Source organism: Cohaesibacter intestini, from assembly GCF_003324485.1.
GTDB classification, from domain to species: Bacteria; Pseudomonadota; Alphaproteobacteria; order Rhizobiales; family Cohaesibacteraceae; genus Cohaesibacter; species Cohaesibacter intestini.
Genome location: NZ_QODK01000002.1, coordinates 461374 through 692059, shown reverse-complemented (window position 1 = coordinate 692059; position 230686 = coordinate 461374). Strand labels below are relative to the sequence as shown.

The window sequence follows — 230686 nt, the reverse complement described above, 5'->3', positions numbered from 1 at the left end:
GGGCTGTCTCCTTCTGGGCGAGGCTGACCGAGTCTTCCAGATCAATCAGCAACACGTCGGCCCCGGCGGTCAGGGCCTTTTCCATTTTCCTTGGGCTGTCTCCGGGCACGAACAGATAGGAGCGCATGGGTCCCTCCTTTTGTGAATCATTGAGGCTCGGTCGGGCGTTTCATCATAAAGGCCTGCCGGGTGCATTTTGCCACCAGCTTGTCGCTCTGGTTATAGGCACGGTGTTCGAAGGTGACGATGCCTGCAGTGGGGCGGGACTTCGATTCTCGACGGTCCTTCACCTCTGTTTCGACCCGCACGGTATCACCCTGAAAGAGCGGGTGCGGGAAGATGACATCAGTCATGCCCAGATTGCCTATGGTTGTCCCCAGCGTTGTTTCCTGTACCGAAATGCCAATCATCAGGCCGAGGGTGAAGAGGCTGTTGACCAATGGCTGGCCCCACTCGGTTTGTGTTTCACAGAAATGGCGATCAATATGCAGTGGCTGGGCATTCAGCGTCATGTTGGAAAAGAGCATATTGTCCATCTCGGTGACGGTGCGTCGCATCTCGTGGTGGAAGCATCTGCCAACTTCCAGCTCTTCATAATAGCAACCTGCCATGGGGCCTCCTTCGGGGAATTTTTGATTTTTGGCAGTTTACGTAAAAGGGTAATCTTGGCCAACCCTGTTCTTTCGTTAAACATTCATTAACCATGTCAGGTCAGACTCGTTAATGAATTGTAACCAGAGTGAGTCTCGCTGTCTTTGTGACGGATGGTATCGGTCAAAACGCGCGCAATTGCACACAATCTGGAGAGAGAAGTGACCAGTTCGGTTTCACTCAACATGCCAACAAGATTTCGGACGGCCTTTGAAGAGGCCAGTCGCACCACCGGTGCGAACTTCGACTATCTTGTGCAAACAGCAAAACGGGAGAGCGGTCTGAACGCGACCGCCAAGGCGCCGACTTCATCGGCGACTGGCCTGTTTCAGTTTGTTGAGCAAACCTGGCTGCAGACGATGAAGGAAGACGGGCCAAGGCTCGGCTTTGGTGATGCGGCACAGCATATCACCAAATCAGGTTCGAAATTTGTTGTTCAGGACCCGAAGGTCCGTCAGCAAATATTGGCAATGCGCAACGATCCCAAAACCTCGGCAATGCTGGCCGGGGCTTTGGCGCAGAAGAATGAGGCCAGCCTGTCGGAGCGGCTCAATCGGACCCCGAGTTCCGGTGAGCTTTATGTTGCCCATTTTCTTGGGGCTCAGGGCGGTGGTCGGCTGGTAGAGCTGGCGCAGGACAAACCCAACCTTGAAGCCTACAAGGTCTTCCCGCAACAGGCGGCTGCCAACCGCAACATTTTCTTTGAACGCAGCGGTGAGGCCAAAACGGTCTCCGAGGTTTATGAGAATCTCACCGGGGCGGAGCCGAAGAAAAAGAGCGTCTTGTCGCGTTTCTTCAATCTGGGGAATTGGTTCAAGCCGAAGGCCTCGATGCAGGAAAGCCGCTTTGCCCAAAGTGACCCTTCTGCTCAATCTGTTCAGCAAGTCACCCAGCAGGCGGCCTTGGCACCGGGGGTGATTGATCTGGCAGGGGATAATCTTGCCTCAACGGCAACGTCGCGTGCCTCTCGAACGAGTGCTGCCAATGCGGATGTGACCAAGCCGGATGCGTTCTTCTCTGATCCAGACCAGGCACGGACAGACGCAATGCCGAGCCGTTATGGCATGAGCTATCGGTCCTCGACCGACCACGACGCTGTTGCAACCCAGTCGCGTTTTGCGCTGGACGCCAGCAACAAAGCTTCATCCGCCATCAATGAGCGGGTCAGCCGGGTCTTTGCCGATTATGCGGCAGAGGCGGACAGCAACCTGAAGGCCAGCAGCGAAACAAAAGCGCAGAGCGCAGCAGAAGCCATCGAAAACCAGCCTGTTACCCAACCGGTTTCTGCTGCCATGCCCTTGCCCAAGCGAAAGCCGATTTCCGCTGATGCCTATGTGGAAGCGCTGGGGAACGCTTTGCCACGGCCCAAGCCACAGCAACCGGTGGCCAGTCGGGACCGCCAGCCCCTTGATTTGACCAACGGGGAACGGGATCAGTCGAAAGATATTCTGAGCCGGGACTTGGTGCGTCGGCGTTTTGGCGCTTTGGATCTCACCGCTTTTCTGGACAGAGGTGTCGTGGACACACCCAAGAATAGCTAAACCAGCACAGCGTTGGTGTTGGCGGGATGCCATCGATCTTCTGTCTTTTCCATTTATGGTGAACCGATCGTTAAGAGTTGCTGGGCCACAATGAGTCCGAGTAAGGCTCGGGACTGCGTGTGACCACTGGTGCATGGCGTGCAAAGACACTTCACCACATACTTTCCCGATTCAGATGACCTTGCATTCTGCCTTTTGCGGCGGTGCCGGGTTGTTCCTTTGAAGTGATGCGTAGGCCTTTGGCCGGGGACTAGTCGGGATGATTGTAGCCAAGTTTCTCTCCTGGATGGACACCGCTCCTGTGGAACGGCGCGCGGAGGCGACCAGTGCGCTGGCGCGGGCCTATCTCTATTCGCCGCTGGAGCCATCCGAAAAAGAAGCTGCTGATACGGCCCTGACAATTCTGCTTGATGATCCCGCCCCGATGGTACGCGAGGCCCTCAGTCAGGCATTGGCGACGTCGCCACATGCGCCGCGTCAGGTCATTCTCTCGCTTATTCAGGATATCGATTCTGTGGCGTTGCCCGTCGTGGCCTGTTCCCCCGTTCTGCTGGATGGGGAGTTGGTGGATCTGGTGGCTGAAGGCAGTGTCGCCATGCAGCTTGCCATTGCGTCGCGGCCGTCGATCAGTCCGTCATTGTCAGCCGCGATGGCTGAGGTTGCCGGCCCTGAAGCCTGTCGCGCGATGCTGGCAAATCCCGGTGCGCAATTGGCTGTGTTCAGTTTGCGACGGCTGGCTGAGCGGTTTGGGCAAATGCCAGAGTTGCGCAATGCCTTGCTGGATTTGCCGGGGTTGCCGGTTGATATCCGTCAGACACTGATTGTTCAGCTGGGGGATGCTCTGGAGCAGTTGGGGCTGGTCAAGAGTTTCGTCAGCAGCGAGCGGCGGGAAAGTCTGGTCAAGGATGCCTGCGACAAGGCGACTGTCGATCTGGCCTTTTGCTGTGCGGACAGGGCCGAGATGCTGGCGCTGGTGGAGCATTTGCGTCTTTCCGGTCAGTTGACAGCCGACATTCTGATCCGTGGTCTGTGCATGGGCAATGTGGAGCTTTTCATCGCCGCGATGGTCAGCCTGACCGATCTGGACCAGAAGAGAATATTGGCCAGTGTCGAAGATCCCAGTGAAGGGGTTGTTCTTGCGCTTTGCCGGAAGGCCGGGCTGGCAGAACGGATTGTTCCGGCCGTCCATGCGGCGCTGGTTGCTTATGGGGAACTGTCGCGCGAAATCGATCCGGCGGCCTCTCGGGCGCGGTTTGCCCGCTTGATGGTGGATCGCATCCTGAATGACTATAACGGTCTTGTTGATGACGAGATGGACGATCTGCATGCGTTGCTGCGCCGCTTTGCGACGCAAATCGCCCGCGATGAAGCGCGTGAGAAACGCTTTGCCTTCAGGCAAATTAGCGCGGCTTGAGTGCCAAGCACAAAGACATGAGACCAAAAGCAAAAAGGCTGCTCAGTCCGAGGCAGCCTTTTTGCTTTTGGTGGTCTTCTCTGAAAAGTACGATCAGTCTTCCAGCTTGTCCGGAGCAATCTTGGCGATCCAATCTTCGGCGATGCCTGCCAGTTCCTGCGCCAGCGCTTTGCCAATGGCATTGTCCTCAGCACGAGCGTCTTCCTTGACCACGGCCTTGATGGCTTGCACATGCTTGCGCAGCATGTCCATTGGCAGCTGATCCCGGTCTTCAATTTTCTCGATCAGATCGCACATCGATCCGGCAATGTTGCCGGCAATCGGGAAGCCCATCGTGTGGGCCTGACCCTTCAGGTCGTGGCCGGAGCGGAACAGGGCGGTCAGGCGGTCTTCCGAATAGCCATTGTCCTCGATATCCTTCCAGGCGGCTTGAAGCCTCTTAACCTCTTCCTGCATCCAGGTGCCAAAATTCACTGACAGGCGTTGCAGTGCCTGTTCTGCCTTGGCGACAGGATCATAGTCGCTATTGTTCGGCAGGATCTTGATCTTCTTGCGTAGATCGACTTTGGGCTTGATGATCTCATAGTCCGCCATCAGGTCTGTCCTCTGCTTGCCCCATCCGTCCATTTGAGATGCCGGGCTTGCTCATTGTTGGCGCCGCGCGGGGCGGCGTGATCATGCCGCGTGGGCGTCGCTTTTGCGTCTTTCATTGCCCTTGTAGAGCGGGTTTGCAAATCGACGGCGATCTGGTCCGTAAAAGCCTGCCGCCTGGATGAAGGGGCGTTGGTTGACCAGACAGGAGGCCACGCGAATGTAGAGGGCGTTGGCCGAAATCGGTTTGCACAAAAACTCAGTTACCCCTGCATCACGCGCCTCGGTCACGCGCTTTTTCTCTGAATGTCCCGTCAACATGATGATCGGCACCGTCGGGTTGGCTGATGACATCGGATTGCGCATCATGCGGGTCAGTTCGATGCCGGAAAAAATCGGCATGAACCAATCGGTGATTACAATGTCGGGCTGATTGGTCTGAAACAATTCCAGGCCAGCCGCCCCGTCTTCTGCTTCGGTGACTTCACGCGCTCCATATCCGTGGATCAAAGTTCTGACAACGCGGCGCATATGGGCATTGTCATCGACGACCAGGAATCGGAGCTGTGACAGATCTACATTGATCATAGACTTACATCTTGGTTATGAACAGCGCTGTTTCTGTAAGGCACATCTTGCAAAATCAAGGGAGCGCCCCTTTCTTCTGCCCAGTCTAACCGGCGTCTGTTAAGGAAGCCTTAGGTTGGTAAGGTCTTGCGCGATGGTGCCTTACGGCAAAAGGCCTCAGTAGCGGAACTGTTCGGTGAGGATACGCTCTGCCCAGCCCTGTTCCGGATCAAGCATAATGATGCAGGTGTTGGACTCGTCCTCGCGTATGTCTACCTCGACAATCGAGCGGAATTCCACATGGTCGGCAACGGCGCTCAGTGGCCGTTTGGCAGGTTCCCTGACGACAATTTTCACGTCGGCCGTATTGGGCAGCAGGGCACCACGCCAGTGGCGGGGGCGGAACGGGCTGATTGGTGTGAGTGCCAGCAATGGCGAATCCATTGGCAGGATCGGTCCGTGGGCCGAGAGATTGTAAGCAGTGCTGCCCGTGGGGGTGGCGACCAGAATGCCGTCACAGATCAGTTCCTCCATTCGCACCTTGCCATCGATGTGAATTTCGAGTTTGGCGGCTTGTGCGGTCTGGCGGAAAACCGAAATTTCGTTGATGGCAAGTCCTTCATGGATCTTGCCGTCGAAGTCGGTCGCCCTCATCGCCAGTGGATGGACTTCATTTGGTTCGGCCTTTTGAAGATGGTCCAGCAGATCATCTTCCCGGAATTCATTCATCAGAAAGCCGATGGAGCCGAAATTCATGCCATAGATAGGAATGCCGGAATTCATGTGACGATGCAGGGTTTGCAACATCAATCCATCACCACCAAGGGCGACAATGACATCTGCATCCGCAGGCGGCACGGAACCATACCGGTGGGCCAGTCGCATGCGTGCCCTTTCTGCTTCTTCCGTTGGTGTGGAGAGAAAGGCGATCTTTTCGAAGGGCCGTGACATGGAATTGGTCCGTTTTTAAACTGCCTGTGTGGTAGGCTTCGCCTCGTGAAGTAGCATGGTTGCAACAATTTTCCAATTGGGAGAGCTTCGGAATGGGTGAGAAAAACAGCAACATCGTCATGGTCTATGGCACGTGCCCTTCATTGGAGGTGGCCAAAAAGCTGGCCAAGGCAATGCTGGAGGCGCGTCTGGTGGCCTGCGTCAATTTGTTGCCGGGCATGCTGTCTCTCTATCGGTGGCAGGGCGTGATGGAGGAAGAGTCCGAGATTCTGCTTCTGGCCAAGACGCAAAGGGCCTGCCTTGAGCCGCTGAAATCCCTGTATGCCGCGTTGCACCCCTATGACAAGCCGGCTTTGGTGGTTCTGCCGGTCACTGACGGGCTTGAGGGGTTCCTTGGCTGAGTGGCTGGCGAGACCAATGGGTGAGGCGGCACAGGGGATGCTGAATTCGGGCGCCGGTAAATTCCTCAAGTGTTTCCGTTTCGCGCTTTGCAGGGGAGAGCAAATATGTTTATATCGGAGATAGGTATATTGTATCCAAAAATACACAACAGAAAGACGCAGAGGGCGAGATGACGGATAAGGTGTTCGAGAATCTAATTGGGGGACGCTGGATTGGTGGTGCCGATTTCAATGAAAATCGGAACCCGTCCAATCTTGCAGAGGTGATTGGTCTTTATGCTCGCGCCGGAGAGGCCGAAGTTGAGATGGCAGTTGCCGCTGCCCGGCAGGCGCTGCCCGCTTGGGCGATGGCCTCGCCACAGGTGCGCGCTGATCTGCTGGAACGGGTCGGTGCCACTATTCTGGCACGCAAGGAAGAGCTTGGTGCGCTGTTGTCACGCGAAGAGGGCAAAACGCTGGCCGAAGGCATCGGCGAGACCGTGCGCGCAGCCCAGATCTTCAAGTTCTTTGCTGGTGAAGCCCTGCGCAATGCTGGTGATCTTCTGGCCTCTGTGCGGCCGGACATTGATGTGGAAGTGACCCGCGAGCCGGTGGGTGTCGTTGGTCTGATCACCCCATGGAATTTTCCGATTGCCATTCCGGCCTGGAAGATCGCTCCAGCCCTTTGCTATGGCAACACAGTGGTGTTGAAGCCTGCGGACCTGACACCGGGCTGCTCCCATGCTCTGGTTGAAATTCTTGCCGAGGCGGGATGTCCAGATGGCGTCATCAACCTTGTCATGGGGTCCGGGTCTGTGGTCGGCAATGCGATGTTGGCTCATCCGGATATTGATGCCATTTCCTTCACCGGGTCTGTGCCGGTGGGGCGCTCCATCGCGGTGGAGGCAGCACGTGGGTTGAAAAAGGTTCAGCTCGAGATGGGTGGCAAGAACCCGATGGTGGTGATGAATGATGCCGATCTCGATATTGCGGTTGGCTCTTGCCTCAACAGCGCCTTTTTCTCCACTGGTCAGCGCTGCACCGCTTCGTCGCGGTTGATTGTCCAGTCGGGCATTCATGATGCCTTTGTTGACAAGCTGCAGGCGGCAATGTCCGCTCTGGTGGTCGGCGATGCACTCGACCCGGCAACTCAGATTGGACCGGTAGCGTCTTCGTCTCAGCTCAATAGCAACCTTGATTATGTTGCTGTTGCCGCCAGCGAGGGGGCCGAGGTGATTGGTGGTGAGCAGGTCAATGGCAAGGCCGAGGGCTATTATCAGCGTCCGGCTTTGTTCGTCAATGCCACCAACCAGATGCGGGTGAGCCGCGAGGAAATCTTTGGTCCATGCGCCAGCGTGATCAAGTTTGATGATTTCGACGAGGGTCTGGCGTTGGCAAATGATACCGAATTCGGCTTGTCGTCCGGTATTTGCACGCAAAATCTGAAAATGGCGCGTGACTTCAAGCGCCTGTCGCAGGCGGGCATGGTGATGGTCAATCTGCCAACTGCCGGGGTGGATTATCATGTGCCATTCGGTGGCCGCAAAGGCTCGTCCTATGGCTCGCGCGAGCAGGGACGTTACGCCGCCGAATTCTACACCACGGTGAAGACCGCCTACAATTTTGCAGGTTGATCTGATACGTCCCCCATTCAGGCCGGTATCTTCAGGGGTGCTGTGTCTGGGTGGGGGATTTTTGGTTCCAAATCAGGAGATTCCATTCGATGCTAGTTGCGATCGGTGATGAGGCCAGCATTGGTGAACGGCTGGCCAAACTGCGACAGGTGATGCAGGAACGCGGACTTGATGCCTATATCGTGCCGCGCTTTGATGCCCATCAGGGGGAATATTGCGCAGCCCATGACGAGCGCCTTGCCTGGATGACCGGCTTTACCGGGTCCGCGGGTTTGGGGCTGGTGACTGCGGATGCGGCTTTGCTGTTCGTTGATGGACGCTACAGCGTGCAGGTCCGTGAGCAGACCTCACCCGAGCTGTTTGGCTATGAGCATCTGATTGATGCGCCGCTCGAGCAATGGCTGTCCGGACATGCCGCTGAGGGATGGACGGTTGGCTATGATGCGATGTTGCTGCCAGCAAGCTGGGTGGAGCGCTTCAGCGCAGGGGCACAAGCTGCCGGAGCCAAGCTCGCGGTTGTCGATACCAATCTTGTCGATCTCATCTGGCGCGATCAACCCGCCAAGCCAACTGCTGCCATCAGCCGTTTGCCGGAGCAGATTGCAGGCGAATCGTCTCTGGACAAGCGGGCGCGGATCGGGCGTCTGCTGGGGAAGAAAGGCGTTGATTGGCTGGTGGAAACGCAGCCTGACGGCATTGCGTGGCTGCTCAATGTCCGCGGCGGTGATGTGGACTATAATCCGGTGCCGCATTCCTTTTCGATCGTTGGGGCCGATGGGTCGGTGCGGTGGTTCGTCGATCAGCAGAAATTTCCCGACGGGATAAAAGGGCAGGGCCTTGATGATATCGCCTTGCTTGCGCCAGATGCCTTCCTGACCGAGCTTGAGGCCCTGATTGGCAAAGGACAAAAGGTCCTGATCGATCCTGATTTCGCCCCTTATGCGGCAGTGCGGGCTGTCGAAGCCGCTGGCGGTGTCGTGCAGTTCGAGCGCGGGCCGGTGGCAATCGCCAAGGCGGTGAAGAACAAGGTTGAGCTGGCGGGCATGGCCGAGGCCTGCAAACGTGATTCTGTCGCATGGATCCAGACGCTTTCTTGGCTTGCCGGGTCTGTGGCCGAACGGGCCCGCTCAGGCAATCCGATTACCGAATTGGAGGTGGTCGATCATATACTGGCAGAGCGGCAGAAATTGAACGGTTTTCGCCAGCCAAGCTTCGGGACGATTGCGGCCTCGGATTCCAACGGGGCCATGTGCCATTACAGCGTCGATGAAGAGAGCAACAAACCGCTGCTCGAAAACTCCATCTTCCTGCTTGATAGTGGTGGGCAGTTCGATTGTGGCACCACGGATGCCACCCGCACCATGGCCTTTGCGCCGGTCAGCGATGCAGTGCGCAAGGCTTACAGTTTGGTGCTCAAAGGGCATATCCGGCTGGCGATGCTGGCCTTCCCCGATGGCACGCGCGGCCATCATATCGATGTCATCGCCCGTCAGCCACTTTGGCAATATGGCATGGATTATGACCATGGCACCGGGCATGGTGTCGGGCATGTTCTGTGCGTCCATGAAGGGCCGCAGCGGATCGCCAAGCCTGTCAGCGCCTTTGATCTGGTGCCCGGGATGATTGTCAGCAATGAGCCGGGCTATTATGAAGCCGGTCATTATGGCATCCGGATCGAAAATCTGGTTGAGATTGTCCGGCTGGACAATGGGTATATGGGCTTTCAGGATCTGACCCTCGTGCCCATTGCACGCGAGTTGATCGACCCAGCTTTGCTGGACGCCGATGAAATCGCCTGGCTGAATGCCTATCATGCGCGGGTGCGGGCGGAGATGGGTGATCTGGTTGAGGATCTTGCCCGCGATTGGCTTCGCAAAAATACTGAGCCAATCAGCCACTGATCGACAGGATTTTTTTGTGCACCTTGGCAAAGATGACAAAATTTTTCCTGTCGCGAAACAATTGCAAAGATTCTTTGCCAAATTGGGCAAAAAATTCTGAATAAAAGCGTTGCATTTCTGATGAGTTTGTACTCGACTTTGGTGTACCGTTTTCGGGTGCCTGGGAGCCTTGCTTCCGGTACCCAATCGAGAGGCTGACGAGATATGCTTGCGGCATTGAAGCGCCAACAGCATATCGTCAGCAGCAACATCACAATGATAATGATTTGAGAGGGATCAAACAATGAAGTTGCTTACCAAAGCTCTGGCTGCGACTGCTTTGGCTGCTGTTATGGCAACCAGTGTGCAGGCAAAAACCCTGGTTTACTGTTCCGAGGGCAGCCCTGAGGGCTTTACCCCGGCTCTGTATACGGCAGGCACCACCTTCGATGCGTCCTCCAAAAACGTCTTCAACCGTCTGGTGGAGTTCGAGCGCGGCGCAACCAACATCGTTCCGGGTCTGGCTGAAAGCTGGGACGTTTCTGATGATGGTCTGGAATATACCTTCCATCTGCGCAAAGGCGTGAAGTTCCACACCACCAAGGAATTCACCCCAACTCGCGACTTCAACGCCGATGACGTGATCTTCTCCTTCATGCGTCAGAAAGATGCCAACCATCCTTACAACAAGGTTTCCGGTGGCACCTACGAATATTTCGGTGGCATGTCGATGGACAGCCTGATCAAGGAAATCGTCAAAGTTGACGATAACACCGTGAAATTCGTGCTTTCCAAGGTCGAAGCGCCATTCATCGCCAACATGGCCATGGACTTTGCGTCGATCCATTCCGCAGAATATGCTGATCAGGTCGCCAAAGGCGGCAACCTTGAAATGTTCGACCAGAAGCCGGTTGGTACCGGTCCTTTCCAGCTGGTTGCCTATCAGAAAGATGCCGTGATCCGCTACAAATCTCATCCTGGTTATTGGGCTGGTAAAGCACCGCTCGACAACCTGATCTTCTCGATCACACCGGATGCATCCGTTCGCTATCAGAAAATGAAAGCTGGCGAGTGCCATGTCATGCCTTATCCTAATCCGGCTGACATCGAGGCAATGAAAGCGGATGACAGCATCGAGCTGATGCAGCAGGAAGGCCTCAATGTCGGCTATCTGGCTTACAACAACCAGAAAGAAAAGTTCCAGGACGTTCGTGTTCGCAAGGCTTTGAACATGGCCATCAACAAGCAGGCTATTCTGGATGCCGTGTTTGCTGGTGCTGGTGCTGCTGCCAAGAACCCGATCCCGCCAACCATGTGGTCCTACAATGAAGCGACCAAGGATGATCCATATGATCCGGAAGCAGCCAAGAAGCTTCTGGCGGAAGCTGGCAAGTCCGATCTGAAAACCAACATCTGGGCCATGCCTGTTCAGCGTCCTTACAACCCGAATGCACGTCGTATGGCCGAGCTGATCCAGGCTGACTGGAAAGCCATTGGTGTTGACGCCGAGATCGTGTCCTTCGAGTGGGGCGAGTATCTGAAGCGTTCGTCCGCTGGCGAGCATGACACCGTTCTGCTCGGCTGGACCGGTGACAATGGTGACCCGGACAACTTCATGTATGTGCTGCTCGGCTGTGATGCTGTTGAGTCTGGCGCAAACCGTGCAAAATGGTGCAACAAAGAGTTTGACGATCTGCTGATCAAAGCCAAGCAGACTTCGAACATGGAAGAGCGCACCAAGCTGTATGAAGAAGCACAGCTGGTCTTCAAGCGTGAAGCTCCATGGGCAACCATTGCTCACTCTGTTGTCTTCAAGCCGGTCAGCAAGAAAGTGGTCGACTTCAAGATCGATCCATTTGGTGGTCACATCTTCTACGGTGTGGATATCAAGTAATCTGATGTCAAAGGTGAAGGCGGATTTGTCCGCCTTTGCCCTTTTTTGTATCGGACCTATGGATTGCGCTGGCCGCATCCGCTAAGGGTGGTTCGAATTTCCCGCCGTTCTACAATGGATAGCCGACAAGACGGGTAGCCGCACAATAAAAGCGGGTGGCGGGATGGCTGCTGAAATGACTGAAAGGGCGACTGACTCTTTCAGCAAACGGACTGGCATCATTCATGTTGGGTTTTCTCTTGCGTCGAGTCGGGATGCTGATACCGACTTTTATCGGCGTGACACTGGTTGCATTCTTCTTCATTCGGCTGCTGCCGGGTGATCCAATCCTGCTGCTGGCAGGCGAACGGGGCATCTCGCCCGAACGCTATGCTGAACTGCAGGCTGCTTTTGGTTTCGACAAACCTGTGATCATGCAGTATTTCGACTATGTAACCGGCCTGTTCCAGGGCGATTTCGGAATGTCGATGGCAACAAGGCGTCCGGTATGGGACGAATTTTTTGCCCTGTTCCCCGCAACGTTGGAACTGTCTTTCGTCGCGATCATCATCGCGGTATCCATCGGCATTCCTGCCGGGGTCATCGCTGCGGTGAAGCGTGGCTCTTTCTTTGATCATTCTGTCATGACGACCGCTCTGGTGGGCTATTCGATGCCGATCTTCTGGTGGGCGCTGCTGATGATCATCCTGTTTTCCGGCATTCTGCAATGGACACCGGTTTCGGGCCGCATTTCGGTGATGTTCTTCTTTGAACCGGTCACTGGCTTCATGCTGATTGACTCGCTGTTGTCTGGCGAGGAAGGGGCATTCAAGTCTGCTGCATCGCATTTGATCCTGCCATCCTTCGTGTTGGCGACGATCCCGATGGCGGTGATTGCGCGTCAGACCCGGTCGGCGATGCTGGAAGTGCTGGGCGAAGATTATGTCCGCACCGCGCGCGCCAAGGGCTTGACCAAGTTTCGTGTCATCGGTCTGCATGCTTTGCGAAACGCGCTCATTCCGGTGGTTACGACCATTGGTCTGCAGGTCGGCGTGCTGTTGGCTGGGGCTATTCTGACCGAGACCATTTTCTCTTGGCCGGGTATCGGCAAGTGGATGGTCGATTCCATTTCCCGCCGCGACTATCAGGTCGTGCAGGGTGGTTTGCTGATGATCGCCGTAATGGTGATGAGCGTTAACCTGATCGTTGATCTGCTCTATGGCCTGATCAATCCGCGCATCAGACATCACTAGGTGGGAGTGTGACATATGACTGATATTACAAAAGTAGAAGACATTTCCCGCCAGTCGACCAAGGCGGTGCTGAAGGAATTCTGGTACTATTTCAGCGAAAACCGGGGCGCGGTCATCGGGCTGTGCGTTTTTGTTTTTCTGGCGCTGGTTGCTTTGCTGGCACCTCTTCTTGTGCTGCATGATCCAAACTTCCAGTATCGTGACGCCTTCTTGATGCCGCCGGTCTGGCAGGAGGGGGGCTCAAGCCAGTTCCTTCTGGGCACAGATGCGGTGGGCCGTGATATCCTGTCGCGGCTGATCATGGGCTCACGCTTCTCGCTGTTTGTTGGCGTGGTCGTCGTGTTTATCGCGTTGACGGGTGGTATTTTTGTCGGTGTGATTGCCGGCTATTATGGCGGCAAGGTCGATACCGTCATCATGCGCATCATGGACATTATTCTTGCCTTTCCGAGCCTGTTGCTGGCTTTGGTGATGGTGGCGGTGCTTGGGCCGGGCCTGCTCAATGCGATGATTGCCATTGCGATCGTCTTCCAACCGCATTTTGTTCGTCTGACTCGTGCTGCGGTAATGGCCGAACGGGAACGGGAATATGTGGTGGCTGCGCGTGTGGCCGGGGCTCGCGATCTGCGGCTGATGTTCCTGACCATTCTGCCAAACTGTACAGCACCACTGATCGTGCAGGGCACCTTGTCCTTCTCGAACGCCATTCTTGATATTGCCGCCCTTGGCTTCCTTGGGCTCGGTGCCCAGCCACCAACCCCGGAATGGGGCACGATGCTGGCCGAAGCACGCGAGTTCATTCTGCGTGCCTGGTGGGTTGTGACCTTCCCGGGCGTTGCCATTCTGGTGACGGTGTTGGCAATTAACCTCATCGGTGACGGGTTGCGCGATGCGCTCGACCCCAAACTGAAGCGTTCATAGGAGGATTTGCACATGAGTTTGTTGGAAATCCGCAATCTGACGGTAGAGTTTGATACCGCCGCGGGGCCGTTCCGGGCCTTGAAGGGCGTGGACTATACGGTCAGCAAAGGCGAAGTGCTGGCGATTGTTGGCGAGTCCGGCTCGGGCAAGTCGGTTGCCATGCTTGCCACAATGGGCCTGTTGCCCGACAGCGCCACCGTCAATGCAGATGTCATGTCCTTTGATGGTCGTGATCTGAAAACCCTGACGCCAAAGGAACGGCGACAGGTGATTGGCAAGGACATTTCGATGATCTTCCAGGAGCCGATTGCCAGCCTCAATCCGTGCTTTACGGTTGGTTTTCAGATCGGCGAAGTGCTCAGAACCCATCTGGGCATGGACAAGAAAGAAGCAAAAAAACGCACCATCGAACTGTTTGAATCGGTTGGCATCCCGACGCCTGAAAAGCGCCTGTCGAGCTTCCCGCATCAAATGTCCGGTGGCCAGTGCCAGCGCGTGATGATTGCCATGGCCATTGCCTGCAATCCAAAGCTTCTGATTGCTGACGAGCCGACCACGGCGCTGGATGTGACCATTCAGAAGCAGATTCTGGATTTGCTGATGGACATCCAGACCGACAGCAATATGGGACTGATCATGATCACCCACGATATGGGTGTGGTGGCGGAAACCGCCGACCGGGTTGTGGTGCAGTATAATGGCGAACAGATGGAAGAGGCCAATGTGCTTGACCTGTTTGAAAGCCCGAAACATCCTTACACCAAGGCGCTGCTGTCTGCCCTGCCAGAGCGTGCCGATGGCGACCGCCTGCCGACGGTGAGCGATTTTGCCAGTGGCTTCAGTAAAGAGGATACGCTTGCATCATGAATGATCAGACCACTCCCATTCTGCATGTGCGCAACATCACCCGAGACTATGTCTCCAAGGGCGGAATGTTCGGCAAGACCGAAACCGTGCAAGCGCTGAAGGGCATCGATTTTGACCTGTTTGAAGGTGAAACTCTGGCGCTGGTCGGGGAATCTGGCTGCGGCAAGTCGACTCTGGCCCGTATCCTGACCCTGATCGATGTCCAGACTTCCGGTGAACTCAATATTCAGGGCAAGTCGTATAATATCGAGAATAAGCGGGTCACGGCAGACATGCGCCGGACCATCCAGATCGTGTTCCAGAACCCCTATGGCTCGCTCAATCCGCGCCAGAAAGTCGGGGCCGTTCTGGAAGAGCCGCTGCTGATCAACCATCCGGAAATGTCGGCGGATGAACGACGCGAAAAAGCCATGGCTATGCTGATCAAAGTTGGTCTGCAGCCAGAGCATTTCGGTCGCTATCCGCACATGTTTTCCGGTGGTCAGCGCCAGCGCATCGCCATTGGCCGTGCCTTGATGCTGAACCCGAAAATTTTGGTGCTTGATGAGCCGGTATCAGCGCTTGATCTGTCTATTCAGGCGCAGATCCTCAACCTGTTGAAGGATTTGCAGGACGAGTTCAAGCTCTCCTATCTGTTCATCTCGCATGATCTATCGGTGGTCAAATATCTGGCTGACCGGGTGATGGTGATGTATTTCGGCGAGATTGTCGAACATGGTACGCGGGATCAGGTCTTCAATGACCCGCAGCATGACTATACCAAGACCTTGCTGGCTGCGACCCCGCAGACCAGCATCGAGAATATCCGTGCTCGCGTTCAGAAACAGGCCAGAGCCTGATCTGAGCGTATTGGTCAGAATAGAAAAACCCGCCCGATTGATCCTCTGGCGGGTTTTTCTTTGCCTTGTTGCAGGATTTCATAGGCCAAGATAGCGCTTGAGTGCCTCGCAAGGGGACGCAAAGACGGCATCGGTCCGGCCGCACTGGGCGATGTGACCTTCATCGACCAAAGCGGTGATGTCGGAGGCGATTTTTGCGTCTTCGGGATGGTGGGTGACCATGATCACGGTCTGGCCATTCTGGCGGGAGAGATCCGCGACCAAAGCCAGCATTTCCTTGCGCAGGGCTGGCCCCAGTGCCGCGAAGGGTTCATCGAGCAGCAAAACGTCCTTCTTGCGCAGCATGGCGCGGGCGAGACTGGCGCGTTGGCGCTGGCCGCCGGAGAGGGCTCGGGGTAGGCGGTTGCCCATGTCCGTGAGGCCGACCTGATCGAGTGCTTCGGCGACGGCTCCTTGCTCAGCCACCGTCAGTTTGAGCGAGGGATTGATGCCAAGGGCCACATTGTCTGCGATGGACATATGGGCAAAGAGATTGTGCTCCTGAAACAACATGGCGACCGGGCGTGCTGCAGGGGGCAGGGGTGCAAGATCCTGCCCGTTGATGCGGATCTGTCCCGGCCCGATCGGCAAAAAGCCGGCAATGGCGTTGAGGATGGTGCTCTTGCCCGCACCTGACGGACCGATCAGGGCGCAGAACTGGCCCTGTGCGAGCGACAGATCTGCGGTCAGTTGCCAGTCATCCAGCGCGATATGTAGCTTTTTAATCTTGATCACGGCCACCAAGTCCCTTGTCAAAGAGGAGAAAGACAGCAAAGGCAAACAGGGTCAAGAGCAGACCGGAGCCATAGGCCTGATCCATGCGGTAGGCGCCCATTTGCTGGTAAAGATAAAGCGGCAAGGTCGGCTCTGAAGGGGAGCCAAACAGGGCGATGACCCCGAGGTCGCCCATCGACAAGGCCGCTGCGATGCCAAGGCTGAGGCCCAACGGCCGGCGCATGAGTGGCCAATGAACCAGCCGGATGGCGGCCCTGCGATCCATGCCGAGATGGAGGATCTGACGGCCATAATCGCGCTCAACCCGCGCCATGGCGGGAGACAGGATTATGAGCGCGAAGGGGACCGCTTGCAGGCCATTGAGCAGGCTGGTGAGGGGCAGGGCCAGATCATCGACCGAAATATGTTGATGCAGCATGACAAACAGCCCGGCACCCAAGGCAATGGGTGGGGCAACGAGGATGGCAAAGCCCGGCAGCTCGCCAATGCGCCGTCCTTTGCCCTTGAGATGCAGCGACATTTGCGCCAGCGGCAGGCTGATCAACAGCATGATGGTGCAAGCGCCCAGAGAAACGCTAACAGAGCGCAGGCTTGCCATCAATATGGCATCCAGATCCACACCATGCACCATCAGGCTGAGCGCGCCGCGCCCAAAGGCTGCAAGCAAAGGGGAGGCCAGAAAGGCCAGTGCCAGAGCAATCACCATGCCATCGAGCAGACGCAGAAGCGGGCTGGTGCGGTCTTGTCGGTTGATCAGACCGCCAAGGCTTTGGCCCGTGTCATGGTCTTTGGTGATGGTGCGGAACAGCAAGGCTAATCCGGCGCAGAGCAGGATCTGAATGCAAGCAAGGATCGCGGCGCGTTCAAGATCGAATTCAAAACGGATGGCCTGATAGATGGCCAGTTCGATGGTTGTTGCCTTGGGGCCGCCACCGAGCGCCAGCACGACCGTGAAGCTGGTGGCGCAGAGCAGAAAGACGAGCGCGAATATGCCGGGCAGGCGTTCGCGGAGCATTGGCCACTCGATATGGCGAGCGACCTGAGCGTGCTTCATTCCCAATTGGGCGGCCAGACGCCAATGCTCGGACGGAATCGTCAGCCAGCCTTGCAGCAGAATGCGGGTTGCCAGTGGCAGATTGAAAAAGACATGCGCCAGCAGAATACCGAACAGGCCATAAAAAGGCAGCTCTGGCAGGCTGATCGCTGCGGACGCTTTCGCCATCAGGCCATTGCGGCCCCAGATGGCGATCAGGCCGAGAATGGCGACAATCACCGGCAGAATGAAAGGGGCACCGAACAGGGACAGGATCGCGCCTCTGCCTGGAAAATCACGGCTGGCCAGTGCACGGGCCAAGGGGATGGCCAGCAAAGTGGAGAGCAAGGCGGAAAGGGTGGCTTGCAACAGGGTGAAGAAGATGGCGCGGCGAATATAGCGCTCCGAGGCAAGATCGATGAGAGCCGTTAGCGGAGAGCCATCGGACAGGCTGTCACTGGCGACCGACCAAAGGGCGATCAGGCTGGCAATGACCAACCCGATGGGGAACGCAAAGGCAAAGGCAGCGGGGATGCCGTAGCCGAAAATGCCGCTTTTCGCCTTCTGCTGCACGTTGTTGCCTTTCCAGTGGGACGCACCGCCCGATGGTCCGGGCGATGCATTGATCAAGGAGAGATTATTGGCTGAGGGCCGAAAGCCATTCATCCAGTGCTTCGCGGCGGATGGACGGGACGTCCTTGGGTGCGATCAGGCGGGCTTTGTCCGGTTGGACCAGTGTGCCAAAGGCTTCAGGCAACTCGGCCTTGTCAAGCGCCACCGGATACATCCAATTGGTGGTCGGAATGACCTTTTGCGCAGCCGGGCCAGTCAGATAAGCAAGGAAGCTCTTGGCGAGGTCCTTGTGGGCGCTTGCTTTGGTGATGGCGGCCAGTTCAACCTGCATATAGTGACCATCGGCAAAGGCGGCTGCGTGATAGTTGGTCTTTTCTTCTGCCACGATGTGATAGGCCGGGGACGTGGTATAGCTCAGCACCATCTGGGCCTGCCCTTCAAGGAACATGCCATAGGCCTCCGACCAGCCCTTGGTGACGGTGACGATACGTGGGGCAAGCTTGGCCCAGACTTCGCCGGCCTTGTCGCCATAGACATCCTTGATCCAGAGCAGCAATCCAAGACCCGGGGTGGAGGAGCGTGGATCCTGAATGAGGATCTTGAGATCTTCGGGCGCATTCAGCAGCTCATCGAAGCTCTTGGGCGCGTCTTCCACTTTGTTGCTGTCATAGACAAAGGCAAAATAGCCCCAGTCAAACGGCATATAGGTGGAGGCATCCCAGTCAATCGGCAGGGAGAGGTGATCTGTCGTCAGGCCGTGGGCCTCGAACAAACCGCTTTTCTCGGCATCGGCGACAAGGTTTGAGTCCAGCCCCACCAGAATGTCGGCTTTGGTGTTCTTGCCTTCAAGACGGACGCGGTTGAAGGTCTCGGTTGCATCCCCGGGTGCGACATAAGTCACCGTGCAGCCGCAGGTCTCTTCAAATCCTTTCTTGATGGCAGGGCCGGGGCCCCATTCGGCAACAAAGGAATCATAGGCGTAGACGGTGAGGGTCGGCTTGTCGTCGGCGGTTGCCGAAAAGGATGTGGACGCCAAAAGGGCGGCGCTGATGAGAGAAAGGGTCAATGCCTTCATGTGGTTGTCTCCAACGGGTGGGTTGTCTCCAACGGGTGTGAGGGATTTGCGCGAGCGCGCAGGCCGTCACAATGGGGGAGGCGCCCGGCCAACGATGATGATGGCAAGACGCCCAAGCGATTGACCGGATTGGGTCGTGGGGAGGGAGGCTTTGGAAAAAGCTTCGTCTCTTCCTACGCCGGTGTGATCCGGATCAGGTTCTACGGGTTCGCGATGGTGCATCTCAGCTCGGATTGTCCAACTTTGAGACATCCGAGCACCCCGGGACAGTGCGGCATTCTAGTGATAAATTGTCGAGAAGACAATCAAGCAAAGTGCGATTTCCCGCTATCGGTGGGAGGCGGATTTCTCTTCTTCGACCATGGCTGCCATTTCGCTGGCAATGTCGAGCACATCCTGTAGTTTCTGCTCTTTGGCGCGGCGAATGTCCTCCTCGGTCAGCTCCCTTGGGGGCGGGGCCTCTTCCGGTGTGGCCTCGGGAATCTTGTCCTCATCGGGCTGATTGGGATGTTCGAGATAGGTGATTTCGGTTTCGGTCTGGAAGGCCGGGTTGGCACATGGAGTGCGCTCTATGCGCTTTGTGTCCACCTCGGCGAGGAAGGCGGCAACCAAATCGTTGAGCTCGTCTTTGACGAAGAGCGGAGCGTGCCCCTGTCCCGGCACTTCGTGAGCCTGACAATCAGGATGGCGGGCCACCATCTGGCGGACTGTTTCAGCTTTCAGAATGTCGGAGTGTGCGCCGCGCAGCACCAGAACCGGCGCGTGGGACATGGCGAGGAACTGCGGCCAGGCGTCTGGCAAGGGAATTGAAAGATCAACGTCATTCATGGCCTTGGCAATGGCGATATCATAGTCTCTGGCTGGCTTGCCATTGTCATCGCGGAAAGTCATTTGGGCCATTTGCTGCCAGTTTTCTTCGCTCAGGGCTTCGAACTGACCGGAATTGGCAATCTTGACGAACGAGATTGCATCGTCCCAGTCCTCCACCGGCTTGGCGCGATTGAGGTAGGTCTTGATGCGAGCCAGACCCGTGACGTCAATCACCGGGCCGATATCATTCATCACTGCTGCTGCAATGGCGGTGGGGCGCAAGGCCGCAATGGCCATGGTGAGAAGGCCGCCACGCGAGGTGCCGATGAAAATGGCCTCATGCAGTCCGGCTGCGGCCAGCGCATGAAGGGCGTCATTGGCCTCGACCACAATGTTGTAATTCTCCGGATTCTTGTCATAGTCGGACGGACCACGTCCGCGGCTGTTGAGGATCATCACGAAGCGGGGATTGTCCGGGTCGCTGGCAAGACGCTCCGCAAGGGGGTGAAAGTCCCGGCTGTTGCGGGTGAGGCCCGGCAGGCAAATGACCGGCGTGCCCGTCCACAAGCGATCGCCAAAGACTTCGCCTCGCAGGATCAGTCCGTCACCAGCGGTGATTTCAAACCGTCTTACAATCGGCTGCATCGGGTCGCTCATCCTTGTCACTCCCATAAAAGGAGGCAAGTCATGACAACAACCTGCCTCTCTTTTCGTCTTACCCTGTCTCATGCCTGCTGCCAAGAGATAGAAAGTCTCAGAGGCCGCAGCAGTGTCGCGCGTTGCGCGCTATGGCTGGCCGCGTTTCAGGTCTTTGGAAATGTCCAGCGGGCGATCATGGATTCGCGCCTCGTAAACCTGCAAATTCTCCATCAGCTTCATGACATAGTCCCGCGTTTCGGTGAAGGGAATTCGTTCCACCCAATCGATGGCGCTGACCCGGTTGGTGCGCGGATCGCCAAAGCGTTCGATCCACTGGGGTGGACGGCCTGGGCCCGCATTGTAGGCCGCGAAAGTGAGGATGTAGGAGCCGCCAAAGCGGTCGAGATTCTCCTTGAGGAAATGGCTGCCCAGCCGCACGGCATATTTGGGGTCGCTTGTCAGCTTGGCGCGAGAATAGCGCACTCCGACTTTTCGTGCGGTGCTTTTGGCTGTGGCGGGCAGCATCTGCATCAAACCGCGCGCGTTGGCATGGCTGACGGCCTGAATGTTGAAGACGCTTTCCTGCTTGGTCAGGGCATAAATCAGGGCTTTGTCGACGCCATTGGTCTTGGCCGAGCGTGGAATGACATTGAGCGGGAAGGCCATCTTGTGGGCGGGCATGTTACGACTAAGGGCAATCTTGCCGATCTGGACGGCATATTGATGCAGGCCATAGTTCTGGGCCAGACGGTGCGCGAGCGCGATTTCGGACGGATCATCGAGGGCGCGGGCCAGATGGCGGAAGAGCGGACCGGAGCGTTTGCCGTGACCCACTGCCTTCAGGCGCTTGATGGCTTTGACCAGTTCGCGCCGGTCAAATCGTGCCTTGACCTCGGCGCTGGCTGCTGGTGGATGGGACAGGCGCAACCGTGTCTGGCCAAGCTCTTCGAGCGCCAGCTGGCCATAATAATAAACCGGACTGGCGGCCGCCTTGTAGAATTTCTCTGCTACCTGCCGGTTGCCAGCGGCTTCCCATGCGCGGCCCTGCCAATAGAGGCCGCGGGATTTGTCCCGGTCTCGGCTCGCCTGTTTCCAGCTCTTTTCAAAATGCACCGCTGCGGTCTTGTGGTCCTTGAGATAACGCAGAGCAAAGAAGCCCGCATGAAACTCCGCCTCGGAGATATCCTTGCCAGACTGGGCCGTGTGGCGGGCTGCAATCTTGTAGGCACGGCGGGCATCGCCCTTGTTGAGCATGATGCGCGACAGGAGACGACGTTCAATCCACCATTCGCGATGATTGATTAGTTTCTTGGGGTCACGCGGGGCCTTGATCAGCATATCAGCAGCTTTGGTGACCTTGCCGCTGCGGCGCAGATGCTGGATGTAAGAAAAGATGTAGCCCGGATCGGCGCGGAGCGAACGCGGCACCGCGCTTAACTTGCTGCTGGCATTGCGTTTTTTGCGGATGACCGCCACGCGTGCGTCGACCAGACGTTTTTGGCCGTTGGTCAGCAGCTTTTTCATCCGGATTGCCCCATTGGCGCGTTCGCGATAGAGCAAATAGCTGGCACGGTGGAAGTGGTCATCGCGGCCCAGCACGGAGCGTAGGTTCGACAGGATGCGGCTTTCAAGCTTGGCGGACAAACCTTCGCCGCGCCAGATTGGACGAATGATCCTTGCCGCCTGTTTGGCTTTGCCAGAACGGGCATGGGCGATGGCCACCTCAATGGCTGCACTGGTGGATTTCGGGATCTGGTTGCCAAAGGCACGAGACAGGGCCGGGCCGGGCGGAGTTTCGCGGGCGAGCGCTTCCTCGATCCTGCGCACCGTCAGGCTGCGACTGGGCCAGTTGGTTTTGCGGTCATAAAAGGACTTGATCTCATAGGCAGGAAAATCGCGATAGGCGCCGACGGTCAGGATGTAGGTCAGGATTGCCCGGTCAAGCGAAGGCTTCATGCCTTTGTGAATCGCCAGAGCCACCTTGGGCTTGCGTTTCGACAGCGCATCAAGGGCCTGTTCAAGCGAGCCTCGTTGTGCGGCAATGTCTGTGCGATGGCGTTCCACCTTCGGCAAGGCCGCTTTGACTGGTTGGCTGGTTGCTGCTGGCTGGGATGCGGCAGCAATCGGAGTGAGACCCGGTTTGGTCTTGGGCAGGACCGACAGGCTCTCGGGATGCTGGCCGTTGTCTATGCCATGGGTGTCGATCAGATGCTCGACGGTCTGACGGGTCAGATTGACCGGAGCAGGGGTGATCGACCCAGCCGCAGGTGGAGCCGGCACAGGGGGCGGCACAGGGGCCGCGACTGGGGCAGCGACTGGCGCTGCATCCGGCTTTGGCTGCGGCAAAGGCGGGGCGATACCTGCACTTTGGGCGAGGCTTTGGGCTGACAGGGCGATCAGTGTTAAGGCCGTTAGCGCAATTCTGTGCATAGATGAGAGCATACCTGCTTGAAAATTTTCATATTTATCGGTTTATCTTTCTTTGGGACATCAATCTTGCAAAATTATGATGAATAAATCCCTTCGGGGATGACAGATTCGATTTTGTTGCATGACAGGCCAAATCGTGGTGTTATGCGCCCAAGCTTACGGCAAATTGCCGGAAATGGCGGTTAATTCGGCAATTTGCTGGATTTTTTAGTTAAAATGACAAAAGGTGCGCTGAAAATAATATTCAGACCACCAAAAAAGAGGAAACGCAGCATGTTCAAAGGATCTTGCACCGCTCTTATCACCCCTTTTCGTGACGGCGCTGTGGACTACAAGGCCTTTGAGTCTTTTGTCGACTGGCAAATCACTGAAGGTACGCATGGTCTTGTACCGGTGGGCACCACCGGAGAATCCCCAACGCTTAGCCATGATGAGCACAAGAAAGTTGTCGAAACCTGCGTCAAGGTCGCAAATGGGCGTGTGCCCGTGATTGCGGGTGCGGGCTCTAACTCGACCACGGAAGCGATCGATCTTGCCAAACATGCCGAGAAAGCCGGTGCCGATGGGGTTCTGTTGGTGACGCCTTATTATAACAAGCCTTGTCAGGATGGCCTCTATCTGCATTTTAAGGCAGTTGCTGATGCGATTTCCTTGCCGATCATCATGTATAACATCCCGCCTCGCTCCGTAATCGACATGAGCGTCGAGACCATGGCGCGATTGTTTGAGGATTGCGAGAATATCGTTGGTGTCAAGGATGCAACCGCAGACCTTACCCGCGTCACCCGTCAGCGTTTGGCAATGGGGCCGGACTTCATCCAGCTGTCCGGTGAGGATCCAACCGCGCTTGGTTACAACGCGCAGGGTGGTGTGGGCTGTATTTCGGTCTCGTCAAACGTGGCTCCGCGCCTGTGCAGCCGATTCCAGGAGGCTTGTCTGGAAGGGGACTGGACCACCGCGCTGGAATTGCATGACCTCTTGTCCCCTTTGCATCGCGCCATGTTCCTCCAGCCAAGCCCGGCTGGTGCCAAATATGCACTGTCGGTGCTCGGGAAAATCGAAAATGAGATCCGTCTGCCCCTGATCTCTGCCAAGGAAGAGGTGAAAGCCGAGATTGAAGATGCAATGAAGGTTGCAGGTCTGATCTAAAGGGCTTATCTGTGTTGCCATGGCACAGAAAAAGAAGAAAAGCGATCCGAACAACCGTGTTGTCGCGGAGAATCGGAAAGCGCGACACAATTATGAGATCGGCGATGTGATCGAGGCAGGGCTGCAGCTCAAGGGCACGGAAGTGAAGTCCTTGCGGCTGGGTGTTGCCAACATTGCCGAGTCTTATGCGTCAGACGAAAATGGTGAAATTGTCCTGATCAATTCCAATATACCCGAATATGATCAGGGCAATCGGTTCAACCACGAACCACGCCGTCCACGCAAATTGCTGTTGCATAAACGCGAAATCGCCAAATTGCTGCAAGGGGTCCAGCGCGATGGGATGACCATTGTGCCGCTGAAGCTCTATTTCAATGACAAGGGTATTGCCAAGCTGGCGATAGCCCTGGCGAAGGGCAAGAAGGACTATGACAAGCGGCAGGACGCCAAGAAGCGCGACTGGCAGCGCGACAAAGCCCGCTTGATGCGTGAGCGGGGATAAGATCAGCCATCCATCCGGGAATGGGGCCCGGATTTTGGGTTTGTCTGGTCCGCTTGACCGTCGTCGAGTTGCTGTTCTGAATGCGCCTTGGTTTCATCTGAAAAGGCAAGACGCGGATTCTCTTACCTTTTGAAAGGCTATGCAAGCAGAACAAACCAGCCCTTCGAGGAAAGAAGGGGAAAACCGGATTTGGGGGTTTCATATTCTGCGAAGGCCTCTATAAAGATGACACTTCCATGACGCGGGGTGGAGCAGCCCGGTAGCTCGTCAGGCTCATAACCTGAAGGTCGCAGGTTCAAATCCTGCCCCCGCAACCAACTTCAAGAATTCCGGTTTCTTGACTTGCCTTCTGGCAGGCGGTTTGTCATGGATTGCGCGAAACACAGATGTGTTTCATTGGCGCGGGGTGGAGCAGCCCGGTAGCTCGTCAGGCTCATAACCTGAAGGTCGCAGGTTCAAATCCTGCCCCCGCAACCAATTTGTCCTGTTTTTTGTTGCTCTTGCAGGACTGACGGCAAATCCTCCAATCTATCTGGTTTCTCCCGATTTGTTGTAGCTGACAGATTGCCTGCCATATCGCTATTGCGCGACTTGAGCAAACCATCGATTTCCTGTCGATAGCGCTCGGCCATGTCGGGTCGGAATGCTTCAGGCTCTGGTGCTCCCTGCGCCAATATGGCCTTGGGTGTTTCCTTGCGTTTGGGATTGCAGACTATATTGACGTGGTTGGAGATGTTGTATCTGGCATCATCCATTGTTTTGTGGACCCGGTTGCTGGCCAACATAGCGCAGTCAAATTTTCTCATGTTCTCAGTTGACTTACGCTTTTCGCGGGTGAGGTTCACAAAGGAAAACAGAGCGAGCGTTCTAGTAGTCCCAACTTTGGTATTCTTCGCTTTCCGACTTCATCATTTCATATAGCCAGACCATTCGATCAAGGTACCAACTTTTCCCCAGATAGGCCAAGGCGACGCCAAGGACTGCGCCCCAAATGGAGTAGTAGATGATCGACCAGATTGCTATCAGCATACCGATTGAAGAAATCGTATTGAGTATCGAGTAAAGAGGAGTTTTGTGAATCTCCGGAATGTCGATCCTGTCCCTGTTGAGATAAACCCTTTCGCCCAGCACCGATCTGGAGGCCCAGTTCTTTGTTGATTTTGGTTTGGGAAAAAAGATGGGATTCAAAAACATCCAAAACAAGGATGCGAGCCCTGGGATCAAACACCACCAGCCGATCCAGACCCGACACCAAAAAGCCAATACAATAATGGGGAGGACAGAATATCTTGTCCAGACACTCCAAGGGTTGGAATGCTTCATCCAGTTTTCATCTGTAAGCCTAAAAACATTCGCGACTTTTCGTTCGAGCGTCATTGTGCCTTACCTTCTCCAAAATCGGGTTTTCAACCGTAACCAAGTAAGCGAATTGGCTACAATCAAATTGTGTCTTTTCAAGACTATTCTTCTCGGCTGGCGGTTTGGCACCCAAAACTCGATGGGAAATCCGATGCACCTTTTTCTATTTGTCGCGGATCACGATAGATCGAATAGCCTCAAGTGGGTCAGGGCATGTCCAAATTTCGCTTTTTGATTGTTGTGACGATCGTGCCAAGGCGGCTGGAATGGTGCTTTACCTTGTCACCGGGCATTAGCATGATCTTGTCGGTGATTGCGGCGTTGATCGAGTCATTGACGACTGATCGAAATCCCGACATTCCGGTCAAGAAACGCCCTGTCATGGCGTATTTTGCACCTAGGGTGATCTTGGCTTTGAGGCTGGGGGGACGAAACAACACCCCTTCGGTGGTGCCGGACAGAAGCACTTGCTGGGTCTCGATGCGCCCCGTGGGCAGCAGGCCAACCGGGTTGCCGTGATGAGTCCATTTTGTCTCTGATCCGCTCTTCAAGGCAATATCGGTCATGGCGCGGAAGTCCTCGATCATCATGTTGCCAGTGGTCAACTGCATAGGCTCGCCGTTCAGGCTGGTGCCAATCACCTCGCTTGCAATGAAGGCCTGCCAGTCATCTGGCACCACCATATAGGGGCCGGTGGGGAAGAATCCGGGCAAGCTCTTTGCATCCGTAAAACCAATGCCACTGAGGGTTTCTTCATTGTCAGGCATTCCGTCCAGCATCACCTTGCGATCACTGAAGTCTCCGCAAAGGAAAACCAGCTTCCGCGCCGCGTCAAAATCTTCGAGCTTTGCGATGGGGCGGTCAAAGCTCATGCAAAGTTCCACCTCATAATCAATCATCTGGTGCTCGGGGTCGATTGGCAGGCTGGATATGGAGGGAGTTGGTTCGGTGAGGCGGGGAAAATAGAACGGGGTTTCGTTGTGCACCTCTGTTCCGTGATCGAGAAAGTTCGTTCCAAAGGAAATATGTCGGGAGCCTTGAACAGCTGCAAGCAACTGCGTCTGATCGAACGACTGGGCCGTCTTCTGGTGCGCATCAGCCATCTGGACGAGTGCCGGTCGTCCAAAATGGTCCAGAGCATCAAAAGGATCATTGAGGTCTCTCCCAGCCATCACACTGAGATCGATGGCCTTGGCTCCTTGCCCCGTCAACTCGGTGACCAGCAGCATATGGGGCATGCCGTCAACATTGGCGCGTGCAAAGGTCAAGGCCTTACCCGGATTTGCAAGCTGGGAGATCGGCAACGCCGCCTCGATGGGTTGGGTGCGCGACACCATTGGCAATTGCAAGGCGACGAATAACGCCCCATAGCAGGCCGCGATTGCAACAATAATGTAATAGAAATATCTCAAAGTGCATTCCTTCACTATTTTCAAAATATCCCCAAACGAGGCTTGGAAAATTGTCTGACAGTGCCATAATATGAAGAATCACTCATATTTTTAATTCGCATTCGATTGACCGCAATGATTGACTTATCTTTCTGACTTATATGACTAAAATTCACTTGATCATAAAGCACGAAGCCTCTCATTCATGTTCTACCGAGCACGGAGCACTCTGATGAACAGCAAGAAAACGCCATCTCAATCGTCCGTTCGCCGGCGCCCCAAACAGGAGCGAGCAAAAGTCATGGTGGAAGCGGTATTAGAGAGTACGCAGTTGCTGCTGGCAGACGTCGGATATGAAGCCACCAATACGACACGCATTGCCGAAAGAGCCGGAATGAGCATTGGGTCGCTGTATCAATATTTCTCCAATCGCGATGAGATCATCGAGGAGTTGCAGCGTCGACATCATCATGAGACGTCTGCCATCATGGAGAAGGCATTTGCAGAAGCGGAATCGTTGCCGCTTGACGATGCGATCCGCAGGCTGGTTCGGGCAACGGTTGACCTCCACCAAAATGAGCCTGAGTTGCATCGCGTCCTGACCGAAGTCGTGCCAGTATCGGTCAATGCGGAAAGCAGAGCCGCCATGTCCGAAAAGATCGACGCAGCACAACAAAGACTGTTTCAGCGTCTGGCCAGCGAGCTTCCTATTCGTAACATCACAGCCACTGCACTTGTCATCCGTGAGACGGTGGAGGGCAGCATCCACCGCGCTGTCCTCCATGGTCATTCTGGATATATAGACGTTGTCGCTGAAGAGGTGGTGCGAATGGTGATCTCGTATCTCAGAAGCCACCAGACAGCCTAAAGAAGTGTGGCAGCATCACACTGCCACACTTCTTCGACTAGAATTCAAGTGACATCTTGACGCCAAAGATCGGCGTGATGTCATAATCTTTGTCATAGACCTTTTTGCCGTTCTTGTCATTGAACTGCAGGTTCCCCCCCAGCGAGGCTCCAACGGAGGCTGCGATGGTTAGATTTTCCCGCGGGCTGTAGTTGGCTGTGAAGGCAATCGGCACATGGCTTTGTTTGCCTATGCCACCAGAAATAGGATGATTTTTGTTGAGCCGGAACTCCGTGCTTTCATATCCGGCTTCCACGCCAAACTTGAGGGCATCGCTCGCCTGATAGGACAATTGCAAGTTCGGGCCACGACTGACAACCGAACCCGCCCCTGTCGACAGGGACCAGTCGTCATGAAATTTCCAATCCAAAACCAGAAACGGGAAGAGGCTGATGTCGTCTTCGCTGCCTTCAAATGTGCTGAAGACACCGACGCCCGGCCCGATCAACAGGTTGGGTGACATTTGCCAGGCCACAGCGCCGATGGCGCCATACGTTATGCTGTCCTCGAATTCAGCACCTGACTGTCCCGAATAGGAGAGTTGAGGCGAGAAGAACAGACCGCCGCGCTCCATGAAAGGCATGTTGACGGGCAGGGAAAGGCTGAATTCATCAACATCAAGTTTACTCCGGCCAAGAACATTGGCATCGAAATCATAGTGGGTGCGTCCCAAACTGAATTCCGCTCCATATGATGTTCTTGGTTCGGGAGCCCATGTTAAAGCAGCATCCAGGCTGCCGCGATACCATTGCAGTTTGTTGCCCTTGCCCAGCTCCGATTTTCCGGATCCCATGACAGCCACGCTCGTGCTGAAGGAAAGCTTCGGGGCCCCTTCCTGGGCAATGGCCGTGGGTGCTGTCAGGCACAGGATGAACATTGACAGAGCCGTCTGAAGCGACTTTGAAAATTTGGACAAGTAAGCCTCCTAATCGATGGTCAAAGCCAGAAGATGGAGCCTTCTGCGCCAAGAATCCATTCGCGTTCTCTTGGTAATTCAAGCGAGTTTAACGGCTTAATTTCAATTGCTTAGCGGGGTAGTGAAGGAGATTTACTGTCTGTGTTCATGTTTGTGAGATCAGGCTTGACTTTTTCATGCTTACAAAAAAATGCAGGCCAGTCAGGGGACTGGCCTGCATTGTTGCATTTTCGTTCAATCTTCCGGACTGAAGCGGCCGAGGTTACACCTTGTTCCTTGCTTTCACTTCACTGAAAGGTCAGTTGGCGGCCCGGTTCCGGCGTCGGCTCATGAACTTCTGGGTCGGAGATTTGGCCAGACCGAGGACAACAACGCCCAACACCAGGATTGTGAATGTCATTGTCAGCGGTTTGTTGACAAAGATACTCCATGACCCTTGTCCAAGCATGATCGACTGGCGCAGATAGTTTTCTGCCAAGGGTGCCAGAACCAGAGCCAGAATGAACGGACCGGTTGGATAGTTGGCGCGTTTCATCAGATAGCCGATGGCACCGAAGACGATGGTTACCCAGACATCGAAGGTGCCATAGTTGATGGAGAAGGCCCCCACCAGACAGAAGGCGACGACGATGGCATTGAGGTGGTTCTGAATCAGCCGCAGGGCGTTCACAAAGACCGGGATCAGCAAGATGTTGGAGCCCAGCAGGAACAGGTTGGCAATCGTCAGGCCCGCGATGGTGCCCCACACGATGTCAGCCGACTGGATCATCAGCATCGGACCGGGGTTGAGACCAAACATGATCAGAGCGCCGAGCATGATGGCGGTGCCACCCGAGCCGGGAATACCAAGGGTCAGCAGAGGAATGAGGGAACCGGGAACCGCTGCATTGTTGGCCGCTTCGGGACTGGCCAATCCTTCGGACGCGCCTTTGCCGAACTTGTCCGGCTGTTTGGAGAGTTTCTTCTCGGTGATATAGGCGATGAAGGTGGCGATGGTGGCGCCTGCTCCGGGCAACACGCCGATGCCTGTGCCAATTACCGAGCCGCGTAGGGTTGGAAAGCTGATATGCTTGAGTTCTGCCAGATCGGGGATGAATTCGCTAAACTTGAATTTGGGTTTGCCCATATTCAATTTAACGCGTTCCTCGATATTGACCAACACTTCGCCAATACCAAACAGACCGATGATGACAGCAACAAAGTCCACCCCTTCGATCAGTTCTGGCACGACGGCGAAGCGCACATTGCCCGAGACATAGTCGCTGCCGATGGTGCTGAGCAAGACGCCGAAAAGGGTAGCCAGAAGGGCTTTGAGCGGATCGGACCCTGCCAGCACAATGATCATGCTAAGCCCAAGCAACATGAGCAGAAAATACTCTGGTGGCCCAAGGAAGATGGCATATTCAGCGATGATTGGTGCAAAGAAGATCAGCATCAACAGACCGAAAATGCCACCAACGAAAGAGGCAATCGCGGAGATGCCGAGCGCTTGCCCCCCCTTGCCCTTCAGCATCATCGGATAGCCTTCCATGGCCGTCACGATGGCGGGGGCATCGCCGGGGGTGTTGATGAGAATTGCCGTCAGACGCCCGCCATACATGGTGCCCATATAGACGCCGGTCAACAAGGAGAGGCCTGAAATCGGGTTCATTCCGAAGGTCAGAGGCATCATCAGGGCAATGCCCGCCGATGGCCCGAGGCCGGGCAGGGCCCCGACAAGGGTGCCAATCAAGCCTGCTACAAAAATCAGGAGCAGGTTTTCCGGCGTGGCGACCTGATTGAACGCCATCATCAGTTGAGATAACGAATCCAGCATGTGTTTCGTCCCGTGAATTGTTTGCTGCGGCTCAGAGCACCGGCAGGTTCAGCCAAATGGCAAAGATGACATAGATGGTGGCGGTCGTGGTGGCACCGACAAACAGTGAGGATGTGATCGGATGACGTGCGACGCGCCAGGACATCAGGACAATCATTGCAAAGATGGGAGCGAGCACAGAGCCCAGTGCCATGGCAGCGACTGCCAGAACAATGATAGCCGCGGTGATCAGTAGACCACTCACATTGGGAGAGCTGGCCTCCTGTTCCTGCCTGCCATCGGTCTCGGCCTTTTCCTGCCGGCTTTTGGCAAAGCTTCGCAAGGCCTGAATTGCGCAGCAGACAAAAATCAGGATACCAACATTCAGCGGGACGAAGCCGGGACCAAAGGAGAACTCGTCTGCATATTTGAGATCGAGCGATCCGAACGCAAGACTGGCGGCAAAAGCCGCCAGAATTGCCAGAAATGTGATTTCTGCAGTTTTCATGGTGCCCATCAGTTCTTTTTCAGAAGACCAAGATTGGACAGGTTGGTTTCATAGACGCCATTGGTTTTTTCCAGATAGGCAGCAAAGGCATCGGCATCCAGATAGCCGGGGATGATCCCGTTTGGCTTCAGATACTGTGTGGTCCATTCTGGAGTTTTTTGCAGTTTTTCAACCAGTTCGGAGAGATAGGCCTTGGCTTCTGCCGGGATGTTTTTGGCTGCAACCACACCGCGGAAGACGGATGCAACAACATCGTAGCCATTTTCCTTGAAGGTTGGAACTTCCGGGAACATTTCAGCACGCTCTTCGGTCGAAATGGCAATGGCGCGCATGCGATTGCTCTTGATGAACTCGGATACAGCACCCGGATTGATCATCGCAAAATCGACCTGACCGCCGAGCAGAGCACTTGCCACTTCTCCATCGCCCTGGAACGGGATGAAGTTGAGTTTCACGCCAAGCTCTTCGGAAACCATGATCGTGGCGATATGCTCGATCTGGCCACGGCCGCCGCCTGCAACATTGAGCACGCGACCGGACGTCTTGATGTCATCAAGGCTCTTGATCGGGGAGGAGGCGGGAACAACGAGCAAGGTTGGGTCGATACCCAGACGGGCAATCGGAGTGAAGTCCTTGTAGTTCAGACCAACATCGGCCGTCAGCGGGGTGGTGATGAAGGATGAGGTCGCTGCCATTAGATAGTGGCCGTCCCCTTCGTGGCTGCTCAGATAGCCAAGAGAGGTGGCGCCGCCGCCGCCGGGTTTGTTAACGACGTTGATGGATGCGTCGACAAGTTTGGTTTCCCGAATGACCTTGGCCATGGAACGCAACATGGTGTCATGTCCGCCGCCCGGACCATAGCCGGCAACAAACTCGATGCCGCGGGACGGGAAATCAGCGGCTTTGACAGGCAGAACTGCCGTGGCCACAAGTGCCGAGACAATCGCGGCCGTTTTAAGGGGTTTGAAAAACATCGATCAGGTTCCTCCCTATTGAATTTCGATGACTATCGTCTGGTTTGTCGTGAAAATCTCGGACATCATGCGATGAATTCGCAGCCGAGCTCTTTCAGGTTCTTGTCAATCCAGTCGCCATTATATTTGCCTTCAATGGTTGTCTGATATTGACGTTCTTCGCCTGCATGCTTTTTGTCAGCACGGTCGAGAATTTCTGCAGCGCTTTCCTTGGGTAGGCAAACAAGGCCATCCCAATCGCCGACGATGAGATCGCCGGGATTGACTGTCATATTGCCAATCGCGATCGGAAGCCCGATTTCGCCCGGGCCGTCCTTGTATGGGCCGCGGTGGCTGATGCCGCTCGAGAAAACGGGGACATCCTGTTTGCTGATGCTGTCGAGGTCGCGAATTGCGCCCCAGATGGCCACACCGGCAATCTTGGATACGACGCCGCGTGCAAGCATCAACTCGCCCATGATGGCATTGTCCAGCGCGCCACCGGCATCGACAACGATCACGTCGCCAGGCTGGGCCATGACAAGAGCCTTGTGCAGCATCAGATTGTCACCGGGACGGACACTCACCGTCAGGGCGGGACCTGCGAGAACGCCCTGACGATGCCGGGGACGCATGCTGGCAGGGGCCCCGGTATGGCGGTTCATGACGTCGCTGATGTTGGACACTGGCAGTTTGGCCGCGCGGGCAATCAGGGCCGGATCAACCCGCTCCCAACTTTCCTTGATTCTGAAACCTTCAGCCATGTTCTCTCCTATTCTTGCAGACCGCCGAGTGCGGCGGATGTTGCCAGAAAGGCGGGATCAATTTCCCGACCTTCAAAATGGTCAATGATGAAACGGGCTGCCATTGTTGCCATGTTGCGTTCTGCACCGGGGGTGAGGCCGGCAGCATGCGGCGTCGCGATCAGATTGGGAGCCTTGAAAAGCGTGGCATCGGCGGCAGGCGGTTCCTGCTCGAAACTGTCAATGCCAGCTCCTGCGATCACGCCATTTTCCAAGGCTTCGGCCAGCGCCTCTTCGTCGATCATGCCACCGCGTGCTGTGTTCACGATTAGGGCATGGGATGGCATCTTTTCCAGAAACGCGCGGTTGATGAGATGTTTGGTCGCGGGAACAAGCGGGCAATGCAGCGAGATGACATCGCTGTTGGTTGAGATGGTCTCGATATCGGCAACAACCGTCGCCCCTTCAGGGCCGGACGCGCCACCATCGGCGAGCAAAGCAGGATCGAAAACGGACACTTTCATGCCAAGCGCCATGGCCATCCCAGCCACTTCGCGACCGATTGCGCCACAGCCGATCAGGCCCAGTTTGGTGTCAGCGAAGTCCTTGCCGATGAAAGTGCCTTTGGGCCAATTGCCGCCCTTTGTGGCATCATCCAGATAGGGCAGGGATTTGCGCAGCGCGATGACAAGCGCGATGGCATGTTCGGCTACGGCGCGGGCGTTGGCACCGGCCGCTCTGTATACAGGGATTTTGTGTTTTTCGGCTGCGGCCAGATTGATGTTGTTCACGCCGCTGCCATGTTTGGCGATAACCTCGACTGCGCCAGAAGCCGTGATCACGGCATCCGTGATTTTGCCCTGAGAGACCATGATCGCGCAGACATTGTTGGCTTTGGCGGTTTCTACCACCTCTTCAGGCTTGGCGTAGGGCGGAGAAAACACGCATTCGAAGCCGTTTTCCTTGAGCAGGTCCACCGCCGAACTGTCAATTCGGTTTCGCGTGACCAATATTTTCTTTTGCATTTCAGAGCTCATCGCCGCTGTATCCATTTAATAACTCAATTGATTTTTTGGTATACAAAAATGGCGTTGAAGTCAAATACTAAATACATTTACAATCTGAGAGCGTCGGGCTATATCTAATATCCAACTGAAATTGTAGGAGATTTTTTCCCATGCGGATTCAGCAAGACATTGCGGACCTCCCTTTGAGCGATCAAGTGTATGCAAAAATGCGCGAATTGCTCAGAGATGGCGCCTTAAGCGCAGGCCAGCGTGTAAGCGAGGCTGATATCTGTGACCGGTTTCAGGTCAGCAGGACCCCCGCTCGGGAGGCCATTCGCCGCCTGCTGAATGAGGGATTTCTGTCGACTGTGGACAGTGGCCGGATTTTTGTCGCCGAGATTGATATCGAGCGGGCCGAAGAAATCTATGACATGCGTGAGGCGGTTGAGTGTCTTGCGGCCAAGCTCTCTGCGAAGAAGGCTACGACGGAAGATCTGATAGAATTGCGCGGTATTCTGGATGAACAGCGGCGTGGTGCCACCGATGAGACCGATTTTCTCGATATCAACGACCGATTCCATCGTTGTGTATACAGAATTGCCAGCAATCGCTATTTGCTGCGCAGCGCCGAGATTCTGCTGGTGTCCGCTGGCATGATCCGCGGCACCACGCAGGGGCGTTATGATTATAATACCTGGTCATTGCAGGATCATGAGGAGATCTATCAAGCGATCGAGGACGGCAACACGACGGCGGCCGAGGATGCTGCGCGCCGGCATATCCGCCGCGGACGCATGCAGCGTATTGGTCTTTTAAAGGCGATGTCATCGAGCTGACCGGCGCCGATACCGGTGCAGCTGCCCCCCAGAACGGACACAGCCGGGGCATCCCCAAAAGGAGACGTCCCGGCGGGTCTTGGACCCCATCACAAGGGGTGTTTCATCTCAGATCAGCGGGATACGGATCTCGGTGCGGTTGTCTTCCGGCTTGGTTTCGGCGGGATCAGTCAGATAGACTTCAATCGAGTTTTCATCGGTTGCTTCGCGGCCTGACTGAGGCAGCCACTGTCCGAACAGCCAATCATAGGCAGCCTGAAGCGTGTCGTAGGAGCCTTTGTGAACCGCCACCGCATAATCCCCGGCCGGAATGGTTTGCAGTTTGATCGGATCTGTCACCTTGGTGCCTTCTGGCACAGTGATGCAAACGTCACAGCGCAGTTTCTCGCTGTCAACGGAATGGGGATCGTCGTAACAGATCGACATTGCCATAGTGTCCTGTCTGAACAGTCCTTCTTGTGTCGCGGTTTTGCAAAGCGTTTCAAATGCTGTGCCACATTTGTTGTAGGGTCCAATGTGACGCAAACTGGCCGCGTGAATTGCTGGCAGTTTCTTGATTTCGACGTCAAACATCGTTCGTCTTCCTTCTGTTTTCATATAGTGGACAAGTGCACGGGCTTGCGTGTGCAGCATCCCCAAGCGGGCCGCTTTCAACGCCCGCGAGGTGATTGGCGACTTGCCCGTGCAACGATACTGGCTGGGGGTCATGCCGAAATGGGTCTTGAAGGCGCGTGAGAAACTCTCGCTATTTTCAAACCCGGCATCAAAGGCGAGGAGCGTGACGGGATGATCGCCGCAGATCAATTGCTCCGCTGCCACCTCCAGACGCCGTCGCCGGATATAGCCGCCGACGGTTTCTCCTGTCATGCCCTTGAAGATGCGATGGAAATGGAACGGGGAGAAATGCGCAATGCGGGCAAGGTCTGCAAGACTTGACGGGTCTGTCAGGTTGGAATCGATATGCTCCAAAACCCGCAGCAGCCGGGCTTCATAGTCATTCACACTGCTCGTTTTCATCTCGTTCCCTTCATCGACCTTAATTCCTCAATGGGAAGGCAGAGGCACCATGCCGTCTGGTCTTTGCCCTTGTTGTTCCTGCCAGTGTCCGCAGCCTAGTGGCTTTGTGGTCGCCTTACTTGACATCCCTTGCTGAATTTAAAAGAGGCGATGTTGAATGGTCTCAGACACCTGAAGGTCTTTTGCATCTTAGAGGGCGCGGCGACGGTGGTCGATCCGCCTCATCAACTGCTACAGATGTCTTGGTGAGGCACTTTCTCAATTTTGCGACTGGCTGCCGTGATATCATCAAGGGGCAGGATCGGGACGGCAGAAGGGTTGGGGCCAAATTCCAAGAAGCTGCAATTCTGACAATCTGAGCGTCCCTTGGCGAGACCCTAGAAAGGGAGGGCCGAGATATGCGCGGAAGTGGTAAAGTGAATGGGTTGTTCATGTCATGGACAATGCGTTTGATCGGTATGGCAATAGTCACAAGTGTTGCTTTGCTGTTGCTTGTGCCCACCAATTCCTCCCATGCTTCCGGTCTGCCGAATGATGCCCCCTTCGCTTATCGCTGGGCTGACAGTCGTGCCATCGGCTTGCCCGCATTCATTGCACGAGATGAGAATAAGCCGATTGGCTTTCGCCTTGCGATCCCGGACTTCTGGCAAGGCCAGTTGATGGAAGAAAGCAATGGCTATTCGCTTCTGTTTGTCGGAAAGGACACCAAAAGCGGCGAAGATCCACCGATCGGGATGCTTTTGGGGGTCTTTCTTGGCGCAAAGACCGATTATTCCGCTCTTGAAGCCATGACGGAGCCCTATCGCGATACGTCCATTGCCTCTCAGCGCCTGCTCTATCATTTCGAGGATGTGCAGGATGGCCATGCCTATGAGTTTTTTCACATCGAGTATCCGGACCAGAAAAGCGGCAAGCTGCTGCATGAGTTTGCTTTCTTTTTCGAGACAAAATACCTGATCTATCGCTTTGGCTTTCTAACTCAGGCAACGCAGTCGCAGCGCAATGAGCTTTTTGTCTGGTCCATTTTCAATTCGATCCGTTTTTATGACGACAAATTGGAATGACGGGAGGACACCATGTCATTTTGCAACCATTGCGGCACCCGGTTGCCCCCAGAGGCCAAATTCTGCCCTGCATGCGGCGGTGCGGTTGAGCTGTCCGAGGCAGCGCCTGAACAAAGGGAACCCGACGCACAGTCCCGCCGGGACGTCCAACCGGGACATGCTGTCATCCCATCGCTGGACTATGTCGGATTGGGGAAGCGGTTTGTTGCTCATCTGGTCGATCTGATCATCGTCTTCATCATCTTCTATGTCATTGGCATGCAGGTGGCCGGTGACATGGGTGGGGTCACACAAGAGGGTTTTTCTCTGGAAGGGACTCCAGCCCTTGTCACGATGGGACTGAGCTTTGTTGCTTCGCTTGGCTATTTCATGCTCACCGAGGGGCGCAATGGACAGTCATTTGGCAAGCTGGTGACGGGTATCAAGGTGGTGTCGAGCGATGGCTCGCCCTGTTCTATGCGTCAGGCGTTCATCCGCAATTTCCTGCGTCTCATTGATGGGCTGTTCTTCTATCTCGTCGGGGTCATTCTGATAGCAAGGTCCGATCGCAACCAGCGCCTTGGAGACCGGATCGCCGAGACAGTCGTTATCCGGAAAGCCAAGGTGGCAGCCAAAGGCTCCTATGTGTATCGCGCCGATGGCGCGCCAGAGGCTGAAACGGGAGAGGGCGACAAGGTCAAATTCCGATCCTCCTGGGGCATCAAAAAAGGCAGGGATGCGTGGGATCTGTGAAGGCACGAGGCTGTTGAAACGCCATTGAGCAAAGCGATAAAGCAGGGAGGGAACGACGTGACATATTCAACAAAAAGAAGGCTCTCGACCTTTTGTTTGTCCCTTGCCCTCCTGCTTTGTTTCGTTGGTATCAGCTTCAGTGCGAGGGCGCAGGAGACGGTGTCTTATCCGAGAAATTTTGATGCGGATTTTCTCAAGGGAAGCACGCAACTGGTCAATGGCAACCAAACGCATTGGTCAAAAGGGGACGCATTTCCCAATCAGACCTCCAAATCGTCGGGATGTGACAAGCTGTTTGTGCGCGGCGACCGCTTTCGGGTCCATTGCATCAGAACTGCCGCCTATCCGGACAAGGAGGGCGGCTATGTTCGATCCCAATGGGTTGAGGACGCCCGAGGCGTCATTCGCGACGGACAGCTTGAGGGCTGGTATGCGATGTCGGACCGGACATGGAGCGATGGTCGAAACAACATTCAGGATGGGCTGTATGGCAAAGGATCGGAAGCAGGCAGCGTTTCAGGATCACTTTCTGCCGATGGCGTCATCTCACTCTTGATGACCAAGCAGAGCGAGCGGCATATCCTCAATCAAATGAAAGTTGAGGAGGGATTTACATATTTGACCGGCAACTGGAAAAGCTATCAGGTCCATCCTGATGCAAGGCATTTGAGCTATAGGGCAACCTATCAGTTCGATCCTTCGATGGCTTCAAAGCCAGATCCGGCCATTACCGCAGAAACAATCCAGCAGGAAATGGAGCCGCCTCGACAAGAGCTGGTTGCCAATGATCAGCCGGATGGTGACGATCCCGACCGCAAGCCAGTGACGCTGTCTGGTGGCAATGGTACGATTGCCCTTGAAGATGCCTTGAAGCAACAGGGGATTGATGACGAGCAACACCCCCGCACAGATAGCCCGACGACAGAACCAATCGATCAGTTTGACGCTTGGCAACAGGATTTCAAGGATCGGGGCTGGCGGTATAGCGAAAAGGACGGAGTCGCCGAGTTCGAACCGCAAGAAGGCGCGCGGGATGAAAAGGGATGGGTCTATTCCGAAGAAAAGGGAGATTTTTTGCCTCCACCAGAAAGTGAGCGGGACATTGCTTCCATCGATGATCAAAATTCAGGAGATATGACTCAGACACGTCCCCCGAGGGATGGGGACCAAAATGAAAATGGTGAGGTTTGGAGCGATGAGGATGGCGGCTGGATCGGGCGCAACCTCTATCAGCAGGAAAAGGAGCGTCGCGCCACCATCAAGCGGTTGGATGATCAGTCCCATCGCGGGCAGAGCGACGATGTCAGGACACTCTATGACGCCTGGCAGACGTCGAAAAAGCAAGGCAAGTTGCAGCCGAAAGTGCTCAAGGAGGTGGCAGACAAGAAAAGGGCGCTTGATGGCCGGATTGAAACCCTGATCAGCGGAGAAACAGATCTCCATCGCATTCGCTTCCTCAGGGACATGCAGGATCACCTGAGCGATATTGATGCAACGGATAAGGATGGCGTGCTGGGCGACTGGAACAGGATCGTTGCCAAACAGGAGGAAGATGTCGCCTTCAAGGTTGACTATACCATGAAGCAGTTCATCGTTGAGACCGGAGCAATGACCCTCGACACGGTTCTGACCCGTGGTGCCGCAATGGCAACCCTGCACACCTATAATGCTGCTCTGAAAGAGGCTGGTAATCCCGAAGGCACCACAGGGTCTATTCTGTGGGAAGGGGCCAAGGAGGGAGCTTATCAGGGCACCGTTGGTTTCGTCCTCAACAAGTTGGCGGCTGGTGCCCTAACCAAAGCAAAGACTATGCGCGGGGCGGCCAAGACGGTCAAGGGGACCGCTGATGATGTCGCGGTGACCACAGGCAAGAGCAACTGGAACAGCGCATCAGATGCGATCCGCACAGAAACCCAGAAGAAGCTGCTGTCCAAGCTGCCAGCCAACCATCCGGCCCGCAAGATTGGCAATCTTAATGAGACGCTGGGCAAGGCTGGCGGCCAGTTTGATGCCCGCAAGATCACGCCCCATATGCGGCTTGATCCGACCAGTGAGACATACAAGGCTGGCATCGAAGCTCTGAAAAAGAATCCGCGCTATCTCACCGACAAGGCCAAAAAGGTGAGCGACGCTGTGCGTCACGATCTTGATCTTGCCGCCAGAGAGCAAGCCGTCAAACAGCTTTACAAGGATCGTCCTGATCTCAAGGGGCATTTGACGCATTTTGAAAATACCGGCAGTCATGCGCGCAAAGGCATGACCTATCGGGGCGGGGCGTCCGATATCGACTTTACCCCCAAAGGCACGGCCACCGCGCAAGGTAAGGAAGCGGAGACGCTCTTCTCGCGCTATTACGACAAGGCCGTCAACAAGGTTTCGGGTGGGAAGTTAACGACGCAGGATCTCAAGACCCATGCCTATGGGGGCGACAAGGGGACGGGTGCGTTCCAGTCCAAAACAGGGCTCAATGTCAAGGATGTGATGAACCAGACATCGGGCCGGATCGACAAGCTCGATCCGTCAGGCAAGATTACTCATAGCTTGCGCGGTGATGATGTGGTTGAGGTTGGTAAGCCGACACGTCTTTTTGAAAAGGGCACGACGCAAAGCCTTGCGAAGAAGGATGTGGTGCGGTTTCGAAAGGATCTGGCCAACAAGTTTCGTGAGGAGTTGCCGGAAATGGCGACCCAGCAGGAAAAGCTCATACAGGCGGCCAAGGGCTATAAGCTCAGTCGTGTCATTGAGTCCAAGGCAATCGGTGGCCGTTCTCTTGCTGCCAATCGGGCGCTCTATCAATGGTCCAAGCAAGTCAAGAACCGCATTCCGACGATGACGGATCGCCAAATGAAGGCGATGACGGAAAAATTCCTCAAGGGCATAGAGGAGGGGCAGTGAAGGTTGATCGTCGTTCTTTTCGATCCTGTCATGCCCGCCCCATGGTTGCAAATCAAGCCTGTTTGCGGGGCTGAGGGTAAGCCGAATCTGCATGGTGGCTGCCCTTCATCGCATGCCCTTTTGTGCCTCCTTTGCATGTGCGCCGGACTGTTTGATATGGTCATTTCCGGCTGGCTTACTTCCCTAGGCAATCATGACCCGCGACCGCGCCCTTTCGTATGATCATGCGTCAGGATGGATGTCGCAGGACGTTTGAGCGGGTTTTCAAAAAGAGTGATGACATTGCGTCTGGCCTTGGGAGGGGCGTTAGGGTGCTTGGTCTTTGGTGTCTGTGATGAGATTATCCACTTGGTATTTCAGAGGTAAGACCAATTTTGAGGATCTGTTTGGATTTCGTCTGAAGCTACTTGTAACTGGCTGTTGTTTTCTAAATTATTGAATTTTAATAATTAAAATTTTGCCCCACTTGTGTCTTCAGGTTGGCTCGTGTTTGGATTTTTCCGGTTCTGGATGAGCGTGGTCGATTTTCTCCGAAAGCGTTTGAGAATTTGGTTTTAAGAGATTACGCTTTGTTTATCGGTTGGGAGGCCATTCATGATAAGCAACGACGACTTTGCAAAACAGCAGGAGCCAAGCAGCGCCGACCGGATCGTTTCTTACTTCAAGGAACGCATTCTGCGCGGTGAGCTGAAGGTCGGCGACAAGATCAAGCCCGAGCGCGATCTGGCGCAAGAGCTGTCTGTTGGGCGTCCTTTGTTGCGGGAAGTTCTGCGCTCTTTGTCGATGCTTGGTATTCTCGATGTGCGCCACGGCAGTGGTACCTATATCGGCAAGGTCGATCTGAGCATGTTGTCGGACTTCTTCACTTTCTGTTTTTCTCAGGAACAGGCCATTCTGGAGGATGTCTTTCAGGCCCGGATCGCAATCGAGTGTCAGGCGATCCGACTGGCATGTGAGCGGGCCAATGATGTCGATTTGAACCGGCTGGGCAAATGGTTGAACATTCTGGTCGCCACGCTCGAAGATCCGGAAGAAGGGGGGCATGCGGATTTCATGTTCCATCAGTCGATCGTGCATGCCAGCCACAGTCAATCATTGATCACGCTTTACGGTGCTTTGTCCGAGCTGCTCAAGCGCAGCCACATCCAGCGCCGACAGGCATTCCGTCAGAATGACGGTGTAGAGGATTTGGTAGCAGCACATAGGGAGGTGTTTCTATCAATTGTTGCAAAGAACGCTGACGAGGCCGACCGGCGGCTGAGGGAGCATTTTGCAATAGGCGACGTCCTGCGTCGCAAAAACCTGATTTCTCAGTATCTTGGATCTCAGGAGAAAACTCAGACAGTAAATTAGGCTTTGGGAGGAACTCAGATGTTCTTTAAGAATGCTCGGCAGCTTATGCTCGCCGCAACGGTATGCCTGTGCGCATTTCCCGCCTCAGCAGTAACCCTGCGCTATGCGCATGTCGGGGCTGAAGGTGATTTTCAAACACGGTTTGCGTCAGAAGCGGCCGTCGAAATAAACGATACCCTCAAGGGGGATGTCGAGATCCAGGTATATCCTGCGAGCCAGTTGGGCAACGTTGCTGAAATGGTCGATGGTGTGAAGCTGGGTTCAATCCAGATGGGGCACCATGACTTTGCCTCGCTGGCGCGGATGGTGCCTGATGCTGCGGTCTTCAACGCACCCTTCATCTATCGTGATGCTGCCCACGCCCTTGAAGCCACCAATCCGAAGACGTCTAAGGCGCTTCAGCAAATCAACGATAAGCTGGTCAAGGAAGGTGGTGTCCGCATCATTGGCCGGATTTATCGCGGTGCTCGTCAACTCTCGTCCAACTTCTTGATCAAGTCGCCTGACGATATGGCCAACAAACCGTTTCGTGCTGTGCCACTGGATCTCTGGGTCTCGATGATCAAGGGGATGGGCGCAACTCCGACCCCGGTCGAGGTGTCCGAATTGCCGACCGCTTTGATGACCGGACTGGTCGTCGGACAGGAAAACCCGCTGACCATGATCTCGGCGAACAAGTTGCATGAGGTCCAGAGCCATGTTGCGATGACCAGCCACATGCAGTCGATCCTTGCCATCTTCATCAACGAGAAGGTCTGGCAGGGGCTGAGCGAAGACCAGCGTACTACGATCTCCGCGATCCTTGACGACAAGGCCAACCAGTCTCTGGAATGGGCCCAGTCCTCGCAGGATGCTCTGGTCAAGGAACTGACAGATAAAGGCATGACATTCACCACGGTCGACAATGGTCTCGACCTGAAGGCGTTCCAGGACCGTGTTCTCAAGCAGATCTCCGAGGATTTCTCCTCTTATGATCCGTATATCAAAGAAATCCAGGCCATGAAATAAGGCTTGAACCTCGCGCTCGATCTGGGGTGGTGTCCATTCTGTTGACGTTACATCCCCGATCCCGCAGGGCCATTGCGATGGCCCTGCATCCCTTTTCTCGCCGCGATTGGTCCTTTTCGATGAAACGTCTCTACCAAATCCTGTGCGTCTGTTTGCTTGCTGCTCTGGTGTTTCTGCCTTTGCTGCAAGTGATCATGCGCGATCTGCTTGGCTCTGCCCTCATTGGGACCGGAGAGCTGACCCGCTTTCTGTTGATCTGTCTGGTGTTTGTATCCTACCCACTGGTGATCGACAATCGCGAGAATGTCGTGATGACGGAGCTTCGCAGCCTCATCACCGGTCGGGCCGGTGTCGCTTTGACCATCCTGATCAGCATATCTGCCACGCTCGCCTGTGCCTTTCTGTGCTATGCGGCCTATATCAGCATCATGGGCAATCTGACCAACTCCACTCCGACGCTTAAAATTCCGTCCTGGATCTTTTTTGGAGCGACCTTTGTTGGTGTGGGACTGGGGGCGTTGGTCCATCTGCGGCAGGGGCTGCACGGCTCAGCTAGCACTGCCGTGAAAGGAGAGTGACATGGGTCTCATCATGATCTTATTCTTTCTGGTGCTGTTTCTGCTGGGCTTTCCGGTGGTCTATGCGATCCTCATTCCCTCAATAGGTTATGTCGCGATCGAAGGCCTGCCGGTTGCCTTGCTTGCCCAGCGGGTCACCTATGCACTGGACAGTTTTCCGCTCGTTGCTGTGCCGGTCTTCATCTTTGTTGGCAACCTGATGAATCTGTCCGGTATCACGGACCGGATTTTCCGGTTCGCTGACACGCTTGTGGGGCGCATCCCTGGCGGGCTGGCGCAGGTGAATATCTTCTCCAGTCTTATTTTCTCAGGCATGTCCGGCGCGGCACTTGCCGACATCGGCGGCCTTGGCAAAATCGAGATCGAGGCGATGAAGAAACGTGGCTTTGCCGCCCCCTTTTCAGCTGCAGTGACAGCGTCTTCGGCAGTTGTAGGGCCGATCTTCCCACCCTCCATTCCGCTTATCGTCTATGGTTCAGTAACCAGCGTGTCGATCATCCAATTGTTGATTGCTGGCATCATTCCGGCGCTCATCTGCATCGTGTTGCTGATGATCACGGCGGCGATCATTGCCATCGTCACCAAGATGCCACGTTCGGAACGCTGGCCGACCTGTCGTGAAATTGCCAACAGCTTTTTGCCAGCTTTGCCTGCTCTGCTTACGCCAATCCTGATGATTGCGGGCATGATGCTGGGTATTTTCACACCAACTGAGGCGGCCTCGGTGACGGCAGCCTATGTGTTGCTGATCAGTGCTGTCGTCTATCGCGAGTTGACTTTGCAGCATATCTGGACCGCCTTGCTGCTGACACTGCGCAGCACCAGTGCCATTCTGATCATTGTGGCGGCGGCGTCGCTGTTTGGATGGATCCTTGCGATCGAACAGATCCCGCAGGACTTCTCCAAGGTCATTTTGCAGCTGTCGACAGACCCGATTGTTCTGTTGATCATCGCCAACCTGATCTTCTTCGTCGTTGGCATGGTACTCGATTCCACCACGGCCACTTTGCTGGTGGTGCCGATCATTGCACCGCCTCTGGTCATGGCCGGGATCGACCCGGTTCATCTGGGCATCGTGGTCATCTTCAATCTGATGCTGGGGCTGCTGACGCCTCCGATGGGCCTGTCTCTGTTCCTTGTCTCTTCCATCGCAGGGATTTCCTTGCGGTCGCTTCTCAAGGCCTTGTTGCCCTTCTATGTTCCGCTTCTTCTGTGTCTCGCGATTATCACCTTCGCCGAGGATGTCGTTCTGTGGCTTCCCGGTTTCCTCAGATAATCCCCCGTTTCAAAGGTTTGATTTCATGAAAATTGTCATTGGCTCCGATCATGCAGGCTTTCCCCTCAAGAAAACCGTCGTCGACTTCATCGAGGAAAAAGGGCATAGCGTGCTCGATGTTGGCTCTTACACCCCGGATCCCGTCGACTTTCCCGATATTGCCCGGGCGCTGACATCCGAAATTCTCAGCGGCAAGGCTGACCGTGGGATCATGGTTTGCGGTACTGGCGTCGGGGCGTCCATTGCAGCAAACAAGGTGGCTGGTATCCGCTCCTCCGTTTGCCATGACATCCATTCCGCCCATCAATGTGTCGAGCATGATGATGTGAATGTGATGTGCATCGGTGCACAGATCGTCGGTCCGTGGCTGGCGAAGGATCTGGTGGCCGCTTATCTGGATGCGGAATTCTCGACGGACGAGGATTTCCGTCGCCGGGTCGAGAAGCTTCACGAGATGGACCGTGCTAGAAGCCTGAATGACTAGCTTTTGAGGCTCAGGCAAAGTCGATGACGGTGCATGAGCAATCCAAACGTGTGGCCCGGAATGATCCGGGCCACATCCAACAGGCGCTTTTGGAAGGCGTTTCGGCGTGTGTTTTGACAATGGCGTTGCGTGCTGCTGTGTTGCCAGCAGGCTGGAAACAATGGCTCAGATCAGCTGAGCGAGCGATCTTGTTCCGGTTATCGGGAACAAAAGAGTGGTGCGGACCGTTTATCTAGCGAAATCCTCCATTCCGGTGCATTGCGCCATCGCTAGGAACCGTCGGCACATGAAACATATGACCAAATGGCAGTGGGTCTTACTGCAAACCGCAAGGCGTCTTTGGGTGCGGGCCGCTTTGATTGGGGCGCTTGGGGTGGCGGCAGCAATCCTTGCCACCTTGGCTGAGACTGTCGTGCCGTGGGAGCTGGGCGTCGATATCAGAGCCGAAGCGGTGGACAGCATTCTTTCTATCATCGCATCCAGCATGCTTGCGGTGACGACATTTTCCCTCAGCGTGATGACGTCGGCCTACCAATCGGCGACCAGCAATGCCACACCGCGGGCGACCAAGTTGCTGATACAGGACAATATATCGCAAACCGTTCTTTCCACCTTTGTCGGATCATTCCTGTTCAGCATCGTCGGGTTGATCGTGCTCAAGACTGGAGCCTACGGACCGCAGGGACGTGCGGTTCTGTTTGCTGTGACGATCATTGTCATTGCGCTGATTGTTGTATCCCTGTTGCGCTGGATTGACTATCTGACCCAATTGGGGCGGGTGGAGAATGCTGCCGATCAGGTGGAGGAGGCAACGCGCACCGCTCTGCAGTCGCGACTGGCGACGCCTTATCTGGGGAGCAATCCTTTGCGCGAAGACACCGTGATCCCGAGTGATGCCGTGTCTGTTTACCCCTCAAGGATCGGCTATATCCAGCATATTGATATGCCTCATCTGTCGGCCTGTATTGGCGAGCGGGAAGCAGCAATCTATTTTCTGGTCGATCCCGGCTCTTTCGTTTTCCCCGATACGCCTATGGCGCGCTTTCATATCAGCCAGACAGGAACGGACAGGGACGACATGGACCGACTTTGCAGTGCGATCCAGAAGGCTGTGATCATCAAGGACGAGCGCAGCTTTGATCAGGACCCACGCTTTGGCCTGTGTGTATTGAGCGAAATAGGCATGCGCGCGCTATCTCCGGGCATTAATGATCCCGGTACGGCTATCGATGTTATTGGCCGTCTGACGCGCTTGCTCCATGTGTGGGCCAAGCGTGGCTGTGGCGATAGGGACGAGGGCAGCATAGGAGGTGAGGGGCATGCCGTATATGACAATATCTTTGTTCCTCCTCTGACATCGGCTGATCTGTTTGACGATGCGTTCAATTTGCTGGCCCGCGACGGAGACAAGCAAATCGAAGTTCAGTTGCGGCTTCGCAAGAGCCTCAAAGCGCTCAGTCGCCTTGGAGACCATGCCTTCCGGCGAGCCGCACAGGAGCAGGCCGCCCTAGCGCTCAAGCGAGCTCAGGCGGGTTTGGTGATCGAGGATGACAAGGCGCGCCTTGAAGCCATTGTGATGACCAAGTAGCCGTTCCTTTGGGTTCCCTGTCTGGCATCTCGCATTTTGTCCGTTGGGAAGCCCCGCTATTCGAAGACGCAGCGCGGAAAGTAGAAGGATACGACCCAGTTGGGTGCGTCGACGATTTCGGATATTCGCAGATCACCACAGACCGAGGCCAGCAAATAGGCGTCGATAGCGGCCAGACCATGCTCAGCACAAAGAAGATCGATCATGCCTGCAACCGCATCCCGTGCCCCGGCCATCAAGTCAGGACCCACGCCGGTCGTCACCTCATAACCCTTGGTATCGAGGTGATTGGTTACCGGGCCTGTCGTCCTGAAGCGCGGCATGGCAAGTGGGCTCTGTTTGATTAGATCAAGGCGCAAGGTGATGTCCATCGGGCTTTCAATGGCGGTGCCGCACACTTCACCATCGCCTTGTGCGGCATGGGTGTCGCCGATGGAGAAAAGCGCACCGGCAACCTCGACCGGAAGGAAGAGTTCCGAGCCTTTGGCAAGGTCGCGAATGTCAAGATTGCCCCCGATCCGACGCGGTGGAATGACCGAATGGCAACCCGGTTCAGCGGGCGCATTGCCCACTGTGCCTGCAAAGGGCTTGAGCGGGACTTTTGCATGTGGGCCAAAGAGGGCAGGTGTTAGCCCTTTGGCATCATAGGACCAGATATGAAGCGCTGGATTTGGAAACTGATCGGCAAGCAGTCCGAAGCCGGGAATGTTTGCGGTCCAGCCAAATCCGGAAGGCGTGAAGTCTTCCAGAGTCACCTTGAGAATATCACCCGGTTCCGCGCCCTCGATATAGAGGGGGCCTGTGACCGGATTGGCTTTGGTCGGATCCATTGCGATCAGATCATCAAGGCCACTTGTTGCGCGCAACTGACCCGCGGACGCATCCTGACAGGCCAGATGGACCCGCGAACCCGGAGTGACATGCGCGACCGGTGGGATTTGATTGTCCCAGCCAAAATGATGCTGGGCCGCGTGAATGGTGTAATGGCAGGCTTGGCACATGGGGCAGCTCCGGTCAGGTGGCGAGTTGCAGGATCGTGTTGAGCATCAATTGGGCGCCTTTTTCAATGTCTGGCCAATCGGTCCATTCTTCCGGAGCGTGACTGATGCCGTCCTTGCTGGGCACAAAGATCAGGCCCGATGGACAGAAGGCCTGCATCGTCTGGGCGTCGTGACCGGCGCCCGAGGGCATAATCTGATGCTCAAGGCCAAGGGCTTTGGCCTCAGTGAGAAAGGTGGCGCGAAGGGCCGGATCAAGCAGGGTTGGTGCAATGTAGCTGCGTTCCTCGATCCGATGGGTCAGGCGATGTTGCTCGCAGACTTTGTCAACATTCTCCGTTAGCTTTGCGCGCAGCAAGCCCATCACATCGGACGACAGATCGCGAATGATGACGGTGAAGCTGGCATGGCCGGGAATGGTGTGGGGGAAGTTTGGTTCGATTGCGACCTTGCCGATGGTGATGCGGGATTGATCGGTGCCGATCTCGCGGATCATGTCGGGTATGCCTGCCGCTATCTGGGCCAGTCCGGCAAAGGCATCGGATCGCAGTTCCATGGGGGTGGTGCCCGAGTGATTGGCGACACCGTCCAGATCAATCGACAAGACCAGAACCCCTGAAACGCCTTCGACGATCCCAATCGACTGGGTGGCAGTTTCCAGCATCGGACCTTGTTCGACATGAAGCTCCAGAAAGGCCTTGATACTGCCGAACGGCCAAGCGGACAGCTGCAGGGCGTCCGGATCATATCCCTGATGACGCATGGCGTCCGTCAGTTTGATACCATCGGCATCTTCCGCTTCCTCGGTCCATCCCTGAGCGAGCTGGCCGCTGATCGTCTGTGAGCCAAGCATGCCGCCGAACCGGCCTTCCTCGTCTGACGTTGCCGCGACAACGATGGGGTGACGCAATGCGATGCCCTTTTCTTTGATGGAACGGATGCATTCCAGACCGATGGCAACACCGAGTGCTCCGTCAAACGCTCCGCCTTCAGGCACGGTGTCGAGGTGCGAGCCAACCATGATGCAAGGGGTATCAATCGGCCCCAGTCGACCAAACACATTGCCCGCCGCATCCTGTGTGACCATCAAGCCATCCTTGGTGAGCTGGGTTGCAAACCAGTCCCGAACCTGTTTGTCAGCATGGGAAAAACCGGGGCGGTTGTATCCACCGGTTGTGGCGTTGAACCCAAATTGGTTGATCGCACCCAGCAGACTTTTCAACCGTTCGGACCTTATGTGAACGCGATGGTTGGTCATTCCTTATTCCCTTTCTGAGCGCGAATTACGCAAAAGCCGAATTTATGCATAAATAATAAGCAATTACATGTCATCTATCAATTTATCATAATCAATGCTTGAAAAAGATGCAATTATAAGGATTAAATATCAGGATCGATAGAGAGGGAGAATGCTATGAAACGGTTGCTAACCGCCGCGCTGGCGGCGGCCTCATTATTATTTGCCTCACCTGGCTACAGCCAAACGCCCCCCAATGTTTTGATTGTTGGACAAATTGCCGAACCGAAGTCCTTGGACCCTGCTGCGGACACGGCGGTGAATGATTTTCGCATCTTGATGAACATGTATGACGGGTTGGTCCGCTACAAAGACGGCACACTGGAAGTGGAGCCATCTCTGGCAACCAGTTGGACCATTTCTGATGATGGCAAGAGCTACACATTCAAGCTGCGCGAAGGGGTCAAGTTCCATGACGGGTCGAGCTTCGATGCCGAAGCGGTCAAGTTCAATTTTGACAGGATGCTCAAGGACGATCATCCCTATCACGATACCGGTCCATTCCCGCTGTCCTTCTTCTTCTCGGCGGTTGAAGAGGTCACTGTTGTCGATGCGATGACGGTCAAATTCGATCTCAATGCCCCTTATGCGCCCTTCCTGTCCAATCTGGCCTATCCGACGGGCCTGATCATTTCGCCCAAAGCGGTGATGGATCATGGCAAGGATGTTGGTCGCAATCCAGCTGGCACCGGTGCCTATAAATTTGCGGAATGGGAATCCAATGCCAAGGTGGTGTTGGAGAAGAATGCCGACTATTGGGATGGTGCCCCGGCGCTTGAAGCCGTGGTCTTCCGCCCGATCACGGACGCCAACACCCGTGTGGCCGAAATGCTCGCCGGTGGCCTCGATGTGATGGTCGAAGTCCCACCTGACAATCTGACCCAGTTCCGCGACGACGCCCGCTTTGCCGTTCAGGAGCAGGCCGGTCCGCATCTCTGGTTCCTGATCCTCAATGCCAAGGAAGGACCATTTGCGACCAAGGAAATCCGTCAGGCAGCCAACTATGCCATCAACAAGACCGCCCTTGTCGAGAATATCCTGCAGGGGACGGCCGAAGTGGCGGCCGGGCCGACTCCGCCTGCCTTTGCCTGGGCCTATGATGAAAGCCTGTCTCCTTATCCGTATGATCCGGAAAAAGCCAAGGCGATGCTCAAGGAAGCCGGCTATGACGGCAAGGAGCTGACCTTCTATGTCACAGAAGGTGGGTCCGGTATGCTTGATCCCACCGCCATGGGAACCGCCATTCAGGCCGATCTCGAAGCGGTTGGCATGAAGGTCAAGATCGAGACCTATGAGTGGAACACCTTCCTTGGCAAGGTCAATCCCGGCCTTGAAGGCAAGGCAGACATGGCCGAGATGGCATGGATGACCAACGATCCGGACACGCTGCCTTTCCTTGCCCTGCGCACCGAAGCCTGGCCTGATAAGGGTGGGTTCAACTCCGGTTACTATTCCAACCCGAAGGTGGATGAGCTTCTGGAGAAGGCCCGTCAGTCGACCGATCAGGCCGAACGCGCCAAGCTGTATAAGGACATGCAGCAGATTGTCTATGAAGATGCCCCTTGGGTCTTTGTGGCCAACTGGAAGCAGAATGCCGTGATGAGTGCCGCTGTGAAGGACTTCAAGCTGCAGCCATCCTTCTTCCTGATGTTGCACAAGGTTTCCAAGCCTTGAGGCAACGCTCCAGCAGCCAGTCACCCGCATGACTGGCTGCTTGTTACATAATCTTTCCGGCCGCTTTGAGCAGGGTTGCCAAAGCGACCGGAATGTTTGACAGCCTTGGTGACGGAGGACAGCCGATGGGTGGATATATTTTCAAGCGGCTGCTTGCCGCCATTCCGGTCATATTGGGCTTGTCCGTAATTGTGTTTGCGATCATGGCCATGATTCCCGGTGATCCCGCCCTTGCCATTCTGGGGTCGTTTGCAACGCCGGAGAATGTCGCCAAGCTCAATCAGGATCTCGGGCTGGACAAGCCGATGGTCCAGCAATATCTGATCTGGCTGGGCAACATGCTACAGGGCGACTTTGGACGGTCCTACACGCTCAATCGACCGGTCATTGACGAGGTGCTCGAGCGTTTCTCCGCCACCCTGATCCTTGCTGGCCCCGCACTGCTTCTGTGCTCGGTGCTGGGGTTGCTGGCGGGCATCGTGTCGGCGGTCCGGCAATATGGATGGGCGGACAAAGTGCTGACCTTTGCCGTGTTGATCGGTATTTCCATGCCGTCCTTCTGGCTCGGTCTTCTGTTGATTTTCGTTTTTGCCGTGCAGTGGCGGATTTTCCCGCCCAGCGGCATGTTTGCGATTTATGGCGGTGGGGATCTTGCCGATTTGATGCACCATCTGGCGATGCCCGCCTTCACGCTGGCGGTGGTGGCAACCGGGGTGATTGCCCGTCTCACCCGCACCTCGATGCTGGAAGTGTTGCGGCAGGACTATATCCGGACCGCACGGGCCAAAGGCATCTCTGAGAGACGGGTGATCTATCGTCATGCCTTCAAGGCCGCGTTGGTCAGCGTCATTCCGGTGATCGGCATTCAGGCCGGTTTCGTGCTCGGTGGTGCCGTCTATATCGAAACCGTTTTCCAATGGCCCGGCATCGGATCGATGCTGGTCAAGGCCATTTCCACGCGCGATTTGTTGCTGGTGCAGGGCGGGGTGTTGGTGGTTGCCACGGCCTATGTTCTGTTCAATCTGGTCGTTGATGTCATCCAGTCCATGCTTGATCCGAGGTTGCGCTGATGACTGACACTGCAACAAATTCCAAGGCGCCTGCGGCAAGAAAGCGCCAAGGTGGACGACCAACAGCATTCAAGCTGCTGCGCAACAATGTGCTGGCATCGATCGGCCTTTGCATTCTGGTGCTGGTGGTGCTGATCAGCCTTGCAGCTCCGATCCTGCCTCTGGCCAATCCCGATGCGACAGCTCCGGCTGATCGTCTGTTGCCGATCCTGACCGAAGGACACTGGTTGGGAACCGATGCGCTTGGTCGTGATATTCTCTCCCGCCTCATCTGGGGCAGCCGTGTCAGTCTGGCTGTTGGCGTGTCAGCGACCTGCATCGCTGCCTTTGTCGGCTCGCTGATTGGTTTGGTTGCCGGTTATGCAGGTGGGCGTGTCGACAATATCATGATGCGCGGCATCGATATGATCATGGCCTTTCCCTATATCCTGCTCGCCCTTGCCATTGTTGCCGCACTCGGACCGGGGTTGCTGAATGCGCTCTATGCCATCGCCATTGTCAACATTCCCTTCTTTGCCCGCAACATTCGCGGCATCACGGTGGGACTGTCCCGCCGGGAATTTGTCGATGCAGCCCGCCTGTCGGGGAAATCCCATGCGGGGATCCTGTTCGGCGAAGTCTTGCCCAATGTCTTGCCGGTCATCATCATCACCATGTCGACGACAATCGGTTGGATGATCCTCGAGACGGCGGGGCTGTCGTTTTTGGGGCTTGGTGCGCAACCACCACAGGCCGACTTGGGGTCGATGTTGGGCGAGGGGCGCAAGATCCTGTTCACGGCGCCGCATGTGTCGATCATTCCCGGCGTGATGATCTTTGTGGTCGTCATGAGCATCAACCTGCTAGGGGACGGGTTGCGGGACATCCTTGATCCGCGTCTCAAGTCCGGCGCTCTGACCCGTCCGGTCATGCGCACCGCGATCACCCGCCAAGCGGCTCCTGGCTTTGAGAGCGCGGCTGAGGACACACTTGATATCAAGGGGCTGAAGACGGAGTTCCAGATCGGCAGTGAGATCTTCAAGGCGGTCGGTGGCGTGGATCTGGCCGTTCGGCAGGGCGAGTGTCTTGGGCTGGTCGGGGAATCCGGTTCGGGTAAGTCGGTCACGGCGATGTCGATCATGGGACTTGTGCCGACACCTCCGGGGCGGATCACGGACGGGATAGCCCTTCTGGAAGGGGAGGATCTGCTGTCCAAAAGCGATGAGGAAATCCGCCAGTTGCGCGGCTCCGCGGTCAGTCATGTGTTTCAGGATCCCCTGTCCACCCTGCATCCGCTCTTCACTGTTGGTGATCAGCTGGTCGAGGCGATCAGGGCGCATCAGCCTCTGGATGAGAGGCAGGCGATGGCCAAGGCCGAGGATTTGTTGTCCCTTGTTCGCATTCCCAATCCCGCCAAGCGATTGAATGCCTTCCCGCACGAGTTGTCGGGGGGGATGCGTCAACGGGTTTGCATCGCCATGGCGCTGGCCAATGAGGTCAAGCTGATCATTGCAGATGAGCCGACAACGGCCCTAGATGTGACCGTGCAGGCCCAGATTCTGGCGCTGCTTGATGCCTTGCGCAAGGAGCGTGACGTTGGCATTCTCTTCATCACCCACGATTTCGGTGTCGTTTCAACGATCTGTGACCGTATCGCCGTGATGTATGCAGGCAAGATCGTCGAAACCGGTCCGACCAAGGCTATACTCGACGCGCCAGCCCATCCTTACACGGCCAAGCTGATTGCCTGCGTGCCCGTGCTGGGGCAGCCGGATCGTCGCCTTGATGCCATCGAGGGACGACCGCCTCTTGTGAACAATCTGCCCGACGGATGCGCCTTTGCGGATCGGTGCCCGGCTGTTCAGGATGCGTGTCGGCATGGAGACATTGCTCTCAAGACATTGGCAACAGGCCGCGCCGTGCGGTGTCTCTATCCCATGAACCAAGGAGGCAACGATGTCTGAAGCCCTGTTGCATCTGGACAAGGTCGAGCGCCGGTTCGGTGGTGGCAAGAGCCTTCTGGGCAAGCCGAAACCCGCCGTGCATGCCGTCCAGGGGATTGATATCAAAGTGTCGGATGGGGAAACGCTGGGCATTGTCGGGGAATCCGGGTGCGGCAAGTCCACGTTGGCGCGGATGATCGTCGGGCTCGATGTGCCGACCAGTGGCACCATTACCTTCGCCGGAACCGATCTTGCTGGCATGGCAAAGAAAGACCACAAACGCCTAGCACAGAAAATCCAGTATGTGTTTCAGGATCCTGTTGCCTCGCTCAATCCCAGAAAGACAATCAGACAGATTCTCGAAGCTCCGCTCATCCAGTTGCGGGATATGGATCGATCCATGCGGCAGGCGCGTCTGGAGGAATTGCTGCAGGCGGTTAATCTGGCCCCGGAATTTCTTGATCGCTATCCGCACGAATTTTCAGGTGGACAGGCCCAGCGGATCGGCATTGCCCGTGCGCTGGCCGCCGATCCCGAGCTGATCGTTCTGGATGAACCGGTTTCGGCGCTCGACGTGTCCGTGCAGGCGCAGGTGCTCAACATTCTGGATGACCTCAAGCGCCAGTTCGGTCTGACCTATCTCTTCATCAGTCATGATCTGTCGGTCGTTGAGAGCATTTGTGATCGGGTCATGGTGATGTATTTCGGATCTCTTGTTGAAATCGGTCGCACGGAAGATGTCTTCCGCAATCCACGGCATCCCTATACGCGTCTGTTGTTGCAATCCGCTCCGGCTCCGGGGCGCAAGGTCTTGATCTCGGAAGACGCCAACACCGAACTACCAGACCCTTTTCACCCTCCGGTGGGTTGCGCATTCTATGCAAGATGTGACAGAAGATCCGACCAGTGCAAATCGGTGCGCCCCATTCTTGATGATAACAAGGCTGAAGAGACCCATCGAAGTGCATGCTTGCATCCATTTTTGGCAGGTTGACATGTCGATTCAGGAAGAACAAGAAACAAGCAATGCAGTCTCGGCAGGTTCGAAAAAGCGCAAAAGACCTGACCTGATCGCCGATCAGATTCGTGAGCGTATCGTTACGTCGGGACTTCAGGTTAGCGATCGGGTTCCCACGGCCTGGGTGGATCCGGAGCAGATGGGGGCTTCACGAGGAACCACGAGGGAAGCGCTCAAGCTGCTTGAGTTCCAGGGGCTGATCACGACAAAAACCGGTCCGGGGGGCGGTGTCTTTGTCTCGGCGATCGAAACGGATCATGCGATCCGGTTTCTTGACAATCTGTTTCTGTTCGAGCCACCGTCCATTGCAGACATCTATGCCTTGCGCAAGACGCTTGAGCCAGAGTTGGCGGCGAGTGTTGCCGGTCGTCTGTCGGCCGAGCAGTTTGGCCGCCTGCAGGCTCTGATCAATTTGTATGAGGATGATCCAAAGTCGGCGGATGAAGAATATAAACAGCGGCTGGCCGAGCTGGATTTTCATAAGGAGCTTGCCAAGGCTTCTCCTAATTCTTTGCTCGGTTTTGTCTGCCGGTTTCTTCTCAGCCTGCTGACCGACAAGACGGAGTGTCGGGCGATCTATTCCGAGCCGACACCTTGGCGGTTGCGCGAGCAGGGGATCAACTATCAGGTCCGATTGTTACGGGCTTTGAAAGTTGGTGATCAGGAGCAGGCCCGCTCGATTATGCGAGATCACATGATCGATGCCGAGGCTTTCATGCTTGAGCGGGCTGTTCTGATCAGGCCCTAGGTCCACTTGCAACGCGGTCAACCGGCCCCGCACGTTACTGGCAGTGCATTCAGTCAGGCTCTCTTGGCGATCGATGACGCTGCGAAGCAATCAGAAATGCTTGGAGCCGAAATCGACACGTCCATTCTGCGGGGGCGGACCGGTGGGCCCTTGCCAAGAAATCATGTTGTTGGCAGAAAAACTGGTTCATGAGCTAAGGGATTTGCCTGATTCCCCTGAAAATAAACATCGAAAGACAGGGCATATTGCTGGTTGCATTTTGTCTTTCTTGGTTGACGCAATAATTTCTCATTCGTGTATCTAATTGAATTATATCGCGTTTTTATGCTTGCCTTCATTGAAATCTTTGCGGTTCGCACGGCGATACTGCATTGATAAGAAAAGGTTGCAGGACAAAGCAGGATTGTTACACGCAAAATTAACCCGGCAAGTTGTTATACTATAATAACGTTGGTGCTGGAGGGTTTTGGTTCGCCCCGTGAAGGCACTTGCGTAACGGCGCCTGACTCATCGGGCATGCCGGTTTTAAGTGGGGCTCATAATGCATTCGATTTCGCTCATATCGGGGGTGAGGCGACAATTTTCTTCATCTCCTTCACTGGCGACAAAGACGACGATCTTTGTTGGTGCCAGTGCGATGGTTTTTGCCGTTTTACTTTGTGTTTTTTACTACAATTACACTCGCAAGATCGTGCTGGATTCGGAAATCCGAAACCTGCGTGAAGAAACCAGAATTGTCGCGCAGAAGTTTGCTGGTATCTATAAAGAGTTGCAAAATGAAGCTTTTATCATCTCCCAGCTGCCTCCCATTGCCGGGCTGATTGCTTCAACTCGTAACAATGATGTCGACCCCAAGGACGGATCCACCACCGCCCATTGGCGTGGCCGCCTTGAAACCATTTTCATCTCATTGTTGAGAGCGAGAAGCCACTATACCCAATTGCACTATATCGGCGTCGCTGACGGCGGGCGTGAGCTGGTGCGTGTGGATCAGACCAATGATGGTATCGATGTCGTCACCCCGCAGAATTTGCAACAAAAGGAAGGCGAACGCTACTTTCAGGAAAGCCTTCGTCTTCAAGCCGGACAGACCTATTTCTCTGACGTCACCTATAATCGCGAGCATGGCAAGGTTGATACGCTCATGACGCCGACGTTGCGGACTATCGTGCCGGTCTTTGATGATGACGGCCAGATGTTCGGGCTGGTTGTGATCAATGTGAATTATGAAAAACTGATGCAGCTTGGTCTCCAGAACAGCACGCCATCCCGTGTGGCCTATGCCATTAACAATCACGGCGACTATTTGAAAATTGACGCGTTAAGCAAATTTGGTTCGTTTGAGTTTCATGAAGACCAAAGCTATTTGCCGAGTGAGCTTGTTGCCCACTTCAAGGGTTATGAAAGCGACGAAGGCAGCTTCAAAAGTGAGGATGCGCTTAGTTACTTTGTCAAATTGAATGTCAATCCCGGCAATCCTGACGTGTTTGTCGGAGTCGCCCAGACAACCAGCCGTGCACAAGCGCTTGCTCCCGTGATCGCCTCGTTGCGGTCGTTCCTGTTTTTCTCATTCTTTCTGGTGGCATTGATCTCGTTGCTAACCCTGCCGCTGGCACGGCGCATGTCGCGGGCATTGCAAGCAATTGCAATGGCGCTTCAAAGTGAAGATGCGTCGCATTTCGGCTCTGATCTGCCCGTTTATATGCGTGATGAAATCGGTGCGCTGGCGCGTGCTTCCAGGCGGATGGCGCTGGATCTTAATGAAAGTCGGGCAAAAGCTGCTACGGTTCTGGAAAATGTTGCGGATGCGATCCTCACTTTCGACGATGAACAAGTGGTGATTGGCTCCAACCGGGCCGCTGAGCCGACATTTGGCTATAGTCGGGACACGTTGATTGGCAAGCGTGCCGAAGAGATCCTCCTCAGCCAAGATGGAGAACCAATCAGTTTTGTTGAGTTGCGCGAGGATCGTTTCTGGACTGGTTCAAAGGAACATGCGGAATATGAGGTGATCGGTTTGCATGCGAGTGGCCGAACCTTTCCGGCCATGTTGACGATGCGGCGTGTCGATATCACCGAGCGATTTCTGCTGACTGTTGTGGTGCGGGACATCACCGAACGCAAGCGGCAGGAAGAGGAGCGCGAAGACCTGATTGCTCGCCTGGTCAGGTCCAATCAGGAGCTTGACAGCTTTGCGCATATTGCGGCTCATGATCTGCGAGAGCCCTTGAGAGCAATTCACAATCATTCCAGCTTCCTTCTTGAGGATTACGATGACGTGCTGGACTGTGATGGCAAGAAACGGCTGGACAGACTGCAGTTTCTGACCAAACGGATGGAGAGGCTCGTGGCTGACCTGCTTCATTTTTCACGATTGGGACAACAGGATGCCGTTACCGAGCCGACAGATCTGGCGGCAGTTCTTGCTGATATCGAGATGACTTCACGGGATGGATTCGAGGCTGACCATGTCAAGCTGACCATTTCATCCGACCTGCCGACAGTGGTGTGTGACAAGGTGCGTGTTACCGAGGTCTTCCGCAACCTGATTGTCAATGCTGCAAAGTATAATGACAAGGATCAGAAGCTGGTTGACGTCGGCTATGATCCGCAGACAGGCATATTTTCCGTGCGTGACAATGGCGTCGGCATTGATGAGACCTATCACAATTCCGTCTTCAAGCTGTTCAAGCGATTGGAAAGTTCAAACGACTTCAGCGACGGAACCGGTGCTGGTTTGACCTTCGTTGAAAAAATTATCCATCAGCATGGCGGATCGATTTGGCTTCAGTCGGAGTTGGGCAAGGGTACAACATTCTTCTTCACCTTGTCCGCTTCCTCAGACCCCAAGACTTGCGCAGAAAGAGAGGCAGCATGATTGCGCATAGTGCCGTACAGCCCGTTCTGATTGTCGAGGATAGCGACGATGATTTTGAAGCAACTTCAAGGGCCTTCCTGCGGACAGGCAGCGTGAAACATCCGATACTGCGCTGTTCTTCCGGTCGCGAAGCACTCGATTTTCTCAAATATGGGGCCGTGGGCGAGGAGGACGATCTGGAGATCCTGCCGGGGCTGATCCTGCTGGATCTCAACATGCCAGGCATGGATGGTCGGGAGATTTTGCAAATCATCAAGTCTGACGAAGATCTCAAGTCCATTCCGGTGGTCGTGCTGACAACGTCGAACAATTATCTGGATGTCAGGGATTGTTACGAGAAGGGAGCAAACTCCTATGTCACAAAGCCGATCGAATTGGAGGGCTTTGTCAACACAATAGCGAGCATCAAGAAATTCTGGCTGGAGGTTTCGGCGCTCCCGAGGGTGGACAAAAATGACTAATCGACTCAACGTGATGATTGTCGATGATAGCGAAGACGATCGCGACTTATATAAGCATCTATTGACGAAGCAGGGTGGGGACACGCGCTATCGCTATTTTGAAGTTGCCTCTGCCAGAGAGGCAATTGCCCAATGCCAGTCTGTTAGTGTCGACTGTATCTTGCTCGACTTCAGTCTGCCCGGACGGAATGGTCTGGAACTGTTGGAAGAGTTGCAGGTCCACGAGAGTCATCTGCCAGTGGTGATGTTGACCGGACAAGGCAATGAGAAAATCGCAGCGGACTCCATCAAGGGGGGCGCTCAGGAGTATCTTTCGAAAAACGATCTGACCGGTTCAGCGCTGCAGCGGGTGATTCTCAATACGGTCGAGCGGGTCGCGTTGTTGCGAAAAATCGATGATCATCAAGCCGATCTTGCAACCTTCGCCAACGTGCTGGCGCATGATTTGAAAGCTCCGATCAATGTCATTCGCGGGATGAATGAGTTGATTCAGGAGGCAATAGAGGAAGAGTGTCACGATGAGGTGCAGGAGTTTTCTGATCGCATCGAACGGTCGGCACGACGCGCCTCGGAACTGATTGATACCTTGCGGATTTACAACAAGTCTTCCAATACGGACCGGCCTCTGCAATCGGCATGTCTGGCAGACCTGCTTCAGGATGCCCTTAACAATCTGCATTTCGACATTGAGGAAAGTCGGGCGGATATCACCCATGCACCTTTGCCAACCGTGCTCGCGGACCCGCCACAGATCGTTCAGTTGCTGCAAAATCTGATCGGCAATTCGATCAAATATTGCAAGGCAGACAAACCGCAGATCCATATTGATGCTCATCAGAAAGGCGACTTTTGGCAGATCGACATAAGGGATAACGGCATCGGCTTGGATGAGGAGGATCTGGTGTCCATCTTCAAGCCATTTCATCGGGCGCATAGCGAAGATGAGTATGCCGGAACCGGCCTGGGACTGGCGACCTGCAGACGGATTCTGGATCGGCATCGGGGCAAGATCTGGTGTCAGTCAGTAAAGGGCAAAGGGTCGACTTTCTCCTTCTCGCTGCTGCAGGCAGCGCACAATGTCCTGCCGGATGTGAGTGAGACGCAGGAAATAGTTCAGTTCGAACAGAAGATTGCTTTGTCCGGATAGATAATCTGTAATATTCTGTGAAGATTAAAGTTGAGACCAAGTCGGATTTGCATTTTGTTATGCGCATTTCCGTCGTAATGAATCTCATTCTTATTTCACTGTTTTTTATTATTGCGTTATTGTGGCTATAAATCATACTATTATTCTATAATGGCAAAAATTGTACAATTTTATTCAATATTAAAGTAAGTAAGGATAATGAAAATATAAAATCAAAAGGCTTGTTTATTAGACTAAATTAAATTTTTCTCCTTGATTATGGATGCTGAAGAAAGTTTGCGTCTATAAATATTTCATGGAGCTAGGCATGACAGTTCAAACAGAAGCACGAAAGGTATCGGAAACCACGTTAATCATGGTGGATGATAATGTTGACGAGATTTTTCTGACGCGGCGCAAGCTGCGCAAAGAGGGCATTGTCAACCGGTTTGTTTCCGAGCGGAAACCCGAGCGAATTTTCGAAGCGCTTGACGAGTTGATCGAGCTGGGGATCGAAAAGAGAACCTTCCTGATCCTGATGGATGTCAATATGCCTAAGATCAACGGTTTCGAAGCCTTGCAGAAGATCAGGGCGCACCCGGACTATGGTCAAGTGCCTGTGTTGATGTTCTCTGCTTCGGACGACCCGTCCGATATCTTCGAGTCGTTTGACGTCGGCAGCGATGGTTATATCGTCAAACCATTCACTTCAGAGGAATTCTTCGCGGCAATCAAGAATCTGCCGAAAGTAAAAACGCAATTGATGAGCTGATTTCTTGCGTCGCATGACCAGAGGTGACAAGGCCCATGTATCGTTTAAGACAGCTAAGGCAAAAGAAGATAACTGGCGGTCGCGTGGCGCTTGGCGTTTTCGCGATCTCCATGGCAACGACCATCGCGTCGTGTGTGTTCTTTCATCAGTGGCTTTGGACCGCCGTTGAACGTCGCTTTGCGATGCATGCTGCCAATATTGAATTGGCTGTCAAAATGAAAATGCACGCCCAGGAAACCAAACTTTGGGCGGGAGCCGGTTTGCTGCGAAGCCAGGTGCCGATGACCGGTGACGTTTGGCTGCAATTTGTTGACGGGCTCAGCCCGAGCCACCTGCAAAAAGGGGTTGAGGGGTATGGCTATGCCGGGCTGATTGGTTCGAGTGAGGCCGGACGCGCTCTGGCTGGCCAGACGTCGGGCCAATCGGTGGACCGGGAAGTGGGTGACAAGCTTGCTGAGAAAGCCGGACAGTCCGTAAACCTGTCACAAAAATTCACCACAACACGATTTGCTACATCCTTCACCGATGGTGATGCGGTTGCTGTCGGGTCTGACCTCTGGTCAAATCTGGCTTACCGCGAGGCAATGGCTCGGGCGCGCGACAGTGGCAAGCTTGCCATTGGCAATGCCGAGACCAGCAGCATGGCAGGCCGTCGGAACCGTTTCACTATGTTTGTGCCAGTTTATCAGAGGGGCACCGCAGCAGACGGATTGGCTGCGCGGCGTCAGAAGCTTCAGGGTTTTGTCTTCAGCCCGATTGATGGGCTGGATTTCTTCGATGGACTCGGAGTGGTCACCGCAGAGGGGATTGATTTCGAGGTTTTTGATCGCAGCTCTGATGGCCTGTCCCATCGGATTTATGGCAGCGATCAGGCAACCGCCGACAAGGTGGAAATGTCAGGATTGGATACCATCGTCAGACAGGTCGAGATGGGTGGCAAACAGTGGACACTGACCTTTGCTGCCACACAGGCCTTCGTGACGAGAGCTGAACGCTTCCTGCCGCTTCTGTTTGGCGTGATCGGTATGCTGATTTCACTGCTTCTTTATCTGGTCACGCGGTCGTTGGGCAATGAACAACATCGTGCATTGATCACGGCCCGTCGCATGTCGCATCGCTTGCTGGTCGAAAAGGACCGGGCTCAAGCCTCCGCGGAGACAGAAGAGCTGTTGCGTGAAGGCTTCGAGAAGGCTTGTCGGAAGCTGCAGGCAAAGAATGAGGATCTGATGCGGTTTTCTTCGATTGTCGCCCATGATCTCAGAGCGCCGCTCAAACGGATCGAAGGGTTTGTTGAACTCTTACGAGACGATCTGGACGCCGATATGAATGAGACGGAAACGAGGGATGTCATGACGCGACTCCAAAGGTCGTCGAGTCGGATGCGGAACATGATCGATTCCTTCCAGAACTACACCAAGTATGGCAATCCGAATTTCAGTCACTTTCCAATCCGCCTCAATGTGATGGTGCAGAGTCTGCTGGACATGAAAGAAAACGAACTGAAATCCGCGCATGTGTCGTTTGATATCGATGAGCAACTCGAGATCTATGCGGACACACATATGATCGAAACAGTCTTTTCCAATCTGATCGACAATGCGGTCAAGTTTGCCGGTAGCAACAAGGCGAAGATCCGGATCTCTGCATCAGAGCTTCACAATGGAATGGTCGAAATTCTGGTGAGCGATCATGGGATCGGCATTGAACCGCGATATTACAACAAGGTGTTCGAGATGTTTGCGCGTCTTCATAACGATGATGAATATCAAGGCACAGGCATTGGGCTCGCCGTCTGCAAAAAGATTGTCGAGGATCATGGCGGGGAAATTTCGGTTGTGACCATGCCGGGCGCCAAGACCAGCATTCGTTTTACCGTCGCGTCCTACCAACCGGCGAGCAATTGCGTCAGCGAAGCGATTGCGGCCTGATTCATCCTTCATGTCCTAGAAGCATGTGATCGTATCTTGCAAAAGCGGCCCGACAGGATTTGTCTCCTGTCGGGCCGCTTTTTATGATGGGCTGCGTGAGGCCCAGTTGGAAAATAGTCCGGTGTATCAATCTGCTGGGGGGAGAGGCTGCGATAATCCTCTTTCGCCGGATTGGTGATATTGCGTTGGCCGCCAATGCCTTGCGGGAAGCTGCAGGGCTGGTCAGTCATACCAGTGATATGGTGTTTGAGATACCTTCGATTGCCAATGATATTAGCGAGGTCGTGAGCCCCAGCGCCCCAGCGCCCCTGTGTCTAGTGCCCCAGTGCCCATACCGGCGAAGTCAAGCAGGAGGCTCCCCGTTTCCAATTCTCGAAAAGGAGGCTTGGCGGTTTGGCGTTAACTGGCTATGCGGCCTCGATATTCGGTCATTTCCAGAAAGTCCATCAAGGCATCTGCGTGCATGGCCTTGCTGAAGACAAATCCCTGCACTTCGCTGAAGCCTTCGCTCTCGATTGCTTTCAATCGCTTTTTGTCCTCAACCCCTTCTGCGGTGCAGTCAATGCCCAATTCACGGCTCAGACCGACAATCGCCCGGACAATGGCCAGAGAGTTGTCATCATTCCCCATGGCTTTGATAAAGGAACGGTCGACCTTGATCTTGTCGAACGGGAACATCCGCAAATAGCTCAGCGAGGAGTAGCCGGTACCAAAGTCATCAAGGGCAATACGGACTCCCAGATCATGCAGACGTTTGAGCAGCTTGATGTTGGCTGCGTTGTCGTCGAGTAGAACCGTTTCAGTGATTTCAAGCTCCAGACGCTGCGGCTCCACCTGATACTTGTTCAGCAGGTTGCTGACGGTGTCATAAAGCGTCTCGTCATTCAGCTGAATCGGCGACAAATTGACCGCTACCCGGATGTCGTCTGGCCAGTTGGCTGCTGTTTTGAGCGCTTCTTCCAATGCCCATTCTCCAAGGGTGTTGATGAAGCCATTTTCTTCTGCCAACGGAATGAACAGGGCAGGGGAAACCGCGGTGTCATCCATCGGGTTCCAGCGCATCAAGGCTTCAAAGGAGCGCACTTCGCCGGAATCTGTGTCGATGATCGGTTGATACTGCATCTGGAATTCAGACTTGTTGAAGGCTTCCAGCATGTATTTTTCCAGCGACTCTTTCGCCCGGATGTCTTCTTCCAGTTTGGTGGTGAACATCGCAAAGCACTTTCGGCCCATATTTTTGGCATGATAGAGCGCGATGTCGGCCGCCTTGTAGATACCGTCGGTGGTTTCACAATGGTCAGGCGCAATGGCTATGCCGATGCTGGCTGCGGCAGAGACAGTTTGTCCTTCCAGAATGAAGTTCTCTTCGAGAATTGCCAGAATGGCTTCTGCCAGCGTCCTGGAGCTTGCATGAATGTCATTTGAGTGGTGGATGATGGCAAACTCATCGCCGCCCAGTCGGAAGACCAGATCGCCCGGCGAGCAAACTTTCTGCAAACGTATGGCGACCTGTTGCAGCAGTTCATCGCCTGCCTTGTGGCCGAGGGTGTCATTGATGGATTTGAAGCGGTCGAGATCCAGCACCATAACGGACGCGGCTTCACCGTCTTTGGCCCGTCTGATGACGTTCTCCAGCGTATCTGCAAATAGGTTGCGATTGAAAAGGCCGGTTAGGGAATCGTGATGGGCCATATGCAGAACCTTCGCCTCTGCATTCAGGCGCTCCGTGATGTCCTTGTGGATCGAGACCCAGCCTTCAGAGGTTTTCTGGATGGTCACAGAAATCGCTCGACCATTGTCGAGGCGCCAGGTGTGGGCAAACGACTGGTTGGACCGCACCTTGGTGATGAGATCATGACAGGACATCTCCTCGCTGGCGCCATCGAGATTTTTCCGAATCTTTGCTCCGATCAGTTCGCAGTATTTCTGGTTTGATTGGTCGTCCGCCTGATCAAGCTCATAGAGCTCGTTGAATGACTGGTTTTTCAGAATGATCCTGAAATTCTGATCAAAAATGCACAGACCGACAGGCATGTTGGAAAGCACCGCATCGAGGCGCTTGGCTTCGCGTTCGACAACTTTTGACAATTCAAGCCGACGCTGGGCAACCTCCTGATAGGCTTTTGCTGCATTGGTGATGAAGCCGATTTCGTCCTTTCTGTCCGGAAAGTCGGGAATGCGGGTCAAATAGTTGCCTTCCGTGAGGCGTCGCAATGTCGAACTCAGATTCAACAGCGGATTGCTGATCCGGATGGTAATCCAGCGCAGCAAGGCAATCAATGTGAGGAGCAGGAGGATGAAACTGATCACCATCATGCGCTTGGACTGGTTGATGGAATCGCGATGGGCCATGTTGGCCTGCGCATGTTCGCGGTTGATGGTCTCAATCGACGACTCGATCTTGGCGAGGGCGCGTTTCAGCGAAGTCTTTGCGGTTTTGTCAAACCGGGAATAGGCGATTTTATACTGCCCGGAATTCAACTTGTTGAGCGCGGTCGCCGCTTCCATCAGATAGGTTTGCATGTGATTTTGAAACGCATCGTAATCGTCGCTCTCCCTGTTGGTCAGGCCCAAGCTACTCAGGGAAACTTGTTCCACAAACAGGCTGAGTTCGGTCTCCTTGATCGCAGTCTTGATCCGCGCCAATTCCCGGAAATCATTGGTTTGCAGTTGTTGTTTGGACAGGACAAAATGCTGATTGCTGAGCGCCTTGATATCGTTCCATATCTGACGTTTTGGTACGATGGAGGTGGTTACCAGCTGCGCGATCTGTTCAGTTTTTCTCAATTCCATGAATGTGAAAACACCGCCACAAAACACCACGGCGAGCGCAAGAGCGAATGCCAGAAAGAGCCGTGAACCAATGGAATGAATTTTCATTTTCAAACTGACGCTCCTTATGAAAGCGTGTCGTAATTCGATGTGGGCGCGCCATTTGGGCCTATTGCAGGAAGCTGAACCGGCGCCACATTGCATAATTTTTGCGAAATTCGATGTAGGAGTCATAGACCCGTTTAAAATTCGGAGTGTTGGCAGATTGCTCTGCGGCCACTTCCAGCCAGGCATCTTCAAAGGCAACAAGCAATTCCGGCTCCCAGCGTTTGAAGATGACACCATCCATACGCAACTGGTTCATTGCCCGCCATTGGACCGCTTCACTCTTGGCGATCATGCCGCGCATGACATCACCGCAGGTGATTTCGATCATCGCCTTATGCTGATCTGGCAGGGCATCCCATCTGGTCTTGTTGATGAACAGCATGAACAGGGTGGCCTGCTGCTGCCAGCCGGGAAAATAGTAAAATTTGGCATATTTGGAAAAACCGAGTGGTTGGTCGATTGCCGGGGCAGAATATTCGGCAGCGTCGACTTCTCCCGATTCAAACGCGGTCATCAGGTCGGTGGATGTCAGTTGCACAGTTTCGACACCCAGCTTTTGCATGACCATTGCGCCAAGCCCGAAAATCCGCATACGAAGGCCTGACAGGTCCTCAACATTGCGGATTTCCTTGGGAAACCATCCTGCTGCTTCAGGGGAAATCATGCCACAAGGCACATTGTGCACGTTGTATTTGTGAAACATCTGACGGGAGAGTTCGAGACCGCCCCCCTCATAAAGCCAGGCGAGATATTCGCTGATGCTGGGACCAAAAGGGACACTGGAGAAAAAGTTGAAGGCGCTGTCCTTGGAGGAGAACCAGCCTGCACCGGACCAGGCACCATCAATCTTGCCCTCAGACACCGCAGAGATCACTTCCTTGGCGGGCGCCAGCTCGTTGGGTTCGTGAAAGGCAACAGAAAAGGTGCCGCCTGACAGGCGATCGATCTTTTTTGACAGGCCTGTATTGACGGTTCCTGCAATTGGAATGTCGCGCGGAAAAGTGCTGGCGATGTTGATCGTGGTTCTGGTTTCTTGTGTTTCTGCTTGCGTTGTCCCCGTTGCAAGCAAGACCATCATAAGTGTGGTAGAAACAAGAAGACTTCTTTCTCTTAAGCAGGTCATGCCAAAACGCCCCCAATGCGCTTCAAAATCTGACCGCGACTATGCCTGCTAAGAATGAAGATTTCTTGCTTTACTTGGATATTGATGTAAGTTTTAATTGATTTGATTAAACGGAGATTAATTCACTGTGGTATAAAACTTAATTGACGTGTTTTGTATTTATATACATGGATGACTGCTTTGATTTCGGTTTCTTTATTGGTCGTGAATTGTTGAGGTTGATAAAAGGGTGTTCTATTTTGGGCGTAACAAGCCAGCTGCAAAGCTTGGACAGGTGACGGCGTCCAGCAACGAGTAGACCGGAAGGCCCGTGGCCTGATGCAATGCCTGCTGGTAGGGCGGCAGGTTGCCGCATTCGAGCAAAAAGGCCTGAAGATCATGATGCTTGGCCATCATGCCGCGTGCCTTGGCGATCAGTTCTTGTTCGATCGCAGGCCGGTCGATGGGCCCCGTCTGTTGGCTTTTGGGACGCAGAATGGCATTGGCGAATGCTTGGCATTGTTCCAGCCCCTCAATCACAACGTCATCATTGTTAATGCCTGCGGCCAACAGGGCGGTGTCGCCGAGGGCAGTTTTGGAGGCGGTCAGAATGCCGATGCGCCCTGAAGGGTGATGTCGCTTGATCCGTGCATAGGAGCATAGAGCCGATAGAAGCACGGGGATCGCAACGGCGCGGGCAAGTTCGTCCTGTATGGTGATCAGGAAGCCACAGGTTGAGGTGAGGGCGGCTGCACCTTCGGCCTCCAACTGACGGGCTGTCTGAATGAATGCCTCAATATGGGCGTCGGATGGTTTGCCGTCTCTGACGATTTCAAGGCTTCCTGCGCCCTTAACAACCGCCAGTCGGGCCGGGAAGGGATAGGATGCCGGATTGCCTGCATCCCCCAAGGGGCGCTCGAACCGGGTATCGAGCATGAGGATTCCCAGAAAGGGCGCAGTGGTGTGGGTCGGGTCGGTCATTTCTTTGGTCTGCTTTCTGTCGCGTCAACCAATAACATAATGATGTTGGCTTGATTGTTTCAACGAAAATGCAACAGCCAGCCTGTCTGGCGGATCGGACCCCAGTCTAAATTCGCTCAGACATCGGCTTCGGAATTGATAGGAGATCTCTAGCGAGAACTACCTAGGCTCTTGGCAGGTCGTTCCGGCAAATTGCCGCAAAGCGATAGTAAGTGCGGAGTTTTGACGGAATTTTGGGCAAATCGCCACAAATTGCATCTTGGGTTTTTGTCACAAACCTGCGACTGTTCAGGTCAAGGAGCATCGGTGATGACAGAATCTGTTCTTGTTTGTGGCGCCGGCATGGTCGGCACATCCATCGCGTTGGAGTTGCAGCGCCGGGGCATGAAGGTCACGCTGCTGGATCGGCGCGAGCCGGGGCTAGAGACTTCGCACGGCAATGCGGGCATCATCACCCGAACCTCACTGGTTCCGATCAACAACCCCATGCTGTGGCAGCAATTGCCCAAATTGATGCTCAATCAATCTGCGTCGATGCGCTACAAGCTTGGCTTCATGCTCAAGAATACCGGCTGGGCGATCCGCTTTTTGTTGCATGCCCGACCCTCGGCGTTTGAGCGGACAGCCAAGGCTCTGTTTGATCTGATTGAATTGTCCCGAAGTGAGCATGCCCGTCTGATCAAAGAGGCTGAGGCTCAGCATTTGGTGCAAGATGATGGCTGGTTGTTTCTCTATCGCAGCATGAAGGATTTCAACAATGCGGCCTTTCTGCGCCAAACCTATCAGCGCTTTGGTCTTGATATGCAGATGCTGGAGAAGGGTGATATTGCGGCGATGGAGCCGGGTCTGAAGCCGATTTTCGAGCAAGGGGTCTGGATCCGCGATACCCGCTCGATCCGCGACCCTTCGGCTCTGGTGCAGGCCTATGCCAAATTGTTTGTGACGCGCGGCGGGACCCTTGCAAAGGCCAATCTGGTAGCCATCGAACAGAGTGCCGATCGTTGGCACGTCAAAGCGAGCGATGGAGAACACTTTTCCGCGGACAAGCTGGTGATCGCGCTGGGGCCATGGTCGAAGGACTTTTTGGCGCGCTTTGGTTTCCAAGTGCCGATGGGCTATGAGCGCGGCTATCACATGCATTATTCCGGTTCCGGGCGTGGTGAGGGGACCGACGAGGTGACAGAGCTGAGCCGTCCGATCTATGATGTCTCTGCGGGCTATGTGTTGGCACCGATGCGCGGCGGCTTGCGGCTTTGCACCGGCGTTGAGTTGGCAGACATTGATGCCGAGAAGAACTTTGCGCAACTGGAGCTGGCCGAGGCCTCGGCCAGACAGGCGGTGACGCTCGGCGAACGGCAGCTTGACGAGCCATGGATGGGATGCCGACCCACTATGCCCGATTGCCGACCGGTGATCGGGGCAGCTCCCGGTCAAAAGGACTTGTATTTTGCCTTTGGCCACCAGCATATTGGCGTCAATACCGGTCCGGGAACGGCCAGAATCCTAGCCGACCAGATAGAAGGTCGGGAGCATAAACTGCAATCCGAACCGTTTCGTCCAGAGCGGTTCATTCGTCCAAGAAAACAATAATCACCATCAATCATAACCTTCCAATAATCAGGGGAACATTTTCATGAAAGTCAAACTTCTTCTTGCTTCTGTTGCTTGCACTGCACTGATGGGGGCGTCTGCCCAAGCGGAAAAATGGGATATGGCACTGGCTTATTCGGCCACCAATTTCCATTCCGAGGCTGCTGCTGAGTTTGCCAAAGATGTGGCCGAGAAAACCGGTGGCGCGCTGGAAATTACCACCCATCCATCAGGTGCCCTGTTTGGTGGCTCCGAGATTTTCGGCGCGGTTCGCAAAGGCCTCGTGCCAATCGGTGAACGCCTGATTTCGGCTTTGGGCAATGAGAATCCGCTCTATGAGATTGACTCGATCCCATTCCTTGCGACCTCTTTTGCTGATTCCAAAAAGCTCTACGAGGCCTCCAAACCGGCTCTGGTCGAGACGCTCGCCAAAGCACGCATCGAGTTTCTCTATTCTTGCCCATGGCCACCACAGGGTTTTTATTCCATCAAGGAAGCCAAGGTTCCTGCGGATGTGGAAGGCCTGAAGTTCCGTGCCTATAATGCCACCACCTCGAAAATTGCCGAGAGTCTGGGCATGGCTCCAACCAAAATTGAAGCGGCTGAACTGAGTCAGGCCTTTGCGACCGGTGTTGCGCAGTCGATGATTTCGTCCGGCGCCACCGGCTATGACCGCAAGCTCTGGGAGCATGTGAAATATTATTATGATGTGAAAGCATGGTTGCCGCGCAACATGGTCATCGTCAATGGCAAGGCATGGGCGCGCCTTGATGACAGCGTCAAAGCCGCGGTCAAGGAAGCGGCGGCCACTGCCGAGGCCAAATGCTGGACCAAATCCGAAGAGCTGGACAGCTGGTATATCGAACAGTTCAAGGAAAAAGGCATGATGGTTGCCCCTGCAAGCCCAGACATGATGAAGGCGTTTGAAAAAGCGGGCAGTGAGTTGAAAGCCCAGTGGCTTGAGCGGGCCGGGGAGTCCGGTGCGGCCATCCTGAAAGCCTATGAAGGCATGTAAGACAATGGATGGGAGGGCCTATGGGCTCTCCCGTTTTGCTTTGCAGTCGCCCTTGGCTTGCTGAAATCAGTCTTAATTCAGGATTTCCATCATGGCTCAGATCAGCCGGTTTTTGGACCGGATCTATCTTATCGGTGCATGGGGCGCCGGGTTGTTGCTCGTTCTGCTGTGCTGTCTGGTGCTTTATAGCATCCTTGCCAGACAGATCGGCCTGTTTGCGGGCGGTGCGTCCGACGTTGCGGGCTATGTCATGGCGACAAGCACCTTTATGGCGCTGGCCTATACCTTCCGAAGTGAGGGGCATATTCGCGTCACCCTGATGACCCAGCGCTTTTTCGGGGCCGCTCGGCGTGGCTTTGAATTGTGGGCGCATTTCGTCATCGCCTCGGTCGCCTGTTTTCTCGCCTATTACATGGTTCGTCTGATGCTGGATTCGTATGAATATGGGGAGCGTAGCGAGGGCGCGGATGCGATCCTGTTGTGGATCCCGCAGACCCCTGTGGTGATCGGCTCGATCCTGTTCGCTATTTCCACCATTCATGTCTTGATGATCGCCCTGTTCAACTATCGCGAAATCGACCCGGAACGGGTGGCTGATGGAGGGCCGCAAGAGGTATGACCGAAGCGCTTTCCATTGCCATATTCCTGTTTGCCCTGTTTTTCCTGCTGGGCACGTCTGTCTGGGTGGGGGCGTCGCTGCTGATCACCGCCATTTTGGGCATGTTTCTGTTCACCTCGGCTCCGATTGGCGACGCAATGGCGCTGACCATCTGGGGGGAGCAGTCCTCCTGGACATTGACAGCCTTGCCTTTGTTCATCTGGATGGGGGAAATTCTGTTCCGCACCAACCTGTCGGAAACCCTGTTTCGCGGCATTGCCCCCTTCATGCGGCGTCTGCCCGGCGGATTGCTGCATGTGAATGTCGGGGCCTCGGCGATTTTTGCGGCCATTTCCGGCTCGTCGGCGGCAACCGTTGCCACCGTGGGCAAAATGGCCATTCCAGAGCTACGCAAGCGTGGCTATCCGGAAACCCAGATCGTCGGCTCGCTTGCCGGGGCCGGGACGCTTGGATTGTTGATCCCGCCTTCCATCTCGATGATCATTTACGGGGTGACGGTCAATGAGAGCATTGCGCGTCTGTTCATGGCGGCAATGATCCCGGGCGTGGCTCTGGCCTTGATGTTCATGGGCTATATTGCCTTTTGGGGTCTGCGCAATCCCTCGCTGGTTAAGCAAGATCCGTCGACCAGCTGGTCTGAAAAAATGGATGCTTTCCTCGGCCTGTTGCCGGTGATCGCGCTGATCCTGTCTGTGATTGGGTCGATCTATGGGGGGATCGCTACCGCAACCGAAGCCGCAGCCCTTGGGGTGTTGGGATCGCTCATTCTGGCGGCGTTTCAGCGGACCTTGTCGATAAAGACGTTCCGCGAGTCTGTGTTGGGCTCGGTGCGGACGACGACGATGATCATGTTCATTCTGATGGGGTCGGGCTTTCTTTCCCTTGCCATGGGCTTTACGGGCATCCCGAAAGCGCTGGCTGAGGGCATCGCCGCATGGCAGCCTTCGCCTCTGTCGCTGATCATCATTCTGACGCTGTTTTACATTCTGCTTGGCTGCTTCCTTGATGGCATTTCCTCCATCGTTCTGACGATGGCGGTTATCGAGCCAATGGTGCGGGCGGCGGGTTTTGATATGTTGTGGTTCGGGGTCTATTTGATGATCGTGGTTGAAATGGCCCAGATTACCCCGCCAATTGGCTTCAATCTGTTCGTGCTGCAAGGCATGACGGGGCATGATATCGGCTTCATCGCCAAGGCCTCGATCCCGAGCTTCTGCGTGATGTGTCTGTTTGTCATGTTGCTGGTGATGTTCCCTGATCTGGCGCTCTGGTTGCCAGAGGTTTTGAAATAGGAGGGCACTATGGCAGGAACCATTCTGGTCGCGATCGATCTGGAACATCGCAACTGCGCTATCAAGGCGCTTGGGGAAGGGGCTGAGTTGGCTCGCCTGAAGGGAGCTGAATTGCATGTTTGTTATGTGCTTGCCTATGGGTTTCACACCTATGTCCAGCCTTATTTGATGGAAGAGGTGATCAAGGACACGATCAAACATGTCAAAGAAGATTTGAAATATTTGGTCAAAGAAGCCGGGCTTGATAGCGATACAGTCGTTCAGCATGTGCTCAAGGGTGGAGTGCATCAACAGATCCTGTTGCTGGCTGAGAAGCTGAAATGCGCCTATCTGGTGCTCAATGCCTCAAAGCCCGATGCGTTGGCTGGGGTAACCGGACCTGTGACGGCGCAGATTTGTCGCTATGCCCCCTGCAGCCTGCTGATCATCCGCTAGTCTGTCGCACCGCTTCTTGCGATCCAAACAAAAAGGCGCCCCGAATGCTCGGAGCGCCTTTTCTCTTGCTTGTCGTTTGCTGATTTCGACTTATTCTGCAGGGACCGCAGCTTCGTTGACCGGACGCTTCAAGGCAATCAGAAGGGCCGTGGTGATCAGCGTACCGATGACGATCGAGAGGATATACATGGGCAGGTTGCTGACCGCATTCGGGATCGCCAGAACGAAGGCTCCGCCGTGTGGTGCACGCAGGCCTGCGGCAAAGAACATCGACAGGGCACCGGTGACCGCAGAGCCGATCATGATGGATGGGATCACCCGCAGTGGATCTTTTGCAGCGTAAGGAATGGCGCCTTCAGTGATGAAGGAGAGGCCAAGGACGGCTGCGGCTTTGCCTGCTTCACGCTCATCGTCGGTGAAGCGGTTTTTGGCAACAACGGTGGCCAGAGCCAAACCCAGAGGAGGGGTCATGCCAGCGGCCATGACGGCAGCCATTGGGGCAAAGGTGTCGCTGGTCAGCAGGCCAACCGAGAAGGCATAGGCGGCTTTGTTGACCGGGCCACCCATATCGAAGGCCATCATGGCACCAAGGACAAGACCGAGCAGCACTGCGTTGGTCTGGCCCATGCTCTGCAGCATGGCGGTCAGGCTTTCGTTGATGTAACGAACCGGTTCGCCGATGACATAGACCATCAGAAGGCCGACAATCGCGGTGGAAAGCAATGGCAGAATGAGGATTGGCATCAGGCCTTCAAGGGATGATGGCAGCTTGATATTGTCTTTGAGCCACAGAGCGACGTAACCGGCAAGGAAACCGGCGAGAATGCCGCCAAGGAAGCCTGCGCCAAGATTGACAGCCAACAGCCCGCCGATCAGGCCGGGGGTGAGGCCGGGACGGTCAGCAATGGAATAGGCCATGAAGCCAGCCAGAACCGGAACCATCAATTTGAAGGCAGCGCCGCCGCCAATGGCCATCAGAGCGGCAGCAAGGGTGCCTTCTTCTTTAAAGGCTTCAATGCCGAAGACGAAGGACAGGGCGATCAGCAGACCACCAGCCACAACGACTGGCAGCATGTAGGAAACGCCGGTCAGAAGATGCTTGTAAGGGCCGCTGCGTTTGGCCTGAAGGGCGGCCTTGGCTTCGGCGACAGACTGCATGGAGCCTTCGCTGCCGGCTGCAGCAGGGGCTGCGGTTTCGGCTTCTGCGAAAGCTGCCTTGATGACGGCGCTTGCATCCTTGACCGAGGCGCCGACCGAGGTGCGATAAATCGGCTTGCCAGCGAAACGGCTTTCGTCGACATGGGTGTCGGCAGAGATGATCACCAGATCTGCGGCTGCAATATCTTCGGCGGTCAGCTGGTCCTTGGCCCCAACGGAGCCTTGCGTCTCGACTTTGATGTCATAGCCTTCTGCTGCGCCCTTTTTCTTGAGGGCGTCAGCGGCCATGAAGGTGTGGGCGATGCCCGTTGGGCATGACGTCACAGCGACAATGCGCTTTTTGGATGATTCTGACGTAGACACGGCTTCCTCCTGCTTCGAATCACGCGTGTTTGGGGCCGGAAATCCGGCAATTTTCAGTGCGTCCGAGAGGGTGTCTTCGGTCTTCCGGATCGCGGCACTGGTTGTCGTAATGGTGGTCTTCAGGCCCTCAAAGCGGGTCTGATCAATGCTCTGGTCGATGGCGAGGATGGCGAGATCCGCGCTGTCGATCTGGTCCTGTGAGAGCGGGGTGGTGACCCCGTTCGGGCCCTGACATTCGATGCTGATGGAATGGCCTGCATCCTCTGCGACTTTGCGCAGGGCTTCTGATGCCATTCTTGTGTGTGGCTCGCTGTCGCGATTGGCCGTTACACCGACAATCTTTGCCATTGTCGTTTGTCTCCTCTCAAAAATCCAAAGGCTCAATGGTCACTTGCGTGGCAAAGGCCTCGATTGTGTCACGCGGGGGCAGATGCGGCCCGATTTCGCCGAGCGCTCCCAGAGAAAATCCGGTGGCCAGACGGCCAAGGTCCGCGAGGGACAAGCCCTTGCTCCGGGCATCAATGATGCCGGACACCATGGCATCGCCTGCTCCGACCGTGCTTTTGACGTTGGCCTTTGGCGGCTGGGCCAGCAGCACTTCATCCTTGTTGATGAAGATGGCGCCTTGCTCGCCCATGGAGACGGCGATCAGTTCAACCTTGCCTGCGGTTGCTTCGCGGGCCGCTGCCACCACCTCTTGAGGGGAGGAAAGCGGGCGTCCGACCAGTTCGGCCAACTCGCTGATATTGGGCTTGATGATGTCGGGACCGGCTTCCAGAGCCGCCGCAAAGGACGGGCCGCTGGCGTCAAGCGCGACTTTTTTGCCCTTGGCTTTGAGGTGTTCGGTCAGGTCGCGATAGATGGTGGCGGGCAGGTCGGCAGGCAGGCTGCCAGCCAGCACAAAGGTCTCGACACCTGCCGCACACAAAGCCTCAATTTGGGCTTCAAGCTCGGCGAGGGCTGCTTGACTGTTGGCAAGGCCCGGCGCGTTGATGTCTGTGATTTCGAGTTTCACCCCATCGACGATCTTCATATTGACGCGGGTCAGGCCGGGCAGGCGGACAAAGTGATCGGCGATGGCCTGACGGACAAAGAGCTGCTCGAAAAGGCCCGCATTGTCAGCGCCCAAAATGCCTGTAGCAGCGATCGTGTGGCCCATATGGGAGAGGAAGCTGGCCACATTAACGCCCTTGCCACCTGCATCGAGCTGCTGTTCGGCAATGCGGTTGACGTCGCCTGCGGCAAAGTCGGGGATCTGGACCGTCTGGTCAATCGCCGGATTGAGGGTGACGGTGGCGATGGTTGGATGCTTGCTCATGATATGATCCTCGCTTCCCGTCTCAACCGAGTTTGCGCACATCAGTGGCGCTGTGGCAGGCAAGGGCCTCGGCGGCAATCGCTTGGGCTTCTGCCATGGAGCGGGAGCGAATGCGGGCCTTGACCGCAGCAATCGCAGGGATGCTGACGCTCAATTCCTTGACGCCAAGGCCAGTGAGGATGTCGGCACCGAGCGGATCGCCCGCAATGCCACCACAAGCCCCAACCCAGATGCCCGCGGCATCGGCGGCTTCGACGGTTTTGCGGATCAGGCGCAGAACGGCCGGGTCCAGCCCGTCGGCCATTTTGGCCAATTGCGGATGCATCCGGTCCATGGCCAAGGCATATTGGGTCAGATCGTTGGTGCCGATGGAGAAGAAGTCGACCTCACGGGCCAGTTCTTCTGCCATCATCACGGCAGATGGGATTTCGATCATCATGCCGATTTCGATTGGCTCGGCCCCTACCTCGATGCGGACCTCTTCGGTGATCCGTTTGGCAGCCCGCAACTCGTCAATCGTGGCTATCATTGGATACATCAGACGCAGCGGGCCGTGAGCCGAAGCTCGGAAAATGGCACGCAACTGGCGGCGGAACAGCTCTTCCTGCAAGAGGCACAGGCGGATGCCACGCACGCCGAGGAAGGGGTTCATTTCTTCCGGCATGCGCAAATAAGGCACATCCTTATCGCCACCAATATCCAGTGTGCGGACAATCATTGGCAGCCCATCCATGGCTTTGAGCATGGCGCGGAGGGCTTCATATTGCTCGTCTTCGTTCGGCTCTGACGCCCGCTGGAGGAACTGGAATTCGGTGCGCAGCAGGCCAACGCCTTCGCCGCCCGCTTCGATGGCGGCAGAGGCCTCGTCGACGCTGCCGATATTGGCAACCACTTCCACCCGGCTGCCATCTGTCATGATGGCGGGCTGGTAGCAGGCCAGCCGTTCGGCTTCGATCTGGGCGGCATGAAGGTGTTGGGCCTCTGCAGCGGCCTTGTGATCCGCATCAGTTGGTGCGGCAACGAGCAGTCCCGAAGAGCCATCGAGAATGATGTCGTTGCCATCCTGAAGGGACAGGCAGTCCTTGCCAGCGCCAACCACGGCGGGAATGTCCATGGAACGCGCAATGATGGCAGTGTGGGAGGTTGGACCGCCCGAGGCCGTGCAGAGGCCAAGAACGAGTTTGGTGTCAAGACCTGCCGTGTCAGACGGGGTCAGGTCGTCGGCGATGAGGATGACCGGGCTGTCTGGCAGATCCGGATCGTCTTCCACCTTGTCGGCCAGTAGCTTGAGGAGGCGACGGCCCACATCGCGCAGATCGAGCGCGCGGGCGGCGAGGATTTCCTCTTTCATGGCAGCCAGCGAGGCGGCATGTTCTTGATAAATCTGCTGCCAGGACCAACCGGCACTGTGGCCCATGTCGATCAGCTTGCGCACTTCGGCGATCATTTCCGGATCGTCGAGAAATTCGGTCTGGGCCTTGAAGATAGCGGCTTTGCCAGCGCCGGATTTGTTGAGCATGTCGGTATAGAGCTCGGACAGTTCGGTGCGAGCCGCTGTCAGCGCAGCATCAAGGCGAGCCTGCTCGGAACCACTGTCATTGGCCGCTTTCTCCTCGACAACAATGCGCCCACGCTGAAAATGCTTCAGCGGGCCGATTGCAATGCCGGGGGAGGCGGAAATGCCAGCAATCACCGTGCCTTGATACTGCGCGACAGGGTGGGGACCCATAGAAGCGGGGGAGGCTTCGCTTGCGGCTTCTTCTTCGTCTTCAAGTCCATTTTCAAAGGCGGTCTGGATGGCGGCCAGCGCCTTGATGGCATCAGGCCCTTCGGCGCTGACACGGATGGTTGAGCCGTGATCAATGCCGAGCTTTAAAAGGCCGATCAGGCTTTTCGCGTCGCCAGCCTTCATGCCGTTGCGGACGCGGATATTGGCGTCAAAGCTTTTGGCAAGGTCGATCAGGGCCGTGGCCGGACGGGCATGCAGGCCGTGCGGGCTGGTGATCGTATAGTCAAAGCCTTCGTCGAAATCTTCTGGCCTTTCGGTCGGCTCATCGGCTTTGACGACGTTGCCTCCAGATAGGCGCATGGCGATTTCGCTTGCATCCTTGGTCTGGGCAAGGCGGGCTGCTTCTTCGGGGTCACCAAGCACGTCGGTCAAATTGGAGAGGACGGTCAGATGTTCGTCGCTTTTGGCGGCAATGCCGACCACCAGATGGGCCAAGCCGCCGTCATTCCATTCAACGCCTTCGGGCAGCTGGAGCACGGCGACGCCGGTCTCAAGGATCAGCTCGCGGTCTTTCGGGATGCCGTGGGGGATGGCAATGCCATTGCCAAGGAAGGTGTTGGCGACCTCTTCACGGGCCATCATGCTCTCGATATAGCCCGGCTCGATATTGCCCGACTTGACCAGCAATGCACCAACCTTGGCGATGGCTTCGGCTTTGGTTGCGGCCGTGGCGCCGATCTCGATTGCTGATTCCTTGAACTGCATGCTGTCCTCCGATTGTTCCCGTAAGAGCGCCTTACTGGCTGCTGTCCTCTTCGCTGCCACTTTCCTTGCAAGATCTGTTTTGCAGGTCTGCAGGCTGGCGGGATAATAAATCTACTTATATGATTTATTGGGCAATTGATATTTGATTCTGATCAAAATTTCATCGATACAACGGAAAAAGCAGCTGGTTTGTCATGAAAACTCCATAAGTCGCGTCCATGAAAGCGGTTTTTACGGAGTATTAAATCCATAAAAAGTGTTAATTGTTGTGCGTAGAAGCGCAGATGCTAGGGGGATTTTCGCCGCAGGATGAGAAATATGCCTCGAATGAGTGCGCTTTGCGACAGCTGGGTTGAGAATCTATCCGGAGAATGTCGGTCAATAAGTCTTCTTAATTTAATTATTTGATCTGTTTCATGGATTATGGAAAAATGCAGACCTATCATGCCCCGGCTTGTCGTCTTTCAGCACGGACGGGGCATTTGGGGGGACTTGTTCAAGTCGCTGGAATCATATCCAAAAGCCTGTCGAGACGGCATCGCACATGCTTTGTTCGATCGACAGTGCGTTCAGAGACTTGAGACGTTGCAATGAAAAAGACACGGCCCACTGGCATCTGTTTGATGTCGTCACAGGTTGAGGCCGGGAGGAATGGTCAAATTGGTATCCCGTTCAGGCCGAACCCGCGGCTCCGCAGGGGGCTTCAACCAGCGCAAGGTCAGGGCCTATAACGAACGGCTCGTGCTGTCGCTGATCAAACGCCATGGGGCCTTGGCAAAATCCGAAATTACCAAACGCTCCGGTCTTTCGGCGCAGGCGGTGTCGGTGATCATTCGCGAGCTGGAAAAGGACGGCCTGTTGCTTAAGGGGGACCCTGTGCGTGGGCGCGTCGGGCAACCTTCGGTGCCGATGGCGCTCAATCCGGAAGGGGCCTATTCCTTTGGTTTGAAGGTGGGGCGACGCAGTGCCGATTTGGTGCTGATAGATTTTGTCGGCTCCACTGTTCGAGCAATCCAGATCACCTATAGCTATCCGATGCCGGACATGGTGCTGGCCTTTGCGGTGCAGGGGATCAAGGATCTGGTACAGGTGATCGTGGAAGAGGGGCGCGACAAAATTGCCGGGATCGGCATTGCGATGCCCTTCCATCTGTGGGACTGGGAAGAGAAAATTGGCGCTCCGGAAGGCACGATGGCGGTCTGGAAGGATTTTGATTTCGCCGAGCAGCTTGAGGAGCGCGCCGGATATCCAACTTTCACGCAGAATGACGGGACGGCGGCGTGCGGCGCGGAGATTTCCTTCGGACGCGGCATCGAGTTCAGTGACTTTCTCTATATCTTTGTCGGCACCTTTGTTGGTGGTGGCATAGCGCTCAACAATTCGATCTATTCCGGTCGCACCCGCAATGCCGGGGCGTTGGCCTCTCTGCCACTGCCAGAACCTGGAGCAGAAGAGGCACAGCTGATCGATTATGCCTCGCTCTATTTCCTTGAGGCAATCCTCAAGGAGCGGGGACTGGATCCGACGCTGTTGCAGCAAAGCTCGTTTGACTGGACAGAGTTGGGCGATGTGCTGGAAGAGTGGCTCGACAAGGCTGCTCATTATCTGGCGTTGGCCATTGCCAATGCGACCGCGATCCTTGATATCGAGGTGGTGATCATCGACGGCACGATGCCGGCCAACATCCGCGAGAAGCTGATCGACAAGGTGCGCTTGGCGCAGGAGCAAAAAAGCTGGAGCGGCATTGCAACACCGGTGATCCTTGAGGGCAGCCTCGGTGCACCGGCTCGGGCGTTGGGGGCGGCAAGCCTGCCGCTGCTGGTGCGCTATTTGCTCGACCAGAATATGCTGCTGACCCATATGTGAGGCTTCGGCCTGATCCGGATATGAAAAAGGCCCCCTCCATTCAAGGAGAGGGCCTTTTTCGTGCCAAATTGCGTCGCTGTTAATCCGCAGGGGTTTCCTTGAAGGGAGCGATCTTGCGGATCAGGACATAGAAGAGCGGGGTGAACAGGACCACCAGAATGGTGGCCGCGATCATGCCGCCGAGCACGCCCGTCCCAATCGCCTGACGGCCCGCAGCCCCTGCACCCGTCGAGATGACGAGTGGCAGGACGCCAAGCGAGAAGGCGAGAGACGTCATGATAATCGGGCGGAAGCGCTGCTTGGTTGCTTCCACCGCAGCGGCGAGTGCCGTGTCTCCCAGTCGTTGCCTGTCTCGGGCAAATTCGACGATCAGAATGGCGTTCTTGCCGGTGAGGCCGATGGTGGTCAACAGGCCGACCTGGAAGAAGACGTCATTGGCGTGACCGCCCAGATAGGCCGCAATCAACGCACCGAGCACACCCAGCGGCATGGCCAAAATGACCGCCATCGGAATGGCCCAGCTCTCATAAAGCGCCGCAAGGGACAGGAACACCACCGCCAGAGACAAGGCATAGAGCAGTGGAGCCTGATCACCAGACTCGCGTTCTTCGAGCGACAGCCCGTTCCAGGCAATGCGGTAGCCCGGTGGCAATTGCGCGGCAAGGCGTTCGACTTCCGCCATGGCTTCACCGGTCGAAACGTCCGGCTTTGGCGCGCCCTGCAACTGCAGAGCGGGCACACCATTGTAGCGATAGAGCCCCTGTGCCCCGAAATTCCATTTGCCATCGGAGAAGTTGTTGAATGGCACGAAACCACCGGATGCATTGCGGACACGCCAGTCTTTCAGGCTTTCCGGCGTGGCACGGGCATCGGCTTCGCCCTGAATGATGACGCGCTTGATGCGGCCACGATCAAGGAAGTCGTTGACATAGCGACCTGCCCAGGCAACCGACAGCAAGTTGGATACGTCGGCAGCCGAAACCCCCATCGCCCCGGCGCGCCGCCAGTCGATGTCGATCTTGTATTGGGCGGCATCTTCCAGACCGCTGGGTCGGATCGAGCCGATCAGCGGGCTTTGGGAAACCATGCCCATCAACTGGTTGCGGGCATTGGTCAATTCTTCATGGCTTTGGCCATCGCGAGCCTGCAGATAGAAGTCAAAGCCCGAGGCGTTGCCCAACTCGATAACGGCTGGGGGAACGATCGGGAAGACCATCGCCCCCTGTACCCGCATCAGGGCACCAAAGGCTTTGCCTGCTTCGGCCTGCACACTATTTTGCGGACCGGGACGCAGTGACCAGTCTTTCATCCGGACGAAGGCCATGCCGGCATTCTGGCCCGAACCACCGAACGAGAAGCCAACAACCGAGAACAGCGACTGGACATTGTCTTGCGCCAGAAAATGCTGTTCGGCTTGTTTGACCACACCCAGCGTATGTTCTGCGGTGGAGCCGGAAGGGGCCTGAATGAGGGCAAACATGATGCCCTGATCCTCGTCCGGCAAGAAGCCGGTCGGGGTTTTGTCAAACAGCCAACCCATGCCGCTGGACAGGCCCAGATAGATGATGACAAACAGCACCGGAAGACGGGCAACCCGCCCTGCTGCGCTGGCATAACCATTGGTCAGGCCGTTGAAGCCGCGGTTGAACAGGCCCGTCAGACCGCGATCCTTGGCACCATGCTTGACGGGTTTGAGGATGGTGGCGCAAAGGGCTGGCGTCAGAGTCAAGGCGACCACGACCGAGAGGAACATCGCCGAAACGATGGTGATGGAGAACTGCTTGTAGATGACGCCGGTGGAGCCACCGAAGAAGGCCATTGGCACGAATACCGCCGAGAGCACCATCGCGATACCGATCAGGGCACCGGAAATCTGTCCCATCGATTTGCGCGTCGCGTCGCGCGGGGACAGGCCTTCCTCTTCCATGATGCGTTCCACATTCTCCACCACGACGATGGCATCATCCACCAACAGGCCAATGGCCAGCACCATGGCCAGCATGGTCAGAACGTTGATGGAGAAACCAGCTGCGGCCAGCACGCCGAATGTGCCGAGCAGAACGACAGGTACAGCGAGGGTGGGGATGAGGGTGGCCCGTAGATTCTGCAAGAAGAGCAGCATCACCAGGAAGACAAGGCCAATGGCCTCGAACAAGGTTTTGACCACTTCCTCGATCGACAGCTCGACGAAGGGGGTGGTGTCGTATGGAATGGTGTATGTCACGCCCTCGGGGAAGAACTGGGACAGTTCCTCGATCCGTTCCTTGACCAGACGGGCGGTGGACAGGGCGTTGGCGCCGGAGGCTAGCTGAACGGCCATACCAGAGGCTGGCTGGGCATTGTAGCGAGCGATTGCACTGTAATTCTGGGCACCAATTTCGACCCGTGCAACATCACGCAGCAGCACCAGACCGCCATCTTCGTCAGCCCTCAGAACGATCTGTTCGAAATCTTCCGGGGTCTGAAGCAGAGACTGGGCCGTGATGGTGGCGTTCAATTGCTGGCCAGCAGGGGCCGGGCGCGAGCCGAACTGACCGGCGGTGATCTGGGCGTTCTGAGCGGAAACCGCATTGAGAACATCCGATGGGGCCAGTTCATAGGCTCTGAGCTTGGCCGGGTCGAGCCAGATGCGCATGGCGTAAGGCGCACCAAAGACGCGCACCGAGCCAACACCTTCCAAACGGCTGATTTCGTCGACAATGTTGGAATTGAGATAGTCGGACAGGTCTGTCTGTTCCAGTTTGCCGTCTTCGGAAATCAGACCGATGACCATCAGGAAGCCGGCGGAGGATTTCTGAACGCTTACACCCTGTCGCTTTACGACATCGGGCAGCAGAGGGTCGGCCTGAGAGACCTTGTTCTGGACCTGAACCTGCGCAATGTCTGGGTCGGTGCCTGTCTCGAATGTTATGGTCAATTCGGCCTGACCGTTGGCAGACGAACTGGATGACATATAGCGCAAGCCATCAAGGCCCGTCATCTGCTGTTCGAGAATCTGGGTCACGGTGCTTTCGACCGTCTCGGCGGAGGCGCCGGGATAGGTGGCAGACACCCGGACGGATGGCGAGGCGATCTGCGGATATTGCGATATCGGCAGAGTGAAGATGGAAAGCACGCCGATGCCCATGATCAGAAACGAGATCACCCAGGCAAAGACGGGCCGGTCAATGAAGAAACGTGCCATGTTCGGTTCCCTTATTCTGCCTTGGATTTGGCATCGGAATCAGCCTCGGGCGCCCCTTTGGGGGCTCCGGCCTGCGGTGCTGCCGGAGCCGCTCCCGCTTCCTGAGGGGCAACGGTGGCACCCGGACGGGCTTTGGCAAAGCCATCCACCATCAGGCGGTCACCTTCCACAATCCCTTCGGAAACGATCCATTGGTTGCCCTGATCCTGTACGACGGTCAACGGACGTGGCTCGATGACATTGTCCTTGTTGACGACCCAAGCCATCGGCTGGCCCCGGCGGTCGCGCATAACAGCCTTTTGCGGCACTTTCGCACCCTGTTTGACCATGCCCTGTTGCAGGCGGACGCGGACATACATGCCCGGAATCAGCAAGCGATCAGGATTGGCAAATTCCATACGCAGGGTCAGAACACCGGTCGCCTGATCGACCTGCGTGTCGGCGGCGGCCAGCTGGCCCTTCAATTCGTAGGTTGATCCATCGGCCAGAATGAGGGTGGCTTCACGGTTGTTGCTGTCTTTGTCCTTGTTGGCGCGTCTGAAGGCCAGAATTTCTGCAGCGGACTGGGTTACATCCACATGCACCGGATTGACGGTGCGGATGATGGCCATGGCAGAGGCTGACGAACTGGAAACCAGTGCGCCCTCGTTGATCTGTGAGAAGCCGATGACGCCTGCGAGCGGTGCCTTGATGACGGTGCGATCAAGGTTGATCTGGGCGCTTTTCAACTCGGCCTGAGCGGACTGAACCTGAGCTTCAGCCGATTTGCGGCTGGCAATGGTGGTTTCAAAGGCCTGCGTGCTGACCAACTTGCGTTCAAGCAGTTGGTTCTGGCGGGCCTCTTCAGCCTTGGCCAGAGCCAATTGGGCTTCGGCCTGTGCCAGCTGGGCTTTTGCACGGCTGACCTGCGCTTCATAGGTGGCCGGGTCAATCTGATAGAGTGGATCGCCGACCGCCACGAGATCGTCTTCGTCAAACAGGCGCTTGGTAACAATCCCCTGCACCTGCGGGCGAACTTCGGCCTCGCGGGACGCAGAGACGCGACCCGGCAGGGTAACGGTGAGCGGAATGTCTTCAAGTTTGATGGTCTGGATGGTGACCGGAGACGGAGGCCGCTGTCCGCCGGGAGCTTGGGCCAGTGCTGGGAATGCCAAGGCCAGCATGGAGGTGGCGGAGGCGGAAAGAATCAATCGGCGTATCTGTGAGGAAAGGGCCATTGTTTGTTCTCGCATAGGGTTGTTCGGTAGACGCCGGGCCAAGCTGCTGTGGTTGGTTGGGAGCCAGACAGCAGACATTTTGTGAGGCTGCCCCCGCGGTCTATTGCATTTGTTCTTGGTTGCTTGCTTCTGCTGGATAGCGCCGAGATCATACGGCCTGTTTCCATCAGAGAGGCTGTTTCATTTGTCCGGTTTGTAGAGGGCCATGAACATTGTCACGGCGTCGTCAATGATCTTGTTAATTTGCTCGTCTGAGGGCAGGTCTGTGCCCGCCATCAATTGCGGCCAGTAAAGAAAGGCCTTGATGGATGCCATAAATTGCGTGGCGGCGTAGCCCGCATCGGCTTGTTTCAGTTTTCCGGCCTGCATGGCCTCGGCGATGAGATTGGTAAAGGGGCCTTGTCGCACCCGGTCGCGCTCAAACAGGCGGCGGCTCATTTTCGGGTTGCGAATGAATTCGGAGGTCACCACCCGGGCCAATGCCAGATGGTTGCTGTCTTCGATGAAGGGTAAATAGGCCATTGCGGTCTTGCGCAGTTGGCTTTCGATTGACGTTTCGGGATCATGTTCAGCAATTTGGAAGCATCTTGCATCGGCCAGCAGCTTGTCGATGATCGCGTCGAACAGAGCTTCCTTGCTTTCAAAGTGATTATACAGGGTGCGCTTTGAAACCGAAGCCAGCTCGGCAATGCGGTTGATCCGTGCGGCGGCAAAGCCGATTTCACCGAATTCAACCAGTGCAGCGTCGAGGATATCCTGTCTCTTTCGGTCTTTGAGCTTCAATCAGTCATTCTCCAACAGTCATTCTCCAAAGAATGTAAACACAAAGGTTTACTTTTTTGGGTGGACGATCTCTATGGGTACACCAATCAGTTTACAATTTAAAGAGCAGAAATGCGAAATTCTCAGAAATGGTGATTGCGGCCTTTCTGTTCAGCATGGCCCTTCAATCGTGACCGGAAAGTACGAAAGATGTTTGACAGGTCCGGAGCTTTTGGCGATGGTTGGCTTTGTAAACAAAATCAATCCTTTGTCCGCGTGGGAGGAACGCACGGAGAAGGGATCGGCCAACGCATCCCGAGGCAAAAGACTGCAACAAGCATTCATCCTGGGAGCGTGTTTGCCGGGCGATGCTATCAGGGGGAGAAGACGCGCATGAGCGCCAACATACGTATGCCATGGTCAACCAGAACGATGAATCTGGCCCATTATGTTGAACAGCAGGGACGCCGCCTGCCGAACAGGCCAGCCTTTGTCTGGGGGGAGACTGTCTGGGACTGGCAAGCCTTTGATGACCGGGTCAAGCGAATGGCCGGCGTACTGGCAGAAACCGCTGGTGTGCGCAAGGGCGATCGGGTGTTAATCCAGTCGCAGAACTGCAATCAGTTGTTTGAATCCTTCTATGCCTGCCTGCGGTTGGGTGCCGTCTGGGTGCCTGCCAATTTCCGCTGTGCGCCGGGGGACTTTGCCTGGATGGCGGAATTGTCCGGCGCCAAGGTGATGCTGTGCAATGCGGCCTATCCCGAGCATGCGGCGATTGACGCTCCAGACATCGAGACGCGATTGTCGATTGGGTCGTCGGACTTCGGGTCGGATATTGAAAGCCTGATGACGCAATATGATGGCGAGGTTCCGCCGCTTGCTGCGGTTGATCGCGATGATCTCTGCTGGCTGTTTTTCACCTCAGGGACAACGGGAAAGCCAAAAGCGGCAATGCTGACCCATGGGCAACTGGGCTTTGTGATCAACAATCATCTGGCCGATCTGGTGCCGGGTATCACCCCTGAGGATGCATCCATTGTGGTGGCTCCCCTGACCCATGGCGCAGGGCTGCATCAAATGCTGATGGTGGCGCGCGGGGCAGCAACGATCCTGCCTGCGGCTCCCGGCTTCGATGTGGGAGAAATCTGGTCTTTGATTGAGACTTGGCGGGTCTGCACGATGTTCACCGTGCCGACGATCCTGAAAATGATGGTCGAAGCGCCCCAACTTGCGGATCATGACACCTCCTGCCTCAGCCATATTGTCTATGCCGGGGCGCCGATGTATCGCGCCGATCAGATCACGGCTTTGGAGGCCTTGGGGCCGGTGATTGTGCAATATTTCGGTCTGGGGGAAGTGACGGGCACCATCACCCAATTGCCAACTTATGAGCATAGCAGCGGCGCGGACATGCGTGTCGGGACCTGCGGCTTTGCCCGCACGGGGATGCAGGTGGAAATTCAGGGGCCAGAAGGTGAGCCGCTGGTCGCCGGGGAGACGGGCGAAATCTGCGTGCTTGGCCCGGCAGTCTTTGCTGGCTATTGGCGCAATCCTCAGGCCAATGACAAGAGTTTTCGCGATGGCTGGTTCCGCACCGGTGATCTGGGACATATGGATGAAGCGGGCTATCTCTATATCACCGGCCGGGCGTCCGACATGTATATTTCTGGTGGGTCAAATATCTATCCGCTGGAGATTGAAGAGAAAATTCTGGAGCATCCTGCTGTCTCCGAAACAGCTGTGTTTGGCATGCCGGACCCGAAATGGGGCGAGATTGGCGTTGCAGTCTGCACCCTGACACCGGGTCATAGTCTGAGTGCCGAAGAGTTGGAAACCTATCTCCGCGCCCATGTGGCGAGCTATAAGATCCCCAAACAGTTCCATTTCTGGCAGGAAATCCCCAAATCCGGGGTGGGCAAGCTGGCCAAGCGTTTGATCCGGGCAGAGCTTGAGCGGCGGATCGAGGCTGGCGAGCTATGAGGTCGGTGCCGCGCTCAGTGACCCATCCGGGTCCGAAGGAAACCGAGCGTCTGCCTTTTGCCCTGTCGCGGGGGCGGGCGGTGACGCTGGCTTTGCGAGGCGGTCAGGATCTCCAGTCGGCCATCGCTGCGGCTTTGTCCGATGTTGGCCTTCTTAGCGGCTGGTTGGAGCTGGAGACTGCATCGGTGGATGCTTTGGCTTATGTCATTCCGGACAAGGCACCCACGGCTGAGACCGTGGCATGGTATTCGCAAACGCACCACCTCAGGGCACCGGGTCTCATTCATCATCTGGGGTTGGTGGTCGGACAGGCGGATGGCGGTTTGTTTCTGCATGGCCATGGCTCATGGTCCGAAACGGATGGCGCGGCGCGGTTCGGCCATTTGCTGTTTGCCGAAACCATGCTGGCGCAAGATGTCATAGCGTGCGGCTTTTTGCTCGAGGATGCCGTGTTTGAACGGCTGCCGGACGCGGAAAGCAATTTCTCTTTGTTCCAGCCCAAGAGCCTGCCGGAAACCGTGTCTGAGGAAGCGGATTTTGCTTTGTTGAGAATGTTGCCGAACGAGGATTTGACCGTTGGGCTTGATGCGGTTTGTGCGCAGCTTGGCTGGCGGCAGGCGCGGGTCTATGGCCTTGGCAGTCTGGTTGGGGCTCAGTTTGAAGATGGCCGGTTGCTGGACAGTTTCGCCACGGAATTTGTCATATGTGACGCAATCGCCCAAAGCGAGGGCAATGCTTTATCGGGACCGGAGATCCATATTGTCGGCGAGGCAGGCGGTGCGGGCCTGCGTGGTCGTGTTCAGCGCGGCTCCAATCCGGTGTTGGTGACCGCGGAGATCTTGCTGCAACGGCTCTCTTGAGGCGCAAATCTCGTGTGCGACAAGCAACCATGACTTGAAGGGGGATGCTTCTCAGTCTAAAGTTCAGGTCGCTGAATGTGTTGGCAAAATTCTTGTCAACATCTGGTCGATGATAGCCTCATAAGGAACGGACCCATGACCCACGCGCCCTTGATCATCACTATGGGGGACCCGTCCGGGATCGGCCCTGAAATTTCGGTAAAATCCCTTGGTGGAGCGAATGGTAGCAAGAATGCGGATTGCGTGATTGCGGGCCATGCGGGAGTGATTGCCGAGGCGATCAAGGCGCAGGGCCTGTCGCTGCGGGTCAATCCAATCTCTGATATCGCTGACGCCCTGTTGCAAGACGGGGTGGTGGATGTGCTCGAAACCGGAGAGGCGGATGCCCGCTTTCCGGTCGGTGAAATAAATGCTGCCAGCGGCAAGGCGGCGTTTGACGCGATTGTCAAAGCCATCGAACTGGCCAAGACTGGGCAGGCGTCTGGCATTGTCACCGCACCAATCCACAAGGAAGCGCTGTCGGCTGCAGGGGTTAATTTCCCTGGCCATACGGAAATGCTGGCTGCCTTCGGTGGCTCGGACCGGGTGGCTATGATGCTGGCCAATAACGAAATCCGTACGGTTCTGGTCACCATCCATTGCTCGATGCTTGATGCCATTCGGCGCGGCGATTATGCCGCCCAGATCAATGCCATTCAGTTGGCCCATGAGGGTTGCCGCGCTCTGGGTATCGAGAAGCCACGCATTGCAGTGGCGGGCCTCAATCCCCATGCCGGGGAAGGCGGGCTGTTTGGCCGTGAGGAAATCGACATCATTGCCCCGGCGATTGAAGCCATGTGTGCCAAGGGGCTGGATGTGTCCGGTCCGTGGCCGGGAGACACGGTTTATATGGCTGCGCGGCGTGGCAAGTTTGATGTGGTGGTGGCGCAATATCATGATCAGGGGCTGATTCCGGTCAAATATCTTGGCGTCGAGAAGGGGGTCAATATCACCCTTGGCCTGCCCTTTGTGCGCACCTCGCCCGACCATGGCACCGCCTTTGACATTGCCGGGCAGGGAATCGCCGATGAAAGCAGCCTGTCGCTGGCGATTGATTATGCCCGTACTCTGATTGCCACACGGACCAAAGCCGAGGAGAAAGTCTGATGGGCCTTCGATTTATATTCATGCTGACCCGCGATGACCGGACGGTTGAGGACGCGGTTGATCATCTCGCCACCGCCCTGTCGCTGGGCGTGCGCCATATTGGCTTCAAGGATATCGGACTGCCGATCCCGGCTTTGAAGGAACTCAATCAGATGATCAAGGCCAAGGGGGCGACATCCTATCTTGAGGTGGTGTCGCTGGACCGGGAGAGCGAAATCCGCTCGGCCAAGGCAGCGGTTGATATTGGCGTTGATGTGCTGCTTGGTGGCACGCGGGTGGAAGATGTGTTGCCGGTGATTGCGGGCAGCGCGATTGCCTATTTCCCATTCCCCGGCCACATTACGGGCCATCCGAGCGTGCTGGAGGGCACAATTGAGGAGATTGCCGAAAGCGCCCGCATCATGGCCGCTCATGACGGGGTGCATGGGCTTGATCTGCTGGCCTATCGGGCTCAGCTGCCGGATATTCCGGCGCTGATTTCGGCGGTTTGCAAGGCGGCTGGCAAGCCGGTGATTGTCGCTGGCTCGATTGCTGACAAGGACCGCATCGCGGCGGTTCACAAGACCGGGGCGGCGGGCTTTACCATCGGCACGGCGGCGCTTGACGGGGCGTATCTTGGTTCATCAGAACCGGTGGAAGCGCAACTGGCGGCGATTGTGCGCGATGTTGCGGCGCTCAATGGTCATCTGTCGCCATTCGGCAAGAAAAGCCTCGATCTGGCTTTCGGTGGCTTTTCCGATTGCTGGGCTCCACGGGTGGCCGGTCAGGTCAACAATATGCAGATCAAGCTGGCAAAGTTCCAAGGGGCCTTCACCTGGCATTTCCACGAAAAGGAAGACGAGTTGTTTCTCGTTCATCGTGGACGGCTGCTGATGCGCTTCCGGGACCGTGAAGAGATTGTCGAGGAAGGGGAATTCATCGTTGTGCCGCATGGGGTCGAGCATTGCCCGGTGGCGCTGACCGATATATGCGAGGTGGTTTTGCTGGAACCGGCCAGCACGGTCAATACCGGCACGGCTGAGGATGAGCGCCGCCGCGAGGTGCTTGAAAGCATCTAGGCCTTGCGACTGATGGCCTTTTGGTCTTTCAGAAACACACAGATCTTGTCGATCAGTTCCAAAGAAAGAGAGGACAGGATCACCCGGTCCCGATCGCTTTTGCTCGGGGTGATGTCAATGCGGGTGCTTTCGTCTGAGTGATAAAAGCCTGTCTCGAGGTTTGGGCGTCTCAGGCACAGCATCAATGCACGCCAGTTGGTGTCGTCAGGATGGGAGGCGTCACCAAACGAGTCAAAGACGCAATCCTCGCCCCACAGGGCAAAGGCAACAGAGCGCGGAGGCGGTAGGCTTCCGATAATGTGCAGTTCGATCTTGTGCATGCGGCGATCCTTCATTTTGCGGCTGATGATTGTATGACGCTCCTTGGGGCGTTCTGGTTCAATCGGGTGCCGGGAAGGAGGAGTGATGAAATCAGTTGCCCTTATGGGGCATTGTGTCTGGTTCCGGGGCCTTGTTGCTGATCTGATAGGCCAGAGCCACGACGATGGACTGGATCAGGCACTGGGTGGCAGCGGTCGAGCGGAAAGCGTCGATATGGGGTTCGTCAATGGCAAAGCAGACATCGCCCAAAGTGGCGATGGGGCTGATCTGGCTGTCCGTGATGACAATCAACCCGGCGCCTGCTTTCTTGGCGGCCTCCGTTGCGGCGCGGGTGTCGTTTGAATAGGGCGCGTAGCTGATGGCGACCAGCACATCGTCGTTGGCTATCCTGCCCATTTGTTCGCGATGCATGCCGCCCAACCCGTCAATCATCACCACGCTGCGTTCGAGATGATAAAGCGCATAGCGCAAGGAGACTGCAAGGCTGAAGGAGCGGCCCATCCCGGCAATGTAAATCCTACGGGCCTCTGCCAGCAGGTCAATGGCTCTTTGCAGGCTTTCGGCGGGAATGGATTCGGTTACGTTTTGAAGGGACAGAATCGTGGCATCGGCAAAGTCGGCTAGGATCTTGCGCGAGCGGTCCGCAGGGGTTGCCTCGGCCACGAAGGCTTTGGTCATTTTGGCCCGCTCGGTATAGCTCGGCGTTTCCTCCAACAGCTTGTCACGGAACAGCTGCTTCATGTCATTGAAACCGGTAAAGCCGAAGCTGTTGGCAAACCGGATCATGGTGGAGGGAGGGACTTCCGCCTTCTCGGCAATGACCGCGATGGTGTCAAAGGCGACACTATTGTGATTGTTGGTCACATAATGGGCAACCTGCTGCAGGCGCTTGCTCAGCCCGTCATAATCGGTGCGGATCTGTTCCAGCAATTCGGTTACATTTTTGGCAGCGGGCATGTCAGCATTCATCTTGGGCGGTCCTGATGGTCTGCAGAGTAAGGATTTACCCCAAGATATTGAACCGTCGAAGGGATTGCCAGAACAACTTTCGGCAATGATCTCTCTTTGGGTATGCCATCAGGAAAGAAAAAGAGGGGAGCGATGCTCCCCTCCGATGGATTGATCAGTTTCTGGTCAGGGTGCCGTCCCAGGTGGAAACGGACTTCTTGGCGTCTTCTTCGGAGAACCAGACCGAGGTGACAGACTTGGTTTCAGTGAAGAAGGCCACCCCGTCCTTGCCGAGCGCATGCAGATCGCCAAAGAAGGACTGCTTGTGACCGGAGAATGGGAAGATTGAGTAAGGCACAGGAATGCCAACATTGATCCCGACCATGCCACCATCGGTCCGGCGGGCAAATTCGCGCGAAAGGCGGCCCGAAGTGGTGTAGATGCAGGAGCCATTGGCGAAGCGGTTGGCATTCATGATGGCCAGGCCTTCTTCGAAATCCTTGACCCGTTTGATGCAGGTGACCGGGCCGAAGATTTCTTCATCGCCGATCCACATGCCCGGTTTGACATTGTCAAAGATGGTCGGGCCAACATAGAAGCCGCCTTCTGCGCCTTCAACCGCGACACCGCGACCGTCTAGCACCAGATCGGCACCTTCATCGACACCGCGCTGGATGGAGCGTTCGACAAATTCTTTCTGACCAGCGGACACAAGTGGGCCGAGCTGGGAGTCTGGCAGGTAAGCCGGGCCGACTTTGAGCTGTTTGGCTTTTTCAACCAGCATGGCGACGAATTCGTCAGCAATGGATTCCTGCACACAGATAACAGGCAGCGCCATGCAGCGCTGACCGGCGCAGCCATAGGTGGAGTTGATGATGCCAGCGACAGAGCGTTCCAGAACACAATCTTCCATGACGAGGGCATGGTTTTTGGCTTCGGTCAGGGCCTGCACCCGTTTGCCGTGGGCGGCTGCGGTCTGATAGATATGCATGCCGACCGAGGTGGAGCCAACAAAGGTCACACCCTTGATGACCGGATGCTTGAGCAGGGTGTCGGCTTCAACGCGTGAGCAGGTGACGATGTTGACGACGCCTTTTGGCAGGCCTGCTTCGATCAGCAGTTCCAGCATGCGCGACGCGGTCTGCGGCACCATGGAGGCGGCTTTCAACACGACCGTGTTGCCGGTGGTGATGCAGAATGGAATCATCCAACCCATCGGGATCATGGCCGGGAAGTTATAAGGGGCAATGGCTGCAAAAACGCCCAGTGGTTCGCGATAGGAGACGGTGTCATAGCCGTTGGCGACATTCATGCAGGTGTCGCCCTGCATCAGATAATGGCTGGAGCAGGCGCATTCGACCACTTCGATGGCCTTGAGCACATCACCGCGGGCTTCACCAAGGCATTTGCCATTCTCGGTGGCGAGCAGTTCGGTCAGTTTATCAAGATTCTGGTCAAGCAGTTGCTTGAAACGGAACATCAACTGGATGCGGATCGGCAGTGGCGTGTCGCGCCATGCAGGAAAGGCAGCCGATGCGGCATCAACGGCAGCATCCACCTCATCCTGCGTGCAGCAGGGGGCCTCGGCGATCAACTGACCGGTCGATGGGTTCATCACTGGCATGTATTTTTTGGTTTTCGACTCGCGCCACTCGTTGTCGACGCAAAATTTCAGGCGTTTAACTTCCATCCTAGGATCCTCCAGTCAGACAGCGACGCTGCCAAAAGCACTTTGATGCAGGGGGCGTTCGGGTCTGGCCCGGGGGATGGCGTGGCAGTGGGCGCAATAGGCCGCACGGTTCATCCTCCTTAGGGGTCCCCTCCCTTTTGCAACATGCACCAGCGATAGGCGCGTCAAGGCTCGATGAAATTGAGCCAAGTCAAAAATGAAATATTTATTTCATAAATTAAATTGATCGGTGAATATATTTCATTTTGGCTTGACCCATCCTGTCTACAAGCATTTACTTATCGGGACTTTGTGTGCTTTGGCCGAGGCGATGCCCACCCTGAGGGGGACAAAATTTCCGGGGGAGATGGCTGATTGAGGAAGGCGCACCAAACCGTTGGAGCTGTCGGCGAGAGGGCTGCGCTCAGACCATTTGCAAAGGAACTGACATGAGCATCAATTCGGAACTGCCAGAGCAACTGCGCTGTCCTGCCGAACGTGAGGTGGATTGGAGCGATCTGCGGACTTTCGCCTTCGATCACCGCATGCAGCTCGAAGAAATGGAAGGCTATAGCCTTGAAAAAGGCGGGCGGTTCAAGGAGCTTTGTCTGGAAGCGGCCCTGAAGGTGCAGCACGGGGCGCATGGATTTGGCATTCTGTGTGACGCGCGGATTGGCATGGATGCGCTCGACAAGGCAACGGGCTCCGGGTTGTGGATCGGTCGTCCATGCGAATGGCCGGGATCGCGGCCGTTGGAACTGGAACCGCAAGTGGGGCCCGATGGGGCTGGTCTGTCGGAATGGGCCGGGGAGCATGTGGTCAAGGTGCTCTGTTTCTGCCACCCTGATGATGATGCCGAGATGCAGGCGACACAGGAAGCCACAGTCAAACAGCTTTTTTTGTCGGCCCGCGCCAACAAGCTGGACTTCCTGCTTGAAGTGATCCCATCCAAGGTCGGGCCGGTCGATGCCGACACCACCGCCAAGCTGATCCGCCGCTTTTACGAGATTGGTGTCTATCCCGATTGGTGGAAGCTTGAGCCGATGGTTGATGCTGCAGCATGGACCAATGCGGTGAGTGCTATTGAAGAGAATGACGCCAATGTGCGCGGCATCGTGGTGCTGGGTTTGGATGCGCCGGAAGCTGACCTGGCGGCGTCTTTCGAGGTGGCTGTTGCCTTTCCGCTGGTCAAGGGCTTTGCTGTCGGTCGCTCGATCTTTGGCGACGCTGCCCGGGCTTGGATGATCGGTCAAATGAGTGACCGGGAGGCCGTTCTGCAAATGGCAGCACGCTATGAGCGCCTTTGTTCCATCTGGGATCGGGCCCGTGCGCGGGTATAAATTGAACCAAGTCAAATGCTTGTCTTATTGAAACACGTCAGGGAGTAGAGACGATGTTGGAAGCCAAACTGGGGATTGCCCCAATTGCATGGTGGAATGATGATCTGGAAGAATTGTCCGATGACGTAAGCCTCGAGGAATGCCTGCGTCAGGCCTCGGATGCCGGTTTTACGGGCATGGAAACCGGGCGTCGTTTCCCGATGAACATGGAAGAGTTGGGGCCGATCCTTGATCGCTACGGCATTTCGGTCTGTGGCGGCTGGTTCTCCGGTCTGCTGCTCGATGGCGATATCCAGGTCGAGAAAGACCGCATCGCCGAACAGATGGCCTTCTTCAAGGCAGCCAATGCCCCTTGCATTGTCTATGGCGAAACCGCCCGCTCGGTGCAGGGTTTGAAGGACACACCATTGGCTGAGAAGCCAAAATTGAGCGAAGCCGAGATGGAAGTCTATGGTCGGAAAATGTCCGACTTTGCCGATTGGTGCGGCAAGCAGGGCATGCCGATTTCCTATCATCACCACATGGCCGCAGCAGTGGAAACCGAGCTTGAGCTGGATCTGTTCATGAAACACAGCTCTGTGCCTTTGCTGTTTGATGCCGGTCATATGGCCTTTGCTGGCGGTGACATTTTCCGCGTGGTGGAAAATCACTTTGCCCGCATCACCCATGTCCACACCAAGGATGTGCGGATGGATGTGATCAATGGGCTTGATCGCAGCAAGGAAAGCTTCCTTGATGCGGTGGTCAAGGGGGCCTTCACTGTGCCCGGCGATGGATCTCTGGACTTTGAGGCGCTGACCAAGTTGCTGGCCGAGAAACAGTATCAAGGCTGGTTCGTGGTGGAAGCCGAGCAGGATCCGGTCGCCAATCCGCCTTATGACATGGCGGTCAAAGGCCACAAGGAATTGCTGCGCGTGATGGCTGCTGCTGGATACAAGGTCGCTCCATAAGGGGCCGAAAGGCGCAGTCAAGATCAGCCTCATGTGGACTGTCGTCACAAAAGCTTTTGGATAAAAGGCCAAGCCCCGCTGTTCTCCTGCAGCGGGGTTTTTCGTGTTTTGGCAGAAATATGGGCTAAAAATGCATCTACCAGTTTACGTCGCGTAATTGTCAGTTTACGTCGCGTAATTTGCGCCTAGCGAAAGGATGAAGCCTATGAATTTCAGGCATAGCATTCGGGAATGTAATTCACTTCTTTCCTGACAGGAAGCTGTGTTAACTCACAGTCATGTCGCATCCTAGGGAGGGGTAGACGGCAGACCCTTTGCCTGGAGTGATCCCATGTTTCTGATCTTGAGCCTTGTCCTTGCCAGCCCGTTCATGGCTGCCCTTTATTTCTATGTCGACGAGCTGGCCTATGACGCAAAAAACCGTCCAACACCCGTTCGGACCCTTCCCGCATCCCTTCTGGAACCTGCCTTGTGGTAATCGGAAGAAGCGTTCATTTGCATGAAAAGGCTCGTCCTACTGGGCGGGCCTTTTGCGTTTTATGGCTCCGTGCCAATGGCAAAAGCCTCGTCTTATAGGCCATTGAAAGGGAGATGCGAATGCTCTATTCCTCCGGGGAATAGTGCTTCTGCCTTCAGTGTCCGAAAACTCATATGGAACGCCTCAATCTCAATCAATTGCTGACCTTGCGCATCCTGCTTGAAGAGCGCAACTTGACCCGTGCGGCGGACAAACTGTTCCTGACGCAGTCGGCGATCAGCAAGCAATTGAGCCAGCTGCGCAACTATTTCAACGACCCTTTGCTGATCCGGGAAGGCAATGTCTACTGGTTGAGCGTCAAAGCAGAGAAGCTGTTGCCAAAATTGCAGCGCATTTTGACTGACATCGACTCCCTGACACAGGTCAGCGAATTCCGGCCCCATGAATGCCAGCGTCAGTTTCGGTTTGCCAGCACGGATTATGTGGCGCAGTTCCATTTCCCTGCCATTGCCAAGCGGCTGACCTATGAGGCGCCCGATGTGGATGTTGTCTATGAGATGATGAAACCGGAATGGATGGGACAGTTGGGCAAGTTGCATCTGGACTTTGTCTGTCTGGCCAATCCGACATTGCCAGAGAATGTCCATTCGGTGCCGTTGGGTGGCGATCGGTCGGTCTGTCTGATGGCCGACAACCATCCGCTTTCGAGACTAGATGACCTCACACTTGAAGCGTTGCTCGATTATCCTTTTGTGTTGATCACCAGTGGTGGCGACAAGGACCGCTTCTTTGACCGCACTCTGGAAGCCAAGAAACTCACGCGGCGTGTGGCACTTGTGGTGCCGTTCTTCTCCGCGGCCTTTGAAATTGTCTCTGGTGGTGATTTTCTGCTGATCGTCTCCGAACATGTCGCGGTCAAAGCGCAGCAACGCTATGCAACAACCTATCGTTCCTTGCCGATGCCGCCCCATAACAATTGCTATCAATTGTGCTGGCATGCGATCCATCACAAGGACGAGGCCCATGGGTGGATGCGCAATCTGATTGCCGAGGAAATCGGAGCTGTGCTGTCTGTTCCTCACGCTTGAGGCGGCAAAAAGCGGTCCGGTAAGGGGAGGGCAAAGGCCGTGCACAAGGCCTGCATGTCCTGATAATCCTGAGGGCGCAGTGGATAGCCCGCCTCATGCGAAGCCACCTGATAGGCCGCCGAGATGCAGCGCACCGGATGGTTTCCAATTTGTCCTTTGCCCTCTAGCGCGGAAGCGGGATAGGCTTGCCCGCCAGAGACGGGACCGTAAAGACCGTTGCCCCGATCATCGAGCGTGATGACATGGAAATCCACTCGGCGCCCCGTTAGGTCGCCCATGACGAAATTCCAGTCACGGGAATCTGGTGTTTCCAGCCTTTGAAATCCCTCTTCAGAGAGAAGCGCGATGAGGCGGGGCAGTGTGCGGGTTTCTAAAACGATGTCGAGATCCCCATGGGGTCGGGTTTGCCGTTTGAGCAGGGCATCAATGCCCCAGCCACCATCGATCCAGAGCGTGATGTCATGGCGCTCGACAAGGTGCAAAAGGCCTATGACATCGCTGATCTGCATTGAGGGTTTTTTCCCTTCGGCATCCGTTTTATCACTCGATCTCGGCAATCACGGCCAGCAGCGCGGTCATTTCGTCTCTCATATAGGGATGAACGGCACAGATGGGCTGGTTTTGGAGGCTTTCAAAGGCCTGTTCCCCGGCGGCGATCACTCCGCCCATCTCCTTGATGATCAACAGGCCGGCCATGCAATCCCACGGATTGAGATCGGCCTCGAAATAACCATCCACCTGTCCGGTTGCGACCAGCGCCAGCCCCATGGCGGCCGAGCCAAAGCGGCGATATTCGATGCCTTTGCTCTCAAGGAAAGACAAGGTCTTGAGGTAGGAGTCAAAGGGTTTGCGCTTGGAGCGACCCAGAATCAAAATCGGGTCGGTTGGAGCTTCCGTCTTGGCTTTGGCCAGCGGACTGTCATTGAGAAAGGCGCCTTGTGCGGCGGCTGCACGGTAGAGGTCATCGCGCATAGGGTCATATATGACGCCTGCTTCCATGCGATCAGCCGATACGAGGCCGATGGAAATGGCCCATTGATCGATGCTGCGGATATAGTTTGCTGTGCCATCAATCGGATCGATGACCCAGGTGAAGCCGTTGCTGCCCGCTTCCAGACCGTGCTCTTCGCCCAGCAAGCCATCTTCGGGGAAGGCCTCTTTGAGTTTGGTGCGAATGAAGGTTTCGACATCGCGGTCCGCCTTGGTGACGAAATCCTGCGGCCCCTTGACTTCAATGGGGAAGCGATTGTCCTTCAGGGCCTGCAAATGGTTCAGCGCCAGTTGCCCAGCTTCTTTCGCAAGGGTTTGCAGCAGCGCATAACGCTCTTCGATCATTCGGTCGTTCCACTTGTTTTTGTTGTGCCGCGCTCGACGATGAAAACATCGACAATGTTGGTCTGCGACAGGGCTGTCGGTTGTTCAAAACGCAAGGTCAGGGTGGACACCACCCGGCGGGCAACTTCCTCTGTGTCCTGACGGATGGTGGTGAGATTGTAGCCCGCCCAGCCTGCTTGCAGGATGTCGTCGCAGCTGATCAGCTGGATGTCTTCCGGGATGCGTTTATCTGTGTGCAGGCGGATATAGTCAAGGGTACCAAGAGCCATATAGTCGGTGACACAAAAAATGCCGTCGACCGCAACGCCACTCTCGAACAATTTGCGGGCAGCCTCATAGCCACCCTCATAATTCTGGAAGGCCGCTGTGTAGCGGCCACTGCTGAGGGTGCCGGATGCCCTGACGGCTTTCTCAAAAGTCTCCAGACGGATGGAAAGAGAGTAGGATGGCTTCTCCGAGCCTATGGCCGCGAGATGGTGGCAGCCGTGACGGATCAGAAAGTCTGCCGCCAGCGCACCGGATTTGTGGTTGTCGAGCAGAACCCGGTCCACCTTGGCGTCGATCTCAGCCTTGTTGACCAGCACCATCGGCACGCCAAGGGAGACGCATTCCTGACAGATGCTTTGCGGCGGGGTATCGGAGGTGACAATGACACCGGACACATTATATTCGAGCAGCATGCCAATGACCCGGCGCGGATCTTCATGGGCCTCCGCGGGCAACAGGATTGGGCGGTAACCCTCATTGACCAAAGCACGGGCAATATGCTCGACCTGCTGGGCGCGGAAGGGATTGTCCATATTGGCGGCGACAATGCCGACCAGATCGGAGCGCTTGTTGGTCAGGCTGCGGGCCAGTTGATTAACGCGATAGCCCAATTCATCTGCCGCCTTGAGCACCCGCTCGCGGGTTGCTGGGGCGACGGATGCGCCAGGTGTGAAGGTGCGCGACACCGCCGAGCGGGACACGCCCGCCCGTTTGGCAACATCCACTGAGGTGACCGGCTTGATGCTGTCCTGTTCGTCGCTGCTATCGCTCATGGGGCCACTGTCTCTTTCGCATGTCGCCTCTGGGCCTGATACCAGACTTCTTTCCAGAGATTGAGTTGATCCAGATTGACCAGATCGGGGGCAAGGGCAAGCATGCGCTCCATCACCGTGCGGTCCGAGCCGTTGTAACATAGCATCAGCTTGGCTCCGCTGGTGTGTATATTGGTGGCTTTCTTCTCGACTTGCTCCTCGGCCATATTGACCTCGATGATCTCGGCCCCGACGCTGGTGATGGCCTCGCTAATGGTCGGGAAATCGAGCGTGCGGGCCATGATCCGGGCATCGGGCGCCAGACGTCGGACTTCATCGCTCAGAGCACGGTTGAAGCTCCAGAAGAAGCAATGGGCCATGAAATCCTTGGCCTTGATGAGATCCAGCACCTTGGCCGGGTCGGCCTGCTTGATCTCGACATAGAGATTTTTTTGATGTGCCTTGGCCAGATCGATGATCTCTTCAAAGGTCGGAATTTTGGTGCCGGTGAAACGAGGATCAAACCAACTGCCAGCATCAAGGGCTCGCAATTGCTCGGCGCTGTGGCTGGCGACAGGGCCGCGTCCATTGGTGGTGCGGTCCAGTGTCTCGTCATGAATGACGAACAGGTCTCCATCCAAGGATTGGCGTATATCGAGTTCCAGCCAGTCAAAGCCTTGCTCGAAGGTCATCAAGGCAGCGGGCAGGGTATTTTCCGGGGCGAGCTTGTTGGCCCCACGATGGCAGACCACTTCAGGGCCTTTGGGTAGAGGTGTTGGGCGGGAGGGCGAGCCGGGATAGGGCACCAGCAACTCGGGCCGGTCGGTGCAGACGCCAAACACATCCATCGCCATGACGGCTTTGATGACGTCCGGTCGTTCTTCATGCCAGAGAATGATTGGAAGCTGCGTGTCTTTGGCCCGCTGCATCAGATCAGGGGTCAGCAATTGGTCTGGTCGGTCGGAGGCGCGTTCCCAGCAGGGATGAATGGCATCCGCTCTGGCATTGGCCGCCTGTTCGAACGGATCGTCGCCGATGCGCACCAGTACCGACAGGGGATAAGGACAATCAAGAGCGGCGAGTTGTGCGACATGGGTGGGATCAAAAGAGCCGAGCGCCGCATAGGTAAAGCCACTTTGCTGCAACAGAGCCAAAGCCGCCGGGCCAGCACCATCTGCCTTGATCTCGATATAGAGACCTGCTTCGAGCAGGATCGCCAGGGTGATCACCTCATCAAAGGTGGGGACATGTACTCCCTCCAGTGCTTCCAATTGGGCGATGGTCAACTCGGAGAGCTTTGCCGAGACCCCAAAGACACGGGACAGGTCATCATCATGGCTGACGACACATGTGCCGTCGGCTGTCAGGCGCACATCCAACTCCCACATATCGGCCCCGAGTTTGCTGGCAAGCACGAAGCCATCCAAGCTGTTCTCGGTGGCGTGGTGGCACGCGCCGCGATGGCCGATGATGGCCGGTCCATCGAAACGGCTATTTGGCCAGCCTAGGGCAGCGATTTTTTTGGCAAATGTCATTAGAGTCGGGTTCCGTTCTGGTCAAAGACCAGCATCTTGCTGCAATCGATCGGCCATGTGACCGCGTCACCAAGCCTTACATCGTCGCGGACATGCTGAATAGAGCGGATAATGGCGCCATTTGAAAGCGTGATGTCATAAAGATTTTCCCGGCCCTGTGTTTCCACAAAACTGATGGTACCAGACACCGCGGTGCCGTCTTTGTTGCCGACCAGCTCTGGCCGGACCCCGAGGCGGATCGGCTGATGTCCATTGAGGCCGGACAGATGCTCCGGCAGTGGCAGGCGGATGTCGGTGTCGGCCAGTTGGCAATGGCCATCGACCGCTTGGCCTTCCAAAAAGGCAATCGGTGGGTTGCCAAGGAATCCAGCGACAAAATCCGTGTCCGGGTTGTTATACATGTCATTGGGAGTGGCAATCTGGAGGATTTTGCCATCATTCATGATGGCGATACGGTCGCACATGGACATGGCTTCGACCTGATCATGGGTCACCAGAATGGCCGAAATGCCGGTCTCCAACTGAATGCGGCGGATTTCCGAGCGCATTTCAAGGCGCAGCTTGGCGTCAAGGTTGGCAAGGGGCTCGTCGAGCAACAGGACGTCGGGCTTGCGGATCAAAGCGCGAGCCAGAGCCACGCGCTGCTGCTGGCCACCGGACAATTGGGCCGGTTTGCGCTCCAGCAATTCGCTGATATGAACGAGCGCTGCAATGGCCTCGACCTCGCGCTTGATGGTTGCCTTGTCATCCTTGCGCACGGTCAGCGGGAAGGCGATGTTGTCAAACACATTCATATGCGGATAAAGGGCATAATTCTGGAAGACCACGCCGACATTGCGGGCTTGCGCGGTGGTGGTCGTGACATCCTTGTCGCCAAACAGGATGCGCCCTGCATTGACCTGATGAATCCCGCAAATGGCGAACAGAGTGGTGGACTTGCCACACCCCGACGGGCCAAGCAGGGCAATCATTTCGCCGCTTTTGATCTCAAGATCCATTTCGTCGATGACGGTGACGTCGCCAAAGCGTTTGGAGAATTTGTCGAGAAGGATACGCATCAGCCTTTTGTGCCTCCACCGTAGATATTCATCAGTTTGTTCTGGAAGATGAGATAGAGAATGATGACCGGGATGACATAGAAGAGCCCGATCGATTTGAAGAGATTGAAGTCGAATTTCTGGTCATCGGCAATCAATGAGGCCAGATAGACAGACAGGACCTGCACATTGGCGCTGGGGGCGAAAATCTGTGGCAGGATATATTCGCTCCAGCCATCAAGGAAGGCAAAGACCCCAAGGGCAATCAGGCCGGGCTGGATTTGCGGCAGCACCAAACGCCGCCAGACGGTGAAGCGATGGGCGCCATCCTGAACCCCCGCCATTTCGATTTCCCATGGCACGGTGTCGTAGAAACCCTTCATCACCCAGATACCAAAGGGCAGCATCAGGGCCGATTTGATCAGGATGACCCCGATCAGGGTGTTATAGAGACCGACCATTTGCAGCACGATGAAGAGGGCGATCACCAAGGTGATGGTGGGAAAGGCGTGGAGCGTCAGAACTCCTGCCAGAAAGAAGGCGCGAAAGGGCATGTTGAGCCGGGAGAGCGCATAGCCCGCGGTCAGGGACACGCTGAGAATGATCGCCGTGTTGGTCGAGGCAAAGATCAGGGTGTTGCGCGTGGCCACCCAGATATTGGTGGTGCCGGTGTCGGTCTCCCACAGGAAGCGCCAATGCTCCAGCGTGAATTCGGACGGGATCAGCGACCCCGGTTCGGTGTTGGAGATCGTGTCTATGAAGAGATAGACATACATGATCAGGATAGGTGAGGAGAAGAGGGCGAGGATCAACAGGACCGGCCAGCTCTGGTAATTGCGTGTGGTTTGATGAGACATGATGCCAGCTCCCTAGTTTTCAATGCGCGGTTTGCTGACGAGATCGTCAAACTTGAACAGCCGCAGATAGAGGAGCGACAGGCTGATGCCCACCGTGACCAGCACCAAGGCCATCGCCGCGCCATAGCCATATTGCAGATTGCCCGCATAATTGTTGAGCGCCACGAAATAGGCCTCCAAGGCCCAAGGGGTGGTTGAACCGCCCGGGCCGCCTTCAGTCGACAGCAGGATATAGTCGAACGAGGTCAGCAAAGAGAGGGTCTGGTAGGAGGTGATGAAGAGGATTGGCCAGCGCAATTGTGGCAGGATGATCCGGCGGATTTGCTGCCAGCGGGAAGCCCCATCCACTTCGCTGGCATAGAGCATGGTGGTGGGAATGGCCTTGATTGCCGAGGAAAACAGGATCATGCCCAGAGATGCGCCAACAAATCCGTTGATCAGAATGACCACGGTCCATGCACTGGAGATTGAGCCAAGCATGAAGTTGAAAGCGGGAGCGCCGAACCAGCCTGTAATGGTAGAGATGAAACCGCCATCCCATGTAAACCACTTCCAGAGCAACACATAGAGAACCGGCGGCGAAATGCGTGGCAGCAGCCAGACAGCGCGGAAAAACCCGGCCTGTCCGGCGGGCAAGTAGAAGGTGGTGATGGCAAGGAACAACCCGAAACCAACATTGAAGCAAAGGGTCAAGGAGACATAGAGCAACGTGTTGAAGGCAATGGTCCAGGTGCCGGGCTTCTGCAGCAAGGTGGTGAAATTGTCGCTCGTCCAGCTCCATCCGGTATAGCTGTGGGCGATAATGGCCTTCTTCTGGCTGTCGCTGGCCTCAATGCCGATTTCATCCAGAGCGGCAAGAAGGTCGCCTTCCTTGTCAAAGCGGATATTGAGGATCGAGCGGGAAAAGGGTTCCGTCGCTTGCTTCAGGGCGCGGATGCTGCGTGGCCGGGATTTCAGCTTCTTCAGGGCGCGTTCCATCTGGCGTCGCGACTGAAACCGCTTGCCCTTCAGTTCCTTTTCAATTTCCCTGAGGAAAGCGGCTTTCAATTTCTCGCTCTTGGCTTTTTCCAGCGCGGCGGCATCGACTCGATAGGAGGTGCTGCCAAGCGCCTCAAGCAAGGGCGGGTCAAAACGATCGTCCTCTTTCATTGCCTTCAGCGTGGTGGGCGAGAGCAGATAGTCGCCACCGCTGATGCCCGTAGCGGTGGACATGTTGGTGAAGGCGAAAACGGCGGTCAAGATCACCGGCAGAAGGAAAAAGGTCAGGACCATGATCAGGGCTGGCGTCATGAAGCCAAGCCCCAGGAGGCTGGTACGGGCGCGCATGTCTCGTGCTTCCTTGGTGCGACAGAAGTGTTGCGTCAAAGCGAGAAGGGGACGCCGGGCACGACTTGATGCACCCGACGCCTCTGGAGAGGCAGTGCTGCCTTATTTGATGATCACGGCATCGGCCATGGAAGACTTGATGTCTGCTTCCACACCAGCGACCGCATCCGCAACCGACTTCTGGCCCGTCCAAGCGGCCTCAAGGCCCTTGAACATGATCTGCCAGTAGGCACCGAAATCGGTGTTGTTTGGCATGGCGCTGGCATGGCCGAGCAGGCGGTCGGTGGCCTCAGACGCCCAACGGTCGTTGGCATAGAGCGCAATGCTGGACTGTTCGCGGCCAATGCCCAAATGGGCAGACTTGATCGCATGCAGGGTGTTGATTCGTGGCTCGGACGCGATGGCGACCAGCTGGGCTGCGATTTCTGCCACTTCATCATCGCCGGTGCTGGAGATCAGATAGGTCAGCGGATGGGTGATGGTGTTGGCGTGGCCCTTGTCATTGCCAGTCGGGATCAGGGAGAACTGGATGTTGCCGAAGAAATCATCAAGGCCTTCCTTGCCGGTGTAACGGGCATAGTGCCAGGTGCCACCGTGCCAGGTGCCGGCCTTGCCGTTGGCGACTTCGTTGTACCATTGGCCCCAGTCGCCGCCCAGATGGGTGGCAGAGGTGACGCCCATTTTCACCGCATCGGCAAAAAACTGGAACATGTCGGTCATGGCCTGCTTGTCAAAGATCAGCTTGCCGCTTTCCTTGTCGAGCATTTCACCGCCGAAGCTTTGATAGAATTGCCAGTAATCCGGGCCGTTGGAGACGCGAGGGGAGAAGCCCTTGCCCTTTTCAACGAGGCCCTTGTCCTGAATTTTCTTGGCGTCTTCGAGCATGTCATAGAGGGTATATTCGCCCGCTTCGACTTTGGCTGGCAGGTCCTCGATCTGTTCGTCACTGTAGCCGATGGCTTTCAGATGCGGGATCCAGAAGAAGAATGGACGGGATTCGGCATCCTGCGGAATGCCCCAGACCTGACCATTATAGGAGGTGATTTCGAGCAGATTGTCATAGATCTGATTAAGCGGCCACGCATCAAGATCGACATAATCCTCGATCGGACGGATCAGGCCGGATTGGGACCATGGGGCAATGTCCGCATGAGAGGTGACAATGATGTGTGGAGCGGTTTTGGATTCAGCGGCCAGCGTGACGGCCTGCTTGAAATTGTCCCAACCGTCATTGAACAGCTTTTTCTCGACGGTGATATTGATTTCCTCACCGCGGATCGCAGCTTCGCGGGTCAGAATGTCGGCGGCCATTTCAATGGCGTCAGCGCGGTAAGCGTCATTCTGGTTCGATCCACCAGCCCAAACGCTGATGGTGAAATCCTTGGCGAAAGCTGCGGTGCCGGAGAGGGCAAGAGCTGTGGTAAGGGCAGCAACCTTGAGGGTCTTGGTGATCTGCATCGGGTTATTCCTCCGAGAGTGTGTTGTCACCTGTTTGAAACGATATGTTCAGAAACAATGTGCACGCGTGTGCAAATTTTTGTTGTTATGGTCTTGCACGCGTGTGCAATTATTACCCTACACAGTTTTTATGACAACCCGACTACAGTTCTATGCCAGTTTGAATAATTCGCTTGAATTCAGGCAAAAAGTGTGGGTTCGCGTTGTGGGGGATGGAGGTTGCCGTGCCAGAAGCCAAGCCCTGACCACAAAGAAACCAGAGGAGCACGCTCAATGCTCCTCTGGTTTTGTCTTTTTAAATCAGTGTGTTTGCCAGTTGTGCCTGTTTGCGGTCAGAAAATCAGGGACGGCAATGTGGTGGCAATCCATGGCATCGACCAGATCAGGAGAATGCCAACGATCTGCAGGCCGATGAAGGGCAAGACTCCCCGATAGATATCGATGGTGCGCACGTCATCTGGTGCCACGCCGCGTAAGTAGAACAGCGAAAAGCCGAAGGGTGGGGTCAGGAAGCTGGTCTGCAGGTTGATGGCAATGAGAATGCCCAGCCAAACCGGATCATGTCCCATCAGGATCAGCTGCGGGGTGACCAGAGGCAGGACGATCACGGCAATTTCGACAAAATCGAGGAAGAAGCCGAGGACAAACAGCAGAAGCATGGTGAAGAAGAGGGCTCCGGTCGGACCGCCGGGCATTTGCTTGAGGATCTCGGCCACACGCTCTTCGCCGCCAAGACCAATGAAGACCAGCGAAAAGAAGCTGGCGGCAAGGATCGTGGCAAAGATCATTGCCGTCATGGTGGTGGTCGAGGTGGCGGCCTCGCGCATCATGCCAGAACGCATGGCCCGCCGCAGGCAAATACCCGCAGCAATGATGCCGATGACCAGCAGAATGATATTGGCTGCACCTAGCGCGATATCGGTGACGTCGAGATTGTCCCTTTGCAGACGGACCGGATGAAAGCCCGACAGAATGCCTGCCAGCAGGAAGGCCGCCGCGCCAAGAATGATCAATTTGCGGGAAATGCCATAGCGTTGGCCTGCCATCAGCAAGGCACCAACCGCCCCGACGGATGCGGCTTCGGTTGGGGTGGCTACCCCACCCAGAATGGCCCCGAGCACCGCAAAGATCAGCAGGATCGGCGGGATGATGGCTTCAAACACCGTGTTCCAGCTGGGGCGTTCGCCATTGGTGGAGACGGGAGGCATGTCGTCGGGCCGCAGATTGGCGCGAATGACGATATAGATCAGATAAAGCATGACCAGCAGCAGGCCGGGAACAAGCGCTGCCGCAAAATATTGGCCCACCGACAGGGCTTCGACGGTGAATTTGCCCTGTTCATATTGGGCCTGCTGATAGGCATTTGACATGACGTCGGACAGGATGATCAGCAGGGTCGAAGGTGGGATGATCTGACCCAAGGTGCCCGAGGTGCAGACAATGCCTGCGGCGAGCGGTTTGTTATAGCCGGTGCGCAGCATGGTCGGCAGGGCGATCATGCCCATCGCCACCACGGTCGCGCCGACAATGCCGGTGGAAGCGGCAAGCAAGGCGCCGACCAGCACGACAGAGATGCCAAGGCCCCCGCGCATGGAGCCAAACAGGCTGCCCATGGTTTCGAGCAACCGTTCGGCGACGCTACTTTTCTCAAGGATTGCCCCCATCAGAATAAAGACAGGAATGGCGATCAGCACCTGATTGGAGAGAAGGCCGAAGGCCCGCTGGCCGAGTGCACCAAGCAGCTTGATGTCCATCGCACCAACGGACCAGCCGAGATAGGCGAAGATGACGGCGGTGCCTGCAATGGCAAAGGCAACAGGAAAGCCGGACAGAATGGCCACAACCAGCGTGCCAAACATCAGGAGATCAAGATAGTCAACCATTCTCAATGCTCCCCTTGGTCAGCTCTCTGACATGGCGGACAAGGCAGGCCAGTGATTGCAGCATGATGAGGCAGCAAAAGGCGGGAATGAGGGATTTCATCAGGAAAACCGCCTTGATGCCGCCAACAGCAATGGGGCCTTCAAGAATGGCCCAAGAATTGGCGACCGATGGCCATGACCAATAGATCAGGGCGAGCATAGAGGGCATCAGCAAAAATAGATGGCCGAGTATATTGATCGCGGCGCGGATGCGGGGGGAGAATTTGGCATAAAAAACATCAACCCGCACATGCCCATCAATCAACAGGGTATAGCCCCCGGCCAGCATGAAGAGGGTGGCGTGCATATAAAGCACGCTTTCCTGAGCGGCGATGGAATTGACGCCAAAGACATAGCGTCCGAGAACGATGATGAACTGAACCGCCACAATCAAAACGGCCAGCCAGCGCACAAAGGCCATAACGGCGCGATTGACGGCTTCAAGGCCGATTATGACCTTATCCATGCTGTTCCTTTCCTTCAGTCCGGCGCATGTCTGTGCGCCGGACCAAAGATAGGCATATTATTGATGGTGTAAATGCGTCGAGGACTGTCCGATCAATAGCCCATGATGGACGCACGGGCGTTCATCTGGCCATTGTCGGCAAAGGTCATGTAACCACCGACGCTATCGCGGTAGGCGACGAAGCTTTCGGTGATGCGCTTGACCAGCTCGTCGTCATCCTGACGCAGTTCATCAATCACTTCGCCTGCTGCCTTGCCCATGGCCTTGATGACGCTTTCAGGGAACATTTTGACCTGAACGCCTTCTTTTTCGACCATGTTCTTGAGGGCTGCCGCATGTTTGGTCGTATATTCGGTCCAAACCGGATTGTAGAGGCTCTCGCAAGCAAGGCTGACGGCCTGTTTCAGATCGTCCGGCAGACCGGCATAGACATCTGCATTGACGCCGCATTCTTCAGCCGAAGAAGGCTCACCAACCCCCGGCCAATAATAGTTTTTCGCCACCTGGAAGAAGCCAAGGGCGCTGTCGGTCCATGGGCCGATAAATTCACCCGCATCCAGAGCGCCGGTCTGCAGGGCCTGGAACATGGCCGGACCGGACATGGCTTCTGCGGCCATACCGAGCTTGGAAGCCATCTCGGAAGCCAAACCGGTGGTGCGGAATTTCAGGCCCTTGAGATCATCCGGAGAGTTGATCTCGTTGCGGAACCAGCCACCCCATTGCGGGCCGGAGTTGCCACACAGGAATGGCTTGATTTTGAAGCGGCCATACATTTCGTCATAGAGCGCCTGACCGCCGCCATGATAGAGCCAGCCAAATTGTTCGTCGGCACGCAGGCCAAAAGGCTGGGAACCGAACAACAGGATGCCTTTGGATTTGGAGCCCCAATAGGCAGGCACGGCATGATAAAGCTCGGCGGTGCCTTCGCTGACGGCATCAAACACGCCGCGACCGGGGACCAGTTCCCCAGCAGCAAAGAGTTTGACTTCGATGCGTCCGCCGGACAGGGCGGTGATGCGATCGGCCAGCATTTGGGCGGCTACGCCGGGGCCGGGCAGGTTCTTTGGCCAGGCGGTGACCATTTTCCACTGCATCTTACCCTCGGCGATAGCCGGGGTGGCGAGGGCTCCGGCGGCAAGACCGGCGGCGCCTGCTTTCAAAAAGGTTCTTCTTTCCATTTGATAACTCCTCTGGGAAGGTGGATGTGTGGGTGGGCTTGCTTTGCCCTTATTCTTGTTATGTCTTTTGAAACGCTTTGTTTGTTGGTCAGGTGCCCAGAATGCCCGGCAATTTCAGACCATGTTCGCGGGCACAGTCAAGAGCGATGTCATAGCCTGCGTCCGCATGACGCCAGACACCACTGGCCGGATCATTCCAGAGTACCCGTTCGAGCCGCTTGGCGGCATCGTCGGTGCCGTCGGCAACGATCACCACGCCCGAATGTTGCGAAAACCCCATGCCGACGCCGCCGCCATGATGGAGGCTGACCCAAGTCGCGCCGCTGGCGGTGTTGACCAAGGCATTGAGCAAAGGCCAGTCGGAGACCGCATCCGAGCCATCCTGCATGGCTTCGGTTTCGCGATTGGGGCTGGCGACCGAGCCGCTGTCGAGATGATCGCGGCCAATGACAATTGGGGCTTTCAACTCGCCCGAGGCGACCATTTCGTTGAATTTGAGGCCCGCACGGTGACGATACCCCAAGCCGATCCAGCAAATGCGGGCGGGCAAGCCTTGGAAGGCGATGCGGTCGCTCGCCATATCCAGCCAATTGTGCAGATGCTTATTCTCCGGGAACAGCTCTTTCATCGCCTGATCGGTCTTGCGGATGTCTTCCGGGTCGCCGGAAAGGGCGCACCAACGGAAGGGGCCGATGCCCTTGCAGAAGAGCGGGCGGATATAGGCTGGCACAAAGCCGGGGAAGGCGAAGGCGTCTTCCAAGCCCTCTTCCAGCGCCATCTGGCGGATATTGTTGCCATAATCGACGGTGGGGACGCCATCCTTGTGGAAGGCCACCATGGCTTCGACATGAACCTTCATTGAGGCGCGGGCGGCTTTTTCGACTTCCTTGGGGGCGGTTTGGGCCTTTTCCTTCCATTCGGCGACGCTCCAACCCTGTGGCAGATAGCCATTGATCGGGTCATGGGCCGAAGTCTGATCGGTGACGATGTCGGGGCGGACGCCTCGGCGATGGATTTGTGGGAAAATATCGGCGGCATTGCCCAGCAGTCCAACAGATTTGGCCTCGCCCGCCTTGGTCCAGCGCTCGATCATCTCCAACGCTTCATCAAGGCTGTCGGTTTTCTCGTCGAGATATTTGGTGCGCAAGCGGAAGTCGATGCTGTCCGGGTTGCATTCTACCGCCAGACAGCAAGCACCTGCAAAGACCGCGGCCAGTGGCTGAGCGCCGCCCATGCCGCCAAGGCCGCCGGTGAGGATCCATTTGCCGGTCAGATCGCCGTCATAATGCTGACGACCGGCTTCGGCAAAGGTTTCGTAAGTGCCCTGAACGATGCCCTGCGTGCCGATATAGATCCACGAGCCAGCGGTCATCTGGCCATACATCATCAGGCCCTTTTTATCGAGCTCGTTGAAATGATCCCAGTTGGCCCAGTTGGGCACCAGATTGGAATTGGCGATCAGCACGCGCGGGGCATCCTTGTGGGTGCGAACCACGGCGACGGGTTTGCCGGACTGGACCAGAAGGGTTTCGTCTTCTTCAAGATCCTTGAGGCTGGCGACGATGCGATCAAAATCCTGCCATGTGCGGGCTGCGCGTCCAATGCCGCCATAGACGACCAGTTCGTGCGGATTTTCGGCGACATCTGGATGCAGATTGTTCATCAGCATCCGCATCGGCGCTTCGGTTAGCCAGCTTTTGGCAGTGATTTCTGTGCCGGTCGGCGGGAAGATGTCACGGGAATTTTTGCGTGGATCGGTCATCATGGCCTCCATTCGATGAGCGTGCTCACAATCGTGCGCAGATGGTTGCGCAGGCGCTCAGCTTTGGTGGGATCATAATCCCACGGGGCGGCTTCGATCGCGAGGTAATTAGATTGGGCGAGTTCCATCTGGATGGCATGGACACCATCCTCTGGTTGGCCGTAATAGCGTGTGGTCCAGCCGCCCTTGAAGCGGCCATTGAGAATGCTGGAATAGCCTTCGGCGGCACCGCAAATGTCGACCACGGCCTTCTCGATGCTCGGGGCGCAGGTCGTGCCAAGATTTGTGCCAATGTTGAAATCGGGCAGAATGCCTTCAAACAGGAAGGGAATGTCTGAGCGGATCGAGTGGCAATCATATAAAATGGCAAAGCCATGGATTGCCTTGACGCGGTAGATCTCGGCCTGCAATGCCGCGTGATAGGGGGCGTGGTAGGCGAGACGCCGGGCTTCGATATCTTCAGGGGTGGGCTCATTGTTCCAGATTGCAACACCGTCGAAATCGGTGGTCGGCACAAGGGTGGTGGTGTTCTGGCCGGGATAGAGGCTCTCGCCGCTTGGGTCGCGGTTGGCGTCGATCACATAGCGATGGATCTTGGTGCGCACACTGGTGACGTCTGGGGCGAGATCTTCATAGAGCGTGTGAATGTGCCAGTCGGTGTCGCTCAGTTTCAGGCCGTTATCGTTCAACTTGAGGGCAATGTCCGCAGGCACTTCGGTGCCCGTGTGGGGGAAGCCCAGCACCAGAGGCGATGATCCCTGCTTGATGTCGAGAAGGCTCATGGTTGAATCTCCAGATTGACGGTCTTGACCAGCGTTTCATCGGCTGCGAGCTGTGCTGCTTTCTCGATGTCGGGGGCCAGAAAACGATCCTCGTCAAGGGTTGGGACTTGCTGACGCAAGGTGGCGATGGCCTGTTGCAAGCGTGGCGCGGTTTTAAGGGGGGCACGGGCCTCGATGCCCTGCGCGGCGCAAAGAACTTCAACGCCAAGGATCACCGACAGATTGGCGGCCATCCGGTCGAGGCGGCGGGCGCCGTGGGCCGCCATGCTGACATGGTCTTCCTGATTGGCCGAGGTTGGGGTGCTGTCGGTCGAGCAGGGATTGGCCAGATGCTTGTTCTCGCTCATCAGGGCGGCGGTGGTGACTTCGGCAATCATGAAGCCCGAATTGAGGCCCGGTTTCGGGGTGAGGAAAGGCGGCAAATCAAAGCTGAGGGTCGGGTCAACCATCAGGGCGACGCGCCGCTGCGCTATGGCTCCGATTTCCGAGAGGGCCAGTGCGATCTGGTCGGCGGCAAAGGCCACCGGCTCGGCATGGAAATTGCCGCCCGACAGGATGCCATCTTCGGTGACGAGCGGATTGTCAGTGACCGCGTTGGCCTCGATTTCCAGCGTCCGACCAGCAAAGCGCAACAGATCGAGAGCAGCGCCGGCGACCTGTGGCTGGCAGCGGATGCAATAGGGATCCTGCACCCGCGTATCACCTTCGCGGTGGCTTTCACGGATTTCGCTGCCATCGAGCAGGGCACGCATTTCGCGGGCGACGTCGATTTGGCCCGGTTGGCCGCGCAGGGCATGAATAGAAGGCTGCAAGGGTTGGGTGGAACCCATGATGGCATCAGTGGAGAGCGCGGAACTCAGGACCGAATTGCGCAGCATGGCAAAGGCCTTGAACAGGCCTGTCAGGGCCAGCGCTGTGGAGAATTGCGTGCCATTGATCAGGGCGAGGCCTTCTTTGGGGCCCAGCACGACAGGTTTCAGGCCGCATTGGTCCAAAGCCTTGGGCGATGGCATGCGCTTGCCCTCGTGGAAGACCTCGCTTTCGCCAATCAGGGTGGCGGCAAAATGGGCCAGAGGGGCGAGATCGCCCGACGCCCCGACAGAGCCCTGCACCGGAATGACCGGGGCAATGCCTTTTTCCAGCATCGCTTCGATGAGGGCGCATACCTCCCAGCGCACACCGGATGCGCCGCGGCCAAGAGACAGAAGTTTTAGGGCCATCATCAGGCGGGTCGAGGCGGTATCCAGCGCTTCGCCAACGCCGCAGCAATGGCTCAGAATCAGATTGCGCTGGAGGGTTTCTGTATCCTTGGGCGCAATGCGGATGGAAGCCAGTTTGCCAAAGCCGGTATTGACGCCATAGATCGGGACCGACCCTTGGGCGGCTTCACGGATGATGGCTGCGGCAGCCTCGACGGCTTTCCTTGCGTCGGCATCAAGGGCGCAGCTTGCGCCGCGCCAAATGGCTTCCAGCACCGCCAGATCTGTGCTGCCGGGAATTAGGGTGATGCTCATGCGAGCCCTCCGAAAATGCGTTTGTGCAGCGGATTGGAGCCAATGCGATAGGACAATTCTGCCGGGTCGGTGACGTCCCAGATGGCGAGGTCAGCCCGCATGCCCGGGGCAATGATACCCGCATCGCTGTAGCCCAGAGCGCGGGCTGCCTGTTTGGTGGTGCCCGCAAGGCTTTCTGCCGGGGTGAGGCGGAAGAGGGTGCAGGCCATATTCATCGCCAGCAGCAGCGAGCCAAGGGGCGAGGAGCCGGGATTCCAGTCGGTGGCAACCGCCATTGGCACACCTTCAGCGCGGAAGGCATCGACCGGTGGAGCCTGTGTTTCGCGCAAGGTGTAGAAGGCTCCGGGCAGCAGGACCGCCACCGTGCCGGATTTGGCCAAGGCCTTGGCGTCGTCTGCATTGGCATATTCCACGTGATCGACGGACAGGGCATTATAACGGGCGGCAAGGGGCGTGCCGCCAATGTTGCTTAACTGTTCGGCATGCAGTTTGACTGGCAGACCAAGGCTTTGGGCGCGCTCAAAGACCCGCTCGATCTGAGCTGGCGAGAAGGCTATGCCCTCGCAAAAGCCGTCTACCGCATCCACGAGACCCGCGCTGTGGCAGTCATCAAGAACAGGCAGGCACACTTCGTCAAGATAGGCGTCCGGCTCCATGCCTTTGGGCGTTGCATGGGCGCCAAGGAAGGTGGTGCGCACCCGGATTGGGCGCATGGCTTCCAGCGTGCGAGCCACACGCAGCATTTTGCGTTCGGTCTCAAGATCGAGGCCGTAGCCGGACTTGATCTCGATGGCGGTGACCCCTTCAGCGATTAGCTGATCGGCGCGGATCAGGGCATCGGCCAACAGGGAAGCCTCGCAGGCTTCACGCGTGGCGCTGACGGTCGAGACAATGCCGCCACCTGCACGGGCCACTTCTTCGTAGCTTGCGCCGTTCAGACGCATTTCAAACTCGCGGGCGCGGCTGCCGCCATAGACAAGATGGGTGTGACAATCAATCAGGCCTGGCGTTACCAACCGGCCTTCAAAATCCGTGCTTTCCAGAGACGAAAATTCGGCTGGCAGAGTGTCGGAAGACCCGACCCAGACAATCGAGGAGCCATCCAGAACAATCGAGCCATTTTCAATCAGTCCATAGCCGGAATGATCCCTCATCGTCGCGATTGTGAGATTAGATAAAGTGCTTTTTGGCATCGACAGGGCCCTTGTTAATGTGCCTATTAATATTTAATATGTAGCAACATAATAATGTCAACTGCAATTTTGCTTCATTGTCTCGAGGGGAAATTCCATGATGAAAATCCGTGCAAAATCGGCGCTTCTGACCACTGGTTGGGCAAAGAATGTCGATATTTGTCTCACCAAGGCGGGAAAGATCGAACGCATTTCTCCACAAGCGGGACCGATGGAGCCGGCGGATCATCATGCTGACCTGATCTTGCCTGCGCCGGTCAATCTGCATAGCCATGCCTTCCAGCGGGCCATGTCCGGACTGACGGAGGCCAAGGGCCCGGATCCGAAGGACAGTTTCTGGACCTGGCGGCGCTTGATGTACAAGTTTCTTGACCAGTTGACACCGGACCATATGGAAGCGATCGCGGCGCTCGCCTTTATGGAAATGGCCGAGGCGGGCTTTGGCTCGGTGGCGGAGTTTCATTACTTCCATCATGCTCAAGGGGGCGTCGCCTATGATCGCCTGAGCGAGATGGCGGATCGGATCGCTGCGGCAGCGCAAGCGACGGGGCTGGGTCTCACCCTGCTACCGGTCTTTTATCAATATGGCGGCTGTGACCAGCGTCCTCTGGCGGGTGGGCAAAGACGATTTGGCAACGATTTTGATCAGTTTGCCAAGCTGTATCAGGAGGCCGAAGCCACGGTTCTTTCGGGCCCTGATGACTGGACTATTGGCGTTGCGCCGCACAGTTTGCGGGCGGTCGATCCGGAGGGCTTGAAACGGGCGGTGCAATTGGCCGGTGACAAGCCGTTGCATATGCATCTGGCCGAACAGGTGCCTGAGGTCGAGGAGCTGGTTGCTCATCGCAAGGCACGTCCGGTGGAGTGGCTGCTCGCCAACCATGACGTGAAGCCCAATTGGTGTTTGATCCATTGCACTCAGATGACCAGCGATGAGACGGTCGGGCTTGCGAATACCGGTGCGGTGGCGGGCTTGTGCCCGATCACCGAAGGCAGTTTGGGGGATGGCATCTTCAATGGCGTCGCCTTTGCCCAAGCTGGTGGCCAGATCGGTGTCGGTTCGGACAGTGATATACAGATCAGCCTGTGGGAAGAGCTCAAACAGTTGGAATATTCCCAACGTTTGCGAGATCGAAGCCGCGCAGCCTACGCCACGATGGAGAAATCAACCGGTCGGTTCCTGTTCGATGCCGTCGTAGCTGGTGGGGCTCAGGCAGCCCAGAGGGCAGCAGGTGGTCTTGAGGCGGGAGCTGAGGCAGACCTGATTGCGCTGGACACCGACAATGAGTGTATTTGTGGCCGTGAAGGGGATGTGATACTGGATAGCCTGATTTTCTCAGGGCGCGGGCAGGGCTGCATCACGGATGTGTGGAGTGCGGGCCGTCCTATCGTCAAACAAGGCCGCCATATTGCCCGCGATGCCATCGTGGATCGCTACAAGGCGGTGATGAAGCAACTGGATCATTGACTTTGACTTCCGACCAAAAACACAGCTGGTCCGATATTCGGGAGCTTATCCATTCGCGCATTCTCGATGCCACTTATAGGCCGGGGGACAAGTTGCCGCGCGATGAGGATCTGGCGTTAGAGTTGGGCTGTGCCCGGACGACTGTTCATCGGGCCATGCGGTCCCTGGCGGAGAGCGGGATTGTCGAGCGCCGCCGCAAGGGGGGCACCATCGTCTGTACCGATCCGGTGACCCGCACCCGGCTCGATATTCCGGTTACCCGGCTGGAAGTGGAAATGAGTGGTGCTGTCTATGCCTATCACATGGTCGATTGTCGGCATCTGTTGGCGCCCGGATCAGTTACTGCAGTGATGGGACTGGTGGAGCGGGAAGTGATGCTGAATATCAAGGCACTGCATCTGTCAGATGGCAAGCCCTTCATCTATGAGGATCGCTGGATCAGCCTTGAAACCGTGCCGGAGATCCTCAAGGTCGATCTCAAGCGCCAGAATGCCAATGAATGGCTGGTGCGCAACCGGCCGTATAATCGCTGTTCGGTGCAGCTTTATGCCGAGGCTGCCTTGGGCGAGATTGCAGAACAAATGCTTGTTGCGCCCGGATCAGCCTTGCTTCATATCGAGAGGACGACGTGGCTGAATGATGCCCCGATCACCCATGTGCGAGCGACTACCGCGCCGGGCTATCGGCTTTCGACCAACAGCTAGGCGCCGGATTGTCTGGTTTTTGCACAATAGGCAATCGTTGCATTTCCCTTTTGGTACCAGATCATTACAGTCGGACCGCATCGATGATCGGCCACTTTGTGGGGAACAGCTTAGGGAAGCGATAGTATGACTGAAGAGTGCCAGGAGCGGTTGGAGCGGGCCAGAAAGCTGGCTTCCCATGGGCGACAGCAAAAGGACGGTGTACTGATCCTGCGCACCATCGCCATGCCGGCGGATACCAACCCGGCGGGTGATGTCTTTGGTGGCTGGCTGATGTCGCAAATGGATCTGGCTGCCGGCAATATGGCTGCGCGTGTGGCGCAGGGGCGCTGTGCGACTGTTTCGGTCGAAGGTATGCAATTTATCCGCCCGGTCAAGGTGGGGGACGAGGTGACCCTCTATGCGACGGTGTCCAAAGTTGGCACCAGCTCGATCACCATCCATCTCGATGTCTGGGCGCGGCCGCGTTATGCCAACAAGTCCGATATTGTCACCGAAGCGGAATTTGTCTTTGTTGCGCTTGGAGAAGAGGGTCGTCCCCGCCCGATTTTCTACGAGTGATCAGACGCCTGACTTCTCGGCAATGAAAAACCCGCCATCAGTGCTAGCAAGGCACGTTGCCTCGATGCATTGGTGACGGGTTATTTGTTTGGCCTGAAGGTGACCTATCTTCAGTTGTGCCCCGTCTTAGAGGAACTTGTCATAGTCTGAGACCAGCAGATGGGTCGGGGCGACATCTTCTTCGACGTTGGAGAAGCGTCCAATCTTCATTTCGAACCAGTTGTCGGTGCGGTCGTCATTGACGGTGGAAACTTCACCAATCAGCACATCGCCGCCTTCACCCCAAAAGGCATGCCAGACACCCGGCATCAGGGTGACGCTCTCGCCCGGATCGAGTTTCAGCAGACCGCCCGCTGGCAAGGTGACCAGACGACCATCGACCGGCACGGTGACATCTTTTTCGCGGTTGATCGTGCCGTCCTCATTGGGGGCGAACAGCTCCAGTACCAGCTTGCCACCACCACGGTTGATGATGTCTTCCGCCTTGATATAGTGGCGATGCATGGGGGAAAGCTGGTCCTTGCGGCTGATCATGATCTTTTCGGCATAGAGCATGCCGGTGCCTTTATTCAGGTCATCGGCAATGCCGTTGCGTACGGTGAACAGAAAAAGACCCAGTTCGTCAAACTTTTCCAATCCATAATCAGTGATATCCCAGCCCATGCCGCGCTCCACATAGATGGAATGGTCGGCCGCCTTCATCTCTTCGGGCGAGAGATAGGCAAAAGGTGGCATCACATATCCGAAAGAGCGAATGAAGGCGTCGCCTTCCTTCAGGATCTCGTTGATATAGGAACGTTTCATGGTCTTGTCCTGTTCATATCTGCACTGTGTAATAATAGGGTTGCCGTTGCGAAACAGCCGGGGTATGTGAAGAAGATACCTTGCCAAAAGTCCCTTAAATCGTTTCAAACTGATAGCTAAGGATAGGTCCTATCTGTTTGGAAACCGGTGTATAGTGCCGCAGGGACTCGGGCAAATGCGTCAGGATGACGTGTTAAAGGCTGGTGGCCGCAACTTGGCTCCTTGATGACACGATATCGGAAACGGATACGAATGACAAAAGGGAATATCAGGCCAACACAGAAAACGATTGCAGAAATGACGGGGTTGGCCGTCACGACAGTTTCACGGGCTTTGCAGGGCGATCCGAAAATCGCCGAGGCAACCCGCAGGGAAGTGGCGCGTGTTGCTTCCGAGATCGGTTATGTTCCCGACAGGGCGGCGCAGCGTTTGCGGACTGGCAAAACGCGGGTCATCACCTTGGTGCTCAATCCGTGGGATGAAATGCTCGATTTCGGCAGTTCGATGATCACCGGTCTGTCGCAGTCGCTGCGCGGCACGGATTATCACCTGACGATCACGCCCACCTTCACCGAAGATGACGATATGGAACCGATACGGCGGCTGGTGCAGAACAATCTGGCCGATGCCATCGTACTAACCCGAACACGCAATTTCGATGAACGGATCCGATATTTGCTGGAGAAGGATTTTCCCTTTATCAGCCACGGGCGGACCGATTTTTCGCAGGCTCATAATTTTGTTGATTTCGACAATGAGGCCTTTGCTTATCGGGCGGCGACCCGATTGGCCAACAAGGGCTGCAAGAAGATCGCAATCATTCTGCCACGCGATCAATTTACCCTGCATCAGCATCTGCGTTATGGCTTCATGAAGGCGGTCAGCGAGCGCGGGATGGATTATGTCATCCCTGAAAATCTGTCGCTGGAATCCTCCGTGACTGATATGCGTGGCTGGGTCGATAGCTATTTCGGCCCCAATGGCCCCAATGACATCGACGGGTTCGTCTGCTTGGGGGAAGGCTCCTATCTGGCGGTTCATTCTGGCTTGCGTGAGCTTGGGCGGCAGCGTGGGGTCGACTATCACGCCGTGGTCAAGACCAACTCGGTTATCCTTGAACAGATCCATCCGGGTCTTGAGCGGTTCTCCGAAGATATTCGTGAAGCGGGCGAGCTGATGGGACGGGCGATGCTGGCACAGTTGCGTGGCGAGACGTCAGGTGTTCAGCAGATCATCCAGACACCGCAAGCGGTTTTCACTGAAACGGACGGCAGCTGAGGCGCTGGGATTTGTTTTTTCGGTGGATGCGGCTCCGGCCGCTGGTGCGGTTCTGCGCCATATCAATGTGTGGACATGAATAAAAGCCTGTGGTCCGGGAAAGGGTTCCGGCAAAGGGCTGGAAAAGAAAAACGGAGAAAGACAGTGAGCGATCAAGCCAGAATTCTGTGTTGCGGGGAAGCGTTGATTGACATGATCCCGGCTGAAATCGAGCCCGGTGTGCATGCTTTTCAACCTTGCTCTGGTGGCGCTGTCTTTAACACAGCCGTTGCCTTGGGGCGCCTTGGGGTTGGTACGGAATTTCTGACTGGCCTATCATCGGACATGTTCGGCCAGCAATTGCAGGATTTTCTCGCCGAAAGCGGGGTCACCACAAGTCTGTGCAAACGATCCGATCGCCCCACGACGCTGGCCTTTGTGAAGTTGGAAAATGGCCATGCCAGTTACTTTTTCTATGACGAGAATTCCGCGGGTCGGATGATTGCACTTGAAGATGTCGGAGAGGTTCCAGACACGATCGAGGCTGTTTTCTTTGGAGGTATCAGCCTCGCGGTCGAGCCTTGCGCTCGCACCTATGAGGCCTTGTGTGCCCGTGAAGCTGCTGGCCATCTGGTGATGATCGACCCCAATGTACGCCCCGGCTTCATTGCGGATGCGGTTGTTTACCGGACCCGGATCAATAGCATGTTTGCCCATGCGGATATCGTCAAGCTGTCGGACGAGGACCTCAACTGGATGATGCCGGATGCGGCAAGCCTTGATGAACAGGTCAAGGCGGTGCTGGCGACCGGTCCTGCGATCCTGCTGGTGACCAAGGGGGCCGAAGGGGCGACCGCTTATCTGGCTGATGGTCGGGAAGTCTCGGTTGCTTCCGAGCGCGTCGAGGTGGTCGATACGGTCGGGGCTGGCGATACGTTCAATGCAGGCATCCTTGCCAAACTGGCTGAGCTGAATCTTTTGTCAAAAGATGCGGTTCGGACGATCTCCGACGATCAGATGCGCGAAGCGCTCGGTTTTGCCTCGAAAGTGGCAGCGATCAATGTGTCGCGCAAAGGGGCAAATCCGCCTTGGCGCAAGGAGCTCTGAAGCGTGTCAGAGCTGCATCGCAAGACGCGCCTGTGCCATTGGGATGGGTCTGAGCGATGCAGGTTTGATTGTCAAAAATGCGGATCAATGGTAGCATCCGCTCTGGTTATCGTTCTACATTAATCGTGTAAGCGGCTGGTTTCACGATGGTTGCCAGCAGCCATTGCTGCGTGACTGGACACAGAGCGGCACGCCCTTTGGTGCGCCGGAAGGGGGATGGATGGATGTGAAGCCGGTGTTGGATGCGGTGGCCAGCTGCTATGAAGCGGTCATCGACGAGAGCTTGTGGCCAGAAGCCGTTGACCGGATTCGTGATGCCTGTTTTGCCCACACCGCTGTCATCAACTATTTCAATCATGAAACCGGCGTCCATCACGATCCCTACGACTTGCCCGATCTGGCCTTTACGGTTTTCAGCAGCAATCTGCAAAAGGAGGTCGTCGCGGACTATGCCGTCAATACGGCCCAGTCTGAAGGCGCATTATACTCCGAAATTCAGACCCTGATGCGCAATGCGGAAAATGGGGATCTGTTTCTCGATACGGATTTGCTGCCAATGGGGCTGCGGCAGGTGGCTCCTGATGATATGCGACAACTTGAGCCTTTTGCCACCTCGATCCAATCCATCGATATTTTTCGCCGGATCGGCGTGGTCCTCAATCGGGGCGAGCCTTGGCGGGACATTCTGACCGTCCAGTTTTCCAAGGAGCATGACGAGATTCCGGATGGGGCTGGGCAGCAACTTGCAATGATGGCACCCTATATTGCGCGGGCGCTCAATTCTGGTCGGATGCTGACGGCATTGCGGCGGCGCTATGCCATGGTGCTTGAAGTGTTGGACCGTTTGGCGATCGGCACGGCAATTGTGACTGACGCGCGCGAGATCGTGCTGAAAAACACCGCCTTTGATCGACTGCTTTCGGAAGGAGATGCCTTGCGGGCAGGGGGAGACGGCAGGTTGCGGGCTGTGGATCCGGATGCAGAAGGAGCCTTCGCCCATCAGATATTGCGGGCGGCCGATTGCAGCCTGAAAAAGAGCCTGCATAGCGGTGTGACCACCTCTTTGTCGCGCGGACTGGAAAAAGACCCGCTCAGCCTTGATATCTCGCCTGTGCGTTTCAGCGCCTTTGATGGTCCTGTCAGTCGCGGATATGCGATCATTTTCGCCATCGCACCGGAATGGCAACTGGCGACCAATGGCTTGTCGCTGGCAGGCAGTTTCGGGCTGTCTAAAGCCGAGGCCGAGAGCCTTACCCATTATCTCAAGGGATATACATATGACCATATCGCCGATATGCGCGGGGTGTCGCGCGAGACGGTGAAAAGTCAGATCAGATCGGTGCTGAGCAAGACCAATGCCCGCAATCGCACCGAACTGGCGCGGCTGGTGGTCGCCGCTCATGTGCCATTGCTTGATACCTGATCGTGCCGACCGTGAAGGGGCTGACCTGCGGCTTCCTGCCTGCGGAATGGTGCATTTATAGCGGTTGCGCCGAAAATAGCGCTGTGCCAGTTTTTGGAGACGCGCGACAATTTGGGTGTGACCGTTATGAGAGAAGTCGTTCTGCCTGAGGAAATCAGGCAATGTCCCGTCTGCAGCAAGCATGGCTTTCAGGCCCGGAAGGCCGGGCTGGGCGGCTCTTGGGGCGGAGGAGGCATCCGATTTCTCTATGTCTGTTCGCAGTGTGATCATCGTGAGGTCATTGAATGTGCATCATCCCGGCGCTCAACCGCTCTATCGGGTTTTACGCTTGGCCTCCTTGGGGTGGCAATGGGCTTCCTGCTGGAGGCTCCGGGCAACAGCATCATCGCTTTGCTTTTGATCGGGCTTGGGGGATATGCCTTTTGGGCCGGACAGTTCGCGCTGGCCCGTCATGCTCCCGTCGTTGGAGCAGTGAAAAAGCCCCGCCTGTCTGTCCCGGTCGAGGAAAGCCTTTATGTCTCGGCAGAAGAGGAAGCAAAAGGGGCCGTGCGCAACCGTCAGACCGCTTATCTGATCTACGGGATTGCCGGGTTGACGCTGTTTTACTGCCTTTATGAATTATTTTGGTTGGCGTGATCCTGCAAATGAACAAGACCCGCATGGAAATCCAGTCTTTCCCCTATCACTTGCAAGGGCCATCTGTCTGTCTGATCGGGCTTTTGATCGCCCTGTTTGGCGGGTTGATGCTGTTCATGGCATGGACCGAGCCGGATCGTTTCATTGGCATGCCTGTCGGATATCCGGTCGGCGCATGCCTGTATGGGGCACTGGCTTTGGTGGCCTTTACTGCGATTTTCATAATGGCCCGTGCGTGGGCGACGCAGCGGCATGGGGAACGTCAGATCCGGTTTGAAGAAGACCGGGTTCTGTTGCCCAAGAATCCTTTTTCCAACCAGATAATTTCCATTCCGTATCGTACGATCCGATCTGTCAATCAACAATCTGCCAGCCGAGCCGCGATGCGCTTCATTGTCATCAAACATGCTGCAGGCCATACGCAAATTGCCGACTTTGGATTTGAGACGAAAGCGGCGTTTGAAATGGTCTTTGAGGCGTTGCGCAAAAGGGTAGGATAGTGGTGCCGCCAGAGATTGGTTCTTTTAAGCAAGCGATTGTAATTTAATGAACTTACATTTTGTTTTTGGTGCCGGAAGTGAGGGTGGGTTGAAGCGATCGACCATTGGCTCCATCTGAGCCGTGGGTGCTTCGGCTGCCGCATTGTCTTTTTCCAGCATTGCCCCTGATCGCGCCTCACTTTCATCACGACCTGCTTGCGCGTGATATCTTCAACCAGTTTTGTCAGTTCTGTCAGTTCTGTCGGTGCGGCCATTTGGCGGGCTTGCGAAACAGGTTGTTCTTTCAGCTCGGTTTATTGCGTTTCGAGTATGCGTCTTCGGGAAGAGTTTTCCCTATCCGCACCAAATCATGTTTTCTTTGGCGCGAAGGACCAGAGCAAACCCAACTCCCGATGGCCCGTGTCTGTCCCAGACCGGCTCCTCCTTTTTGACCCTTCCAAACCATGCCGATACCTGCGCATAATGAAATGAAGTGGAAAACCATAAGCCGGACCGTTCCGTAGAGGTCCTCGGATGGTTTCGATCGGGGGTCGGCGATCTCCTTCGCATTCTCAGCAAGTTCGAGTAAGTTTTATTGTATTGAAATTACTCGTTATCTCAAGCCGCTTCAATGCGTTGACATGATGGTTCTGCGACCTGCACCGGAGCAACCGAGACTGCTTGGGTTATCGTCATAACGCAACCTGTACGTGTTAAAAAGAATTGACACTTTCTTTGGTTTGTATTAGTTACAACTTGGTGAATGTAGCTGGTGGAATTTTTTATGATCATTCTCCGTATTCTTTTTTTGTCATCGATATTTTTGTTGTCTTTCCCAGTCTTAAGGCCGGCCATGTCTAGCGGTATCATGTCTTTGCAAATGATGGAGAAAAGATCCACCGACGCTATATTAGAATTCTACAATAGCAATGTTGTGGATTCTAAAATTCAATGCAATGCCGTCCGGATTTCACATAAGGGATCAGCGGCCTTCTTAATTGAATGCTCATCGGGCATGTCCAAAGAAACAAATTCTGTTTGGCTATCCAAATCTGTTGACGGAGCGTTGGTGTCCATCACACCGGTTTTCTCTGAATCGGAAACAGAAATATTGAACAGCTTGGAAGAAAAAAAGCTTTTGGATGGTCTGGTTGTTTTAAAGCCATGCTTTCTCAGTGACGCCGAGAAACGTGAATTGTTGAGTCAAACAAAGTTGGGTTTCAGAGAATAGCGAGGTTTTAGGATGTGCACTCTATGTGGCATTGGGCTGCCGGACTTTCACGGTCAAACTTTTACTCCACTGTCTGGCTCTGAGTCTGGCGACGGTCTCACTGCGTCTACAGCTTCCGTGAGTGATCCTGGCGAAGTCTGGAAAGGCGTTCTTCATGATACGAAATGGGCCGTAAGCAGCCTACAATTCAGTTTCCCAACAAGCGCCTCATTTTATGCATCCACTTATGGCAGCGAACAGCCTGACCTCGGCTTCGAAGCCCTCAACAGCGTTCAAAAGGACGCCGTAAGAAGTCTCTACAACGAGATTGAATCCTTTACGGATTTGACTTTCACGGAAGTGACAGAATCGAGCACCACCCATGCGGAGCTCAGGTTCGCCATGACCTTGAATAATACCCCAACAGCTGCTGGTTACTTTCCTTACGGGTCGGATGAAGCCGGAGATTCATGGTACCGAAATGACGGGAACTACGACGATCCGCGTCTGGGATCGTATGCGTATAATGAAGGGTTCATGCATGAAATCGGGCATACCCTTGGCCTGACGCATGGCCACGATTCCGGCAATCCTTTTGGGGCGCTTCCCTCAAATGTCGATTCAAACGAATTTTCAGTGATGACCTATCGCGATCATGTCGGCGATAGCTTTACAGACCCCAGCGAGAATGAGATTGGCGGCAACGCTCAATCCTACATGATGTATGACATCGCTGCTCTTCAATATATGTATGGCGCTGATTATTCTGCCTCAGGCAATGTTTGGAGTGGAGACACGGTTTACACCTTTGACCCAAGCTCAGGACAAATGTCGATCAATGGTGCCGGACAGGGGACGCCGGTCGAAAATCGGATATTTAGAACCATCTGGGATGGAAACGGTGTCGATACCTACGATTTGAGCAACTACACGACGGACCTCAGTATCAATCTGAATCCCGGTGAATGGTCTATATTCTCACAGGCGCAATTGGCAGATTTGAACGGAGGGAGCCGATCCGATTATCTGGCAAGAGGCAATGTTGCCAATGCGCTTCTCTTTGAAGGAGATTTGCGTTCACTGATTGAAAACGCCAATGGTGGTCGTGGCAACGACACAATCATCGGCAATCAGGGCAGCAATGAGCTGCGTGGTAACGGCGGCAATGACAATTTGCAGGGTGGAGACGGAAGAGACAAGGCCATTTATTCCGGCGCCTACTCCGAATATTCCATTACCGAGAATATAGATGGCAGTTTCACCATCGCTCATACTGGTGGTGATCGCAGCGATGGCACAGATACCGTCCGCGATATTGAATATGCGGTGTTCAGTGATCGCGAAGTCGCGTTGGCGCCTCTGACAGGTCCTCTGGATGTTGTCTTCCTGCAGGATCTTACTGCTTCGTTCATTGATGATCTTCCCTCTATGAGGGCGGCGGTGGACGATATCGCTGCGGTAATTCAAAATGCCTATGCAAATTCACGTTTCGCAGTCACCTCATTCAGAGATACTGGTGATAGCTATGTTTATCGTGTGGAGGCGGATTTCACACAATCGACTTCAAGTCTTGTCTCAACTTATAATTCAATGAATGCAACAGGCGGTGGAGACACACCTGAAGCGCAGCTTACAGCGCTTCTTCAGGCCTCCACGGATTCAAGCCTGTCCTATCAATCCGGCTCAACTCGGATTTTCATATTGGCAACCGATGCTGGCTATCACAATTACGAAAGCACTGCATCCATCGCGGCACTTATGGCCTCCAATGACATCATTCCCATTTTTGCTGTGGCCTCAGGTGAGGTTTCCACATATCAAAATCTGGCCAACGAGCTGGGCACTGGTGTTGTGGTCACAATTGAGAGTGATAGCGCTGATTTTGCCGATTCCATTCGTTACGCATTGGCTTCCATCGACGCTGAGGTGACGGAAGCTGGCACCTCTTCTAGTGACACCCTTGCTGGCGGTGATACTGCCGATGGCATCTATGGCTTGGGTGGTGACGATACAATTTCCGGAAATGGGGGAGACGATCTTCTGGATGGTGGCAGCGGCAATGATAGCCTGCTCGGTGGGGATGACAATGACCAACTGTTGGGCGGATCAGGCAATGACAACCTGTTGGGGGGAGAAGGCAACGACCGGCTAGTGGGTGGTGATGGCGACGATGTGCTTCTCGGTGATGGTGACAGTTCGTCTTCATTATTTCCCTCATCTCAGTCCCTTAACAGCTTGTTCACTTTGGGCTTTGATGAAGATATTCAGAATTCAACAACCCAGACACATGCAACGGTACAGGGGACCGGAAGTGGCACTGTAAACTATTACAGTTTCACAGTGGCAGCTGCCGGGTTGTCGGTTGTTTTGGACATTGATTATGCCGACCAAAATATTGGCGCTTCGGATTTTGATAGCTGGATCGTTCTGTATGATAGTTCCGGTAACCAGCTAAGCTATAGTGACGACGACTATGGCGGCGATCCGGGAAGTGTTGACTCACATGATTCATACCTGTCCAATACGCTTGGAAGCGCGGGCACCTATTATGTGGCTGTTGGATCTTATTCGGGCCTTTCGCCCATTCCGGTGGGCGGAACATATGAGCTTCATGTGTCTGTGAATGGTGCGATTGGGGAACCACCTACTGTTGGGGCCGGAAATGATGTGCTCAATGGCGGGGAAGGGGCGGACAGCATGGCAGGCGGCGCTGGCAATGATGTCTATTATGTCGACAATGTCGGAGACACTATTGAAGAAAATGCGGACAATGGAAACGATCTGGTGTTCAGCTACATCTCGTTGGCGCTGCGCGATCACTCCCAAAATTTGGAGCATCTGAGCCTGCTTGGGCCCGGTAACATCAATGGAACAGGCAATGGTCTGGGCAACACGATTACGGGCAACTCGGGCAACAATGTCTTGAATGGAGCCTATGGCAACGACGTTCTGCGCGGAGGTGCTGGCAACGACATCTTCAAGGACGATGTTGGCGCAGACCGCATGATCGGTGGGTCCGGGAATGATGTCTATTATGTCGACAATGTTGGTGACAGAGTTGAGGAGAGTGCTGGAAGCGGAACCGATCAGGTTTTCAGCTACATCTCCTTCGCGTTGCGCGATCACTCCCAATATTTGGAGCATCTGAGCCTTCTGGGGTCTGGCAACACCAATGGGACGGGTAACGCGCAGCACAACACGATCACAGGCAATTCGGGCAACAATATTTTGAATGGGGCCGGTGGAAACGACATTCTGCGCGGTGGTGCGGGCAACGACATCTTCAAAGACAATATTGGTGCCGACCGTATGATTGGTGGGACCGGTAATGATGTCTATTATGTTGACAATGGCGGTGACAGGGTCGAGGAGAGTGCGGGCAGCGGAACGGATCAGGTCTTTAGCTATATTTCCTTCGCGCTACGCGATCATTCCCAATATCTGGAGCATTTGAGCCTTCTGGGATCCGGCGATATCAATGGCACAGGCAATGGTCTGGGCAACACCATCACTGGCAATGCTGGCAACAATGTTTTGAACGGAGCCTATGGAAACGACCTTTTGCGCGGGGGGGCTGGCAACGACATCTTCAAGGATGACAATGGTGCGGACCGCATGATTGGCGGGACCGGCAATGATGTCTATTATGTCGACAATGTCGGTGACAGAGTTGAGGAAAGTGCGGGCAGCGGAACCGATCAGGTGTTCAGCTACGTCTCCTTTACGTTGCGCAATCACTCCCAATATCTGGAGCATCTGAGCCTTCTGGGGTCTGGCAACATCAATGGCACGGGCAACGGGCTGAACAATATCATCACAGGCAATTCGGGCAACAATGTCCTGAATGGAGCCTATGGACAAGATATTCTACGCGGTGGTGCTGGCAACGACATCTTCTTCGACGACAGTGGCAATGATATTTTCACTGGTGGAACTGGAGCAGATACGTTTATCTTCCAAAGATCCGGCGAATTTGACATCATTACCGATTTTGAAGATGGCATCGACACGATCAGAATCGCAACGGGCAGCAACACTTTCAGCCAAGTAAAAATTTCGGATGATGGTGCTGACACAATCGTGCAGTTTGATGGTTCAACGGTCGTGCTCAATAATTTCAATCACGCCCTACTGGGAGCAGATGACTTCAGTTTCGTTTGAGTCTGCTGAACATCACCGAGATCAATGGGGCGTGCGTGGGCTTCATGATTGTTGGCCTCGAAATGCACATCGAGCCATGATGCTGCTCTGGTAGACAATGCCAAGCTTGATGGTCGTATGACGCATTGGCTTGTAGAGGTTTAGACTTGGTCTGACAGTTGCCGTTTGGAAGGCGGCAATTTGTCAGATCAGTTTTGACCTACGAACCTCTCATTCCAGTTTTTTCCGTCAATCAGAGCTTCCACCGACGTTCTGCCACAACCTATTCCGCATCTGGTGGGTGGGAATGATCATCTGCAGCCAACTCCATTTCTTGAAAAATTCAAACCCAGAACTGGAAAGGGAGACGCGGCATGATTGAGGGCAACATCCTGTCTCTGCCTGCCTTGATCGGGGGCATCATCGTGAGAGACCGGAATTTGTCTAAGCAGATCAGGGACGGTGATGACCGTCTTCATGAGCGTGTGAACCGGATCAGAGATGAGTATGTTCGCCGTGATGATTTGCATCAACACATTGGCCGAGTTGATCAAGGGCTTAAAGATATGCGGGATGAAAGCCGCCAAGAAAATGCTCAAATCAACCGTCGACTTGATGATCTTTTGGCGAAACTCTCTGGCTCATAGCTGTGTCTGGTGCGGTGCGGATGCTGGTAGAAGTTGCACAAAAACCTAAAGCCGAAAATTCGATATCGGGAAAATCCTGATCTAGTGCGTTGACTTTATTGGCGAATTTGTCGATTCTTGCGGGGAGAAAGTGGTGCCGCCAGAGGGATTCGAACCCCCGACCCCCTGATTACAAATCAGGTGCTCTACCAGCTGAGCTATAGCGGCTTGATGGTCTTGCTTGTGGTTGCCATGGGAACCAAGAGACCTCATGAGGAATAGCTCTTAGGACAGTTTCTCCGGGGATGCAAAGCCAATTTCATTTTTCCACATCGTGGTGAAGGTGCCGCGTGAATGCTTGTGGCACAATGTCGGGCGGTAACCTTTTGCGTTGTGCGGTTGCCGCTTCGGTTTGACGCACAGATCGCTAGGCCTGCTTTTGCTGCTGGTGCTTCTTTTCCTTGATCAACATGCCTGCAACGCCAACGATCTGGCTGGCAATGTCGTCTGACAAAGCTGGTGATAGTGTGGCCATGTCAAACAAGGCTTCCTGCTCGTCAAAATCGACAAAGCCATCGGCCATGGTGACCATGCAGGCAGCAAAGAAGACCGTGCGGTGGGCTTCGGGTTCGATATAGCTAAAGGCTGCTGCTATGATTTCCGGGGTGGAGTAGGTTTCTCTGAGGCTTTTGAAATGATCCTTGGCCTGATCTGTGTTGTCGAGCCCGACACAGAGGGCCTTGACGATCGGCGCAATGTCGATTTCGTCTTTCGAGATTTCGCCGTCCAGGGCCGACATGGCGGTGATCAATGTCGCCTTGGCATGCATGTCGTCGCGGAAGTCAATGCTGATGTTGCTGCGATCAAGCGCGCTGAAAAGTCCCAAAATTAATTCCTCCAACAAGGGGGCGGATCATGGTGCCAGATCATTTGCAGATCAAGGGCCGCTCCAGAATATGGTGCGGATCTGATATCTGCAAGATGGCGGAATTTTGAGCCGCTAGCCGTTTTGCCATGGTTTGGAATTTGGGGTGCGTGAGAAAGAAGTCAATAGATTTTTGCTGCCTTTGGCAGTCGTCTGGGTCTTCAGGGCGCACCATCGGTCCCGCCCTGAAGAAACGTCATGTGAGTTTAAAGGCGGGTCCAGGTCTGACTGCGGCAGAACAGGCCGCCCGCAACGCAACCCGAGACTTTCAGTGCGTTGCCGTTCAGCGACATTTTGCTTTTGTAGGTTTTGTCCTTGTCCGGTGCCCAGATGGTGCCGCCGGAATATTTTCCACCGCCATCAGACGCCATATTCTTGATGATGCTCTTGCCCAAAGACGTCGGATTCTTCTTGCCAATCACCTTGACGATCGTGCCACAGATCTTGCTGCCGCAATCATTGATCTTTACGTGGATATAGGCACCGTCATCGCCCGGGGCGCTTTTCCATGTGCCATGAACCGGATCAGCCAAGGCAGGGCTGGCCATCAACAAACCAACGGCTGCGATCGCTGCTAGGGTCTTCTTCATTCTGTCTCCTCCCAGATAAACGAATGAGTGTTTGTTTCCGGGTCAGTGTGAACATGAAGTGACGTTTGCGTCAAGTTGTCGTAGGGGTAGTGCATATGCGAGGTGTGGGTAAGCTTGGGCGTAACCATTTTTGGTTCGTATTAGGCAAAATACTAATAAAGTGTTAAGCTGCAACCGGGGGGTGATAAGACTGTTTTCAAAAAGCCCTCGGGGAGTAGCGTAATGAATAAGTTATTGTTGGCGGCGATGGCTGTGTCTGTCGCTGGTTTTGCCTTTTCGAATATGGTCGCCTCTGCCGAGGCTGGCTATTGGGGCAAAAAAAAGACCAGTCTCATTGAGAGCAACAAGGCTGGGCACCGGATTTTCGTGCCGGCACATTGGGACAAGAAGTCAAGATCTTACATCTATCCAGAATATATCACCGTGAAGCCTCATACAACGGGCCACAGGCATTATGCCGTTCGCTATCGTGCGGTACGGGTGCATGAGGGGATGACATTCACGCGCACGCGGACCGTCGGTCAGGCGTCTGCCTGCTTGCAACCCTTTGACACGATGGGGAGCAAATATCGCGGCAAGCATCGGGTTTTCCGCGTCTGTCCGTAAGAGGCGCCAACTGGCAAAGACAACTGGCAAACAAAAAAGGCAGGGCTGTTTCTGGCCCTGCCTTTATTGATTTGGTTGTCTGTCGTTGCCCTCAACGCGTGAACAGTCCCTGACGTTTCAGCATGACCGCATAGAGGGTCATGGCCACGGCGTTGGAGACATTGAGGCTCTTGATCGGGCCGGGCATGTCGAGGCGGGCGAGGGCGGTGCATTTCTCGCGGCTGAGGCGTCTGAGGCCCTTGCCTTCCGAGCCAAAGATCAAAGCCATTGGACGCTTGTCATCCTGTTCGCTGATGATGGTCTCGAACGGCTGGCTTTCCTCGGAATCAAAACCAATCACATCAAAGCCGTTATCAGCCAGATCATCGAGGGCTCGTGCCAGGTTGGGCACAGTGACCATGGAGATCATGTCGAGACCACCTGAAGCTGTCTTGGCCAGCACACCCGATTCTTCAGGGCTGTGGCGACCGGTCATGACGATGGCTTCGGCGCCCAGTGCCACGCAGGAGCGGATAATCGCGCCGACATTGTGCGGATCGGTGATCTGATCGAGCACCACAACCAACTGGTGATTGAAAATATCGGAAATGTCGAGTGGGGGCAGGGGATGGGCGATCAGGACGGCGCCCTGATGCACGGCGTCGCGAGCCAGAAGGTCGATATCCTTGGGATTGGCGGTTTCCACCAGACCATCGAGACGGGCCGGGTTGCCGCCGATCTTGCGAATCTCGTCAACCAGACGGGCCTGCGCATTTGTGGTTGCATGCAGGCGGATCAATTCGCGCTCTTCATTGGCGATTGCGCTGGCAACCGCATGAATGCCGAAAATGCGCGCCTGATCGTCCTGCGGCCGGCGCTTTTGGCGGCTTGCGGCATTGGCTTGCGCTGCCTGCCGAGCCTTTTTCTGTTTTTGGGAGCGATTTTTTGTCATGGGCCGAGTTATGGCGCATTTTTGGCAAAGAACAAGCGAAAAGCAGTGCTTTTGTGGTCTTTCCCTTTCTTTTTGTGATCCCCTTTCCGTGGGAGGCTGTTTCATCGCAACAAGATGGAGGATGGTGTCGGCGTGGTGCAGTGCTGTTTGACCTTGTGCCAGAGACTGGAGAAGCGAGCGGGGAATTTTTGTCACATACGTCCTTAGTCTTTGATCGTATTTGAGATTTGCCCGGAAATATCCCCAAGGCAGAAGAGGAAAAAGGGAATACCCACAAAAATGATAAAATGCGTGTTGACTTCGCTCATGTGGTTTTGCATAAAGCCGCTCACGAACTGACCGCGACTTGGCGGGCTTTTCGAGACCATCCTGTTCGCAGGGACAGGAAGATGAAGCTTGGAGGAGTGTCCGAGTGGTTAAAGGAGACGGACTGTAAATCCGTTCGCTTAGCGTACGCTGGTTCGAATCCAGCCTCCTCCACCATCTTCATCTTGTAGTCTCGCGCGGGTGTAGCTCAATGGTAGAGCAACAGCCTTCCAAGCTGATGACGAGGGTTCGATTCCCTTCACCCGCTCCACCGTCTCCAGCTATCGATCAGGTCGGCTCGAATTTCCTTCCAATACGGTCTTTTTGTGTTGAACCGGGTTTGCGGCTTCTTGCAGAGAAGAGTTGCTTCCCTTTTGCGCTGAAGTGAGCCAACTCGATTGGCCTGAAGACGACGAGAGCTGTTTCCATGGCTAAGGAAAAGTTTGAACGTAATAAGCCGCATGTAAACATCGGCACGATTGGTCACGTTGACCATGGTAAAACCACCCTGACTGCAGCAATCACCATGACCCTTGCGGAAGTTGGTGGTGCAACTGCCAAGGCTTATGACGAGATTGACGGTGCGCCAGAAGAGCGTGCACGTGGTATCACGATCTCGACTGCTCACGTTGAGTATGAGACCGAGAACCGTCACTATGCCCACGTTGACTGCCCAGGCCACGCTGACTATGTGAAAAACATGATCACCGGTGCGGCTCAGATGGACGGCGCTATTCTGGTTTGCTCCGCAGCCGATGGCCCGATGCCACAGACCCGTGAGCACATCCTGCTTGCCCGTCAGGTTGGCGTGCCTGCTCTGGTTGTTTACCTGAACAAAGTTGACCAGGTTGACGACGAAGAGCTGCTTGAGTTGGTTGAAATGGAAGTGCGCGAGCTGCTGGACTCCTACGAGTTCCCAGGCGACGATATTCCTATCGTTAAAGGCTCTGCTCTTGCAGCGGTTGAAAACCGTGATGCAGCGATTGGCCGTGATTCCATCAAGGAACTGATGGCTGCGGTTGATGACTATATTCCAACGCCGGATCGTCCAGTTGACCTTCCGTTCCTGCTGCCAATCGAGGACGTGTTCTCGATCTCTGGCCGTGGTACGGTTGTGACCGGTCGTGTTGAGCGTGGTAAAGTTCATGTTGGTGACGAGATTGAAATCGTCGGCATCAAGGACACCCAGAAAACCACCTGTACCGGTGTTGAAATGTTCCGCAAGCTGCTTGATAGCGGTGAAGCAGGCGACAACGTTGGTGTTCTTCTGCGCGGTACCAAGCGTGAAGAAGTTGAGCGTGGTCAGGTTCTCTGCAAGCCGGGTTCTGTGAACCCGCATACCAAGTTCAAGGCAGAAGCCTACATCCTGACGAAAGAAGAAGGCGGTCGTCATACCCCATTCTTCACCAACTATCGTCCTCAGTTCTATTTCCGTACCACTGACGTGACGGGTGTTGTTACCCTGAACGAAGGTACCGAGATGGTTATGCCTGGCGATAACGTCGAGATGAATGTCGAGCTGATCGTGCCAATCGCCATGGAAGAAAAACTGCGCTTCGCTATCCGCGAAGGTGGTCGTACCGTAGGCGCCGGCATCGTCGGCTCTATCGTCGAGTAAGTCTCGCGAACATCAGAATTCTTGAGAAGCCCCGCTCAGCAGAGCGGGGCTTTTTTGTTGCCTATTTCTTTTCCAGCCGGAGGCGTAGCAGGTTGGCTATCCCGCTATCAAACAGTCGAATGCAGCTCTCCAGATAGGTTTGATAAAAGTGATACTGCCTTCGCCCGAATTTGGCGATGAAGGTATCTTCGTTGCTTCTCAGGCGTTTGCACCATGCTTGCAGCGTCTTGATATAATCCTCCGCATTCCAGTCACATTGGGTGATGGTGTGGCTGCCGTCGCTTGCCTGCTCCAGGATGGGCAGGTCGGGAAGGGCCGAACCGGCAAAGACCGCGTGCAGTAAGAAGTTCCAGTCTTTCAACTCGGCACGTGTGCGCGGGAGGCGTTGAACGGCAGATGTCTGAAGATAGAGGGGAGCGTGATCCTTTGACAGCTCGGCACAGCTTTGGAAAAAGTGTCTGTATTCCTTGATTGCCGTGCCATCCCTACGAGATTTGTAGGAGGCAATATGTTCGGTTGATTCCAGAGCAACCAGTGCGTCGAAGCGCTGACCATTCTGTGCGTAGCTTTGCCAAGTGGTTTCCCGCAGTGCGGGATGATTGGGAAAGCGGTGCTTGATATAGGCGATCTGGGCGGGGCTGGGTGTCAGGCCAAGATAATGGGCGTGTGTCGCCTGCTCGAGGCATTGGCAGGTGAAGGCACCCCAGCCACAGCCGATATCCAAAACGGATTTGTCAGCGTCCAGAGCTATGGTGTGCGTGATTGCCGTCAGATTGCGCGTTTGAGCGGTCTCAAGATCATCATGATCCTGCCATTGTCCTGCGCTGTAGGATAAATAGTGATCGTCCAGGAATAGTTCGAACAAGGCGGCTGGCGTGTCATAATGACTGCGAACTTCTGCTGTGCTTGCCATCGGTTTCTTCTCACAAAATGCTGTGCTGCCCAGTGGGTGAGTGTTCTGGCTTTGGCCGGCGAGGCTAGAAGGTGAAACTCGCAAGGCCGATGGTCACGCCTGCGCTGCCAACCACTGCGAGGGCGCGGTCACCTCGTTTGAGCTGGCCCTTTTCCAAGGCAAGGCTCATGGCGAGAGGAATGGAGGCGCTGGACGTGTTGCCGTATTCTTCGTGAGTGCTGACATATTTTTCGATTGGCAGACCCAGTTGCGCGGCAATGATCTCGATGGCCTTGCCACTGGCGGAGTGCGAGAAGAAAATGTCATAGGCCCCATGATTGAAATGGTCATCCGAGCGATAGGTCTGAACGATGCGGCGGATGGATGTGCTGACAATCTTGTCTGATGCTGCATAGAAACGACCCGGATCGAGCTTCCCTATTGTGTCGGGGGCATAGCAGGCGGCATTGCTCAGGGGAATGAGGCACCAATCAAAGCCTTCGGGAAATGTGCGCAGGCGGATATGTGCCTTTTCGGGATTTGCGTTGCTCAGGATGGTGGCGGTGGCGGCTTCGCCGACCGTGAAAATGGCAAAGGCCTGTTCCATCATTGTTGTGTCGGTGAGCGAAAGATTGGCGAAGGCGCTCATGCCTGCTTCGCTGTTGACCAGCAACACCCTTTTGAAATGACCTTGTTCCAGAAAGGCCTGGGCGGTGTCGAGGCCACGCATCCAGCTGGCGCAGGCATCGAGAATGTCAAAGCCGGTTGCCTTGGTCAGTCCGAGTTCATGTTGAACCCAGCTTGCCATGGCAGGCTCCAGCCAGCCACGGCCGATGCCGACATAGAGCACCAGATCAATATCCTCGGGCGCTGTGTCCGCCTCCTGCATGGCGCGGCGGGCAGCATCCAGAACGAGATGGCCGACGGGCAGGCCGGGGGGCGTGATATGACGCTTCTTGATGCCGGTCAACTCAAGGCCCGCGCGAATTTTCCGCTCCATTTCATCAAGGTCTTGTTCGGAAAAGTGGCCGTGATTGCGGTCACGAAACATCATCAGGGCCTGATCATTGTCGATGACCAGCTCGGGCACAGCGTGCGTGATGGCGTGGAATTTCATGCTCGGGACTCCCCCCTTGTCCGCGCAGGCCGATCGGTTGTCGATGGTCGCCTGATCAGTTGAGGCGCAGATTGATCATCTGGCTGATGGCCGGAGATTGCCAGAAGGGGCCCATATGTTGGCGTCAGGAGCCTATGGCGCTCCACTCGAGCTTTCGCCGACCCTTCCAGAGTTCCATCAAATGCGATGATTTGTTAGAGCTACGCATGTAGCATCAAGCCCGGAAGGGCTTGGCTGGCGTGTTTGCTTGACTCTGGCTGTGAGCGGCGATAGGGCCTATCTGAAGATGTTTAGACCAGACCAGTCAATGAGCGGAAGGATTGGCCATGCGCAACGACATTCGGATCATTGGGGGGACGGCTCATCCGGAGTTCACCACCAGAATATGCGACCATCTGGGTATTCGGCAATGCGAAAGCCGGGTGGTGAAATTCTCTAACGAGAATATTCTGGTTCAGATCATGGAGAATGTGCGAGAGGCGGATGTCTTTGTCATCCAGCCCTCCAGTCCACCGGTATCAGACGGAATCCTTGAGCTGCTGATCACCATCGATGCCTTGAAGCATGCGTCGGCCCGGCGCATCACGGCAGTTATTCCCTATTTCCCGTATTCCCGTTCTGACAAGAAGGATCAACCGCGTATCTCGGTGACAGCCCGTTTGATGGCTGATCTATTGGAGACGGCAGGGGCAGATCGGGTGTTGACGATGGATCTCCATGCGCCACAGGTGCAGGGTTTTTTCCGCTTTCCGGTGGATCAACTGAAGGCTGAACCTTTGCTGTGCGACTATCTCAAACAGACGCGGAATCTCGACAATTATGTTCTTGTGGCTGGCGATGTGGGGGAGGCGAAAGAGATTGGCGGTTATGCCAACCGTCTCAATCTGCCGATCGCCATCGTCGACAAGCGCCGCTATGGAGATGATGAAAAGCCGCGCGCCGTTCACATGATCGGCGATGTGAAGGGCAAACATGCCCTGATCATTGATGATGAGGTGGCGAGTGGCGGCACCTTGATCGAAGCGGCGAAATTTGTTCTGGATCGCGGTGCCTTGTCCGTTGAGGCGGCGGTGGTGCATCCGGTTCTGTCTGGTCAAGCCGTGGCGCGCATTGCCGATTCTCCCATTCGTTCTCTGGTGGCAACCGACAGTTTGCCCATTCTGGCGACCGAGAAGACCGAAAAGATAGAAATTTGCACCGTGTCAGAGATGTTTGCGAAGGCGATTGAGTCGATCCACAATGGGGCGTCTGTCTCGGATTTATTTCTCTGAGTGCTTTAACGCGGTGGTGGGCTCTACGGGAAAGTGAGATGTTTCACTCGTTTTCGCAGGAATGTCGGATTCGAGATGGTCATCCTTTTGTCATCAGTTGTTGATGTTTTGCACTTTTTTAGAATTTGGCCTTGCGGTGGGTAGAGAAGTTCAATAGGTAGTCTCCAACTTGGTTTTCACTGAGTGACACGGAAGTAGGGGTGTAGCTCAGCTGGTAGAGCATCGGTCTCCAAAACCGAGGGTCGGGGGTTCGAGTCCCTCCGCCCCTGCCATTTTCGTGCTTGATCTTCGTGCAGAAGATACTATATATGGTGAGAATCTTTTGAACGCGCGGAACCTGTTTCGCGCGTTATTATATGTGAGCGGTTATATGGCCAAGACCAATCCTTTTACCTTTTTGCAGCAAGTGCGTTCTGAAGCAGCCAAGGTTACATGGCCGACGCAGAAAGAGACTCTGGTTACCACCTTGATGGTTTTCGTGATGGTAGCACTTGCCTCTCTGTTCTTCTTGCTTGCTGACCAGGTGATGAGCTTTGGTGTGAGTTACATTCTGGGCTTGGGAGGATAAGCCAAGATGTCAAAAGCAAAGCGTTGGTATATCGTTCACGCCTACTCGAATTTTGAAAAGAAAGTCGCCGACGACATTCGCCTCAAGGCGGAGCAGACCGGTTTGGCTGACCTTTTCGAGGAAGTGCTGGTTCCGACTGAAAAGTTCGTTGAAGTCCGGCGCGGCCGCAAGGTTGAATCCGAGCGCAAGTTTTTCCCGGGTTACGTTCTGGTGAAAATGGCGATGACGGATGATGCTTATCACCTGATCAAGAATACGCCGAAAGTTACCGGCTTTCTGGGATCCGACAACAAACCTATGCCAATCTCCAATGCTGAGGCTGAGCGTCTGTTGTCCCAGGTAGAGGAAGGTGTCGACAAGCCGATGCCAACCATCAGTTTCGAAGTGGGCGAGCAGGTTCGGGTTTCCGATGGCCCGTTTGCCTCCTTCAACGGGCTCGTGGAAGAAGTGGACGAAGAGCGTGCACGTCTGAAGGTGACCGTGTCGATCTTTGGTCGCGCGACGCCTGTCGAGCTCGAATATAATCAGGTCGACAAGCTCTGATTATTTCTCATGCGTGCGGGAGATTGGTCTGTTTGCCAAGCAGTCCATCCAACCGCGCGCCTTTCTCATGTCTAACGCATACATCTACGGATGTAGGGGAAAGATACTATGGCAAAGAAGATTCAAGGCTACCTGAAGCTGCAGGTGCCTGCTGGTGCGGCCAACCCGTCGCCGCCAATCGGTCCTGCTCTTGGTCAGCGCGGCCTGAACATCATGGAATTCTGCAAGGCGTTCAACGCCAAGACGCAGGAAATGGAAAAGAATGCACCGGTTCCGGTCATCATCACCATTTTCCAGGATAAATCCTTCACCTTCGAAATGAAGACGCCTCCTGCGTCCTATTTCCTGAAGAAGGCTGCAAAGGTACAGAAGGGTTCTTCTGCTCCGGGTCGCGACGTTGGTGGCAAGGTCACCAAGGATCAGGTCAAAGAAATCGCGGAAGCGAAAATGAAAGATCTGAACGCCAACGACATCGAAGCTGCGATGTTGCAGATTGAAGGCACCGCCCGCGCGATGGGCTTTGAGGTCGTGGGGTAATTCGATATGGCTAAACTAGGTAAACGTGTTCGCGCCGCGCGCGAAAAAATCGACGCCAACGCCACTTACTCCCTCGAGGAAGCGGTCAAGGCCATCAAGGGTGCTGCTAGTGCCAAGTTCGACGAGACCGTTGAGGTTTCCCTGAATCTTGGTGTTGACCCTCGCCATGCCGACCAGATGGTTCGTGGTGTGTGTCAGCTGCCAGCCGGTACTGGTAAAACCGTCAAGGTTGCTGTTTTTGCTCGTGGCGACAAAGCCGAAGAAGCAAAAGCTGCGGGCGCTGATATCGTTGGTGCAGAAGAGCTGGTACAGGAAGTGCAGGGCGGCAAAATCAACTTTGATCGCTGCATTGCTACCCCTGACATGATGCCTCTGGTTGGTCGTCTTGGTAAAGTGCTCGGCCCACGCGGCATGATGCCGAACCCAAAAGTTGGTACCGTTACCCCTGACGTTGCTCAGGCTGTGAAGGATTCCAAAGGTGGTTCTGTAGAATTCCGCGTTGAGAAAGCCGGTATCATTCATGGCGGCGTTGGCAAAGTAAGCTTCGAAGAAGCTGCCATTGTTGAAAATATCAAGGCATTTGTTGCTGCGGTTTCCAAAGCGAAGCCATCGGGCGCCAAAGGCACCTACATGAAAAAGCTGTCCCTGTCCTCCACAATGGGGCCAGGTGTACGCGTAGATCTTGCTTCTGTCGAATAAACCGATTAGAAGTCAAACTTGATTCCCTCCGATTCCGATCGGGGGGATGTCTGGTTGTGGTCATCTGATGACCTTGTCAGACGCCTGTCCAAGACTGTGGGGGCCGATCGCTTTTGGTGTGACGCTTAATATCCTGCACAGATGGGGTGGACTGATATGACAAAGGATTTTGTCTGTTGGTTCGAACCTATGCTTGCCACCCTCGCTCAACGAGGCGGCAAGGAGGACAGGTCCCTTCGCGCCAGGTCTCCTTACCGCTATTGATAAGCGTGATCTGGTCAAGTGTAACCTCCGGCTTTTGTCTCGAACAAGGGCCGGTAACTGGAGAGAAGGCATTGGATAGAGCGGAAAAGCAAGAGCTTGTCGCGTCCCTGCATGAAACGCTGAACAGCGCGGAAGTGGTGGTCGTTGCTCACTATGCTGGCCTCACCGTCGCCGAAATGACCGCGCTTCGTAGTCAAGCGCGTGATGCAGGTGTCACGGTGCAGGTTGCCAAGAACCGTCTTGTCAAGCTCGCTCTTCAAGGCACGGACGCTGAACCACTCGCTGACCTGTTCAAGGGTCAGACCGTTATCGCCACCTCTGGCGATCCGGTTTCAGCACCGAAGGTGGCCTCTGAATTCGCCAAGAAAAACGACAAACTCGTTATTCTGGGCGGTGCCATGGGAACCACCGTACTCGATACCGCGGGCGTGAATGCACTTGCAACCATGCCATCGCTGGACGAACTGCGCGGCAAAATCATCGGTGTCATTCAGGCACCGGCGACCAAAGTTGCTCAGGTTCTGCAGGCTCCGGGCGGACAGCTCGCGCGTGTATTCGGCGCATATGCCAAGAAGGACGAAGCGGCATAAGGCCGTTCTCGAAACATTTAGAAATCTAGGTTCGTACCAATAGGAAACAATACGATGGCTGATCTTGAAAAGCTCGTAGAAGAACTCTCTACCCTCACCGTTATGGAAGCTGCTGAGCTGTCCACCATGCTTGAAGAGAAGTGGGGCGTTTCTGCTGCTGCTCCTGTTGCTGTTGCCGCTGCTGCTGGCCCAGCTGCTGAAGCTGCTGAAGAGAAAACCGAATTTGACGTAGTCCTGGCTTCTGCTGGCGACAAGAAAATCAACGTCATCAAAGAAGTTCGTGGCATCACCGGTCTTGGCCTCAAAGAAGCCAAAGAGCTGGTAGAAGGTGCTCCGAAAGCTGTCAAAGAAGGCGTAGACAAAGCAGAAGCAGAAGAGCTGAAAGCAAAGCTCGAAGCTGCTGGTGCTACCGTCGAACTGAAATAAGGTTTATCCTTATGATGAATTCCGGGGGAATCACTCCTCCGGAATTCGCCCAAAATCAGGTGTCCAATTTTTAATTGGGCGTTTTTCTCAAGAGCCTGCACAATCCTGTGACGGGCTTTTTGGCCAACCGCCCACAGAGCGATACGAGGAGCGACGATGGCTCAGACGTTTTCTGGTCGCAAAAAGCTAAGAAAATACTTTGGTCATATTAAAGAAGTGGCAGAAATGCCAAATCTTATCGAAGTACAGAAGGCTTCATATGACCAATTCCTGCAAGTAGATGAACCCGCCTCCGGACGCTTCGATGAGGGTCTTCAGGCGGTCTTTTCGTCTGTTTTCCCGATTACGGACTTCTCGGGAACGGCTCAGCTTGAGTTCGTGCGCTACGAATTTGAGGCTCCCAAATATGACACCGAGGAATGCCGCCTGCGCGGTATGACCTATTCGGCCCCACTGAAGCTGACCCTGCGTCTGATTGTCTTCGAAGTGGATGAGGATACCGGTGCCAAGTCTGTTAAAGACATCAAAGAACAAGATGTCTATATGGGCGACATGCCGCTCATGACGGACAAGGGTACCTTCATTGTCAATGGCACCGAGCGCGTGATTGTGTCTCAGATGCACCGTTCCCCGGGCGTCTTTTTCGATCATGACAAAGGCAAAAGCCATTCTTCGGGCAAGCTTCTGTTCGCTGCGCGCATCATTCCTTATCGTGGTTCCTGGCTCGACATCGAGTTTGATGCCAAGGATATCGTCTATGCCCGTATCGACCGTCGGCGCAAGATCCCGGTATCCAGCCTGCTTTATGCTCTTGGTCTCGACACCGAGGAAATTCTCGACACCTATTATAACGCCGTCAACTATCAGCGTAGTGACAATGCCTGGCGCGTCGCCTTCAAGGGCGATGAAGTCAAAGGCACCAAGCCAGAACGCGATATGGTGGATGCGGAAACCGGTGAAGTGGTCTTTGAAGGCGGCAAAAAGCTGACCGCCCGTCAAATCCGCAAACTGGTTGATGGTGGCCTGAAGTTCCTCAAGGTCGAGGACGAAGACCTGTATGGCAAGTACCTGTCTGAAGATGCTGTGTCCTACACCACTGGTGAGATCTTCGCCGAAGCGGGTGACGAGATTGACGAGAAAATCCTCGCAACTCTGAAAGAATCCGGTTTCGAGGACGTGTCTGTTCTGAATATCGACCACGTCACCGTTGGTGCATACATCCGCAACACTCTGTCGGTTGACAAGAACTCCGATCGTGAATCGGCTCTGTTTGACATCTACCGCGTGATGCGTCCGGGTGAACCGCCTACCATCGAAACCGCGGAAGCCATGTTCCAGTCGCTGTTCTTTGATGCAGAGCGCTATGATCTGTCCGCGGTTGGTCGCGTGAAGATGAATATGCGCATGGATCTGGATGTCGAAGACACCGTTCGTATTCTGCGTAAGGAAGACATTGTCGAAGTCATTCGTACTTTGCTTGATCTGCGTGATGGCAAGGGCGAGATTGACGACATCGATAACCTTGGGAACCGTCGTGTTCGTTCCGTTGGCGAATTGATGGAAAACCAATATCGTATCGGTCTGCTCCGCATGGAGCGTGCGATCAAGGAACGTATGTCCTCGATCGAGATCGATACCGTGATGCCTCAGGATCTGATCAACGCCAAGCCGGCTGCTGCTGCTGTGCGTGAATTCTTCGGCTCTTCGCAGCTGTCGCAGTTCATGGACCAGAACAACCCGCTGTCCGAGATCACTCACAAGCGTCGTCTCTCCGCGTTGGGCCCAGGTGGTTTGACCCGTGAGCGTGCGGGCTTTGAGGTTCGCGACGTGCATCCAACGCACTATGGTCGTATCTGCCCGATTGAAACGCCGGAAGGTCCGAACATTGGTCTGATCAACTCGCTGGCGACCTTTGCCCGTGTCAACAAATATGGCTTCATCGAGTCTCCTTACCGTAAGGTCAAGGATGGTCGCGTGACTGGCGAAGTGGTTTACCTCTCCGCCATGGAAGAAGCCAAGCACTATGTGGCACAGGCCAACATCGAACTGACCGCTGAAGGTGGCTTTGTTGACGAAACCGTCATCTGCCGTCACGCTGGCGATGTGATGATGGTGCCGGTTGAGCGCGTTGACTTTATGGACGTGTCGCCAAAACAGCTCGTATCGGTCGCAGCCGCGCTCATTCCGTTCCTCGAGAACGATGACGCCAACCGCGCACTGATGGGATCGAACATGCAGCGTCAGGCTGTGCCTCTGGTTCGTGCCGAAGCCCCATTCGTGGGGACGGGCATGGAGCCGATTGTGGCGCGCGATTCTGGTGCCGCGATTGCAGCCACTCGGACCGGTATTGTCGATCAGGTCGATGCGACCCGTATCGTTATCCGGGCAACCGAAGAGCTCGATCCGAGCAAGTCTGGCGTTGACATCTATCGTCTGGCCAAGTTCCAGCGTTCGAACCAGTCCACCTGCATCAACCAGCGTCCGCTGGTCTCCGTTGGTGACTTCGTTCAGAAGGGCGAGATCATCGCGGACGGTCCATCGACCGATCTAGGCGATCTGGCACTGGGTCGCAACGTGCTTGTGGCCTTCATGCCATGGAATGGTTACAACTTCGAGGATTCGATCCTGCTCTCCGAGCGTATCGTGAAAGAAGACGTCTTCACTTCGGTTCACATCGAAGAATTTGAAGTGATGGCCCGCGATACCAAGCTTGGCCCTGAAGAGATCACCCGTGATATTCCGAACGTATCGGAAGAATCGCTGAAAAATCTCGACGAGGCAGGCATCACCTATATTGGTGCGGAAGTGAAGCCGGGCGACATTCTCGTCGGCAAGATCACGCCGAAGGGTGAAAGCCCGATGACGCCGGAAGAAAAGCTTCTGCGTGCCATCTTCGGTGAGAAGGCTTCCGACGTGCGTGATACCTCCTTGCGCATGCCTCCGGGCACGTTCGGTACCGTTGTTGAGGTTCGCGTCTTTAACCGGCACGGCATCGACAAGGACGAGCGCGCGATGTCCATCGAGCGTGAAGAGATCGAACGTCTTGCAAAAGACCGTGACGATGAGCAAGCGATCCTGGATCGCAACGTCTATGGCCGTCTGGCTGACATGCTCAATGGTCACGTCGGCTCTACCGGTCCGAAAGGCTTCAAGAAGGACACCACCATTACCCATGCGGAAATGGCTGAGTATCCTCGTAGCCAGTGGTGGCTGTTTGCCTCCGAAGACGAAAAGCTGATGGGTGAAGTGGAAGCACTTCGCAACCAGTATGACGACAGCCGCAAGCGCCTCGAGCAGCGTTTCATCGACAAGGTCGAGAAGCTGCAGCGCGGGGACGAGCTGCCACCGGGCGTCATGAAAATGGCCAAGGTCTTTATCGCGATCAAGCGTAAGATCCAGCCAGGTGACAAAATGGCCGGTCGTCACGGCAACAAGGGTGTGGTTTCCCGCATCGTGCCTATCGAAGATATGCCATATCTGGAAGATGGTACCCATGTTGACATCGTGCTGAACCCTCTGGGCGTTCCGTCACGCATGAATGTCGGACAGATCCTTGAAACCCATCTGGGTTGGGCCTGTGCCGGTATGGGTCGCAAGATCGGCAAGATGTACGATGAGTATCGCAAATCGGGCAATATTGAGCCTTTGCGTTTGGAGCTTGACAGCGTCTACCATGACAATGGCAAGAATCTTGATGTCAAGGAGCATGACGACGACAGCGTTGCGCGGATGGCTGAGCAGCTGCGTAAAGGCGTATCCATCGCGACTCCGGTCTTCGATGGTGCCCATGAGCCTGATGTTGTGGAGATGCTTGAGAAAGCCGGGCTTCACAGTTCAGGGCAGTCGACCCTGTTTGATGGCCGTACCGGTGATCAGTTCGACCGTCCCGTGACGGTTGGCTACATCTACATGCTGAAGCTGCACCATCTGGTCGATGACAAGATCCACGGTCGTTCGATTGGCCCATACAGCCTCGTTACCCAGCAGCCGCTTGGTGGTAAGGCCCAGTTTGGTGGTCAGCGTTTCGGTGAGATGGAGGTCTGGGCGCTGGAAGCGTATGGCGCCGCCTACACCTTGCAGGAAATGCTCACCGTCAAGTCGGATGACGTGGCTGGCCGTACCAAGGTCTATGAAGCAATCGTTCGGGGGGATGATACCTTCGAAGCCGGTATTCCGGAAAGCTTCAACGTCCTTGTCAAGGAGATCCGGTCCCTTGGTCTGAATATGGAGTTGGAAGACAGCCAGCGCCTGCTCGATCTGGAACCGAACGATACGCCGCCTGCGGACGCTGCTGAATAAGCAGCGCCCGAACCCACAAACCGAGGCATCATTTTCGGAACGGATCGCGGAGGAAAACCGCGGTCCGTCAACCCGTAAAGAGGAGACACCATGAACCAAGAGGTCATGAATCTTTTCAGTCCGCAGGCTCAGGCCCAGACCTTTGACCAGATCCGCGTGTCCATCGCGAGCCCTGAGAAAATTCTCAGTTGGTCATTTGGCGAGATCAAGAAGCCTGAAACGATCAACTATCGTACGTTCAAGCCTGAACGCGATGGTCTGTTCTGCGCGCGCATCTTTGGCCCAATCAAGGACTATGAGTGCTTGTGCGGCAAATATAAGCGCATGAAATACAAAGGCATCATCTGCGAGAAGTGCGGTGTGGAAGTAACCCTTTCGCGCGTGCGCCGTGAGCGGATGGGTCATATCGAACTCGCTGCTCCCGTTGCGCATATCTGGTTCCTGAAGTCTCTGCCATCGCGCATTGGCCAGCTGCTGGATATGACGCTGAAGGATCTTGAGCGCGTTCTCTATTTTGAGAATTACATCGTCGTTGAGCCGGGTCTGACACCGCTGAAGGAATATCAGCTGCTGACCGAGGAAGAACATGTCATTGCTCAGGACGAGTATGGCGAAGATACTTTCACGGCGATGATCGGGGCGGAAGCGATCCGTGAGATTTTGGCGTCGCTCGATCTTGAGCAATTGTCTGAAAAGCTGCGTCAGGAAATCGCTGAAAGCACCTCGACACTGAAGCCAATCAAGCTGGCCAAGCGTCTGAAGATCGTTGAAGCCTTCATCGAATCCGGCAACCGTCCGGAATGGATGATCATGACGATCGTTCCCGTGATTCCACCGGACCTGCGTCCGCTGGTGCCGCTGGATGGTGGTCGCTTTGCGACGTCTGATTTGAACGATCTTTATCGTCGTGTGATCAACCGTAACAACCGTCTGAAGCGTCTGATGGAGTTGCGTGCGCCGGATATCATCATCCGGAACGAAAAGCGCATGCTGCAGGAATCCGTTGATGCGCTGTTCGATAACGGTCGTCGCGGTCGTGTGATCACCGGTGCCAACAAGCGTCCGCTCAAATCGCTGTCCGACATGCTCAAGGGTAAGCATGGTCGTTTCCGTCAGAACCTGCTGGGTAAACGCGTCGACTATTCCGGTCGTTCGGTTATCGTTGTTGGTCCTGAACTGAAGCTGCACCAGTGCGGTCTGCCGAAGAAAATGGCACTGGAGCTGTTCAAGCCATTCATCTATTCGCGTCTTGACGCCAAGGGCTACTCGACCACGGTCAAGCAGGCCAAGAAGCTCGTCGAGAAGGGCAAGCCGGAAGTGTGGGATATCCTTGATGAGGTTATTCGCGAACATCCGGTGATGCTGAACCGCGCACCGACCCTTCACCGTCTTGGCATTCAGGCTTTCGAGCCGACCCTGATTGAAGGCAAGGCGATTCAGCTGCATCCGCTGGTCTGTTCCGCGTTCAACGCCGACTTTGACGGTGACCAGATGGCCGTTCACGTGCCTCTGTCCCTTGAAGCACAGCTTGAAGCGCGCGTTCTGATGATGTCGACCAACAACATTCTGCATCCGGCCAACGGTGACCCGATCATCGTGCCTTCGCAGGATATCGTGCTTGGTCTGTATTATCTCTCGATCATGAATGACAATGAGCCGGGTGAGGGGATGTTGTTCTCCGATATCGGCGAGTTGCATCACGCGCTGGAAACCAAAGCTGTTACGCTGCATGCCAAAGTCAAGGGCCGGTTCAAAACGGTTGACGAGCAGGGCAATCCTGTCTCGGAAATCCACGAGACCACCCCGGGCCGCATGCTGATCGGTGAATTGCTGCCACGCAACCACAATGTGTCCTACGACGTCTGCAACAAGCTGATGACCAAGAAGGACATCTCCAAGATGATCTATACCGTCTACCGCCATTGCGGTCAGAAGGAAACGGTCATCTTCTGTGACAAGATCATGGGGCTGGGCTTCAATCGTGCGTTCCGCGCCGGTATTTCGTTCGGCATGGATGACATGGTTATTCCTGACACCAAGGCGGGGCTGATTGAGTCGACTTCGACCATGGCAAAGGAATTTGAGCAGCAATATAACGATGGTCTGATCACGCAGGGCGAGAAATACAACAAGGTTGTTGATGCCTGGGCGAAATGTACCGACCGTGTTGCTGATGAAATGATGAAGCGCATTAAGGCGGTTGAATTTGACGAGGAAACCGGACGCCAGAAACAGATGAACTCTGTTTACATGATGGCCCACTCCGGTGCCCGTGGTTCGCCAGCCCAGATGAAACAGCTTGCCGGTATGCGTGGTCTGATGGCCAAGCCGTCGGGTGAGATCATCGAAACGCCGATCATTTCGAACTTTAAAGAAGGCCTGACCGTGATGGAGTACTTTAACTCCACCCACGGTGCCCGTAAGGGTCTGGCCGATACGGCTCTGAAAACGGCAAACTCCGGTTACCTGACCCGTCGTCTGGTGGACGTTGCTCAGGATTCCATCATCACCGAGCGTGATTGTGGGTCCGAGGAAGGTCTCGATGTGCAGGCGATTGTCGATGCTGGCCAGATCGTTGCGTCACTGGGTGTTCGTACCCGTGGCCGTACCGCTGCTGCTGATGTTGTCAATCCCAAGACTGGTGAAGTGATCGTTCCTAAAAACGAGATCATTTCAGAAGAGCATCTGGACGAAATCGAGACCTGTGGTCTGCAGTCCATCAAGGTTCGCTCGGTTCTGACCTGTAACTCGCGCAACGGTGTTTGTGCGGCTTGTTACGGGCGTGACCTTGCACGCGGCACCGAAGTCAATATCGGTGAAGCGGTTGGTGTTATTGCCGCTCAGTCGATCGGGGAGCCCGGAACCCAGTTGACCATGCGTACCTTCCATATCGGTGGTACGGCACAGGTGGTTGACAGTTCCTTCATCGAGTCCAACTTCGAAGGCACGATTCAGATCCGTAACCGCAACGTGGCCCGCGATTCCGATGGTAAGCTTGTTGCACTTGGTCGTACCGTCGCCATTGTCATCATTGATGAGGAAGGCAACGAACGCTCGGTCAACAAACTAGCCTATGGTTCGCATCTGCATGTGGATGATGGTGATAAGGTCAAGCCGGGTCAGCGTCTGGCCGAATGGGATCCATATACCCGTCCGGTTCTCAGTGAGGTTGACGGTGTTGTCGACTTTGAGGATGTTGCAGAAGGCCTTTCGGTCAGCGAAGCAACCGATGAGTCGACCGGTATCACCAAGCGTGTCGTGATCGACTGGCGTTCGAATCCGCGGTCTGCGGAGATGAAACCAGCCATCACTGTGCGTGACTCCAACGGGGCGATGCGTACCCTGCCACGTGGTGGTGATGCGCGTTATCTGTTGCAGGTCGATGCCATTTTGTCGGTGCAGCCGGGCAACAAGATTTCTGCCGGTGACGTTCTGGCGCGTGTTCCTATGGAAAGCGCCAAAACGAAAGACATTACCGGTGGTCTGCCTCGTGTTGCCGAACTGTTTGAAGCCCGTCGTCCGAAGGATCATGCGGTCATCGCCGATACCGATGGCACCATCCGCTTTGGTCGCGACTACAAGAACAAGCGTCGCATCATTCTGGAGCCACACGCAGAAGGCGCCGAGCCGATTGAGTATCTGATCCCGAAAGGTCGTCCGTTCCATCTTCAGGATGGTGACCAGATCGAAAAGGGTGAATATATCCTCGACGGCAACCCGGCACCGCATGACATTCTGGCAGTGAAGGGCGTAGCTGCTCTGGCTGACTATCTCGTCAACGAGATCCAGGACGTCTATCGTCTTCAGGGTGTGGGCATCAACGACAAGCATATCGAAGTGATTGTGCGTCAGATGTTGCAGAAGGTTGAAATCGAAGATCAGGGCGATAGCTACTTCCTGCATAATGAGCAGGTTGATCGTCTTGAATTTGCGGAAGAGAATGAACGTCTCCTCGCAGAAGGCAAGGAACCAGCCAAGGGCAAGCCTGTCCTGCTGGGTATTACCAAAGCCTCGCTGCAGACCCGTTCCTTCATTTCGGCAGCTTCGTTCCAGGAAACCACGCGCGTTCTGACCGAAGCGTCTGTTCAGGGCAAGATCGATACGCTCGAAGGCCTGAAAGAGAATGTGATCGTTGGTCGCTTGATCCCGGCCGGTACCGGTCGTGTGATGTCGGGTCTGCGTCGGGTTGCGACCCATCGCGATGATCTGATCCTTGAAGAAAAACAACGGGCACAGTCTTTGACGTCGACCCCGCAGCTGACCACCAGTGCAAGTGATCCAGTGGAGCCTGCTGAATAAGCAGCGATTCACTCGAATCTTTAAAAGGCCGCTTCAATTGGAGCGGCCTTTTCTTTTGGCCTTTTGACTGGCGATTCCTCAGGCTTATCATTGGGTGGTTGGGGAAGAATCGAGTCATTTCCGTGCCTTAGTACTAAGTGTGATATATTGTGCTGAATATCGTGCAATTTTCGCAGGAAATGGGGTCGTTAACATGCCGTTCGCAGAAGTCCGGGAATCTTTGCGAGGGGGGTTGACGGAATGAAATCTACAGAGTAGTTTCGCGCCACTTCTCGAACAGGCCGTAAGTGCTCACTTTCGAAGACGCCACGTTTTCGATGAACGACCGCCTAAACGCTGTTCGTCTTAATGAAGCTGAGATTGACTGGCTCATGATTGCGGCTCATGCCGTAATCCTCTGGTTTTCACAGCGCCGTTCGCGGCAAGAGTCGCGCGATGGTGCGCTTTTGTGCGTGCGGACGGTGCATTTTGGTAATGAGAACTGTTTCCGGCGATTTTTTCGTTGGGGAATGTTCAAGTTCAGAGAGATCTGAAAGGCACACTTAAATGCCAACCATTAACCAGCTTATTCGCAAGCCGCGCAAAATGCCGGTAAAGCGCAATAAAGTTCCGGCCATGGAGGCCTGCCCCCAGAAGCGGGGTGTTTGTACGCGCGTCTATACCACTACGCCTAAGAAGCCTAACTCGGCTCTGCGTAAGGTTGCCAAGGTTCGCCTGACCAACGGTTTCGAAGTGATTGGTTATATCCCCGGTGAGGGTCATAACCTTCAGGAACACTCCGTTGTGATGATCCGCGGCGGTCGCGTGAAAGACTTGCCTGGTGTTCGTTATCACATCCTTCGCGGTGTGCTCGATACCCAGGGAGTTAAAGACCGCAAGCAGCGTCGTTCCAAATATGGCGCGAAGCGGCCTAAATAAGCCGCTTATTGGAGTTTTGGTCACATGTCACGTCGCCATAGTGCAGAAAAACGCGTTATCAACCCGGATCCTAAGTTCGGTGATATCGTGATTTCCAAATTCATGAACAGCATCATGCTGGACGGTAAGAAATCTGTTTCCGAACGGATTGTTTACGGTGCACTCGATGCTGTTGAAGGCAAGCTGAAGCAGAACCCAGTTGAAGTGTTCCACACTGCTCTGGAAAATGTGATGCCTGCCGTAGAAGTTCGCTCCCGCCGTGTTGGTGGTGCGACTTATCAGGTTCCTGTTGATGTTCGTACAGAGCGCAAGCAGGCCCTGGCTATCCGTTGGATCATTGCAGCGGCCCGCAATCGTAACGAACGCACCATGATTGATCGTCTGTCCGGCGAGCTTCTGGATGCATTCAACAACCGCGGCTCTGCAGTCAAGAAACGCGAAGATACGCACCGTATGGCGGAAGCCAACCGTGCCTTCTCGCATTATCGCTGGTAAACCTTTAGGGGCGAAGTCATGGCACGCAGCCACAAGATTGAGGATTATCGTAACTTCGGCATCATGGCACACATTGATGCTGGTAAGACGACGACTACTGAGCGTATCCTCTACTACACTGGTAAAAGCCACAAGATTGGCGAAGTTCATGATGGTGCAGCCACCATGGACTGGATGGAGCAGGAGCAGGAACGTGGCATCACGATTACCTCCGCTGCTACCACCTGTTTCTGGCGGGAAAAACGCCTGAACATCATCGATACTCCGGGCCACGTTGACTTCACCATTGAAGTTGAGCGTTCTCTGCGTGTGCTCGATGGTGCTGTCTGTGCACTCGATGCCAACGCTGGTGTTGAGCCTCAGACGGAAACCGTTTGGCGTCAGGCTGACAAATACAACGTTCCCCGGATGATCTTCGTCAACAAGATGGATAAGCTTGGTGCCGACTTCTTCCGCTGCGTTGAAATGATCAAGGAGCGCCTTGGTGCGGTTCCTCTGTGCCTGCAGCTGCCAATCGGCGCTGAAAGCGAATTCACCGGTGTGATTGATCTGGTGCAGATGAAATCCATCATCTGGCTGGAAGAATCCCTCGGCGCTAAATTCGAAATCGGTGACATTCCTGCCGAACTCGAAGATCAGGCTGCGGAATATCGTGAGTTGCTCGTTGAGACGGTTGTTGAAGCCGATGAGGAAGCTATGGAAGCTTACCTCGAAGGTGAAGAGCCATCTGTCGAGAAGCTGATGTCTCTGATCCGTCAGGGTACCATTGCCAACGACTTCGTGCCGATCCTTTGCGGTACCGCGTTCAAGAACAAAGGCGTTCAGCCTCTGCTTGACGCTGTTGTGGACTATCTTCCTAGCCCGGTCGAAATTGCTGCCATTAAAGGCATCGATGTTAAAACCGAAGAAGAGACCACCCGTGCTGCTTCTGATGACGAGCCATTCTCCATGCTGGCGTTCAAGATCATGAACGACCCGTTTGTTGGCTCTCTGACCTTCTGCCGCATCTATTCCGGTACGCTCGATGCAGGGTCTTCTGTATTGAACACCGTGAAAGAGAAGCGCGAGCGCGTTGGTCGTATGCTTCAGATGCATTCCAACTCTCGTGAAGACATCAAGCAGGCTTGCGCTGGCGACATTGTTGCTATTGCTGGTCTGAAGGACACCACCACCGGTGACACCCTGTGTGATCCGCTGCGTCCTGTTATTCTCGAGCGTATGGAATTCCCTGATCCGGTTATCGAGATCGCTGTTGAGCCGAAAACCAAGGCTGACCAGGAGAAAATGGGCCTCGCGCTCAATCGTCTGGCTGCTGAGGATCCGTCCTTCCGCGTGAAAACCGATGAAGAATCCGGTCAGACCATCATGGCTGGCATGGGTGAACTTCATCTGGACATTCTCGTTGACCGCATGAAGCGCGAATTCAAGGTTGAGGCGAATATCGGTGCACCTCAGGTTGCTTACCGTGAAACCATCGGCCGTGAAGAAACCGTCGACTACACGCATAAGAAACAGTCCGGTGGTACCGGTCAGTTCGGTCGCGTGAAGATGGTCATCGGTCCAAACGAGCCTGGTGCCGGTTTCGAGTTCAAGTCTTCGATCGTTGGTGGTGCTATTCCGAAAGAATACATCCCTGGCGTTGAAAAGGGTATCCAGTCTGTCATGACCGCAGGTCCGATTGCTGGCTTCCCAATGGTAGACATCAAGGTCGAGCTGATCGACGGTGCCTACCACGACGTTGACTCCAGCGTTTTGGCCTTTGAGATTGCTGCTCGTGCCGGTTTCCGTGAAGGTTGCCAGAAGGCAGGTCCGAAACTGCTCGAACCAATGATGAAAGTCGAAGTTGTAACCCCTGAAGACTATATGGGCGACATCATCGGCGACATTAACTCCCGTCGTGGTCAGATCTCCGGAACTGAAGCACGCGGTGTTGTTACCGTTATCAGCGCCATGGTGCCGCTGGCGAACATGTTTGGCTATGTGAACAATCTTCGTTCCATGTCACAGGGTCGCGCGCAGTATTCGATGGTGTTCGATCACTACTCACAAGTGCCGCAGGCAGTTGCAGACGAGGTTCAGGCGAAATACGCCTAAACCTCACATCGTCGCACTTTTTGTAATTTTGAGAATGGAGACTTTCCTATGGCTAAGGAAAAGTTTGAACGTAATAAGCCGCATGTAAACATCGGCACGATTGGTCACGTTGACCATGGTAAAACCACCCTGACTGCAGCAATCACCATGACCCTTGCGGAAGTTGGTGGTGCAACTGCCAAGGCTTATGACGAGATTGACGGTGCGCCAGAAGAGCGTGCACGTGGTATCACGATCTCGACTGCTCACGTTGAGTATGAGACCGAGAACCGTCACTATGCCCACGTTGACTGCCCAGGCCACGCTGACTATGTGAAAAACATGATCACCGGTGCGGCTCAGATGGACGGCGCTATTCTGGTTTGCTCCGCAGCCGATGGCCCGATGCCACAGACCCGTGAGCACATCCTGCTTGCCCGTCAGGTTGGCGTGCCTGCTCTGGTTGTTTACCTGAACAAAGTTGACCAGGTTGACGACGAAGAGCTGCTTGAGTTGGTTGAAATGGAAGTGCGCGAGCTGCTGGACTCCTACGAGTTCCCAGGCGACGATATTCCTATCGTTAAAGGCTCTGCTCTTGCAGCGGTTGAAAACCGTGATGCAGCGATTGGCCGTGATTCCATCAAGGAACTGATGGCTGCGGTTGATGACTATATTCCAACGCCGGATCGTCCAGTTGACCTTCCGTTCCTGCTGCCAATCGAGGACGTGTTCTCGATCTCTGGCCGTGGTACGGTTGTGACCGGTCGTGTTGAGCGTGGTAAAGTTCATGTTGGTGACGAGATTGAAATCGTCGGCATCAAGGACACCCAGAAAACCACCTGTACCGGTGTTGAAATGTTCCGCAAGCTGCTTGATAGCGGTGAAGCAGGCGACAACGTTGGTGTTCTTCTGCGCGGTACCAAGCGTGAAGAAGTTGAGCGTGGTCAGGTTCTCTGCAAGCCGGGTTCTGTGAACCCGCATACCAAGTTCAAGGCAGAAGCCTACATCCTGACGAAAGAAGAAGGCGGTCGTCATACCCCATTCTTCACCAACTATCGTCCTCAGTTCTATTTCCGTACCACTGACGTGACGGGTGTTGTTACCCTGAACGAAGGTACCGAGATGGTTATGCCTGGCGATAACGTCGAGATGAATGTCGAGCTGATCGTGCCAATCGCCATGGAAGAAAAACTGCGCTTCGCTATCCGCGAAGGTGGTCGTACCGTAGGCGCCGGCATCGTCGGCTCTATCGTCGAGTAATCATTAGGGCAGGGGTGCGGAATACCCTTTTCGCACCCCAGTCTTTTGAGGTTGAAAATATGAACGGTCAGAATATTCGAATTCGCCTAAAGGCATTCGACCATCGCATTCTCGATACGTCGGCAAAAGAAATCGTATCCACCGCTAAGCGCACAGGCGCTAATGTACGTGGTCCGGTTCCGCTTCCGACCCACATCGAGAAGTTCACTGTCAACCGTTCGCCGCATGTTAACAAGAAAAGCCGTGAGCAGTTCGAGATCCGTACGCACAAGCGTCTCCTCGACATCATTGACCCGACCCCACAGACGGTTGATGCCCTCATGAAGCTTGATCTTGCGGCCGGTGTGGACGTTGAAATTAAGCTCTAACGTGAGCGAGAGGCAAGAGTAGCCATGCGTTCTGGTGTGATCGCACAGAAGTTGGGAATGACCCGCATTTATACCGAGAGCGGTGAACACGTTCCGGTAACTGTTCTCAAAGTAGAGAACTGCCAGGTTGTAGCCCAGCGTACTGTTGAGAAAAACGGTTATACCGCACTTCAGTTGGGTGCAGGTAAAGCCAAAGTGAAAAATGTTTCGCAGCCTTTGCGCGGCCACTTCGCCGTTGCCAAGGTAGAGCCGAAGCGTAAAGTTGCAGAATTCCGTGTCAGCGAAGACAATCTTATCGATGTCGGTGCTGAATTGACCGCGGATCACTATGTTGCTGGTCAGCATGTGGATGTTATCGGGACTTCGATTGGTAAAGGCTTTGCCGGCTCCATGAAGCGCCACAACTTCGGTGGTGGACGCGCAACCCACGGTAACTCCATCTCGCACCGTGCTCACGGTTCGACTGGTCAGTGTCAGGATCCCGGCAAGGTCTTCAAGGGCAAGAAAATGGCTGGCCACATGGGTGCAACCCGTGTGACGACGCAGAACTTGAAAGTCGTCAAAACTGACGCCGATCGTGGTCTGGTTCTGGTGCAGGGTGCTGTGCCTGGTTCCAAAGGCGGTTGGATCCTGATCAAGGATGCTGTCAAGAAAGCCCGTCCGGCCGAGGCTCCGCTTCCTGGTGCCATTCGTGCCGCTGAAGCTCCTGCTCAAGAAGCTGCTACGGAGGGTGCTGAATAATGGAATTGCAAGTCAAAACCCTTGATGGCGGTGATGCCGGTTCTGTTGCTGTTTCTGAAGATGTGTTCGGTCTCGAACCACGTGCGGACATTCTTGCCCGCATGGTTCGTTACCAGCAGATGAAGAAAATGGCCGGTACTCACAAGACCAAGACCCGTGCTGAAATCACTGGCACCACCAAGAAATACCTTCGTCAGAAGGGTTCCGGTGGCGCTCGTCACGGCAACAAGAAAGTGCCGCAGTTCCGTGGTGGTGGTCGTGCATTTGGTCCGGTTGTTCGCTCTCATGCGATCGAGCTGCCAAAGAAAATTCGTGCGCTGGCTCTGAAGCATGCTCTGTCTTCCAAAGTTAAGAATGATAGCATTATCATTCTCGATGACATGAAGGCCGAGGCGCCAAAGACGGCAGCTGTGAAGAAACAGATCTCCGGTCTGGGCATCGAAAATGCTCTGTTCATTTCCGGTCAGGAAGTGGATGACAATTTCGCAAAAGCTGCCCGCAACATCATCGGTATCGATGTGCTGCCGGTTCAGGGTATCAATGTTCTTGATGTTCTGCGTCGCGACACGCTGGTGCTGAGCAAGGCCGCAGTCGATGCTCTGGAGGCACGGTTCAAATGACCAACCTTCGTCATTACGATATCATCCGCAGCCCGGTGATCACCGAGAAGGCAACCATTCAGTCTGAAGAAGACAAGGTTGTGTTCAACGTGTCCAAGGATGCGACTAAACCAGAAATCAAGGCCGCAGTTGAGGCTCTGTTTTCCGTGAAGGTCAAAAGTGTGAACACTCTGGTCCGCAAGGGCAAAGTGAAGCGCTTCAAAGGCATCATCGGTAAGCAGGTCGACGTGAAAAAAGCGATTGTCACCCTCGAAGAGGGCCAGTCCATCGACGTCACGACTGGTCTTTAAGAACGCGTGGATAGGCTTTAAGTCATGGCACTCAAGACCTTTAAACCGACTAGCCCGGGCCAGCGTCAGTTGGTGATTGTAGACCGCTCCGATCTTTGGAAAGGCAAGCCGGTCAAGACACTCACCGAGGGTTTGACCAAGTCTGGCGGTCGTAACAACTATGGTCGCGTCACGGCACGTCGTCGTGGTGGCGGTCATAAACGCAGCTACCGCATCATCGACTTCAAGCGTCAGAAGTTTGACGTTCAGGGGACGGTGGAGCGTCTGGAATATGATCCAAACCGTACGGCTTTCATTGCTCTCATCACCTATGAAGATGGCGAGCAGGCATACATCCTGGCTCCTCAGCGCCTGCGCGCTGGCGACAAGGTGATTGCTTCTCAGAAAGCCGATATCAAGCCTGGCAACGCTATGCCTCTGGCCAACATGCCTGTCGGTACCATCATCCACAATGTGGAGATGAAGCCAGGCAAAGGCGGTCAGATCGCTCGCTCCGCTGGTGGTTATGCCCAGCTTGTCGGTCGTGATGCCGGTTATGCGATCATTCGTTTGAACTCCGGTGAAACCCGTCTGGTTCTCGGTACCTGTATGGCTACCGTTGGCGCTGTTTCCAACCCGGAACATTCGAACATCAATCATGGTAAAGCTGGTCGTAACCGTTGGCTCGGTAAACGTCCAGAAGTGCGCGGTGTCGTTATGAACCCGGTTGATCACCCTCATGGTGGTGGTGAAGGCCGGACCTCTGGTGGTCGCCATCCTGTGTCTCCATGGGGTAAGCCAACCAAGGGCAAGCGTACTCGCTCCAATAAGTCGACCGACAAGTTTATTGTTCGTAGTCGGCATCAGCGCAAGAAATAAGGGTTAACCGATGGCACGTTCTGTTTGGAAAGGTCCGTTTGTCGACGGATACCTCCTGAAGAAGGCAGACAAGGTTCGCTCCTCTGGTCGTAACGAAGTGATCAAGACGTGGAGCCGACGCTCCACGATCCTTCCGCACTTCGTCGGTCTCACCTTTGGTGTGTATAACGGTCAGAAACATGTACCGGTTTCCGTCTCTGAAGAGATGGTCGGTCACAAGTTTGGCGAATTTTCTCCGACCCGTAACTACTACGGTCACGGGGCCGACAAAAAGTCGAAGAGGAAATAATGGGTAAGGCAAAACGCGCACGCGTCCTGAAAGACAACGAGGCAAAGGCGGTTTCCCGCATGCTTCGCACGTCTCCGCAGAAGCTGAACCTTGTCGCAGCAATGATCCGCGGGAAAAAGGTTGATGCCGCTCTGGCTGACCTGACCTTTTCCTCCAAGCGCATTGCACGTGATGTTAAAAAGTGTTTGGAATCTGCGATCGCCAACGCTGAAAACAACCATGAACTGGATGTTGACAGCCTGATCGTAGCAGAAGCTTATGTTGGTAAGGCACTTGTGATGAAACGCTGGCAGCCACGTGCTCGTGGTCGTGTTGGCAAGATCCTCAAGCCGTTCTCCAACCTGACGATCGTTGTTCGTGAAGTTGAGGAGGCAGCCTGATGGGTCACAAGGTAAATCCAATCGGTCTTCGTCTGGGCATCAACCGCACCTGGGATTCTCGTTGGTACGCCAACAAGAACGAGTATGGCGCTCTTCTGCATGAAGATTACGCCATCCGGAGCATGCTCGAGAAAGAACTGAAGCAGGCCGCCGTCTCTAAGATCGTGATCGAACGTCCGCACAAGAAATGCCGGGTGACCATTCACTCTGCACGTCCGGGCATCGTGATCGGCAAAAAAGGCGCCGACATCGAGAAACTTCGCAAACAGGTTGGCAAGCTGACCAATTCCGACGTACATATCAACATTGTTGAAGTTCGTAAGCCGGAATGTGATGCAAACCTGGTTGCTCAGTCCATCGCGCAGCAGCTCGAACGTCGTGTGGCTTTCCGCCGTGCAATGAAGCGTTCGGTTCAGTCCGCAATGCGGATGGGTGCAGAAGGCATTCGTATCAACTGTGCAGGCCGTCTGGGTGGTGCCGAAATCGCGCGTACCGAATGGTATCGTGAAGGTCGTGTTCCGCTTCATACCCTGCGCGCCGATATTGATTATGGCACTGCTGAAGCTTTGACCGCTTATGGCATCTCCGGTATCAAGGTGTGGATCTACAAAGGCGAGATCATGGAACATGATCCAATGGCCTCTGAGCGTCGCGCATCCGAAGGTTCTGACGGTGGCAACAGAGATGGTGGTCAGCGTCGTCGTAGCAACAAGCCTGCTGCTTAATGTTGGTCACAAGCTGAGTTAAGAGAGAAGAACAATGCTGCAACCAAAGCGCACTAAATACCGCAAGCAGCACAAGGGCCGTATTCATGGCAATGCCAAAGGGGGCTATGAGCTCAACTTTGGCGCCTACGGTCTGAAGGCTCAGGAGCCTGCGCGTATCACCGCTCGCCAGATCGAGGCTGCGCGTCGTGCTATGACCCGTCACATGAAGCGTGCCGGTCGTGTTTGGATCCGTGTGTTCCCGGACCTGCCAGTGTCCAAGAAACCTACCGAAGTCCGTATGGGTAAAGGTAAAGGTTCTCCTGAATACTGGGCTGCTCGTGTAGCTCCGGGTCGGATCATGTTTGAAATTGATGGTGTACCGGCAGATATCGCCCGGGAAGCCATGCGGCTTGCTGCTGCGAAGTTGCCTATCAAGACACGCTTCGTACAGCGCATCGCCGACTAACGGTGTGAAGGGATAGACCCATGAAAGCATCAGATGTCCGCGCGATGACGTCGGACCAAATCACTGACGAGTTGGAAAAACTGAAGAAAGAGCAGCTCAATCTGCGCTTTCAGCAGGCCACCGGTCAGTTGGAAAACACTGTGCGTGTTCGGCAGGTTCGCCGTGACATTGCACGCCTGATGACCGTTGCCCGCGATAAGCGTGCATCGTCAGCAGAATAGGAGAGACGGGATGCCAAAGAGAATTCTGCAGGGCCTCGTCGTTAGCGACAAGCAAGACAAGACCGTCGTTGTCAAAGTCGAGCGCCGTTTTACGCATCCGCTTCTCAAGAAGACTGTGCGTCGTTCCAAACGGTACCAGGCTCACGACGAAGGGAATGCCTTCAAAGTAGGTGACCAGATCTTCATTCAGGAATCTGCACCTATTTCGAAATCTAAACGTTGGGTCGTGGTCGGTAAGGATCTTCCTTCCGCATAACTCACTTCGATTATTGGACGTATACCCGTCGCGCTTCGCGTATCGGGACAATAAAAAAGGCGGCCAGTCATGATTCAGATGCAAACAAACCTTGACGTCGCGGATAACTCCGGCGCACGTCGTGTCATGTGCATCAAAGTGCTCGGCGGCTCCAAACGGAAATATGCTGGCATCGGCGACCTCATCGTCGTCTCTGTCAAGGAAGCAATTCCGCGTGGACGCGTTAAGAAGGGCGATGTGATGAAGGCAGTTGTGGTTCGTACCGCAAAAGCTATTCGTCGTCCGGACGGCAGCGTCATCCGTTTTGACCGTAGTGCAGCTGTTCTGGTGAACAACAACAAGGAACCAATCGGTACCCGTATCTTCGGCCCGGTTCCTCGTGAGCTCCGCGCTCATAACCATATGAAGATCATTTCCCTTGCTCCGGAGGTGCTGTAATGGCTGCGAAACTCAAAAAGGGTGATCGCGTCATTGTTCTTGCCGGTAAAGACAAGGGCAAGAGCGGTGAAATTGTGCAGGTGATGCCAGCTGAAGAGCGGGCTATCGTGCGCGGTATCAACATGGTCAAGCGTCATCAACGTCAGGCGCAGGGTCAGGAAGGCGGCATCGTCAATAAAGAAGCCTCCATCCACCTGTCCAACCTGGCAATGGCGGACCCGAAAGACGGCAAGCCAACCCGCGTTGGTTTCACTGTCAAAGAAGACGGCACCAAGGTGCGCGTGGCCAAACGTTCAGGAGATGTGATTGATGGCTGAGGCTGCTTACACTCCGCGTCTGAAGACGCAATATGAAGACGTTATCCGCGCCAAGATGCAGGAAAAATTCGAGTTCAGCAATCCTATGAAGATGCCGAAACTTGAAAAAGTCGTGCTCAACATTGGTGTTGGTGAAGCGGTTGGCGATTCCAAAAAAGTCAAGTCTGCCTTGGCTGACCTGGAAGCCATTGCCGGTCAGAAGCCGGTTGTAACCAAAGCACGTAAATCGATCGCGACCTTCAAACTTCGTGAAGGCATGCCGATCGGTGTGAAGGTTACTCTGCGCGGCGACCGCATGTATGAATTTCTGGATCGTTTGATCACGATTGCACTGCCTCGCGTACGTGACTTCCGTGGTCTCAACGGTAAAAGCTTTGACGGCAACGGCAACTATGCCATGGGCCTGAAAGAGCATATCGTATTCCCAGAAATCGAATACGACAAAGTTGACCAGATTTGGGGCATGGACATCATCGTTTGCACTACGACAAACAACGATGAGGAAGCTCGTGCACTTCTGACCGAATTCAACTTCCCGTTCAGTCGATAAGTCTGCGGAAAGTACGAGGATAAAGTAATGGCTAAAAAGAGCGCTGTCGAAAAGAACAAAGCTCGCGCCCGCCTGGCTGATAAGTATGCTGCAAAGCGTGCTTCTTTGAAAGCTATGGCCAAGGACGAGTCTCTGTCTCTTGAAGAGCGGTTCAAAGCTCGCCTGAAGCTCGCCGAGCTTCCGCGCAACTCCGCATCCATCCGCATCCGCAACCGTTGTGATGTAACTGGCCGTCCACGCGGCTACTATCGCAAGTTGAAGATGTCCCGTATTTCGCTTCGTCAATTGGGCAATGAGGGTCAAATCCCTGGCCTGGTGAAGTCGAGCTGGTAAGGAGCGCGGTAATATGGCAATGACCGATCCCTTGGGGGATATGCTGACCCGCATCCGCAATGCGCAGATGCGTAGCAAAACCAAAGTTTCCACTCCTGCATCCAAATTGCGTCAGCGCGTACTTGACGTTTTGGCTTCAGAAGGGTACATCCGCGGCTACACCACCGTCGAATTTGAAGGCGGTAAGTCCGAGCTCGAAATCGAATTGAAATATTTCGATGGCGAACCGGTGATCCGTGAAATCCAACGCGTGTCCAAGCCTGGCCGTCGCGTGTATGCGTCCGTGAAGAATATTCCACGCATTCACAACGGTCTTGGCGTGTCGATCGTGTCCACACCGAAAGGTGTGATGGCCGATCATGACGCTCGTGAGCAAAATGTGGGTGGTGAGGTTCTGTGTCGCGTCTTCTGATGCGGCACTGACTTTGTTGCTCTAGATCCGGACAGGTTAGTCTTATGTCACGTATTGGTAAAAAGCCTGTTGCAGTGCCTGCTGGCGTTACTGCAACGATCGATGGCAAAACCGTCAAAGCGAAAGGCCCGAAAGGCGAATTGTCTTTTGTGCTTTGCGATGACGTTGATGCCAAATTGACGGATGATGGTATTCTGGTCGAGCCACGCAGCAATTCAAAAACTGCGCGCTCGCTGTGGGGTATGACCCGCACCCAGATTCTCAACATCCTGACTGGTGTTTCTGCAGGTTTCGAAAAGAAACTTGAAATCAACGGCGTTGGTTACCGCGCCCAGATGAAGGGCAACGACCTTCAGCTGGCTCTCGGTCTTTCCCACGATGTTCTGTATGAAGTTCCCGAAGGGATCACGGTTGCTTGTCCAAAGCCAACCGAGATCACTGTGAACGGCATCGACAAACAGTCCGTTGGGCAGGTTGCTGCAGAGATCCGTAAATATCGTCCACCTGAGCCCTACAAAGGCAAGGGTATCAAGTATAGTGATGAATTTATCTTCCGCAAGGAAGGTAAGAAGAAGTAACGGAAACTTATTATGGCGAAGGCACAATCTCAGTTTGAGCGCCGTCGTGCACGTGTGCGGCGCGCCCTGAAAAAGACTGCCAACGGCCGTCCGCGTTTGAGTGTTAACCGGTCTTCCAAGCACATCTATGCACAGATCATCGACGATGAGAAAGGCGTTACAGTTGTATCGGCTTCCTCTATCGAGAAAGATCTGCGTGAGAAGCTTGCGACCGGCGCGGACAAAGCCGCCGCTTCGGAAGTTGGCAAGCTGATTGCGGAACGCGCAACAGCCGCTGGCGTGAAGGACGTAGTCTTTGATCGTGGTGGTTACATCTACCACGGCCGTATCAAATCACTCGCAGATGCTGCGCGTGAAGGCGGATTGAATTTCTAACCGTTCGGGCAACCGATCGCTCCGACGAGAGAAGAAAACTCATGAACAAGAAGATTGATCGTGAAGAGCGCGAAAGCGAATTCGTCGACCGACTCGTCCACATCAACCGCGTTGCCAAAGTGGTTAAAGGTGGCCGTCGCTTCGGATTTGCTGCGCTCGTCGTAATTGGTGATCAAAAGGGCCGTGTAGGCTTTGGTCACGGTAAGGCGCGCGAAGTGCCAGAAGCCATTCGTAAAGCTTCTGAGGCTGCCAAGCGCAACATGATCCGCGTGCCTCTGCGTGAGGGTCGTACGCTGCATCACGACGTTGCCGGTCGCCATGGCGCTGGTAAAGTTATGCTGCGTGCTGCACCTCCGGGTACCGGTATCATTGCGGGTGGTCCAATGCGTGCAGTGTTTGAAACGCTGGGCGTGCAGGACGTGGTTGCCAAGTCTGTTGGCACCTCTAACCCTTACAACATGGTACGTGCAACCTTCGATGCCCTGAAAGCAGAAGACAGCCCTCGTGGTGTTGCTGCTCGTCGTGGCCTCAAAGTCTCCACGCTCCAGGCTCGTCGTCGTGTTGTTGACGGAGGCCGCTCCGACGCATAAGTGCGCTCGGAAGGGTTTTTCGTCCCAAAGAAGAGGAGCCGGACATGGCTAAGAAGGAACAGGGCACCGTTACTGTTGAACAGATCGGCAGCCCTTTGCGTCGGCCAAAAGATCAGCGTGCTACGCTGGTTGGTCTTGGTCTGAACAAAATGCATCGTCGTCGTACCCTTCAGGATACCCCTGAAGTTCGCGGCATGATCGCTAAAGTCTCTCACCTCGTCCGCGTTGTGGATGAAGGCTAAGAGGCGGGAGAGTATTATGAAGCTCAACGAAATTCGCGATAACGACGGCGCTACGCATTACCGCAAGCGCGTTGGTCGCGGCATCGGCTCGGGTGTCGGTAAAACCGGCGGCCGTGGTGTCAAGGGTCAGAAATCTCGCTCTGGTGTTGCTATCAAGGGCTTTGAAGGTGGTCAGATGCCATTGCATCGCCGTCTGCCAAAGCGTGGTTTTAACAACATCTTCGCAAAAGACTTCAACACCGTATCCGTTGGCCGCATCCAGCAGGCCATCGATGCAGGTAAACTGGACGCATCTGCGACCGTTACCGTTGCTGTCTTGAAAGAAGCTGGCATCGTTCGTCGTTTGCGCGATGGCGTTCGCCTGCTCAGCGATGGTGAGTTGACCGCCAAGGTCGCCTTCGAAATTGAAGGCGCTTCCAAGGCAGCCATCGCCGCTGTTGAAAAAGCAGGTGGATCCGTCAAGATCCTCGGCGAAGAAAAAGAATAAGAGAGAGGGCTCGCAGGAGCCCTCCTTTTTTTTGCGTTTAGAGCTAAGGAGCAGGGCACTTCCTGCACCTTGCTCTATACATTTGTTTTGGCGCACCTATATTTACCGGATCAACTGACGATTCGAATCAGCGCTATAAGCGGAGTAGAATATGGCTTCGGCAGCAGAACAACTCGCCGCCAACATCAATTTTGGCGCCTTTGCAAAAGCAGAAGAGCTGAAGAAACGCATCTGGTTTACGCTGGGTGCTTTGTTGGTTTATCGGCTCGGGACGTATATTCCGCTTCCAGGGATCAATCCTGAAGCTTTGGCGCAAGCCTTCAACAACAATCAGAACGGCATTCTCGGCCTGTTCAACATGTTTTCTGGCGGCGCGGTCGGCCGTATGGCGATCTTTGCGCTCGGAATCATGCCCTATATTTCCGCGTCCATTATCATTCAGCTGATGACTACCGTGTCTCCGACACTGGAAGCGCTGAAGAAGGATGGTGAGCGTGGCCGCAAGGTCATCAACCAATATACCCGCTACGGCACCGTTGTTCTTGCGACCTTGCAGGCATACGGTATTTCGGTCGGTCTTGAGGGATCCTCCAATATCGTGGTGGATCCGGGTATGTTCTTCCGTTTCTCCGCTGTGCTGACGCTGGTTGGCGGCACCATGTTCATGATGTGGCTTGGTGAACAGATCACGGCGCGCGGCATTGGTAACGGTATCTCGCTGATCATTTTCTCCGGTATTGTGGCTGGTCTGCCTTCGGCGGTTGCCAACACGCTGGAACTGGGTCGTCAGGGTTCCCTGTCCACTGCTATCATTCTGGGCGTGATTGCTGTTGCGATTATCGTGATTGCCTTCATCGTCTTCATGGAGCGTGCACAGCGTCGCCTGATCATTCAGTATCCAAAGCGTCAGGTTGGTCGCCAGATGTTCCAGGGCGAAACCTCTCACTTGCCACTGAAGCTCAACACGGCCGGTGTGATCCCGGCGATCTTTGCCTCCTCACTTTTGTTGCTGCCAATCACGGTTGCCAACTTCGTGTCGGGGCAGGGGCCTGACTGGTTGAACACAGTCACCGCTTTGCTCGGTCATGGTCAACCTCTGTATATGATTCTATATGCGGCCTTGATTGTCTTCTTCGTTTTCTTCTACACAGCAATTGTGTTCAACCCGCAGGAAACTGCGGACAATCTGAAGAAGCATGGCGGCTTTATTCCGGGCATCAGACCAGGTCAGAGAACTGCAGAATATATCGACCGTATCCTGACACGCGTTTCTGTGCTGGGTGCGATCTACATGGTTCTCGTCTGTCTTCTGCCTGAATTCCTGATCTCGGCTACGGGTGTGCCATTCTACTTCGGCGGTACGTCCCTTTTGATTGTGGTCAGTGTCACCATGGACACTGTGTCACAGATCCAGGGACATCTGCTGGCCCATCAATATGAAGGGCTGGTCAAAAAATCGAAGTTGAGGGGTAAACGTCGATGAGACTGATTCTGCTTGGACCTCCGGGGGCAGGTAAGGGCACACAGGCCGAGCGCCTTGTGCAGGATTACAAGATTGTGCAGCTTTCCACCGGTGAAATGCTACGTGCTGCGGTGGCTGCAAAGACCCCGGTCGGCCTGGCTGCCAAGGAAGTCATGGATCGTGGCGAGCTGGTCTCGGACGAGATCGTCGTGTCCATCATTTCCGATCGTGTTGAAGAGCCGGATTGCGCCAACGGTTTTATCCTCGACGGCTTTCCACGCACGATTGCTCAGGCAGAAGCACTCACCGAGTTGCTTAAGAATAAGAAGATGGAACTCGACGCAGTGGTCGAGATCCGCGTAGACGAAGGCATTCTGTTGTCCCGTATCGAAAAACGTGCGTCTGAGAGCGCCGAGGTTCGTGCCGACGACAATGCGGAAGCCCTGAAGAAGCGCCTTGCGGTATACAAGGCACAGACCGAGCCTCTGATCGACTTCTACACCAAGACCGGCGAGTTGAAGACGGTTGACGGTATGCAGGACATCGAACAGGTCGCTCAGTCGATCAAGGATGTGCTGAGTTGAGTTTTCTCGCGTTTTTCGCTCTGGATGGCTTGACTCTTGCATTCTGAATCCGGTAGTAACCGGCGCTAGCCGCATAAAATGCGGCTCTGTGTTCGGAAGCCCAGAGCTTTCGGGCACATTTTGTGCGTTCTGTATGACCCTTGGGTCATCGGCGCCAATAAACAACAAAAGTGTTTCTTGCCATTAAGTGCCGCTGTCTTGGTGCTAAGGATGGGGAGGAGCTTCACCCGGATGCATCCAGTCCTTGCGGACTGCCTGCATATAAGGAGATCAGACGTGGCCCGTATTGCTGGCGTCAACATTCCGACGAACAAGCGCGTCATCATCGCGCTTCAGTATATCCATGGCATTGGACCCAAATTTGCCAAGGAAATCACCGAACAAGTCAACATCGCTCCAGAGCGTCGCGTCGCCGACCTCACTGATGCTGAAGTTCTGAAAATGCGCGAAGTGATCGACGCTGGCTACACCGTAGAAGGTGACCTGCGCCGTGAGACCGCCATGAACATCAAGCGCCTGATGGATCTGGGTTGCTACCGTGGCCTGCGCCATCGTCGTGGTCTGCCCGTTCGTGGTCAGCGCACGCACACCAACGCTCGCACCCGTAAAGGTCCTGCGAAAGCGATTGCTGGTAAGAAGAAATAATCCACGGTTTGTCCGGTGGAGCCGCTGGTATAACGGCGGTGTAGAGATCGAGGAAAGAATATGGCGAAAGATGCCTCGCGCGTTAAGCGTCGCGAACGTAAGAATATTACGTCCGGTGTAGCGCATGTGAATTCGACCTTCAACAACACCATGATCACCATCTCCGATGCACAGGGAAATACCATTTCCTGGTCTTCGGCTGGTGCAATGGGCTTCAAGGGCTCTCGTAAGTCCACCCCATTCGCCGCGCAGATGGCTGGTGAAGATGCTGGCAAAAAAGCTGCCGAGCATGGCATGAAGACACTCGAAGTTGAAGTCAAAGGCCCTGGTTCGGGTCGTGAATCAGCCCTGCGTGCCCTTCAGGCACTTGGTTTCACCATCACCTCTATTCGTGATGTGTCCCCAATTCCGCACAATGGCTGTCGTCCGCGCAAGCGTCGTCGCGTCTAATAATTTTCAGGTTCCCTGCCGCTCGCTGTGGCTGGACCATAGCAGCAAAAGGTGGGGTATCTCCCCGGAACGAGAAAGGGTTGAGACGTGATTCAGAAAAACTGGCAGGAACTTATCAAGCCAACCAAGCTCGAAATCACCCCGGGCGACGACGAGTTGCGTCTCGCCACAGTGGTTGCCGAGCCTCTGGAGCGTGGTTTTGGCATGACCTTGGGCAATGCCCTGCGTCGTGTCCTTCTGTCTTCCCTGCAAGGGGCAGCAGTGACCGCCATCCAGATTGACGGTGTTTTGCATGAGTTTTCCTCCATTTCCGGTGTTCGCGAAGACGTGACGGATCTGATCCTGAACGTCAAGGAAATCGCGTTGCGCATGGAAAGTGAGGGCCCGAAGCGTATGGTTCTCCGCAAGGAAGGCCCGGGTGTTGTGCGTGCAGGTGATATTCAGGTTGTCGGCGATGTCGAAATCCTGAATCCGGAACTGCCGCTTTGCACTTTGGACGTTGGTGCCGAGCTTCGCATGGAATTCACTGTCGATAGTGGCAAGGGTTATGTGACCGCAACTCAGAACCGTCCGGACGATGCTCCGATCGGTCTGATCCCGGTTGACAGCCTCTATTCTCCGGTCAAGCGTGTTGCTTACAAGGTTGAGAATACCCGTGAGGGTCAAGTTCTCGATTATGACAAGCTCATCATGAATATTGAAACTGATGGTTCCGTGAAGCCTGATGATGCGGTGGCTTTTGCTGCACGCATTCTTCAGGACCAGCTGTCCATCTTCGTCAATTTCGAAGAGCCGGAAAAAGAAGTTGTTCAGGAACAGACCCAGGAATTGGCATTCAATCCAGCACTGCTCAAGAAAGTGGACGAGCTGGAACTGTCTGTCCGTTCCGCAAACTGCCTGAAAAACGACAACATTGTTTACATCGGTGATCTTATCCAGAAAACGGAAGCGGAAATGCTCCGCACGCCGAACTTTGGCCGTAAGTCGCTCAACGAGATCAAAGAAGTCCTCGCACAGATGGGTTTGCATCTGGGCATGGAAGTTCAGGCATGGCCGCCTGAAAATATCGACGATCTCGCCAAGCGCTACGAAGATCAGTACTAATTGTTACCCACGGTGTGATACCGTCGGATAGGAAAAGGAGAGGGCAATGCGCCACGGCAAATCAGGTCGCAAGCTCAATCGCACAGCTTCTCATCGCAAGGCAATGTTCGCCAACATGGCGGCAGCTTTGATCAAGCATGAGCAAATCGTAACCACCCTGCCTAAGGCTAAAGAACTCAAGCCGATCGCAGACAAACTCATCACTCTGGCAAAACGCGGTGATCTGCATGCCCGTCGTCAGGCAATTTCCCAGATCCGTGACAAAGACATGGTCAAGAAATTGTTCGACGTACTCGGCGAGCGTTACACCGAACGTCAGGGCGGCTATACCCGCGTTCTGAAAGCCGGCTTCCGCTATGGCGACAACGCGCCAATGGCTGTGATCGAGCTTGTTGATCGTGATCCTGAGGCTCGCGGCAAAGACTCCGGTCCAACGCAGGAAGTTGAAACCGAAGACGCAGCGTAAGCTTGTTGCCGGTTGATAAGTTTAAAGGGGTGGCCATTGGTCACCCCTTTTTCGTTTGAGGCTGCCTTAGTCGATCGGTGTGAGCCACAAATTGCGGACAGTGGGACATTAAGAACCTCTGCTGTTTGATTAATTCTTGGCAATGATAAAAGATGGTGCCGTGGGTGACCTTAGTTTTGCCCGCTCACGGTCCTAGCTTTTCGGACATGAATTTTCCCGTGACGGATCAGCGCGCGGGTATATGATTTGCTTATGATTGAAAAGAGGGGTGTCAGCATGTCTTTGTCGAAAAAACTTGCCATATTGACTGTCGTTGCTGTGGCGGCGGGCGTAGGCGGTGCTCTCAGCGACTATGTCTTATCGTCGGGCGTGACGACGAAGGCCGTGGCGGCGTCTGCTGCCGCAAGCAGGGTGCCTGCAAGCAAGGCCGAGATGCAACTGAGTTTCTCCCCTGTGGTCGATGCAGCAGCCCCTGCGGTGGTCAATGTCTATGCAACGCGACGGGTGCAGCAGCGGGCGCGATCTCCTTTCTTTGATGATCCTTTCTTTGAGCGTTTCTTTGGCGGCAATGGCTTTGGCCAGCCGCGCGAGCGGGTCGAGCGGTCGCTGGGTTCGGGTGTTATTGTTGATCCAAGCGGGGTGATCGTCACCAACCATCACGTGATCAAGGGCGCGACCGAAGTGCGGGTGGCTTTGGCAGACCGGACTGAGTTTGATGCGGATATCATTCTTGATGAGGAGCGCACCGATCTGGCCATTTTGAAAATTCGGGATCCCAAACAGGCATTCCCATCACTGCCGTTTGCGGATTCCGATGAGTTGAAGGTTGGCGATCTGGTGCTGGCAATTGGCAACCCGTTCGGGGTGGGGCAGACGGTGACCAGCGGCATCGTCTCGGCCTTGGCGCGGACCCATGTGGGCATCAGCAATTATCAATTTTTCATTCAGACCGACGCGGCGATCAATCCGGGCAATTCCGGCGGCGCATTGGTTGACATGAATGGGCGTCTGGTTGGGGTCAATACGGCGATCTTTTCGCGCTCCGGTGGCTCGAACGGCATCGGCTTTGCCATTCCGGCCAATATGGTGCGTCTGGTGGCGGAAGGGGCAATTTCCGGCAAGGGGATCGAGCGGGCGTGGTTCGGCGGCAGCTTACAGATGGTAACAGCGGACATTGCCGAAGGGCTGGGGTTGGATCGGCCCCGTGGGGTGCTTGTAACCGCGCTTGACGAGGATGGCCCAGCGGAAGAAGCGGGATTGGAAGTCGGGGATTTGCTGTTGCAGGTCAATGGTAAGGATGTCGACAGCCCGGATGCGTTTGAATATCGCTATGCGACGGTCAAACTCGGGGCTGAAGCAGAATTGACGATCCTGCGTGACGGGCGCGAGAAAGTACTTACCGTGCGCACAGCAACCGCGCCAGAGCGACCACCACGCGATGCAGTGCTGATTGATGGTTATTCACCTTTCGGGGGTGCAACGGTTTACAATCTGTCTCCTGCCGTGGCACAGGAACTGGGACTGGATACCGGCCTTAAGGGAGTTGTGGTGGCCAAGGTTGAACAAGGCTCCACTGCAGACCGACTTGGCGTCCGGGTGGGGGACATCATCCGACGGCTGAATGGCGAGGTGATCCGCACCACACGGGTTCTGGAGATCCTGACAGAACAGAATTTCCGCCTCTGGCGGATGGAAATTGAACGCAATGGTCAGACCATCAAGACAACCATCAGTGGTTAGGCACAAGACGTGAGCAATCTGTTTGAGACGGCGGGCCTGTCGACGCCCGCAGGAAAGCAAGACAAGGATCAGCCAGAGGGAGCGATGCGCCCTCTGGCTGATCTGTTGCGCCCCCGACATCTGAATGAAGTGGTCGGACAAGGCCATTTGGTCGGTGACGATGGCACTTTGACACGGATGTTGAAGAGCGGCTCGCTGGGCTGCTTGATCCTTTGGGGGCCGCCGGGGACGGGGAAAACCACCGTTGCCCGTCTGTTGGCCGATGGGACAGACCTGCATTTTGAACAGATTTCCGCGATTTTTTCTGGCGTGGCTGACCTCAAGAAGGTGTTTGAAGCAGCCCGCGAGCGCCGGAGGATGGGCAAGACAACCTTGTTGTTTGTCGACGAGATCCATCGTTTCAACAAGGCTCAACAGGACAGCTTTCTGCCCGTGATGGAAGATGGCACGGTGGTACTGGTCGGCGCGACAACGGAAAATCCGTCCTTTGAGTTGAATGCCGCTTTGCTGTCTCGGTCGCAGGTTTTGACCTTCAAAAGCCTTGATGATGAAGCGATCGGTCAGTTACTGACGCGGGCTGAAGAAGCGCTTGGCAAGCCCTTACCGCTGGATGACGAGGCGCGGGCCGCATTGGTCCGGATGGCGGACGGGGACGGGCGGTCCTCTTTGACGCTGGCGCAGGAAGTTTGGCGGGCCGCGCATGAGGGTGAGACATTCACCGCCGAGCAGCTGGGCACCATTCTGCAGCGGCGTGCACCGATCTATGACAAGTCGGCGGACGGGCATTACAATCTGATCTCTGCCTTTCACAAATCGATCCGTGGATCTGATCCGGATGCGGCGCTTTACTATATGTGCCGGATGCTCGATGCGGGAGAAGATCCGCTTTATATTTTGCGGCGGATGACCGTGATGGCGTCTGAGGATGTGGGACTGGCAGATCCGAACGCTGTGGTGATGGCAATGGCCTGTCGCGAGGCCTTTCAATTGATCGGGGCGCCCGAGGGGCATTATGCTCTGGCGGAGCTGGCGATCTATCTGGCGACGGCGCCAAAATCGAACAAGGGTTATCTGGCCTATCATGCGGCGATGAAGGCGGCGAAGAAGGAAGGTTCTCTGCCACCACCCAAACATATTCTCAATGCGCCCACCAAACTGATGGCTGCAGAAGGCTATGGCGATGGCTATCGCTATGATCACGATGAGCCGGATGCCTTTTCCGGTCAGGATTACTTCCCGACAGAAATGGGCCGAAAAAGCTTTTATCAGCCGGTAGAACGCGGCTTTGAGCGTGACTTGCGCAAGCGGTTGGACTATTGGTCTCGCTTAAGAATGGAACGGAACAAATGAATCACTTTCTCCTTGTCGCGCTGGGAGGGGCCGCGGGTGCCAGCATGCGCCATCTGGTCGGCATGATTGCCCTGCGTACCTTTGGCAGTGGCTTTCCCTATGGCACCATGATTTGCAATATCTCGGGTTCTTTCCTGATGGGGCTTTTGATTGAGCTTTTGGCGCTGCGGTTTCAGGCCAGCACCGAGGTCCGATTGCTGCTGACAACCGGGCTTTTGGGCGGTTTTACCACCTTTTCCACCTTTTCCCTTGATGTTGTGGTGCTCACAGAACGCGGGCAGATGGGGTTGGCCCTTTTTTATGTTGCATTGTCCCTTGCCGGGGCTATTGTGGCGCTTTTCGCGGGACTGAGCGTGGCACGGGCGCTGGTATAGACGAGAGGGTCTGAGAGGCAATGGCGACCATACAAAATCGAGACGTGACCGGGGATGAAGACGGGATGCGTCTGGACCGCTGGTTCAAGGAGCATTATCCGGGTCTGTCCTTTGGTCAGTTGCAGAAACTGATGCGCACCGGGCAGGTGAGGGTGGATGGCAAGCGCGTGAAGACCAACATGCGTTTGATGAAGGGCCAACAGGTCCGTATTCCGCCGCTGGCGACCGATGAGAAATCCACCAATGCCGCACCGAAGCGGGCTATGCCGCGGGTTGATGACCGGGATGAAGATTTTCTCAAATCGGTCCTGCTTTATGAAGACAAGGATATCTATGTCTTCAACAAGCCAGCCGGATTGGCAGTGCAGGGCGGCTCTGGCATGAGCCGTCATGTGGACGGGATGCTGGAATCCCTGCGGGACAAGCACGGGCAGAAGCCGCGCCTTGTGCATCGTCTTGACCGGGATACGTCCGGTGTGCTGGTGGTGGCGCGCAGACGCTCTGTTGCAACGGCCCTGACCAAGGCCTTTCGCGAGCGTTCGACACAGAAAACCTATTGGGCGTTGGTGCGTGGTGTGCCCAAGCCAAAACAGGCGCGGGTGTCCACCTATGTTGCGAAATATCAGGCAGAAGATGGCGACCGCATGCGGATTGCCCGTCATGGGGATGATGGGGCGCAGCATGCCGTGACCCATTACTCGGTGGTGGAACAGTCCGGGCAGAAATTGTCCTGGCTGACGTTGAAGCCCGTCACGGGCCGGACCCACCAGCTGCGTGTGCATGCCGCCTATATGGAATGTCCGATCATCGGCGACCCAAAATATTTCAACATCGATAATTGGGAACTGCCCGGCGGTATTCAGAACAAGCTGCATCTGCATGCGCGACGGATCCGCATTCCGCACCCAAAAGGCGGCATTCTGGATGTGACCGCGCCATTGCCTCAACATATGCAGCAGAGCTGGAACCTGCTCGGCTTTGACGTTTCCAACTATGATCCAGACATCGAGGATGAGCTGGGCAACGAGAATTGATTGCCCATTCTCTTTGCCGCCTGTAATCGATTAGGACCCTTTCCCAAGGATCATGAGCATGAGCCTCAAGCTGTTTATCTTTGACTGCGACGGCACCATCGTCGACAGCGCGCATACCATTGTCGAGGGCATGGAGCACGCCTACCGTCTGCATGATTTGCCGTCCCCGGGCGAAGCGGCAACCCTGTCGATTATCGGCCTGTCCTTGCCGCAGGCGGTTGAGCGACTGTCACCGGGGATCGCTGTGGAAGCGCGGGATTTGCTGGTCAACAGCTACAAGGATTTTGTCATCGCCAAGCGAGAAGGTGGCGATGCGATCGAGCATCTCTATGAGGGTGCGAAAGAGGTGATCGAGGCTCTGGCCGCGGAAGAGACTTATCTTTTGGGTATCGCGACGGGCAAGGCTTATCGTGGCGTGCTGCATCTGTTTGACAGCTTCGGCTGGCACGATCATTTCGTCACTGTCCAAACCGCTGATCGCGCGCCGTCAAAACCCAATCCGGGCATGATCCTGCAGGCCATGGCCGAGACCGGTGTCGCGCCAGAGGATACGGTGATGATCGGCGACACCAGCTATGATATCGAAATGGCGGTCAGTGCTGGGGTGCGCGGTGTCGGTGTCACCTGGGGCTATCATCCGGCTGTGGAGTTGCGGGCCGCTGGCGCTCATCATCTGGTGGATGATTATGCCGCGCTTGATCAGCTGCTGCGCTCACTCTGACAGCTACAATCGGACAAGAAGAGGAATGGTCATGTCGGACAAGGAAAATTCCACCGATCCTGATGCGGTTCAGGCCCTGTTTGGGGACTTTGTTCCGGGGCAGCAGGACAGCACCACAAATCCGATGATGCGGGCCAAGGAAGTGATGAAAACACCCTTGCCCAAGCGCTTCTACAAGGCTGTGTCCATCGCTGCCGATGAGGAGGGTGGTCATCGGGTTTTGCTGGATGGTCGGCCGATCCGAAGCCCTGCGAAACATCAGGTGTCTGTGCCGTGCGAGGCAATTGCCAGGGCACTGGCGAGCGAGTGGGACGCCCAGACAGACAAGATTGACCCTGCGACCATGCCTCTGACCCGTCTGGTCAATTCCACCATCGATGGGGTGGAGGATGCGCGCGAGGCGATGCTTGACGAGATTGTATCCTATCTCAATCACGACTTCATCTGTTACCCGGCAACCCACCCTGAGCGACTGGTCGATCGGCAACAGACGCTTTGGCAACCCGTGCTGAAATGGGTTGAGGAGCCGCTGGGCGGGCGTTTCGTTCAGGCGAACGGCATCATGGCGGTGGAGCAGAGCCCGGTCATGGGGCAGGCCCTGCGGGCCGAATGGCAGGGGTTGGATATCTTTCAGCTGGCAGCGCTTCACACCATGATGACAATCACCGGTTCGGTCTTGTTGCCCTATGCCTTCTGGAAGGGCTTTTTGACCTCGGATGCCACATGGGCGGCTGCGATGGTTGATGAGGACTGGAATATTGAAATGTGGGGCGAAGACGAGGAAGCCACCAAGAGGCGCGTCTTCCGTCGCGCGGATTTCGATGCTGCCATCCTCGTGCTGGACGCGCTACGGGGCTGACTGTCAGCCCCGTTTGATGGTGGTGGCCAGAGCTAATCTCTAATACTGATCCATGGCGACAATCTCGGAGGTGTCGAGCTTCTCGAGCATCGCACTGATGTCTGTTCCATTGAGCTGGAAATCCGGAGCAATGTCTTTCAGAGGCACCAGAACAAAGGCCCGTTCCGTCAGATAAGGATGGGGCAGCGTCAGATCCGGATCATCCATTGTGACATCCCCATAGGTGAGAATATCGAGATCGATGATCCGCGGCCCCCAACGTTCTTCGCGCACGCGGCCCATGCTGGTTTCCACTTCCAGACAGGTTTTCAGTAGCTCTGTCGGGGTCAGGGTGGTTTTGACCCCGGCACAGGCATTGACGAATTCGGACTGATCTGTCTTGCCCCATGGTGGGGTGCGGTAAAAGCGTGAGCGCGTGGTAACTGTGACGCCGGGCTTGCCGGCCAAAGCGGTCAACGCATCTTCAATGGCTATGGAAGGATCGCCGATATTGCCTCCAAGGCTGATGAATGCTTCCACCTTCTGGGCTTTCTCACTCATAGGTCATAATCCTTGCGTGTGCGATTGATCTCGACGGCAATGTCTTTGACAATGGCCGGGATCGGAGCTTCGGGCTTGCGTACCTTGACGCGAATGGCCTCGATTTTGTCCATATTCCGAAGCAGGTCTTCCGCCACGGCTTCTGCCAGCGCTTCAATCAGTTGAAAGCGGCGCTCTGTGACGATGGTCTCGACACGCTTTGCAATATGGTCATAGCGTACGGTATCACCATCATCGTCACTTTTACCAGCTGGGCGAAGGTCGAGGAAGCAGTCGAGATCGAAGTAGAAGCGCTGACCAAGGCTTGCTTCCTCCTGATAGACCCCGTGATAGGCAAAGAAGGCAAGATCTCTAAGAATGATTCGATCCATGGAATCAGCTCCCTTGAGGGTTGAGAATGGCACCTGCGACAGCGAGGGCGTCTTTGTGGGCGGCGACGTCATGGACGCGGAAGATGGAAGCCCCTTTTTCCAATGCCAGAACATTGGAGGCCACAGTTCCATGGACGCGGTCTTGCGCTTCGCGCCCCGTCAGGGCTCCGATAAACCGCTTGCGTGAGGTGCCGATCAGCAAGGGATAGCCCCAGCCGATCAGGGTTTCAAGGCCATTGAGGATGACCAGATTGTCATCAAGATCCTTGCCAAAACCGATGCCGGGGTCAAGGATGATACGGTCTTCGGACAGGCCTGCTGCCTGAGCGATGGCGATGGAGCGATCAAAGAAGGCTTTCATCTGGTCAATCAGGCCGAGGCCAGCCTGCTTTTCGGTTTCCCAGTGGTTGATGATGACCGGGGCCTGATGGTCCGCCGCAGCCTTGGCGATGTCTGGATCGCGTTGAAGCCCCCAGACATCATTGACGATATGAACGCCCGCTTCGAGCGCCTTGGCCGCGACGTTGGCCTTGTAAGTGTCAATCGACAAGGCGCAGCCGAGATCCTGCTCGATAATCGCGCGAATGGCTGGCAGTACCCGCGCCAACTCTTCGGATTCGTTGACCGGCGTGGCATCTGGACGGGTCGATTCACCACCAATGTCGAGAATATGTGCCCCTTGGTCTGCCAGTTGCCGGGCATGGGCGAGGGCGGCATCTGCGGCGATAAACTGGCCGCCATCGGAAAAAGAATCCGGTGTGACATTGATGATGCCCATGATCAGGGGCATCTGGCTGGGGCGCCATTGGATCGGACCCAACGGGCGTGCGGCATCAAGACCCGGCATCTTGCTTTCCTTATTCTGTCCTGTGATGCTTCATTGTTAGCGCATCCCCGCTCCGGACCCAACAACAACAGACGCAAAGGTGGGGATGGTGGAAAGACAGGCGCACAGAAAAAGCCCGGCAAAGCCGGGCCTTTCATATCTCAGCCGATCTTTACATTGCGCAGGTCGCGTGCGAGTCGATCGTAGATCTGAGTCAGTTCGGCGGTATATTCCCGCCAGATATACAGCCAAGCGACGCTGATGAGCGCCACGATCAGGATATATTCCATTGCGGCCGATGCGTCTTCATCCCCGAAGAAGGCCGTTATGGATGTACGGATCATCTCTTCTGCCTCATATGCTATGCGTCTTGATGCGTCTGCAGGTTAGCTTAATGAGACGTTAATGAATACAATCTTGGGTTTATTTCCGCTCGGGTGGTTAATATCGACAGGGGGCGCACGGTTTGGTGACAGGGGTTGATTTTTAAGAGATTTCAGCTGATTGCCGGTCAGTTGGTCGTTTCTCCGAATAGTTGTTCGAACTCTTCGCGCAGGGTCATGTCCACATCACTCATGGTCAGGGGATAGCCCAGATCGACGAAGCTCGTTACCCCATGCTTGGCGATGCCACACGGCACGATACCGCCATAATGGTCGAGGTCTGGCTCAATATTGAGGCTGATGCCGTGGAAGGTGACCCATTTGCGGACCCGAATGCCGATGGCTGCGATCTTGTCCTCAACGCCGGGGCCTTTTTCCGGCCGCTCCACCCAGACGCCAACACGATCCTCCCTTCGCTCACCCTTGATATTGTGGGCGGCGAGGGTGTTGATGATCCAGGATTCAAGGCTGGCAACGAACAGGCGTATATCCTGCGTCCGGCGCTTCAGATCAAGCATGACATAGGCAATGCGTTGGCCGGGACCGTGATAGGTATATTGGCCGCCCCGTCCGGTTTCAAAGACATCGAATCGGTCGGGTGCCACCAGATCCCTCGGGTCGGCACTGGTTCCGGCGGTATAAAGTGGGGGGTGCTCCAGCAACCAGACGCATTCTTTGGCCTCTCCGCGCGCAATGGCTTCGATTCTCTGTTCCATGAAGGCAATTGCTTCGGGATAGGGGACTTGTCGGTCGGAAACCAGCCATTCCACCACATCTCCGGTCTTTGACGCCATCGGTCGAGGGGTGTCGGGCTTGGTCAGAATGTCGTTGCGGTCGATGTGGCTGTTGGTCATTGGGGGCTTCGATCTGTGGTCAATTTGCTGGAGCGGACGATTGTCTGTCGCTTGTTAAGCTTTCATTTACCATAAGCGATAACACTTTGTTAATGTCCGACATCGTCAATCCGTGAGAAACACGGAAAAGGTGAAACGTGCCAGATCTAGACAGTATCGCAATTGACATCTCCGTTGAGCTCGGCTCGACCTCTATCCCCATTCACCAGCTGTTGCGCATGGGGCGTGGGGCCGTGATCGAACTGGATGCCAACGAAGAAGATGATTGTCTCATCAAGGCCAATGGCACGCCGGTGGCGCTTGGTCAGGTGATTTTGCGCGGCGAAAAAGTCGGTATTTCGATTACCAAGGTTCTGTATCGCAGTGTCGACTGGCGACCATTGCGCGGGATCAACCGCGTCGGCACCTGATAGCATCTATTTAGGCATTCTTGCTTGCCTGTTCCAGAGGGTGAGGTGCTGCTGGGCGAGTGGGACTCTGGGAAAAATCGATTAAATCGTATCCTGTCATACGCTTTCCACATTTGTTGTTGATCGCACCTTTAAACGCTTGTGCGGCCAAAATGAATTTGCTAGTTACACGCCACCAACGAGGCGATTATCGCTTCGACGTTCAAGGCTTGCGGCCGTGGCGGAATTGGTAGACGCGCAGCGTTGAGGTCGCTGTGGGGTAACACCCGTGGAAGTTCGAGTCTTCTCGGCCGCACCATCTACCCGAAAGGGTTTGACAAACCACCTGCTGCCTTCATGGCCGGGTGGTTTTGTGTTTTCAGGGCCATCCATTTTTGCACCAGCGCTCAAGCGCCAGCCACGCCTACGAAGCGGGGCGTCGGATGATCTTGCAATTGTCTTCATAGTATCAAGTTATTGACCGGGTTTTCTGTTGTTGCTTGCCGTTGCGCATCGCTTTGCGCTGTGTGTGTCTGGAGAGAAAATTTGAAAGAATATTGACAATTAGTATGTCATGATGAAAAACTTGCAAAAACACTCAGAGGTGACATGAGCAATTCCAGTTCTCTTTACGAACGGCTGACCGAGGCAGCGCAGGTGGGGTCAAAATCCCACTGCGCAATTGCCCGTTTCATGCTGGCTCGTTTCAAGGATTTGCCGTTCGAGACAGCTGCGTCGCTGGCCGAAAAGGTTCAGGTGAGCGAGGCGAGCATTGGGCGCTTTTGCCGTGCCATTGGCTATGCCAATCTGAAGGATCTGAAAGATCATCTCAAGGACGACATCGGCGACCAGCCCTGGTTGATCAAGGATCGGTTGGATGCCTTGCGGGCTGCTCCGGGCAAGCGGGAAGAGCGACTGTCAGACGGACTGCAGGCGGAAATGGCCAGTCTGGTTGCTGTTTATGAACTGGCGCGAACCGAGGCATGGCAACGATGCGTCGATCGGTTGGCACTTTGCCCGCAGGTTTTTGTCTCCGGTTTTCAGACAGAGCGGGGTCTGGCTGCCTATTTTGCCCATCAACTGACCTATATCCGGCCCGGCGTGCATTTGCTGGATCTCTCGGACGGCAATTTTGCTGATCTCTTGGCCGCTGACGGCGAGCGCTGTCTGGCAATCTTTGAAGCGCGTCGCTATTCGCGTCAGGCGCTGGTTCTGGCAAGGGAAGCCAAGGCCAACGGCATTGCTGTCAGTCTGTTTACCGATCATTTCTGTGACTGGGGCGGAGATCACAGTGACGAACAATTCATGGTCGCGACGCAGTTTCATCAATTCTGGGATTCAACGGCCCATTTGTCACTGCTCTGCAACTTGATGATCAACGATGTCTTTTTGACGCTCGGCGACGAGGCGGAGAAGCGTCTTGATCATGTCTCGCACCTTTATGGTGCCTTCACCGGTCATGTGGGCAATCCTCTGGTGCCCATCTCTGAATAATCAACAAAACAGGACAAAGTCCGAACTCACCTATCCTCATTGAAAGGGAACATAATGTCGAAATTTGTAAAACTTCTGAGTGCTGGCTTGCTGCTGGCAGGTCTTACCACAAGCGCGTCTGCGGAAAGCCTGCGTCTTGGTACGGAAGGGGCCTATCCTCCGTTCAACTATACCACTGCGGATGGCAAGATTGAGGGATTTGACGTCGAAATCGGTCTTGAGCTGTGCAAGCGGATCGGGGCTGAGTGTGAAGTGATCGGTCAGGACTGGGATGGCATCATTCCCGGTCTGATTGCCGAGAAATACGATTTCATTATTGCTTCGATGTTCATCACCGAAGAGCGTAAGAAAAAGGTTTCCTTCACCGACCCTTATTATATGGCTGCCATGACCCATGTGGTACCAAAGGAAAGCGAGATCACCGAATTCACCGCCGAGGCGATGAAAGGCAAGGTAATCGGTGCTCAATCCGCCACCACACAGGCCGATTTTGCGGCCAAAGTGTATCCGGATGCGGAATTGAAGCTCTATCCTACCCAGGATGAGGTCAATCTCGATATGACCGCAGGTCGTCTCGATGTGATGGTCGGCGACATGCTGCCGCTGCTCGATTTTCTTGAAAAGACCGATGGTGGCAAATGCTGCAAGCTCGCTGGTGAGCCAATCACCGATCCGAAGTTTGTCGGTGAAGGCGTTGGTATCGCTGTGCGGCAGGCAGACAATGATCTGCGGGAGCGTCTGAACAAGGCTCTGGCTCAAATCCGCGCAGACGGAACCTACCAGAAGATCAACGACAAGTATTTCTCCATCGATGTCTATACGATGAAATAAGCCAAGTTGGCTGATGATCATCCTTCCCGGCAGGTTCTTCTTGCCGGGAAGGACAATATTTCAAACAGACCTTCGCCTCGCCAAGTCCAATATAGCTTGAGGCAAGCGCAACGGATGGGACAGATGACCTCGCATTTCCAAGGCATTAAAATTGTTGAGGCTGAATTGCGCGTCGTCAGCTTGCCCTTGATCTCACCGTTCATCGTGTCGAACCAGACAATGACGGACAAGGTCTTCCCGCTGTTGATCTTACGGGCTGATGGGGTGGAAGGGTATGCCGAGGCGGTGATGGATCCGTTCCCCGATTATCTTGAAGAGACCATCCCCGGGGCAATGGCCTTTTTGCGAGACCTCATCCTGCCACAGATTGTCGGTAAAAGTTTCTCTTCCCCTGCCGAGTTGAACCAGCTGCTCGCCCCTTGGCGTGGCCACAGGATGAGCAAAGCTGTGGTGGAAATGGCCTTTTGGGACCTTTGGTGCAAGACACTTGGTGTGCCGTTGAAGGCGGCTTTGGGTGGCGTGCGCGATGCGGTGCCTGTCGGTGTGTCGATCGGCATTGCTTCGATCTCTGAGACACTGGATCGGATCGCTGTTGCGCAACAGGCGGGCTATAAACGCACCAAGCTGAAGATTGCTCAAGGCCATGATCTGGCGTTGCTAGAAGCTGTGCGGTCAAAGTTCCCGGACATCAAGCTGACGGTGGATGCCAACACGGCCTATGGCTTGGCGGATTTGGCGACCTTGAGGGCGATGGATGCATTTCAGCTCGATTATATCGAACAGCCCTTGGCGGTGGATGACATTCATGACCACGCAATTGTTCAGCGCTCGATTGAGACGGCGATCTGCCTTGATGAATCGATCCGAACCCCTGCTGATTGCCGCAAGGCGCTGGCGTCTGAGGCTGCCCGGGTCATCAATATCAAGGTTGGTCGGGTCGGTGGCTATGAAGCGGCCCGCGCCATCCACGATGTGTCTGCGGCCTTTGGCGCGCCTGTTTGGTGCGGTGGCATGCTGGAGAGCGGCATTGGCCGGGCGCATAATATTCATCTCGCCAGCCTGCCCAATTTTACCAAGCCGGGGGATACATCTTCCTCCATTCGCTATTTCAAGCGCGACATCATCAATGAGCCGCTGGAAGCAAAAGATGGCATGATGCCGGTGCCAATGCATGGGGCCGGGCTTGGTGTGACGCTCGACTGGGCGTTTCTTGATGCTGTGACCCAGTCTAAGGAAAGGATTGCCCCGTGACCCAGTCCACCAGCGGCGAAGATATTGTTTTGCGGGAGCTGTCCGGCATTGCCGAAATGCAACGCTCCGAGGCTTTTCAGATCGAAGCCTGGGGCGAGGGCGAAAAGCCTGACAATGCCGACATCCTGATGGCCCTGCAATCGGAAGGCGGGCTGGTGGCCGGGGCATTTCGAGGCGAGGAGATGCTTGGATTTCTGCTTGGCTTCCCGACTGTCACGCCAGGCTTGCAGCATTCCCACCGTTTGGCCGTGAAGTCGAATTTGCGCGGGCTCGGGCTCGGCGCGAAACTCAAATGGTTTCAGCGAGACTGGTGTCTTGCCCGCGGCGTGACCACGGTGCGCTGGACCTATGATCCACTGCGGGCGGTGAATGCGGGCTTGAATATTGGCGTTTTGGGGGCCGTGGTGCGTGATTATCATGTCGACTATTATGGGGCGATGCCGGGGATGAATGCAGGCCTGCCCTCCGACCGGGTGATGGCGATCTGGCAACTCGACAGTGACCGGGTGCGGGACCGGGTCGAGGCAGACGGTGCGACAATGTTGCAACAGGAAATCCCGCAAGAGGTTCACATCCCGCGCGACATTGATGCCTTGCTGGCGGAGGACCCAGAGGCTGCGCTGGCCCAGCGGTTGCGGGTGCGCGCCGCTTTGCAAAAGGCTTTCAATGCGGGACGTCAGATTGTCGGCTTCGATAAGGCGCGTTGCAGCTACCAACTCGCCTGAGATAATCAGGCCGCCTCGAGATAGTCATACAAGTGGGACGTGATGGTCTCGACAATGCTCCGGGTTGGGGCATTCTCGACATATGACGCTGTGAAGGAGATATCCTTGAGAACCACATCGGAATCCAGCTCCATCAGAGTGCCGTTTTTCAAGTCCTCACTGACGATGATTTTCGGCAAGGCACAAATGCCATAGCCAGCGCAGACCAGTTCCCTGAGCGCGCCGATGGAGGTGGAGGTGCTGATATTGAGTGGCCCTTCACAACTCGACGATAGCAAGGTCTGAATTTCCTTGCCCGGCCGACTGGACCGAGAAAAGGTCAGCAGCCTTTGCGCAGCAATGTCATTGATGTTCCAAAGGTCATGTTTGCAGGCAATGGCGGGGGTGGCGGCAAAGATCATTTCATAGCCGCAAATGGGCTGATTTTTGATACTGGCCTCGGACACCGGGCCCATCAGCAGGGCAAGGTCAATGTCACGCGCAAGAAGCGCGTTTCGCAAGTTGTTGGTGGTGTCCACTGTGAGCTCGAATGCGATGCCGGGGATGACTTTGCCAACATAGGCCAGAAAGTCTGGCAGCCAGCTGAATGCGATGGTTTCAGCAGCGCCCAGTCGGATGGTCAGGACGATGCGGGTGGTCTCTGAGAAGCTGTCGAGAATCTGCTGATCCAGCGCCATCATCTTTTCTGCATAGGGAAACAATTTACGGCCTGCAAGGGTCAGTGCCGCGTTGCGGACGTCGCGCTGAAAGACCTCAACACCAAGATCCTGTTCGAGAATCTGGATGCGGGCGGAGACCGCGGGCTGGGTCAGGTTCAGATGCTTTGCAGCGGAGCGAAAGCTGCCCAGGGTCGCAACCCAGTAAAATGTGTCTATGTTTCTGACTCTCAAAGGGAAACTCGCCATGTTTGAGGAGATTGGATCAATACTATGATAAAAATTGTCTATCATGACAGGACAAAAATATCGATTTGATTTTTTCAATGGTTTTGGCATGCTGGATTTGAATAAGGGAAAAGCGGCATGTTTGACTATCAAGAGCTTAAATCGAAAGCCCCGCAGGCCTTGCGTCAGATCATCCGTGGCGGGCAGTATAAGGCCCACACGGCTGGTCTGGCGAAAGGATATCTTCAGGCCAATCTGATGATTTTGCCGCAGGCCCATGCGTTGGATTTCATGCGCTTTTGCCAGCGGAATCCCAAGCCTTGTCCGTTGATTGCTGTCTCCGATACGGGCAATCCGTTCCTTGAGACAGCAGGTGTCGACATCGATATCCGCAGCGATGTACCTGCCTATGCGATCTATCGCGACGGGATGCTGGCGGGGGAGAGCCATGATATCGGGTCGCTATGGACCGATGAAATGGTGACCTTCGCTCTTGGCTGTTCCTTCACGTTCGAGCATGCACTGCTCGAAGTTGGTATCGATGTCTGGCATATTACCAACAACACCACCGTGCCGATGTTCAAGACCTCGATTGAAACCGTCCCGGCCGGGGCCTTTTCTGGTGAGACTGTTGTCTCGATGCGGATGATCCCGGAAGAGCGGGTCGAGGAAGTCTATGGCATTTGCCGGCAGTTTCCGCTGGCGCATGGAGCGCCGCTGCATGCAGGGGATCCCGCGGCCATTGGCGTTCGGGATTTGTTGCGGCCTGACTGGGGTGACATGGCCCCAAGCCTGCCCGGCTGTGTGCCGGTTTTCTGGGCTTGCGGTGTTACGCCGCAGGTCGCCATCAAGGCGGCAAGGTTGCCGCTCAGCATTGCGCACAAGCCGGGTCATATGCTGGTGACCGACATACCGGACGGTGCCGAAATACCAATAATGAAACCATAACAATCAACCAACCAGAGCCTGTCCGGCTGGCCCAGCAAAGCGGGCCTCCTCGGGTGGGCAATAAAGTCAACAAAACGGCATTTTGTCACGCTCCCTCTTGTGGGACGGGTGTGAAATGCTTTCAGGGGAATGATACGGAGCATCAAAATGAAAAAGTTTCTACTCGCCTTCACCGCAGCTGCGGCCCTTTGCGCACCAGCCGCCGCCGAGCAACTGAATGTGGTTGGCAGCTGGTCCAGCCTGCCTCTGCATAAAGCCTATGAAGCACCATTTTGGGGTGAGACCCTTCCTGCCGCATCAGGCGGAAAAATCACGACGCAGGTCACGACCCACAACCAGATGAATCTGGGTGTAGCGGACGTGTTCCGTCTGCTGGGACAGGGCGTCTATGATGTGGCTATGACCGTTGGGGACTATGCTGTTTCTGACGCGCCAGAACTGGAAGGTCTCGATGTGCCGCTCGTGGCAATGGATGCCGGCAAGGCCAAAGCTGCGGTGGATGCTGCCCGTCCTATGGTTGAGGAAATCTTTGCCAGCCGCTTCAACTCCAAGCTTCTGGCGATTGCGCCTTATCCGCCGCAGGTTGTTTTCTGCAACAAGGAAGTCGCCAAACTTGACGATCTGGAAGGCCTCAAAATCCGCGCTTCTGGCCGTATGACGGCAAAATTCCTTGAAGCCCTCGGCGCTGAAGGCGTCAATGTGGCCTTCTCCGAAGTGCCGGGTGCGCTGCAGAAGGGTGTTGTCGATTGTGCCGTGACCGGTGCAGGCTCGGGCTATAGCGCTGGTTGGTGGGAAGTCTCCACCCATCTGCTGACCATCCCGCTCGGTGGCTGGGATCCGGTTGTGACCGCGATGAATATGGACAAGTGGAAATCCCTTGATGCCGATACCCAGAAGCTGATCATGGATGAAGTTTCGGCCAAGTTCGAAGCGCCAGCCTGGGAAACCGCGCAAGGTGCGCTGGTCAATGACATTGCCTGCCTGACTGGCAACGGCGAATGCAAGTCTGGCGACAAACGCTCCATGGTTCTGGTGGAAGCCTCTGATGCAGACATCACCAAGGCGCGCGAGATCCTTGAAAGCAAGGTGCTGCCAGAATGGGCCGAGCGGGCTGGCGACGACTGGGCCAAGCGTTGGAACGACAGCGTGGGCAAGGTTGTCGGCGTTTCCATCGCAGCCAAGTAGGACCTGAGTGATGCTCGTAGACAAGGCAGAACAACTTCTCCTCGCCACAAGGCGGTGGAATAGACGGATTGCTCTGGCCACCGGCGTGATGCTGTTGGCTTGTGCCGGACTGGTGCTGGTGGATATCACCATGCGCCAGCTTGGCTCCTCCCTTGGGGGGACGGACGAGATTTCCGGCTATGTCATGGCGATCGCGACGGCTTGGGGAATGAGTTTTGCTCTGACCGAGCTCTCTCACGTACGCATTGATTTTCTGCGGAGCGTTGCTCCGCGGAAAATTCGCGTGTTCTTTGATTTGCTGGCTTTGCTCACCCTCGCGGTGACAGTGGCCGTGATCGCTAAACAATGCTGGCCTGTGGTGGCAACCTCTCTGAAGAATGCCTCCACGGCCAATACGCCTCTCGAAACCCCATTGTCGCTGGTTCAGATTCCGTGGTTCGCGGGCTGGGTCTGGTTTGCGGTGTCAAGCTGGCTGGTGTTTATGGCTGCTTCGATTCTGGTGATCAAGGGGCGGTTCGCCAAGGTTGATCAAACCATTGGCATAGCCAGTGCACAGGAGGAATGGCTGTGATTCCGTTTATCTCCATTGGCCTTCTGGGGCTGTTGTCGCTCTCCATTCCTGTCGGTATTGTCCTATTCCTGCTCGGTTTTGGTATCGATCAGTTTTTCAGTTTCTTTCCGCTGTTGCGCGGCTTGGGCAATATGGTCTGGTCGACTTCGAACAGCGCCACCCTGATTGCCATTCCTTTCTTTGTGATGCTTGGCGAGATTTTGGTGCGCAGTGGCATTGCCGAGCGGACCTATTCGGCACTTGATAAATGGGTGTCATGGCTGCCCGGCGGCTTGGTGCATGCCAATGTGGCCACCGCGACGATGTTTTCGGCGACCTCCGGCTCGTCGGTGGCCACCGCTGCAACGGTTGCTACCGTTGCCATGCCGCAGGCGGATCGGTTGGGCTATGATCCGAAACTGTTTTCCGGCGCGATTGCGGCGGGTGGCACTTTGGGGATCATGATCCCACCCTCAATCAACCTGATTGTCTATGGATTTCTGACCCAAACCTCGATCCCGCAACTGTTTCTTGCCGGTTTGCTGCCCGGCGTCATTCTGGCGCTTGGTTTCATGGCCGCAACGGCAGGGCTTTGCACCATCTGGCCGCAGCTGGGCGGCGAAAGACGGACCTTCCCACTGAAGGTGATGATCGGTGGTCTGGCAGAGTTGCTGCCGATTGTGCTGCTCTTCTCGGCAATCATTGGTGCGATCTACAAGGGCTGGGCGACACCAACCGAAGCGGCCTCTGTTGGTGTCGGCGGCGCCTTGGTGATTGCCATGATGTTCGGCGGCGTCTCTTGGCGGATGCTGGCCGATAGCATGATCGGGACGGTCAAGGTGACCTCGATGATCATGTTGGTGATCATTGGTGCGTCTTTCCTCAACTTCACCCTGTCGGCGGCTGGTCTGTCTCAAGAAATGCGCAACATTCTCGACAATCTCGGGGTGGGGCCTTTGTTGACCATTCTGGTCGTGGTGCTGGTCTATATCGTGCTCGGCTTCTTCATCGAGACCCTGTCTTTGATGGTGGTGACCATTCCGATTGTTGTGCCGATTGTTACCGGCCTTGGCTATGACCCGGTCTGGTTCGGCATTCTGATGATTGTACTGATCGAAATGGCTTTGATCACGCCACCGGTTGGGCTCAACCTCTATGTGGTTCAAGGGGCGCGAAAGAGCGGCAATATGAGCGAAGTGATGCTGGGGGCGGCACCCTATGCGTTGATCATGCTGTGTATGGTGGGTGTGCTGATCGCCTATCCCGATTTGGCGCTCATTTTGCCGCGCCTGCTGCAATAGTTTCAAGACAAAGGAAATGGCAATGCAATTTCACTGCAATGGTACGGCGATTGAAATCGCCGTCGACCAGCTGATCGTGGCTGGCTGGACTGGACGCAACATCGAGGCGGTTCAACATCATATCGACGAATTGGCGGCCATTGGTGTGGCGCCTCCTTCGACGGTGCCGCTTTATTACCGGGTGTCGAATGCCTTACTGACACAGGATGATGCCATTCAGGTGGTGGGCGAGGAAAGCTCTGGCGAGGTGGAGCCGTTGCTCCTCAAAGTGGCGGGCAATCTCTATCTGGGTCTTGGCTCTGATCACACCGACCGGGGGCTTGAAGCCCATTCTGTGGCCGCTTCCAAGCAGATTTGTGCCAAACCGGTGGCATCCGAGGTTTGGGCCTTTGACGAGGTGGCAGATCATCTCGATCAGATCGAGCTGAAATGTTCGATCAAGGAAGATGGTGCATGGGTTGCCTATCAGGATGGCACCTTGGCGAGCATTCGCCCTCTGGCCGAGCTGATGGCAGGGGCTGACTTTGCCGACAATATGGCGATGCTGTGCGGCACCCTTGGGGCTATCGGCGGTGTGCGTCCGGCCGCTGACTACAAAATGGAAATGGTTGACCCGGTGTTGGGGCGCAGCCTTGCCTTTGGCTATCAGGCGCGCAACCTGCCAGTGATCAGTTGAACAAGTGATCAGTTGAACAAATGAGAGATGCGCCGGGTGTGTAGCCGGTGCTTCGCTTTGTGCTTCAGCCTGAAGGAGAGAACAATGTCAGATCCGTTTGAATGGTCGGCCCAATCGGCCCCTAGTCGTCTTGACGAAACGATTGCGCGGGTTGCGGACGACAGTAAGGACGTGCGCCATGTGTTCACCCAGTGTTTCTTTGATGATGCTGTGAAGCAGGCAGCTTGTGTGGCTTCTTCTGGTGATGATTGTGTTTTGGCGGGGGCTTTGGTGTCCATCAAGGATCTATTGGATGTCAAAGGCCATGTCACCAAGGCGGGCACCCGCTTTATGGCCAATGACCCTGCAGCGTCAGAAGATGCCGATGTGGTGGCGCGGTTGCGTAAGGCGGGAGCGGTACTGCTGGGCCATACCAACATGACCGAGCTGGCCTATTCGGGGCTGGGGCTCAATCCCCATTATGGTACACCGATGAATGCGCTGATTGACGGGGCCATTCCCGGTGGCTCGACTGCTGGCGGGGCGGTCAGTGTGGCGCGTGGTCTGGCGGATATCGCGATCGGTACAGACACAGGCGGGTCCTTGCGTATTCCGGCTGCCTTCAATGGCATTGTTGGTTTCAAACCGAGCCAGAAGTCGGTGTCCCGGTTGGGCTGTAAGCCCCTGTCTCGCAGCCTTGACAGCATAGGGCCGATGGGGCGCAGTGTTGCGGCCTGTGCGGCGGCCTATCGTGTCATGGCTGATGATGGGGCCGAGACGGATAGGGAAGTCATCGCCGAATTTGTCATACCGACCAATTATGGCATGGATGATCTGGCGCCTGAGGTTGCGGCGGGCTTTGCTGCCTGCGTGAATGAGCTCAGAACGCGCGGCTACAAGGTTTCGGAGCTGGCACTCGATAGTCTTGAAGCCTTGAAGTCTCTGCCGATCTGGCAGTTCTCTTCCATCGAGTCCCGCTCCGATTATGATGCAGCCTATCAGACCCAACGCGGCATTATGGATCCGCGCGTTGCCAGTCCAACCCGGATGGGGCGGGCGGATGAGGTGGATGCAGTCTCCTATCGCAAGACCCTGAATGAACGGGACCGATTGATTGCTCTCTTTGCCGAAGAACTCGCGGGACGGGTGCTCCTGATGCCAACGGTGCCGATTCTGCCGCCAAGCTTTGCGCAGATGGAGAAAGATGAAGACTATTCCCGCCTCAATCTTCAGGTGTTGCGCAATCCCTCGATTGCCAATGTCATGGATTGCTGCAGTATCTCGCTTCCCCAGAGCCATGACGGCAAGCCGTTCGGGTTGATGCTGACAGCGCTTGACGGGTCTGATCTTGGCCTGTTGGCTCTGGCGGAAGCAATCAATGGGCAGTGATCATGCCGTTTCATGACTCCGGCTTGTGGTGAGCTGCGCGTGAGGCAGAATTGATCCGGAGGGCTGGCAATTGCGTATCGCCCCTATGAAAGATCATTCTGTCTCACACCGCGCCGGGGTCATCCATGCTGAAATCCATTGCCATCCTTTCCGGGCTGGTTTTTGCCCTTCCTGCCATTGCCAACACGGTGCCCGATGATATTCGCTCCGAACTGTCGGGGCCGGAAAAGATCGGTGAAGTCAAAGTCCGCTTTCTCGGTATTCGGATGTATGATGCTGCGCTGTTCACCAAGGGGGGCGATGCTTTCCGTTGGACACGGCCCTTTGCTTTGGAATTGACCTATGCCCGCAGCTTTGCTCGTGAGCGGCTGATCAAAGCGTCTGTTGCTGAGCTGGAGCGTATAGAAGGGGAGCAACCCGACCATCAGGCAGTCGCAACCAAGCTCAAAAGCTGTTTCCGCACAGTGCGTGCATCTGACCGATTTGTCGCGATTCCCGATGGTCGCAATCTGGTGCGCTTCTATTTCAATGGCACTCCAACCTGTGCCTTGCGGCATCCGGGCATTCGCGAGCGGCTGTTGGGGATCTGGCTGTCGGACACGGCCCGTGATCGCCGCTTGAGCCGGCTGCTGCGCGGTCTTGACTGATCCTGACGATCACCCGGCAATTAAGGGAAGCCGCATTTTCTGGATCTTTGCCCGGATGCAGGTGCTATGCATGCGTAAATTTGCTGAATGAGGTGAAATCGGACTTGATGTTGCAGGGCGAATTGCTGCACAAGGGGGGTGAGATAAACAGCAGCAGCAGGGAGGAATTGAGGTGCAAGTGAGTCTTCTTGAACCAGCCGCCAACCCTGCATGGTCCGATGTGCGTGATGAGCGCGGCATGATTTCGGCTGAATTCTTCCATCAGATCGATGAGGCGATTGAGGCGCGGGATAGCGACCTTCTGGTCAGCCTCACGCAGGATCTGCACGAAGCTGACATGGGCGATATCATCGAGGCGCTCAGCCCGAAGCATCGTACCGATTTCCTTGAACTTCTGGGGCAGGATTTTGATTTCACCGCTTTGGTGGAGTTGGACGATTCCCTGCGTCAGAAGGTTGTCGAAGGCCTGTCCAATGATTTGATCGCTGAAGGGATCAGCGAACTCGACTCCGATGATGCGGTTGTCATCCTTGAGGATATGGAGGAAGGGGATCGGGCCGAGATTTTGGCCGCCTTGCCGGCGATGGATCGGATCCAGCTGTCCCGCTCCCTCGACTATCCCGAAGATTCAGCCGGGCGACGGATGCAGACGGATTTTATCGCCGTCGCGCCATTCTGGACCGTTGGTCAGACCATTGACTATATGCGCGAGACGCCCGATCTGCCGGACGAGTTCAACCAGATTTTCGTCATTGATCCGGGGCACCGCCTGTTGGGTACCGTGTCGCTTGACACAATGCTACGATCCAGACGTCCGACGAAGATATCCGAAATCCAGCATGAAGAGCGCCATTATGTGATGGCAACGCAGGATCAGGAAGACGTGTCGCGCCTGTTCGAACGCTATGATTTGCTCTCCGCTGCTGTGCTCGACCAAGGCGAACGCCTTGTCGGTGTGATCACCATTGATGACATCGTTGACGTCATCCATGAAGAAGCCGAAGAAGACATCAAACGACTGGGTGGTGTTGGTGACGAGGAAATCACCGATACGGTACTGGAAACGGCGAAGTCCCGCTTCACATGGCTGTCGGTTAATCTGGTCACTGCCATTCTGGCTTCCTGGGTGATTTCCATATTCGACACGACCATTCAACAAATGGTCGCGCTTGCAGTCTTGATGCCGATCGTTGCCTCTATGGGGGGCAATGCCGCCACGCAAACCATGACGGTGGCCGTGCGTGCTCTCGCAACTCAAGAACTGGACAGCTTCAACGTGTTGCGCGTTGTCTCGCGTGAGGTGTTGGTGGCAGTGCTCAACGGGCTTGCTTTCGCTCTGATCCTTGGCACCATTTCGGCCTTGTGGTTTGGCAACTATCAGCTGGGTGTAGTGATTGCCGTTGCCTTGGTGGTCAATCTCTTTTGTGCTGGTCTTTCCGGTATCCTCATTCCGCTCGGTTTGCAGAAAGTCGGGGTCGATCCGGCCATTGCCTCGTCCGTTTTTATTACCACAGTGACTGATGTTGTTGGCTTCTTCGCCTTTCTCGGGCTTGCTGGCTGGTGGTTCGGACTGCTCTGAAAGGGTGGTTTCACGATACTTTTTCGTGTTTTTCCCATCTTTTTGGATGACTGGGCCTAAGGACCCTCTGTTAAAGCGCATATTGCTCTGGACAGTCCGTTAAACTACGCGCTATTTCTTGGGGTTAGGGTATCTTGGTTGTCTGGATACCGTTGCGGTAATGTGATTGATCCGACAGGAAGGGAATGGCAATGCCTCCGCCGATCAAGGGCATCTTGGAAACGCCAGTCTATGTCGATGACCTTGCGCAGTCACACGCCTTCTACAACGGAATTCTGGGTTTGGAGCGCATGCTCGATGGCGACAGGATCAATGCCTATGATGCTGGTCCGTCTCAAACCCTGTTGGTATTCCTCAGAGGCGTCTGTGAGGCCGACACGACCATTTCTGGTCAGTTGGTCCCGGGTCATTCCATGGATGGTGTTGGCCATTTTGCCTTCCGGATCGACAAAAGTGCGCTTGCTTGCTGGGTTGCCTATCTTGAGGAGCAGGCTGTTGCCATCGAAAGCCGGGTTACCTGGCCTGCCGGTGGGCAAAGCATCTATTTCCGGGATCCCTTTGACAATGTTGTCGAACTGGCCACAGCGGATTTGTGGCCGAATGATCCAGACAAGGTTGGGAGTGCAATTTGAAGCGAAGTTAAATGGGCTTAAACTTATGCAAAATAGGTGTAATTTTAAGCCTATTGACTTTTACGTTAATTGCCTCAATAGTGGAGCATGGAGGCTCAATGGCTGACTATCTGACTATCACTGAACTGACGAACGAGTTCGGTCTGACGACCAGAACCTTGCGGTTTTATGAGGATGAAGGGCTGATCAAGCCTGTGCGTCGCGGGCGGCAGCGGCTTTATCGCCCCAGTGATCGAACACGTTTGAAACTGATCCTGAGAGGCAAGCGGTTGGGCCTGTCCTTGGGTGAAATCAGCGAAGTCATCGATATGTATCGCCAGCCTCCTGGAGAAGCGGGACAGTTGAACCTGCTGATCGAGAAAATCGAGGCGCGTCGCCGGGATATGCAGCAGAAGCTGTCGGATATCAAGGAGACACTGGCAGAGCTTGATGCGGTGGAAGATTCCTGCCGTTCAAGACTGGAAGAGTTGGGCAGCGTCTCCTAAAGCTGCCCCTTGGAAGCGCGCCTCCTGTTGCATGCAAGATATTGCGGTATCTCGCGGGAGGGTGCTGATAATGGCGGATTTCGTGATCCGGGCGGACAATTTCAAAGAGCGCGTCGAGCGCTCTTTTGCCAAGCAGAGCTTTCTCATTCAGATGGGGGCTGAAGTCACCCATATTGCGCCGGGCGAGGTTGATATTGCCCTGGCTGCGCGGGATGGCCTGCAACAGCAACATGGCTTCTTCCATGCCGGGGTCTCGACGACACTGGCAGATTCAGCTGCTGGCTATGCGGCCTTTACCCTGTTTGCAGCTGGCGACGGGGTGCTTTCCAGTGAATTCAAGATCAATCTGCTGAACCCCGCCAAGGGGGATCGGCTGGTTGCGCGTGGGCGGGTGATCAAGCCCGGGCGGATGCTGACCATTTGTCAGGGGGATGTCTTCAGCTACGCGGACGACCGGGAAACCCATGTCGCTACCGGGCTTTTCACCATGGTGCGGGCAGAGGGAATGGAACCGTAAACACAGCGTGTGTGGACCGGCGAGCAACAATCAAAATCAATATAAAAGCAAGTCTGCCAATGCCCCATTGCGGGACCCTGTGAGGAGGGGTGGCGGGAAAGGGAGGAAAGAATGAGCCTGTCTAATCAAGGGCCAATGTTCAATTTCAATCTCGGCGAAACCGCCGACATGCTGCGCGATGCGGTCAACAGCTTTGCCAATGCGGAGCTGGCGCCGATTGCCGCCCAGATCGACCGGGACGATGCCTTCCCGCGCGAGCTATGGACCAAGATGGGCGATATGGGCCTGCTTGGCATCACCGTGCCGGAGGAATTCGGCGGCTCGGATATGGGGTATCTGGAGCATGTGGTGGCGGTGGAGGAATTGTCCCGCGCCTCGGCGTCGGTTGCCTTGTCCTATGGGGCGCATTCCAATCTGTGTGTCAACCAGATCAACCGCAATGGCAATCAGGCGCAAAAAGAGAAGTATCTCCCTAAACTGATCAGCGGTGAGCATGTCGGCTCATTGGCGATGTCCGAGCCGGGGGCCGGGTCTGATGTGGTGTCGATGAAATTGCGGGCCGAGAAGAAGGGCGATCGCTATATTCTCAATGGCTCGAAAATGTGGATCACCAATGCGCCAGATGCGGATGTGTTGCTGGTCTATGCCAAGACCGATCCGGAAGCCGGGCCAAAGGGTATCACAACCTTTCTGATCGAGAAGGATTTCAAGGGCTTCTCCGTGGCACAGAAGCTCGACAAGCTTGGCATGCGCGGCTCAACCACCGGCGAATTGGTGTTTGAGGATTGTGAAGTGCCTGAGGAGAATGTCGTCGGTACAGTTGGCAAAGGCGTGCATGTGTTGATGTCTGGCTTGGATTATGAGCGGACGGTGCTGTCCGGCGGGCCGTTGGGGATCATGCAGGCCTGCATGGATGTGGTGCTGCCTTATATTCACGAGCGCGAGCAGTTCGGCAAGCCGATTGGCACGTTCCAGCTGATGCAGGGCAAGATCGCCGATATGTATGTCAATATGAATGCCTGCCGGGCCTATGTCTATCAGGTGGCGCAGGCCTGTGACCGGGGTGAGACCACCCGTCAGGATGCCGCCGGGGCCATTTTGATTGCGGCCGAAAAGGCCACGCAAATGGCGCTGGATGCGATCCAGATTCTGGGTGGCAATGGCTATATCAATGAATATCCGACCGGTCGCCTTCTAAGAGATGCCAAGCTGTATGAAATCGGCGCCGGCACGTCCGAGATCCGCCGTATGTTGATCGGGCGCGAATTGTTCAATGCCACGGCCTAGACCTCAGCGGGTTTAAAAGTTGGACATCAGAAGGGGCCTCATAGGGGCCCTTTTTTGTGCCTTTGTCCGCCGTGGGGCAATTGGTGCTTTCGGTGACATGCTTTTGCCATAAGAAAGGTCTTGTCTGAGCGAAAGCCCTTCTGGAGGAGAATGCAATGTCCTTGAAAACGCAACTCATTGTCGGAGCGAGCGCTTTTTGTCTGGCGCTTGGTGTCAACAGCCTTGCTTTGGCCAAAGGGGCGCAGAGCCCCTATGACACGATCTATGAAGTGATCGCTGATACCAACCTCAGGGCCGCACCTGAAGCAGGCTCCAAGGTCAAGGTGCCCCTCGATAAAGGCACTGAAGGAGTGGTCATGCGCTGGTGTCGGGACGAGTTCAACTTCCGCTCCTGGGCCTATGGCTCTTTGTCCAAGCGTCGGGCGATGCTCAAGGTTCGGGTCTGCGAGGTGCAGGTCAATGGCACCATCGGCTTTGTCGATGCCAAATTTCTTGATCCGATGTGATCTGTATAGCCGATGACTAATTGGGTTTCTTTGGTGGGGTTTTGGCGGCGAACAGGCCAAGAACGATCAGCGCCAAAGCAGCCCAAGTGGTCAGGGCCACCTCTTCTGATAGCAAAACAGCCCCCATCAGAACCCCGAAGATCGGGATCAAATTCATTCCCAATGCGAAGAAACTGGCGCCAATGGTGCCGATCAGGCGATAGCGCATGATGGTCGCCACCCCGGTTGGCAGCAGCCCAAGATAGATGAGACTGAGCCAACTGGTGCCATCGATGGCTGCAAAGTCCGGCATGCCCTGAATGGATGCAAGCAGGACAAGCTCGACCGACGCCATGCCCAGAATGATTGTGGCAAGGCGGGTCGGTGGAATGTCGGTGATCTTGCGGATCATCGCACCAGACAAGGCATAGCAGAGCGAAGCGCCCAGAACAGCAATCTGTGCCAGAATATGCCCGCTGCCCAAATCAGCCAGAGCACCACGTCCGACCACCAATGCAATACCCGTAAAGCCGAAGCTAATGCCAATCAGTTTGGGCAGATTGATCTTGTCGTCATGGGTGGTCAGGTGGCTGAGGATCAATGCCAGCAAGGGGCCTGTGCCCAGCAGCAATGACGTCACACCTGCCGAAATGGTCAACTCTGCCCACGAGATCAGCAGAAAGGGCACTGCGACATTCAACAGTGAGACCACCAGCAGAAACGACCAACTCTTGAGGCTTTTGGGCAACATCAGGCCGCGATAGAGTGCCCATGGCAACAGAACAGCAAAGCCGATGCAGACCCGGATGGCCGCCAGCCAGAAAGGACCGGTTTGCGGTACCGCCACCTTGATGGCGATGAAGGCCGATGCCCAGACGATGGTGAGGAACAGAAGGCCGGATAAATCAAGCGGTGTCGGTTTGCGAATGGTATTTGGCGGCATCGCGTGATTGTCCTATCAAGCTATGAAGTGGGCAATGGGGGCTCAAGCCAAGGAAACATGGCTGAGAAAGCAGGCAGGTAGAGGCAAAGAGGCGCTTATCCAGCGCCCCTATAGGGGATTCTGGCTACTAGAAATATGCTGTCATGGCAAGAGGTGATGGGCCATCTTGTTGGAACGGGAGAAAAACTGTCGTCGAATGAGCACTCCTGTGACAAAGGTTGTTGCTGCCATCAGCAACAGGGGATCAATGAACCAGCCAAACAATGCGAGCGAGAAGAAAAAAGCGCGCAGGCCCAGATTGAAGTGGCGCCCGGCGAGCGCATTCATTTCGGCAACCTGTTCGATGGCCACGACCATCTCCTGTTCATCGACCATCACATGGTCCGGTTCAAAATCCTCATGATAGGGGAGGGCTCCAATCAGGATCGAGGTGTAATTGAACAAACGGTAGGCCCAGCCGAATTTGAAGAAGGCATAGACATAGATGCAGATCAGGATCAGGGCCTTGATTTCCCAAAGGGTGCGGGTCGTCTCAACCGGAAGCGGTAAATCGCGGGTGATCTGCAGGGCCAATTCGGTCGAGTTCAACAAGGCAAAGCCTGCGCCGATCGCCAGCAGCGAGGTGGAAGCGAAAAAGGCTGTCCCATTTTGCAGGCCACTGATAATAGCGGTGTCGACCATGCGCAGTTTGCGGCGTGCCATGGTTTGCATCCATCGGCGGCGATGGGCATTCATCATGCTCGACAAGGTTCGTTTGCGCAAAGGTGAGTGATCGGCGAGATAGGAAAAGCCCACCCAGAAAGCGACATACCAACCCAGTCCGATCAGGTCGATGAGGGTGAATGGTTCCATTAGTACAAATCCCTAGAGTCTGAGTTCAAGTCGCATTTAGCGCTGAATTGCCGTAACGTTACAGGTTCGGTTCGTCACTATTCTGACACATTACACACACTTTTGTGAGTCCCTAGCTTATTGATTCATCGTTGAAATCTGAAGTCCATAGGAGGTTTGCGTCTGATGCATGCCTTAATGATTGCTATTTCCTTTCCAAGAGATTAACACAGGCTCACTCCACCGCAGCCTGAGGGCGAGCGGTACCAACATAGTCAAGTGACAGCTGAGGCGACATGGACAAAGAAGTCGACGTTTCTTGTTGGGGTGTCACAATGAAAGCCGTATTGGCGCTAGGCGCTGTTTTGGCCATTGTGTATTTCTTCGGAGCATTCGAGACAGCGGTTGTCGCTGTTAGCTAACGAAAACACCTGACATTGTTATTCTTTAAAAAAAAGCGTGGGGCAGCCCGCGCTTTTTTTGTTTTGGGCCTGCTTGCAAAAACGGTTCGAATTTGATCCTCTTGAACCCAATGTGAAAAGAGGAGGCCGACGTGGCACAAGAGATCACCGTAACCTATAAGCAACTGATCGCGGCCGCCGAAGCCGAAATCGATGTGATTGACATAGCAGAGGCCATGACCTTGCTCGACCGTGAGGATCATGTCTTTGTCGATATCCGCGACATTCGCGAGTTGGACAGGGAAGGGCGGATGCCCGGCGCGCTCCATGCGCCGCGCGGCATGCTCGAATTCTGGGTTTGCCCAACCAGCCCCTATCACAAGCCAATCTTTGCCGAAGACAAAAAATTTGTCTTTTTCTGTGCCGGTGGTTGGCGCAGTGCTTTGGCGGCCCAGCAAATGCAAGCCATGGGCCTGAAACCCGTCGCGCATATGTCCGGTGGCTTTGGGGCGTGGAAAGAGGCAGGTGGGGCCGTGGATGCGGTTGAGGACTAGGCAGGGTGCGTTCCGAAGGGATGATCACACTCTTTTGCTAACCGGAGCGCGCGGGATTGAACCAATTGGTGAGGGACAATGCCTCCTGGCATGGCTTTGGGGTTGCCCGACGGAGTGCGCAAAGCCAGTGGATATCAGGGTGTTGAGCTAGGTGCTGCCAATTTCGCGCAGTTGACGTAAGTTGCGTTAAATTTCTTTATTTCTTTCCGGTGCTTGTGTAAAGTAGTGCCAAAATATGTGGCGCAGGGTTTGACGGTTCAGAGATGATTGAAGCCCGCAAGTCACTCGGGATGTGAGGGAGGATAAAGATGAGCGTTCTGCAATCGGACATCCGGACGGAAACGGCAGACTATCAGGCCAATCGCGCTGCGATGGAAGAGCTTCTGTCGGATCTGGCGGCCAAGCGGGCGGAGGCGGCGCTGGGTGGCAATGAACGGGCGAGGGAGCGGCATTTGGCACGTGGCAAATTGTTGCCGCGGGACCGGGTCACGCAATTGCTCGATCCGGGCGCTCCGTTCCTGGAATTGTCGCCGCTGGCTGCCAACAACATGTATGATGCCGCCATTCATGGAGCGGGCCTGATCACCGGTATTGGCCGGGTGGCAGGGCGCGAATGTATGATCATTTGCAATGATGCGACCATCAAGGGCGGCACCTATTATCCGATGACCGTCAAGAAGCATTTGCGAGCGCAGGAAGTGGCACAGGAAAACCGCTTGCCTTGTTTGTATCTGGTGGATTCTGGCGGAGCCAACCTGCCGCAGCAGACCGAAGTCTTTCCCGACAAGGAGCATTTTGGTCGGATTTTCTTCAATCAGGCGACCATGTCATCGATGGGCATTCCGCAGATTGCCGTGGTGATGGGCTCTTGCACCGCCGGTGGGGCCTATGTGCCGGCCATGTCGGATGAAACGATCATCGTCAAGGAGCAGGGGACCATCTTTCTCGCCGGGCCTCCGTTGGTGAAGGCGGCAACCGGGGAAGTGGTCAGTGCCGAGGATCTGGGCGGGGCCGATGTCCATACCAAAACGTCCGGTGTTGCGGACCATTATGCGCTGAATGACGCTCATGCGCTGGAAATTGCCCGCTCAGTGGTGGGTAATCTCAATCGCCGCAAGGATGTCGATATCGAATTGCGCGAACCGGTCGAGCCGTTGTTCGATCCTGACGAGTTGAATGGTATCGTGCCTGTCGACTTGAAAAAGCAATATGACATTCGCGAGGTGATTGCCCGTCTGGTGGATGGATCGCGTTTTGATGAGTTCAAGGCCCGTTTCGGCACCACTCTGGTAACCGGCTTTGCCCATATCTATGGCATGCCGGTGGGGATCATCGCCAACAATGGCATTCTCTTCTCCGAGAGTGCTCAGAAGGGCGCGCATTTCATCGAGCTCTGCTGCCAGCGCCGGATTCCTTTGCTATTTTTGCAGAATATCACCGGCTTCATGGTGGGGCGCGATTATGAAGCAGGCGGCATCGCCAAGGACGGGGCAAAATTGGTGACCGCTGTGGCCTGCGCCCAAGTGCCGAAAGTCACCGTGCTGGTGGGCGGCTCTTATGGGGCGGGCAATTATGGCATGTGTGGTCGGGCCTATAGCCCGCGCTTCCTGTTTAGCTGGCCCAATAGCCGGATTTCGGTGATGGGGGGTGAGCAGGCCGCCAATGTGTTGGCAACCGTCAAGCGCGACAATATCGAAGCGGATGGCGGGGCATGGTCTGAGGAGGAGGAAGCCGCCTTCAAAGATCCAATTCAGCAGCGGTTCGAAGCGGAAGGGCATCCCTATTATGCCACGGCGCGGCTGTGGGATGATGGCATCATCATGCCGTCCGAGACACGCCGGGTGCTGGGGCTGGCTTTCTCGGCTGCGCTCAATGCGCCTGTGCCGGAGACCAAGTTCGGTGTCTTCCGCATGTAATGGCAAGCCGTTTGAGCTTTTAAAAGGGGCGAGAGCCCCTTTTTTGGGTTTGTTGCCAGGCTTAGAGGCCGGGAATCCATCCAGCCATCCAGCCGATTGCTACCACAGCAACCGCCAGGCCGAACAACTTGAACATGCCGCCACCGCCCTCAGTCTGCACGCCCATCCGCGAAATGGCATGAATGCCACCGGTCAGCATGTAGGCGTCGCAGTCAACAAGGCCTGCCAATTGGCGGGCATAGCCATTGGTCCGGGCGCCGGACGCGCAAAAGAATATTGCGGCAGGAGCGCCTTTGGTGTCGATGGGGCCTTTGAGGCTTGAGAGCGGGTGATGCAGGGCGGAAGGGACCTTCTTGCCCATCAGCTCCATGGATTCACGCACATCAATCAACACTGCGCCTTCATCAAGGAGCTTTTTGGCTTCATCATGGTTGATCTGTTGGACGATCTGCTTTTTTGCCATTCTGGTTGGATCTTCTTGATAGGGGGCTGAGTAGGTGTCACTGGCCGGTATCTGAGGCGCAGTACAGATCTTTCAGCACTCCGAGCAATTGTTCAGCGTTGGGGTCGGATATGGAATAGTAAATGGTCTGGGCGTCGCGACTGCCCTTGATCAATCCATCTTCGCGCATTTTTGCCAGATGTTGGGATAAGGCACTTTGGCTGATATTGAGGGTGTCCGCGAGAGAGTTGACAGACTTGTCCGGTCCGTCAACCAACTGGCACAGAATACGCAAGCGGTTGGCATTGCCCAGTAATTTCAGCAGCCTTGCGACATTGTCCGCTTCATCTGCCAGTGCTTCGATGGTTGGGTCCATGGCCATGATGGTTGAGCCTCAGTTTTGTCGGTCGGTGCCAAGAATCGTGACTTGAAGGTGTGGCATCGGTTTGGTGTTGGGCCTCATCCTAATATCATCAGATGTTCCTAATTTAGTATATTCGAATATTTCGTCAAGGAGTATGCGGGTTATCGCCGCATGGCCTTGGGAATTTGGCATCGCGGTTAGATGCCTGGTCGGACAGAGATGCATCTAAATACTGATTGACTTTTACGTCAATTGAGATAATTTTTCCTGAAATAAAATAGAGATTTAATAAGGTCCGGTATGTTGGATGACGCATGAGATCAACCAACATTCTCTGGGGAGGAAATGCAATGATCGACAGTGTGCTGATTGCCAATCGGGGCGAGATTGCTTGTCGCGTGATCAGGACGGCGCGGCAGATGGGGCTTCGAACCATCGCAGTTTATTCCGATGCGGATCGATCGGCACGCCATGTGCGTGCGGCGGATGAGGCCTACCATATCGGCCCCGCTCCTGCGGCGGAGAGCTATCTGGATGCAGCCAAGGTGATTGCCGTTGCAAAGCAAAGCAGGGCGATAGCCATACATCCCGGCTATGGCTTCCTGTCCGAGAATGCCGCCTTTGCCAAGGCCTGTGCAGATGCCGGGGTCATCTTTATCGGCCCCGGTCCGAAGGCGATTGAGGCGATGGGGCAGAAGGACCGGGCCAAGGCCTTGATGGAGGCTGCTGGCGTGCCGGTGGTGCCCGGCTATCACGGGGACAATCAGGGCCCGGCCTTCCTGCATGACCAAGCGCGTCAGATTGGTTATCCGGTGCTGATCAAGGCGGTTTCGGGTGGCGGCGGCAAGGGCATGCGTCTGGTTGAGCGGGATGAGGACTTTCCCGCCGCGCTGGAATCAGCCCAACGCGAAGGGCAGAATGCCTTTGGTGATCCAAATGTGCTGATTGAACGCTTTGTGAAAAATCCCCGCCATATCGAAATTCAGGTCTTTGCTGACAGCCATGGTCAGGCCGTCCATCTTTATGAGCGCGATTGCTCCTTGCAGCGCCGCCATCAAAAGGTGATCGAAGAAGCCCCTGCGCCCGGTATGACGGCCGCGCTGCGCGAAGCGATGGGGGCAGCGGCCGTTAAGGCGGCTCTGGCGGTTGGCTATCAGGGGGCCGGGACGGTGGAATTCATCGTTGATGGATCCAACGGCCTGAATTCAGACGGCTTTTTCTTCATGGAGATGAATACCCGTTTGCAGGTCGAACATCCTGTAACCGAGGCAATCACCGGGCAGGATCTTGTGGCCTGGCAGTTTGATATCGCCAATGGAAAGCCTTTGCCTCTGGCCCAGAGCGCTATTCCTCTGGTCGGTCATGCGGTGGAGGCACGGCTTTATGCGGAAGATCCGGAAAATGGCTTCTTGCCGTCGACCGGTCGATTACATGCTCTATCCTTTGCTGATGGAGAGGGGGTACGGATCGATTCCGGTGTCGAGATGGGCGATGACATTTCGCCTTTCTATGATCCGATGATTGCCAAGGTGATTGTGCATGCGGACAATCGCGCGGCGGCGATGGCCAAGCTCGCCTCGGTTTTGCGTCAGAGCGCGGTGGCGGGGCCCAAGACCAACGCGGCTTTTCTGGCTCAACTGGCCAGCCATCCGGACTTTTTGGCGGAGCGATTTGACACCGGCTTCATCGATGCGCGTCTTGATGGGCTGATTGCGCCAGATCATGGCGCACGGCACGTGGTGGCAGCCTCGGCTGTGCGGTACTTCCTTCAGGATCGGGTGGAGAGTCTCGCAGCAGCCAAATCTCTGCGCAGCAACGAACCATCGTCTCCATGGGACGCGACAGATGGTTTCCAGCTCGGGGCGCCTCGTCGCCAAACAATGGCTGTGGTGATTGACGGGGAAGAGCAACTCCAGACGCTGTCCTTCACCAAAGAGGGAATGGGGCTGGACGGCTCGAATGCGACTGCCAGTCCGCATATTTTCCCGGTTTCCGATGGTTTGCTGGTGGTGGTCGATGGCCGGCAGTATCACGCCAAGATGCATGATTATGAGCATGAGGAAGAGGCGGGAAGTAGCCAGATTGGGGCTCCGATGCATGGCAAGGTGACAGCGATCTTTGTCGAAGCAGGGCAGGCCGTTGCAAAAGGCGATCGGCTCTTCATCGTGGAGGCGATGAAGATGGAGCATAGTGTGGTTGCGCCGTTTGACGGGGTGATTGCGGCTGTTGCGGCAAGGGCCGGAGAGCAAGTGGAAGAAGGGTTTGCCGTTGTCCGATATGAACAGGAGGAAGCGGCCTGAACAAGTCTGACCGGAAAACAAGAAAAAAGCAGCCTTTGGCTGCTTTTTTGTTTGCTGGTGCCCGGATCAGTCCAGCTTTGACAAGCTGTTGTCGACCATGGCTTCGATTGTGTCATAGCTGGGTTGCCAGTCAAGCAAATCCTTGGCGCGGTCGGCTTCCATGCGTTGGGACCGGGCAAAGCCCGAGGCCCAGTTGCCATAGCGTTTTTGCGCTTCTTCCAAGGTGATCACATTGGCCTCATAGGGCAGGCCCAGTTTGTTGGCGACCAGTTTGCCAACCTCTTCTGGCGTGGTGCTCTTGATGCCGGTGGCGTTGAGCAGCAGGCCATCGCCGCGATTGTCGAGGGCGCGAACATAGAGGTCGGCCAGATCGTCGGCCTGAATGAAGGGGAAGTGGGTGTCGGTTGCACCGGTGATGGTGATTTTGCCATTTTCCCTCAAGTCTCGGGCATAATCGGCGATCAGGCCGCGACCCGGCGCAACCACCAGGGCCGGGTGAATGACGGTCAACAGCATATTGGGGCTGGCATGCAATTGCTCGATGCTGTCCAGCGTCCAGGCGAATTCCGGCAATGGATCGAGCACATGGCGCTCGGTGATGGGAATCACCGGTTCTTCCGGATAGAGCCAGCAGCCGCCGGTGTAAAGGAAGGGCAGTTTCCTGTCTGCAGGCAGATCTTTTGCCGCGTCGAGTAGACTGGAGATCAGTTTGTGATCGACATCGCCCATGTCATGCTCGAATGTGGCCGCAGCATGGATGATGCCGTCGTGTGCCAGCGCCTCATCGACCCAATGTTCGGGTTCGGTCAGACTGCCGCGCACAGGCGTTGCCCCCATGGCGCTTTGAATGTCGGCGCTGGCATCGGAACGGGCCAAAGTTGTGGGCGTATGTCCTTGCGCAATCAAGGCTTTTACAACAGCGCTGCCTACCAGACCAGTTCCCCCGGTCACAAAAATCTTCATTCAAATCTTCCTTACAAACTCCGCCGGACCACAGTGGGTTTAAGTGAGCCTAACTGCAACTTAGCGCAAAATGTGTATAATTTCATGACCTCTTTTGTTGTTGATGCGACCTTTTCTTTATTGCGGTCAAGGGCCGTGATATGGAGCAGGCATGACAGTGCATATGTTGAAACTTTGTGTCGGCGTCGATTCCGTTGACGATCTTGAGGCCTGGGTCGAGCGGCGGCATCGCCTGCTGGCGGCGCACGGGGAACCGCTTGAACACATTCACACCACGCGGATGAAGCCGAAGCGCCGGGATGAAATTCTTGACGGCGGCTCGCTTTATTGGGTGATCAAAGGCATGATTCTGGCGCGTCAGCCGATCATTGATCTGCGACAGGTGACGGGCGACGATGGCATTTCGCGCTGTCAGATTGTCATGGAGCCGATTTTACATCGCACCGAATCCCAGCCCAAACGTGCCTTTCAGGGCTGGCGCTATTTGAAAGCCAGTGATGCGCCGCGGGATTTGCGATCCTTGTCGGGCGGTGAAGATTTGCCCGAAGACTTCCGTCGCGAGCTGGCCGAGCTTGGGTTGTTGTGAGGCTTTGACCCCTTGTGTCTTTTCCGCATTCACCCCACATCCGATGCTATACTGACAGCGTGAACATGCAGGGAGGCATTATGGCAGGGAGGCATTATGAAGGATAAGCAAGGCGCGAAAGATGGGCGAGACTTGAAGGTCGAGCAGCGGGCGAGGGATGTCGTCCCCGATGCCGACAAGGGACAGGTGGCTGCTTTTCTTGCCAAGACCAAGCTTGTCCGTCAGGCGCATGCTGCCAAGGGCCTGAAGCCAACGAGCGGTCATTTGATCTTTGCGCTTGATGCCACCATGAGTCGTCAACCCACCTGGGATGTGGCCTGTTCCCTGCAAAGTGAGATGTTTTCCGTTGCCTCCCAGCATGGGGGACTGGCAACGCAGCTGGTTTATTTCCGTGGCACGGCGGAATGCAGGGCCAGTCGTTGGACTCGGGAAGCGGCCGATATGGTGCGGTGGATGGAGCGGTTTGACTGCCGTGCAGGCCGGACGCAACTGGGGCGCATCCTGCAGCATGTAAAGACCGAATCCCAAAAGAGCAAAATCAATGCTGTTGTCTATGTGGGCGACAATCTGGAAGAAAACCCCGATGAAATTGTCGGGCTAGCCGGTGATATCGCGCTCAAGGGAATCCCGGTATTCGTCTTTCAGGAGGGGAGTGATCCGCTGGCCTCTGTGATCTTTCGTGACATTGCCCGACTGACGGGTGGGGCCTATGGTCAGTTTGACAGCCATGCCAAGAACAAGTTGGCAGACTATCTCAAAGGCATTGCAGCCTATGCGGCGACCGGGGGGGATGTGTCTTTGTTGCCGCCGGAGCTGAAAAAGCAGGTTCGGAAACTCAACAGTCCCGATTGATCGCTTTCGGTTGCCAAGCCATATAAGAAGACAAATTTACGCCGCGCGGTGAGTCTCTGGCTCTGCGGCTTCACTTAGATGGATGGATGATGGTTTATCTGCTTGCCGGTCTTTTGCTGTTTGTTGTGGTTGTTGGTCTGGCGCGTTGGGCTGCCTATGCACAGACAGCTGATGTCGTTCAGCTTCTCTATCGGCTTGCAGGCGTGGTTTTGACCCTGTTCGCAGCGTTTCTGCTGTTGCGTCGCCAGTGGGTTCTGGCAATGCCGGTGGCGGTGATGGCGTGGGGGATGCTGATGCGCAAACCGAGCGGAGCGGGGGCTGATCGGGCGACGGGCCGTGGGTCAACGGTGCGCACGGCGGCTCTTGAAATGACGCTGGACCATGATACCGGGATCATCATTGGTCAGGTTCTGGCTGGCCATTTCGAAGGGCGGGATCTTGATGGATTGTCAGAGGCTGAGTTGATCAGCCTCTATGACGAAATCCGGATGGATCGCGAAAGCCGCGATCTACTTGAAGCCTATCTTGACGGCCGGCGTGCCGACTGGCGTGACGCATTCGAGACGGACACGCATGACGGGGAAGGACGCACGGCGGATTCTGGCCCCATGACCGAGGAGGAAGCCTATCAAATTCTTGGGCTTTCTGCTGATGCCAGTGCGGCGGAAGTTGCTGCTGCTCACAGGCGTTTGATGAAGCGGGTCCACCCTGACCAGGGGGGCTCGACTTTTCTTGCTGCCAAGATCAACGCTGCCAAGGCCGTCTTGATGCGAAAACATGGCTGATCTCCAATTACTCTTTTACTGATGACCAATCTGGGACGGGGAATGATACCCGGATCGGTTACGCACAAACTTTACTCAATGACCACATCGACCAACCGGGTCGTGATCAGGATTTTTTGATCCGGCAGGCGATCGGAGGTTCGTCTGCCGGACCGGTTCAAGGGTTCGCACCGGTCAAGGCTTGAGGGCCAGACAGGCAAATTTCTGTTTCTTCAGGATCTTGCAGGCCGAACGGGCTGCAGACTTGCTTTCGAAACCGGCAAAACGGGCGCGATAGAGGGTGTCGCTGTTTTTCTGAACGGTTTCTGTATGATTGAGCTTGGCTACCAGCAGGCGCTGGTTTTTGGCGCGGGCCTTGGCCAGCAGACGGTTTGCTGCTTCAAGGCTCGGTGTTGCACCCAGCTGAATATGCCAACCGGACGGGCGTGCCTTAATGGGAGCCGCTTCCGGCAGGACCGGGCTGTGGGTCGACAGATCACCAATCGGATCGTTGGCAGCACGTGGCAGGATGGCCAAAGCTGCGGTGGTGACGCGTGGCTTGTGGTTTGTCACTGTGCCAGACGCCGTCTCGATCGCTGACGCATCATCGAGGGTAGGATTGATTCGCGGCAAGGAAGCCAGCTTCTGCTGAGGAGCATAAGAGGCGACCATGTCGGAAGGCTGTTGAGCCGAGGCCAGTACTACATTGCTACCCAGGGTCTTGGCGCGTGGCAATGGAACCTGTTTGGCTAGCTGGATGTAGCTGCGTTTGGTGCCCGCACGCGGCACGACGAGGGCTGTGAGGCGGCGGCCGGACTTCGCTTTCGGCAAATAGCTGGCGATCAGCTTTTTCATGTGAGCATCGCGGCTGCGACCTGTTTTCCCGCCCATGACGACGGCAACGATGTGACGATCACGAGATTTGACGTTGGACACAAGGTTGAAGCCAGAGGCGCGGGTATAGCCCGTCTTGATGCCATCAACACCTTTGACGCGGCCCAGCAGACGGTTATGGTTGCCATAACGCCGCTTGCCATATTTGAAGGCCCGGGTGTTGAAGAATTTATATTGCTTGGGGAAACGATCCTGCAAGGCACGTCCAAGCAAAGCCATGTCTTTGGCCGTGGTTTTCTGATATTTGTTCGGCAGGCCCGAGGCATTCTTGAAGGTGGTGCGGCTCATGCCGATGGAACGGGCTTTGGCCGTCATCATTTTGGCAAAGTTGGATTCCGTGCCGCCAAGATTTTCTGCGATCGTGGCTGCCACATCGTTGGCGGATTTGGTGACCAGTGCCAGAATGGCATCGCGCACGCGGATCGAGCTGCCGGGACGCAGACCCAGCTTGGATGGCGGGCGCGCGGCGGCATGCTTGGACACCTTGAGGCGGCTGTTGAGGGTGAGGGACCCGTTTTCCAAACGCTCGAACAACATGTAGAGCGTCATCATCTTGGTCAGCGATGCCGGATACCGCAAGGAGTTGGCATTGCGGGAAAACAGAACCTTGCCGCTCTTCACATCGATGACGTAAGCGGCATATTTCGAATTGGCGACAGCAGGGGTCGCTGCACCCAAGGAGGCAAGGGCCAGAAACAGAGCTGCAAGGCAAGCGATTGCCGGGCGTGACCCTTTTGCACAAAGAAGGGCATTGAACGCTACTCTAAACACGTGACGTCCTTTTAAAAGTTTGTCATACGGCGGCTATGAAGCACGCTTTTTTGGCCAGGATTGGGCGCAATTGCGCCTCGTTCTCATATTGCCTCCAGCCTAGTGACACAGGGTTAGGAAATGGTAAAAAGCAATTGAGCCGAGTGCAATTTGCGAGGCGATTCACGCCCATATGGTTAACTCGCGTTCAGCAAGACGTTGAAAAGATTCACAAAAAAAGAGACTTTCGGACTATTTGGCAATGAGGCTCCTTGCCCTTACAATTGCGGGGAAAGATGCCTACATTATTGATCGGCGAGAGGGGAGCGTTGCGTATCATATTGCATACGTCGTGTTCCCTTTGAATTTTTTTACGACTTGCCAAAGAATACCAGTGCCGGTTTGGGCTGGGCAGGGTTTGGCAAAGAAGGGGTTCGGCCCATTCGGGCGGACAATCTGACGGAGACAGTCTAAGCAATGAGTAAAGATATTCGTCGCCTGGATGAAGATGAAGAGCTTGGGGTGGCCACCAAGGCCAAGCCCAAAACGAAGCGTCCGAATATGTATCGCGTTCTGCTGCTCAATGATGACTTCACGCCGATGGAGTTTGTTGTGCATGTATTGGAGGCCTTCTTCAACAAGGGACGGGAAGACGCGACGCGGATCATGCTCCATGTTCACCATCATGGTGTCGGGGAATGTGGTGTGTTTACCTATGAAGTTGCCGAGACAAAGGTTTCACAGGTTATGGATTTTGCCCAGAAACACCAGCATCCGCTGCAATGCATTATGGAAAAGAAGTGAGGAACGCCTGTGCCATCATTTTCTAACAGCCTTGAAATTGCCCTGCATAAAGCTCTGTCGGTCGCCAATGAGCGATCGCAGGAATATGCCACACTGGAACATCTCCTGCTGGCGTTGATCGAAGATAGTGATGCAGCCGCTGTCATGCGTGCCTGCGGGGTCGATTTGCGTCTGTTGGAAGCCAACCTGCAAGATTATATCGACAATGAATTGTCCAATCTGGTGCTGGAAAAATCGCTTGATGCCAAGCCGACAGCTGGATTCCAGCGGGTTATTCAGCGCGCTGTGATCCATGTGCAGTCTTCGGGCCGCGAGGAAGTGACCGGAGCCAATGTGCTTGTGGCTATCTTTGCAGAGCGCGAAAGCCATGCAGCCTACTTCCTGCATGATCAGGACATGACCCGCTATGATGCGGTCAATTATATTTCACACGGCATCTCCAAGGTGCCCGGTATGGCTGATGGGCTTTCGCCGACCGGTACCGATGAGGATGATGATATCGATTTCGAAGGTGAAGAGGATGAGGGCGGTACCAGCGGTGCCGAAGCGCTCAAGGCCTATGCGGTCAATCTGAACGACAAGGCGCGCGACGGCAAAATCGACGTGCTGGTCGGGCGTGATGCCGAGATCCACCGGACCATTCAGGTGCTTTGCCGCCGTTCGAAGAACAACCCGTTATTTGTTGGTGATCCGGGGGTCGGTAAAACCGCCATTGCCGAAGGTCTGGCCAAGCGCATCATCGAGGACAAGGTGCCTGACGTGCTGAAAGGCGCGACCATCTTTTCCCTTGATATGGGCACCCTGTTGGCGGGCACCCGTTATCGCGGTGATTTTGAGGAACGCCTGAAGCGCGTCATCAAGGAAATTGAAGACTATGACGGGGCAATTCTGTTCATTGACGAAATCCATACGGTGATTGGTGCGGGTGCGACCTCTGGCGGGGCTATGGATGCCTCCAACCTGCTCAAGCCTTCGCTCGCTGCGGGCAATCTCAGATGCATGGGGTCTACGACCTACAAGGAATATCGTCAGTTCTTCGAGAAGGACCGCGCCTTGGTGCGTCGTTTCCAGAAGATCGACGTCAATGAGCCATCCATCCCGGATGCCATCGATATTCTCAAAGGCCTGAAGCCCTATTTCGAAGACTATCACAGCGTCAAATTCACCAATGATGCGATTAAGTCGGCGGTGGAATTGTCGGCCCGCTATATTCATGACCGCAAATTGCCGGACAAGGCCATTGATGTGATTGACGAAACCGGGGCAGCGCAGCAACTGATGCCGCAATCCAAGCGCCGCAAAAGCATCAGCGCCAAGGAAGTGGAAGCGACCGTCGCAACAATGGCCCGCATTCCACCCAAAACGGTGTCGAAGGATGACAAGGAAGTTCTGGGCAATCTGGAAACCAATCTTAAGCGGATGGTTTACGGTCAGGATCAGGCGATCGATGCCTTGACGAGCCAGATCAAACTGGCTCGGGCTGGCTTGCGTGAGCCGGAAAAACCCATCGGCAACTATCTGTTCTCCGGTCCGACCGGGGTGGGCAAGACCGAGGTAGCGCGTCAGTTGGCCGACCTGATGGGGGTCGAGCTGCTACGGTTCGACATGTCGGAATATATGGAACGCCACACAATCTCGCGTCTGATTGGTGCGCCTCCGGGCTATGTCGGCTTTGATCAGGGTGGTTTGTTGACCGATGGGGTGGATCAGCATCCCCATTGCGTTCTGCTGCTCGATGAGGTCGAGAAGGCCCATCCAGATCTCTTCAACATCCTGTTGCAGGTGATGGATCACGGCAAACTGACCGATCACAATGGCAAGCGGGTTGATTTCCGCAATGTCATTTTGATTATGACCACCAATGCCGGGGCGACCGAAATGGACAAACCAGCCATGGGCTTCACCAACAATGCGCGCTCGGGCGATGATGAAGAAGCGATCAACAAGCTCTTCACACCGGAATTTCGCAACCGTCTGGATGCGGTGATTCCCTTTGGTGCCCTGCCGACTGAAGTGGTGCATCAGGTGGTGCGCAAGTTCGTCATGCAGCTTGAAGCGCAGCTTGCCGATCGTGGCGTGACATTCGAGTTGACCGATGCCGCGACCGCATGGCTTGCCAGAAAAGGCTATGATCCGAAGATGGGAGCGCGTCCGTTGGGGCGTGTCATTCAGGAACATATCAAGCGGCCATTGGCCGAGGAGATCCTGTTTGGCAAGCTGACCAAAGGCGGCACCGTCAAGGTCGATATCGATCTCGACAATATGGAGAAACTGTTCCTCACCGTACTCGAAGATGCTCCAGTCAAGCCATCCAAGGCCAAGGAGCAAGAGGATGATCCTCAGGACGAGCCCAAGGCAGAGGATGAGGACGCTGCCAAGGAAAAGGATGCGCCGAAGAAACGCCGTCGCTCCCCTCCGAAAAAAGGTGGCTCCGTGCCAAAAGTTGCCAAGGTCGAGAAGAAATAACACACTATGCCGGGCCTTGGTCCGGCATTTGTCATTTGGGTTCCCTTTTGCCAGACTGATGCACCATGTTTCCTGATATCCCACCGTGGCTCGCTCGTTTTCTCTTGTTCTTCGCTTTTGCGATCGCTGCCCTGATGGGCGCGAGTGCCACCATGCGGGCGGCCTTTCCCAATGGCCTGTTTGGTAGCCTGATTGATCCGGCAACCGGTCAAGCGGATGGGGTGGAGCTTCTGAAAAACGTCCTGTCGCTGGCTGCTGGCTATATGCTGTTGATAACACTCGTTTATCAGAAGTTCTTCGGAGGCGAGGACTGAGGGCTTGAATTTGCCCGGAATGCCTTGCTTTTCATCGTGTCTCAGCATCTTCCCTTAGTCTCTCCCCTCAAAGCCGCATAGCTGTTATTCACAAGCTGCCTTTTCTTTCTCCTTTCAGGGGCGTATTTTCCGCCGGGTTTGCTGGCGACAGGGTACGCCGACAGGAAAGAGTGGATCCAATGGTCTCTGTTCTCGGGATATTGATTGCCATCCTTGGCGGCCTGATGTTTCTACCGGCCATCATCGATTTGTCCTTTCACGATGATGATTGGCTGGTCTTTTTCGGCAGTGGTACGATTTGTCTGTCCTTTGGCGTCGGGCTGTTTCTGGCTGTGCGTGAACAGGAGGGAGACTGGTCGATCCGCAAGTCGATCCTGTTCGTCAATGGCATCTGGATCCTGATCAGTCTGTTTGCCTCTCTGCCACTTTACTTCTCTTCGTTGCATCTGAGTTTCGCCGATGCCTTCTTTGAAACGGTTTCCGGCCTGACGACCACCGGTTCAACGGTGCTGAGCGGTCTGGATAGCATGGCTCCGGGCCTGTTGTTCTGGCGTTCCTTCATGCAATGGATCGGTGGGTTGGGGATTGTTGCCATCGGGGTGGCGATCCTGCCGGTGCTGGGCATGGGTGGGCAGAAACTGTTCTTTCTGGAAAGCTCTGAGCAGAGCGAGAATCCCTATCCACGCATTCAGGATCTGGCGGCCAAGATCGCCACCGTTTATGTGGTTCTCACGGTGACCTGTGCGTCTGCCTATTTCCTGCTCGGCATGACCCTGTTCGAAGCGGTCAATCATGCGATGACGACGGTATCAACGGGGGGATTCTCCACATCGGATGAGTCTCTGGCGCATTTCCACTCTATGGGCATCTTGTTGACTGCCTCCTTTTTCATGTTTCTGGGCGGGCTTCCCTTTCTGTATCTCATTCGCCTGACCGCGACTGATCGCGAGGCGGATCCGCAGATTGCGCTGTATGTGAAAGTGGTGATTGGAGCGACAGTGGCGATTTTCCTTGCCAAGGAAATGGTCTATCCGGAAACCGAGTTGAATGATCTGGTTCTGTCGCTGTTCAATGTCATTTCGATCATGACGACGACGGGTTATGCGGCTGGGGACTATCAGCTTTGGGGACCGCTCTTCTGGGCAATCTTCCTTGGCCTGACATTCTTCGGGGCCTGTTCCGGGTCGACATCGGGCGGCCTCAAGCAATTCCGCTTTGTCGTGGCGTGGGAAGTGCTCAAAAATGCGGTCGGCAAACTGGTCAATCCACATCGGGTGAGGCCAATGCGCTATGGGTTGAAGATTGTCGACGATGAAATGGCTGTCTCGACCATGAGCCTGATCTTTCTGTTCTTCGGCACATTCACCTTCTTTGCCATCTTGCTTGAAATTTCGGGTCTGGATTTCATGACCTCGATCAGTGCGTCGGCTACGGCTTTGGCCAATGTTGGGCCGGGGCTTGGGGAAATTATTGGTCCTGCGGGCAATTTCACCACTTTGCCCGACGGAGACAAGATGCTGCTGGCCATGGAAATGATCCTGGGACGGCTTGAGATCTTGTCTGGACTGGCAATCCTGACACCTGCTTTCTGGCGTTGGTAGAAGCCTCGGTCCGTCGATTGGATCTTTATGTGGCTACCCTTTTCTGGCTTTGGAACACAAGAGCATTGGAATGAGCAAGACTGACCCATTGAGTGCGCCGCCAAAAAAGGAGGCACCGCGACGCTCCGGTTTCTACTGGTATCGGCGCGGCATGCGGCATCTGATTTCCACCCCGGCGGCGGTTCTGTGCATTTCCTTTGCGGGCTTTGGCGGCTTTGTACGCGAGAGCGGCATTGATGTCACTCATGCGATGTTCATGACATTGTCCATTTGGGCCTTGCCAAGTGCAGTTGTTCTGGTGGGCGGGATTGTGTCCGGCGCGGGGCTGTTGGCGATTGCCACGGCGGTTGCTTTGGCCTCGATCCGGATGATGCCGATGATTGTTGCTTTCGTGCCGGAAGTGCGCGGCCGGAACACCCCGACATGGAAACTGGTGATTCTGTGCCATGTGACGGCCATCACTTCGTGGGTTTTCGGCATGACCCATTTGCCCGCCTTGCCGCGCTATGCACGGGTTCCCTTCTATGCAGGCTTTGCGCTGACGCTGACAACAATCAATATTTTCGTCACGGCTCTGGGGTTTGCGATTGCCGGCTTGGTGCCGCCCCTTGTCGCCGCCGCCTTGTTCATGACAACGCCGCTCTATTTCATGCTGACCCTGCCGAGTGCGGCGCGGATCCTGTCTGATCGCCTTGCCTTGATCTTCGGTTTTGCGCTGGGGCCGCTCTTTGCCCTTTATGTGCCGGGAACGGATCTGATCTGGACCGGGCTGGTTGGTGGTATTGCTGCTTACGGGATCGGTTATGTTGCGAGGAAGCGGGCATGAATCTGACCTTTGACGCCATTGATGCGGCTTGGTGGCCTTTTCTGTTCATTCTCTTGGCAGCGTCCATTCCGACCGATATCTGGCGCTGGATTGGCATTGCCTTTGCCGGGCGACTGCGCGATGACAGCGAGTGGATCCTGTTGGCGCGTGCTGTGGCCAATGCCTTGGTGGCCGGGGTCATCATGCGGTTGATCCTGTTTCCATCCGGTGCGTTGGTGGAAGTGCCGGTATGGATCAGGCTGGTGGCGGTGGGGCTTGCTGTCGGGCTTTACTTTGGCCTCATCCGAAACTTGCTTTTGGCGGTGGTTGTCGGCGGCGGCACTCTGGTTTCCCTGTCGCTGCTATTTGGCGCAACGCTCTGATGCAGCGAAGAAAAAGGCCCCGAGGAGGGGCCTTCTATGATTCTGTTTTGGGGCTTGGCTTATGCTGTCTCTAGGGCCTTGCGCAGCTGGTCAGCAAAGCCCGACAGCAGCTCTCCGTCGGCCATCTCGCCGGTATGAGGCTTGAGCGGAACGCCTTCCTTGCGCGGGATGACATGGACATGGAGATGGAAAATCACCTGTCCGCCAGCGCTTTCGTTGAATTGCTGCACGGTGATGCCATCGGCCTCGAAGGCCGTCATCTGGGCGCGGGCGATTTTCTGGGCCGTGGCCATGACGGCGTTGATGTCCTCAGCCTTGACATCAAGCAGGTTGCGCGAGGCATTTTTCGGGATGACCAATGTGTGGCCGTCGGCGCGAGGCATGATGTCCATGATCGCAATGGTCATGTCATCTTCATAGACCTTGTGGGCTGGCAGCTCGCCGCGCAGGATCTTGGCAAAGATATTGTCGGTGTCATAGGCAGGTGTCGTCATCACGCAAATCCGTCCATCAAAGAGCAAATTGTTTGGGGGCAGACTAGCAGCGCCGAGGACGCAAATCTATCCATTGCCTTTTTTGAATGGGGAAAGCGTGGCGAGGAAATCCTGCTCGGCTTCAGCCGCCTGTCTTTCCCGCTCCAGATAGTCGGCAATGGCCTCACGGAAGGCGGGATGATCGATCCAGTGGGCAGACCATGTGGTCTGGGGCTCATAGCCACGGGCGATTTTGTGCTCGCCTTGAGCGCCTGCCTCAACGCACATCAGACCGTGGGCAATCGCCCAGTCGATGGCCCGGTGATAGCAAAGCTCGAAATGCAGGCAGGGATAGTCACCTATGGTGCCCCAGTAGCGACCATAAAGGGTATCACCACCGATGAAATTGAGTGCCCCGGCAACAGGCAAATCACCATCATAGGCCATGATCAGCAACACCCGGTCTGCCATTCGCTCGCCGATCATCGAAAAGAAGGTGCGGTTGAGATAGGGACTGCCCCATTTGCGTGAGCCGGTATCCATATAGAAGTCGAAGAAGGCGTCCCAGTCGGATTCAAGGATTGCGTCTCCCTGCTTGTCGAGAATGGTCAGACCATGGCTCTGGGCGGTCTTGCGTTCCTTGCGGATATTCTTGCGCTTGCGCGAGGAGAGGTGGCTGAGAAAATCCTCGTAGTCTTCATAGTCTTCATTGACCCAATGGAATTGCTGATCCCGTCGCACAAGGAAGTCCTGCCTTTCAAAGATGGTCTTCTGTTGTTCTGGCAGGAAGGTCAAGTGGGCCGAGGAGATGGGATATCGGTCGCAAAGCTGTTTCAGGCCATTGGCCATCGCGGCAATGGCGACATCGCTGTTGACGCCCTTGCGGCTCAGCACCTTGGGCGCATTGACCGGGGTGAAGGGAATGGCGCTTTGCAGCTTGGGATAATATTGTCCGCCCGCCCGCTCCATGGCATCGGCCCAGGCATAGTCAAAGACATATTCGCCCTGACTGTGGGACTTGAGATAGAGTGGCTGGACGGCCAGCACGGTGCCATCCTCGTCCTTAAAGGCCATATGATGGGGAAGCCAACCGGTCTGTTCGCAAACGCAGCCAGACTTTTCCAGTGCATCAAGGAAGGCATAGTCGAGAAAGGGATTGGCCTTGCGTGCGCTCAATGTGTCATGAAGACAGCCACTCCATGCTGCTTCGCCAATCTCGCTGATGGCATGGAGAATATGCAGCTGGAAGCTTCTATCCTGTGACATATCCTGAGACATGGAGCGCCCTTTTGCGTTTGGGATGCGGTGGCGATCAGCCACATTCTAGTGGCCGGAAAGACAGTGGAGCCCTCCTAATATCGGTCAGATATCAAAAGGGTTCAATGGCTTGCCGTCGAAAAGGGCGCTCAAATTTTGGGCGACAACAGATCAGTCCGCAATGGCGTCAGGGTCGTAGCCTTCGAAGGTGACCTGATCGCAATGCTTCAGCGCCCAGACATGATCTTCTACGGATTTGGTGGTCCAGCAGATGACAGGCAGACCCGTGAGGGCCTTCATCAGATCGACAGAAGGGGCGGGAAAATCCTTTTGGCAGTAGGAAATGAAGTCAGGCTTGCTCACACCTGCATGGAGCAGGTGGGTCAGCTGATAGCGTTCTTCGTTGGGCAGGTCTGCCCCATCCTTGTCACGGAAAAAATCACATGACACGATGCCACGTGGTCGGTCGGTGACTTGGTGCAGCTCGGTGACGACCATCGGTGAGAAGGACATCAGGGCAACCGGGCCATCATAGGTGCTCAGGCTGGCAGCGACAGCACGCTCCAGCCGACCATCCTGCACATTCGGGGTTTTAAGCTCGATGACAAGGGGAACGCGCCCATCAATGTGGGCCAGCAGCGATGGCAATTCCTCGATAGGGTCGCTGCCATTCTTGAAAGAGACGATGCTCAGCTCTGAGAGGGTCATTTCGTCGAGGCGACCGGTTCCGTTGGTCAAGCGCTCGAGGCTGTAATCATGAAAAACAGCGGCCTTGCCATCTTTGGTAATCTGCACATCCAGCTCGATGGAAAAGTCATGGCTGATGGCGGCATCAAAGGATTGGCGACAATTTTCAACACGCCCTTGGGTCACATCATGAAGACCTCTATGGGCGATGGGGCGTCTGGTGAGCCAGCTCAAATCTTGGTTGGGCATGAGGGGGTCGGCCTGTGCATTGGTGGGATTCGACCCCCTGACGCTATCAGTCTTCGCTCAGCTCAACAATGGCTTCGATTTCAACAGCCACACCAAAAGGCAGGGACGCAGCAGAAACCGCAGAACGGGCGTGCCGTCCCTTGTCACCAAAGACTTCAACCATGAAATTCGAAGCGCCGTTGATAACTGCAGGCTGCTCAGTGAAATCACCGGTGGAATTGACAAAGCCGACCAGTTTGACAATGCGGGCCACCTTGTCGAGGTCGCCTGTCGCAGCCTTCATCTGGGCGATCAGGTTGATGGCACAGAGTTTTGCAGCCTCTGCCCCTTGTTCGGTCTGCATCGTGTCGCCAAGTTTTGCCTGAAACTGAATGCCTTCGGCGGCCATCGGGATTTGACCGGAAATGAACAGCTGATTGCCGGTTTTGACAAAGGGAACATAGTTGGCCGCAGGGGCTGCTGCTTCTGGCAGGGCAATGCCGAGTTCGGCGAGTTTGCTGTCGATGACACCGGACATGGGATTTCCTCTTGTTGAGATGATATGGGGGAACCGGGCGCCCCTTCATGTGAGGCGAGTTCCTTGGGTGCCTCATTGATAGGGGAGGTGGATCGCCATTGCCAGAAAAACCTTGCCAAAAAACTTGTATGGCATACGCATTTCAGGTCATGATCACCAAGAGTATTCAAGGAGCACCGAATTTGAACTTTTTGCCTGTCGTAGTTGTCGTGAGTGGAGGCTGGCTGTCCCGGATCGGGAATGGCATGCGCATGGCTATTGCTGGGGGACTGGCCGTGGTCTGGTTTTCTCCTGCAATTGCATTATCGGCAGAAACGGTGACGTTGGCACCTTATCGAGCGGTCTATGAGATCACTTTGGAGGAAGGTGGGCGGCGATTGGCCCAGCCTGCGGCCCTGATGGCTTTGTCCGGACGAATGGTTTATGAGCTGACCGGTGGTCCATGCGAAGGCTATTCAATGACCCAGCGGCTGGTGACGGCAGCAGACATGGTCGAGGGCGGGCGGATCCTTGAGGATTTGCAGATTGCCGGATTTGAGGACCCGCAGGCCGACACGTTCGAATTTGTATCGCGCCGGTTGATTGGCAATCGATTGGCTCAGAAGCAAAGGGGTGTTGCAACCCTGAAAGGGGACCTGACAGAGCTGACCATGCGGGAGCCGCAGAATGATGCGCTGACATTGCCGCACAAGGTGCTTTTCCCGATCGGCTTCCAACAGGCCCTGATCATAGCCGCCTTGAACGGAGAACGGCTGTTTTCGGCCCATTTGTTCGATGGGGCAGAAAAAGTTGGGGCCTATTATCACACCACTTCGAGCATCGGGCCGATGACCCGTTCGGGGCCAGCGACGTCTCCAGCACAAGGGCCGCTGGCCACGCTAGGCACAATGAAACGCTGGCCGCTGACCATCGCCTATTTTCAGGCGTCCGAGCAAAGCGAGGCGATGACCCCGCTCTATGAGCTCTCGACCGTGTTGTATGAAAATGGCGTTAGCGGCTCGTTGCGGCTGGTCTTTTCTGACTATGTGATGCGCGCCAGATTGCAGTCACTCGACATGCTGCCTGTTGCCACTTGTCCTTAGGCCTGACTTGCGCTTTCACAGACCGCTATCCTCATCTGGCTTCTGGGCCGAATGGATTTCAACCACTTTGCCATCCGACGGGCTTTCACTTTTCAGTTTGCCTTTCATGGTCAGGCCCAACTCGACCATGCCACTGCCAAATTTGGCACTCAGCTTGTCTATGGCCTTTTCGGCCTCGGCCCGTTTGCCTGCTTGCTCATCAATCAGGTCTGGCGGGTCGGCAAAGGCCGCGTCATGCAGCTCATTGAGGCCGATGCCGATCAGGCGAAAGCGTTTGTCCTCGCCCAGTTCCTTGAGCAACATATCCTTGCCGATGGTGTAAAGCTTGTCGGCCAACTGCGTCGGGTCGGACAGGGACCGACTGCGGGTGATGCTCTTGAACTGGGCCGATTTCATTTTGAGCGTGATGGTGCGGCCTGCCAGACCCGCCTTTTTGGCGCGCTCGGCGGTTTTCTCTGACAGGCGACGCAGGATCGGCAACAACTCATCGGCACTGGAGAGATCGCGGTTGAAGGTGGTTTCCGAACTGATGCTCTTGGTCTCGGAGTCTGCCGACACGGTGCGGTTGTCCTGTCCACGGGCAAGGCGAGCGAGGCGCAGACCCATGGTGCCATAGCGTTTGGCCAGATCTGCCTCATCTGCCCGGCGCAGCTGATCGATGGTGTGGTAGCCATCCTGAGCCAGTTTTTTCTGGGTCACCTTGCCGACACCCCAGATCAGGGATATTGGCTTATCGGCCAGAAAACTGTCGGATTCCTCCTTGCCGATAATGGCAAAGCCTCGGGGTTTGTCGAGATCGGAGGCGACCTTGGCGAGGAACTTGTTGTGGCTTAGTCCTACCGAGACCGTGATGCCGATGTCGTTTTCAATGTCGCGGGCAAAACGGGCGAGGGTATAGGCCGGATAGGCATGATGCAGGCGTTCGGTGCCTGTGAGGTCGAGGAAGGCCTCGTCGATGGATAGCGGCTCAACCAGCGGGGTGAGCGCTTGCATGGCAGCACGGATTTGGTTGCCGACGCGGCTGTATTTTTCCATATTGGGGCGAATGACGACCGCTTCGGGGCAGAGCTTTCTTGCCTGAAACATTGGCATCGCCGAGCGCACGCCGCGAATGCGGGCAATGTAGCAGGCGGTGGAGACCACGCCCCGCTCGCCACCGCCAATCACCACTGGCTTGTCCCGGATCTCGGGATTGTCGCGCTTTTCCACTGCCGCATAGAAAGAATCACAATCGATATGGGCAATGCTGAGCGTGCGCAGTTCGTGATGGCGGATCAGGCGTGGTGACCGGCAATGAGGGCAGCGCGACGGCGCCCCATCCCCTTCGGACAGGCAGTCACGGCATAGATAGGCGACAGACAAGGCATTGGACCGGGCAGGGGACATTGGCGCTGTTTTCAAGGCAGGGTTTACAGACTGCCAGTTGTGGCAGAGCTCATCGGATCGAGGCGGGCTTTGGCTGTGATGACTTCTTCGGGCGTCAGACCATGGTTGCTGGCAAAGGTCAGCAACAGCGAATCATCGGTCAGCAGAAACTCTAGAATCGCCGCAAGAAAGGAAGCTTCGGACGCAATGTCACGCAAGTCGGAGGGATCCAGCCCCGAAAGGGCCAGGAAACGGCCCATCAATTCAGGATCTGCTGACAAAAAACCTAACGCCTTGATGGCAATGGCTTCTGCAGTCTCGAAGTTTGGCAGAGAACGGTTTATAGTCATTGGCAATGTTTGCCCTTTTGAAAGATTTGTTGCGTATAAAAGTGAACAGATAATACCGCATCCCCTGCAGAAGCCCAGATCAATCTGATCGAGGCACCGGGTCTGCCCAGGTATTTCAGATCGATGGACGGGACCATGGCCAAGAAAATTCTAATTGTCGAAGATAACGAGCTGAACATGAAGCTTTTTCTCGATCTTCTGGAAGCGTATGGCTATGACACGGTCGGAACCCGCAATGGGTTGGAGGCGCTTGATTTGGCGCGCGAGCATCGGCCTGATCTTATTCTCATGGATATTCAACTGCCAGAGGTGTCTGGGTTGGAAGTCACCAAGTGGCTGAAGGAAGACGACGATTTGCGCCCCATTCCGGTGGTCGCCGTCACGGCCTTCGCCATGAAGGGGGATGAGGAACGGATTCGTCAGGGGGGCTGTGAGGCCTATCTCTCGAAACCCATTTCTGTTGCCAAATTTATCGAAACCGTGCGCACCTATGCCGGTGAAGCCTGACAATCTTTCGATTGAGGAATTTTGATGTCCGCTCGTGTCCTGGTCGTTGACGATATCCCTGCCAATGTGAAATTGCTTGAGGCCCGCCTGATGGCGGACTATTTCGATGTGCTCTGTGCCAAGAGCGGCAAAGAGGCATTGGAGATTCTCGATCTGCACATGGTCGACATTGTGCTGCTCGATGTGATGATGCCGGAAATGGACGGATTTGAGGTTTGTCGCCGCATCAAGGCCAATCCGCAAACCATGCATATTCCCGTTGTGATGGTGACGGCGCTGGATCAGGTCAGTGACCGGGTATCCGGACTGGAGGCCGGGGCGGACGATTTCCTGACCAAACCGCTCAATGACATCGCGCTGATCAGCCGGGTAAAGTCTCTGGTTCGTATCAAAATGATGACCGATGAGTTGCGGTCTCGTGCCTCGACGTCCGAGCAGATGGGGCTTGATGATGGCAGTTTCATGAAAAAGCTGCTGCATCACGAAGGCGGACGGGTGTTGCTGGTTGATGACATGCGTTCCAGCTCCGATCGAATTCGCAAGCAGGTGCGGGGTGATTACGAGCTGAGTTTTGAGAATGATGTCCAGATGGCGCTACGCCGCTGCACGGATGAGGATCTGGACTGCGTGCTGGTCAATCTGGGAACGCAGACCTTTGATGCCTTGCGGCTCTGCGCTCAGTTGCGCTCGCTTGAAAGCACCCGGATGTTGCCGATCCTTGTTCTTGCCGATGAGAGCGATCAGGGCCGGATTATGCGGGCCCTGGATCTCGGGGTGAATGACTATGTGCGTCAGCCGGTTGACCGCAATGAGCTGTTGGCCCGGATCAAGACACAGGTGCTGCGCAAGCGGTATCTCGATGCATTGCGGGACTCGATCCAGCACACGATGGAACTGGCTGTTCTCGACGGGCTGACCAAGCTCTACAACCGCCGTTACATGACAACTCACCTAAACTCGCTGCTGGTCTCGGCAAAAGATAAAGAAAAGCCTTTGTCACTGTTGTTGATGGATATTGACCATTTCAAATCGGTCAATGACAGCTATGGCCATGATGCCGGTGACGAAGTGTTGCAGGAATTCTCCAATCGTATTCGCAAGAATACCCGTGGGATCGATCTTGTCTGCCGGTATGGTGGTGAAGAGTTCGTGGTGATCATGCCCGATACCGACCATGCTTTGGCAACCGTGGTCGCCGAACGGATTCGCAAAAAGGTCTCGGAAAAGCCGTTTATCATCCATAAGGGCCGCGACATGCTTGATGTGACCGTGTCGATCGGGCTGGCCTCGGTACAGAATGGGGCGGAAAGTCAGGATCGGTTGCTGAAACGGGCTGACAATGCGCTCTATCACGCCAAGGAAAGTGGTCGAAACCGCGTTGTGGTTGCTAGTGAAGAGGCCGCTTGACAAGTTGAGAGGGTTTCACGACTCGCCAATTTGGCGGTTGAGCCGGCTTTCTGGGGATATTAAGCCTCTGTCTTCATAAAATCGCCAATAGAAGTGTCGCTTCCATGCCCTTTGGGTGCGACTTTGTGCTGTTCACAGGCATGTTAAGGTTAATTGTTGGTGAATTTCGGGTATTCTTATTGAATGTTTAAACAATTCGTTGAAATCCTGAATATTTTTGTTACGCTGGACTAGCATGATGGAAGTGGGGACGTCTGTGTATGCTTTGCAGTTCAACTGTATGCGCTCGCGAACTCAATCCACCCACGAATTATCCCCTACGGAACACTCAGGTCCGCCGCATCTCCTGGGACCGTGGGGCTTGGTCGGTTCAGGCGCAGCAAGAGTGGCCTCCTCAAGTGGTCTGCATCTGAACCGGCCATCCTTTTATTAACGGGACTTTCCCCGATCCTTTCCACCTTTCGCTGTCGCCTTTGCGCCCATACGGGATGCAAAGGTCTGTGCTGACCGCCTGGCTTGCTGTTGGGTGTTCAGGTGGGTGTTCAGTGCGTCTGGCCTAACGCCGGTGGAACATGCGGCACGTCTGAAGAGAGGGGGCAGCCTGCCTCTCAGCTTCTGGTTCTTTCAATCATCCAGTCCGGTTGCCTGTCGTCTCGAATGCAAGCAGTTCCGAATGCAAAAAGGCCCGCAAGATGATCTTGCGAGCCTTTTGAAATCTGTCTTTCAGAGAAGCTTACTTGATTTTTGCTTCTTTGAATTCAACATGTTTCTTTGCCACCGGGTCATACTTCCGCTTGACCATTTTTTCGGTCATGGTGCGGGAGTTCTTTTTGGTGACATAGAAGTAACCCGTATCAGCGGTGCTGACCAGACGGATCTTGATAGTTGTTGCCTTAGCCATTTTGTCTTTTCCGTCTCTTGGGCCCGCAGTTGGTTTTGACAGCTGGTCTGTCACTCACCAAAGGGTGCGGGCTGAAGATGCGCTGAGCGGAAAAGAACCGGCTCAGCATAAAACCTGTTTCGAGCCGCCAAACTACGCAAAGTTGGCTTATTGTCAAGAGTGTGGCGCCAATTATCGACGCCATTCTTAATCACATTGCACTTTCAAACGCCAGAAACCGCAAAAACACCTGCAAAGCCGCGATCAAAGCTCGGACCGCACCATTTCCTTGCCCTGCATGTAGAAGAAGGGCGTGGCTTCGTTGGGCGTGAAGTCCGGGTCTCGTTCCAGACGGTTTGCCAGTTCGGTGAGAATCTCCTGGGTGATGCGCGGCAGGTCGAGCTTGTGCGCATCGTCAATGGTCAGCCAGTGGAGATCCTCCAGCTCGCCTGTCGGGCCTGTGCCCTCTGGCAGGCGGTCAATGATGTGGCAGGCATCGACAGCAAAGAAGCGGGTGTCAAAGCGCCGTGTGCGGCCCGGAGGGGTAATGGCACGGGCGATGAAGCGATAGGGGGAGAGGTCTGGCAGCAGGCCGCGCTCCTTGAAGGCCTCCCAATCGCCCCCTTTCAGACGTCTGTCTGTGCCCTTGACGCCAAGAAACAGGCCAGCCTCCTCATAGGTTTCGCGAATGGCACACATGACGAGGCCGCGCATGCGGGCGTCGCTGTCACCGTTCTTGGCCTTGTGCCGCAGCTTTTCGAGCACATGCGGGTGCAGGTCGGCGGCAAAGGGAACGTGGCGGTCGGTCGAATCAAGGCGACCACCGGGAAAGACGAACTTGCCGGGCATGAAGCGGTGCTTCATGTGGCGTCGGCCCATCAGGATTTTCGGCTCTCCATGCTCGCGATCAAGGATGATCAGCGTGGCGGCATCTTTGGGGCGGATGTTTGTATGCGCTTTGTCATACATGCGAAGGGCGTTGGCGGTCAGCTCCGGGTGAGCGACGGGGGGCTTTTCAATCAATTCGGACATGGTCTCTCGGTCGGCCACTCAAATAGGGGGCTCGTGCGCACTCGTGTTGATGGGATGACCGACCTACCGGCCCAATATTAGGCGCGATCCGGGAAGTCGGGTTCGGCATTGGGGTCAAAGCCGTGCATATAGTTCGCCCACTGTAAAGCGACAATCGCGCCTTTGATAGGTCGCAAAAATGCTAAAGACATCGCAATGGTGAGGGGGATCCCGATGGCCATGTGAAGCCATAGGGCCGGTTTGAAGGCTACTTCTGCCCAGATAACCAAAGGCACAATGATGTGACCGACGATGAAAATGGTGAAATAGGGAGGGGCATCGTCTGCGCGGTGGTGGGAATAGGTCTCTCCGCAATGGCTACAGGTGTCAGAGACTTTCAAAAAGCCGCCAAACAGACGGCCAGATTGGCAGTTTGGACAACGGCAGAGGGCACCTTGCAGCATGGCGGCAAAGACATCACGGCGGGGTTTGGCTTGCAGGCTGAAGCTGCTTGTTACTTGACTTGTCACTGACCTGTCGTCCTTTTCGGCTTGTTCCGTTCCGACTGATCCCCTCAAACAGTCGAGCAAACCTATATATAGTACAATTACGTAACTTGTCTATCTCTTCCCTTTGTTGCCCCTTTTGGGCTTGGTGGAGCGGGGGCGTGTGGTGCCGGGCAATTTCTTGCCGCGCCCCTTTTTCGGTATGCCGTTGGTTCGGCCGCGCACGCTTCGGGTTCGACTGAGGCGGCCTTTGGGGTGCTTGCGGCCTTCGGACAGCATTTCGAATCGCAAGGCTCCTGCCATAGGGGCCGCTTCGACGAGTTTCACCTCGACCATGTCTCCCAGACGGAAGGTTTCGCCGGTTGCTTCGCCAACCAGCTGGTGGTTGGCTTCGTCAAACGCATAATAATCGTAGCCGATGGTGGAGGCGGGGATGAAGCCATCCGCGCCTGTGTCAGAAAGCTGGACAAACAGACCGACACGGGTGACACCGGAAATTTTGCCGGTAAATTTCGCGCCCACCTTGCCGGACAGGAACCCGGCAATCAGCCGATCCTTGGTATCGCGTTCGGCGGTCATGGCCCGGCGCTCGGTCGTCGAAATATGGCCGGCAATGTCGCCAAGCTTGGTCTCGAAGCCATTGGGCAGGCCATCATCACCCAGATCAAGAGCCGCGATCAGGGCGCGGTGGACGATCAGGTCGGCATAGCGCCGAATCGGTGACGTGAAATGGGCATAGCGCAGCAGGTTGAGGCCGAAATGGCCGATATTGTCCGGGTTATATTCTGCCTGCGCCTGTGAGCGAAGCACCACCTGGCTGACCAGCGGGCCATGTTCCGTGTCGGCCATACGGTTGAGGATGGTGTTGAACATGGAGGGACGCAGATTGCCACCCTTGGGCAGGCTGACATCGAGCGACTGCAAAAATTCTCGCAAGCCCTCAAGCTTTTCGGGCGAGGGATTGTCATGGATGCGATAGACGAGCTTTTGCTTGCGCTTCTCCAGCGTTTCGGCTGCGGCCACGTTGGCCTGGATCATGAATTCTTCGACCAGCTTGTGCGCATCCAGACGTGGCGGCACAAAGACGCGGTCAATCTTACCCTCTGGCGTCAGCAACAGCTTGCGCTCGGGGATATCCAGCTCCAGCGGCTCGCGGGCGTCGCGTCCGGCCTTGAGGATGGCATAGCCGTCCCACAGGGGCTTTAGGATGCTCTCAAGGATTGGTGCGGTCTTCTCGTCCGTCGTGCCGTCAATGGCATTCTGCGCCTGATTGTAGGATATGCCAGCCGCGACACGGATCATCACCCGATGGAAGGAGTGGCTCTTTTTGGTGCCATGCTTGTCAAAAACCATCCGCACAGCCATGGACGGGCGGTCTTCGCCTTCTTTCAGGGAGCACAGATTGTTGGAAATCCGCTCGGGCAGCATCGGCACGACGCGGTCGGGGAAGTAGACCGAGTTGCCGCGCTTGAAGGCTTCGCGGTCGAGCTGGGAGCCAAGACGGACATGATAGGCGACATCAGCAATGGCGACATAGGCGATGGTGCCGCCATCATTGGCCGGATCCGGATCCGGTTCCGCATAGATGGCGTCGTCATGGTCCTTGGCGTCGGCGGGGTCGATGGTGATCAGTGGCAGATCACGCCAGTCTTCACGGCCCTTCATGGTGGGCTGTGTGGCGCGCTCGGCCTCCATCAGCACATTGTCGGGGAAGATATAGGGGATTTCCAGCGCATGGATGGAAATCATGCTGACGGCCTGCTCAGAGGCCATCGGGCCGATCACTTCGCGCACATGGGCGCGCGGGGTGCGCGAGCGGCCAGAGCGGGTGATCGAGACCGCGACCAAATCGCCTTCTTCGGCCTCGCCGCGGCCAGAATCGTCAATCGACATTTCCTGCGTCTTCTTGTCGATCGGCACAAGGCGGCCGCCGCCGTGAATGGGATCGCGGCGATAAATGCCGAGGATCGAATCTTGCCGTTTGGGCAGGATCTTGATGACGCGGACGGTCTGGCGGATGCCAGCCATTTCAAACTGGTCGTGATGGGTTTCGACAATCTTGGCCAGCACCCGGTCGCCAACGCCCGGCACGGCTTTCGACTTTTTGTCCGGTTGAATGAGAACGCGCGGCGGCTCGCCATGGTCGCTTTCCCATTTGACCGGCAGGCCAATCAGATCGCCGTGGGAATCGCGTTCGGCAATCCGATAAATGCCGACGGCAGGCAATTCACCTGCCTTGACAAGGCGTTTGCGGCTTTTCTCGATGTGACCGTCTTCAGTCAGTTCCTTGAGGATGCGTTTGAGCCCGATCCGCGCGCCACCGGATATGTTGAAAGCGCGCGCAATCTCGCGTTTCCCGGCCTGACCGGGATTTTCGGCGATGAAGGCGAGGATCTCTTCTTTGGAAGGAAGGCCGTCCTCGATGGTTGGTCTGCGTTTGCGTATCAAGGGTCGGTCCTTCCGGGCTTTTGGCGTTTTGTGCCTTGTTGTCTGTCAGCGTCAGTCGACGTCGAAGGGGGGGCTGTCATCCGCCGGTTCGGCGTCTTTTGCCTTGGCTGCGGTCTTTTTGGCCGGAGCCTTCTTCGTTGTCGTTTTCTTTGCTGTGGTCTTTTTCGCCGTTGTCTTCTTTGCTGCTGCTTTCTTGGCGGGAGCCTTTTTCTTGGTTGCTCCTGCCTTGGCGGCAATCATCTCAAGAGCCTGTTCAACGGTGACAGATTGCGGGTCCATGTCTTTGGGCAGCGTGGCATTGATCTTGCCGTGATTGACATAAGGGCCATAGCGACCGGATTTGACCGCAATGGCGCCGCCATCAGGATGCTCGCCCAGATCCTTGAGGACTTGGGCCGTGGCGCGACCGCCTCCTTTGGCCCGCTTTTCAGCCAACAGCGTCACTGCATGGTTGAGCCCAACGGTGAATATGTCGTCAACACCTGGCAGATTGGCATAGGTGCCATCATGCAACACGAACGGGCCATAGCGCCCAAGACCGGCGGAAATCATCTTGCCGTCTTCCGGATGGGCTCCAACTTCGCGGGGCAGGGAGAGCAGCTGCAAAGCCTTTTCCAGATCGATGCTGTCGAGCGGCCAGCCTTTGGGAATGGAAGAGCGCGGCGGCTTCTTGTCCTCACCCTTCTGCACATAGGGGCCGAAACGACCGGTGCGCAGGGTGACTTCGAGATCGGTTTCCGGGTCGATGCCGAGTAGTTTTGGACCTGCATCAGCCCCTGCAATCTGATCGCCATTGCCGTCTTTGGTCAATTGGCGGGTGTAGGAGCAGTCCGGATAGTTGGAGCAGCCGACAAAGGCACCATAGCGCGAGGTTTTCAGGCTGAGCTGGCCATCGTCGCAAGACGGGCAGGCGCGCGGGTCGGTGCCGTCTTCCTTGGGTGGGAAGGCATAGGCAGCGAGCACTTCATTCAGGGTGTCTAGCACCTGAGAAACGCGCAATTCCTTGGTGCCGTCGACATGGGAGGCGAATTCCTTCCAGAAATCGCGCAGCACATCTTTCCAATCGAGCTCACCAGCAGAAATCCGGTCGAGCTTTTCCTCGAGTTCAGCGGTGAAGTCATATTGCACATATTGCTCAAAGAAGTTGGACAGGAAGCCCGTCACGAGACGGCCCTTGGAGTCAGGGATCAAGCGCTTCTTGTCGAGCGTCACATAGCCACGATCGCGCAAGACCGATAGGGTCGCGGTGTAGGTGGAAGGGCGGCCGATGCCGAGTTCTTCCATCCGCTTGATCAGCGTGGCTTCGGTGAAACGAGGGGGAGGCTCGGTGTGATGCTGGCTCGAGGTGATGGCCTTTTGCTTCAAGCTTTCGCCATTGGTCATCGGTGGCAGGCGGTTGCTTTCCTCATCGTCATCATCGTCCTTGGTCTCGGTATAGAGCGTCAGGAAACCATCAAAGCGGACAACGGAACCGGTGGCGCGCAGATCGGCGCTGCGGGTGCCATTGCTGGCCGTGATGTCGACTGTGGTGCGTTCCATCTGGGCCGAGGCCATCTGGCTGGCCATGGTGCGGCGCCAGATTAGCGTGTAGAGCTTCAACTGCTCATCATCGAGATAGGCAGCCATTTGCTTTGGATGACGGCTGATGTCGGTTGGGCGGATGGCCTCGTGGGCCTCTTGCGCATTCTTGGCTTTGGTGCTGTATTCACGCGGTTTTTCGGGCAGATATTGCTTGCCGAATTCGCTTGCGATGGCATCGCGGATCGGGCCAATGGCTTCTGGCGCGATCTGCACACCGTCGGTACGCATATAGGTGATCAGACCGGTGGTCTCGCCGCCAAGGGTAATGCCCTCATAGAGCTTCTGGGCGATCTGCATGGTGCGGGCGGCGGCAAAGCCCAGTTTGCGCGAGGCTTCCTGCTGCAGGGTCGAGGTGGTGAAGGGGGCAAAGGGATTGCGGCGCACCGGCTTGGCTTCAACCGAGCGGACCGTCAGGCCCGATTGCTCGATCAACTGCTTGATATCGGCCGCTTCCGTGCCAGTGGCGATGTCCAGACGGCCTTTCTTCTCGCCGTCAACAGCGGTCAGGCGGGCTTGGAAATCGGCGCCAGCAGCAGTTTGTAGGTCCGCCAGAATGGACCAGTATTCCTGCGGTACGAAGCGTTCGATCTCTTCTTCGCGTTGACAAACGAGGCGCAGGGCGACCGATTGAACGCGGCCAGCCGAGCGGGCGCCGGGCAGCTTGCGCCAGAGAACCGGCGACAGGGTGAAGCCGACCAGATAGTCAAGGGCGCGGCGGGCCAAATAGGCATCAACCAACGGCACATCAATGTCGCGCGGATGGTCCATCGCCTCGAGAATGGATTGTTTGGTAATGGCGTTGAAGACCACACGCTGAACGGGCTTGTCCTTGAGAACGCCGCGCCGGTTTTTCAACACCTGCAACACATGCCAAGAGATGGCTTCCCCTTCGCGATCCGGGTCAGTTGCGAGAATGAGGCGGTCGGATTCCTTGACCGCTGCGGCAATGTCGGACAGACGCTTCTTTGATTTTGCGTCCGCTTCCCACGTCATTGCAAAATCTTCGTCGGGCAGGACGGAGCCGTCTTTGGATGGCAGGTCTCGAACATGGCCGTAGGATGCCATGACCTTGTAATTCTTGCCTAAATACTTGTTGATTGTCTTGGCTTTGGCCGGTGACTCAACGATGACGACGTCCATGCGAAACCTGTCTTTACAACACTCCAGTCACCAAACTTTGGCTGCTCTGGTTGCAGTCGGTTGGTGGCGAGTGTCCCTGATTCAACTATATTTGTTTTCTGTCAAATGACCGCTCAGCCCGTGAACGTCAAGGCTTCTGAGCAAATTCGATCAAACTATTTTGGCTTTCACACACAGGTGAGACGAATGAATATACAACCTATTGGGTGTGAAAAGGTTGTATACAACTTAGTTTTAAACGTGTAAGGTTGAGATATGAAGGCTGGGGCTTGCTGTCATGCAGCAACCGTATCGCCCGTGAAGCAGTCAAACATGCGAAACCGGAATGGGGGGCCGCATTGGGATTTGGCTCATGTGACAGGTTTGGTGGAGTCAATGGAAAAGAAGCTGAGTGTTGTGGGTGGTTTGTCTTCTCAAGGGACGGGGAAAGTCAAAACAGCGGACTATATTTGTTCGCATTTGCAGGAATTGTCCGAGATGGCCCGTCAGGAGGAGCTTGCTCTATTGGTCTATCTGTTGGAGATGGCCATGATTGAAGCCATGGAAATCGCAAAGCAGGTGCGTAAATAGGCCTTTGCCGGCTGCTGCATGTTTGGCAGACTTTTATTCTGATGGATCGTCGGAGGCAGTCCAAAAAAGATTGCCGACCTGGAGTGGAGCAGGGCGCGGTGGTGAGGATCACCGTTTAGCCGAGCAAGGACACCATCTGGTTGCCATGGCGTTCGAGGCGTCCGGCAATATCAAGCTCCAGCAAAAGCATCTGGATTTGTGAGGCGGTCAGGTCTGATTGTCGTAGCAACTCATCGACGCTGATTGGAGTGGGCGACAAGCTGGAAACAAAGCGATCCCGCTGGTCTGGCGAAAGCGCATCTTCTTCTTGGTCCTCTGCACACGCCTTATTATCAGCCGGTTCCTTGAAACCAAGAGGCAGGGGCGCGGGGTCGTGTGGTAGGCGGTTTGTCAGTGCGCTCAGAATATCGTTGGCGTCACAGACAAGACAGGCCCCTTGCTGGATCAGGTGATTGCCACCGTCGGCTCTGGGGTCGAGCGGAGAGCCGGGTATGGCAAACACGTCGCGATCCTGTTCCAGTGCATAGCGGGCAGTGATCAGCGATCCGGACCGCTTGGCGGCTTCCACAATCAACGTGCCTGCGGACAAGCCGGAAATGATCCGGTTGCGGCGGGGAAAATCCTGACTGCGGGCCTGCCAGTTCCATGGCATTTCGGAAATCAAAAGGCCTTGCTGGGCGATTGCGTGAGCCAGATCGATGTTTTCCGGTGGATAGATGCGATTGAGACCACCAGCAACAACGGCAATGGTGCCGGTTTCAAGGCTTGCCTTGTGGGCGGCTGTATCGATGCCACGCGCCAGCCCTGAGGCGATGGTGACGCCTGCCTCCCCCAGATCTGCGGCAATCTGCCCGGTCAGTTTTCGCCCGGCAGCAGAGCAATTGCGCGAACCGACAATGGCGATTGTCTGCCTTTGCGCCCAAGCGCAGTTGCCCATTATGGTGAGGAGGGGCGGCGGGGCATGGATTTGCGTCAAGTCTTGCGGATAGTCTTTTTCGCCAAGGGCCACGAGACGGGCTCCTGCCTGATGCAGCTGTTGCCACTCCTCGGCAATGTCAGCTTCAGACGCGATCTGTATTTTCCGTTTGCTGCCACCTTTGCGGGCAAGGTCGGGCAGTGCCAATATCGCCTTGCGGGCTGAGCCATAGTGGGCCAGCAATTGATAAAAGGTTGCTGGGCCAACATTAGCCGAGCGGATTAGCTGTAACCAGTCGAAGCGTTGCTTGTCGCTCAGGCGAAGGGCAGAGGAGACATCTCCCGAAGATGGCAACGAGGTTGCATTGGATGCGGTCTCTGCCATGGCGGGATCGGTCCGGTTCATGCGTCCGGTCCGTCGGTGGCCGGTTCGGACTCGCTGTCGGTCTCGGACTTGTTCTTGCCGCCGATCCTGCTTTCGGTGCCGTTTAAGAGGCGATTGAT

Annotated in this window: 220 protein-coding genes, 7 tRNA genes, 1 pseudogene and 1 riboswitch (2 of these 229 running past the window's edge); of the genes and pseudogenes, 147 read left to right on the top strand and 81 right to left on the bottom strand. The window is 55.4% G+C overall.

The genetic code is table 11. From position 1 onward, the window contains the following. Window positions 1-127 carry the start of an HpcH/HpaI aldolase/citrate lyase family protein gene (locus tag DSD30_RS08710; RefSeq protein ID WP_114009237.1) on the bottom strand. It extends 749 nt beyond the left edge of the window, so the window shows 127 of its 876 coding nt (coding positions 1-127); its start codon is at window positions 125-127; its stop codon lies beyond the left edge, outside the window. Window positions 128-146: 19 nt separating this feature from the next. Next, window positions 147-611: a MaoC family dehydratase gene (locus tag DSD30_RS08705; protein ID WP_114009236.1), complete on the bottom strand. Its 465-nt coding sequence runs from the start codon at window positions 609-611 to the stop codon at window positions 147-149. 201 nt (window positions 612-812) lie between these two features. Here DSD30_RS08705 and DSD30_RS08700 point away from each other — a divergent pair, with 201 nt between their 5' ends. Further along, window positions 813-2192, top strand: a complete 1380-nt coding sequence (locus tag DSD30_RS08700; RefSeq protein ID WP_157967623.1) for a prolipoprotein diacylglyceryl transferase — start codon at window positions 813-815, stop codon at window positions 2190-2192. 259 nt (window positions 2193-2451) lie between these two features. Then, the gene (locus DSD30_RS08695; protein ID WP_114009234.1) at window positions 2452-3606 is read left to right on the top strand and encodes a DUF2336 domain-containing protein; all 1155 of its coding nucleotides are present in this window, start codon (window positions 2452-2454) and stop codon (window positions 3604-3606) included. Window positions 3607-3699: 93 nt separating this feature from the next. On the opposite strand, the gene DSD30_RS08690 is transcribed toward DSD30_RS08695, so the two are convergent. The 3 genes from DSD30_RS08690 to DSD30_RS08680 all read right to left on the bottom strand — a co-directional run bounded on the left by DSD30_RS08690 (window position 3700) and on the right by DSD30_RS08680 (window position 5715). Continuing rightward, on the bottom strand, window positions 3700-4200 hold the full coding sequence (locus DSD30_RS08690) for an Hpt domain-containing protein (RefSeq protein ID WP_157967622.1): 501 nt from the start codon (window positions 4198-4200) through the stop codon (window positions 3700-3702). Between the two features lie 81 nt (window positions 4201-4281). Beyond that, window positions 4282-4785, bottom strand: a complete 504-nt coding sequence (locus DSD30_RS08685) for a response regulator (protein WP_114009232.1) — start codon at window positions 4783-4785, stop codon at window positions 4282-4284. A 156-nt stretch (window positions 4786-4941) separates the two neighbouring features. Further along, window positions 4942-5715 carry an NAD kinase gene (locus DSD30_RS08680; protein ID WP_114009231.1) on the bottom strand — a complete coding sequence of 258 codons (774 nt, stop codon included), beginning with the start codon at window positions 5713-5715 and terminating at the stop codon, window positions 4942-4944. A gap of 92 nt (window positions 5716-5807) precedes the next feature. On the opposite strand from DSD30_RS08680, the gene cutA reads away from it, so the two are divergent. The 8 genes from cutA (at window position 5808) to DSD30_RS08640 (ending at window position 15362) form a co-directional block, all read left to right on the top strand. Next, window positions 5808-6116 carry a divalent-cation tolerance protein CutA gene (cutA, locus tag DSD30_RS08675; protein ID WP_114009230.1) on the top strand — a complete coding sequence of 103 codons (309 nt, stop codon included), beginning with the start codon at window positions 5808-5810 and terminating at the stop codon, window positions 6114-6116. 170 nt (window positions 6117-6286) lie between these two features. After that, the gene (locus DSD30_RS08670) at window positions 6287-7729 is read left to right on the top strand and encodes an aldehyde dehydrogenase family protein (RefSeq protein WP_114009229.1); all 1443 of its coding nucleotides are present in this window, start codon (window positions 6287-6289) and stop codon (window positions 7727-7729) included. A gap of 89 nt (window positions 7730-7818) precedes the next feature. Continuing rightward, window positions 7819-9630, top strand: a complete 1812-nt coding sequence (locus DSD30_RS08665; RefSeq protein ID WP_114009228.1) for an aminopeptidase P family protein — start codon at window positions 7819-7821, stop codon at window positions 9628-9630. Between the two features lie 283 nt (window positions 9631-9913). After that, window positions 9914-11503, top strand: coding sequence for an ABC transporter substrate-binding protein (locus DSD30_RS08660; protein WP_114009227.1), 1590 nt, complete (start codon window positions 9914-9916; stop codon window positions 11501-11503). Between the two features lie 224 nt (window positions 11504-11727). Further along, window positions 11728-12735 (top strand): ABC transporter permease subunit, encoded by a 1008-nt coding sequence (locus tag DSD30_RS08655; RefSeq protein ID WP_114009226.1) that lies wholly within the window; start codon window positions 11728-11730, stop codon window positions 12733-12735. A 15-nt stretch (window positions 12736-12750) separates the two neighbouring features. After that, window positions 12751-13656, top strand: a complete 906-nt coding sequence (locus DSD30_RS08650) for an ABC transporter permease subunit (protein ID WP_114009225.1) — start codon at window positions 12751-12753, stop codon at window positions 13654-13656. A gap of 12 nt (window positions 13657-13668) precedes the next feature. Further along, window positions 13669-14523, top strand: coding sequence for an ABC transporter ATP-binding protein (locus DSD30_RS08645; protein ID WP_114009224.1), 855 nt, complete (start codon window positions 13669-13671; stop codon window positions 14521-14523). Then, window positions 14520-15362 (top strand): dipeptide ABC transporter ATP-binding protein, encoded by an 843-nt coding sequence (locus DSD30_RS08640; protein WP_114009223.1) that lies wholly within the window; start codon window positions 14520-14522, stop codon window positions 15360-15362. Before DSD30_RS08645 ends, DSD30_RS08640 begins: the two co-directional genes overlap by 4 nt. A gap of 78 nt (window positions 15363-15440) precedes the next feature. Here DSD30_RS08640 and thiQ read toward each other — a convergent pair whose 3' ends face one another. The 5 genes from thiQ to DSD30_RS08615 form a co-directional block, all read right to left on the bottom strand. After that, complete coding sequence (thiQ, locus tag DSD30_RS08635) at window positions 15441-16136, bottom strand: thiamine ABC transporter ATP-binding protein (RefSeq protein WP_114009686.1); 696 nt, start codon at window positions 16134-16136, stop codon at window positions 15441-15443. Beyond that, window positions 16123-17835: a thiamine/thiamine pyrophosphate ABC transporter permease ThiP gene (locus DSD30_RS08630; protein WP_114009222.1), complete on the bottom strand. Its 1713-nt coding sequence runs from the start codon at window positions 17833-17835 to the stop codon at window positions 16123-16125. The genes thiQ and DSD30_RS08630 overlap by 14 nt, the downstream gene beginning before the upstream one ends. Next, entirely contained in the window at window positions 17807-18817 is a 1011-nt protein-coding gene (gene thiB, locus DSD30_RS08625) for a thiamine ABC transporter substrate binding subunit (protein WP_114009221.1), read from the bottom strand. The genes DSD30_RS08630 and thiB overlap by 29 nt, the downstream gene beginning before the upstream one ends. Window positions 18818-18969: 152 nt before the next feature. After that, a riboswitch (TPP riboswitch) is annotated at window positions 18970-19091 on the bottom strand. Between the two features lie 53 nt (window positions 19092-19144). Further along, on the bottom strand, window positions 19145-20284 hold the full coding sequence (locus DSD30_RS08620; RefSeq protein ID WP_157967621.1) for an alpha/beta fold hydrolase: 1140 nt from the start codon (window positions 20282-20284) through the stop codon (window positions 19145-19147). Window positions 20285-20413: 129 nt separating this feature from the next. Next, window positions 20414-22696, bottom strand: a complete 2283-nt coding sequence (locus DSD30_RS08615; RefSeq protein WP_114009219.1) for a lytic transglycosylase domain-containing protein — start codon at window positions 22694-22696, stop codon at window positions 20414-20416. Between the two features lie 273 nt (window positions 22697-22969). On the opposite strand from DSD30_RS08615, the gene dapA reads away from it, so the two are divergent. The 4 genes from dapA (at window position 22970) to DSD30_RS08595 (ending at window position 24824) form a co-directional block, all read left to right on the top strand. Further along, the gene (dapA, locus tag DSD30_RS08610) at window positions 22970-23845 is read left to right on the top strand and encodes a 4-hydroxy-tetrahydrodipicolinate synthase (protein WP_114009218.1); all 876 of its coding nucleotides are present in this window, start codon (window positions 22970-22972) and stop codon (window positions 23843-23845) included. Window positions 23846-23864: 19 nt separating this feature from the next. After that, window positions 23865-24347, top strand: coding sequence for an SsrA-binding protein SmpB (gene smpB / locus DSD30_RS08605; protein WP_114009217.1), 483 nt, complete (start codon window positions 23865-23867; stop codon window positions 24345-24347). A 240-nt stretch (window positions 24348-24587) separates the two neighbouring features. Beyond that, window positions 24588-24664: transfer RNA gene (locus tag DSD30_RS08600), tRNA-Met, on the top strand. An 83-nt stretch (window positions 24665-24747) separates the two neighbouring features. Then, window positions 24748-24824 (top strand) — tRNA-Met (locus DSD30_RS08595). Here DSD30_RS08595 and DSD30_RS08590 read toward each other — a convergent pair. The 3 genes from DSD30_RS08590 to DSD30_RS08580 all read right to left on the bottom strand — a co-directional run bounded on the left by DSD30_RS08590 (window position 24803) and on the right by DSD30_RS08580 (window position 27118). Next, the gene (locus DSD30_RS08590; protein WP_157967620.1) at window positions 24803-25153 is read right to left on the bottom strand and encodes a hypothetical protein; all 351 of its coding nucleotides are present in this window, start codon (window positions 25151-25153) and stop codon (window positions 24803-24805) included. The two genes, DSD30_RS08595 and DSD30_RS08590, sit on opposite strands and share 22 nt — an antisense overlap. A 61-nt stretch (window positions 25154-25214) precedes the next feature. After that, window positions 25215-25724 (bottom strand): DUF6653 family protein, encoded by a 510-nt coding sequence (locus DSD30_RS08585; protein ID WP_114009215.1) that lies wholly within the window; start codon window positions 25722-25724, stop codon window positions 25215-25217. Between the two features lie 188 nt (window positions 25725-25912). Continuing rightward, window positions 25913-27118: a fumarylacetoacetate hydrolase family protein gene (locus DSD30_RS08580; protein WP_114009214.1), complete on the bottom strand. Its 1206-nt coding sequence runs from the start codon at window positions 27116-27118 to the stop codon at window positions 25913-25915. A 211-nt stretch (window positions 27119-27329) separates the two neighbouring features. Between DSD30_RS08580 and DSD30_RS08575 the strand changes: the two genes are divergently transcribed. Continuing rightward, window positions 27330-27965 (top strand): TetR/AcrR family transcriptional regulator, encoded by a 636-nt coding sequence (locus tag DSD30_RS08575; RefSeq protein ID WP_171021925.1) that lies wholly within the window; start codon window positions 27330-27332, stop codon window positions 27963-27965. A 37-nt stretch (window positions 27966-28002) separates the two neighbouring features. Here DSD30_RS08575 and DSD30_RS08570 read toward each other — a convergent pair whose 3' ends face one another. From DSD30_RS08570 to DSD30_RS08545, 6 genes are all read right to left on the bottom strand, one after another. Beyond that, on the bottom strand, window positions 28003-28920 hold the full coding sequence (locus DSD30_RS08570; protein ID WP_138147482.1) for a DUF6268 family outer membrane beta-barrel protein: 918 nt from the start codon (window positions 28918-28920) through the stop codon (window positions 28003-28005). Window positions 28921-29218: 298 nt separating this feature from the next. Then, window positions 29219-30736, bottom strand: a complete 1518-nt coding sequence (locus DSD30_RS08565) for a tripartite tricarboxylate transporter permease (protein WP_245418408.1) — start codon at window positions 30734-30736, stop codon at window positions 29219-29221. Between the two features lie 31 nt (window positions 30737-30767). Beyond that, complete coding sequence (locus DSD30_RS08560) at window positions 30768-31223, bottom strand: tripartite tricarboxylate transporter TctB family protein (RefSeq protein WP_157967619.1); 456 nt, start codon at window positions 31221-31223, stop codon at window positions 30768-30770. An 8-nt stretch (window positions 31224-31231) separates the two neighbouring features. Continuing rightward, on the bottom strand, window positions 31232-32197 hold the full coding sequence (locus DSD30_RS08555; protein WP_114009210.1) for a tripartite tricarboxylate transporter substrate binding protein: 966 nt from the start codon (window positions 32195-32197) through the stop codon (window positions 31232-31234). A 65-nt stretch (window positions 32198-32262) separates the two neighbouring features. Then, window positions 32263-32940, bottom strand: a complete 678-nt coding sequence (locus tag DSD30_RS08550; RefSeq protein ID WP_114009209.1) for an RraA family protein — start codon at window positions 32938-32940, stop codon at window positions 32263-32265. A gap of 8 nt (window positions 32941-32948) precedes the next feature. Next, window positions 32949-33944, bottom strand: a complete 996-nt coding sequence (locus DSD30_RS08545; protein ID WP_157967618.1) for an NAD(P)-dependent oxidoreductase — start codon at window positions 33942-33944, stop codon at window positions 32949-32951. Window positions 33945-34129: 185 nt separating this feature from the next. Between DSD30_RS08545 and DSD30_RS08540 the strand changes: the two genes are divergently transcribed. Further along, the gene (locus DSD30_RS08540; protein WP_171021929.1) at window positions 34130-34762 is read left to right on the top strand and encodes a GntR family transcriptional regulator; all 633 of its coding nucleotides are present in this window, start codon (window positions 34130-34132) and stop codon (window positions 34760-34762) included. Window positions 34763-34870: 108 nt separating this feature from the next. Here DSD30_RS08540 and DSD30_RS08535 read toward each other — a convergent pair whose 3' ends face one another. Continuing rightward, window positions 34871-35779, bottom strand: coding sequence for an AraC family transcriptional regulator (locus tag DSD30_RS08535; RefSeq protein WP_114009206.1), 909 nt, complete (start codon window positions 35777-35779; stop codon window positions 34871-34873). Between the two features lie 398 nt (window positions 35780-36177). On the opposite strand from DSD30_RS08535, the gene DSD30_RS08530 reads away from it, so the two are divergent. The 9 genes from DSD30_RS08530 to DSD30_RS08490 all read left to right on the top strand — a co-directional run bounded on the left by DSD30_RS08530 (window position 36178) and on the right by DSD30_RS08490 (window position 46757). Then, on the top strand, window positions 36178-36843 hold the full coding sequence (locus tag DSD30_RS08530; RefSeq protein ID WP_114009205.1) for a hypothetical protein: 666 nt from the start codon (window positions 36178-36180) through the stop codon (window positions 36841-36843). A 12-nt stretch (window positions 36844-36855) separates the two neighbouring features. Further along, complete coding sequence (locus tag DSD30_RS08525) at window positions 36856-37575, top strand: RDD family protein (RefSeq protein ID WP_114009204.1); 720 nt, start codon at window positions 36856-36858, stop codon at window positions 37573-37575. Between the two features lie 159 nt (window positions 37576-37734). After that, window positions 37735-40470 carry a hypothetical protein gene (locus DSD30_RS08520; protein ID WP_157967617.1) on the top strand — a complete coding sequence of 912 codons (2736 nt, stop codon included), beginning with the start codon at window positions 37735-37737 and terminating at the stop codon, window positions 40468-40470. Between the two features lie 594 nt (window positions 40471-41064). Continuing rightward, window positions 41065-41823: a FadR/GntR family transcriptional regulator gene (locus DSD30_RS08515; protein WP_114009202.1), complete on the top strand. Its 759-nt coding sequence runs from the start codon at window positions 41065-41067 to the stop codon at window positions 41821-41823. A gap of 18 nt (window positions 41824-41841) precedes the next feature. Next, window positions 41842-42831 (top strand): TRAP transporter substrate-binding protein, encoded by a 990-nt coding sequence (locus DSD30_RS08510; RefSeq protein WP_114009201.1) that lies wholly within the window; start codon window positions 41842-41844, stop codon window positions 42829-42831. A 119-nt stretch (window positions 42832-42950) separates the two neighbouring features. Then, on the top strand, window positions 42951-43409 hold the full coding sequence (locus DSD30_RS08505; RefSeq protein ID WP_114009684.1) for a TRAP transporter small permease: 459 nt from the start codon (window positions 42951-42953) through the stop codon (window positions 43407-43409). A 1-nt stretch (window position 43410) separates the two neighbouring features. After that, window positions 43411-44685, top strand: coding sequence for a TRAP transporter large permease (locus DSD30_RS08500; protein WP_114009200.1), 1275 nt, complete (start codon window positions 43411-43413; stop codon window positions 44683-44685). A 25-nt stretch (window positions 44686-44710) separates the two neighbouring features. Further along, window positions 44711-45169: a ribose 5-phosphate isomerase B gene (gene rpiB, locus DSD30_RS08495; RefSeq protein WP_114009199.1), complete on the top strand. Its 459-nt coding sequence runs from the start codon at window positions 44711-44713 to the stop codon at window positions 45167-45169. 286 nt (window positions 45170-45455) lie between these two features. Beyond that, complete coding sequence (locus DSD30_RS08490; RefSeq protein WP_342635043.1) at window positions 45456-46757, top strand: DUF2254 domain-containing protein; 1302 nt, start codon at window positions 45456-45458, stop codon at window positions 46755-46757. A 56-nt stretch (window positions 46758-46813) separates the two neighbouring features. On the opposite strand, the gene DSD30_RS08485 is transcribed toward DSD30_RS08490, so the two are convergent. Together DSD30_RS08485 and DSD30_RS08480 are read right to left on the bottom strand one after the other, a co-directional pair. Then, the gene (locus DSD30_RS08485; RefSeq protein WP_114009197.1) at window positions 46814-47758 is read right to left on the bottom strand and encodes an acetamidase/formamidase family protein; all 945 of its coding nucleotides are present in this window, start codon (window positions 47756-47758) and stop codon (window positions 46814-46816) included. A 13-nt stretch (window positions 47759-47771) separates the two neighbouring features. Continuing rightward, window positions 47772-49013 carry a Zn-dependent hydrolase gene (locus tag DSD30_RS08480; protein WP_114009196.1) on the bottom strand — a complete coding sequence of 414 codons (1242 nt, stop codon included), beginning with the start codon at window positions 49011-49013 and terminating at the stop codon, window positions 47772-47774. A 156-nt stretch (window positions 49014-49169) separates the two neighbouring features. Here DSD30_RS08480 and DSD30_RS08475 point away from each other — a divergent pair, with 156 nt between their 5' ends. From DSD30_RS08475 to DSD30_RS08430, 10 genes are all read left to right on the top strand, one after another. Then, window positions 49170-50726, top strand: a complete 1557-nt coding sequence (locus DSD30_RS08475; RefSeq protein WP_114009195.1) for an ABC transporter substrate-binding protein — start codon at window positions 49170-49172, stop codon at window positions 50724-50726. A 125-nt stretch (window positions 50727-50851) separates the two neighbouring features. After that, window positions 50852-51796, top strand: coding sequence for an ABC transporter permease (locus DSD30_RS08470; protein WP_114009683.1), 945 nt, complete (start codon window positions 50852-50854; stop codon window positions 51794-51796). Beyond that, window positions 51796-53739, top strand: coding sequence for a dipeptide/oligopeptide/nickel ABC transporter permease/ATP-binding protein (locus DSD30_RS08465; protein WP_114009194.1), 1944 nt, complete (start codon window positions 51796-51798; stop codon window positions 53737-53739). Before DSD30_RS08470 ends, DSD30_RS08465 begins: the two co-directional genes overlap by 1 nt. Then, the gene (locus DSD30_RS08460) at window positions 53732-54712 is read left to right on the top strand and encodes an ABC transporter ATP-binding protein (protein WP_114009193.1); all 981 of its coding nucleotides are present in this window, start codon (window positions 53732-53734) and stop codon (window positions 54710-54712) included. Before DSD30_RS08465 ends, DSD30_RS08460 begins: the two co-directional genes overlap by 8 nt. Before the next feature lies 1 nt (window position 54713). Further along, window positions 54714-55484, top strand: coding sequence for a FadR/GntR family transcriptional regulator (locus DSD30_RS08455; RefSeq protein ID WP_114009192.1), 771 nt, complete (start codon window positions 54714-54716; stop codon window positions 55482-55484). Window positions 55485-56121: 637 nt separating this feature from the next. Next, window positions 56122-58362: a sensor histidine kinase gene (locus tag DSD30_RS08450; protein ID WP_198662880.1), complete on the top strand. Its 2241-nt coding sequence runs from the start codon at window positions 56122-56124 to the stop codon at window positions 58360-58362. Then, window positions 58359-58823 carry a response regulator gene (locus DSD30_RS08445; RefSeq protein ID WP_114009190.1) on the top strand — a complete coding sequence of 155 codons (465 nt, stop codon included), beginning with the start codon at window positions 58359-58361 and terminating at the stop codon, window positions 58821-58823. Before DSD30_RS08450 ends, DSD30_RS08445 begins: the two co-directional genes overlap by 4 nt. Then, on the top strand, window positions 58816-59970 hold the full coding sequence (locus DSD30_RS08440) for a hybrid sensor histidine kinase/response regulator (protein WP_114009189.1): 1155 nt from the start codon (window positions 58816-58818) through the stop codon (window positions 59968-59970). Before DSD30_RS08445 ends, DSD30_RS08440 begins: the two co-directional genes overlap by 8 nt. 307 nt (window positions 59971-60277) lie before the next feature. Next, the gene (locus DSD30_RS08435) at window positions 60278-60721 is read left to right on the top strand and encodes a response regulator (RefSeq protein WP_157967616.1); all 444 of its coding nucleotides are present in this window, start codon (window positions 60278-60280) and stop codon (window positions 60719-60721) included. A 215-nt stretch (window positions 60722-60936) separates the two neighbouring features. Beyond that, the gene (locus tag DSD30_RS08430; RefSeq protein WP_198662879.1) at window positions 60937-62649 is read left to right on the top strand and encodes a sensor histidine kinase; all 1713 of its coding nucleotides are present in this window, start codon (window positions 60937-60939) and stop codon (window positions 62647-62649) included. Between the two features lie 399 nt (window positions 62650-63048). On the opposite strand, the gene DSD30_RS08425 is transcribed toward DSD30_RS08430, so the two are convergent. From DSD30_RS08425 to DSD30_RS08415, 3 genes are all read right to left on the bottom strand, one after another. Next, window positions 63049-65529: a bifunctional diguanylate cyclase/phosphodiesterase gene (locus DSD30_RS08425; protein ID WP_245418440.1), complete on the bottom strand. Its 2481-nt coding sequence runs from the start codon at window positions 65527-65529 to the stop codon at window positions 63049-63051. A 61-nt stretch (window positions 65530-65590) separates the two neighbouring features. After that, the gene (locus DSD30_RS08420; protein ID WP_157967615.1) at window positions 65591-66604 is read right to left on the bottom strand and encodes a TRAP transporter substrate-binding protein; all 1014 of its coding nucleotides are present in this window, start codon (window positions 66602-66604) and stop codon (window positions 65591-65593) included. A 282-nt stretch (window positions 66605-66886) separates the two neighbouring features. Continuing rightward, window positions 66887-67612: an aspartate/glutamate racemase family protein gene (locus DSD30_RS08415; RefSeq protein WP_114009184.1), complete on the bottom strand. Its 726-nt coding sequence runs from the start codon at window positions 67610-67612 to the stop codon at window positions 66887-66889. A gap of 309 nt (window positions 67613-67921) precedes the next feature. Here DSD30_RS08415 and DSD30_RS08410 point away from each other — a divergent pair, with 309 nt between their 5' ends. The 5 genes from DSD30_RS08410 (at window position 67922) to DSD30_RS08390 (ending at window position 72563) form a co-directional block, all read left to right on the top strand. Further along, window positions 67922-69202, top strand: a complete 1281-nt coding sequence (locus tag DSD30_RS08410; protein WP_114009183.1) for an NAD(P)/FAD-dependent oxidoreductase — start codon at window positions 67922-67924, stop codon at window positions 69200-69202. 43 nt (window positions 69203-69245) lie between these two features. Then, window positions 69246-70217, top strand: coding sequence for a TRAP transporter substrate-binding protein (locus DSD30_RS08405; RefSeq protein ID WP_114009182.1), 972 nt, complete (start codon window positions 69246-69248; stop codon window positions 70215-70217). 91 nt (window positions 70218-70308) lie between these two features. After that, window positions 70309-70836 carry a TRAP transporter small permease subunit gene (locus DSD30_RS08400; protein WP_114009181.1) on the top strand — a complete coding sequence of 176 codons (528 nt, stop codon included), beginning with the start codon at window positions 70309-70311 and terminating at the stop codon, window positions 70834-70836. Beyond that, window positions 70833-72128, top strand: a complete 1296-nt coding sequence (locus DSD30_RS08395) for a TRAP transporter large permease (RefSeq protein WP_114009180.1) — start codon at window positions 70833-70835, stop codon at window positions 72126-72128. The genes DSD30_RS08400 and DSD30_RS08395 overlap by 4 nt, the downstream gene beginning before the upstream one ends. A gap of 9 nt (window positions 72129-72137) precedes the next feature. Then, window positions 72138-72563 (top strand): universal stress protein, encoded by a 426-nt coding sequence (locus DSD30_RS08390; protein ID WP_114009179.1) that lies wholly within the window; start codon window positions 72138-72140, stop codon window positions 72561-72563. 90 nt (window positions 72564-72653) lie between these two features. Here DSD30_RS08390 and DSD30_RS08385 read toward each other — a convergent pair whose 3' ends face one another. Genes DSD30_RS08385 through ptsP form a run of 3 tightly spaced genes read right to left on the bottom strand, consistent with a single transcriptional unit; the run spans window position 72654 to window position 77896 of the window. Then, window positions 72654-74432, bottom strand: coding sequence for a PTS fructose-like transporter subunit IIB (locus DSD30_RS08385; protein ID WP_114009178.1), 1779 nt, complete (start codon window positions 74430-74432; stop codon window positions 72654-72656). 16 nt (window positions 74433-74448) lie between these two features. After that, window positions 74449-75402 carry a 1-phosphofructokinase gene (gene pfkB / locus DSD30_RS08380; RefSeq protein ID WP_114009177.1) on the bottom strand — a complete coding sequence of 318 codons (954 nt, stop codon included), beginning with the start codon at window positions 75400-75402 and terminating at the stop codon, window positions 74449-74451. Window positions 75403-75424: 22 nt separating this feature from the next. Then, window positions 75425-77896 (bottom strand): phosphoenolpyruvate--protein phosphotransferase, encoded by a 2472-nt coding sequence (ptsP, locus tag DSD30_RS08375; RefSeq protein ID WP_114009176.1) that lies wholly within the window; start codon window positions 77894-77896, stop codon window positions 75425-75427. Window positions 77897-78547: 651 nt separating this feature from the next. Here ptsP and DSD30_RS08370 point away from each other — a divergent pair. Continuing rightward, on the top strand, window positions 78548-79762 hold the full coding sequence (locus DSD30_RS08370; protein ID WP_114009175.1) for an ROK family transcriptional regulator: 1215 nt from the start codon (window positions 78548-78550) through the stop codon (window positions 79760-79762). 79 nt (window positions 79763-79841) lie between these two features. On the opposite strand, the gene DSD30_RS08365 is transcribed toward DSD30_RS08370, so the two are convergent. The 3 genes from DSD30_RS08365 to DSD30_RS08355 all read right to left on the bottom strand — a co-directional run bounded on the left by DSD30_RS08365 (window position 79842) and on the right by DSD30_RS08355 (window position 84946). After that, entirely contained in the window at window positions 79842-82946 is a 3105-nt protein-coding gene (locus DSD30_RS08365; RefSeq protein WP_114009174.1) for an efflux RND transporter permease subunit, read from the bottom strand. Between the two features lie 11 nt (window positions 82947-82957). Next, window positions 82958-84163, bottom strand: coding sequence for an efflux RND transporter periplasmic adaptor subunit (locus DSD30_RS08360; RefSeq protein ID WP_114009173.1), 1206 nt, complete (start codon window positions 84161-84163; stop codon window positions 82958-82960). A 180-nt stretch (window positions 84164-84343) separates the two neighbouring features. Next, window positions 84344-84946 (bottom strand): TetR/AcrR family transcriptional regulator, encoded by a 603-nt coding sequence (locus DSD30_RS08355; RefSeq protein ID WP_114009172.1) that lies wholly within the window; start codon window positions 84944-84946, stop codon window positions 84344-84346. Between the two features lie 73 nt (window positions 84947-85019). Between DSD30_RS08355 and DSD30_RS21505 the strand changes: the two genes are divergently transcribed. From DSD30_RS21505 to DSD30_RS21995, 5 genes are all read left to right on the top strand, one after another. Next, entirely contained in the window at window positions 85020-85322 is a 303-nt protein-coding gene (locus tag DSD30_RS21505) for a hypothetical protein (RefSeq protein ID WP_157967614.1), read from the top strand. Beyond that, window positions 85319-86905, top strand: coding sequence for an acyl-CoA synthetase (locus DSD30_RS08350; protein ID WP_114009171.1), 1587 nt, complete (start codon window positions 85319-85321; stop codon window positions 86903-86905). The genes DSD30_RS21505 and DSD30_RS08350 overlap by 4 nt, the downstream gene beginning before the upstream one ends. After that, the gene (locus DSD30_RS08345; RefSeq protein WP_114009170.1) at window positions 86902-87765 is read left to right on the top strand and encodes a PPC domain-containing DNA-binding protein; all 864 of its coding nucleotides are present in this window, start codon (window positions 86902-86904) and stop codon (window positions 87763-87765) included. Before DSD30_RS08350 ends, DSD30_RS08345 begins: the two co-directional genes overlap by 4 nt. Window positions 87766-87900: 135 nt before the next feature. Continuing rightward, window positions 87901-88911 (top strand): 4-hydroxythreonine-4-phosphate dehydrogenase PdxA, encoded by a 1011-nt coding sequence (pdxA, locus tag DSD30_RS08340; protein ID WP_114009169.1) that lies wholly within the window; start codon window positions 87901-87903, stop codon window positions 88909-88911. Continuing rightward, complete coding sequence (locus DSD30_RS21995) at window positions 88911-89969, top strand: cupin domain-containing protein (RefSeq protein ID WP_114009168.1); 1059 nt, start codon at window positions 88911-88913, stop codon at window positions 89967-89969. The genes pdxA and DSD30_RS21995 overlap by 1 nt, the downstream gene beginning before the upstream one ends. On the opposite strand, the gene DSD30_RS08330 is transcribed toward DSD30_RS21995, so the two are convergent. The 3 genes from DSD30_RS08330 to DSD30_RS08320 form a co-directional block, all read right to left on the bottom strand. After that, window positions 89966-90289 (bottom strand): hypothetical protein, encoded by a 324-nt coding sequence (locus DSD30_RS08330; RefSeq protein WP_114009167.1) that lies wholly within the window; start codon window positions 90287-90289, stop codon window positions 89966-89968. The two genes, DSD30_RS21995 and DSD30_RS08330, sit on opposite strands and share 4 nt — an antisense overlap. Before the next feature lie 91 nt (window positions 90290-90380). After that, on the bottom strand, window positions 90381-91259 hold the full coding sequence (locus DSD30_RS08325) for a MurR/RpiR family transcriptional regulator (RefSeq protein WP_245418407.1): 879 nt from the start codon (window positions 91257-91259) through the stop codon (window positions 90381-90383). Window positions 91260-91413: 154 nt separating this feature from the next. Beyond that, the gene (locus DSD30_RS08320) at window positions 91414-92928 is read right to left on the bottom strand and encodes a CoA-acylating methylmalonate-semialdehyde dehydrogenase (protein WP_114009166.1); all 1515 of its coding nucleotides are present in this window, start codon (window positions 92926-92928) and stop codon (window positions 91414-91416) included. A gap of 452 nt (window positions 92929-93380) precedes the next feature. On the opposite strand from DSD30_RS08320, the pseudogene DSD30_RS08315 reads away from it, so the two are divergent. The 4 genes and pseudogenes from DSD30_RS08315 to DSD30_RS08305 form a co-directional block, all read left to right on the top strand. Next, a pseudogene (locus DSD30_RS08315) lies at window positions 93381-94247 on the top strand (2-deoxy-5-keto-D-gluconate 6-phosphate aldolase domain-containing protein); the annotation flags it as partial. 56 nt (window positions 94248-94303) lie between these two features. Continuing rightward, window positions 94304-95197, top strand: coding sequence for a myo-inosose-2 dehydratase (gene iolE, locus DSD30_RS08310; protein WP_114009681.1), 894 nt, complete (start codon window positions 94304-94306; stop codon window positions 95195-95197). A 331-nt stretch (window positions 95198-95528) separates the two neighbouring features. Then, entirely contained in the window at window positions 95529-95675 is a 147-nt protein-coding gene (locus DSD30_RS21500; protein WP_157967613.1) for a hypothetical protein, read from the top strand. 173 nt (window positions 95676-95848) lie between these two features. Then, window positions 95849-96763, top strand: a complete 915-nt coding sequence (locus DSD30_RS08305; RefSeq protein ID WP_114009164.1) for a LysR family transcriptional regulator — start codon at window positions 95849-95851, stop codon at window positions 96761-96763. Here DSD30_RS08305 and DSD30_RS08300 read toward each other — a convergent pair. The 15 genes from DSD30_RS08300 to hutI form a co-directional block, all read right to left on the bottom strand. Continuing rightward, window positions 96754-97272, bottom strand: a complete 519-nt coding sequence (locus DSD30_RS08300) for a nucleotidyltransferase domain-containing protein (RefSeq protein WP_114009163.1) — start codon at window positions 97270-97272, stop codon at window positions 96754-96756. The genes DSD30_RS08305 and DSD30_RS08300 overlap by 10 nt on opposite strands. 31 nt (window positions 97273-97303) lie before the next feature. After that, entirely contained in the window at window positions 97304-98098 is a 795-nt protein-coding gene (locus tag DSD30_RS08295) for an inositol monophosphatase family protein (RefSeq protein WP_114009162.1), read from the bottom strand. Continuing rightward, window positions 98095-99138, bottom strand: coding sequence for a LacI family DNA-binding transcriptional regulator (locus DSD30_RS08290; protein ID WP_198662877.1), 1044 nt, complete (start codon window positions 99136-99138; stop codon window positions 98095-98097). The genes DSD30_RS08295 and DSD30_RS08290 overlap by 4 nt, the downstream gene beginning before the upstream one ends. After that, on the bottom strand, window positions 99135-100652 hold the full coding sequence (locus DSD30_RS21495; protein ID WP_157967612.1) for a glycerophosphodiester phosphodiesterase: 1518 nt from the start codon (window positions 100650-100652) through the stop codon (window positions 99135-99137). Before DSD30_RS21495 ends, DSD30_RS08290 begins: the two co-directional genes overlap by 4 nt. Continuing rightward, window positions 100652-101710, bottom strand: a complete 1059-nt coding sequence (locus DSD30_RS08280) for an ABC transporter ATP-binding protein (RefSeq protein ID WP_114009160.1) — start codon at window positions 101708-101710, stop codon at window positions 100652-100654. The genes DSD30_RS21495 and DSD30_RS08280 overlap by 1 nt, the downstream gene beginning before the upstream one ends. Further along, window positions 101710-102546: a carbohydrate ABC transporter permease gene (locus DSD30_RS08275; RefSeq protein WP_114009159.1), complete on the bottom strand. Its 837-nt coding sequence runs from the start codon at window positions 102544-102546 to the stop codon at window positions 101710-101712. Before DSD30_RS08275 ends, DSD30_RS08280 begins: the two co-directional genes overlap by 1 nt. A gap of 12 nt (window positions 102547-102558) precedes the next feature. After that, window positions 102559-103872, bottom strand: coding sequence for a carbohydrate ABC transporter permease (locus DSD30_RS08270; RefSeq protein WP_114009158.1), 1314 nt, complete (start codon window positions 103870-103872; stop codon window positions 102559-102561). Window positions 103873-103974: 102 nt separating this feature from the next. Continuing rightward, complete coding sequence (locus DSD30_RS08265) at window positions 103975-105330, bottom strand: ABC transporter substrate-binding protein (protein WP_114009157.1); 1356 nt, start codon at window positions 105328-105330, stop codon at window positions 103975-103977. Window positions 105331-105662: 332 nt separating this feature from the next. Next, window positions 105663-107213: a TRAP transporter large permease gene (locus DSD30_RS08260; RefSeq protein WP_114009156.1), complete on the bottom strand. Its 1551-nt coding sequence runs from the start codon at window positions 107211-107213 to the stop codon at window positions 105663-105665. Then, entirely contained in the window at window positions 107206-107718 is a 513-nt protein-coding gene (locus tag DSD30_RS08255) for a TRAP transporter small permease subunit (protein WP_114009155.1), read from the bottom strand. The genes DSD30_RS08260 and DSD30_RS08255 overlap by 8 nt, the downstream gene beginning before the upstream one ends. A gap of 92 nt (window positions 107719-107810) precedes the next feature. Further along, entirely contained in the window at window positions 107811-108896 is a 1086-nt protein-coding gene (locus DSD30_RS08250; RefSeq protein ID WP_114009154.1) for a TRAP transporter substrate-binding protein, read from the bottom strand. 88 nt (window positions 108897-108984) lie between these two features. Then, the gene (gene hutU / locus DSD30_RS08245) at window positions 108985-110658 is read right to left on the bottom strand and encodes a urocanate hydratase (RefSeq protein WP_114009680.1); all 1674 of its coding nucleotides are present in this window, start codon (window positions 110656-110658) and stop codon (window positions 108985-108987) included. Then, window positions 110658-111440, bottom strand: a complete 783-nt coding sequence (gene hutG / locus DSD30_RS08240) for an N-formylglutamate deformylase (RefSeq protein ID WP_114009153.1) — start codon at window positions 111438-111440, stop codon at window positions 110658-110660. Before hutG ends, hutU begins: the two co-directional genes overlap by 1 nt. Further along, the gene (gene hutH / locus DSD30_RS08235) at window positions 111437-112954 is read right to left on the bottom strand and encodes a histidine ammonia-lyase (RefSeq protein WP_114009152.1); all 1518 of its coding nucleotides are present in this window, start codon (window positions 112952-112954) and stop codon (window positions 111437-111439) included. The genes hutG and hutH overlap by 4 nt, the downstream gene beginning before the upstream one ends. Then, window positions 112951-114108, bottom strand: coding sequence for an imidazolonepropionase (gene hutI, locus DSD30_RS08230; protein WP_245418406.1), 1158 nt, complete (start codon window positions 114106-114108; stop codon window positions 112951-112953). The genes hutH and hutI overlap by 4 nt, the downstream gene beginning before the upstream one ends. Before the next feature lie 136 nt (window positions 114109-114244). Between hutI and DSD30_RS08225 the strand changes: the two genes are divergently transcribed. The 3 genes from DSD30_RS08225 (at window position 114245) to DSD30_RS08215 (ending at window position 116880) form a co-directional block, all read left to right on the top strand. Next, complete coding sequence (locus tag DSD30_RS08225) at window positions 114245-115615, top strand: formimidoylglutamate deiminase (protein ID WP_114009150.1); 1371 nt, start codon at window positions 114245-114247, stop codon at window positions 115613-115615. A 2-nt stretch (window positions 115616-115617) separates the two neighbouring features. Next, window positions 115618-116319, top strand: coding sequence for a GntR family transcriptional regulator (locus tag DSD30_RS08220; RefSeq protein WP_114009679.1), 702 nt, complete (start codon window positions 115618-115620; stop codon window positions 116317-116319). Window positions 116320-116544: 225 nt separating this feature from the next. Then, complete coding sequence (locus DSD30_RS08215; RefSeq protein WP_245418438.1) at window positions 116545-116880, top strand: acyl-CoA thioesterase; 336 nt, start codon at window positions 116545-116547, stop codon at window positions 116878-116880. Between the two features lie 126 nt (window positions 116881-117006). On the opposite strand, the gene DSD30_RS08210 is transcribed toward DSD30_RS08215, so the two are convergent. Next, window positions 117007-117684 (bottom strand): D-lyxose/D-mannose family sugar isomerase, encoded by a 678-nt coding sequence (locus DSD30_RS08210; protein ID WP_114009148.1) that lies wholly within the window; start codon window positions 117682-117684, stop codon window positions 117007-117009. A gap of 252 nt (window positions 117685-117936) precedes the next feature. Between DSD30_RS08210 and DSD30_RS08205 the strand changes: the two genes are divergently transcribed. The 8 genes from DSD30_RS08205 to DSD30_RS08170 all read left to right on the top strand — a co-directional run bounded on the left by DSD30_RS08205 (window position 117937) and on the right by DSD30_RS08170 (window position 128583). Then, on the top strand, window positions 117937-118962 hold the full coding sequence (locus tag DSD30_RS08205; protein ID WP_171021935.1) for a LacI family DNA-binding transcriptional regulator: 1026 nt from the start codon (window positions 117937-117939) through the stop codon (window positions 118960-118962). A 144-nt stretch (window positions 118963-119106) separates the two neighbouring features. Further along, entirely contained in the window at window positions 119107-120048 is a 942-nt protein-coding gene (locus DSD30_RS08200) for a carbohydrate kinase family protein (RefSeq protein WP_280955306.1), read from the top strand. A 220-nt stretch (window positions 120049-120268) separates the two neighbouring features. After that, window positions 120269-121471 carry a helix-turn-helix transcriptional regulator gene (locus DSD30_RS08195; protein WP_114009145.1) on the top strand — a complete coding sequence of 401 codons (1203 nt, stop codon included), beginning with the start codon at window positions 120269-120271 and terminating at the stop codon, window positions 121469-121471. A 126-nt stretch (window positions 121472-121597) separates the two neighbouring features. Further along, a complete protein-coding gene (locus tag DSD30_RS08190; protein ID WP_114009144.1) occupies window positions 121598-122107 on the top strand; it encodes a hypothetical protein in 510 nt (169 codons plus the stop codon). An 8-nt stretch (window positions 122108-122115) separates the two neighbouring features. Beyond that, window positions 122116-122607, top strand: coding sequence for a hypothetical protein (locus tag DSD30_RS08185; protein ID WP_157967611.1), 492 nt, complete (start codon window positions 122116-122118; stop codon window positions 122605-122607). 763 nt (window positions 122608-123370) lie between these two features. Beyond that, on the top strand, window positions 123371-123817 hold the full coding sequence (locus DSD30_RS08180; RefSeq protein ID WP_114009142.1) for a hypothetical protein: 447 nt from the start codon (window positions 123371-123373) through the stop codon (window positions 123815-123817). Window positions 123818-123934: 117 nt separating this feature from the next. Then, window positions 123935-127957, top strand: coding sequence for a M10 family metallopeptidase C-terminal domain-containing protein (locus tag DSD30_RS08175; RefSeq protein ID WP_198662876.1), 4023 nt, complete (start codon window positions 123935-123937; stop codon window positions 127955-127957). Window positions 127958-128310: 353 nt separating this feature from the next. Next, a complete protein-coding gene (locus tag DSD30_RS08170; RefSeq protein WP_114009140.1) occupies window positions 128311-128583 on the top strand; it encodes a hypothetical protein in 273 nt (90 codons plus the stop codon). Between the two features lie 131 nt (window positions 128584-128714). On the opposite strand, the gene DSD30_RS08165 is transcribed toward DSD30_RS08170, so the two are convergent. From DSD30_RS08165 to DSD30_RS08155, 3 genes are all read right to left on the bottom strand, one after another. After that, window positions 128715-128790, bottom strand: a tRNA-Thr gene (locus tag DSD30_RS08165). A 199-nt stretch (window positions 128791-128989) separates the two neighbouring features. Further along, window positions 128990-129448, bottom strand: coding sequence for a tellurite resistance TerB family protein (locus tag DSD30_RS08160; protein WP_114009139.1), 459 nt, complete (start codon window positions 129446-129448; stop codon window positions 128990-128992). 245 nt (window positions 129449-129693) lie between these two features. Then, the gene (locus DSD30_RS08155; RefSeq protein WP_114009138.1) at window positions 129694-130077 is read right to left on the bottom strand and encodes a DUF2147 domain-containing protein; all 384 of its coding nucleotides are present in this window, start codon (window positions 130075-130077) and stop codon (window positions 129694-129696) included. A gap of 222 nt (window positions 130078-130299) precedes the next feature. Between DSD30_RS08155 and DSD30_RS08150 the strand changes: the two genes are divergently transcribed. Then, window positions 130300-130683: a hypothetical protein gene (locus DSD30_RS08150; RefSeq protein WP_114009137.1), complete on the top strand. Its 384-nt coding sequence runs from the start codon at window positions 130300-130302 to the stop codon at window positions 130681-130683. 91 nt (window positions 130684-130774) lie between these two features. Here DSD30_RS08150 and DSD30_RS08145 read toward each other — a convergent pair whose 3' ends face one another. Then, the gene (locus tag DSD30_RS08145) at window positions 130775-131614 is read right to left on the bottom strand and encodes a TrmH family RNA methyltransferase (RefSeq protein WP_114009136.1); all 840 of its coding nucleotides are present in this window, start codon (window positions 131612-131614) and stop codon (window positions 130775-130777) included. Window positions 131615-132012: 398 nt separating this feature from the next. Between DSD30_RS08145 and DSD30_RS08140 the strand changes: the two genes are divergently transcribed. From DSD30_RS08140 to tuf (DSD30_RS08130), 3 genes are all read left to right on the top strand, one after another. Continuing rightward, window positions 132013-132097: transfer RNA gene (locus tag DSD30_RS08140), tRNA-Tyr, on the top strand. A 20-nt stretch (window positions 132098-132117) separates the two neighbouring features. After that, window positions 132118-132191, top strand: a tRNA-Gly gene (locus DSD30_RS08135). A 156-nt stretch (window positions 132192-132347) separates the two neighbouring features. Then, window positions 132348-133538 (top strand): elongation factor Tu, encoded by a 1191-nt coding sequence (tuf, locus tag DSD30_RS08130; protein ID WP_114009121.1) that lies wholly within the window; start codon window positions 132348-132350, stop codon window positions 133536-133538. A gap of 61 nt (window positions 133539-133599) precedes the next feature. On the opposite strand, the gene DSD30_RS08125 is transcribed toward tuf (DSD30_RS08130), so the two are convergent. Together DSD30_RS08125 and DSD30_RS08120 are read right to left on the bottom strand one after the other, a co-directional pair. Beyond that, window positions 133600-134451, bottom strand: coding sequence for a class I SAM-dependent methyltransferase (locus DSD30_RS08125; protein ID WP_114009135.1), 852 nt, complete (start codon window positions 134449-134451; stop codon window positions 133600-133602). 64 nt (window positions 134452-134515) lie between these two features. After that, window positions 134516-135547 carry a 3-oxoacyl-[acyl-carrier-protein] synthase III C-terminal domain-containing protein gene (locus tag DSD30_RS08120; RefSeq protein WP_114009134.1) on the bottom strand — a complete coding sequence of 344 codons (1032 nt, stop codon included), beginning with the start codon at window positions 135545-135547 and terminating at the stop codon, window positions 134516-134518. Window positions 135548-135873: 326 nt separating this feature from the next. On the opposite strand from DSD30_RS08120, the gene DSD30_RS08115 reads away from it, so the two are divergent. The 47 genes from DSD30_RS08115 (at window position 135874) to DSD30_RS07880 (ending at window position 174096) form a co-directional block, all read left to right on the top strand. After that, window positions 135874-136818, top strand: coding sequence for a ribose-phosphate diphosphokinase (locus DSD30_RS08115; RefSeq protein WP_114009133.1), 945 nt, complete (start codon window positions 135874-135876; stop codon window positions 136816-136818). 196 nt (window positions 136819-137014) lie between these two features. Beyond that, window positions 137015-137090: transfer RNA gene (locus DSD30_RS08110), tRNA-Trp, on the top strand. A gap of 98 nt (window positions 137091-137188) precedes the next feature. Then, window positions 137189-137386 carry a preprotein translocase subunit SecE gene (gene secE / locus DSD30_RS08105; protein WP_114009132.1) on the top strand — a complete coding sequence of 66 codons (198 nt, stop codon included), beginning with the start codon at window positions 137189-137191 and terminating at the stop codon, window positions 137384-137386. Between the two features lie 6 nt (window positions 137387-137392). After that, a complete protein-coding gene (nusG, locus tag DSD30_RS08100) occupies window positions 137393-137929 on the top strand; it encodes a transcription termination/antitermination protein NusG (protein WP_114009131.1) in 537 nt (178 codons plus the stop codon). 108 nt (window positions 137930-138037) lie between these two features. Continuing rightward, window positions 138038-138466: a 50S ribosomal protein L11 gene (rplK, locus tag DSD30_RS08095; RefSeq protein WP_114009130.1), complete on the top strand. Its 429-nt coding sequence runs from the start codon at window positions 138038-138040 to the stop codon at window positions 138464-138466. 6 nt (window positions 138467-138472) lie between these two features. Continuing rightward, entirely contained in the window at window positions 138473-139165 is a 693-nt protein-coding gene (rplA, locus tag DSD30_RS08090) for a 50S ribosomal protein L1 (protein WP_114009129.1), read from the top strand. 335 nt (window positions 139166-139500) lie between these two features. Beyond that, window positions 139501-140019 (top strand): 50S ribosomal protein L10, encoded by a 519-nt coding sequence (gene rplJ, locus DSD30_RS08085; protein ID WP_114009128.1) that lies wholly within the window; start codon window positions 139501-139503, stop codon window positions 140017-140019. A gap of 54 nt (window positions 140020-140073) precedes the next feature. Further along, complete coding sequence (gene rplL, locus DSD30_RS08080) at window positions 140074-140445, top strand: 50S ribosomal protein L7/L12 (protein WP_114009127.1); 372 nt, start codon at window positions 140074-140076, stop codon at window positions 140443-140445. Between the two features lie 156 nt (window positions 140446-140601). Continuing rightward, window positions 140602-144744, top strand: a complete 4143-nt coding sequence (rpoB, locus tag DSD30_RS08075) for a DNA-directed RNA polymerase subunit beta (protein WP_114009126.1) — start codon at window positions 140602-140604, stop codon at window positions 144742-144744. A 90-nt stretch (window positions 144745-144834) separates the two neighbouring features. Continuing rightward, window positions 144835-149043, top strand: a complete 4209-nt coding sequence (gene rpoC / locus DSD30_RS08070; protein WP_114009125.1) for a DNA-directed RNA polymerase subunit beta' — start codon at window positions 144835-144837, stop codon at window positions 149041-149043. Window positions 149044-149589: 546 nt separating this feature from the next. After that, window positions 149590-149961: a 30S ribosomal protein S12 gene (gene rpsL / locus DSD30_RS08060; protein ID WP_114009124.1), complete on the top strand. Its 372-nt coding sequence runs from the start codon at window positions 149590-149592 to the stop codon at window positions 149959-149961. Window positions 149962-149985: 24 nt separating this feature from the next. Further along, the gene (gene rpsG / locus DSD30_RS08055; protein ID WP_114009123.1) at window positions 149986-150456 is read left to right on the top strand and encodes a 30S ribosomal protein S7; all 471 of its coding nucleotides are present in this window, start codon (window positions 149986-149988) and stop codon (window positions 150454-150456) included. 18 nt (window positions 150457-150474) lie between these two features. Beyond that, window positions 150475-152550 (top strand): elongation factor G, encoded by a 2076-nt coding sequence (gene fusA / locus DSD30_RS08050; RefSeq protein ID WP_114009122.1) that lies wholly within the window; start codon window positions 150475-150477, stop codon window positions 152548-152550. A gap of 48 nt (window positions 152551-152598) precedes the next feature. Further along, on the top strand, window positions 152599-153789 hold the full coding sequence (gene tuf / locus DSD30_RS08045) for an elongation factor Tu (protein WP_114009121.1): 1191 nt from the start codon (window positions 152599-152601) through the stop codon (window positions 153787-153789). A 59-nt stretch (window positions 153790-153848) separates the two neighbouring features. Beyond that, window positions 153849-154157 (top strand): 30S ribosomal protein S10, encoded by a 309-nt coding sequence (gene rpsJ / locus DSD30_RS08040; RefSeq protein WP_090072145.1) that lies wholly within the window; start codon window positions 153849-153851, stop codon window positions 154155-154157. Window positions 154158-154181: 24 nt separating this feature from the next. Continuing rightward, complete coding sequence (gene rplC / locus DSD30_RS08035) at window positions 154182-154898, top strand: 50S ribosomal protein L3 (RefSeq protein WP_114009120.1); 717 nt, start codon at window positions 154182-154184, stop codon at window positions 154896-154898. Next, window positions 154898-155518: a 50S ribosomal protein L4 gene (gene rplD / locus DSD30_RS08030; RefSeq protein WP_114009119.1), complete on the top strand. Its 621-nt coding sequence runs from the start codon at window positions 154898-154900 to the stop codon at window positions 155516-155518. Before rplC ends, rplD begins: the two co-directional genes overlap by 1 nt. After that, a complete protein-coding gene (locus DSD30_RS08025; protein ID WP_114009118.1) occupies window positions 155515-155808 on the top strand; it encodes a 50S ribosomal protein L23 in 294 nt (97 codons plus the stop codon). The genes rplD and DSD30_RS08025 overlap by 4 nt, the downstream gene beginning before the upstream one ends. 24 nt (window positions 155809-155832) lie before the next feature. Continuing rightward, window positions 155833-156666, top strand: a complete 834-nt coding sequence (rplB, locus tag DSD30_RS08020) for a 50S ribosomal protein L2 (protein WP_114009117.1) — start codon at window positions 155833-155835, stop codon at window positions 156664-156666. Between the two features lie 10 nt (window positions 156667-156676). Further along, on the top strand, window positions 156677-156955 hold the full coding sequence (gene rpsS, locus DSD30_RS08015; RefSeq protein ID WP_114009116.1) for a 30S ribosomal protein S19: 279 nt from the start codon (window positions 156677-156679) through the stop codon (window positions 156953-156955). Further along, on the top strand, window positions 156955-157335 hold the full coding sequence (rplV, locus tag DSD30_RS08010; RefSeq protein ID WP_114009115.1) for a 50S ribosomal protein L22: 381 nt from the start codon (window positions 156955-156957) through the stop codon (window positions 157333-157335). The genes rpsS and rplV overlap by 1 nt, the downstream gene beginning before the upstream one ends. After that, window positions 157335-158060, top strand: a complete 726-nt coding sequence (rpsC, locus tag DSD30_RS08005) for a 30S ribosomal protein S3 (protein WP_114009114.1) — start codon at window positions 157335-157337, stop codon at window positions 158058-158060. Before rplV ends, rpsC begins: the two co-directional genes overlap by 1 nt. Before the next feature lie 34 nt (window positions 158061-158094). Further along, window positions 158095-158508, top strand: a complete 414-nt coding sequence (gene rplP / locus DSD30_RS08000; RefSeq protein ID WP_114009113.1) for a 50S ribosomal protein L16 — start codon at window positions 158095-158097, stop codon at window positions 158506-158508. 20 nt (window positions 158509-158528) lie between these two features. Then, on the top strand, window positions 158529-158729 hold the full coding sequence (gene rpmC / locus DSD30_RS07995) for a 50S ribosomal protein L29 (RefSeq protein ID WP_114009112.1): 201 nt from the start codon (window positions 158529-158531) through the stop codon (window positions 158727-158729). 10 nt (window positions 158730-158739) lie between these two features. Beyond that, entirely contained in the window at window positions 158740-158985 is a 246-nt protein-coding gene (gene rpsQ / locus DSD30_RS07990) for a 30S ribosomal protein S17 (protein ID WP_114009111.1), read from the top strand. A gap of 69 nt (window positions 158986-159054) precedes the next feature. Next, window positions 159055-159423 (top strand): 50S ribosomal protein L14, encoded by a 369-nt coding sequence (gene rplN, locus DSD30_RS07985; protein WP_114009110.1) that lies wholly within the window; start codon window positions 159055-159057, stop codon window positions 159421-159423. Further along, window positions 159423-159740: a 50S ribosomal protein L24 gene (gene rplX / locus DSD30_RS07980; protein WP_114009109.1), complete on the top strand. Its 318-nt coding sequence runs from the start codon at window positions 159423-159425 to the stop codon at window positions 159738-159740. Before rplN ends, rplX begins: the two co-directional genes overlap by 1 nt. Next, window positions 159733-160290 carry a 50S ribosomal protein L5 gene (gene rplE, locus DSD30_RS07975; protein ID WP_114009108.1) on the top strand — a complete coding sequence of 186 codons (558 nt, stop codon included), beginning with the start codon at window positions 159733-159735 and terminating at the stop codon, window positions 160288-160290. The genes rplX and rplE overlap by 8 nt, the downstream gene beginning before the upstream one ends. A gap of 27 nt (window positions 160291-160317) precedes the next feature. Beyond that, the gene (gene rpsN, locus DSD30_RS07970; protein ID WP_114009107.1) at window positions 160318-160623 is read left to right on the top strand and encodes a 30S ribosomal protein S14; all 306 of its coding nucleotides are present in this window, start codon (window positions 160318-160320) and stop codon (window positions 160621-160623) included. A gap of 13 nt (window positions 160624-160636) precedes the next feature. After that, the gene (gene rpsH / locus DSD30_RS07965) at window positions 160637-161035 is read left to right on the top strand and encodes a 30S ribosomal protein S8 (RefSeq protein WP_114009106.1); all 399 of its coding nucleotides are present in this window, start codon (window positions 160637-160639) and stop codon (window positions 161033-161035) included. A 44-nt stretch (window positions 161036-161079) separates the two neighbouring features. After that, window positions 161080-161613 (top strand): 50S ribosomal protein L6, encoded by a 534-nt coding sequence (gene rplF / locus DSD30_RS07960; RefSeq protein WP_114009105.1) that lies wholly within the window; start codon window positions 161080-161082, stop codon window positions 161611-161613. A 12-nt stretch (window positions 161614-161625) separates the two neighbouring features. Then, window positions 161626-161988, top strand: a complete 363-nt coding sequence (gene rplR / locus DSD30_RS07955) for a 50S ribosomal protein L18 (protein WP_114009104.1) — start codon at window positions 161626-161628, stop codon at window positions 161986-161988. 41 nt (window positions 161989-162029) lie between these two features. Continuing rightward, entirely contained in the window at window positions 162030-162578 is a 549-nt protein-coding gene (rpsE, locus tag DSD30_RS07950) for a 30S ribosomal protein S5 (protein WP_114009103.1), read from the top strand. Between the two features lie 44 nt (window positions 162579-162622). Further along, window positions 162623-162820: a 50S ribosomal protein L30 gene (gene rpmD, locus DSD30_RS07945; protein ID WP_114009102.1), complete on the top strand. Its 198-nt coding sequence runs from the start codon at window positions 162623-162625 to the stop codon at window positions 162818-162820. Between the two features lie 16 nt (window positions 162821-162836). Then, window positions 162837-163307, top strand: coding sequence for a 50S ribosomal protein L15 (rplO, locus tag DSD30_RS07940; protein WP_114009101.1), 471 nt, complete (start codon window positions 162837-162839; stop codon window positions 163305-163307). A gap of 151 nt (window positions 163308-163458) precedes the next feature. Then, window positions 163459-164790 carry a preprotein translocase subunit SecY gene (secY, locus tag DSD30_RS07935; RefSeq protein WP_114009100.1) on the top strand — a complete coding sequence of 444 codons (1332 nt, stop codon included), beginning with the start codon at window positions 163459-163461 and terminating at the stop codon, window positions 164788-164790. Further along, window positions 164787-165353, top strand: coding sequence for an adenylate kinase (locus tag DSD30_RS07930; protein ID WP_114009099.1), 567 nt, complete (start codon window positions 164787-164789; stop codon window positions 165351-165353). The genes secY and DSD30_RS07930 overlap by 4 nt, the downstream gene beginning before the upstream one ends. A gap of 276 nt (window positions 165354-165629) precedes the next feature. Next, window positions 165630-165998 carry a 30S ribosomal protein S13 gene (gene rpsM, locus DSD30_RS07925; protein ID WP_114009098.1) on the top strand — a complete coding sequence of 123 codons (369 nt, stop codon included), beginning with the start codon at window positions 165630-165632 and terminating at the stop codon, window positions 165996-165998. Window positions 165999-166058: 60 nt separating this feature from the next. Continuing rightward, window positions 166059-166448, top strand: coding sequence for a 30S ribosomal protein S11 (gene rpsK / locus DSD30_RS07920; protein ID WP_114009097.1), 390 nt, complete (start codon window positions 166059-166061; stop codon window positions 166446-166448). Between the two features lie 87 nt (window positions 166449-166535). Beyond that, complete coding sequence (locus DSD30_RS07915; protein WP_114009096.1) at window positions 166536-167552, top strand: DNA-directed RNA polymerase subunit alpha; 1017 nt, start codon at window positions 166536-166538, stop codon at window positions 167550-167552. A gap of 46 nt (window positions 167553-167598) precedes the next feature. Next, window positions 167599-168018, top strand: coding sequence for a 50S ribosomal protein L17 (gene rplQ / locus DSD30_RS07910; protein WP_114009095.1), 420 nt, complete (start codon window positions 167599-167601; stop codon window positions 168016-168018). A 276-nt stretch (window positions 168019-168294) separates the two neighbouring features. Next, window positions 168295-169758 carry a DegQ family serine endoprotease gene (locus tag DSD30_RS07905; protein WP_114009094.1) on the top strand — a complete coding sequence of 488 codons (1464 nt, stop codon included), beginning with the start codon at window positions 168295-168297 and terminating at the stop codon, window positions 169756-169758. 9 nt (window positions 169759-169767) lie between these two features. Continuing rightward, window positions 169768-171108 carry a replication-associated recombination protein A gene (locus DSD30_RS07900; RefSeq protein ID WP_425359454.1) on the top strand — a complete coding sequence of 447 codons (1341 nt, stop codon included), beginning with the start codon at window positions 169768-169770 and terminating at the stop codon, window positions 171106-171108. Next, window positions 171105-171482: a fluoride efflux transporter CrcB gene (gene crcB / locus DSD30_RS07895; protein WP_114009093.1), complete on the top strand. Its 378-nt coding sequence runs from the start codon at window positions 171105-171107 to the stop codon at window positions 171480-171482. The genes DSD30_RS07900 and crcB overlap by 4 nt, the downstream gene beginning before the upstream one ends. Before the next feature lie 20 nt (window positions 171483-171502). Further along, window positions 171503-172516, top strand: coding sequence for an RluA family pseudouridine synthase (locus tag DSD30_RS07890; RefSeq protein ID WP_114009092.1), 1014 nt, complete (start codon window positions 171503-171505; stop codon window positions 172514-172516). A 58-nt stretch (window positions 172517-172574) separates the two neighbouring features. After that, window positions 172575-173237, top strand: coding sequence for an HAD-IA family hydrolase (locus tag DSD30_RS07885; protein ID WP_198662875.1), 663 nt, complete (start codon window positions 172575-172577; stop codon window positions 173235-173237). A 31-nt stretch (window positions 173238-173268) separates the two neighbouring features. Beyond that, window positions 173269-174096: an ATP12 family chaperone protein gene (locus DSD30_RS07880; RefSeq protein ID WP_114009676.1), complete on the top strand. Its 828-nt coding sequence runs from the start codon at window positions 173269-173271 to the stop codon at window positions 174094-174096. Between the two features lie 39 nt (window positions 174097-174135). Here the strand turns inward: DSD30_RS07880 and folK are convergent, their stop codons facing one another. The 5 genes from folK to lipB form a co-directional block, all read right to left on the bottom strand. After that, entirely contained in the window at window positions 174136-174636 is a 501-nt protein-coding gene (folK, locus tag DSD30_RS07875) for a 2-amino-4-hydroxy-6-hydroxymethyldihydropteridine diphosphokinase (RefSeq protein ID WP_198662874.1), read from the bottom strand. Next, window positions 174633-175007: a dihydroneopterin aldolase gene (gene folB / locus DSD30_RS07870; protein WP_114009090.1), complete on the bottom strand. Its 375-nt coding sequence runs from the start codon at window positions 175005-175007 to the stop codon at window positions 174633-174635. The genes folK and folB overlap by 4 nt, the downstream gene beginning before the upstream one ends. A 4-nt stretch (window positions 175008-175011) precedes the next feature. Beyond that, window positions 175012-175854: a dihydropteroate synthase gene (gene folP, locus DSD30_RS07865; protein WP_114009089.1), complete on the bottom strand. Its 843-nt coding sequence runs from the start codon at window positions 175852-175854 to the stop codon at window positions 175012-175014. A gap of 140 nt (window positions 175855-175994) precedes the next feature. Further along, complete coding sequence (locus DSD30_RS07860) at window positions 175995-176177, bottom strand: Flp family type IVb pilin (RefSeq protein WP_114009088.1); 183 nt, start codon at window positions 176175-176177, stop codon at window positions 175995-175997. Window positions 176178-176344: 167 nt separating this feature from the next. Then, window positions 176345-177070 (bottom strand): lipoyl(octanoyl) transferase LipB, encoded by a 726-nt coding sequence (gene lipB / locus DSD30_RS07855; RefSeq protein WP_114009087.1) that lies wholly within the window; start codon window positions 177068-177070, stop codon window positions 176345-176347. Window positions 177071-177207: 137 nt separating this feature from the next. Between lipB and DSD30_RS07850 the strand changes: the two genes are divergently transcribed. From DSD30_RS07850 to DSD30_RS07825, 6 genes are all read left to right on the top strand, one after another. Next, window positions 177208-177480 carry a FliM/FliN family flagellar motor switch protein gene (locus DSD30_RS07850; protein ID WP_114009086.1) on the top strand — a complete coding sequence of 91 codons (273 nt, stop codon included), beginning with the start codon at window positions 177208-177210 and terminating at the stop codon, window positions 177478-177480. Window positions 177481-177691: 211 nt separating this feature from the next. Then, a tRNA-Leu gene (locus tag DSD30_RS07845) sits at window positions 177692-177778 on the top strand. Window positions 177779-178068: 290 nt separating this feature from the next. Continuing rightward, window positions 178069-178953 carry a MurR/RpiR family transcriptional regulator gene (locus DSD30_RS07840; RefSeq protein WP_114009085.1) on the top strand — a complete coding sequence of 295 codons (885 nt, stop codon included), beginning with the start codon at window positions 178069-178071 and terminating at the stop codon, window positions 178951-178953. A 54-nt stretch (window positions 178954-179007) separates the two neighbouring features. Further along, window positions 179008-179784, top strand: a complete 777-nt coding sequence (locus tag DSD30_RS07835) for an ABC transporter substrate-binding protein (RefSeq protein WP_114009084.1) — start codon at window positions 179008-179010, stop codon at window positions 179782-179784. Window positions 179785-179907: 123 nt separating this feature from the next. After that, window positions 179908-181035: an o-succinylbenzoate synthase gene (menC, locus tag DSD30_RS07830; protein WP_114009674.1), complete on the top strand. Its 1128-nt coding sequence runs from the start codon at window positions 179908-179910 to the stop codon at window positions 181033-181035. Then, entirely contained in the window at window positions 181032-181760 is a 729-nt protein-coding gene (locus DSD30_RS07825; protein ID WP_245418405.1) for a GNAT family N-acetyltransferase, read from the top strand. The genes menC and DSD30_RS07825 overlap by 4 nt, the downstream gene beginning before the upstream one ends. Before the next feature lie 5 nt (window positions 181761-181765). On the opposite strand, the gene DSD30_RS07820 is transcribed toward DSD30_RS07825, so the two are convergent. Further along, complete coding sequence (locus tag DSD30_RS07820) at window positions 181766-182650, bottom strand: LysR family transcriptional regulator (protein WP_114009672.1); 885 nt, start codon at window positions 182648-182650, stop codon at window positions 181766-181768. 132 nt (window positions 182651-182782) lie between these two features. Between DSD30_RS07820 and DSD30_RS07815 the strand changes: the two genes are divergently transcribed. The 13 genes from DSD30_RS07815 to DSD30_RS07755 all read left to right on the top strand — a co-directional run bounded on the left by DSD30_RS07815 (window position 182783) and on the right by DSD30_RS07755 (window position 194325). After that, the gene (locus DSD30_RS07815; RefSeq protein ID WP_114009083.1) at window positions 182783-183592 is read left to right on the top strand and encodes a putative hydro-lyase; all 810 of its coding nucleotides are present in this window, start codon (window positions 182783-182785) and stop codon (window positions 183590-183592) included. Between the two features lie 147 nt (window positions 183593-183739). Beyond that, window positions 183740-184777 carry a TRAP transporter substrate-binding protein gene (locus DSD30_RS07810; protein ID WP_114009082.1) on the top strand — a complete coding sequence of 346 codons (1038 nt, stop codon included), beginning with the start codon at window positions 183740-183742 and terminating at the stop codon, window positions 184775-184777. Between the two features lie 10 nt (window positions 184778-184787). After that, a complete protein-coding gene (locus DSD30_RS07805; RefSeq protein ID WP_114009081.1) occupies window positions 184788-185348 on the top strand; it encodes a TRAP transporter small permease subunit in 561 nt (186 codons plus the stop codon). Continuing rightward, window positions 185345-186628 (top strand): TRAP transporter large permease, encoded by a 1284-nt coding sequence (locus DSD30_RS07800; protein ID WP_114009671.1) that lies wholly within the window; start codon window positions 185345-185347, stop codon window positions 186626-186628. The genes DSD30_RS07805 and DSD30_RS07800 overlap by 4 nt, the downstream gene beginning before the upstream one ends. 22 nt (window positions 186629-186650) lie before the next feature. Next, on the top strand, window positions 186651-187304 hold the full coding sequence (locus DSD30_RS07795) for a DUF2848 domain-containing protein (protein ID WP_245418404.1): 654 nt from the start codon (window positions 186651-186653) through the stop codon (window positions 187302-187304). An 84-nt stretch (window positions 187305-187388) separates the two neighbouring features. Next, window positions 187389-188672, top strand: a complete 1284-nt coding sequence (locus DSD30_RS07790) for an amidase family protein (RefSeq protein WP_114009079.1) — start codon at window positions 187389-187391, stop codon at window positions 188670-188672. 125 nt (window positions 188673-188797) lie between these two features. After that, window positions 188798-189319, top strand: coding sequence for a hypothetical protein (locus tag DSD30_RS07785; RefSeq protein ID WP_114009078.1), 522 nt, complete (start codon window positions 188798-188800; stop codon window positions 189317-189319). 172 nt (window positions 189320-189491) lie between these two features. Next, window positions 189492-190898: a magnesium transporter gene (mgtE, locus tag DSD30_RS07780; RefSeq protein WP_245418403.1), complete on the top strand. Its 1407-nt coding sequence runs from the start codon at window positions 189492-189494 to the stop codon at window positions 190896-190898. A 185-nt stretch (window positions 190899-191083) separates the two neighbouring features. Further along, complete coding sequence (locus DSD30_RS07775; protein ID WP_114009077.1) at window positions 191084-191530, top strand: VOC family protein; 447 nt, start codon at window positions 191084-191086, stop codon at window positions 191528-191530. Between the two features lie 98 nt (window positions 191531-191628). Next, entirely contained in the window at window positions 191629-192015 is a 387-nt protein-coding gene (locus DSD30_RS07770) for a MerR family transcriptional regulator (RefSeq protein ID WP_114009076.1), read from the top strand. 70 nt (window positions 192016-192085) lie between these two features. Beyond that, window positions 192086-192532: a PaaI family thioesterase gene (locus DSD30_RS07765; RefSeq protein WP_114009075.1), complete on the top strand. Its 447-nt coding sequence runs from the start codon at window positions 192086-192088 to the stop codon at window positions 192530-192532. Window positions 192533-192643: 111 nt separating this feature from the next. Beyond that, a complete protein-coding gene (locus DSD30_RS07760) occupies window positions 192644-193819 on the top strand; it encodes an isovaleryl-CoA dehydrogenase (protein WP_114009074.1) in 1176 nt (391 codons plus the stop codon). A gap of 155 nt (window positions 193820-193974) precedes the next feature. Continuing rightward, window positions 193975-194325 (top strand): hypothetical protein, encoded by a 351-nt coding sequence (locus DSD30_RS07755; RefSeq protein ID WP_114009073.1) that lies wholly within the window; start codon window positions 193975-193977, stop codon window positions 194323-194325. A gap of 16 nt (window positions 194326-194341) precedes the next feature. Here the strand turns inward: DSD30_RS07755 and DSD30_RS07750 are convergent, their stop codons facing one another. Next, a complete protein-coding gene (locus DSD30_RS07750; protein WP_114009072.1) occupies window positions 194342-195247 on the bottom strand; it encodes a DMT family transporter in 906 nt (301 codons plus the stop codon). 141 nt (window positions 195248-195388) lie between these two features. Next, entirely contained in the window at window positions 195389-196099 is a 711-nt protein-coding gene (locus DSD30_RS07745) for a DUF599 domain-containing protein (protein ID WP_114009071.1), read from the bottom strand. A gap of 532 nt (window positions 196100-196631) precedes the next feature. Here DSD30_RS07745 and DSD30_RS07740 point away from each other — a divergent pair. After that, window positions 196632-197033, top strand: a complete 402-nt coding sequence (locus DSD30_RS07740) for a rhodanese-like domain-containing protein (RefSeq protein ID WP_245418402.1) — start codon at window positions 196632-196634, stop codon at window positions 197031-197033. 308 nt (window positions 197034-197341) lie between these two features. Beyond that, window positions 197342-198949, top strand: coding sequence for a carboxyl transferase domain-containing protein (locus DSD30_RS07735; protein ID WP_114009070.1), 1608 nt, complete (start codon window positions 197342-197344; stop codon window positions 198947-198949). A 61-nt stretch (window positions 198950-199010) separates the two neighbouring features. Here the strand turns inward: DSD30_RS07735 and DSD30_RS07730 are convergent, their stop codons facing one another. Both DSD30_RS07730 and DSD30_RS07725 read right to left on the bottom strand, forming a co-directional pair. Next, a complete protein-coding gene (locus DSD30_RS07730) occupies window positions 199011-199412 on the bottom strand; it encodes a rhodanese-like domain-containing protein (protein WP_114009069.1) in 402 nt (133 codons plus the stop codon). Window positions 199413-199449: 37 nt separating this feature from the next. After that, window positions 199450-199773, bottom strand: coding sequence for an ArsR/SmtB family transcription factor (locus tag DSD30_RS07725; RefSeq protein ID WP_342635040.1), 324 nt, complete (start codon window positions 199771-199773; stop codon window positions 199450-199452). A 332-nt stretch (window positions 199774-200105) separates the two neighbouring features. Here DSD30_RS07725 and DSD30_RS07720 point away from each other — a divergent pair, with 332 nt between their 5' ends. Next, complete coding sequence (locus DSD30_RS07720; protein ID WP_114009068.1) at window positions 200106-202055, top strand: acetyl/propionyl/methylcrotonyl-CoA carboxylase subunit alpha; 1950 nt, start codon at window positions 200106-200108, stop codon at window positions 202053-202055. 66 nt (window positions 202056-202121) lie between these two features. Here the strand turns inward: DSD30_RS07720 and DSD30_RS07715 are convergent, their stop codons facing one another. Beyond that, window positions 202122-203018, bottom strand: coding sequence for an NAD-dependent epimerase/dehydratase family protein (locus tag DSD30_RS07715; RefSeq protein ID WP_114009067.1), 897 nt, complete (start codon window positions 203016-203018; stop codon window positions 202122-202124). A 151-nt stretch (window positions 203019-203169) separates the two neighbouring features. On the opposite strand from DSD30_RS07715, the gene DSD30_RS07710 reads away from it, so the two are divergent. From DSD30_RS07710 to DSD30_RS07700, 3 genes are all read left to right on the top strand, one after another. Further along, window positions 203170-203604, top strand: a complete 435-nt coding sequence (locus tag DSD30_RS07710) for a DUF1489 family protein (RefSeq protein ID WP_114009066.1) — start codon at window positions 203170-203172, stop codon at window positions 203602-203604. 96 nt (window positions 203605-203700) lie between these two features. Next, on the top strand, window positions 203701-204456 hold the full coding sequence (locus DSD30_RS07705; protein ID WP_114009065.1) for a vWA domain-containing protein: 756 nt from the start codon (window positions 203701-203703) through the stop codon (window positions 204454-204456). 86 nt (window positions 204457-204542) lie between these two features. Next, the gene (locus tag DSD30_RS07700) at window positions 204543-205241 is read left to right on the top strand and encodes a DnaJ domain-containing protein (protein ID WP_198662872.1); all 699 of its coding nucleotides are present in this window, start codon (window positions 204543-204545) and stop codon (window positions 205239-205241) included. Between the two features lie 174 nt (window positions 205242-205415). Here DSD30_RS07700 and DSD30_RS07695 read toward each other — a convergent pair whose 3' ends face one another. Beyond that, entirely contained in the window at window positions 205416-206885 is a 1470-nt protein-coding gene (locus DSD30_RS07695) for an SPOR domain-containing protein (protein WP_245418401.1), read from the bottom strand. 456 nt (window positions 206886-207341) lie between these two features. On the opposite strand from DSD30_RS07695, the gene clpS reads away from it, so the two are divergent. From clpS to DSD30_RS07660, 6 genes are all read left to right on the top strand, one after another. Further along, entirely contained in the window at window positions 207342-207668 is a 327-nt protein-coding gene (gene clpS / locus DSD30_RS07685; RefSeq protein ID WP_114009063.1) for an ATP-dependent Clp protease adapter ClpS, read from the top strand. Window positions 207669-207677: 9 nt separating this feature from the next. Further along, window positions 207678-210134: an ATP-dependent Clp protease ATP-binding subunit ClpA gene (gene clpA / locus DSD30_RS07680; protein ID WP_114009062.1), complete on the top strand. Its 2457-nt coding sequence runs from the start codon at window positions 207678-207680 to the stop codon at window positions 210132-210134. A gap of 65 nt (window positions 210135-210199) precedes the next feature. After that, window positions 210200-210448: a hypothetical protein gene (locus DSD30_RS07675; RefSeq protein WP_114009061.1), complete on the top strand. Its 249-nt coding sequence runs from the start codon at window positions 210200-210202 to the stop codon at window positions 210446-210448. 179 nt (window positions 210449-210627) lie between these two features. After that, on the top strand, window positions 210628-212049 hold the full coding sequence (locus tag DSD30_RS07670; protein ID WP_114009060.1) for a TrkH family potassium uptake protein: 1422 nt from the start codon (window positions 210628-210630) through the stop codon (window positions 212047-212049). 70 nt (window positions 212050-212119) lie between these two features. Then, window positions 212120-212875, top strand: coding sequence for an AzlC family ABC transporter permease (locus tag DSD30_RS07665; protein WP_114009059.1), 756 nt, complete (start codon window positions 212120-212122; stop codon window positions 212873-212875). Continuing rightward, on the top strand, window positions 212872-213237 hold the full coding sequence (locus tag DSD30_RS07660) for an AzlD domain-containing protein (RefSeq protein ID WP_245418400.1): 366 nt from the start codon (window positions 212872-212874) through the stop codon (window positions 213235-213237). The genes DSD30_RS07665 and DSD30_RS07660 overlap by 4 nt, the downstream gene beginning before the upstream one ends. A gap of 59 nt (window positions 213238-213296) precedes the next feature. Here the strand turns inward: DSD30_RS07660 and DSD30_RS07655 are convergent, their stop codons facing one another. From DSD30_RS07655 to DSD30_RS07640, 4 genes are all read right to left on the bottom strand, one after another. Continuing rightward, window positions 213297-213731 (bottom strand): HIT family protein, encoded by a 435-nt coding sequence (locus tag DSD30_RS07655; protein ID WP_114009058.1) that lies wholly within the window; start codon window positions 213729-213731, stop codon window positions 213297-213299. A gap of 66 nt (window positions 213732-213797) precedes the next feature. Then, window positions 213798-214988, bottom strand: a complete 1191-nt coding sequence (locus tag DSD30_RS07650) for a GNAT family N-acetyltransferase (RefSeq protein WP_245418399.1) — start codon at window positions 214986-214988, stop codon at window positions 213798-213800. A gap of 150 nt (window positions 214989-215138) precedes the next feature. Further along, window positions 215139-215903, bottom strand: a complete 765-nt coding sequence (locus tag DSD30_RS07645; RefSeq protein WP_114009057.1) for a glycerophosphodiester phosphodiesterase family protein — start codon at window positions 215901-215903, stop codon at window positions 215139-215141. Between the two features lie 46 nt (window positions 215904-215949). Beyond that, window positions 215950-216420 carry a RidA family protein gene (locus DSD30_RS07640; protein ID WP_114009056.1) on the bottom strand — a complete coding sequence of 157 codons (471 nt, stop codon included), beginning with the start codon at window positions 216418-216420 and terminating at the stop codon, window positions 215950-215952. Window positions 216421-216602: 182 nt separating this feature from the next. Between DSD30_RS07640 and DSD30_RS07635 the strand changes: the two genes are divergently transcribed. Continuing rightward, complete coding sequence (locus DSD30_RS07635; protein WP_198662871.1) at window positions 216603-217502, top strand: EipB family protein; 900 nt, start codon at window positions 216603-216605, stop codon at window positions 217500-217502. A gap of 15 nt (window positions 217503-217517) precedes the next feature. Here DSD30_RS07635 and DSD30_RS07630 read toward each other — a convergent pair whose 3' ends face one another. Beyond that, entirely contained in the window at window positions 217518-218888 is a 1371-nt protein-coding gene (locus tag DSD30_RS07630) for a DNA polymerase IV (RefSeq protein ID WP_114009054.1), read from the bottom strand. Between the two features lie 23 nt (window positions 218889-218911). After that, window positions 218912-219217, bottom strand: coding sequence for a DUF3572 domain-containing protein (locus DSD30_RS07625; protein WP_114009053.1), 306 nt, complete (start codon window positions 219215-219217; stop codon window positions 218912-218914). A gap of 135 nt (window positions 219218-219352) precedes the next feature. On the opposite strand from DSD30_RS07625, the gene DSD30_RS07620 reads away from it, so the two are divergent. Further along, on the top strand, window positions 219353-219724 hold the full coding sequence (locus tag DSD30_RS07620) for a response regulator (RefSeq protein ID WP_114009663.1): 372 nt from the start codon (window positions 219353-219355) through the stop codon (window positions 219722-219724). 24 nt (window positions 219725-219748) lie between these two features. After that, entirely contained in the window at window positions 219749-221131 is a 1383-nt protein-coding gene (locus DSD30_RS07615; RefSeq protein WP_114009052.1) for a PleD family two-component system response regulator, read from the top strand. Window positions 221132-221864: 733 nt separating this feature from the next. On the opposite strand, the gene rpmG is transcribed toward DSD30_RS07615, so the two are convergent. The 5 genes from rpmG to topA form a co-directional block, all read right to left on the bottom strand. Beyond that, complete coding sequence (gene rpmG, locus DSD30_RS07610) at window positions 221865-222032, bottom strand: 50S ribosomal protein L33 (protein WP_090071899.1); 168 nt, start codon at window positions 222030-222032, stop codon at window positions 221865-221867. A gap of 243 nt (window positions 222033-222275) precedes the next feature. Continuing rightward, complete coding sequence (locus DSD30_RS07605) at window positions 222276-223043, bottom strand: NUDIX hydrolase (protein ID WP_245418398.1); 768 nt, start codon at window positions 223041-223043, stop codon at window positions 222276-222278. A 77-nt stretch (window positions 223044-223120) separates the two neighbouring features. Then, on the bottom strand, window positions 223121-223552 hold the full coding sequence (locus tag DSD30_RS07600; protein WP_425359453.1) for a DUF983 domain-containing protein: 432 nt from the start codon (window positions 223550-223552) through the stop codon (window positions 223121-223123). 90 nt (window positions 223553-223642) lie between these two features. Beyond that, window positions 223643-225976 carry a ribonuclease R gene (gene rnr / locus DSD30_RS07595; protein ID WP_114009051.1) on the bottom strand — a complete coding sequence of 778 codons (2334 nt, stop codon included), beginning with the start codon at window positions 225974-225976 and terminating at the stop codon, window positions 223643-223645. Between the two features lie 51 nt (window positions 225977-226027). Beyond that, entirely contained in the window at window positions 226028-228697 is a 2670-nt protein-coding gene (topA, locus tag DSD30_RS07590; protein WP_114009050.1) for a type I DNA topoisomerase, read from the bottom strand. A 375-nt stretch (window positions 228698-229072) separates the two neighbouring features. Here topA and DSD30_RS07585 point away from each other — a divergent pair, with 375 nt between their 5' ends. Continuing rightward, on the top strand, window positions 229073-229267 hold the full coding sequence (locus DSD30_RS07585; protein ID WP_157967609.1) for a hypothetical protein: 195 nt from the start codon (window positions 229073-229075) through the stop codon (window positions 229265-229267). Window positions 229268-229382: 115 nt separating this feature from the next. Here DSD30_RS07585 and dprA read toward each other — a convergent pair whose 3' ends face one another. After that, window positions 229383-230537, bottom strand: a complete 1155-nt coding sequence (dprA, locus tag DSD30_RS07580) for a DNA-processing protein DprA (protein ID WP_425359456.1) — start codon at window positions 230535-230537, stop codon at window positions 229383-229385. Window positions 230538-230584: 47 nt separating this feature from the next. Beyond that, window positions 230585-230686, bottom strand: partial view of a glycerol-3-phosphate 1-O-acyltransferase PlsY gene (plsY, locus tag DSD30_RS07575; protein WP_114009048.1) — the 3' end only. The gene runs 564 nt beyond the window's last position; only the last 102 of its 666 coding nucleotides appear in the window; the start codon falls outside the window, past its right edge; its stop codon occupies window positions 230585-230587.

Excerpts from the sequence above, each read along its gene's own strand:
- DSD30_RS07755 (WP_114009073.1), top strand. The coding sequence starts at position 193,975 with ATGTCCTTGAAAACGCAACTCATTGTCGGAGCGAGCGCTTTTTGTCTG.
- rpsH (WP_114009106.1), top strand. The coding sequence starts at position 160,637 with ATGGCAATGACCGATCCCTTGGGGGATATGCTGACCCGCATCCGCAAT.
- rplR (WP_114009104.1), top strand. The coding sequence starts at position 161,626 with ATGGCGAAGGCACAATCTCAGTTTGAGCGCCGTCGTGCACGTGTGCGG.
- rplA (WP_114009129.1), top strand. The coding sequence starts at position 138,473 with ATGGCTAAACTAGGTAAACGTGTTCGCGCCGCGCGCGAAAAAATCGAC.
- DSD30_RS08515 (WP_114009202.1), top strand. The coding sequence starts at position 41,065 with ATGATAAGCAACGACGACTTTGCAAAACAGCAGGAGCCAAGCAGCGCC.
- rplN (WP_114009110.1), top strand. The coding sequence starts at position 159,055 with ATGATTCAGATGCAAACAAACCTTGACGTCGCGGATAACTCCGGCGCA.
- DSD30_RS08215 (WP_245418438.1), top strand. The coding sequence starts at position 116,545 with ATGCCGGCGGATACCAACCCGGCGGGTGATGTCTTTGGTGGCTGGCTG.
- DSD30_RS08395 (WP_114009180.1), top strand. The coding sequence starts at position 70,833 with ATGACCGAAGCGCTTTCCATTGCCATATTCCTGTTTGCCCTGTTTTTC.
- DSD30_RS08265 (WP_114009157.1), bottom strand. The coding sequence starts at position 105,330 with ATGCAGATCACCAAGACCCTCAAGGTTGCTGCCCTTACCACAGCTCTT.
- DSD30_RS08690 (WP_157967622.1), bottom strand. The coding sequence starts at position 4,200 with ATGGCGGACTATGAGATCATCAAGCCCAAAGTCGATCTACGCAAGAAG.
- DSD30_RS08275 (WP_114009159.1), bottom strand. The coding sequence starts at position 102,546 with ATGTCTCATCAAACCACACGCAATTACCAGAGCTGGCCGGTCCTGTTG.
- DSD30_RS07720 (WP_114009068.1), top strand. The coding sequence starts at position 200,106 with ATGATCGACAGTGTGCTGATTGCCAATCGGGGCGAGATTGCTTGTCGC.
- DSD30_RS08270 (WP_114009158.1), bottom strand. The coding sequence starts at position 103,872 with ATGCGCGCCCGTACCAGCCTCCTGGGGCTTGGCTTCATGACGCCAGCC.
- DSD30_RS08685 (WP_114009232.1), bottom strand. The coding sequence starts at position 4,785 with ATGATCAATGTAGATCTGTCACAGCTCCGATTCCTGGTCGTCGATGAC.
- DSD30_RS08590 (WP_157967620.1), bottom strand. The coding sequence starts at position 25,153 with ATGAGAAAATTTGACTGCGCTATGTTGGCCAGCAACCGGGTCCACAAA.
- rplD (WP_114009119.1), top strand. The coding sequence starts at position 154,898 with ATGGAATTGCAAGTCAAAACCCTTGATGGCGGTGATGCCGGTTCTGTT.
- DSD30_RS07605 (WP_245418398.1), bottom strand. The coding sequence starts at position 223,043 with ATGTCCGAATTGATTGAAAAGCCCCCCGTCGCTCACCCGGAGCTGACC.
- rpsG (WP_114009123.1), top strand. The coding sequence starts at position 149,986 with ATGTCACGTCGCCATAGTGCAGAAAAACGCGTTATCAACCCGGATCCT.
- DSD30_RS08555 (WP_114009210.1), bottom strand. The coding sequence starts at position 32,197 with ATGTTTTTCAAACCCCTTAAAACGGCCGCGATTGTCTCGGCACTTGTG.
- DSD30_RS08475 (WP_114009195.1), top strand. The coding sequence starts at position 49,170 with ATGAAACGGTTGCTAACCGCCGCGCTGGCGGCGGCCTCATTATTATTT.
- tuf (WP_114009121.1), top strand. The coding sequence starts at position 132,348 with ATGGCTAAGGAAAAGTTTGAACGTAATAAGCCGCATGTAAACATCGGC.
- DSD30_RS08620 (WP_157967621.1), bottom strand. The coding sequence starts at position 20,284 with ATGAGCGACCCGATGCAGCCGATTGTAAGACGGTTTGAAATCACCGCT.
- rpsL (WP_114009124.1), top strand. The coding sequence starts at position 149,590 with ATGCCAACCATTAACCAGCTTATTCGCAAGCCGCGCAAAATGCCGGTA.
- DSD30_RS08425 (WP_245418440.1), bottom strand. The coding sequence starts at position 65,529 with ATGAAAATTCATTCCATTGGTTCACGGCTCTTTCTGGCATTCGCTCTT.
- DSD30_RS08440 (WP_114009189.1), top strand. The coding sequence starts at position 58,816 with ATGACTAATCGACTCAACGTGATGATTGTCGATGATAGCGAAGACGAT.
- DSD30_RS21500 (WP_157967613.1), top strand. The coding sequence starts at position 95,529 with ATGTTTCTGATCTTGAGCCTTGTCCTTGCCAGCCCGTTCATGGCTGCC.
- rplC (WP_114009120.1), top strand. The coding sequence starts at position 154,182 with ATGCGTTCTGGTGTGATCGCACAGAAGTTGGGAATGACCCGCATTTAT.
- DSD30_RS08365 (WP_114009174.1), bottom strand. The coding sequence starts at position 82,946 with ATGGCACGTTTCTTCATTGACCGGCCCGTCTTTGCCTGGGTGATCTCG.
- rpmC (WP_114009112.1), top strand. The coding sequence starts at position 158,529 with ATGAAAGCATCAGATGTCCGCGCGATGACGTCGGACCAAATCACTGAC.
- folB (WP_114009090.1), bottom strand. The coding sequence starts at position 175,007 with ATGGATCGAATCATTCTTAGAGATCTTGCCTTCTTTGCCTATCACGGG.
- DSD30_RS07905 (WP_114009094.1), top strand. The coding sequence starts at position 168,295 with ATGTCTTTGTCGAAAAAACTTGCCATATTGACTGTCGTTGCTGTGGCG.
- DSD30_RS07880 (WP_114009676.1), top strand. The coding sequence starts at position 173,269 with ATGTCGGACAAGGAAAATTCCACCGATCCTGATGCGGTTCAGGCCCTG.
- rpoC (WP_114009125.1), top strand. The coding sequence starts at position 144,835 with ATGAACCAAGAGGTCATGAATCTTTTCAGTCCGCAGGCTCAGGCCCAG.
- DSD30_RS07675 (WP_114009061.1), top strand. The coding sequence starts at position 210,200 with ATGTTTCCTGATATCCCACCGTGGCTCGCTCGTTTTCTCTTGTTCTTC.
- DSD30_RS08560 (WP_157967619.1), bottom strand. The coding sequence starts at position 31,223 with ATGAAAACTGCAGAAATCACATTTCTGGCAATTCTGGCGGCTTTTGCC.
- DSD30_RS08180 (WP_114009142.1), top strand. The coding sequence starts at position 123,371 with ATGATCATTCTCCGTATTCTTTTTTTGTCATCGATATTTTTGTTGTCT.
- DSD30_RS08415 (WP_114009184.1), bottom strand. The coding sequence starts at position 67,612 with ATGACCGACCCGACCCACACCACTGCGCCCTTTCTGGGAATCCTCATG.
- DSD30_RS08115 (WP_114009133.1), top strand. The coding sequence starts at position 135,874 with ATGCGCAACGACATTCGGATCATTGGGGGGACGGCTCATCCGGAGTTC.
- rplL (WP_114009127.1), top strand. The coding sequence starts at position 140,074 with ATGGCTGATCTTGAAAAGCTCGTAGAAGAACTCTCTACCCTCACCGTT.
- folK (WP_198662874.1), bottom strand. The coding sequence starts at position 174,636 with ATGAGTGAGAAAGCCCAGAAGGTGGAAGCATTCATCAGCCTTGGAGGC.
- DSD30_RS21495 (WP_157967612.1), bottom strand. The coding sequence starts at position 100,652 with ATGACATTTGCCAAAAAAATCGCTGCCCTAGGCTGGCCAAATAGCCGT.
- DSD30_RS07585 (WP_157967609.1), top strand. The coding sequence starts at position 229,073 with ATGGAAAAGAAGCTGAGTGTTGTGGGTGGTTTGTCTTCTCAAGGGACG.
- DSD30_RS08280 (WP_114009160.1), bottom strand. The coding sequence starts at position 101,710 with ATGCGTATCCTTCTCGACAAATTCTCCAAACGCTTTGGCGACGTCACC.
- rplP (WP_114009113.1), top strand. The coding sequence starts at position 158,095 with ATGCTGCAACCAAAGCGCACTAAATACCGCAAGCAGCACAAGGGCCGT.
- rplQ (WP_114009095.1), top strand. The coding sequence starts at position 167,599 with ATGCGCCACGGCAAATCAGGTCGCAAGCTCAATCGCACAGCTTCTCAT.
- tuf (WP_114009121.1), top strand. The coding sequence starts at position 152,599 with ATGGCTAAGGAAAAGTTTGAACGTAATAAGCCGCATGTAAACATCGGC.
- DSD30_RS08250 (WP_114009154.1), bottom strand. The coding sequence starts at position 108,896 with ATGGAAAGAAGAACCTTTTTGAAAGCAGGCGCCGCCGGTCTTGCCGCC.
- DSD30_RS08680 (WP_114009231.1), bottom strand. The coding sequence starts at position 5,715 with ATGTCACGGCCCTTCGAAAAGATCGCCTTTCTCTCCACACCAACGGAA.
- DSD30_RS08260 (WP_114009156.1), bottom strand. The coding sequence starts at position 107,213 with ATGGTTGACTATCTTGATCTCCTGATGTTTGGCACGCTGGTTGTGGCC.
- secY (WP_114009100.1), top strand. The coding sequence starts at position 163,459 with ATGGCTTCGGCAGCAGAACAACTCGCCGCCAACATCAATTTTGGCGCC.
- DSD30_RS08125 (WP_114009135.1), bottom strand. The coding sequence starts at position 134,451 with ATGGCAAGCACAGCAGAAGTTCGCAGTCATTATGACACGCCAGCCGCC.
- DSD30_RS08170 (WP_114009140.1), top strand. The coding sequence starts at position 128,311 with ATGATTGAGGGCAACATCCTGTCTCTGCCTGCCTTGATCGGGGGCATC.
- DSD30_RS08400 (WP_114009181.1), top strand. The coding sequence starts at position 70,309 with ATGGCTCAGATCAGCCGGTTTTTGGACCGGATCTATCTTATCGGTGCA.
- DSD30_RS08430 (WP_198662879.1), top strand. The coding sequence starts at position 60,937 with ATGAAAATGCACGCCCAGGAAACCAAACTTTGGGCGGGAGCCGGTTTG.
- DSD30_RS08485 (WP_114009197.1), bottom strand. The coding sequence starts at position 47,758 with ATGTGCCAAGCCTGCCATTACACCATTCACGCGGCCCAGCATCATTTT.
- DSD30_RS07860 (WP_114009088.1), bottom strand. The coding sequence starts at position 176,177 with ATGATCCGTACATCCATAACGGCCTTCTTCGGGGATGAAGACGCATCG.
- rpiB (WP_114009199.1), top strand. The coding sequence starts at position 44,711 with ATGAAAATTGTCATTGGCTCCGATCATGCAGGCTTTCCCCTCAAGAAA.
- DSD30_RS08325 (WP_245418407.1), bottom strand. The coding sequence starts at position 91,259 with ATGAATGCTGACATGCCCGCTGCCAAAAATGTAACCGAATTGCTGGAA.
- DSD30_RS07725 (WP_342635040.1), bottom strand. The coding sequence starts at position 199,773 with ATGGCCATGGACCCAACCATCGAAGCACTGGCAGATGAAGCGGACAAT.
- DSD30_RS08205 (WP_171021935.1), top strand. The coding sequence starts at position 117,937 with ATGACAAAAGGGAATATCAGGCCAACACAGAAAACGATTGCAGAAATG.
- topA (WP_114009050.1), bottom strand. The coding sequence starts at position 228,697 with ATGGACGTCGTCATCGTTGAGTCACCGGCCAAAGCCAAGACAATCAAC.
- DSD30_RS07885 (WP_198662875.1), top strand. The coding sequence starts at position 172,575 with ATGAGCCTCAAGCTGTTTATCTTTGACTGCGACGGCACCATCGTCGAC.
- folP (WP_114009089.1), bottom strand. The coding sequence starts at position 175,854 with ATGCCGGGTCTTGATGCCGCACGCCCGTTGGGTCCGATCCAATGGCGC.
- DSD30_RS07705 (WP_114009065.1), top strand. The coding sequence starts at position 203,701 with ATGAAGGATAAGCAAGGCGCGAAAGATGGGCGAGACTTGAAGGTCGAG.
- secE (WP_114009132.1), top strand. The coding sequence starts at position 137,189 with ATGGCCAAGACCAATCCTTTTACCTTTTTGCAGCAAGTGCGTTCTGAA.
- DSD30_RS21505 (WP_157967614.1), top strand. The coding sequence starts at position 85,020 with ATGGGTACACCAATCAGTTTACAATTTAAAGAGCAGAAATGCGAAATT.
- DSD30_RS07670 (WP_114009060.1), top strand. The coding sequence starts at position 210,628 with ATGGTCTCTGTTCTCGGGATATTGATTGCCATCCTTGGCGGCCTGATG.
- DSD30_RS08120 (WP_114009134.1), bottom strand. The coding sequence starts at position 135,547 with ATGAAATTCCACGCCATCACGCACGCTGTGCCCGAGCTGGTCATCGAC.
- ptsP (WP_114009176.1), bottom strand. The coding sequence starts at position 77,896 with ATGCAGTTCAAGGAATCAGCAATCGAGATCGGCGCCACGGCCGCAACC.
- hutG (WP_114009153.1), bottom strand. The coding sequence starts at position 111,440 with ATGAGCCTTCTCGACATCAAGCAGGGATCATCGCCTCTGGTGCTGGGC.
- DSD30_RS07715 (WP_114009067.1), bottom strand. The coding sequence starts at position 203,018 with ATGAAGATTTTTGTGACCGGGGGAACTGGTCTGGTAGGCAGCGCTGTT.
- DSD30_RS08025 (WP_114009118.1), top strand. The coding sequence starts at position 155,515 with ATGACCAACCTTCGTCATTACGATATCATCCGCAGCCCGGTGATCACC.
- DSD30_RS08525 (WP_114009204.1), top strand. The coding sequence starts at position 36,856 with ATGTCATTTTGCAACCATTGCGGCACCCGGTTGCCCCCAGAGGCCAAA.
- DSD30_RS08290 (WP_198662877.1), bottom strand. The coding sequence starts at position 99,138 with ATGAGCGATAGCAGCGACGAACAGGACAGCATCAAGCCGGTCACCTCA.
- DSD30_RS08305 (WP_114009164.1), top strand. The coding sequence starts at position 95,849 with ATGGAACGCCTCAATCTCAATCAATTGCTGACCTTGCGCATCCTGCTT.
- rpmD (WP_114009102.1), top strand. The coding sequence starts at position 162,623 with ATGGCTAAGAAGGAACAGGGCACCGTTACTGTTGAACAGATCGGCAGC.
- rpsQ (WP_114009111.1), top strand. The coding sequence starts at position 158,740 with ATGCCAAAGAGAATTCTGCAGGGCCTCGTCGTTAGCGACAAGCAAGAC.
- DSD30_RS21995 (WP_114009168.1), top strand. The coding sequence starts at position 88,911 with ATGGGCCTTCGATTTATATTCATGCTGACCCGCGATGACCGGACGGTT.
- DSD30_RS08535 (WP_114009206.1), bottom strand. The coding sequence starts at position 35,779 with ATGAAAACGAGCAGTGTGAATGACTATGAAGCCCGGCTGCTGCGGGTT.
- DSD30_RS08410 (WP_114009183.1), top strand. The coding sequence starts at position 67,922 with ATGACAGAATCTGTTCTTGTTTGTGGCGCCGGCATGGTCGGCACATCC.
- DSD30_RS08470 (WP_114009683.1), top strand. The coding sequence starts at position 50,852 with ATGGGTGGATATATTTTCAAGCGGCTGCTTGCCGCCATTCCGGTCATA.
- DSD30_RS07810 (WP_114009082.1), top strand. The coding sequence starts at position 183,740 with ATGAAAAAGTTTCTACTCGCCTTCACCGCAGCTGCGGCCCTTTGCGCA.
- rplO (WP_114009101.1), top strand. The coding sequence starts at position 162,837 with ATGAAGCTCAACGAAATTCGCGATAACGACGGCGCTACGCATTACCGC.
- DSD30_RS08345 (WP_114009170.1), top strand. The coding sequence starts at position 86,902 with ATGAGGTCGGTGCCGCGCTCAGTGACCCATCCGGGTCCGAAGGAAACC.
- DSD30_RS07620 (WP_114009663.1), top strand. The coding sequence starts at position 219,353 with ATGGCCAAGAAAATTCTAATTGTCGAAGATAACGAGCTGAACATGAAG.
- pdxA (WP_114009169.1), top strand. The coding sequence starts at position 87,901 with ATGACCCACGCGCCCTTGATCATCACTATGGGGGACCCGTCCGGGATC.
- DSD30_RS07730 (WP_114009069.1), bottom strand. The coding sequence starts at position 199,412 with ATGGCAAAAAAGCAGATCGTCCAACAGATCAACCATGATGAAGCCAAA.
- DSD30_RS08390 (WP_114009179.1), top strand. The coding sequence starts at position 72,138 with ATGGCAGGAACCATTCTGGTCGCGATCGATCTGGAACATCGCAACTGC.
- rplV (WP_114009115.1), top strand. The coding sequence starts at position 156,955 with ATGGGTAAGGCAAAACGCGCACGCGTCCTGAAAGACAACGAGGCAAAG.
- DSD30_RS07835 (WP_114009084.1), top strand. The coding sequence starts at position 179,008 with ATGTCGAAATTTGTAAAACTTCTGAGTGCTGGCTTGCTGCTGGCAGGT.
- hutH (WP_114009152.1), bottom strand. The coding sequence starts at position 112,954 with ATGAGCATCACCCTAATTCCCGGCAGCACAGATCTGGCGGTGCTGGAA.
- DSD30_RS08575 (WP_171021925.1), top strand. The coding sequence starts at position 27,330 with ATGAACAGCAAGAAAACGCCATCTCAATCGTCCGTTCGCCGGCGCCCC.
- DSD30_RS08145 (WP_114009136.1), bottom strand. The coding sequence starts at position 131,614 with ATGACAAAAAATCGCTCCCAAAAACAGAAAAAGGCTCGGCAGGCAGCG.
- DSD30_RS08480 (WP_114009196.1), bottom strand. The coding sequence starts at position 49,013 with ATGACCAACCATCGCGTTCACATAAGGTCCGAACGGTTGAAAAGTCTG.
- smpB (WP_114009217.1), top strand. The coding sequence starts at position 23,865 with ATGGCACAGAAAAAGAAGAAAAGCGATCCGAACAACCGTGTTGTCGCG.
- DSD30_RS08150 (WP_114009137.1), top strand. The coding sequence starts at position 130,300 with ATGAATAAGTTATTGTTGGCGGCGATGGCTGTGTCTGTCGCTGGTTTT.
- DSD30_RS08585 (WP_114009215.1), bottom strand. The coding sequence starts at position 25,724 with ATGACGCTCGAACGAAAAGTCGCGAATGTTTTTAGGCTTACAGATGAA.
- DSD30_RS08370 (WP_114009175.1), top strand. The coding sequence starts at position 78,548 with ATGGTCAAATTGGTATCCCGTTCAGGCCGAACCCGCGGCTCCGCAGGG.
- rplF (WP_114009105.1), top strand. The coding sequence starts at position 161,080 with ATGTCACGTATTGGTAAAAAGCCTGTTGCAGTGCCTGCTGGCGTTACT.
- DSD30_RS07700 (WP_198662872.1), top strand. The coding sequence starts at position 204,543 with ATGATGGTTTATCTGCTTGCCGGTCTTTTGCTGTTTGTTGTGGTTGTT.
- DSD30_RS07770 (WP_114009076.1), top strand. The coding sequence starts at position 191,629 with ATGGCTGACTATCTGACTATCACTGAACTGACGAACGAGTTCGGTCTG.
- DSD30_RS07640 (WP_114009056.1), bottom strand. The coding sequence starts at position 216,420 with ATGTCCGGTGTCATCGACAGCAAACTCGCCGAACTCGGCATTGCCCTG.
- DSD30_RS07775 (WP_114009077.1), top strand. The coding sequence starts at position 191,084 with ATGGCAATGCCTCCGCCGATCAAGGGCATCTTGGAAACGCCAGTCTAT.
- hutU (WP_114009680.1), bottom strand. The coding sequence starts at position 110,658 with ATGACCGATCCACGCAAAAATTCCCGTGACATCTTCCCGCCGACCGGC.
- DSD30_RS08300 (WP_114009163.1), bottom strand. The coding sequence starts at position 97,272 with ATGCAGATCAGCGATGTCATAGGCCTTTTGCACCTTGTCGAGCGCCAT.
- DSD30_RS07790 (WP_114009079.1), top strand. The coding sequence starts at position 187,389 with ATGTCAGATCCGTTTGAATGGTCGGCCCAATCGGCCCCTAGTCGTCTT.
- DSD30_RS07655 (WP_114009058.1), bottom strand. The coding sequence starts at position 213,731 with ATGACGACACCTGCCTATGACACCGACAATATCTTTGCCAAGATCCTG.
- DSD30_RS08630 (WP_114009222.1), bottom strand. The coding sequence starts at position 17,835 with ATGAATGGCTTTCGGCCCTCAGCCAATAATCTCTCCTTGATCAATGCA.
- DSD30_RS07615 (WP_114009052.1), top strand. The coding sequence starts at position 219,749 with ATGTCCGCTCGTGTCCTGGTCGTTGACGATATCCCTGCCAATGTGAAA.
- DSD30_RS08455 (WP_114009192.1), top strand. The coding sequence starts at position 54,714 with ATGTCGATTCAGGAAGAACAAGAAACAAGCAATGCAGTCTCGGCAGGT.
- DSD30_RS07890 (WP_114009092.1), top strand. The coding sequence starts at position 171,503 with ATGGCGACCATACAAAATCGAGACGTGACCGGGGATGAAGACGGGATG.
- DSD30_RS08255 (WP_114009155.1), bottom strand. The coding sequence starts at position 107,718 with ATGGATAAGGTCATAATCGGCCTTGAAGCCGTCAATCGCGCCGTTATG.
- pfkB (WP_114009177.1), bottom strand. The coding sequence starts at position 75,402 with ATGAGCAAGCATCCAACCATCGCCACCGTCACCCTCAATCCGGCGATT.
- DSD30_RS08650 (WP_114009225.1), top strand. The coding sequence starts at position 12,751 with ATGACTGATATTACAAAAGTAGAAGACATTTCCCGCCAGTCGACCAAG.
- DSD30_RS08435 (WP_157967616.1), top strand. The coding sequence starts at position 60,278 with ATGACAGTTCAAACAGAAGCACGAAAGGTATCGGAAACCACGTTAATC.
- DSD30_RS08155 (WP_114009138.1), bottom strand. The coding sequence starts at position 130,077 with ATGAAGAAGACCCTAGCAGCGATCGCAGCCGTTGGTTTGTTGATGGCC.
- DSD30_RS08550 (WP_114009209.1), bottom strand. The coding sequence starts at position 32,940 with ATGGCTGAAGGTTTCAGAATCAAGGAAAGTTGGGAGCGGGTTGATCCG.
- DSD30_RS08655 (WP_114009226.1), top strand. The coding sequence starts at position 11,728 with ATGTTGGGTTTTCTCTTGCGTCGAGTCGGGATGCTGATACCGACTTTT.
- rpsC (WP_114009114.1), top strand. The coding sequence starts at position 157,335 with ATGGGTCACAAGGTAAATCCAATCGGTCTTCGTCTGGGCATCAACCGC.
- DSD30_RS07645 (WP_114009057.1), bottom strand. The coding sequence starts at position 215,903 with ATGCCCAACCAAGATTTGAGCTGGCTCACCAGACGCCCCATCGCCCAT.
- menC (WP_114009674.1), top strand. The coding sequence starts at position 179,908 with ATGACCTCGCATTTCCAAGGCATTAAAATTGTTGAGGCTGAATTGCGC.
- rpsS (WP_114009116.1), top strand. The coding sequence starts at position 156,677 with ATGGCACGTTCTGTTTGGAAAGGTCCGTTTGTCGACGGATACCTCCTG.
- DSD30_RS08705 (WP_114009236.1), bottom strand. The coding sequence starts at position 611 with ATGGCAGGTTGCTATTATGAAGAGCTGGAAGTTGGCAGATGCTTCCAC.
- DSD30_RS08225 (WP_114009150.1), top strand. The coding sequence starts at position 114,245 with ATGATGAAAATCCGTGCAAAATCGGCGCTTCTGACCACTGGTTGGGCA.
- DSD30_RS08670 (WP_114009229.1), top strand. The coding sequence starts at position 6,287 with ATGACGGATAAGGTGTTCGAGAATCTAATTGGGGGACGCTGGATTGGT.
- DSD30_RS08445 (WP_114009190.1), top strand. The coding sequence starts at position 58,359 with ATGATTGCGCATAGTGCCGTACAGCCCGTTCTGATTGTCGAGGATAGC.
- DSD30_RS08695 (WP_114009234.1), top strand. The coding sequence starts at position 2,452 with ATGATTGTAGCCAAGTTTCTCTCCTGGATGGACACCGCTCCTGTGGAA.
- DSD30_RS08420 (WP_157967615.1), bottom strand. The coding sequence starts at position 66,604 with ATGGTCTTGCTTGCAACGGGGACAACGCAAGCAGAAACACAAGAAACC.
- DSD30_RS08465 (WP_114009194.1), top strand. The coding sequence starts at position 51,796 with ATGACTGACACTGCAACAAATTCCAAGGCGCCTGCGGCAAGAAAGCGC.
- DSD30_RS08505 (WP_114009684.1), top strand. The coding sequence starts at position 42,951 with ATGAAACGTCTCTACCAAATCCTGTGCGTCTGTTTGCTTGCTGCTCTG.
- nusG (WP_114009131.1), top strand. The coding sequence starts at position 137,393 with ATGTCAAAAGCAAAGCGTTGGTATATCGTTCACGCCTACTCGAATTTT.
- thiB (WP_114009221.1), bottom strand. The coding sequence starts at position 18,817 with ATGAAGGCATTGACCCTTTCTCTCATCAGCGCCGCCCTTTTGGCGTCC.
- DSD30_RS08565 (WP_245418408.1), bottom strand. The coding sequence starts at position 30,736 with ATGCTGGATTCGTTATCTCAACTGATGATGGCGTTCAATCAGGTCGCC.
- rpmG (WP_090071899.1), bottom strand. The coding sequence starts at position 222,032 with ATGGCTAAGGCAACAACTATCAAGATCCGTCTGGTCAGCACCGCTGAT.
- rpsK (WP_114009097.1), top strand. The coding sequence starts at position 166,059 with ATGGCGAAAGATGCCTCGCGCGTTAAGCGTCGCGAACGTAAGAATATT.
- DSD30_RS07735 (WP_114009070.1), top strand. The coding sequence starts at position 197,342 with ATGAGCGTTCTGCAATCGGACATCCGGACGGAAACGGCAGACTATCAG.
- rpsJ (WP_090072145.1), top strand. The coding sequence starts at position 153,849 with ATGAACGGTCAGAATATTCGAATTCGCCTAAAGGCATTCGACCATCGC.
- DSD30_RS08490 (WP_342635043.1), top strand. The coding sequence starts at position 45,456 with ATGAAACATATGACCAAATGGCAGTGGGTCTTACTGCAAACCGCAAGG.
- DSD30_RS08185 (WP_157967611.1), top strand. The coding sequence starts at position 122,116 with ATGAACAAGACCCGCATGGAAATCCAGTCTTTCCCCTATCACTTGCAA.
- DSD30_RS07625 (WP_114009053.1), bottom strand. The coding sequence starts at position 219,217 with ATGACTATAAACCGTTCTCTGCCAAACTTCGAGACTGCAGAAGCCATT.
- DSD30_RS07805 (WP_114009081.1), top strand. The coding sequence starts at position 184,788 with ATGCTCGTAGACAAGGCAGAACAACTTCTCCTCGCCACAAGGCGGTGG.
- DSD30_RS07630 (WP_114009054.1), bottom strand. The coding sequence starts at position 218,888 with ATGTCCCCTGCCCGGTCCAATGCCTTGTCTGTCGCCTATCTATGCCGT.
- clpS (WP_114009063.1), top strand. The coding sequence starts at position 207,342 with ATGAGTAAAGATATTCGTCGCCTGGATGAAGATGAAGAGCTTGGGGTG.
- DSD30_RS08320 (WP_114009166.1), bottom strand. The coding sequence starts at position 92,928 with ATGGAAGTTAAACGCCTGAAATTTTGCGTCGACAACGAGTGGCGCGAG.
- DSD30_RS07710 (WP_114009066.1), top strand. The coding sequence starts at position 203,170 with ATGACAGTGCATATGTTGAAACTTTGTGTCGGCGTCGATTCCGTTGAC.
- DSD30_RS08510 (WP_114009201.1), top strand. The coding sequence starts at position 41,842 with ATGTTCTTTAAGAATGCTCGGCAGCTTATGCTCGCCGCAACGGTATGC.
- DSD30_RS07660 (WP_245418400.1), top strand. The coding sequence starts at position 212,872 with ATGAATCTGACCTTTGACGCCATTGATGCGGCTTGGTGGCCTTTTCTG.
- DSD30_RS08545 (WP_157967618.1), bottom strand. The coding sequence starts at position 33,944 with ATGCAAAAGAAAATATTGGTCACGCGAAACCGAATTGACAGTTCGGCG.
- rpsN (WP_114009107.1), top strand. The coding sequence starts at position 160,318 with ATGGCTAAAAAGAGCGCTGTCGAAAAGAACAAAGCTCGCGCCCGCCTG.
- DSD30_RS08660 (WP_114009227.1), top strand. The coding sequence starts at position 9,914 with ATGAAGTTGCTTACCAAAGCTCTGGCTGCGACTGCTTTGGCTGCTGTT.
- DSD30_RS07785 (WP_114009078.1), top strand. The coding sequence starts at position 188,798 with ATGCTGAAATCCATTGCCATCCTTTCCGGGCTGGTTTTTGCCCTTCCT.
- DSD30_RS07930 (WP_114009099.1), top strand. The coding sequence starts at position 164,787 with ATGAGACTGATTCTGCTTGGACCTCCGGGGGCAGGTAAGGGCACACAG.
- lipB (WP_114009087.1), bottom strand. The coding sequence starts at position 177,070 with ATGACCAACAGCCACATCGACCGCAACGACATTCTGACCAAGCCCGAC.
- DSD30_RS07665 (WP_114009059.1), top strand. The coding sequence starts at position 212,120 with ATGAGCAAGACTGACCCATTGAGTGCGCCGCCAAAAAAGGAGGCACCG.
- DSD30_RS08530 (WP_114009205.1), top strand. The coding sequence starts at position 36,178 with ATGCGCGGAAGTGGTAAAGTGAATGGGTTGTTCATGTCATGGACAATG.
- DSD30_RS08190 (WP_114009144.1), top strand. The coding sequence starts at position 121,598 with ATGAGAGAAGTCGTTCTGCCTGAGGAAATCAGGCAATGTCCCGTCTGC.
- DSD30_RS07650 (WP_245418399.1), bottom strand. The coding sequence starts at position 214,988 with ATGTCTCAGGATATGTCACAGGATAGAAGCTTCCAGCTGCATATTCTC.
- DSD30_RS08330 (WP_114009167.1), bottom strand. The coding sequence starts at position 90,289 with ATGCACAAGATCGAACTGCACATTATCGGAAGCCTACCGCCTCCGCGC.
- DSD30_RS08210 (WP_114009148.1), bottom strand. The coding sequence starts at position 117,684 with ATGAAACGTTCCTATATCAACGAGATCCTGAAGGAAGGCGACGCCTTC.
- fusA (WP_114009122.1), top strand. The coding sequence starts at position 150,475 with ATGGCACGCAGCCACAAGATTGAGGATTATCGTAACTTCGGCATCATG.
- DSD30_RS08450 (WP_198662880.1), top strand. The coding sequence starts at position 56,122 with ATGGTTTTTGCCGTTTTACTTTGTGTTTTTTACTACAATTACACTCGC.
- rpsE (WP_114009103.1), top strand. The coding sequence starts at position 162,030 with ATGAACAAGAAGATTGATCGTGAAGAGCGCGAAAGCGAATTCGTCGAC.
- DSD30_RS07745 (WP_114009071.1), bottom strand. The coding sequence starts at position 196,099 with ATGGAACCATTCACCCTCATCGACCTGATCGGACTGGGTTGGTATGTC.
- hutI (WP_245418406.1), bottom strand. The coding sequence starts at position 114,108 with ATGAGGGATCATTCCGGCTATGGACTGATTGAAAATGGCTCGATTGTT.
- crcB (WP_114009093.1), top strand. The coding sequence starts at position 171,105 with ATGAATCACTTTCTCCTTGTCGCGCTGGGAGGGGCCGCGGGTGCCAGC.
- DSD30_RS07750 (WP_114009072.1), bottom strand. The coding sequence starts at position 195,247 with ATGCCGCCAAATACCATTCGCAAACCGACACCGCTTGATTTATCCGGC.
- DSD30_RS08645 (WP_114009224.1), top strand. The coding sequence starts at position 13,669 with ATGAGTTTGTTGGAAATCCGCAATCTGACGGTAGAGTTTGATACCGCC.
- rplK (WP_114009130.1), top strand. The coding sequence starts at position 138,038 with ATGGCAAAGAAGATTCAAGGCTACCTGAAGCTGCAGGTGCCTGCTGGT.
- rpoB (WP_114009126.1), top strand. The coding sequence starts at position 140,602 with ATGGCTCAGACGTTTTCTGGTCGCAAAAAGCTAAGAAAATACTTTGGT.
- rplB (WP_114009117.1), top strand. The coding sequence starts at position 155,833 with ATGGCACTCAAGACCTTTAAACCGACTAGCCCGGGCCAGCGTCAGTTG.
- DSD30_RS07840 (WP_114009085.1), top strand. The coding sequence starts at position 178,069 with ATGAGCAATTCCAGTTCTCTTTACGAACGGCTGACCGAGGCAGCGCAG.
- DSD30_RS08385 (WP_114009178.1), bottom strand. The coding sequence starts at position 74,432 with ATGGCAAAGATTGTCGGTGTAACGGCCAATCGCGACAGCGAGCCACAC.
- DSD30_RS08360 (WP_114009173.1), bottom strand. The coding sequence starts at position 84,163 with ATGGCCCTTTCCTCACAGATACGCCGATTGATTCTTTCCGCCTCCGCC.
- DSD30_RS08460 (WP_114009193.1), top strand. The coding sequence starts at position 53,732 with ATGTCTGAAGCCCTGTTGCATCTGGACAAGGTCGAGCGCCGGTTCGGT.
- DSD30_RS08195 (WP_114009145.1), top strand. The coding sequence starts at position 120,269 with ATGGATGTGAAGCCGGTGTTGGATGCGGTGGCCAGCTGCTATGAAGCG.
- DSD30_RS08640 (WP_114009223.1), top strand. The coding sequence starts at position 14,520 with ATGAATGATCAGACCACTCCCATTCTGCATGTGCGCAACATCACCCGA.
- DSD30_RS08615 (WP_114009219.1), bottom strand. The coding sequence starts at position 22,696 with ATGCACAGAATTGCGCTAACGGCCTTAACACTGATCGCCCTGTCAGCC.
- DSD30_RS07815 (WP_114009083.1), top strand. The coding sequence starts at position 182,783 with ATGTTTGACTATCAAGAGCTTAAATCGAAAGCCCCGCAGGCCTTGCGT.
- DSD30_RS08350 (WP_114009171.1), top strand. The coding sequence starts at position 85,319 with ATGAGCGCCAACATACGTATGCCATGGTCAACCAGAACGATGAATCTG.
- DSD30_RS08500 (WP_114009200.1), top strand. The coding sequence starts at position 43,411 with ATGGGTCTCATCATGATCTTATTCTTTCTGGTGCTGTTTCTGCTGGGC.
- dapA (WP_114009218.1), top strand. The coding sequence starts at position 22,970 with ATGTTCAAAGGATCTTGCACCGCTCTTATCACCCCTTTTCGTGACGGC.
- DSD30_RS07795 (WP_245418404.1), top strand. The coding sequence starts at position 186,651 with ATGCAATTTCACTGCAATGGTACGGCGATTGAAATCGCCGTCGACCAG.
- DSD30_RS08665 (WP_114009228.1), top strand. The coding sequence starts at position 7,819 with ATGCTAGTTGCGATCGGTGATGAGGCCAGCATTGGTGAACGGCTGGCC.
- DSD30_RS07760 (WP_114009074.1), top strand. The coding sequence starts at position 192,644 with ATGAGCCTGTCTAATCAAGGGCCAATGTTCAATTTCAATCTCGGCGAA.
- DSD30_RS08405 (WP_114009182.1), top strand. The coding sequence starts at position 69,246 with ATGAAAGTCAAACTTCTTCTTGCTTCTGTTGCTTGCACTGCACTGATG.
- rplX (WP_114009109.1), top strand. The coding sequence starts at position 159,423 with ATGGCTGCGAAACTCAAAAAGGGTGATCGCGTCATTGTTCTTGCCGGT.
- rplE (WP_114009108.1), top strand. The coding sequence starts at position 159,733 with ATGGCTGAGGCTGCTTACACTCCGCGTCTGAAGACGCAATATGAAGAC.
- cutA (WP_114009230.1), top strand. The coding sequence starts at position 5,808 with ATGGGTGAGAAAAACAGCAACATCGTCATGGTCTATGGCACGTGCCCT.
- DSD30_RS08295 (WP_114009162.1), bottom strand. The coding sequence starts at position 98,098 with ATGATCGAAGAGCGTTATGCGCTGCTGCAAACCCTTGCGAAAGAAGCT.
- DSD30_RS07765 (WP_114009075.1), top strand. The coding sequence starts at position 192,086 with ATGGCGGATTTCGTGATCCGGGCGGACAATTTCAAAGAGCGCGTCGAG.